Origin of the sequence: Fulverythrobacter fulvus, assembly GCF_037154085.1 — a bacterium.
GTDB lineage: Bacteria > Pseudomonadota > Alphaproteobacteria > Sphingomonadales > Sphingomonadaceae > Andeanibacterium > Andeanibacterium fulvum.
The window spans coordinates 280,158-510,843 of sequence record NZ_JBANRM010000003.1; the positions used below are offsets into that span (position 1 = coordinate 280,158).

General features: G+C 63.6%; 180 protein-coding genes (2 of these 180 only partly in view). 77 read left to right on the forward strand and 103 right to left on the reverse strand.

Annotation, left to right across the window (positions count from 1 at the left end; genetic code table 11):
* Window positions 1-1,457 carry the end of a TonB-dependent receptor domain-containing protein gene (locus WFP36_RS11050; protein WP_336980499.1) on the forward strand. It extends 1,615 nt beyond the left edge of the window, so 1,457 of the gene's 3,072 nt are visible here — the last part of the coding sequence; its start codon lies beyond the left edge, outside the window; its stop codon occupies window positions 1,455-1,457.
* A gap of 153 nt (window positions 1,458-1,610) precedes the next feature.
* Here WFP36_RS11050 and WFP36_RS11055 read toward each other — a convergent pair whose 3' ends face one another.
* Window positions 1,611-2,123, reverse strand: a complete 513-nt coding sequence (locus WFP36_RS11055) for a hypothetical protein (protein ID WP_336980501.1) — start codon at window positions 2,121-2,123, stop codon at window positions 1,611-1,613.
* 127 nt (window positions 2,124-2,250) lie between these two features.
* Complete coding sequence (locus WFP36_RS11060) at window positions 2,251-2,769, reverse strand: MarR family winged helix-turn-helix transcriptional regulator (RefSeq protein WP_336980503.1); 519 nt, start codon at window positions 2,767-2,769, stop codon at window positions 2,251-2,253.
* Window positions 2,770-3,068: 299 nt separating this feature from the next.
* Here WFP36_RS11060 and WFP36_RS11065 point away from each other — a divergent pair, with 299 nt between their 5' ends.
* Both WFP36_RS11065 and WFP36_RS11070 read left to right on the forward strand, forming a co-directional pair.
* Window positions 3,069-3,683 (forward strand): glutathione S-transferase family protein, encoded by a 615-nt coding sequence (locus tag WFP36_RS11065; protein ID WP_336980505.1) that lies wholly within the window; start codon window positions 3,069-3,071, stop codon window positions 3,681-3,683.
* A gap of 101 nt (window positions 3,684-3,784) precedes the next feature.
* A complete protein-coding gene (locus WFP36_RS11070; protein WP_336980506.1) occupies window positions 3,785-5,395 on the forward strand; it encodes a tannase/feruloyl esterase family alpha/beta hydrolase in 1,611 nt (536 codons plus the stop codon).
* A gap of 42 nt (window positions 5,396-5,437) precedes the next feature.
* Here WFP36_RS11070 and WFP36_RS11075 read toward each other — a convergent pair whose 3' ends face one another.
* The 7 genes from WFP36_RS11075 to WFP36_RS11105 all read right to left on the reverse strand — a co-directional run bounded on the left by WFP36_RS11075 (window position 5,438) and on the right by WFP36_RS11105 (window position 16,871).
* A complete protein-coding gene (locus tag WFP36_RS11075; RefSeq protein WP_336980507.1) occupies window positions 5,438-6,685 on the reverse strand; it encodes an MFS transporter in 1,248 nt (415 codons plus the stop codon).
* Window positions 6,686-6,723: 38 nt separating this feature from the next.
* Window positions 6,724-8,304: a tannase/feruloyl esterase family alpha/beta hydrolase gene (locus WFP36_RS11080; RefSeq protein WP_336980509.1), complete on the reverse strand. Its 1,581-nt coding sequence runs from the start codon at window positions 8,302-8,304 to the stop codon at window positions 6,724-6,726.
* A gap of 184 nt (window positions 8,305-8,488) precedes the next feature.
* Window positions 8,489-11,710, reverse strand: coding sequence for an autotransporter outer membrane beta-barrel domain-containing protein (locus WFP36_RS11085; protein ID WP_336980511.1), 3,222 nt, complete (start codon window positions 11,708-11,710; stop codon window positions 8,489-8,491).
* Between the two features lie 100 nt (window positions 11,711-11,810).
* Window positions 11,811-14,243, reverse strand: coding sequence for a TonB-dependent receptor (locus WFP36_RS11090; RefSeq protein ID WP_336980513.1), 2,433 nt, complete (start codon window positions 14,241-14,243; stop codon window positions 11,811-11,813).
* A gap of 1 nt (window position 14,244) precedes the next feature.
* Window positions 14,245-15,189 (reverse strand): FecR family protein, encoded by a 945-nt coding sequence (locus WFP36_RS11095; protein ID WP_336980515.1) that lies wholly within the window; start codon window positions 15,187-15,189, stop codon window positions 14,245-14,247.
* A gap of 38 nt (window positions 15,190-15,227) precedes the next feature.
* Window positions 15,228-15,755 carry an RNA polymerase sigma factor gene (locus WFP36_RS11100; protein WP_336980517.1) on the reverse strand — a complete coding sequence of 176 codons (528 nt, stop codon included), beginning with the start codon at window positions 15,753-15,755 and terminating at the stop codon, window positions 15,228-15,230.
* 102 nt (window positions 15,756-15,857) lie between these two features.
* Window positions 15,858-16,871: a L,D-transpeptidase family protein gene (locus tag WFP36_RS11105; protein ID WP_336980791.1), complete on the reverse strand. Its 1,014-nt coding sequence runs from the start codon at window positions 16,869-16,871 to the stop codon at window positions 15,858-15,860.
* Between the two features lie 197 nt (window positions 16,872-17,068).
* On the opposite strand from WFP36_RS11105, the gene WFP36_RS11110 reads away from it, so the two are divergent.
* The gene (locus WFP36_RS11110; protein WP_336980520.1) at window positions 17,069-17,668 is read left to right on the forward strand and encodes a murein L,D-transpeptidase catalytic domain family protein; all 600 of its coding nucleotides are present in this window, start codon (window positions 17,069-17,071) and stop codon (window positions 17,666-17,668) included.
* On the opposite strand, the gene WFP36_RS11115 is transcribed toward WFP36_RS11110, so the two are convergent.
* The 3 genes from WFP36_RS11115 to WFP36_RS11125 are packed head-to-tail and all read right to left on the reverse strand — an operon-like array spanning window position 17,665 to window position 22,211.
* Window positions 17,665-18,249 carry a hypothetical protein gene (locus WFP36_RS11115; RefSeq protein ID WP_336980522.1) on the reverse strand — a complete coding sequence of 195 codons (585 nt, stop codon included), beginning with the start codon at window positions 18,247-18,249 and terminating at the stop codon, window positions 17,665-17,667. The genes WFP36_RS11110 and WFP36_RS11115 overlap by 4 nt on opposite strands.
* A gap of 14 nt (window positions 18,250-18,263) precedes the next feature.
* Window positions 18,264-20,054, reverse strand: a complete 1,791-nt coding sequence (locus tag WFP36_RS11120) for a hypothetical protein (RefSeq protein WP_336980524.1) — start codon at window positions 20,052-20,054, stop codon at window positions 18,264-18,266.
* 18 nt (window positions 20,055-20,072) lie between these two features.
* On the reverse strand, window positions 20,073-22,211 hold the full coding sequence (locus WFP36_RS11125) for a PQQ-dependent dehydrogenase, methanol/ethanol family (RefSeq protein ID WP_336980525.1): 2,139 nt from the start codon (window positions 22,209-22,211) through the stop codon (window positions 20,073-20,075).
* Window positions 22,212-22,388: 177 nt separating this feature from the next.
* Between WFP36_RS11125 and WFP36_RS11130 the strand changes: the two genes are divergently transcribed.
* The 5 genes from WFP36_RS11130 to WFP36_RS11150 are packed head-to-tail and all read left to right on the forward strand — an operon-like array spanning window position 22,389 to window position 27,712.
* Entirely contained in the window at window positions 22,389-23,351 is a 963-nt protein-coding gene (locus tag WFP36_RS11130) for an SMP-30/gluconolactonase/LRE family protein (protein WP_336980527.1), read from the forward strand.
* Complete coding sequence (locus tag WFP36_RS11135; RefSeq protein WP_336980528.1) at window positions 23,348-24,085, forward strand: nuclear transport factor 2 family protein; 738 nt, start codon at window positions 23,348-23,350, stop codon at window positions 24,083-24,085. Before WFP36_RS11130 ends, WFP36_RS11135 begins: the two co-directional genes overlap by 4 nt.
* Window positions 24,085-24,816, forward strand: a complete 732-nt coding sequence (locus WFP36_RS11140) for a nuclear transport factor 2 family protein (RefSeq protein ID WP_336980530.1) — start codon at window positions 24,085-24,087, stop codon at window positions 24,814-24,816. The genes WFP36_RS11135 and WFP36_RS11140 overlap by 1 nt, the downstream gene beginning before the upstream one ends.
* A complete protein-coding gene (locus WFP36_RS11145; protein ID WP_336980532.1) occupies window positions 24,816-25,607 on the forward strand; it encodes a nuclear transport factor 2 family protein in 792 nt (263 codons plus the stop codon). Before WFP36_RS11140 ends, WFP36_RS11145 begins: the two co-directional genes overlap by 1 nt.
* Window positions 25,608-25,612: 5 nt before the next feature.
* The gene (locus WFP36_RS11150) at window positions 25,613-27,712 is read left to right on the forward strand and encodes a PQQ-dependent dehydrogenase, methanol/ethanol family (RefSeq protein ID WP_336980534.1); all 2,100 of its coding nucleotides are present in this window, start codon (window positions 25,613-25,615) and stop codon (window positions 27,710-27,712) included.
* A 1,256-nt stretch (window positions 27,713-28,968) separates the two neighbouring features.
* Here the strand turns inward: WFP36_RS11150 and WFP36_RS11155 are convergent.
* The 7 genes from WFP36_RS11155 to WFP36_RS11185 form a co-directional block, all read right to left on the reverse strand.
* Complete coding sequence (locus tag WFP36_RS11155; protein WP_336980536.1) at window positions 28,969-29,145, reverse strand: hypothetical protein; 177 nt, start codon at window positions 29,143-29,145, stop codon at window positions 28,969-28,971.
* Between the two features lie 425 nt (window positions 29,146-29,570).
* Window positions 29,571-30,407, reverse strand: a complete 837-nt coding sequence (locus WFP36_RS11160; protein WP_336980538.1) for an SGNH/GDSL hydrolase family protein — start codon at window positions 30,405-30,407, stop codon at window positions 29,571-29,573.
* Window positions 30,408-30,727: 320 nt separating this feature from the next.
* Entirely contained in the window at window positions 30,728-35,602 is a 4,875-nt protein-coding gene (locus tag WFP36_RS11165) for a beta strand repeat-containing protein (protein WP_336980540.1), read from the reverse strand.
* Window positions 35,603-35,752: 150 nt separating this feature from the next.
* Window positions 35,753-37,105, reverse strand: a complete 1,353-nt coding sequence (locus WFP36_RS11170; protein WP_336980542.1) for a CsgG/HfaB family protein — start codon at window positions 37,103-37,105, stop codon at window positions 35,753-35,755.
* A 19-nt stretch (window positions 37,106-37,124) separates the two neighbouring features.
* Window positions 37,125-37,655: a hypothetical protein gene (locus WFP36_RS11175; protein WP_336980544.1), complete on the reverse strand. Its 531-nt coding sequence runs from the start codon at window positions 37,653-37,655 to the stop codon at window positions 37,125-37,127.
* 339 nt (window positions 37,656-37,994) lie between these two features.
* The gene (locus tag WFP36_RS11180) at window positions 37,995-39,101 is read right to left on the reverse strand and encodes a hypothetical protein (RefSeq protein ID WP_336980546.1); all 1,107 of its coding nucleotides are present in this window, start codon (window positions 39,099-39,101) and stop codon (window positions 37,995-37,997) included.
* Between the two features lies 1 nt (window position 39,102).
* Window positions 39,103-39,657: a zinc ribbon domain-containing protein gene (locus WFP36_RS11185; RefSeq protein WP_336980548.1), complete on the reverse strand. Its 555-nt coding sequence runs from the start codon at window positions 39,655-39,657 to the stop codon at window positions 39,103-39,105.
* A gap of 148 nt (window positions 39,658-39,805) precedes the next feature.
* Here WFP36_RS11185 and WFP36_RS11190 point away from each other — a divergent pair, with 148 nt between their 5' ends.
* The 3 genes from WFP36_RS11190 (at window position 39,806) to WFP36_RS11200 (ending at window position 43,325) form a co-directional block, all read left to right on the forward strand.
* Window positions 39,806-40,648, forward strand: a complete 843-nt coding sequence (locus WFP36_RS11190; RefSeq protein ID WP_336980550.1) for a DUF3617 domain-containing protein — start codon at window positions 39,806-39,808, stop codon at window positions 40,646-40,648.
* A gap of 81 nt (window positions 40,649-40,729) precedes the next feature.
* The gene (locus WFP36_RS11195; RefSeq protein WP_336980552.1) at window positions 40,730-42,856 is read left to right on the forward strand and encodes an outer membrane protein assembly factor BamB family protein; all 2,127 of its coding nucleotides are present in this window, start codon (window positions 40,730-40,732) and stop codon (window positions 42,854-42,856) included.
* 4 nt (window positions 42,857-42,860) lie between these two features.
* Window positions 42,861-43,325 (forward strand): nuclear transport factor 2 family protein, encoded by a 465-nt coding sequence (locus WFP36_RS11200; RefSeq protein ID WP_336980554.1) that lies wholly within the window; start codon window positions 42,861-42,863, stop codon window positions 43,323-43,325.
* A 118-nt stretch (window positions 43,326-43,443) separates the two neighbouring features.
* On the opposite strand, the gene WFP36_RS11205 is transcribed toward WFP36_RS11200, so the two are convergent.
* The 5 genes from WFP36_RS11205 to WFP36_RS11225 form a co-directional block, all read right to left on the reverse strand.
* Window positions 43,444-45,204: a flavin-containing monooxygenase gene (locus WFP36_RS11205; protein ID WP_336980556.1), complete on the reverse strand. Its 1,761-nt coding sequence runs from the start codon at window positions 45,202-45,204 to the stop codon at window positions 43,444-43,446.
* Window positions 45,205-45,209: 5 nt separating this feature from the next.
* Window positions 45,210-45,695: a nuclear transport factor 2 family protein gene (locus WFP36_RS11210; RefSeq protein ID WP_336980558.1), complete on the reverse strand. Its 486-nt coding sequence runs from the start codon at window positions 45,693-45,695 to the stop codon at window positions 45,210-45,212.
* 32 nt (window positions 45,696-45,727) lie between these two features.
* Window positions 45,728-47,074, reverse strand: a complete 1,347-nt coding sequence (locus WFP36_RS11215) for an MFS transporter (RefSeq protein WP_336980560.1) — start codon at window positions 47,072-47,074, stop codon at window positions 45,728-45,730.
* A gap of 119 nt (window positions 47,075-47,193) precedes the next feature.
* On the reverse strand, window positions 47,194-47,979 hold the full coding sequence (locus tag WFP36_RS11220; RefSeq protein WP_336980562.1) for an IclR family transcriptional regulator: 786 nt from the start codon (window positions 47,977-47,979) through the stop codon (window positions 47,194-47,196).
* Window positions 47,980-48,011: 32 nt separating this feature from the next.
* Complete coding sequence (locus tag WFP36_RS11225) at window positions 48,012-48,926, reverse strand: amidohydrolase family protein (protein WP_336980564.1); 915 nt, start codon at window positions 48,924-48,926, stop codon at window positions 48,012-48,014.
* A gap of 94 nt (window positions 48,927-49,020) precedes the next feature.
* Here WFP36_RS11225 and WFP36_RS11230 point away from each other — a divergent pair, with 94 nt between their 5' ends.
* The gene (locus WFP36_RS11230; protein WP_336980566.1) at window positions 49,021-49,572 is read left to right on the forward strand and encodes a carboxymuconolactone decarboxylase family protein; all 552 of its coding nucleotides are present in this window, start codon (window positions 49,021-49,023) and stop codon (window positions 49,570-49,572) included.
* Here WFP36_RS11230 and WFP36_RS11235 read toward each other — a convergent pair.
* The gene (locus tag WFP36_RS11235) at window positions 49,569-51,194 is read right to left on the reverse strand and encodes an alpha-amylase family glycosyl hydrolase (RefSeq protein WP_336980792.1); all 1,626 of its coding nucleotides are present in this window, start codon (window positions 51,192-51,194) and stop codon (window positions 49,569-49,571) included. The two genes, WFP36_RS11230 and WFP36_RS11235, sit on opposite strands and share 4 nt — an antisense overlap.
* Before the next feature lie 232 nt (window positions 51,195-51,426).
* On the opposite strand from WFP36_RS11235, the gene WFP36_RS11240 reads away from it, so the two are divergent.
* From WFP36_RS11240 to glgX, 6 genes are read left to right on the forward strand one after another with little or no spacing between them, the layout of a single operon-like run.
* Complete coding sequence (locus tag WFP36_RS11240; protein ID WP_336980568.1) at window positions 51,427-53,841, forward strand: glycogen/starch/alpha-glucan phosphorylase; 2,415 nt, start codon at window positions 51,427-51,429, stop codon at window positions 53,839-53,841.
* Window positions 53,838-56,009 (forward strand): 1,4-alpha-glucan branching protein GlgB, encoded by a 2,172-nt coding sequence (gene glgB, locus WFP36_RS11245; protein ID WP_336980570.1) that lies wholly within the window; start codon window positions 53,838-53,840, stop codon window positions 56,007-56,009. Before WFP36_RS11240 ends, glgB begins: the two co-directional genes overlap by 4 nt.
* Before the next feature lie 12 nt (window positions 56,010-56,021).
* Window positions 56,022-57,284, forward strand: a complete 1,263-nt coding sequence (glgC, locus tag WFP36_RS11250; protein ID WP_336980572.1) for a glucose-1-phosphate adenylyltransferase — start codon at window positions 56,022-56,024, stop codon at window positions 57,282-57,284.
* The gene (gene glgA, locus WFP36_RS11255; RefSeq protein WP_336980574.1) at window positions 57,284-58,732 is read left to right on the forward strand and encodes a glycogen synthase GlgA; all 1,449 of its coding nucleotides are present in this window, start codon (window positions 57,284-57,286) and stop codon (window positions 58,730-58,732) included. The genes glgC and glgA overlap by 1 nt, the downstream gene beginning before the upstream one ends.
* A gap of 2 nt (window positions 58,733-58,734) precedes the next feature.
* Complete coding sequence (locus WFP36_RS11260; RefSeq protein WP_336980576.1) at window positions 58,735-60,366, forward strand: alpha-D-glucose phosphate-specific phosphoglucomutase; 1,632 nt, start codon at window positions 58,735-58,737, stop codon at window positions 60,364-60,366.
* Window positions 60,363-62,198 (forward strand): glycogen debranching protein GlgX, encoded by a 1,836-nt coding sequence (glgX, locus tag WFP36_RS11265; protein ID WP_336980577.1) that lies wholly within the window; start codon window positions 60,363-60,365, stop codon window positions 62,196-62,198. The genes WFP36_RS11260 and glgX overlap by 4 nt, the downstream gene beginning before the upstream one ends.
* Here glgX and WFP36_RS11270 read toward each other — a convergent pair.
* Together WFP36_RS11270 and WFP36_RS11275 are read right to left on the reverse strand one after the other, a co-directional pair.
* A complete protein-coding gene (locus WFP36_RS11270) occupies window positions 62,183-62,902 on the reverse strand; it encodes a glutathione S-transferase family protein (RefSeq protein WP_336980579.1) in 720 nt (239 codons plus the stop codon). The genes glgX and WFP36_RS11270 overlap by 16 nt on opposite strands.
* A 235-nt stretch (window positions 62,903-63,137) precedes the next feature.
* The gene (locus tag WFP36_RS11275) at window positions 63,138-63,677 is read right to left on the reverse strand and encodes a MarR family winged helix-turn-helix transcriptional regulator (RefSeq protein ID WP_336980581.1); all 540 of its coding nucleotides are present in this window, start codon (window positions 63,675-63,677) and stop codon (window positions 63,138-63,140) included.
* Window positions 63,678-63,862: 185 nt separating this feature from the next.
* Here WFP36_RS11275 and WFP36_RS11280 point away from each other — a divergent pair, with 185 nt between their 5' ends.
* Genes WFP36_RS11280 through WFP36_RS11290 form a run of 3 tightly spaced genes read left to right on the forward strand, consistent with a single transcriptional unit; the run spans window position 63,863 to window position 66,759 of the window.
* Entirely contained in the window at window positions 63,863-64,753 is an 891-nt protein-coding gene (locus WFP36_RS11280; RefSeq protein WP_336980582.1) for an SDR family oxidoreductase, read from the forward strand.
* Window positions 64,754-64,758: 5 nt separating this feature from the next.
* Entirely contained in the window at window positions 64,759-65,670 is a 912-nt protein-coding gene (locus tag WFP36_RS11285; RefSeq protein ID WP_336980583.1) for an SDR family NAD(P)-dependent oxidoreductase, read from the forward strand.
* Window positions 65,671-65,700: 30 nt separating this feature from the next.
* On the forward strand, window positions 65,701-66,759 hold the full coding sequence (locus WFP36_RS11290; protein WP_336980585.1) for a hypothetical protein: 1,059 nt from the start codon (window positions 65,701-65,703) through the stop codon (window positions 66,757-66,759).
* 72 nt (window positions 66,760-66,831) lie between these two features.
* Here WFP36_RS11290 and WFP36_RS11295 read toward each other — a convergent pair whose 3' ends face one another.
* From WFP36_RS11295 to pobA, 12 genes are all read right to left on the reverse strand, one after another.
* Entirely contained in the window at window positions 66,832-68,463 is a 1,632-nt protein-coding gene (locus WFP36_RS11295; RefSeq protein WP_336980587.1) for an MFS transporter, read from the reverse strand.
* Window positions 68,464-68,524: 61 nt separating this feature from the next.
* Window positions 68,525-69,514: a hypothetical protein gene (locus WFP36_RS11300; protein WP_336980590.1), complete on the reverse strand. Its 990-nt coding sequence runs from the start codon at window positions 69,512-69,514 to the stop codon at window positions 68,525-68,527.
* Between the two features lie 11 nt (window positions 69,515-69,525).
* A complete protein-coding gene (locus WFP36_RS11305; RefSeq protein ID WP_336980592.1) occupies window positions 69,526-70,938 on the reverse strand; it encodes an MFS transporter in 1,413 nt (470 codons plus the stop codon).
* Window positions 70,939-71,007: 69 nt separating this feature from the next.
* Entirely contained in the window at window positions 71,008-73,452 is a 2,445-nt protein-coding gene (locus WFP36_RS11310; RefSeq protein ID WP_336980594.1) for a TonB-dependent receptor, read from the reverse strand.
* A 104-nt stretch (window positions 73,453-73,556) separates the two neighbouring features.
* Window positions 73,557-74,273, reverse strand: coding sequence for a glutathione S-transferase family protein (locus WFP36_RS11315; RefSeq protein ID WP_336980596.1), 717 nt, complete (start codon window positions 74,271-74,273; stop codon window positions 73,557-73,559).
* The gene (locus WFP36_RS11320; RefSeq protein WP_336980597.1) at window positions 74,270-75,046 is read right to left on the reverse strand and encodes a glutathione S-transferase family protein; all 777 of its coding nucleotides are present in this window, start codon (window positions 75,044-75,046) and stop codon (window positions 74,270-74,272) included. Before WFP36_RS11320 ends, WFP36_RS11315 begins: the two co-directional genes overlap by 4 nt.
* Before the next feature lie 213 nt (window positions 75,047-75,259).
* Complete coding sequence (locus WFP36_RS11325) at window positions 75,260-75,640, reverse strand: DUF6152 family protein (RefSeq protein ID WP_336980598.1); 381 nt, start codon at window positions 75,638-75,640, stop codon at window positions 75,260-75,262.
* Between the two features lie 17 nt (window positions 75,641-75,657).
* Window positions 75,658-76,077: a DUF6152 family protein gene (locus WFP36_RS11330; protein ID WP_336980599.1), complete on the reverse strand. Its 420-nt coding sequence runs from the start codon at window positions 76,075-76,077 to the stop codon at window positions 75,658-75,660.
* A gap of 873 nt (window positions 76,078-76,950) precedes the next feature.
* Window positions 76,951-77,139, reverse strand: coding sequence for a hypothetical protein (locus tag WFP36_RS11335; protein ID WP_336980600.1), 189 nt, complete (start codon window positions 77,137-77,139; stop codon window positions 76,951-76,953).
* A gap of 1 nt (window position 77,140) precedes the next feature.
* A complete protein-coding gene (locus tag WFP36_RS11340) occupies window positions 77,141-81,388 on the reverse strand; it encodes a translocation/assembly module TamB domain-containing protein (RefSeq protein WP_336980601.1) in 4,248 nt (1,415 codons plus the stop codon).
* Window positions 81,388-83,604, reverse strand: coding sequence for an autotransporter assembly complex protein TamA (locus tag WFP36_RS11345; RefSeq protein ID WP_336980603.1), 2,217 nt, complete (start codon window positions 83,602-83,604; stop codon window positions 81,388-81,390). The genes WFP36_RS11340 and WFP36_RS11345 overlap by 1 nt, the downstream gene beginning before the upstream one ends.
* A 175-nt stretch (window positions 83,605-83,779) precedes the next feature.
* On the reverse strand, window positions 83,780-84,949 hold the full coding sequence (gene pobA, locus WFP36_RS11350) for a 4-hydroxybenzoate 3-monooxygenase (RefSeq protein WP_336980605.1): 1,170 nt from the start codon (window positions 84,947-84,949) through the stop codon (window positions 83,780-83,782).
* A 92-nt stretch (window positions 84,950-85,041) separates the two neighbouring features.
* Between pobA and WFP36_RS11355 the strand changes: the two genes are divergently transcribed.
* On the forward strand, window positions 85,042-85,893 hold the full coding sequence (locus tag WFP36_RS11355; protein WP_336980607.1) for a helix-turn-helix domain-containing protein: 852 nt from the start codon (window positions 85,042-85,044) through the stop codon (window positions 85,891-85,893).
* A 102-nt stretch (window positions 85,894-85,995) separates the two neighbouring features.
* On the opposite strand, the gene WFP36_RS11360 is transcribed toward WFP36_RS11355, so the two are convergent.
* From WFP36_RS11360 to WFP36_RS11395, 8 genes are read right to left on the reverse strand one after another with little or no spacing between them, the layout of a single operon-like run.
* A complete protein-coding gene (locus WFP36_RS11360) occupies window positions 85,996-86,418 on the reverse strand; it encodes a hypothetical protein (protein WP_336980609.1) in 423 nt (140 codons plus the stop codon).
* Window positions 86,415-86,771: a c-type cytochrome gene (locus WFP36_RS11365; RefSeq protein WP_336980611.1), complete on the reverse strand. Its 357-nt coding sequence runs from the start codon at window positions 86,769-86,771 to the stop codon at window positions 86,415-86,417. The genes WFP36_RS11360 and WFP36_RS11365 overlap by 4 nt, the downstream gene beginning before the upstream one ends.
* Window positions 86,768-88,321: an FAD-binding oxidoreductase gene (locus tag WFP36_RS11370; RefSeq protein WP_336980613.1), complete on the reverse strand. Its 1,554-nt coding sequence runs from the start codon at window positions 88,319-88,321 to the stop codon at window positions 86,768-86,770. The genes WFP36_RS11365 and WFP36_RS11370 overlap by 4 nt, the downstream gene beginning before the upstream one ends.
* A 38-nt stretch (window positions 88,322-88,359) precedes the next feature.
* Window positions 88,360-88,779 carry a c-type cytochrome gene (locus WFP36_RS11375; RefSeq protein WP_336980615.1) on the reverse strand — a complete coding sequence of 140 codons (420 nt, stop codon included), beginning with the start codon at window positions 88,777-88,779 and terminating at the stop codon, window positions 88,360-88,362.
* 14 nt (window positions 88,780-88,793) lie between these two features.
* Window positions 88,794-90,407, reverse strand: coding sequence for an FAD-binding oxidoreductase (locus WFP36_RS11380; protein ID WP_336980616.1), 1,614 nt, complete (start codon window positions 90,405-90,407; stop codon window positions 88,794-88,796).
* 4 nt (window positions 90,408-90,411) lie between these two features.
* Complete coding sequence (locus WFP36_RS11385; protein ID WP_336980617.1) at window positions 90,412-90,816, reverse strand: hypothetical protein; 405 nt, start codon at window positions 90,814-90,816, stop codon at window positions 90,412-90,414.
* Complete coding sequence (locus WFP36_RS11390; RefSeq protein ID WP_336980618.1) at window positions 90,813-91,265, reverse strand: c-type cytochrome; 453 nt, start codon at window positions 91,263-91,265, stop codon at window positions 90,813-90,815. The genes WFP36_RS11385 and WFP36_RS11390 overlap by 4 nt, the downstream gene beginning before the upstream one ends.
* Window positions 91,262-92,851 (reverse strand): FAD-binding oxidoreductase, encoded by a 1,590-nt coding sequence (locus WFP36_RS11395; RefSeq protein WP_336980619.1) that lies wholly within the window; start codon window positions 92,849-92,851, stop codon window positions 91,262-91,264. Before WFP36_RS11395 ends, WFP36_RS11390 begins: the two co-directional genes overlap by 4 nt.
* Window positions 92,852-93,160: 309 nt before the next feature.
* Here WFP36_RS11395 and WFP36_RS11400 point away from each other — a divergent pair, with 309 nt between their 5' ends.
* From WFP36_RS11400 to WFP36_RS11415, 4 genes are read left to right on the forward strand one after another with little or no spacing between them, the layout of a single operon-like run.
* A complete protein-coding gene (locus WFP36_RS11400) occupies window positions 93,161-93,748 on the forward strand; it encodes a hypothetical protein (RefSeq protein ID WP_336980620.1) in 588 nt (195 codons plus the stop codon).
* Window positions 93,745-94,365, forward strand: coding sequence for a MotA/TolQ/ExbB proton channel family protein (locus WFP36_RS11405; RefSeq protein WP_336980621.1), 621 nt, complete (start codon window positions 93,745-93,747; stop codon window positions 94,363-94,365). The genes WFP36_RS11400 and WFP36_RS11405 overlap by 4 nt, the downstream gene beginning before the upstream one ends.
* Entirely contained in the window at window positions 94,365-94,754 is a 390-nt protein-coding gene (locus WFP36_RS11410) for a DUF2149 domain-containing protein (protein ID WP_336980622.1), read from the forward strand. Before WFP36_RS11405 ends, WFP36_RS11410 begins: the two co-directional genes overlap by 1 nt.
* Window positions 94,738-98,832 carry a cobaltochelatase subunit CobN gene (locus tag WFP36_RS11415; protein ID WP_336980623.1) on the forward strand — a complete coding sequence of 1,365 codons (4,095 nt, stop codon included), beginning with the start codon at window positions 94,738-94,740 and terminating at the stop codon, window positions 98,830-98,832. Before WFP36_RS11410 ends, WFP36_RS11415 begins: the two co-directional genes overlap by 17 nt.
* Here the strand turns inward: WFP36_RS11415 and WFP36_RS11420 are convergent.
* The 3 genes from WFP36_RS11420 to WFP36_RS11430 form a co-directional block, all read right to left on the reverse strand.
* Entirely contained in the window at window positions 98,829-99,944 is a 1,116-nt protein-coding gene (locus tag WFP36_RS11420; RefSeq protein WP_336980624.1) for a hypothetical protein, read from the reverse strand. The two genes, WFP36_RS11415 and WFP36_RS11420, sit on opposite strands and share 4 nt — an antisense overlap.
* An 86-nt stretch (window positions 99,945-100,030) precedes the next feature.
* Window positions 100,031-102,004 carry a TonB-dependent receptor plug domain-containing protein gene (locus tag WFP36_RS11425; protein ID WP_336980625.1) on the reverse strand — a complete coding sequence of 658 codons (1,974 nt, stop codon included), beginning with the start codon at window positions 102,002-102,004 and terminating at the stop codon, window positions 100,031-100,033.
* Between the two features lie 227 nt (window positions 102,005-102,231).
* Window positions 102,232-104,559 carry an arylsulfatase gene (locus WFP36_RS11430; protein WP_336980626.1) on the reverse strand — a complete coding sequence of 776 codons (2,328 nt, stop codon included), beginning with the start codon at window positions 104,557-104,559 and terminating at the stop codon, window positions 102,232-102,234.
* Window positions 104,560-104,866: 307 nt separating this feature from the next.
* Between WFP36_RS11430 and WFP36_RS11435 the strand changes: the two genes are divergently transcribed.
* Window positions 104,867-105,784, forward strand: coding sequence for a LysR family transcriptional regulator (locus WFP36_RS11435; RefSeq protein ID WP_336980627.1), 918 nt, complete (start codon window positions 104,867-104,869; stop codon window positions 105,782-105,784).
* Between the two features lie 97 nt (window positions 105,785-105,881).
* Here WFP36_RS11435 and WFP36_RS11440 read toward each other — a convergent pair whose 3' ends face one another.
* The 4 genes from WFP36_RS11440 to WFP36_RS11455 form a co-directional block, all read right to left on the reverse strand.
* On the reverse strand, window positions 105,882-108,230 hold the full coding sequence (locus WFP36_RS11440) for a TonB-dependent receptor (protein ID WP_336980628.1): 2,349 nt from the start codon (window positions 108,228-108,230) through the stop codon (window positions 105,882-105,884).
* 248 nt (window positions 108,231-108,478) lie between these two features.
* Window positions 108,479-109,939 carry an efflux transporter outer membrane subunit gene (locus WFP36_RS11445; RefSeq protein WP_336980629.1) on the reverse strand — a complete coding sequence of 487 codons (1,461 nt, stop codon included), beginning with the start codon at window positions 109,937-109,939 and terminating at the stop codon, window positions 108,479-108,481.
* 8 nt (window positions 109,940-109,947) lie between these two features.
* Window positions 109,948-111,519, reverse strand: a complete 1,572-nt coding sequence (locus tag WFP36_RS11450; RefSeq protein ID WP_336980630.1) for a DHA2 family efflux MFS transporter permease subunit — start codon at window positions 111,517-111,519, stop codon at window positions 109,948-109,950.
* Window positions 111,519-112,685, reverse strand: coding sequence for an HlyD family secretion protein (locus tag WFP36_RS11455; RefSeq protein ID WP_336980631.1), 1,167 nt, complete (start codon window positions 112,683-112,685; stop codon window positions 111,519-111,521). Before WFP36_RS11455 ends, WFP36_RS11450 begins: the two co-directional genes overlap by 1 nt.
* 103 nt (window positions 112,686-112,788) lie before the next feature.
* Between WFP36_RS11455 and WFP36_RS11460 the strand changes: the two genes are divergently transcribed.
* From WFP36_RS11460 to WFP36_RS11475, 4 genes are all read left to right on the forward strand, one after another.
* Window positions 112,789-113,226 carry a MarR family winged helix-turn-helix transcriptional regulator gene (locus tag WFP36_RS11460; RefSeq protein WP_336980632.1) on the forward strand — a complete coding sequence of 146 codons (438 nt, stop codon included), beginning with the start codon at window positions 112,789-112,791 and terminating at the stop codon, window positions 113,224-113,226.
* Between the two features lie 106 nt (window positions 113,227-113,332).
* Complete coding sequence (locus WFP36_RS11465; RefSeq protein ID WP_336980633.1) at window positions 113,333-114,682, forward strand: erythromycin esterase family protein; 1,350 nt, start codon at window positions 113,333-113,335, stop codon at window positions 114,680-114,682.
* Window positions 114,679-115,338, forward strand: a complete 660-nt coding sequence (locus tag WFP36_RS11470; protein ID WP_336980634.1) for a dienelactone hydrolase family protein — start codon at window positions 114,679-114,681, stop codon at window positions 115,336-115,338. The genes WFP36_RS11465 and WFP36_RS11470 overlap by 4 nt, the downstream gene beginning before the upstream one ends.
* Window positions 115,335-116,024: a phosphoribosyltransferase gene (locus tag WFP36_RS11475; protein ID WP_336980635.1), complete on the forward strand. Its 690-nt coding sequence runs from the start codon at window positions 115,335-115,337 to the stop codon at window positions 116,022-116,024. Before WFP36_RS11470 ends, WFP36_RS11475 begins: the two co-directional genes overlap by 4 nt.
* 65 nt (window positions 116,025-116,089) lie before the next feature.
* On the opposite strand, the gene WFP36_RS11480 is transcribed toward WFP36_RS11475, so the two are convergent.
* From WFP36_RS11480 to WFP36_RS11495, 4 genes are all read right to left on the reverse strand, one after another.
* Window positions 116,090-117,697 carry an MBL fold metallo-hydrolase gene (locus WFP36_RS11480; protein WP_336980636.1) on the reverse strand — a complete coding sequence of 536 codons (1,608 nt, stop codon included), beginning with the start codon at window positions 117,695-117,697 and terminating at the stop codon, window positions 116,090-116,092.
* A gap of 10 nt (window positions 117,698-117,707) precedes the next feature.
* Complete coding sequence (locus WFP36_RS11485; protein WP_336980637.1) at window positions 117,708-118,598, reverse strand: ribose-phosphate diphosphokinase; 891 nt, start codon at window positions 118,596-118,598, stop codon at window positions 117,708-117,710.
* On the reverse strand, window positions 118,595-120,079 hold the full coding sequence (locus WFP36_RS11490; RefSeq protein WP_336980638.1) for a thymidine phosphorylase family protein: 1,485 nt from the start codon (window positions 120,077-120,079) through the stop codon (window positions 118,595-118,597). Before WFP36_RS11490 ends, WFP36_RS11485 begins: the two co-directional genes overlap by 4 nt.
* 76 nt (window positions 120,080-120,155) lie before the next feature.
* Window positions 120,156-120,821 (reverse strand): PilZ domain-containing protein, encoded by a 666-nt coding sequence (locus WFP36_RS11495; protein ID WP_336980639.1) that lies wholly within the window; start codon window positions 120,819-120,821, stop codon window positions 120,156-120,158.
* 276 nt (window positions 120,822-121,097) lie between these two features.
* Here WFP36_RS11495 and WFP36_RS11500 point away from each other — a divergent pair, with 276 nt between their 5' ends.
* Window positions 121,098-121,868, forward strand: a complete 771-nt coding sequence (locus tag WFP36_RS11500; protein ID WP_336980793.1) for an HAD-IIA family hydrolase — start codon at window positions 121,098-121,100, stop codon at window positions 121,866-121,868.
* Here the strand turns inward: WFP36_RS11500 and WFP36_RS11505 are convergent, their stop codons facing one another.
* A complete protein-coding gene (locus WFP36_RS11505) occupies window positions 121,869-122,792 on the reverse strand; it encodes a MurR/RpiR family transcriptional regulator (RefSeq protein ID WP_336980640.1) in 924 nt (307 codons plus the stop codon).
* Window positions 122,793-123,102: 310 nt separating this feature from the next.
* Here WFP36_RS11505 and WFP36_RS11510 point away from each other — a divergent pair, with 310 nt between their 5' ends.
* From WFP36_RS11510 to WFP36_RS11530, 5 genes are all read left to right on the forward strand, one after another.
* A complete protein-coding gene (locus WFP36_RS11510) occupies window positions 123,103-125,274 on the forward strand; it encodes a TonB-dependent receptor plug domain-containing protein (RefSeq protein ID WP_336980641.1) in 2,172 nt (723 codons plus the stop codon).
* A gap of 159 nt (window positions 125,275-125,433) precedes the next feature.
* The gene (locus tag WFP36_RS11515; RefSeq protein ID WP_336980642.1) at window positions 125,434-126,366 is read left to right on the forward strand and encodes a phosphate/phosphite/phosphonate ABC transporter substrate-binding protein; all 933 of its coding nucleotides are present in this window, start codon (window positions 125,434-125,436) and stop codon (window positions 126,364-126,366) included.
* Complete coding sequence (locus tag WFP36_RS11520; protein ID WP_336980643.1) at window positions 126,363-127,193, forward strand: phosphonate ABC transporter ATP-binding protein; 831 nt, start codon at window positions 126,363-126,365, stop codon at window positions 127,191-127,193. Before WFP36_RS11515 ends, WFP36_RS11520 begins: the two co-directional genes overlap by 4 nt.
* Window positions 127,190-128,194: a phosphonate ABC transporter, permease protein PhnE gene (gene phnE / locus WFP36_RS11525; protein WP_336980644.1), complete on the forward strand. Its 1,005-nt coding sequence runs from the start codon at window positions 127,190-127,192 to the stop codon at window positions 128,192-128,194. Before WFP36_RS11520 ends, phnE begins: the two co-directional genes overlap by 4 nt.
* A 26-nt stretch (window positions 128,195-128,220) precedes the next feature.
* Entirely contained in the window at window positions 128,221-130,320 is a 2,100-nt protein-coding gene (locus WFP36_RS11530; protein WP_336980645.1) for a phosphocholine-specific phospholipase C, read from the forward strand.
* A 678-nt stretch (window positions 130,321-130,998) separates the two neighbouring features.
* On the opposite strand, the gene atzF is transcribed toward WFP36_RS11530, so the two are convergent.
* From atzF to WFP36_RS11550, 4 genes are all read right to left on the reverse strand, one after another.
* The gene (gene atzF, locus WFP36_RS11535) at window positions 130,999-132,783 is read right to left on the reverse strand and encodes an allophanate hydrolase (protein ID WP_336980646.1); all 1,785 of its coding nucleotides are present in this window, start codon (window positions 132,781-132,783) and stop codon (window positions 130,999-131,001) included.
* Window positions 132,784-132,841: 58 nt separating this feature from the next.
* Entirely contained in the window at window positions 132,842-133,333 is a 492-nt protein-coding gene (locus tag WFP36_RS11540) for a VOC family protein (protein ID WP_336980647.1), read from the reverse strand.
* Between the two features lie 130 nt (window positions 133,334-133,463).
* The gene (locus WFP36_RS11545) at window positions 133,464-134,861 is read right to left on the reverse strand and encodes an amidohydrolase family protein (protein WP_336980648.1); all 1,398 of its coding nucleotides are present in this window, start codon (window positions 134,859-134,861) and stop codon (window positions 133,464-133,466) included.
* A 122-nt stretch (window positions 134,862-134,983) separates the two neighbouring features.
* Window positions 134,984-137,368, reverse strand: a complete 2,385-nt coding sequence (locus tag WFP36_RS11550) for a TonB-dependent receptor (RefSeq protein ID WP_336980649.1) — start codon at window positions 137,366-137,368, stop codon at window positions 134,984-134,986.
* 371 nt (window positions 137,369-137,739) lie between these two features.
* Here WFP36_RS11550 and WFP36_RS11555 point away from each other — a divergent pair, with 371 nt between their 5' ends.
* The gene (locus WFP36_RS11555) at window positions 137,740-138,819 is read left to right on the forward strand and encodes a TauD/TfdA family dioxygenase (protein WP_336980650.1); all 1,080 of its coding nucleotides are present in this window, start codon (window positions 137,740-137,742) and stop codon (window positions 138,817-138,819) included.
* A gap of 77 nt (window positions 138,820-138,896) precedes the next feature.
* On the opposite strand, the gene WFP36_RS11560 is transcribed toward WFP36_RS11555, so the two are convergent.
* The 3 genes from WFP36_RS11560 to WFP36_RS11570 are packed head-to-tail and all read right to left on the reverse strand — an operon-like array spanning window position 138,897 to window position 141,014.
* Window positions 138,897-139,496: a nitroreductase family protein gene (locus WFP36_RS11560; RefSeq protein WP_336980651.1), complete on the reverse strand. Its 600-nt coding sequence runs from the start codon at window positions 139,494-139,496 to the stop codon at window positions 138,897-138,899.
* On the reverse strand, window positions 139,493-140,179 hold the full coding sequence (locus WFP36_RS11565) for a cysteine hydrolase family protein (RefSeq protein WP_336980652.1): 687 nt from the start codon (window positions 140,177-140,179) through the stop codon (window positions 139,493-139,495). The genes WFP36_RS11560 and WFP36_RS11565 overlap by 4 nt, the downstream gene beginning before the upstream one ends.
* Complete coding sequence (locus tag WFP36_RS11570) at window positions 140,172-141,014, reverse strand: oxidoreductase (RefSeq protein WP_336980653.1); 843 nt, start codon at window positions 141,012-141,014, stop codon at window positions 140,172-140,174. The genes WFP36_RS11565 and WFP36_RS11570 overlap by 8 nt, the downstream gene beginning before the upstream one ends.
* Before the next feature lie 178 nt (window positions 141,015-141,192).
* Here WFP36_RS11570 and WFP36_RS11575 point away from each other — a divergent pair, with 178 nt between their 5' ends.
* The 6 genes from WFP36_RS11575 to WFP36_RS11600 all read left to right on the forward strand — a co-directional run bounded on the left by WFP36_RS11575 (window position 141,193) and on the right by WFP36_RS11600 (window position 149,106).
* Complete coding sequence (locus WFP36_RS11575) at window positions 141,193-142,122, forward strand: ribokinase (protein ID WP_336980654.1); 930 nt, start codon at window positions 141,193-141,195, stop codon at window positions 142,120-142,122.
* 77 nt (window positions 142,123-142,199) lie between these two features.
* A complete protein-coding gene (locus tag WFP36_RS11580; RefSeq protein WP_336980655.1) occupies window positions 142,200-143,324 on the forward strand; it encodes an LLM class flavin-dependent oxidoreductase in 1,125 nt (374 codons plus the stop codon).
* Complete coding sequence (locus WFP36_RS11585) at window positions 143,317-143,997, forward strand: cysteine hydrolase family protein (RefSeq protein ID WP_336980656.1); 681 nt, start codon at window positions 143,317-143,319, stop codon at window positions 143,995-143,997. The genes WFP36_RS11580 and WFP36_RS11585 overlap by 8 nt, the downstream gene beginning before the upstream one ends.
* Window positions 143,994-145,247: an MFS transporter gene (locus tag WFP36_RS11590; protein WP_336980657.1), complete on the forward strand. Its 1,254-nt coding sequence runs from the start codon at window positions 143,994-143,996 to the stop codon at window positions 145,245-145,247. The genes WFP36_RS11585 and WFP36_RS11590 overlap by 4 nt, the downstream gene beginning before the upstream one ends.
* A 106-nt stretch (window positions 145,248-145,353) precedes the next feature.
* On the forward strand, window positions 145,354-146,589 hold the full coding sequence (locus tag WFP36_RS11595) for an MFS transporter (protein ID WP_336980658.1): 1,236 nt from the start codon (window positions 145,354-145,356) through the stop codon (window positions 146,587-146,589).
* A 186-nt stretch (window positions 146,590-146,775) separates the two neighbouring features.
* Entirely contained in the window at window positions 146,776-149,106 is a 2,331-nt protein-coding gene (locus WFP36_RS11600) for an acetamidase/formamidase family protein (protein WP_336980659.1), read from the forward strand.
* A gap of 101 nt (window positions 149,107-149,207) precedes the next feature.
* Here WFP36_RS11600 and WFP36_RS11605 read toward each other — a convergent pair whose 3' ends face one another.
* The 9 genes from WFP36_RS11605 to WFP36_RS11645 form a co-directional block, all read right to left on the reverse strand.
* Window positions 149,208-150,524, reverse strand: a complete 1,317-nt coding sequence (locus WFP36_RS11605) for a serine hydrolase domain-containing protein (RefSeq protein ID WP_336980660.1) — start codon at window positions 150,522-150,524, stop codon at window positions 149,208-149,210.
* The gene (locus WFP36_RS11610; protein WP_336980661.1) at window positions 150,524-151,306 is read right to left on the reverse strand and encodes a TauD/TfdA dioxygenase family protein; all 783 of its coding nucleotides are present in this window, start codon (window positions 151,304-151,306) and stop codon (window positions 150,524-150,526) included. Before WFP36_RS11610 ends, WFP36_RS11605 begins: the two co-directional genes overlap by 1 nt.
* A 19-nt stretch (window positions 151,307-151,325) precedes the next feature.
* Window positions 151,326-152,327 carry a bile acid:sodium symporter family protein gene (locus tag WFP36_RS11615; RefSeq protein WP_336980662.1) on the reverse strand — a complete coding sequence of 334 codons (1,002 nt, stop codon included), beginning with the start codon at window positions 152,325-152,327 and terminating at the stop codon, window positions 151,326-151,328.
* 62 nt (window positions 152,328-152,389) lie between these two features.
* Window positions 152,390-153,361, reverse strand: coding sequence for an AraC family transcriptional regulator (locus tag WFP36_RS11620; RefSeq protein WP_336980663.1), 972 nt, complete (start codon window positions 153,359-153,361; stop codon window positions 152,390-152,392).
* Window positions 153,362-153,392: 31 nt separating this feature from the next.
* On the reverse strand, window positions 153,393-154,484 hold the full coding sequence (locus WFP36_RS11625) for an acetamidase/formamidase family protein (RefSeq protein ID WP_336980664.1): 1,092 nt from the start codon (window positions 154,482-154,484) through the stop codon (window positions 153,393-153,395).
* Window positions 154,485-154,533: 49 nt separating this feature from the next.
* Entirely contained in the window at window positions 154,534-155,316 is a 783-nt protein-coding gene (gene ygiD, locus WFP36_RS11630; RefSeq protein WP_336980665.1) for a 4,5-DOPA-extradiol-dioxygenase, read from the reverse strand.
* Window positions 155,317-155,517: 201 nt separating this feature from the next.
* Complete coding sequence (locus WFP36_RS11635; protein WP_054529176.1) at window positions 155,518-156,003, reverse strand: VOC family protein; 486 nt, start codon at window positions 156,001-156,003, stop codon at window positions 155,518-155,520.
* A gap of 316 nt (window positions 156,004-156,319) precedes the next feature.
* The gene (locus tag WFP36_RS11640) at window positions 156,320-157,522 is read right to left on the reverse strand and encodes an aromatic ring-hydroxylating oxygenase subunit alpha (RefSeq protein WP_336980666.1); all 1,203 of its coding nucleotides are present in this window, start codon (window positions 157,520-157,522) and stop codon (window positions 156,320-156,322) included.
* Between the two features lie 216 nt (window positions 157,523-157,738).
* Entirely contained in the window at window positions 157,739-159,415 is a 1,677-nt protein-coding gene (locus WFP36_RS11645) for an ArnT family glycosyltransferase (RefSeq protein WP_336980667.1), read from the reverse strand.
* A 29-nt stretch (window positions 159,416-159,444) separates the two neighbouring features.
* On the opposite strand from WFP36_RS11645, the gene rfbF reads away from it, so the two are divergent.
* Together rfbF and rfbG are read left to right on the forward strand one after the other, a co-directional pair.
* Window positions 159,445-160,218 carry a glucose-1-phosphate cytidylyltransferase gene (rfbF, locus tag WFP36_RS11650; RefSeq protein ID WP_336980668.1) on the forward strand — a complete coding sequence of 258 codons (774 nt, stop codon included), beginning with the start codon at window positions 159,445-159,447 and terminating at the stop codon, window positions 160,216-160,218.
* Window positions 160,182-161,297, forward strand: coding sequence for a CDP-glucose 4,6-dehydratase (gene rfbG / locus WFP36_RS11655; RefSeq protein WP_336980669.1), 1,116 nt, complete (start codon window positions 160,182-160,184; stop codon window positions 161,295-161,297). Before rfbF ends, rfbG begins: the two co-directional genes overlap by 37 nt.
* Before the next feature lie 150 nt (window positions 161,298-161,447).
* On the opposite strand, the gene WFP36_RS11660 is transcribed toward rfbG, so the two are convergent.
* The 10 genes from WFP36_RS11660 to WFP36_RS11705 are packed head-to-tail and all read right to left on the reverse strand — an operon-like array spanning window position 161,448 to window position 172,492.
* A complete protein-coding gene (locus tag WFP36_RS11660; RefSeq protein ID WP_336980670.1) occupies window positions 161,448-162,299 on the reverse strand; it encodes a class I SAM-dependent methyltransferase in 852 nt (283 codons plus the stop codon).
* Window positions 162,300-162,357: 58 nt separating this feature from the next.
* Window positions 162,358-162,774 carry a GtrA family protein gene (locus WFP36_RS11665; RefSeq protein WP_336980671.1) on the reverse strand — a complete coding sequence of 139 codons (417 nt, stop codon included), beginning with the start codon at window positions 162,772-162,774 and terminating at the stop codon, window positions 162,358-162,360.
* The gene (locus tag WFP36_RS11670) at window positions 162,771-164,594 is read right to left on the reverse strand and encodes a thiamine pyrophosphate-binding protein (RefSeq protein WP_419716630.1); all 1,824 of its coding nucleotides are present in this window, start codon (window positions 164,592-164,594) and stop codon (window positions 162,771-162,773) included. The genes WFP36_RS11665 and WFP36_RS11670 overlap by 4 nt, the downstream gene beginning before the upstream one ends.
* Window positions 164,591-165,604 (reverse strand): NAD-dependent epimerase/dehydratase family protein, encoded by a 1,014-nt coding sequence (locus WFP36_RS11675; protein ID WP_336980673.1) that lies wholly within the window; start codon window positions 165,602-165,604, stop codon window positions 164,591-164,593. The genes WFP36_RS11670 and WFP36_RS11675 overlap by 4 nt, the downstream gene beginning before the upstream one ends.
* Window positions 165,601-166,917 carry a glycosyltransferase 87 family protein gene (locus tag WFP36_RS11680; RefSeq protein ID WP_336980674.1) on the reverse strand — a complete coding sequence of 439 codons (1,317 nt, stop codon included), beginning with the start codon at window positions 166,915-166,917 and terminating at the stop codon, window positions 165,601-165,603. Before WFP36_RS11680 ends, WFP36_RS11675 begins: the two co-directional genes overlap by 4 nt.
* Window positions 166,914-167,852 (reverse strand): glycosyltransferase family 2 protein, encoded by a 939-nt coding sequence (locus tag WFP36_RS11685; RefSeq protein ID WP_336980675.1) that lies wholly within the window; start codon window positions 167,850-167,852, stop codon window positions 166,914-166,916. The genes WFP36_RS11680 and WFP36_RS11685 overlap by 4 nt, the downstream gene beginning before the upstream one ends.
* The gene (locus WFP36_RS11690) at window positions 167,849-168,970 is read right to left on the reverse strand and encodes a capsule biosynthesis protein (protein ID WP_336980676.1); all 1,122 of its coding nucleotides are present in this window, start codon (window positions 168,968-168,970) and stop codon (window positions 167,849-167,851) included. The genes WFP36_RS11685 and WFP36_RS11690 overlap by 4 nt, the downstream gene beginning before the upstream one ends.
* A complete protein-coding gene (locus tag WFP36_RS11695; RefSeq protein ID WP_336980677.1) occupies window positions 168,967-170,841 on the reverse strand; it encodes an SLBB domain-containing protein in 1,875 nt (624 codons plus the stop codon). Before WFP36_RS11695 ends, WFP36_RS11690 begins: the two co-directional genes overlap by 4 nt.
* A gap of 5 nt (window positions 170,842-170,846) precedes the next feature.
* On the reverse strand, window positions 170,847-171,686 hold the full coding sequence (locus WFP36_RS11700; RefSeq protein ID WP_336980678.1) for an inositol monophosphatase family protein: 840 nt from the start codon (window positions 171,684-171,686) through the stop codon (window positions 170,847-170,849).
* Window positions 171,683-172,492 carry an aldolase/citrate lyase family protein gene (locus WFP36_RS11705; protein WP_336980679.1) on the reverse strand — a complete coding sequence of 270 codons (810 nt, stop codon included), beginning with the start codon at window positions 172,490-172,492 and terminating at the stop codon, window positions 171,683-171,685. Before WFP36_RS11705 ends, WFP36_RS11700 begins: the two co-directional genes overlap by 4 nt.
* A 140-nt stretch (window positions 172,493-172,632) precedes the next feature.
* Between WFP36_RS11705 and WFP36_RS11710 the strand changes: the two genes are divergently transcribed.
* The 6 genes from WFP36_RS11710 to WFP36_RS11735 all read left to right on the forward strand — a co-directional run bounded on the left by WFP36_RS11710 (window position 172,633) and on the right by WFP36_RS11735 (window position 179,096).
* Window positions 172,633-173,295: a M23 family metallopeptidase gene (locus WFP36_RS11710; RefSeq protein ID WP_336980680.1), complete on the forward strand. Its 663-nt coding sequence runs from the start codon at window positions 172,633-172,635 to the stop codon at window positions 173,293-173,295.
* The gene (locus WFP36_RS11715; protein ID WP_336980681.1) at window positions 173,292-173,795 is read left to right on the forward strand and encodes a sigma-70 family RNA polymerase sigma factor; all 504 of its coding nucleotides are present in this window, start codon (window positions 173,292-173,294) and stop codon (window positions 173,793-173,795) included. The genes WFP36_RS11710 and WFP36_RS11715 overlap by 4 nt, the downstream gene beginning before the upstream one ends.
* A gap of 123 nt (window positions 173,796-173,918) precedes the next feature.
* Complete coding sequence (locus tag WFP36_RS11720; RefSeq protein ID WP_336980682.1) at window positions 173,919-174,632, forward strand: energy transducer TonB; 714 nt, start codon at window positions 173,919-173,921, stop codon at window positions 174,630-174,632.
* Window positions 174,633-174,832: 200 nt separating this feature from the next.
* Complete coding sequence (locus WFP36_RS11725; RefSeq protein WP_336980683.1) at window positions 174,833-177,169, forward strand: TonB-dependent receptor; 2,337 nt, start codon at window positions 174,833-174,835, stop codon at window positions 177,167-177,169.
* Window positions 177,170-177,297: 128 nt separating this feature from the next.
* Entirely contained in the window at window positions 177,298-177,978 is a 681-nt protein-coding gene (locus WFP36_RS11730) for a Fe2+-dependent dioxygenase (RefSeq protein ID WP_336980684.1), read from the forward strand.
* Window positions 177,975-179,096 carry an alpha-hydroxy acid oxidase gene (locus WFP36_RS11735; RefSeq protein ID WP_336980685.1) on the forward strand — a complete coding sequence of 374 codons (1,122 nt, stop codon included), beginning with the start codon at window positions 177,975-177,977 and terminating at the stop codon, window positions 179,094-179,096. The genes WFP36_RS11730 and WFP36_RS11735 overlap by 4 nt, the downstream gene beginning before the upstream one ends.
* A 2-nt stretch (window positions 179,097-179,098) precedes the next feature.
* Here the strand turns inward: WFP36_RS11735 and WFP36_RS11740 are convergent, their stop codons facing one another.
* From WFP36_RS11740 to WFP36_RS11760, 5 genes are read right to left on the reverse strand one after another with little or no spacing between them, the layout of a single operon-like run.
* The gene (locus WFP36_RS11740) at window positions 179,099-180,427 is read right to left on the reverse strand and encodes a sulfite reductase subunit alpha (RefSeq protein WP_336980686.1); all 1,329 of its coding nucleotides are present in this window, start codon (window positions 180,425-180,427) and stop codon (window positions 179,099-179,101) included.
* Window positions 180,428-180,435: 8 nt separating this feature from the next.
* Window positions 180,436-181,437 (reverse strand): FAD:protein FMN transferase, encoded by a 1,002-nt coding sequence (locus WFP36_RS11745; RefSeq protein ID WP_336980687.1) that lies wholly within the window; start codon window positions 181,435-181,437, stop codon window positions 180,436-180,438.
* 28 nt (window positions 181,438-181,465) lie between these two features.
* Window positions 181,466-182,389 carry a DUF4198 domain-containing protein gene (locus tag WFP36_RS11750; RefSeq protein ID WP_336980688.1) on the reverse strand — a complete coding sequence of 308 codons (924 nt, stop codon included), beginning with the start codon at window positions 182,387-182,389 and terminating at the stop codon, window positions 181,466-181,468.
* A 14-nt stretch (window positions 182,390-182,403) separates the two neighbouring features.
* The gene (locus tag WFP36_RS11755) at window positions 182,404-182,913 is read right to left on the reverse strand and encodes a DUF2271 domain-containing protein (protein WP_336980689.1); all 510 of its coding nucleotides are present in this window, start codon (window positions 182,911-182,913) and stop codon (window positions 182,404-182,406) included.
* 5 nt (window positions 182,914-182,918) lie between these two features.
* A complete protein-coding gene (locus tag WFP36_RS11760) occupies window positions 182,919-183,578 on the reverse strand; it encodes a PepSY-associated TM helix domain-containing protein (RefSeq protein WP_336980690.1) in 660 nt (219 codons plus the stop codon).
* A gap of 191 nt (window positions 183,579-183,769) precedes the next feature.
* Between WFP36_RS11760 and WFP36_RS11765 the strand changes: the two genes are divergently transcribed.
* The 3 genes from WFP36_RS11765 to WFP36_RS11775 are packed head-to-tail and all read left to right on the forward strand — an operon-like array spanning window position 183,770 to window position 188,035.
* Window positions 183,770-184,507, forward strand: a complete 738-nt coding sequence (locus WFP36_RS11765; protein ID WP_336980691.1) for an ABC transporter ATP-binding protein — start codon at window positions 183,770-183,772, stop codon at window positions 184,505-184,507.
* A gap of 7 nt (window positions 184,508-184,514) precedes the next feature.
* A complete protein-coding gene (locus WFP36_RS11770) occupies window positions 184,515-186,881 on the forward strand; it encodes an ABC transporter permease (RefSeq protein WP_336980692.1) in 2,367 nt (788 codons plus the stop codon).
* On the forward strand, window positions 186,881-188,035 hold the full coding sequence (locus tag WFP36_RS11775; protein ID WP_336980693.1) for an efflux RND transporter periplasmic adaptor subunit: 1,155 nt from the start codon (window positions 186,881-186,883) through the stop codon (window positions 188,033-188,035). Before WFP36_RS11770 ends, WFP36_RS11775 begins: the two co-directional genes overlap by 1 nt.
* Window positions 188,036-188,213: 178 nt before the next feature.
* On the opposite strand, the gene WFP36_RS11780 is transcribed toward WFP36_RS11775, so the two are convergent.
* The 5 genes from WFP36_RS11780 to WFP36_RS11800 form a co-directional block, all read right to left on the reverse strand.
* Complete coding sequence (locus tag WFP36_RS11780; protein ID WP_336980694.1) at window positions 188,214-189,290, reverse strand: HupA family protein; 1,077 nt, start codon at window positions 189,288-189,290, stop codon at window positions 188,214-188,216.
* Between the two features lie 188 nt (window positions 189,291-189,478).
* Complete coding sequence (locus WFP36_RS11785) at window positions 189,479-192,298, reverse strand: CHAT domain-containing tetratricopeptide repeat protein (protein ID WP_336980695.1); 2,820 nt, start codon at window positions 192,296-192,298, stop codon at window positions 189,479-189,481.
* Between the two features lie 187 nt (window positions 192,299-192,485).
* Window positions 192,486-193,085 carry a hypothetical protein gene (locus WFP36_RS11790; RefSeq protein WP_336980696.1) on the reverse strand — a complete coding sequence of 200 codons (600 nt, stop codon included), beginning with the start codon at window positions 193,083-193,085 and terminating at the stop codon, window positions 192,486-192,488.
* Entirely contained in the window at window positions 193,085-194,437 is a 1,353-nt protein-coding gene (locus WFP36_RS11795; protein ID WP_336980697.1) for a sensor histidine kinase, read from the reverse strand. The genes WFP36_RS11790 and WFP36_RS11795 overlap by 1 nt, the downstream gene beginning before the upstream one ends.
* Complete coding sequence (locus tag WFP36_RS11800; RefSeq protein WP_336980698.1) at window positions 194,434-195,171, reverse strand: response regulator transcription factor; 738 nt, start codon at window positions 195,169-195,171, stop codon at window positions 194,434-194,436. Before WFP36_RS11800 ends, WFP36_RS11795 begins: the two co-directional genes overlap by 4 nt.
* A 276-nt stretch (window positions 195,172-195,447) precedes the next feature.
* On the opposite strand from WFP36_RS11800, the gene WFP36_RS11805 reads away from it, so the two are divergent.
* From WFP36_RS11805 to WFP36_RS11815, 3 genes are all read left to right on the forward strand, one after another.
* Window positions 195,448-198,387: a TonB-dependent receptor domain-containing protein gene (locus WFP36_RS11805; RefSeq protein ID WP_336980699.1), complete on the forward strand. Its 2,940-nt coding sequence runs from the start codon at window positions 195,448-195,450 to the stop codon at window positions 198,385-198,387.
* A gap of 18 nt (window positions 198,388-198,405) precedes the next feature.
* On the forward strand, window positions 198,406-200,373 hold the full coding sequence (locus WFP36_RS11810) for a S9 family peptidase (RefSeq protein ID WP_336980700.1): 1,968 nt from the start codon (window positions 198,406-198,408) through the stop codon (window positions 200,371-200,373).
* A 241-nt stretch (window positions 200,374-200,614) separates the two neighbouring features.
* A complete protein-coding gene (locus WFP36_RS11815; protein WP_336980701.1) occupies window positions 200,615-201,517 on the forward strand; it encodes a CDP-alcohol phosphatidyltransferase family protein in 903 nt (300 codons plus the stop codon).
* On the opposite strand, the gene WFP36_RS11820 is transcribed toward WFP36_RS11815, so the two are convergent.
* Window positions 201,466-202,617, reverse strand: coding sequence for a glycosyltransferase family 4 protein (locus WFP36_RS11820; protein WP_336980702.1), 1,152 nt, complete (start codon window positions 202,615-202,617; stop codon window positions 201,466-201,468). The two genes, WFP36_RS11815 and WFP36_RS11820, sit on opposite strands and share 52 nt — an antisense overlap.
* Window positions 202,618-203,078: 461 nt before the next feature.
* Here WFP36_RS11820 and WFP36_RS11825 point away from each other — a divergent pair, with 461 nt between their 5' ends.
* The 13 genes from WFP36_RS11825 to WFP36_RS11885 all read left to right on the forward strand — a co-directional run bounded on the left by WFP36_RS11825 (window position 203,079) and on the right by WFP36_RS11885 (window position 217,301).
* Window positions 203,079-204,182, forward strand: a complete 1,104-nt coding sequence (locus tag WFP36_RS11825) for an inositol-3-phosphate synthase (protein ID WP_336980703.1) — start codon at window positions 203,079-203,081, stop codon at window positions 204,180-204,182.
* 37 nt (window positions 204,183-204,219) lie between these two features.
* A complete protein-coding gene (locus WFP36_RS11830) occupies window positions 204,220-204,990 on the forward strand; it encodes a phosphocholine cytidylyltransferase family protein (RefSeq protein ID WP_336980704.1) in 771 nt (256 codons plus the stop codon).
* A complete protein-coding gene (locus WFP36_RS11835) occupies window positions 204,987-206,228 on the forward strand; it encodes a glycosyltransferase family 4 protein (RefSeq protein WP_336980705.1) in 1,242 nt (413 codons plus the stop codon). The genes WFP36_RS11830 and WFP36_RS11835 overlap by 4 nt, the downstream gene beginning before the upstream one ends.
* Window positions 206,221-207,315, forward strand: coding sequence for a KpsE/RkpR family capsule polysaccharide export protein (locus WFP36_RS11840; protein WP_336980706.1), 1,095 nt, complete (start codon window positions 206,221-206,223; stop codon window positions 207,313-207,315). The genes WFP36_RS11835 and WFP36_RS11840 overlap by 8 nt, the downstream gene beginning before the upstream one ends.
* Window positions 207,315-208,118 (forward strand): ABC transporter permease, encoded by an 804-nt coding sequence (locus tag WFP36_RS11845; RefSeq protein ID WP_336980707.1) that lies wholly within the window; start codon window positions 207,315-207,317, stop codon window positions 208,116-208,118. The genes WFP36_RS11840 and WFP36_RS11845 overlap by 1 nt, the downstream gene beginning before the upstream one ends.
* A complete protein-coding gene (locus tag WFP36_RS11850) occupies window positions 208,115-208,813 on the forward strand; it encodes an ABC transporter ATP-binding protein (protein WP_336980708.1) in 699 nt (232 codons plus the stop codon). The genes WFP36_RS11845 and WFP36_RS11850 overlap by 4 nt, the downstream gene beginning before the upstream one ends.
* Entirely contained in the window at window positions 208,810-209,691 is an 882-nt protein-coding gene (locus WFP36_RS11855; RefSeq protein WP_336980709.1) for an SAM-dependent methyltransferase, read from the forward strand. The genes WFP36_RS11850 and WFP36_RS11855 overlap by 4 nt, the downstream gene beginning before the upstream one ends.
* Window positions 209,688-211,001 carry a glycosyltransferase family 4 protein gene (locus WFP36_RS11860; protein WP_336980710.1) on the forward strand — a complete coding sequence of 438 codons (1,314 nt, stop codon included), beginning with the start codon at window positions 209,688-209,690 and terminating at the stop codon, window positions 210,999-211,001. Before WFP36_RS11855 ends, WFP36_RS11860 begins: the two co-directional genes overlap by 4 nt.
* 110 nt (window positions 211,002-211,111) lie before the next feature.
* Window positions 211,112-212,185 (forward strand): polysaccharide biosynthesis/export family protein, encoded by a 1,074-nt coding sequence (locus WFP36_RS11865; RefSeq protein WP_336980711.1) that lies wholly within the window; start codon window positions 211,112-211,114, stop codon window positions 212,183-212,185.
* Between the two features lie 16 nt (window positions 212,186-212,201).
* On the forward strand, window positions 212,202-213,029 hold the full coding sequence (locus WFP36_RS11870; protein WP_336980712.1) for a class I SAM-dependent methyltransferase: 828 nt from the start codon (window positions 212,202-212,204) through the stop codon (window positions 213,027-213,029).
* 17 nt (window positions 213,030-213,046) lie between these two features.
* A complete protein-coding gene (locus tag WFP36_RS11875; RefSeq protein ID WP_336980713.1) occupies window positions 213,047-215,260 on the forward strand; it encodes a glycosyltransferase in 2,214 nt (737 codons plus the stop codon).
* A gap of 96 nt (window positions 215,261-215,356) precedes the next feature.
* Window positions 215,357-216,364 (forward strand): CDP-alcohol phosphatidyltransferase family protein, encoded by a 1,008-nt coding sequence (locus WFP36_RS11880; protein WP_336980714.1) that lies wholly within the window; start codon window positions 215,357-215,359, stop codon window positions 216,362-216,364.
* A gap of 133 nt (window positions 216,365-216,497) precedes the next feature.
* Complete coding sequence (locus WFP36_RS11885) at window positions 216,498-217,301, forward strand: IclR family transcriptional regulator (RefSeq protein ID WP_336980715.1); 804 nt, start codon at window positions 216,498-216,500, stop codon at window positions 217,299-217,301.
* Here WFP36_RS11885 and WFP36_RS11890 read toward each other — a convergent pair.
* Genes WFP36_RS11890 through WFP36_RS11900 form a run of 3 tightly spaced genes read right to left on the reverse strand, consistent with a single transcriptional unit; the run spans window position 217,294 to window position 219,654 of the window.
* A complete protein-coding gene (locus WFP36_RS11890; RefSeq protein WP_336980716.1) occupies window positions 217,294-218,844 on the reverse strand; it encodes an FAD-binding oxidoreductase in 1,551 nt (516 codons plus the stop codon). The two genes, WFP36_RS11885 and WFP36_RS11890, sit on opposite strands and share 8 nt — an antisense overlap.
* Before the next feature lie 19 nt (window positions 218,845-218,863).
* Complete coding sequence (locus tag WFP36_RS11895) at window positions 218,864-219,259, reverse strand: c-type cytochrome (RefSeq protein ID WP_336980717.1); 396 nt, start codon at window positions 219,257-219,259, stop codon at window positions 218,864-218,866.
* Window positions 219,256-219,654: a hypothetical protein gene (locus WFP36_RS11900; protein ID WP_336980718.1), complete on the reverse strand. Its 399-nt coding sequence runs from the start codon at window positions 219,652-219,654 to the stop codon at window positions 219,256-219,258. The genes WFP36_RS11895 and WFP36_RS11900 overlap by 4 nt, the downstream gene beginning before the upstream one ends.
* A 265-nt stretch (window positions 219,655-219,919) precedes the next feature.
* Here WFP36_RS11900 and WFP36_RS11905 point away from each other — a divergent pair, with 265 nt between their 5' ends.
* Complete coding sequence (locus tag WFP36_RS11905; RefSeq protein WP_336980719.1) at window positions 219,920-221,581, forward strand: sigma 54-interacting transcriptional regulator; 1,662 nt, start codon at window positions 219,920-219,922, stop codon at window positions 221,579-221,581.
* Here WFP36_RS11905 and WFP36_RS11910 read toward each other — a convergent pair.
* Window positions 221,578-222,489, reverse strand: a complete 912-nt coding sequence (locus WFP36_RS11910) for a helix-turn-helix domain-containing protein (protein ID WP_336980720.1) — start codon at window positions 222,487-222,489, stop codon at window positions 221,578-221,580. The genes WFP36_RS11905 and WFP36_RS11910 overlap by 4 nt on opposite strands.
* Window positions 222,490-222,607: 118 nt before the next feature.
* On the opposite strand from WFP36_RS11910, the gene WFP36_RS11915 reads away from it, so the two are divergent.
* On the forward strand, window positions 222,608-223,771 hold the full coding sequence (locus WFP36_RS11915) for a cytochrome P450 (protein WP_336980721.1): 1,164 nt from the start codon (window positions 222,608-222,610) through the stop codon (window positions 223,769-223,771).
* Window positions 223,772-223,841: 70 nt separating this feature from the next.
* On the opposite strand, the gene WFP36_RS11920 is transcribed toward WFP36_RS11915, so the two are convergent.
* Complete coding sequence (locus WFP36_RS11920; protein ID WP_336980722.1) at window positions 223,842-224,540, reverse strand: pirin family protein; 699 nt, start codon at window positions 224,538-224,540, stop codon at window positions 223,842-223,844.
* Between the two features lie 112 nt (window positions 224,541-224,652).
* Between WFP36_RS11920 and WFP36_RS11925 the strand changes: the two genes are divergently transcribed.
* A complete protein-coding gene (locus tag WFP36_RS11925; RefSeq protein ID WP_336980723.1) occupies window positions 224,653-225,582 on the forward strand; it encodes a LysR family transcriptional regulator in 930 nt (309 codons plus the stop codon).
* A 508-nt stretch (window positions 225,583-226,090) separates the two neighbouring features.
* A complete protein-coding gene (locus WFP36_RS11930; RefSeq protein WP_336980724.1) occupies window positions 226,091-226,522 on the forward strand; it encodes a hypothetical protein in 432 nt (143 codons plus the stop codon).
* Window positions 226,523-226,693: 171 nt separating this feature from the next.
* On the opposite strand, the gene WFP36_RS11935 is transcribed toward WFP36_RS11930, so the two are convergent.
* Entirely contained in the window at window positions 226,694-227,530 is an 837-nt protein-coding gene (locus tag WFP36_RS11935) for an alpha/beta fold hydrolase (protein WP_336980725.1), read from the reverse strand.
* A 271-nt stretch (window positions 227,531-227,801) separates the two neighbouring features.
* Complete coding sequence (locus WFP36_RS11940; protein ID WP_336980726.1) at window positions 227,802-228,764, reverse strand: formylglycine-generating enzyme family protein; 963 nt, start codon at window positions 228,762-228,764, stop codon at window positions 227,802-227,804.
* Between the two features lie 155 nt (window positions 228,765-228,919).
* Between WFP36_RS11940 and WFP36_RS11945 the strand changes: the two genes are divergently transcribed.
* Window positions 228,920-230,686, forward strand: the 5' portion of a protein-coding gene (locus WFP36_RS11945; protein WP_336980727.1) for an arylsulfatase. Its footprint extends 576 nt past the window's final position; 1,767 of the gene's 2,343 nt are visible here — the first part of the coding sequence; the start codon lies at window positions 228,920-228,922; the stop codon falls past the right edge of the window.

The following is a 230,686-nucleotide window of genomic DNA, read 5'->3' on the forward strand; positions in this document are numbered from 1 at the left end:
TCATTTCACCCGACCTGCACACACTGACCTGGCTGACGCAGGATCAGGTGGAAGCGAACTTCCAAGGCTCGCTCTTCGCCCTTCCGGCGGGCGACGTCCGCGCAGCAATTGGCGCCGCCTATCGCGAGAACGATTACGACTACTCGCCCGACGCAGCCTTCCGCAGCGACAATCTGACCTCGCTCACCACCGGCGTGTTCAGCGTGCTGCCGGCGAGCGGCTCGATCGACGTGAAGGAGATTTACGGCGAAGTCCTGGTTCCGGTGTTGTCCGACGTACCGGGCATTCAGGAACTGACGCTCAATGCCGGTATCCGCTATTCGGATTACAACACGGCCGGCGGCGTCACGACCTGGAAGACCACGGCCGATTGGCAGGTCGTGGACTGGTTGAAGCTGCGTGGCGGCTATCAATATGCCAACCGCGCGCCGAACATCGCCGAACTGTTCCAGCCCGGCACTTACCAGACCGTCGGCTGGGCGGATCACGATCCATGCTCCAACCTTACCCTGGCGGATTACGGCAATGTCGCGCGCAATCCGGACCGGGCGAAGGTGCAGGCGTTGTGCAACGCGATTGCGGGCACGACGAACGTGATCAACGATTCCTATGTCGGTAACCAGCCGCGCCTGTTCGTACTCGGACGCGACTATGTGGTGGGCAACCCCGATGTGAAGTCGGAAACCGCCAAGACATGGACGCTGGGCGGCGTTGTTCGCGCGCCTACGACGTCGGAATGGCTGCGCAATCTCAGCCTCTCGGTCGACTATTACAATATCCGCGTTGATGGGGCGATCCAGTCTGCCTCGACCCAGTTCGTGTATGAACAATGCTTCAACAAGGACGGGGCCAGCAACCCGACCTACGATGCGAACAACCAGTATTGCCAGCTCATCAATCGTGACTCCACGACCGGTTTCTGGCTGTCGACCACGGCGGAATACCAGAACCTCGGCATGCTCGCGACATCCGGCATCGACGCTTCGCTCGACTGGCGGGTCCCCGCTCCGGGCATCGGCGAGGAGGGTTCGGTGTTTCTCAACCTGTCCTTCAACTGGCTCGAGAAGTTCGACGTGCAGGCTGTGCCGGGCGGTTCGGTCACCCATTACAAGGGCACCAATGGCTTCGGCGCGCAGTTCGACTGGCGACTGAATACCACCCTGGGTTACGATTTCGGTCTGGGGAGCCTGTCGCTCAGCTGGCGCCACCGGCCCGAGATCCAGCCGACCGCAACGGGCTCGATCCCGGTCAAGAGCTACGACATCTTCGATCTGGCGGGCCGCGTGAAGGTGAACGACGCGCTCTCGCTGCGCTTCGGGGTGGAAAACCTGTTCGACCAGGAGCCGCCTGCCGTGGGCGCCGTTCCGGGCGGAAATTCCGCTTCCGGCACGACCGATGCGAGCGTGTACGACATTCTCGGCCGCCGCTTCTACCTCGGCATCAAGGCCTCGCTCTGATCTTGATCCCACCCGCCCTGCCCCTGCGGCAGGGCGGCCGTGGAGAGGCTGGGCAAGCCACTCACTGCTTGCTCAGGCATTGACCTCCCACGCACTGAGGCCCCGCAATGCACATTGCGGGGCCTCTTCTTTGCATAGTTCACGCAAGTCGCGTCAATCGAGCCGTTCGCAACGATAGGTGGTGCGTCCGACCTTGCAGCGATAACCGCCCATCGAAGCCTTCATGGCCGCAAATTCCGTTCCCGCATCCGGCACGCTGCGGATCGTCTCGGAAGAGGTCTGCCGCCAGACCGCGCCTTCGGCAGTGACGACGAGCAGGCTGCCCTTGCCCACCAGCTTTGCGAAGGCGACCTGGCCCTTCACTTCTTCCAGCTTGCCGGGTGAGACGGTGCGGGGTGCTTCGGCTACCGCTTGCGGCTTTTCCTTAGCGGGGCGCTGGCCGAAGGTTTCGCGCTGTTCGGTCACTTCCCGCTGCGGATCGAGCAGCCCTGCGCGGCGGAGTACCTCGTCCATGCAGGCGTGGCGCCCGGCGCTGCGATCTTCCCCGGCGCAGCGGGCAATCTCCTGCCAGTTCGCGGCCGGATCCACCCCTGCTCCCTGCGCCAGTGCCGTCCCGGCCGCCAGCAGGGCGCAGCCGCCCAGCGCCACGACATGCAATTTGCCCATATGTTCTCTCCTCCCCGGAACCCGGCGACATTTCGGCATGCACGCACCATGAGGCGCCGGCGCCGAAATTAAATCGCTTGCTAATTATTAGCAGGAGAGGAACCCGGTGCAAGGCCCGGCAGGCAACCTAGTCCTCGGTCTCGGGCAAGCCGGCGTCGAGCCGGGCCAGCAGCACTTCCAGAACCGCATTGACCTGCAGGATCTGCTCATCGGTGAACCCATCGAGCAGCCGCGCGCGCATCGCATCGGATATGGCGAAAATCTTCGCCAGTTCGGCCTCGCCATTGCCGGTCAGCCGCAACTGGTTGGTACGCCGGTCATTGGGATCGGGCAGGCGCTCCACCAAGCTGTCCTTCTCGAGCGAATCCAGCATGCGAGTGAGCGTGGGCCCTTCGATCCGCAGACGCCGCGCAATATCCACCTGCGGGCTGAGCGGCGGGGAATTGAGGATGGCGGACATCGCCTCCATTCTGGCCGAGCTTTGATCGATCGGACGCAGTTTCTCGTCGAGCAGGGAACGCCAGCGCCGCGCGGTCAGCACCATATGCACGGTCAGCCGGATTTCCGGCGTGGATCGCCCTTCGCGATAGAGAGTGAAGCTGCTCTTCACCCCTCGCCTGCGCTTTGCCCCGCCATCTGAGGTCATAGCCTGCCCAATCCAGCCTTTCGCCTGCCGACGCCGCGCGCCATCCGCGCATCGCAAGCCCATACGCCTGTCCGGAATGGATGGAAGTGCCTATCGCCCGGTACTTAGCAAACGAACCAGATTGCTACACCTGTCTGGAAATCCGCAGCCCGGCAATCTGCCGTTCCTGCGGCACTTAATTTGTTCGCTAATCCATGCATTTCTAATGATTGAAGCGAAATACCGCTGCCCGACCTGCCGCATTGCGTTCCCCCGTCTCTCCGCAGTAGAGCGCCTTCGATTTGAGGAGAGGCAATACGATGATTACCGTTTATCACGTCCCCCACACCCGTTCGCTGCGCGTGCTCTGGCTGATGGAAGAGCTGGGCGAGGAATACCGGATCGAGAAGCTGGGTTTCCCGCTGCCGCCCGAATATCTTGAGATCAATCCGGCAGGCACCGTGCCCGCAATCGACGATGACGGCATTCGCATGGGCGAGTCCCTGGCGATCCTGCAATATATCACCGGACGCCGCCTGCCGCAGGCGATCGGGATCACTGTCGGCCCGAACCCGGAGCCGGCCGATTATGCGACCCACCTCCAGTTCCTCCATTATGGCGAAGCGAGCCTTACCTCGGCCGTGTCCGTCATTTTCCGCACGGTGAAGCTGGCGCCGGAAGGCGAGAAGGACAATTTCAGCGTCCGCGATCTCAAGGCCGCCTTCGGCCGCCGCCTGGCCCTGCTGAACGCCCATATGGACGACGATCGCGAGTGGATCATGGGCGACAAGTTCACCATCGCCGACATCTCGGTCGGCTACCCGCTGATGGTCGCCCAGATGCTGGACATGGGCGACATGCTGTCCGACAAGGTTGCCGCCTATGTCGAACGGCTGAAAGCCCGCCCGGCCTATCAGCGCGCGATTGCCAAGTAAGCTTCGCAATGCACCGGCAGGCCTTGCATCGCGCGGCCTGCCGGGGTTCAAGGGCGCATCGACTCGAGCCGGATTCGAAGTCTCAAGGGGGAGTTAGGCAAATGGGGCACAAGCAGGCGAAGTATCGCAGGGAAACGCGCATGGCGCTGGGCATCGCGGCCAGCATCACCGCGCTGGCAGCCGCCAGTCCGGCCGCCGCCAAGGATTGCGGCGAACTGGTGGGGCTCAAGCTCGACAAGGGCACCGTCACTTCCGCTCAGCTCGTCGCGCCCGGCGCCTTCGAACAGCCGGCCGCCCCCTTCGGCCCGCCTCCGGGCGTTGCCAATGCCGCCTACAAGAACCTGCCTGCCTTCTGCCGGGTACAGGCAACGCTTACCCCGACTGCGGATTCCGACATCAAGGTGGAAGTGTGGCTGCCGGCCAGCGGCTGGAACGGCAAGTTCGTGGGCATCGGCAATGGCATCTGGGCAGGCCAGCTCAGCTATTCCCAGCTCGGCGATCCGCTCTCGCGCGGTTATGCCGTGGCCACGACCGATACCGGCCATACGGGCAGCGGCCTGACTGCCGAATGGGCCATCGGCCATACGCAGAAGCTGATCGATTTCGGTCACCGCGCCGTGCACGGCATGACCGTGACGGCCAAGGCCGCAATCAAGGATTTCTACGGCAAGGGGCCTAGCTTCTCCTATTGGAACAGCTGCTCCACGGGCGGCCGTCAGGGCCTGATGGCAGCCTTCCGCTACCCTGAGGATTACGACGCGATCTCGGCCATGGCGCCTGCCAATCCGATGACGCAGTTGATGACCCAGTCGATGTGGGCCGGCTTCCAGTCGCAACGCACGCCCAAGTCGAAGCTGACGCCGCAGGCGCTGTCTCTCACGCACAAGGCAGCGGTTGCGCAGTGCGACAAGCTGGACGGGCTGGAAGACGGGCTGATCTCGCGCCCCGACGCCTGCACATTCGATCCCGCCGAACTGCTGTGCACGTCCGGCGCGGGCGACAGCTGCCTCAATGCCGATCAGGTTACTGCCATGCGCGCCATCTATGAAGGCGTGAAGGAACCGCGTTCCGGCCAGATCCTGTTCCCCGGCTGGCCGCGCGGATCGGAACTGCAGCTTGCCGCGCTGACGGGCGGCGATGCGCCCTTCCCCGTGGCACTCACCTATATGAGCATGCTGGTCTTTGCGGACCGGCCGAACTGGGACTGGCGCAGCTTCGATTATGGCGCGGATTCCAGCCGCGCACATTTCTACGGCAAGGATATCCTCGACGTCACGCCGGCGGATTTGCGTCCCTTCTTCGCGCGCGGCGGCAAGCTGCTGCTCAGCCATGGCTGGTCCGACGGACTGATCCCCGCCAACAACACGGTGGAATTCTTCAGCTCTCTCTATCGCGTCCTGCCGGCCGATCAGGCGAAGGATCAGGTCCGCCTGTTCATGGCCCCCGGCATGGATCACTGCTCCGGCGGCGAAGGGCCTTCCTCCTTCGATACGCTGGGCGTGATCGACGATTGGGCAACCAGTGGGAAGGCTCCGCGCCGCATTATCGCCTCGCGCGTCGCCGCCCCGGCAATGGGCCCCGGTCCGGCCGCTCCGGCCCTGCCGCCGATGACCCGTCCGCTCTGCCCCTATCCGCTGGTGCCGACCTACAAGGGCTCCGGCGACAAGGCGGATGCAAAGAACTTCGACTGCAAGGCAGCCCCGCAGGCCTGAGAATGAATGAAAGGCGCGGCCGGGCCAGCCCCGCCGCGCCTTTCAGGCAAATTCGTCGGCCAGTTCCGGCTCGATCCGTTCACCTACGATGCGGGGGGCCGTTTCCCGCAGGAACAGCGCCGTGATACCGCCGAGGATCACCAGCACGATCAGGAACCAGAGCGGCGCCTGAAGGTCGTACAGGTCCGACAGCCAGCCCGCGATAAACGGTGCGAAGACTCCGCCCAGGATTTCGCCCACCCCCATCACCAGCCCCATGGCCGTGGCCACCTGTCGCGGCCCAACGGATTCGGTCGGCACTGTGGCCATGAACATCGGGAAGATGCCGTTGAACATCCAGCCGACGAAGAAGATGAGCCCCAGGATCGCCACCGGCCCATCGAAATAGAGTGCGCCGAGCGGCAGGATCACCCCGACAAAGCTGCTGACCACCATCACTGGTTTGCGGCCGACAAAGTCCGAGATGGCGGTGACGATGAAGCTGGCGAGGAAGGATGAGACGCCCAGCACCGCCATCAGCCCGGCAGCCGTTTTGTCGTCGATGCCGCGATATTGCACCAGCACCAGCGGCATGAAGGCCCAGGTTACGACAAGGTAGGAAACCAGCAGCACCGCCATCACCGTGCAGGCCAGAACGTTGCGATTGGTCAGCACTTCGGCCACCGGCGCCCGCTCGCCCGCCTTTCGGGGTGCTGCCTTGGGCACCGGTCGTTCCACCACGAACAGCACGATCAGCAGCGCCGAGATCAGCCCCGGCACGGCGGCGAGGAAAAACGCATCGCGCCAGCCCCAGGCGAGCGCCACAGGCACCAGAACCAGCGGTGCGACAGTGGAGCCAAGCAGGCTCGATCCGACGTTCTGCGTCACTCCCATGGCCAGTGCGCGCCATTTGGGCGTGACCTCTGCGGCAACCATCGCATGGCTGATCGGCATGACACCGCCCTCGGACAGGCCCATCACCAGCCGCGCGCCCAGCAACATGAGGAAGGAGGAGGCAAAGCCCGAGACGACCGAGCAGGCCGAAAACAGCAATGTGGAAAGGACGATCAGGATCTTGCGCTTGCCCGCCTTGTCGGAAAGCCAGCCGACGAAGATCGCCGCGACCGCCCAGGTGAGCGACAGGGCCGAGCCCAACATGCCGACCTGCGTGTAGCTCAGCCCCAGTTCGGGCTGCACGAAAGGCATCAGGAAATTGAGCGCATTCCGGTCAAAGAACAGGATACCGAAATTGAGGCACAGGAGAGTGACGAGGAGGACCTGATAAGTGCCCGAAGAACGCCGCGCTTCCATCGATCCCCCTCTCCCCCGTTTCAGGCCCCGCCTCTGCCTCAGTCGGGCATTTTGCAGGCGAAGCTTGACGCCTTGTCCGGATCTCCGCCGGTATAGTGCGCATAGGCAGGATAAGGGCAAAGCGGCCTGCTGGCCACTGCCGGGTTCTTGCGGTGGGCAATCACTTCCTGCGGTGCCTTGCCCTGTTCCACCCAGTCCACCAGCTTGCCCAGCATATCGAACTGGTCATAGGCATTGCCGCCCTGGCAGTGGAGCATGCCGGGGACCATGTAGAACCGGCTGGCATCGGTGAAAGCCTGCCCGTTGGTGGCCTGTGCGCGCTGGTACCAGTCCCAGGTGGCAAAGGGCGAGAACCAGAAATCCGATACGCCGTGGAAGAACATGATCTTGCCGCCGCGATCGAGATAGGTGTTCAGGTTCGTCCAGTAATTCGTGTCGGTCAGGCGCTGGGCTGCATCCTGGCGGATGGCATGTATACGCGCGTCCAGGTCGATACTGGTGGCCGTGCTCGGCGGGCCGAACGGGCCCGGCCCGCCCGTGGGGAGATAGCCCATCGGGGTCGACATGATGCCCGTATCGGCGGCCATGCGCGTGTAGATCGGGAAGCCTGCCTTGTCGCTCGGACCGGCAAGGCCAAGCTCCAGCGCGCGCACTTGCCCGGCGCTGAGGCAGCCATCCTTCTTCGCGCCCGTGCATTGCAGCTTGGCGGGCTTGAAGTCGCACTTGGCGACATTTTCGATCATGCCGTCCTTCAACCCATCCAGCGCATCGCACTGGTCGAGAATGCCGTTGAGCAAGGTGGTCCGGTCTGCCGCGGTGAGTATCTGCGTGAAGTCCGGCTTGCCGTCGGTGCCTAGCGGCGCGGCCTGGTTGAACAGCACCTGCGTATATTCCACGCCGAGATTGGAATCCCCCGTGCGCATGGCAGGCGCGCCCACGATGATGCCATCGAACAGTTCGGGATAGCGCTGCGAGGCAAGCATGCCCTCGCGCCCACCAGTGGAGCAGCCGGTCATATAGCTGTGGTCGGCAGGCTTGCCGTAATAGCTCTGCGTCACCTGCTTGCCGAGCAGGGCCACGGTACGGACCGAGCTTTCGGCGAAATCCAGCGCCGCGCGCTGATCGGCCATGAAGCTGTCATCGAACACCACGCCCTGATGGCCGCTATCGCTGGAAATCACGGCAAAGCCGCGCGCCAGTGCCGGGCGACCGTCCGACGCCACCGGGCCGGTGGGGGGCAGTACCGAACCGTTGAGCCCGCCCCCGCCCTGCAGCAGGAAGCGGCCGCTCCAATCGTCAGGCAGGGCCATGGCGAAGCGGATGCCGTAAGTCTTGCCGCCCGCGCCCTTGCGTTCATTCACCACGCCTTCCACCCGGCAATGGGCGGGCAGGCCGGCAACGGTCCAGCCATTGGGATCGACGAAATCCTTGCCCGATGCATCGACATGGGTCGCAGAAGTGATCCGCACGTCCGGCCCCAGAACCGTGGCAGCGAATGCCGCACAGGCGGGCGCCTTGCCCGATGCCGTAGAAGTGTTGGCGGCGGGAGCCGTATTGCCCATGGTGAAGGCAGTGCCCGCCAGCAAAAGGGCACAACCGCCCAGCTTCCAGGACTTCATCGTCACTTCCTCCCCCATCGTGCCCTTTTCGGGCCGGTCTCTGTCTGACCCGGTTCATTCCACGATGAAGGATGGCATGCAAGCGCGAGGCAACGTTGTCCCGCATTTTGCGGGAACTGAGCCGCGCGCGATCGCGGGGTTGGGAACGGAAGGGGCGGGGCAGCACCCTTCCGTTCCCACAAGCTCAGAAGCCGATGCGCAGATTGCCGCGCACGGCTAGGGCCGTATTGCCGAAGCGGTCCTCGGCGCTCACTTCGCCGCCCATCGTGTAGCCGGAATCCCCGCCCACGGCCCGCAGCCGGGCATACCAGCCGCTGGTGGTCTGCTCAGGGTCCAGCGTGAAACTCTGGCCGCCTTCGAAACGGGCCGTGGTGGAACCGAGCGATCCGGCAACGATCTGGCGCCAGCCGCCTTCGGCTTCGACGCGGAACCAGTTCCAGTCGTATCGGCTGTTGCCCGAGAAATCGAGGCCCAGCGTCATCCCGCCATTGACCGCAAGTTCATCGGAGGTGCGCTCGTCGACGATCAGGTTGAAGCCCTTGCCGCCACCCGTGTCGGAATAGCCGTCTTCCTTCAGGCGGATATAGTCGAAGGTCACGGTCGGCCGGTAGAAGAACGATCCGCCGCCTTCCCACGAGGCGCCGCCGCTGAAAGTGACGAGATCGCCGTCCCACTCGCGCGAGGCAGTGCGCTGGATAGTCTTGTCGCCCGCCTTGCCTGCGAAAAGGCGGCTGCCATTGAAGCTGGCAAGGCCATAGGACCCGCGTGCCCAGGCATTGAAGCTATCCCATTGCCCGCGCCAATAGGCCGCGAGTTCATAGGTATTGGATTTGACCGTATTGTCGGAACCGCCGCTGTCATAATCGTTGGACAGCCAGCCCAGCGAGAGGCCGATGCTGCCCAGGCCGGTCTGGATTTCGCCTGCGGCGGAGAAGCCGTACCCGCCCAGATCGTAGGCTGCCGTATCGCGCTCGTCCTTCTTGGCGTTCCAGGCCGCCGCGCTCAGGATGATGTCGATCCCTCCGGCGGAATAGACCGGGCCATAGGGATCGGCGATCTGCTGGCCGAAGGTCCGGCTGCCCAGGCTGATCGAAGAGAACGCCCCGCCTGCATGATCGGGCAGCATCTGGCGAACCTGATTGCGGACCTGGTCGGCATTGGTGAGGCCCAGGAATACGCTCTCAACCTCGTCATCCTGCGCAAGCGCGGCGTAGATCGCATTATAGGCCGTGCTCTGGGAGCGATTGAGGCCGAGTTCCGTCGTAGTGCGGCGGACAACATCGACGGCCAGCTTGTTCGGCCCTGCATCCGCCGCGAGCGTGCCCTTGAAAATGTAAGGCATGAGGTCGGACTTGGTCGTGATGTTGGAGGCGCCCGTCAGCGTTCCTGCCTGCAGGATCGTGTAGCGCCCTTCGGCATTCGTCGTATCGGACAGGCGCAGATAGAGCTGCGATCCGCTGGCGAAGCTGGCAGTGCCCGCGACATTATAGGCCGTCCCCTCGCCCGCTGTCTTGTCGAGCGTGGCAACCAGAATACCGGTACCCCCCACATTGAGCGAACCGATCGAGGCAGGCGTCGAGACATCCAGCACCCCGCCGTTCAGCGTCACCGCGAGATTGCCGGAATTGACCAGCGATCCCTTGAACAGGGACGTCGCGCCAAGCGTCAGCGTATCGGCGCCGCCGCCGAAATCGGCCACGCCATCGAACACCGCCGTATTGCCGAGCGTGATGCTGTCCGCCCCGCCGCCGAACAAGGCCTTACCCTGGAACACGGCATCGCCGGACAGGGCAAAGCTGTTATTGCCCTCGCCGAAATAGACATTCCCCTTCACGAGGCCGTCGGCCACGCTGAACACGTCGCTATTGCTGCCAAAGCGCACGTCGCCCAGGATTTGCGGGGCAGCGACGCCCGAGCCGACTGCGAGTTGCTTGACGACCACCCCGGTCGTGTTCGCGGAAAGGTCGATCGCGATGTTGCGGGTGGAACTTGCCGCGGCACCGCTTGCGGAAATGATGCCGGAATTCTCGATCAGGACAAGGCTGCCCGATTTGTCGAGGATCGCGGTCGCATGACCGCCTTCGCCTCCGGCAATCGCCTTGATTGTCCCGCTATTGCTGATCGCGGGCAGATTGGCGCCGACGTCGATCTGGATCGCGACGCTCTTGGAGGCATCGTCCGTACCGCCAGTGGCAGAGACCGTCCCGGAGACCTGCAGGATCGGAACGGACGCCCCGGCACCGAAACGCAAGCCGGTTGCGCTGGCACCCTTGGAGATGGCGGAAATGGTTCCGGAGACCGACATGCCGTTCGCAACGCTGACCGCGCCGCCCTGGCCGCCGATCACCATGCCGCTGGCGCTGACACCGCTATAGACGCCATTGCCGGCGACCGTGCCCTGGATCTGCACGCCATAGGCACTGCCAGCGCCCACCACCGGGCCGATAGCAATATCATCGCCATTCGCGCCGATGACGAAAGCCGGAGCAGCGCCATAGGAGATGACGGAGGCAGAGCCTTCCTTGGCGTCCTCGATCCCGTCGTCGTCTTCGTCATTATCGGTCGAGCTTGCATCCTTGGGCGGCACAGCCAGCACGATCCCGCCGGACACATTGCCCGCCACGACCAGCGCCGGGCCGCCCTGCAGCAGATCGTCCGCATCGAGTTTGGAAGTATCGCTCGGCGCGCTGGTCTTGCGATAGCCGGTGGATGTGATCGTGCCCTGCACCACCAGTGCGCCGGCGATGTCACCGGTGAATTCGGCGCCGACGGCATCCTTGCCAGTTGCGGAGACGGTGCCCGCCAGCCGGACATTGCCGGTAACGTCGCCTGCATGAACACCCACGCTGCGGTCGCCCGTGACAAGCGTCTTGCCGTCATGCGTGAACGCCCCGTTCTGCGGACCGCCCAGCCAGATGCCGGCTGAATCGTTGCCTTCCACCGTGATCACGCCAGTGGCCGAATTGGTGATCGCGCCGGTATGCACACCATCGGTGCGGATGCCGAAGCGGTTCGAACCCTGGGCGAAGGGACCGTCGAGATCCCCGTCATTGTCGCTGTCGGTGGGAGTGTAGCTCTCGTCCACCGTGATCGCGCCGCTGTTCACGATTGCGCCATTGGTCCCGTCCGTGGCGCGAATGCCCACTGCGTCGCCGGCATTGGCGATCGCCACCGTGCCCTGATTGGTCACGGCATGGCTGGAATCCATCGTCACGGCGGTGCCGCCCGCCGGCTTGACCGAGCCGGTCGACGCGATGGTCACGGCATCGGCGGAGCCATTATTCGCGGTGGAGGTGCGAACCGGCGTCGTTACCGCGGTCGAAATGGTGGTCGCCGCTGCAGGCGCGGCAAGGAATGCGGCGACCACTGCCGAAGCGGCAGTGGAAACCAGAAGGTTACGGGACATGGGTTGCTCCAGCTCTGTCTTCGAACTGCAGACGGAGGCCTTGTGCAGCAACCTTGGCGGAGCAGAGAAAAATTTGCGGGAGGCGCCGAACGCATCCAGCCTAGAAGGCTGCGTCGAGCCCCAGACGAACGGTACGCGGGCGCAGCGGCGTGATCTGGTCCCGCCCGATGGCAAAGGGTGTGCCTAGCGCGAAGCGGTTACCTTCCTCGTCGGTGAGGTTAGTGACGCCCAGTGTCACACCCATATGGTCATTGCCGACGCGCACGGTCAGGCCGCTATCGAGATAGTCGCCCTGCTCCTCGCCCAGTTCCGGGCCCACCCCAAGGCGGGACTTGCCGACATAGCTCGCCCAGCCCTGTGCGGTGAGATAAAGATCGTCGCTGATCTCGCGGTCGTAATTGAACCCGATCCGCCCGGCGAAGCGCGCGATGTTAGGCACCTGGCTGATCCGCCCGGTATTGGCATCCTGCAACGGCGGCCCGAACACCGGAGAGCCGATCGCGGTGCCGAATGTCAGGTCCAGCATGCGCGAAGGATCGTCCACACGGCTGTCATTATAGGTCAGGCCCGCATCGACGCGCAGTTCCGGCGTGAGCGCCACACTGCCCTTCACGCTGGCCGACCAGATATGCCCGTCGCCAATGTTGGCAGTGGTAGGGAAGCCCGAACTGTCGATGTAGTCGGCCTGGATATCGGTCCAGCGCGTATAGGAGATGTTGGCGGAAAGATCGAACGGACCTCGCCCCGGATGGCCGTGACGAACCCCGAATTCGAAAGTGGAGATGTGGTCGTTCTTGAAGCGAGTAACGATATCCCCTGCAATCGCCAGCCCGCCCGGTCGAAAGCCTTCCTGATAACGCAGATAAAGCGATGTCTCCGGCAACACGGTTGCCACCAGCGAGGCTGAGGGCAGGAAGGCGCTCTCCTTGCGGTCGGCCGTCACTGCAGCGAGCAGGTCGGCCTTTTCCGCGGTCAGGCTGGCAAGGGCGATGTCCTCGCCATCGCCGCTCAGCCAGGAATGGGTGAATCGCCCGCCTGCGGTGGCGACGAGGCTTGGTGACAGCCGATAGCTGGCCTCGCCATAGAGCGTGAACTCGTCCACCGCGTTGCGTACGCCGGTGGTGGAAGCAAACACCTCCGGATTGCCGAGCGTGCGCGTCAGTTTGGTGTCGTTGCTGGTGAAGCTGGCGCCGAACAGCCAGCCGAAACGCTCGCCCAAGGGCTGCCAGATGCGGGTCTCGTTGGCGATCATGTCCGTCTCGTTCTTCTGGACGAACAGGCGCGGATCGCCATCGGGCGGGGTAGCGTCATAGCGCTCCTCCAGTTCCTGCCCGGTAATGCCGGTGGAACTCTTGAAGCGGATATCCCCGAACTCGCGCGAGATTACGATCTGGCCCTGAGCATAATCGGCGTCGAAACCTTCGCCCACCCGCGCGGCGCGAGTCAGCGGCGGGCCATCGCGGTCGGCATATTGGCTGTCATGCCCGGAGGTCGTCTGGCCAATGCCGATCAGATCGACCGTCCAGTCCTCTCCCACTTCGAAGCGCAGGGCGGCACGCCCGCCCAGGACATCCGTGCGATTAACGTCCTTGCGGCCAAGCAACGGCTTGTCGATGTAGCCGCCGCGCGTTTCCGCATCGGCGGAGATGCGCAGAGCCACCGCCTCGCCGATGGGCAGGTTGAGCATCGCGCTCGCATCGCCGCCCAGCGCGCCGTGCTGGGTCGCGCTGCCCCCGACCATGCCCGAGCCGCTGGTCACGCCGGTTTCCGGCGCCTTTGGCACCATGCGCAGAATGCCGCCCAACGCCCCCGCGCCGTACAGTGTGCCCTGCGGCCCTTCGAGGATTTCCACCCGCTCGAGGTCCGACAGGCGAAGGTCCGGGTCCGGGGCATTGTAGCTGAGGCGCAGGTCACCGAAATACTGCCCGACCGTAGCCTGCGTCGGCCCGGTGAAGCTGGAATCGGCAATGCCGCGAATAAACAGCTTGTTGCGTCCGCTACCCAGATGAGTGGAGGACACCGTGGGCGCACGCTCGATGATCTTTTCCGTGCCGCCTGTGCCGCCAAAGGTCAGATCCTTGCCGTCGATCATTTCCACCGCGCCGGGATAGAGCGCCAGCTCGATATCCCGTTTGGAACCGATCACGACGATATCCTGCGACGGAGCCTGCCGGGGCGGCGGCGCAGCCTTGCGCGGGTTTCCGCTGCGTCCGGCAGAGGGACGCGCAGCACTACGCCGGGGCTTGGCATCAGCCACCAGCCGCCAGCCGGAAGTGCCCGCCGGGATCGCCTTGGCACCCAGTGCCTTCGCCAGCTTTTTCACGGCCTCGGCGGGAGAATATTTGCCCTTGATCGCCGGGACCTGCCGATTGGCCAGCGCAGGATCGGCCAGCACGATGCTGGTGCCAGTCTGGCGCGCGATCGCCACGGCCGCATCGCCGCCACGGCCCGCAGGCGCGCTGACGGCCACGTCCCGCGCATGGGCGGGCGTGGAGATCAGTGCCGCAAGGGCCAGGAGGGCGTAACGCCGCATTCTATCGCGCCCCGATCACCCACCCTTCGTCCGCCTTGCTGACGCCCACGCCCAGTAGCGGGCCGAGGCTGGCGGGATCGTTGCGCACCGGTTCGATCAGCAGGCTGCCCGAAACGCGCCGCTGGGCGGCACCGGGCGCGGCGGTGATAGCAAGCCCCGTCGCTCGGCCGAGATCCTGCGCAACCGCGCCCAAAGTCTCGTTCTGGAACGTAAGCCGTCCATCCCGCCATTCGCCCACCTGCGCAGTGGCAATCGTGCCAAGCGTATATCGCGCGGAAGCGGCATCGGCGGTCAGCACATGGCCGGGATCGATGCGCACATTCTGCTTGCGCGGATTGAACGCAACCGCGCCTTCGGACACAGCGACCGTCGTCACCGAGCCGTTCAGCTTCACGTCGAACACGGTACCCAGATCGACGAATTCATCCTCTCCTACATCGACGCGGAAGGGGTTCGCCTCGTCGTGGCGGACGGTGAACAAGGCCTGCCCTGCTTCAAGTTCGGCAAAGCGCGCATCGCCATGGTCCAGTTCGATCCGGCTGCCGCCGGCCAGCATCACCGAGGTGCCGTCTTCCAGCGCGATCATGCGGGTCTCTCCTGGCGCCGTCTCAACTACATAGGTGCCGTTCTGTGCCTGCCAGAGGCCGACTGCACCCAGCGCGGCGAGCGAAGCGGCGAGCGCGCCGCCGATCCAGCGGCGACGAAGAACCCTTGGGCCGTCATCATCATTGGCAGGGGTCTGCGCAACATCGGCGGCCAGGGTCGGCGCGGTTTGCAGGGCATCGGCCGCATCGGCGACGGCCGCAGTCACCAGATCATAAGCTTCGGAATGGGCAGGATCGGCTTCCAGCCACGCGGTAAAGCCTTCCCAATCCTCAAAGGAAGGATCGGCCGCCCGCGCGGCCCAGGCAGCGGCCTGGTCCAGAATTCGATCGTCAAACGCCATGGTCGAAGCCTCCTGCAGCAAAGACGGAGACGACCCTTTCAAGCCTCATCGATTTTTTCCTTAAGTCTCGCCAGCGCCCGATAGGCCCCCCTCAGGTCGCTTTCGATTGTGCTCAGGCTCACACCGAACTCTTCCGCCACCTGGCGTTGCGGAATGCCATCCACCCGGTGGCGGCGAAACACTGCGGACTGCCGCTCGCCCAGCGCATCCAGCGTTTCCTGCACCAGCTGCGCCTGCTGGCGGGCAATGATCGCACGATCGGGCGAAGGTGCATCCGAAACGCCGGCAACGGCGCCGCCGTTCACTTCCGTCCAGTCTTTCTCTCGCTTTTCCGCCTGCCGGGTGGACCGATAGCGATCGATCATCAACAGGTCCGCCGCACGGAAGAGATAGGACAGAGGCGAGGAAATCGGCCCGGTCTGCGCCGCGCTGATCTTCAGCCATACCTCGTGCAGGATGTCCTCAGCCGCATCGCCCGCACCGCGCGCGGCAAGGAAGCGCAGCAGGCGCTCTCGGTTTTCGAGGAATGCCGCCTCGAGGCCGGAAGAAGTTCGGTTTGCCGACAAATGCCACCGCAGCGATTGTTGCGAGCGGCTGCATATAGTTTCAACCGGCGCGAGAAGGAAGCCGGCGCGCGCCCCGCAACAATCCGTAATACGAAAACCTTATCAGCCGCACCCGCCCACAGTGCCGCCCATGCGCTTGTCGCGGCCATAGACGTCGGGAAGCACCTTCACCCCGCCCTGCCCGTCACTCACGGCAGTGAAATAGGCGATGTAGACCGGAATCGGCCGGGCAAGGTCCACCACGGTCGACGTACCGGATGCGACAATCGCGTCCACTTCCTCGCGCGTCTTCACTCCTTCCAGCAGGGTCGCCGCATAGCCGATAGCATCCTGCGTGCGGATACAGCCATGGCTGAAGGCCCGCACCTCGCGATCGAACAGGCTCTTGCTGGGCGTGTCGTGCATGTAGACGCTGTAGCGGTTGGGCATGACGAGCTTCATCTGGCCCAGCGAGTTATTCGGCCCCGGTTTCTGGCGATAGCGCCCGCCGCCCCAGACATAGCCGCGCGCCCGTGCGGTAGACGGGCTGCGGCGCACCAGCGAGCCGACGCTCTCGCGCACGATGCTTGCCGGGATTTCCCACCAGGGATTGAGATTCACGCCGGTTATGGTTGCGTTGAAGATCGGAGTGGGCGTGCTCGTTTTGCCGACGATCACTTTCCACGTGCCGACCTTGCGCCCGTCGCGCCAGAGCCCGGCTTCGAAAGCGGCGGCGTTGACCAGCACGTGATCCTCGCCCAGCGAAAGCGGCATCCAGCGCCAGCGTTCCATGTTGCGGGCAATCGCCTTACGCGTCGCTTCATCCGGCGCCGAGCCATAGGCCGCTTGGAGCGCCGCATATTCCGGATCGCGCGGCCGGAGGCTGACGAAGAAGGCGTCAAGCGTTCCGGCCTGAAGCGATCCCTTGAGCAGACCGGGAAGATCGAGCGACTTATCCGTATCGACGATGTTCCAACCCTTGCGTTCGGCCTGGGTCGCGCAGCCCAGCAAATGCATCCGGGCGAGCTTGAGTGCCAGATCATCTGCCGCCCCGGCCAGCGCGACCTGATCGCCGGACGCCTCCGCCTTCTTCAGCGCGGCATCGGAGGGAGCGGGCAAGGCGTCCATCGGCGCCATCGCCACCCAGCGTTTGAGTACGGAGAGATTCGCGGGAGTCCAATCAGCGGCCTGCGCCAGTGCGGGCGTAGCAATACCGCACAGACCAAACGCAACCATCGCAAGTAAGGCTCGCTTCATCGACACTCCAATTCGCATGCGTTGCAAGGTCTCACCCACGGATTACATCAGAGAAAACGCATATTCGGGATCGCACCATGAATTTCAACCGGCGCCATTTTCTTGGTGCCGCTTTTGCCGGAGCTGCAGGACTGGCTTCGCCGCGCGCTTTCGCTGCGGTGAAGAATGACACCATGCCCGACCTGCTTCCCCGTGCATTGGCTGCACTGAACCAGCACCATAACTCAATTCTCCGCCGCGACATTATCGGTGTCGTGGATTTCTCGCACCATTCGCGCGAACAGCGCTTCCAGATCGTCGATATCGGCAATGGCCGGGTAGTCGCCTCTTATCTGGTCGCCCATGGCCGGGGCTCCGACCCGGCGAATAGCGGCTGGGCGACGCGCTTTTCCAATCGCCCCGGCTCCAACGCCTCTTCCGAGGGCAGCTTCCGCACGGGAGACACCTATTACGGCAAGCACGGCAAGTCCCGCCGTCTGATCGGGCTGGACCCGCAGAACAATCTCGCCTTGCAGCGGGCAATCGTTATCCACGGGGCCGATTATGTCGACCCCGCGCTGGTTGCCGTGCAGGGCCGCATTGGCCGCAGTCAGGGCTGCTTCGCCCTTGAGCGCCGCCTGGTGAACGAAGTGATGGACCGGCTGGGCAACGGGGCACTCCTCTTCGCGGCGAGCTAACCCTCGCCCTTCCGGCGGGCGATCAGCTTCGCCCAGTCGATCCGGGCGAAGGCGATCAGAGCGCCGATCATGGCCAGTTGCAGGCCGATGCCGAGCGGGCTGGAAATACTGCCCGCCAGCACGTCGCCGAAGGACGATTGCCTCACTTCCTTCGCGCTGTAGGCATAGATCGAATAGGACACGATCCGCCCGGCAAAGAACGCGGCGGTGAAGCCCAGCAGGCGCACGCCTGCGAGCCCCGCCGCCTCGAACAATTGCGCCGAAGGAACGGGCGAAAGCGCAAACAGCCCCAGCGCCACTATACCGCCCTTGCGGTTGCGCTCGAACGCCTCACGCGCGGCGGTGAGATTGGCGCGCGTCTTTTCCGACACACGCGTTCCCAGCAATCGGAAGGCATGGGCCAACACCAGCCGACCCGATGCCGCGGCCAAGGCCCCGACGAGAATGATCGCGGGCGTCGGCAGGTCCGAATTGAGGCCGTACAGGACAATGATCGACCATGTGGGCGGCCCGAAGGCCGGCATGAGGTTCACCCCGAATACGATCCCGAACAGGATCAGATAGGGGACGAAACTCTCCATACCTGCCTCGGCCTTCAACCTGTCTTAGCGGTGGGGCTCATCCCATAGGGCAGTTCGGAATTGAATGCCTCTACCCGCTCGATCTTGCCTCTCTTGAAGCGGAACAGTTCGACCACCTGATAGGTATGCGGATAGGTGCCCTCGGCTCCGCCCACGGCAGGAAAATCCTCGAAGGTGCGATAGACGATCAGCCCGCGCTTTTCGTCCACGGCCAGCACCTCACGATCGCGCACCTGTTCAAGGCTGCCCAGAACCGGCCCGCCGAAGGGCGAGACGCAATCACCCACGTCCTGCCCGTTGACCGCCCAGCGGCATTCGGCGGAGACACTGACGGGGGCCTTGCCGCCCTTGGTGTTCATTGCCTTGTAGAAGCTTTCCGTGGCGGCTCGCATCACCTTGGCGCTGGTGCGCTCGGCGGGCGCCAGTTCCGTGAATGAAGGACCTCCGTTCGGCTCGACATAAGGCGCACCATATTCCTTGCGGCGAACCAGCACGTCGATAGAGCCGACATTCTTGCCGTCATAGGACACCGTGAACGCACCCCATGCGGGCTGGCCGTGCTCCTCGATCCGGCCGATCCAGACGCCCTTGCCCGCCTTGGCATCGGCGATCACCAGTGGGTTCTGATCGACGGTCGAAACGCCGGCCCAGATCCCCTCGCCCACGCGAATGCCCACGCTGTTTTCGGCATAGCCCACCTTGGGCGCCCAGCTGACATCATGCCACTTGTTGCCCGCGAAGCTGGTCACGACCTGGCGCGTCGTCTGGTCCACGCAGGCATCGTCGCATTCCGCAGGCTTCGGCGCGTAAGTCGGCACCTTGGAATCCGGGCCCCAGAACGGGTTGTGCTTGAAATAGGGGACATAGGTGAACACCGCCTCGATCCGCTGGATTTCGGCATTCTTGATGCGGAAGGCTTCCAGCAGGGTGATCGAGTTCGGCCATTTCAGCGCGGTCTTCATCTCGCGCCCATTGGTCAGCAGGTAACGATCCCACTCATTGGCGTGATCGAAGAAACCGCGTCCTACGGCCACGCCGCGTTCCTCGTCCACGATGAAGAAATCGCGGCGGACGCGCTTGTTGATCTTGTAGAGGCCCAGCTCGAACTGCGCGCGGCAACCGGTTGCCAGCGCCGCCGCGTTTCCGCCCGTGCTGCCGGGTGTAGGTGCAGTAGTGGATATGCCGTTCTCCAGCCGCCCGCAATCGTCGGAAAAGGGCGCGAAGACCTGCCCGTCATTCACTTCCACCGTATCGAAATAGGCGTCCGCGATTGCCAGCATGCGTTCGCGCGAGCGGCGCTGTTCGGTCGGCAGGATTTCATTGAACTCGGGATCGTGAACCATCCTGGTCACGTCGCCAAAGGGTGCAGGAAGGCCGCTCTTGCGGTGGACGACGCTTTCCACCTCGTCGATCTTGCCGTCCTTCACATGGATACGCACGGCATAGATGGCAGGCGCGCCGTTTTCCTTCACGGAGCCGAACCATGCGGCATTACCGGTCACCTTGTCGGCAACTTCCAGCCCCACCTGATCGACGCCCGTCACGGTCTTCCACAGCCCCTGCCCGATGCTGATCGGAACATTGTTTTCCGTGAACACGACATTCGCCGCGAAAGGCGCCTTGGACGGGTCCTTGGCCGCCAGTGCAGCCATGTGATCGCGCAGCAGGCCAATCAGACAGTCCCGCTCACAGGAACGGTCCGGCACCGCGCTTTCCTCGCCCGCCGCCTGCGCCAATGCAGGCGTTGCGGGCAAAAGGGCAGCCGATGCGGCTAATGTCGCCAGCATGATCCGATGAAAACGCATCCTCAATTCCCCTGATTATTATTTCTTGCCTGCGCTGGCGTCCTGATAATCCTCATTCGCCCGGGCGATGAGGTAGCTGTGAATAGCCTGCACATCTTCCTCGTTCAGGACATCGGCGAAGCTCGCCATGCCCTTCTCGCGATAGATGCCCTTCAGCACGATATCGTTGAACAAATCATGCGCTTCCTTGTCCATCCAGCGCAGGTCCTTCACCCCGCCGATCGCGTCCTCGCCATGGCAACGCACGCAGGTCTGGGAATATAGCTCTCGCCCACGCGTCACCTGCGCTTCCGTAGCTGTAAGCCGGGGCGGCGCGGGAATCTGCGATGGCGGCGGCATCGGCGGCAGGGTCACGCCCTTGGCATCCAGCTTGAACACCAGCAGTTTGGCCGTGGAGGTGCGGAACGGCCCGTTCTTGTTGAGATTATAGACCGGCGATCCGCCCCAGCCGGCATTGATCGCGATATATTGCTCGCCATCGATCATATAGGTGATCGGCCCGGCGACCGGCGCCTGGTCGATATTCATCTCCCACAGTTTCTTGCCATTATCCGCGCGATAGATCGCCAGTGTCTTGTTGATCGTGCCCTGCACCAGCAGATTGCCCGCGGTGGAAAGCACCCCCCCTGAGCCAGGAATGCCGTAATCTACGCGCCACTTTTCGGTCTGGGTCTTCGGGTCCCAGGCGAGGAGATAGCCTTTCTCGCTGGCCACCGCTTCGGCCTGCAACTTCGCCCGCAATTCCTGCTCATTGCCATAGGCCTGGCCGGAATTGCTGCGCCCCTTGATGTAGCGATAGACGCCATCTTCCGCCCGCGCATAGACGGAACCCTGTTCCTGCGCGGAGAAATACATCAGGCCGGTCAGCGGGCTGTAGCTCATCGGATGCCACGTATGGCCAGCCATCCAGCTGGGGCTCATCAGGTGGGGCTTGGTGGTATTATGCGCGCCGGGCTGCAGCACCGGGCGGCCGGTCTTCATGTCGATATGGCTGGCCCATGTATTGACCGAAACATAGGACTTGCCGGAGATCAGCTCGCCCGTCTTGCGGTCGATCACATAGAAGAAACCGTTCTTCGGCGCCTGCATCGCCACCTTGCGCTGCTTGCCTTTGATCTTCATGTCGGCCAGCACGATGGGCTGGGTGCAGGTGTAATCCCAGTCCTCTTCCGGCACCATCTGATAGTGCCACTTGTACTCGCCAGTGGTCGCGCTCACCGCCACCATGGAGCAGAGGAACAGATTGTCGCCCTTCCCCTCGCTGCGGAAGTGCCACATATGCGGCGCCCCGTTGCCGGTGCCGATATAGACCGTGTCCAGTTCCGGGTCATAGGCGAAGGCATCCCAGGCGTTGCCGCCCGCGCCCGCTTCCCAGAACTTGCCGAACCAGGTCGGCTGGGCAATCTTCATCGCGCTGTCCGAAGCCTCGCCATCCGGGCCTTTCGCCGGATCGGTGGGGACGATGTAGAACTTCCAGAGCTTCTTGCCCGTTTCCGCATCCCATGCGGTGACGAAGCCGCGCGATCCATAATCCGCGCCGCCATTGCCGATCACCACCTTGCCGTCATAGACGCGCGGCGCGCCGGTGATCGAATATTCCTGCCCTTCGGGGAAGGTCTGGCTGGACCAGATTTCGCGCCCGTCCTTCGCGTCGATAGCGATCAGGCGGCCGTCCAGCGCACCGATGTAAATCTTGCCGTTCCACGCCGCGATCCCGCGCGCCGAAGGGCCGCAGCAGGCCAGCCGCGCCCATTCCGGGCCAACCTTGGGATCATAGGTCCACAGCTTGCGCCCGGTCTTGCCGTCATAGGCAGTGACCACGTTGTAGATGCTTTCATTATAAAGCACCCCGTCCACCACCAGCGGACTGGCCTGCACGCCGCGATAGGTTTCCAGATCGTCATACCAGGCAAGACCGAGGCGCTGCACATTGCCGTCATTGATCTGCTTGAGCGGAGAGAAGCGCTGCTCGTCCCAGGTGCGACTGTAGCTCATCCAGTCGCCGACATTGGCTGGGGCATCCGCCTTGCGCAGCCGCTCGCCATTGACCGGCCCGGCGCTGGCCGAAACGCAACTTGCGAACAAGCCGATGGTTGCCAATGCGCCAATTGCGCGGGAAGCGAAGCGCGAAGCGCCGCGTTGAAAATCCAGTATCATCCTCAATCCCGTTCAAGCAGGTTTGGCATAGGCTTTGCCGGTCGCGCGCACCAAAGTGAAGCCTTCTTAGCAAGCAAAACAAATTATGTTTCGCCACACCCCTTTTCACACCGTCCTCGCAGTATATTGTGGCCGCGATTAGGAACCTATCGTTCCCATTCGGGGGAGAGATTTGAAATGATACGACGCAGCGCCATGCTTGCGGCCCTGCTGCTTGCCGGCACGATTGCCCTCCCGGCCGCGCTTCAGGCGGCCGAGGGCGCCCCGGCGGATATTCCGATCAACGGCAGCCGCATCTTCCCCGAAAGCATCAGTGCCGACATCGACGGCAACATCTATGTCGGCAGCGCCAATGGCACGATCTATCGCGTCGAGAGCGAAGGTACGACCGCCGAGCCCTGGATTCTCCCCAGCGCGGAAAACGGCCTGACCTCGCTGTTCGGCGTGCTGGCAGACGAAAATCGCGGGCTGCTGTGGGTATGCAACAATCCCCCCTTCGGCGGCCCGCCCCAGCCCGGCGCAAAGTCCGGCCTCAAGAGCTTCGACCTGTTCAGCGGCGAGCTGAGGGGCACTTACGATTTCCCGGGTGACGGCCCCGCCGCCTGCAATGACATGACGATCCAGAACCTGGCCGACATCTACGTCACCGATACGGCGGGCGGGCGGATTTTCCACCTTGCCCCGGATGCGGAGGAGTTGGAACTCTTCGCGCAGAGCCCGGAACTGGTGGGTGTGGACGGCATCGCGGTTTCCGGCGACGGCACGCTCTACATCAACAATGTCCGCCAGAACCTCGTCCAGCGGATCAAGCAGAACCCGGACGCGACCTATGCGGGGCTCACCACCCTCACCTTGTCAGAGCCGGTCAGCGGCCCGGACGCCCTGCGTCTGGTAGGCGACAATCGCTTCCTGCAGGCAGAAGGATCGGGCAACCGGGTCACCTATGTGGAAGTGAACGGCAATAGCGCAAAAATCACTCCAATCCGCACCGGCCTCGATTCCTCCCCCGGCGTCACCCATGTGAACGGCATCGCCTATGCCACCGAAGGCAAGATCGCCTACATGTTCGATCCCGCGCTGAAGGATAAGAGCCCCGATCCCTTCATCATCCGCGCCTTCAAACTGCCGGACTGGCCATGAGAACCGCACTGACCCCCGCGCTGGCCGCCCTTGCGCTGGCAGGTGCCGCGCTCGCCCTGCCCCAGCCAGCCGCTGCGCAGAAGCTCTCACCGGCGCAGATCGATGCGGAAGTGAACGCCCTTACTGCCCGGATCGAGAAGCTGGAAGGCACCCGCGCCGTCAAGAAATTGCAGCGCGCCTTCGGCTATTACGTCGACCGGGGCCTGTGGGGCGATGCGGCGGACCTGTTCACCGATGATGGCACGGTCGAGATCGGCGTGGACGGCGTCTATGTCGGCAAGGTGCGCATCCGCGAATATCTCAAGCTTCTGCATGGCGGGCAGGAAGGGCTGATCTACGGACAGCTCAACGAATGGGTCACGCTCCAGCCTTCCATCGAGGTAGCAAAGGACGGCCGCAGCGCCACCGCGCGCTGGCGCGATCTGGGCATGCTGGGCCAGTACAAGAAGCACGCCGAATGGCGCGACGGCATTTACGAGAACAGCTATGAGAAGGGCTCGGACGGGATCTGGCGGATCAAGTCGCTCCACCTCTATGTCAACTTCCTCGCCCCTTACGAGAAGGGCTGGGCACGGCTGAAGCCGGGCGAAGGCCTAGTGCAGTCCGAAGCGTCAAAGGCCTATCCCGCGGACCGTCCGCCGACGACGAGCTACAAGCCCTTCCCGGAAGTGCAGGTACCGCCTTTCCAGACCCCCAATCCCGCGACCGGCAAGCCGGTGAAGGGAGGCAAGTGATGCGCGGATTGAAACCCTTGCAGATGTTGGTGCTGGCCACGGCGGCCCTCGCCACAAGCACCCCTGCCCTCGCCCAGACCCAGAGCCCGGAAGCCCGCCTCGCGTCCTATCGCGAGCGCGTTGAACGGCTGGAGGACCAGGACGCAATCGAGAACCTCCAGGCCGATTACGGATATTATTTCGACAAGGGCCTGTGGGACGATGTAGCCGACCTGTTCAGCAAGGATGGCAGCTTCGAATATGGCCAGCGCGGCGTTTATATCGGGCGCGAACGTATCCGCCGTGCGCTGCTGCTGTTCGGCCCGAACGGTCTCGCCCCGGCCCATCTCAACAACCACATGCAACTGCAAAGCGTGATCGTGGTGGCGAAGGACGGCAAGACCGCCACCGGCCGCTGGCAAGGCATGGTGATGCTGGGCGAACCGGGCCACAACGGTGTGTGGGGCGTCGGCATCTATGAAAACCGCTATGTGAAGGAAGCGGGCGTCTGGAAGATTTCCAGCCTGCATTTCTACCCTACGGCGCTGACCGATTACGATCTGGGCTTCATGAAATCGGCCCTGCCGATGGAAGGGACCAGCGCGCTGTTCCCGCCCGACAGGCCGCCGACCGAGGTCTATCGCACGCTGCCGGGCAATTACATCCCGCCGTTCAGCTTCGACCATCCGGTTACGGGCAAGTCCCTGAAGGACCTGCCACAACCGCCTGACGACGTGGTGGGGAGGAAGTGATGAAGATGCGCATTCTTCTCGCGGCTAGCCTGCTGGCTGCGACTGCCACGCCCGCCTTGGCGCAGGACAAGCCGGCCGAGCAGAAGCTCGACCAGCTCGAGGCCCGCATCACCCGGCTGGAAGATCTCAACCAGATCGAAGTGCTTCAACGCACCTATGGCTATTTCGTGGACAAGGGCCAGTGGACCCAGCTCTCTGAGTTGTTCACGGACGATGCCACGCTGGAAATCGGCGGCAAGGGCCTGTTCCTGGGCAAGAAGCGCGTGCTGGAATATATGCAGACCGCCTTCGGCGCCGATGGTGCCAAGCCGGGCATGCTAGCCAACCACATGCAATTCCAGCCCGTGCCCGACATCTCGGCCGACGGGAAGACCGGCTGGGTTCGCAGCCGCGCCTATGTGATGAGCATGGGCGGCTGGGGCCTGCCGCTTTACGAAAACGAATATCGCAAGGGCGATGACGGCATCTGGCGTATCAGCCGCCTGTCCGGCCCCTTCACCATGTACACCAACTGGGATGGCTGGGGTAAGAACGCGCTGAACAATACCTGGCCGGACAAGTTCGATCCGCCGCCGGACCTTCCGCCGTCGACGGTCTATCTGACCTATCCCGCCTATTACATCGTGCCGTTCCATTACCCGAACCCGGTGACCGGCAAGGCCTTCAAGCCCGATGCGGGCGAAGTGGGCGCCTATCACCGCCCGCCGGGTACGCCGGAGCAGGCCGCCTCATTGAAGGCGGGCCGCCTCGTCGATGGAACCCAGCCGATTGCCGAACCGCCCAAGGACTGATTTCGATGCCTTTCCGCAAACGCCTTGCCGCGCAGGTCGCGGGCCTTCTCACGCTTTTCCTGGCGGTCTTCACGCTGCAGGCCGGTTCGCCTGCCATTGCGCAGGGTCCGGCGAACCTGCTGGCCAATCCGCCGGCAGGGGCATGGCCGAGCGACGGGCGCGATTACACCGCCCAACGTTACAGCCCGCTCACTCAGATCAACGCCCAGAACGTGGGGCAACTGGGCCTTGCGTGGTATGCCGATCTCGACACCTATCGCGGGGTGGAAGGCACACCGATCTATGCGGACGGTGTACTCTACAACATCCTAGCCTGGAACATCACCTCGGCTTACGACGCGAAGACCGGCAAGCTGCTGTGGACCTTCGATCCGCAAGTGCCGCGCGAATATGGCCGCTATGCCTGTTGTGAGCCTGTCTCGCGCGGGCTGGCCATGTGGAACGGCAAGATCATCATCGCCACGCTGGACGGGCGCGTAATCGGGCTGGACGCCAAGACGGGCAAGCAGATCTGGTCCACCCAGACCTTCAGTCACGACATGCCCTATTCCATCACCGGCGCGCCGCGCGTGTTCGATGGCAAGGTGGTGGTCGGCCAGTCGGGCGGTGATCTGGGCGTGCGCGGCTTCGTGATCGCGCTGGATGCCGATACAGGCCAGAAGCTGTGGAAGTTCTTCCTCGCCCCCGGCAATCCGGCAGATGGCCCGGATGGAGAGGCTTCGGATTCCATCATGGATATGGCCCGCAAGACCTGGCACGGCGAATATTGGAAGCTGGGTGGCGGCGCCAATGCGTGGGATTCCATCGCTTACGATCCGGCCAACAAGCTCGTCTTCGTCGGCACCGGCAATGGCTCGCCCCTCTCGCGCTATCACCGCAGCGAGAACAAGGGCGACAATCTGTTCGTCTGCTCCATCGTCGCCCTGCACGCCGATACGGGCACCTATGCCTGGCATTACCAGATGGTGCCGGGGGAAGACTGGGATTACACCTGCACCTCCTCGATCATCAGCGCCGACCTCAAGATCGGCGGCAAGATGCGCCAGGTGATCATGCAGGCGCCGAAGAACGGCTTCTTCTATGTGATCGACCGCAAGACCGGGAAGCTGATCAGCGCGGAAACGCATGTGAAGGTGAACTGGGCCTTCGGGATCGACAAGAAGACCGGCCGCCCGATCGAGAACCCGGAAACCCGCTATGGCGTCGATCCGGTGCTGGTCTATCCCGGCCCCGGCGGCGCGCATAACTGGTTTCCCATGGCCTTCAGCCCGCGCACCAAGCTGGCCTATTTCCCGGCCTACCAGTCGGGCATGGTCTATGCGCTGGACCCGAACTTCAAGCCGCAGCCCTTCCGTTCCAACGCCGGTTGGGGCGGCTATACGGGCGAAGCCATGCAGAAGCGCATGAAGCTGATGGAACAGGCCAATGCGGACGAGAAGGCATGGCTGACTGCCTATGATCCGGTGAAGCAGAAGATCGCCTGGCAGGTGCCCCTGCCCCGCCACGGCAATGGCGGCGTGTTCGTCACCGCTTCCGATCTGGTCTTCGAAGGCACCACCAAGCAGACCTTCGCCGCCTTCGATGCGAAGAGCGGCAAGGTTCTGTGGGAATATCCGACCCAGAGCGCGCCGGTTTCCGGCGGCATCACCTATGAGCTGGATGGCGTCCAATATGTCGCCATCAATGCCGGCTGGGGCGGCGGTGCCGCGCAGATAGAGCGCGGCGCCGGCATCGAACTACCCCGCGCACCTGCCCGCCTGCTGGTGTTCAAGCTGGGCGGCACCCAGCAGCTTCCTCCGCTGGCCAAGGCAGAGGCAATCCCCAACCCGCCCCCGCTGCGTGCCAGCGAGGCGTCGGTGGCCAAAGGCGCGGAGCTGTTCGCCAACACCTGCGCCCTGTGCCACGGCGCCAACGCCAAGGGCGGCGTGAAGGATCTGCGGCACATGACCATGGAAACTCACGGCAAGTTCAACGACATCGTGCTGAAGGGCCTCTATCAGGACAAGGGCATGGCGAGCTTTGCCGACATATTGAAGCCGGACGATGTGGAGGCGATCCACAATTACCTGATCGCCCGCGCCAATGAGGATTGGGGCGCGGACTAAGCCTCGCCAGCACCCTGTTCACCCCCTGCGCGCCTCCGGGCGGCGGGGGGTGTTACACCTGTTACACTGTTCGGCAGGAAGAGTTGTCCCTCCCCCGGGTCGGGGAGCGGGTTGGTACAACTTCACGAATTTCACGCATGTGCTGCATGGAAAGTCCGTGTGAAAATATCGGATTTTCAGCGAGGGCCCACCTCCGCCGCCAAACGCGCAGACGGCCCGCCGCCCAACGAAGCCAGACGGGCGGAGCCAGATCGACACTGTCAAAGAGCCCCGCCGCCATGGCAGATTACAGGCGTGTAGGAAAATGGTTCGAGCGGATGGGCGGGAGGCAGATAAGCTGGTACTCTTCCGGAAGGCCGGGCACTACGGTGCGAGCTTTCTTCTAGGGCGGACCAATTAGGTAGACTATCCCCGGAATTCGCCGGAATTTCGGAGTTCTCCGTAATTCTCCCCGAATCCCATAGGGTGAGCGGAAACAGTGACTGAGTGCACTGACACCGTTATTCCGCGTGGACAAATTCCGGTCTGACGAGGCGTCCGCTAAGGAGCGGTACGGATCGCTGGCTCTATGGCTGAAATGGGGTGGAAAGCGGGCATTCAGAAACGATCCGTCCAATTCTCCAAGCGAAGCCCGCTGGTCACCGCTCTTGGCCGTCAAGGCCACTAACATCAAAGATTGCGTGAAGGCTAACATAGCTTCGGGCCTCTAGGGTTTCAGAGGCTCGGACCTTGTGGCATTCCAAAAGCATGGACAACGGTTTCGAATACCTTCGCCGCAAATCACTCTTGTATTTTGGTGGAGGTAGCGTGATCGCCTTACTACTCATCGTGACGCTTTTTGGACGCGAGCCTCCTCCCGCTTCAACCGTCGTAGGCACCTACGCTAGCGACTGTTGCGGTTAATTGAGGCTGGATGAGAACACCGTTTTCGTGGACGGACAGGCTATCTCTTATACGCTGGGTCGTGACAACCAAGGGGTTCACGTGCTGCCAACAGAACCGATTGTCATTCGAGATGGCAAGCTCACAGTATCCCCCGATGACCACCTATACAAACTTCCGCTCAAGGACCGAGAAGAGTCCAGTTCGCTCCAAGTGATAGACATTAAGACCTACGAACTGATCGAATTGGTAAGGCGCAAACGACCGCAATGTCGTCGTTTGCTGACAGTCCGCTTTTCGCCAGAATGATTGCATAGCTGCCGGTCCGCTATCGTAACGATCGCAATCCGGTCGAGATGACCGGAACGGGTTGGTTAGCTGACCTTCCCACGATTGGATCGAGCGCGCTTAATTCGCTCCAGATTGCGTTTCAAATCTTGGGCCATGAGCCAGCGCGAAATGCATCCTGCACCCAGAATAAAGCCGACCAGTAGAATGACCAGATGCGCCGGGTGAACGGCGTCTTCTAGAAGGTCGTAGATATATCCCACGTAAGCGCAGGCGGCTAAGAATATCGCGTTCGCAAGCATTAGCGTCAATTGCGTTCTTGATATCATCCCTTGCCGGATGCCCGAAATAATGAACGTCCGCAATGTTGTCGTGTCCGGACAGTCCGCTTTTCGTCAGAATGATTGCATAGCTGCCGGTCCGCTATCGGAACGATCGCAATCCGGTCGAGATGACCGGAACGTTGTGGAGAGCGGGCCATCCTAACCCGTCATGCTGAACTTGTTTCAGCATCCATCCATCCTCACCAACTGCCGTGCGATCTGGAGAAATGGAACCTGAAACAAGTTCAGGATGACGATTGCGCAAATGCCCGCAATGTTGTCGTGTCCGGAATGGCTTCTTTCGAGCGCAAGCGCTGGATAACGGTCATTCAGCGAAGCAATAGAATTCGTCCACGCAACCTAACCTAACGCGAAAGCAGCCTCACCAATTCGCGGGCGATTGCCGCATGGCCCGCCGCATTGGGATGCCACGGCGCGCCCTGTTTCATGTCATAGCCCATGAAGAGCCCGTGGCTCCACGGTTCAGCGGAGCAGGGTGTGTGATCGCGGGAGAGGGTGTCGGCCGGGAGCAGCCTCGCCCCTTCTTCCGCCGCCACTCGCGCGGTTATCTCTGCCAGACGCCGCGCGGTTTGCGCTGCGATCTGCGCATCCTCGGGCGTCACCACCCCATCCTTGCACTTCATCGGGGGCACCACTGTCAGATATTGCACGAAGACCAGCACCGCCCCCGGCGCCCTCGCGTGAACAGCCCGCGCCACCGCCCGCAGCCCTGCCTCCACCTTCGCCAGCTGCGCTTCGTCCGGTGAGCTGGCGGGTGCGCAGGGGCCGGGCCGAAGCGAAACCCCCGCACGACAGCTGCCGCCGAACAGGGTCATGACAAAGCCGAGATCGTTGCCGCCCACGGTCACGGTCACCAGCTTCGTATCCGCCGTCACCGCGTCGATCTGCGGCGGCAGTTCCTCCCATGGTTCCAGCAGATGCGTCGTCGTCGCCCCGCCGCAGCTGGCGTCCACCAGCACGAGGTACATCTGCTTCGCCGCGAGGCTGGCATAATTGTTGGTGGTGCGCTGGCACCGCGCGGGCGCCCCTTGCTGCAACGGGCCGATCCCCGCCCCGGCGGCATAGGAACTGCCCATGGCCACATATCGCGCGCCCGGCGCAATCGGCGGCAATCGACCCGCCGCTTGCCCGCCACAGCCGCCTAGCGAAAGCGCGGCAAAGGCAAGCATCAGTCTCTTCATGGTCACGCACGACCTCCACCGTTTCGCGGGGGGCAATCTCCCCTGCTGTCGCGGTGATTAACCGATCACAGAGCAAAGCCCCAGCATCAAGCTCGGAAGACAAATGAGTGGCCATGCTTCCTGGATCTGCCGCATCGGCAACTGACGATGGGCCCCTTGGCGGCGGCTCTCATCCATCATTCTGCCCATGGCCTCTTACCTCAGGAACACGGTCGTACAGGCTCCACCTCGCCTGAGTGAAGACTATCCGGCGGCCAAAGAAAAAGGGCGGGGAAAGGTTGCCCTTCCCCCGCCCCTTTCAAGGCGTTCTGCCGATTGGCTTAGTTGCCGATGATGGCGTTCACCGCATTGTTGCCCACCGCGGTGGCGGTGACAGCATTGTTGGTGACCGAGATCGCGCTGCCGGCGATGGCGCCGTAGCCGCCGTTCACGCCGTAGGTCACGGTGGTGACGGTGGCCGAGACCGGGCCGCTGTTGTTCTGAACATTGCCGATCGCAACGGTCGGCGCATTGGTGTTCAGAGCAGCAACCGTGACCGAGTTGGTCGCGGTGTTGCCATAGGCAGCCGCCGAGACGGCATTGCCGATGACGCCAACCGTGGCGTTGGTCACAGCAGGTTCGCCCAGCTGGCTGTTCAGAGCCACCACATAGGTGGTCTGAGTGCTGTTGGCCGACACGGCGCCCGAGTTACCCTGAACGTTCAGCACTGCGGCGCGAGCCGAGGTGGCGACGTTGCCCGAAGTGGTCACGGTGTAAGCACCGGTGCCGGCGAGCAGGTCGACATCGCCGTAATTGGCGCCAGCCGAGTAGTTCAGAGCATTGGTGGCCGAGTTACCGCGAGCCAGCGAGGCCGTGGTGTTGGTGCCCAGGGTCACGCTGCTGCCGTTGAGAGCGGCGGCGTCAAGGACATCGTCACCCGCGATCACAACACCGGCATTGGTCGTGGCGTTAGCCGTGACGTCTGCGATGCTGTTCTGTGCGTTGACGATACCCACGCTGGCACCAAGGCTGGAACCGGCGCTGGCATCGGCGACGTTCACCGCACGGTTGGCCGAAGCTTCCGCAGTGGTGGAGTTGCCGGTGATCTTCACCGAACCGTCCACAACGCCGTCGGTCGTCAGATAGGTACCGTCTTCGTTGTAGATGTTGGTCACAGCCGTTGCAGTAGCCGAGGTCTGGGCAATCTGCTGGTTGAGCAGGATGCCGTCACCACCGCCGTACACATCGGAGTCCACGTCGAGCAGGACGTCACGCGCAATGACGTTCGGATAGACGTTGGTGCCTTCGATGGTCAGGCTGTTGCTGACGTTGTTGACCACGGCCAGGGCCAGGTTCGAATTGTCCGACAGGCTGACGCTCGTGTTGTCCGAAGACACCGGAGCGTAGATTTCGACATTCGACAGAGCCGAGACTTCTGCTTCGCTGAACTGGTTCGAAGCGAGAACCGCACCGGCATCGGTGTTGGTGGCGCTCAGTTCCACGCTGTTGGCAGCCGTGTTGGCAACTGCACGCGAGCTCTGGCTGTTGCCATCAACCGTGAGGGTGGAGTCGTCGATGTTCGCCCCGTCGGTCATGTCGATGGCGAAGGTGCTGTAGACTTCACTGGTAAGCTGCGTGTCACCGACCACCTGAACGTTGGTGAGCATGTGGTCGCCAGCAGCCGAAGTATCGGTGCCGTCAGCAATCGCAGTGACCTGGAAGTGGTCGCTGCCATCCGGAACCGAGGTTCCATCCACCTTCACGCTGTTGGAAGCGCTGTTGCCCGTCACCGAACCGGCGACCGAGTTGTCGTCCACCGAGATGGTCGAAGCATCCACCGAACTGTCGAGAGCAACGGTTACACCACCGGTGTTCGGAGTACGCGGAACTGCGGGAGTATCCGGAGTACCCGGGATCAGCGGCACTGCGAAGCCGGCAACAGTGAAGGTTTCGTCACCGGTACCGTTGCCGCCGCCTCCGCTGGCAACGATCAGGCTGCTGAACAGGGTGGCATCGACTGCGCCCGTCATCGTTACAGTGGTACCACCGGCAGTCGCGCCGCTGACACCCGAAATGGCGTTGAGCGCATCTGCTTCACGCTGCGTAAGCGGCGTCGTGAAGGTGACCGTGATCGAGCCAGTGATGTTCAGCGTGTTACCGCCATTCGAGGTGGTCAGCGTACCCTGGGAGCTGCTGCCCGAGTTGGAAGCATTGTAGCCAGGCGTATCGGGCGTACCCGGAATGAACGGGGTACCCGGCGAACCGGCAATCCCGATCAGGGCCTGGATGTCGGCTTCGGACTGCTGGTAGTTGGTCAGCGCGCTGGTGGTGGCCAGCGTGTTGCCGCTCAGGTCGACCAGATTGTCCGCACGGTTGCCCGTGGCGCCGGCGGTCAGAACGTTGCCGTTGCTGACGACCGAGGAGTCGGTGACTTCTTCCCAGACATAGGTGAAGGCTTCAGCCGAGTAATCGGGGGCCACCACATCGTCGAGCAGCGTAGCGACGATCTGGCCACCAGCGAACTGGGCGCTGTTGACGCTGAACGAGGCATCGGTGCTGATCTGGTTACCGTCAACTTCCGCGATACCGCGAATGCCGCCCGGGAAGGAGTCAGCTTCGGTATCGATGTTGGTTGCCGTCACCGTCACGCCGCTGCTGGCGCGGTTGCCGTAAGCAAGCGCCTGGGCAGTGTTGCCCGAGGTCGAGACGCTCGAGTCATCGACGTAACCATCGATGTAGGTTTCGAAGGTCTCGTCGCCGGTCGCGCCGGCCACAATCGCCGAGTCTTCGGTGACCGTCTGCGCATTGGTGACGTTCATCACCGTAGCGAAGTCCGGCTGGCCGAGTACATCGTCTTCGGTGGCGTTGAGCGTACCGACATCGAGAGCGGCCTGGTTGTTGGCATCCGTACCATAGGCAGCAGCCACGAGGCTGTTGCTGTCGGTCTTGATGGTCGAACCATCTGCATCGTTGCCGACATAGGTGTCGAACGCGCTGTCTTCGTCATAGCCAACGGCCACTGCCGAAACGAGTGCCGAAACCGACTGCACATTGAGCACGCCATAGGCGGCATCGACGTCCGGTGCATTGGTGAAGTCGAGAGCGAAACCATCGGTCGCCGCAGCGTCGACAGTGATCAGCGAAGCGAGTTCATCGACATCCGACGAAACCGTGATCGTCTGGGCATCGACCGACAGGCTGTTGCCCGCCGAACCGCCGTAAGCGATCGAACGCTGCAGGTTGCCGCTGGTTTCGGCAGTGCTGCCGCTGATGTCGCTCGACACATCGACGTAGGTTTCAGCTTCGCTGACAGCCTGCACCGAGGAAGCATCCGCGACGATCTGAACGTTGGCAATGCCTGCACCGGTTTCAACGGTCGTACCCGAGAGCGCGAGGCCGTTCGAAGCCGAATTGCCGAGAGCAATCGCTTCCTGCGTGTTGCCGGTTACCGAGATGGAGCTGTCGATCGTTTCATCCGCGCCCGAATAGGCGTAGATTTCGCCGTCAATCACTTCGGACAGCACATTGGCGCTGTACTGGCTCTGCAGGCTGGTGACGATCACATTGCCTTCAGCCGAGACATTGCCGTCCAGGCCAGTGCCGCCGGTGAGGTTCACGCGGTCGTCGGGCATTGCGGTGGTCACGGCTTCCAGCGCGACGTTCTGGCTCACCAGATTGCCATAGGCGGCAGAAGCGATGCGGTTGCCATCGACCAGCACGGTGCTGTCTTCAAGCAGACCATCGTCATAGCCGACGTCCGACGAAGCATCGGCAGAGTCGTTATAGGCTTCCACATTGGTGTAGAGATTGGTCTGCTGGTTCGAAACCGCCACGGTGCCGTTGAAATAGGCCGAACCGTCGCCGGTTGCGAACGAACTGCTGGCGGCGTTGCCGCGAGCGGTCGCGCTCACTTCGTTGTCCGTCACGGACACGGAACCGGTTTCGAGCGACTCCACGTCGCCATAGATGTTGCCGTCGTCGACTTCCGCCTGGACGAGCGTGCGGTTGCCGTTCGAGGCGCCGACATTGCCCTGGCTGCTGTGGATCACGACGTCAGCCGCGACATTGCCCGAAACCGTGCCCGAGGTGTAAGCCGTGCTGGAAGTGGCGACGCCGCCCAGCCCCTGGAAGGACAGGCCGTCAGCCAGCAGGATGCGGTTGCCGGCGGCGCCATTGCTGCCCAGAGCATCGTTGCCCGAAGCGCTGGCGGTAATCGCGTTGCCGTCGATCGAGAGGCTGCCGTCCAGCGTGTTCACGTAGTTGTAGTCGTAGCCTTCGATCACGCCGAAGATGTCGGAGTCGAGATTGTCGGCTTCGATCAGGCCGTTGCCCGACGTGTCAACATTGGTCTGGCCGTTGGTGAGGACCAGGCTGCCGGTGAATTCCGGCGAACCGCCCGACAGGAGGCTGATGGTCGAGTTCGAGCTGTTGCCCTTGGCGTTGGAAGCAATCATGTTGTCTTCCACCGACGGAGCGGCAGTCACGACGTTGCCGTCGATGGTGCTTTCCAGTTCGAGGGAGATATTGTTGTTGTCAACGTCCGACTGGATGTCGGGATTGCCGTTGATCTGGATCGTGCTGGCGACAACGCTGCCGTCGGCATCGAGCCAATCGCCAAGCACCGCGCCGGACTGCACGAGCGAGTTGCCGCTCTGGCCCGAGCTGTAGGTGTTGGGCACGATACCTTCGAGGGTCGTGCTGCCGGCATTGCCGGTGGCGCGGCCTTCAATGTCGTTGCCCGACACAGTCGCGCTGCCGGTCTGGAAGTTGGGGATCGAGAGAATGATGTCGTTGTCTTGGATCGTGGCCGTAATCGAACCGGTGTTGGTTTCGAAGCCAAGCGCCGCGGCACCGTCGGAAACAATGTCATTCTCGAGGACCGAGAGATCGATCTCGTTGTCGAAGCTGTTGCCGATGGCGGTACCGAGGATGTCGTTGCCGTCCACAGTCACCGAAGTGGTGGTGGTGGAGGTTTCTTCGAGGCCAACCCCGCCGGTGGTGCCGGTGATGGTGGCATTGATGGCGGCGACGTTGTTGAGAACAGCGTCGATGATGTCATGGCCGTTCACGTCGGTGTCGACGGTGAGGGGACCAGGCAGAACCGGCGTAACGACGGTTTCGGCAGCGTGAGCGCCAGTCACCATCATCGTCGCGGCCATCGCCGTCCCTACCGTCGCCAGTAATTGGTTACGGCCCTTATCGCTAATCTTAGTCATCATATGCCCCTTTCAACAAAAACCACGAATCTGACCAAAGGCAGACCCACAATCATTCAAACGAAATTCGAAATCCGAAAGATTCCTTGTTAAAATTTCACGAACCCGAATGATTATCCCTGTTTGTTTTCAATTTCACTTCACGGCAGATCAGCCGCCGATACGCAACCTCACAAGCTCCTGCATCCCCGGACCATCGCGATGGATGGACGTATCCGAAGGCGCCGGACGCCAGATGATCGTCACGGCAGCGGGTGCGATGCCCCGGCTTGCCAGTGCGCTGGTGATGGCAGCGACACGCTGATCGGACAGCGCATCGCGCTTGCCCGGGTCGAAGTTTTCAGTGTCACGCGAGACCAGCAGCACGTTCACGCCACCCTGCTTCGCAGCCGCAGCGATCTGATCGAGGCGCGAAAGCGCTTCGCCGCCGAGCTGGGCGGAGCCGAATTCGAAGCCGATGCTGACATCAGAACCGCTTGCCGAAGCGACCGCATTGCTCGTGCTGTTCACGGGCTGGCCAGCGGACTTCACCACCGGCGCCGGGCCGGCAAAGCCGCTTGCCGGATTGGCGACGACGCGCAGCTTCTCGGCCGGCGTGACGGACAGACGCCCGCCCACCTGCACGGCCTTGCACGGCTCGTAATCGACATTGGTGACTGCCGAGACGAGGCGAACCACGCCTTCTTCAAGCGCGGCGCGAACGCCCAGCTGCATCGGCTCCTGACCGCGCGCACCGATATTGATGTCGAACAGGTCGTTATCGAAGAAACGGAAGACGTTGAAGCCCACCTCGTAACCGGTGAACTGCTTGGCGAGACTGACCGTCTTCACCACTTCCAGCGTCCGCGTATCCACGATGCGCAGGTCGATGGCGACCTGCTGGCTGTAGGTACGACCCTTGCCGCCGATCTGGTTCACGCCGGCTTCGAAACCGCCGGAGCGGATATCGTAGTTCACTTCGGTGATACCACCGACGATGAAGTAATCCGACTGCTGGATGGTGCCGCCGAAATAGGGCAGCCACGGAACCCGCTGCTTGCCGTTCGGGCCGTCAAGCTCGTGAATCTCGCCATCGCCGAGCTGGCGGCGGTCGGTATAGCCGAGTTCACGTTCCGCGATCGAGGGATCGAAGCGTTCCGCGATGCGCACAGCACCGGACAGCTTGCCCAGCGCCGAATAGACCATCAGGGCACCGCCCTGGGTCAGCGCGTTACCTTCATTGAGCGAATATTTGCCCGTGAAGTCCTTCACGTCGCCCACGCCCACCACGATCGGCGCCATGCCGGTGGATGCAACATGGTCCGCGAAGCAAGCCAGTACGCCTTCCATCGGCGTCACATTGTCACGCACGGGGGGGCCGATAACCAGCGGAAGCTCTCCCGGCGCAACGGATTGCGCCTCGGGAGTGGTACAACCGGCAAGCGTCACAGACACCGCCAGGACCGAGACGAGAGACAAAGTCCGAAGACGCTTACCCTGCCCCACGGGAAGCCTGAAGCTCATGCTTGATCCTCTCTAAGTCTCAGTTCAGCACGTTGGCGAAATTGCAAGCAGTGCTGCCATTGACGGTCGCGGTCTGGTCGCCGCTGTTGGTCTGCGTAGAATTGAGCGCCTGGTTCGGCGAACCGCTCACATGGGCAGAAGTCGAACCGTCGACCGAAGAACCCACGCTGCCGCTGTTGTTCTGGTCGCTGTTCGTATCAGTATTGCCGCGCCAACCGTCGATATCGGTGGAATTGTTGTTGCCGGTCGAACTGGCCGAAGAACCCGACGTGGTCGGCGAGTTGGCAAGATTGGTATTCGTGCCTTCATTGCCCGTCGCGGTGGCCGCAACGTTGCAATTATACTGCCGGTCGATGTTGGTGATGTACGTAGGAGGAGCGTAATAGCCGCTGCGCTTCTTTTCCATCAGGTCGAGAATGGCCGCCTGGTTCACCTTGTCGGCAGTCGTCTGGAACTGCCAGGCGTAATTCTCACCCACATTGTTTGCGCCTGCCGTAGAGCCAAGGCCCGCAAGCACGAACACACTCGAAAAAGCGAGTATACGCTTCATGAAAACCCCCAAAACTACGCTCCAGCACTATTGGCTTTGCCCCACTTGCTAAGCCAAGTGAGGCGACGTGTGAACTGACAATTGGTGCGAACCGAAGGCTCGCATTAACCATGAAAGTTCACCAGCGGTCAAGCGCCGTGTTGACGCTTTTCCGCCGATGACACCGGAAAAAAACCAATTATCTCTTGCTCTTGGAGACCCGTTGGCCCTCCCTTAGGCGTGAAATTGGACAGTTCCAAGTCGTTTTGTTGAGATTTTTTTCGAGCGACTCGTGGAGGTTTTCACCAAGGATGGGGAGGGCCGACTCCGTAAAAACCCTGAATCAGCGTTACTTTCGCGTTACTTTGCATCCGCCAAGACAACGCCGCATTCCCTGCAGAAGCGCGCAGAGGCGTCATGCAGCGTTCCACAGGAGCCGCAGATGTCCGCCTCGCTTGCGGTAAGGGCCTCGCGCTCCGGCGCGGAAGAATCGTCGCGCGGGCCAGCCTGACCAAGCAGGCGATCGAGCAGGGTCAAGACATCGGCAGGTCGAATCGAACGAAGCGAGAGAAGCGGGGCGCCGCCCGATTCATCCCGGCGCCATGCCCCCATCAGCACGCTGCCCGGCCCGTGAAGCAGGACGATCTTTTCCACGACCGCGGCGTCGCCCGCCCGGTGCGCGGCCTGGATCACCGTCAGCGCGGTGCGCGATGCGAGCAGGGCTGCAAGCGCAGCGCCTTCAGCGGTGCATCCGCCATCGGATCGCGCAAGACCGAGATCGATCAGCCTGTCGAGCCCCTGTCGCAAGCCAGCCGCCCCGCCCACCTCGAGTAGCCCTGTCCCGCCAGCCGCCATGGCAAAACGGGACAAGGGCGAGCCGGGATCGGGTGCATCCCGCTCGCGGGCGATTATCGCTTCGAGCGCCGCAATATCGGCGGGTCCGTGCAAGCTGTCGCCAGCATCCTCCCGGCCTTCCAGCCGGGCCCGCAGGCTTTCCCGCCGTGCTTTCTGGGCATAGGCGAGCAGATAGACGAGTTCGATCTTCTGCAGGTCGGCCACCAGGTCCATCGCAGGATCGGGCAGGAAGGAAACGCCCAGCACCTCGTCGGCCAAGGCAAGCGCCTGTGTCCGCCCACCGACCGGCATCAGGTCCCAGCAATCCGGGCCTGGCCGGGCAAAGGCGATCCACTGAAGGCCATCCTGGCTCGCCAGCCTCGTTTCGAGCCCGGCAAAGCTGCCCTCCGCATAGCCGAGGAAGCGCAATGAATAGGCGGGCCGCGCCAGCGTTTCGAACACAAGCTGCGCGGCAGGATCGAGGCCGCCTTCGGGCGCGGCAAGATCGTCAGGCAGGACGCCGCTTGCCACCGGAAGTCCGGAAAGGAAGTTCGACATTGCGGGTATCGCGCGTGCGGCCGCGAAGCCTTCGGACATCTGAGCAGCGGAAAGCCGGTAGCGACGGGACTGCATCTCAGTGTGCTCCGCCTTTCGGAACGACAACGGTTTCACGCTGCTTCAGCGCACTCGGCGCCTCGATCCGACCCAGGGGAATGCGTCCTGCGGTAACATGACGCTCCAGTCCGCCAGCGAGCCCGTCATGCAGGCGCAACCTTTCCCACACCGCGACCAGTGAGGCCCGCTGCTCGCCCCTGTCCCGCGTTTCGTCGTGTAGCCCGGCGCCGCCCCCTGCATCGAACATGTCCGTCAGCATGGTTCCCTCGATCGTGCGGCCGGGAATGAATGCCGCCGCATCGCTGCCGCAGCGCCCGGTGAAGCCTGCCCAGCCCTGCCCCTGCGCGAATGGTTCCACCGTTCCCACGGGGAGAAGCGGCTGCAGGGCCTGCATCGCAGCAGCGCGGTGGCTGCTGCGCCACCAACCCGAAGCCTCGGGCGTGGGGCTGCGCAGTTCGAGTTCGGGCAAGGCGGTAAGCTCATTCAGCAATTCGAGCACCAGCTGGCTGCCGCAGGACGTGCAGAAACGCACCCCTTCGCGGTTATCCGCCCCGCATGTGCCGCAGCGCTGCATGTATCCCCCAGTGCCCCCTGTATGAATGCGGTTGCCTGCACCGATCCCGCCGGCCGTGTAAATCGCAAATCGCACGGGCGACAAGTTGCATCATCGCTGGAAATGGCCCGAGCGACCGGTTAGGCAGCGCGCCGGGGAAGGAGAAGCAATGGATAATTGCGGATCTTGCGGTAATGCGATCTTGGCGAATGACCGCTTCTGCGGCGAATGCGGTGCACCGATCGCCACGGCGGCCGACCCGGTGCGCTTGCCCGCGGTGGTGCCCGAAAACGGGCGACGCAAACGCCTGCTGATCGCGCTCGGTCTGCTAACCGGGCTACTGGTGTTGGCCGGCGGTTCTTATTTCTGGCTCTCGGCACAATCCCGGCAGAGCAAGGTAATCCGCTTTGCCTTGGGCGATTTCGTGCCGGGCATGTCTGCCCAGCCGGAAGCGAGCGAAACGCCCAGCCCTGATGCGAGCGAGACCCCGGGCGAAACGGAAACACCCAGCGACGCCGCCACGGAAGGCGCCAGCGAAGCCCCCGCAGCCACAGCCGCAGCCAATGGCCCCGCTTTGCAGACCGCGATCATGCCCGGCAACTGGACCTTCACCACGGTGTTGACCAACGTCACCAAGGTCGACCCGTCGGACACCAGCTTCCAGCTCAATCGGCAGGGTCTCGGCCGCAGCGAAAGCTGGTCGCAATGCGTGAGCCCGGACGTCGCCGCGCAGCCGCGTTCCACCGCCTTCCCGTTCCGCCCTTCCATGGGTTGCCGGCCCGGCAGCTATGCCATCGCCGGCGGATCGTACCGGGCGAGCATGACCTGCAATTTCCCGCAGAATGGCGGCGCACGGCCAGTCGAGGCCAATGGCAGTTACACGCCCGACACGGCGGCGATCAGCGCGCGAGTGCGCGTGCCGGCCCAGGTTGTGAGCGGGGATTTCGAGAAGGTGCCGGAGATTTACCTCGACTATCGCCTCACTGCGGCACGCACTGGCCCGTGCAATTGATGGGGTCGGACAAAGTCGGCTTGCCCTCAATTCCCCTGATCGCCTAGCAAGCGCCCAAACGACAATTCGGGAGGGTTCTTCATGCAACGCATCTTCACCGGCCGCGGCGCAATGGCGCTGGGCGCTTCGGCTTTCGCCCTGGCCGCAGGAACATTCGCGCTTGCCCCGAGCACGCCGGCAGCGGAGACCACTTTCGCGAGCCAGGCCGAACAGGGCCATGCCGCCTATGCCAGCGATTGCGCGGCATGCCACGGCACCGGCATGGACAATGGCGCCTTCGCCCCAGCGCTGAAGGGCCCGTCCTTCCAAGCCAAGTGGGGCGGCGCGGGCGCGGACAAGCTCTACGACTATATCCGCAGTTCCATGCCGCCGGGCAATACGGGCGGCCTGCCGGATGAAACCTATGCCGCCATCGTCGCGGCGATCCTGGCGGAAAACGGTGTGACGCCCGATGCGCCTTTGCGCCCGGATGCGGCCCAACTCGCTACGGTGATGCTCCCCAAGCCGGCCAATGCGGCAGCGGTGGATACGGGCTTCGGCGGCGTCACCACACGGCGCGCGATCCCCGAGTGGCCCGCGAAGCCTGATCGCTTTGCGAATTTTACGCCTGTGACCGATGCGATGCTGAGCGCCCCGGCGGGCGAGAACTGGCTCGCCTGGCGCGGCAGCCATACGGGCCAGGGCTTCTCGCCGCTCAGGCAGATCGACGCGGGCAATGTGCAGAACCTCACTGTCGCCTGGGCGCAATCGCTCCCGGCCGGGCCCAACATGGCCGAGCCGCTGGTGCGCGACGGGGTGATGTATGCCTATGGCTTCGGCGACGAGGTATTCGCGCTCGACGCCACGAATGGCGATCTGCTGTGGCGCTATCAGCGCAAGCACCAGACCCCGCCCGCGACTTCGAAGAAGACCATCTCGCTCTATGGCGACAAGGTGCTGCTGGCGACGGGCGACCTCCACATGGTGGCGCTGGATGCCCGCACCGGCCGCCCGGTATGGGACGTGCCGATCACCGACAAGCCCGGCTTCCGCATTCCCGGCGGGCCTCTCGCCGCCGATGGCGTGGTGATGATCGGCATGGCGACGCAGGAAGCGGGCGGCGGCCAGATCGACGGGTTCGACATCGAAACGGGCCAGCATCTGTGGACCTTCCACACTGTCGCCCGCCCCGGCACTCCCGCCGGGGACACGTGGAACGGCCTCCCGCTCGACAAGCGCCATGGCGGCTCGGTCTGGACTTCCGGTTCCTACGACGCGGAAAACAAGCTGGCCCTGTGGGGCGTCGCCCAGACGTACGACACTGCCCCGCTGCGCGACCGCAAGCCGGGCATGAACAATGACGGGCTGTATAACGATGCCACGCTGGCGCTGAACCCGCGCACCGGCGAGCTTGTCTGGTATTTCCAGCACATGAAGAACGACCAGTGGGACCTCGACTGGGTGTTCGACCGGGTGATCGGCACGCTGGAGCGCGGCGGCAAGCAGCAGCGCGTGGTGATGACGGCGGGCAAGATCGGCCTGTTCGACACGGTGGACGCCAAGACCGGCAAGTACCTCTCCACGCTCGACATGGGCATTCAGGATATCGTGACCAAGGTCGATCCCAAGACGGGCGACAAGATCTACGATCCCGCGAAAATCCCCGATGGCGGCGCGCCGTTCTTCGCCTGCCCCAATGGCGGCGGCGGCCGTAACTGGAGCCCCACGGCCTTCAATCAGGGCACCGGGCAGCTGTTCGTCAATGCGCGCGATGTCTGCATGGATATCGTGCCCGCCAAGCCCGGCTTCCTGACCACGGGCATCAACATGCGCTATGCCCCGCCGGCAAACAGCGACGGGCGCTATGGTATGTTGCAGGCGCTCGACATGCAGAACCAGAAAATCGCCTGGACCGTCCACCAGCGCGCACCCTATTCGATGGGCGTGCTGGCAACGGCCGGCGGGTTGCTGTTCACCGGATCGGTCGACCGCCAGTTCATCGCCTACGATCAGGGCAGCGGCAAGGTTCTGTGGCGCACCGGCGTGACGGATGTGCCCAATGCCTCGCCCATTTCCTATTCGGTGGACGGCAAGCAATATATCGCCATCGTCACCGGGCGCGGCAATCCGCTGTCCTTCGGCCTCGGCGCACTGACGCCGGAAATCCAGATGCCGCCGGTCAACAGCTCGGCCATCTATGTTTACGCCCTGCCCGACGAGGAGAAGTAAGCACATGTCCCGCCCCCCGCTTCCGCCCTTTACCGAGGAAAGTGCCCGCCAGAAGGTGCGGCTGGCCGAAGATGGCTGGAACAGCCGCGATGCCGCCAAGGTGGCGCTGGCCTATACCGAGGATACCGTCTGGCGGAACCGCGTGGAATTCCCGCGCGGGCGGGACGAGGCGGAGGCTTTTCTTGCCCGCAAATGGGCGAAGGAACTGGATTACCGCCTGATCAAGGAATTGTGGGCCTTCACCGGCAATCGCATCGCGGTGCGTTATGCCTATGAATATCACGACGACAGCGGCAACTGGTTCCGCGCCTATGGCAACGAGAATTGGGAATTCGACGAAGACGGCCTGATGAGCAATCGCCACGCCAGCATCAACGAAATGCCGATCCGCGAGGAAGATCGCCTGTTCCACTGGCCGCTGGGCCGCCGGCCGGACGATCATCCGGGGCTGTCGGAACTGGGGCTCTAGGTCGCTCCATACCCGAGACATCGTTCGTCATTGCGAGGACCGTGGTCCGAAGCAATCCGGGGCCTTATGCGTTCCGTCCTGGATTGCTTCGGGCCGATTGCCCTCGCAATGACGACAACTACGTGGCGACCGGATAGGCAGGTGTCTCCAGCCCCGCATGGCGGGCCTTGATCTGCAAGGCGAGGTGCAGCGAATGAAAGCGCGCCTGCATCAGGTTGCCGCCCTGGAACCACAGCCCTTCCTGCGCGGTCGGCTTCCACATGTTGCGCAATTCGCCCTGCCAGGGGCCGGGATCGCCCGCTGTGCCCGAACCCAGTCCCCAGCAGGGGCCGACTTTCGCCTCCACCTCCGGCGAGATCAGCGTGCGCATCCATTCGCCCATCGGGCGATAGCCGGTGGCGTAAACGATGAGATCGGCGGGCAGGAAGGTGCCATCGGCCATGCGCAGGCCGCGTTCCGTGATCTCCGCAATCTCGCCATGGGCCAGCGCGATGTCGCCATTGGCGATCAGTTCCGAACCGCCGACATCGACGTAATAGCCCCCGGCGCAGCGGTAATAGGCCATGAAGAAGCCGGTCTCGTCCTCGCCATGCCACAGCTGGAACCCGCTTGCCTCAAGCCGGCGATAGAACTCGCCATCCACCTGCTTCAGATAATCCGCGAATGCCTTTTCGGCCGCGATGCGCGGGCGGAACGGCATTGTCGCGCCCATCAGGTCGCAGAAATCCGTATCCGCATGCGGCTGGGCATAGGGCAGGGTCTTTGCCAGCTCGCCCATCGTATCGGCCCGCACCACGATGGTGGGCGAACGCTGGATCATGGTGACCTCGGCGCCCGCCTCCCACAGGTCCACCGCAATATCGTGGGCAGAATTATTCGCGCCCACCACCACGCATGACTTGCCCGCCATCGCATGGCTGTTCCGGTGATCGGCCGAATGATAGTGCCGCCCGGCAAAGCGTTCCGCCCCCGGGATCGCGGGAATGTTCTTGGCGCCCGACAGTCCGGTGGCGAGCACCAGCTGGGCCGGATGCAGCACCAGTTCCTCGCCGCCCTGCTCCAGCAGTACCGTCCATTCGCCCCGCGCCTCGTCATAGGCGGCCGAAACGCAGCGGGTCGAACCCCAGAAATCGATCTCCATCGCGCCGCAGTAAAGCTCCAGCCACTCGGCCATCTTGTCCTTGTGAGTGTAGAGCGGGAAATGATCCGGAAACGGCAGATAGGGGAAATGGTCGAGGAAGACCGGATCGTGGAGATAGAGCGAATTGTAGCGCGCGCGCCAGCAATCGCCGGGCCGCTGCAGCGCATCGACCACCAGTGTCGGCACGCCCAGCCGCATTAGCCGCGCCGCCAGTTGCAGCCCGTTCTGCCCACCGCCGACGATCAGGCAATATGGCTGTTCGGTGCGGCCGAAACCGGCGCGATGGGCCGCGCGCAATTCCGCCCAGTTCTTCCGCCCGCGCCATCCCCGGTGCTCTACCCCGGCGGGGCGGCGGTCTCCGGCAGGCTCCTCATGGCCGATCAGCTCGATCATGGCGGTGAGCAGGATCTTCGCCCTGCCCCCTTCGAGCTGGACATGGCCGCGGCAGCGGGCGGTCTTCGTCTCGAAGCGGAACCAGCCCTGCGCCTCGTCCGTCATCGCCAGCGAAGGATCGTCCGGCGCAAAGCCATGCGCGCCGATGGCAGCGGCCTGCGTGCGCGCCATGGCGGCAATCGCCTCCACTCCCTCGGCCGTGTGGATGTTCCAGCTGAAGGCCACCAGATCGCGCCAATAGCTGTCCTCCACGAAGAGCGAGCCCCAATCCGCCACGTCCGGAGATTCCAGGGCGGCGGCGAAGCGGGCAAGCCAGGCGGTTACGGCGGCAGAAGGCTGGGCCATGGCAGTCATTCCCCCTTCCCCGCATGGCGTTCGGCAATTTCCTCGGGCGGAACGGTGGGCGCGACCCCGCCCATGAACAGCGGCGTGAAATCGCGCTGGCGATAAAGCCAGATGCCGTCATCCCCCTTCACGCACAGGTCCACCTGATCGCCAATGAAGATCGGCGGGGCGGAAGGATGGACCGGCTCGCCATCGGCGGCGAGGAGCATCATCACGCAAGTGGTGGTGGCGTTCCGGTCATCCGCGAATTCGGCATGGAAGTTGACGATCAGATGGCGCGAGGTGCGGGCGCCGCGATCCTGCCGCCAGCCATAGAACTCTTCTATCGCCGCGCGGCCCACCAGCGGCTTGCCCGGCCCGGCATGAAACACCCCGTCCTGGGTGAACATTGCGGAGACGCCCGCGCCGCCGCGATGATCGACCCAGTGCCAGTAATCGACGGCATTCTGCTGCAGCACCAGCGTTTCAAGCGCGCGTTGTTCCGGCGTCATGGCATGTTTCCTGATTGAACGGACATGTGCGGTCAGGCCCCCATCTCGCGGCCGGCCGTCTCCTGCGCCGCGCGCCACCACAGCAGGGCGACGGCGAGCGAGGCGATGCCGAAGGCGAGGAACACCAGCCGCGCCGATCCCGTGGCCTGCATTACCCCGCCGACCAGCACCGGGGTGAGCATGGAGGCGGCGCGGGCAAGGCTGCTGAGCGCGCCCAGCGCGACCGAGCGGACACGAGTGTCGTAGATTTCCGCGCTCCACGGCCAGAGGACCATCGAACTCACCGAAACGCCGATCTGCCCCAGCATCACCAGCGCCACGATCAGCACCCATTGCGAGGATGGCACCGCCAACAGGCCGAGCAGCGCGATCCCGCCCAGCAGCGTGCCGATTATCGGGGGCGGACGGCGCCCGATCCGGTCCACTGTCTGCCGCAGCACGATCGGCAGGATGAAAACGGCAATCGAAACGATCGCGTTGTAGGACAGCGCCTTTTCGATCGGGATATCGAACGTGGAGACGTAGATCGACGGCACCCAGGTCAGCAGCCCGAAAGAGACGAGCGAAGTGAGGAACCACATCGCCGCAGCCGTCATGGTTCTGCCCCGCCAGCGAGGCGCCAGAAGCTCGGCAAAGGGCACGCGCGGCGCGGCGGCGGGCGTGGCCGTGTCCGCGGGGATTTCGCCGATCTCGCTGCCGAGGCGGCGCAGGGCGGCGAGAGCCTCGACATGCCGCCCCTTTGCCGCCAGCCAGCGCGGGCTTTCCGGCAAGAGCCAGAGCAGCGGCGCGAAGAGCAGCGGGATGCCTGCAAGCCCGTACATCCAGCGCCAGCCGAGCAGCGGCACGATCCAGACGCTTGTCAGGGAAGCCAGGCCGAAGCCCGCCAGCATCAGGAACTGGAACGTGCCGAAGAAACGCCCCCGCGTGGCCGTGGGCGAGATTTCGTTCACATAGCTGATCGTCACCGGCATGGCCCCGCCAATGGCGAGGCCCTGAACCAGCCGGATCGCCACAAGGCTCGCAAAACCCGGCGCCTGCGAACAGGCAAGGGCGAGCACTGCCATGGCGATCACCAGCCAGCGCATCACCGGCAGGCGGCCAAACCGCTCCGCCAGCGTGCCGAACAGCACCGCACCGACAAAGGCCCCGGCATAGCCGGCAGAGGCGAGCCAGCCCGCCTCGAGCCCCGAAAGGCCCCATTCCGCGCTGATCGAGGGCAGAGTGTAGGCAATGACCGTGGCGTCCCAGCTGTCGAACAGCATCAGGAAGCCCAGCAGCCAGGGAATCCGGCCGCGCAACCGCCAGCCGCCCGGGCCGTTCAGCGCCGCGCCTGTCCAGCCCGGCCCCTCGGCAATCGCCGTGCCTTCACCTGCCGCCATGGGCCCCTCTCCTGCCCCGGCGGCTTCGTGGCCGAAGGGCTAATCTGTTTCGGGATACAAAACACGATTCCGTTCAGCAACACAAGCATGCCCTGCCCCACACAGGGCGGAGCAAGAATTCACACCGCCAGTGCGCGGGAAATTTCAGCCGCGGCGGCCTGCACTGCCTCGATCAGTTCCGGGGCGGGCTGGCGGGCAATGTACTGGATCGAACCGACGATGGAGATCATCGCGGCAAGTTCGCCCCGGTGATCGCGGATCGGGGCGCTGATGGCATTGACGCCCAGCACCGTCTCTTCCGGAGCGGCAGCCCAGCCCTGCCCCGCCACTCGCGCCAGTTCCCCGCGCAAAGATGCCGGATCGGTGATTGAATGCTCGGTAAACCGCTCGAAAACTACGGGCAGATCGTGGCCCTTTTCCAGCATCTCGGCCAGCAGCAGCTTGCCCGCCGCCGTGGTGTGCAGCGGCATGGGCATATGGGTGCGCATGGTCACGCCGACGAAGCTGTTGCCCTGCAGCGTCTCGACGATCGTGGCACTGTCCCCGAAGACGAGCGAGAGGTTCACCGCATGGCCGAACCGGTCGCGCAGGCGCGCCATCACCGGGCGGGCGATGCGGATCAGGCTCTCGTCAGGCGTGAGCGCGGCGGCGCGCAGCAGGGCCGCCATGCGCGGGCCCGCGCAATAGCGCTCCGTCCCCGGGTCCTGCGCGGCATAGCCCAGGTCCACCAGTGTGCGCAGGTGACGGAAGACGCGCGGCTTGGTGGTGCCCAGCGCGCGGGCAAGTTCGGTCACGCCCGCCGATTCCTGCTTCGCCAAGGCTTCCACGATCGACAGAGCCAGGCGGATGGCCATCACCCCGCCTGTCGATGCCGCCTTGCCCTCACCGGTTTCGCTATCCGTCATCTGGCCTCCGTCACCTTCGCTGCCCGGCCCTGTCAATGGCCGGCCAGCGCATGACCATAGATTTCCTGCGCATTTCCGCCGAACAGGCCAGCCCGCTCGCTCTCGGAGAGATGCGCCGCGCAAGCGGCCAGCCGGGCGAGTTTTTCGGCATAGGGCGCCGGGCTCTGGCCGACATCGGAACCCCAGACCAGCCGCTCCGCCCCGAACCGATCCGCCAGGGCGCGCAGGAACAGGGCCGCATCCAGCCCGGCGTCATGCAGCCTGTCGAAATTGATGTCCGTCACTTTCAACCGGACATGAGCAAGATCGTCAAATCTACTGATATGCTGCGCAATTCCGAAGTCATCGCCGGACGGGATCGAGCAATCATGGCCATTGGCCTGGCACCATGTCTTTTCCGGCGTGGAGGGATGCGGCAGGCCGACATGATCGACCAGGATCGGGATGCCGGTGATGTGTCGGGCAACATTCAGCAGCGCCTGCCGGCCGGCCGCTTTGTTCAGCCAGTAGAGGATCACCGTCACCGGCAGGCCGAGATCCGCCGCAGTCTTCCAGAACTCCAGCGCCTGCGTGCTGTCGAGCCACGCAGTATCGTCGCGCGTCAAAGTCGGGGCGACCAACCGCACCCCGCCCAGCCGATGCTCCCGCGTCAGTGCGCGCAGCTTCGCCGGTGACGAAGGCTCCTGCGCGTCGAGCACCACCACTGGCACGAAACGTTCGGGTAACTGGGCCGCCGCATCGAGTGCATAGGAATTGTCATAGCCATAAAGCGTCGCCCGCTGGACCAGGCAGGCGCGTGCCACGCCGCATTCATCCATCTCGCGCACAAGGTCTTCCACCCTGTGCACAACGGCACTGACCGGGGGCACAGCGCCGCCACGTAGCGGGCCGAAGGGGTATTTCTCCCGGTCCGCGGAGAGCACATGGGCATGGGTATCGAAGATCATCCTTCACCCCGGATCGATTGTTTTTTGACTTGGGCTGGGTTCTGGCATTTGTTACGCATAAAGCAACAATGTTTCGAATTCTGCGGAGGGCCTCTTGCCGCGCATTCCCTATCCCGACGTCGCGACCCTGCCCGAAACAGTGCGCCGCATGGTCGAAGGCTCGCCGCTCAACGTCGTGAGGATCGGAGCTCATGCCTCCCCCGCCCTGTTCGAGGCGCAGGGGCGGCTGAGCTATGCCATTGCCGACCCGGAAGTGATCGATCCGCGCATTCGCGAGGCCACGATCCTGCGCGTCGCCCAGCTTTCAGGCAGCGACTATGAATTGCACCATCACAGGCCGCTCGCCCGGGCGGCCGGGCTGACCGAGGCAGAGATCGCCGCGATCCTGGCCCATGACTATCCCGCGCTCGACACCACGCTGGCTGCCGTCTGCCGCTTCACCGACGAAGTGGTGACACGAATTTCACCTGCGGACGAGACGCTGGCCGATGTGCGGGCACTGCTGCCCGACCGCGAGGTAGTGAACATCGTCCTCACCATCGGCTGCTACATGGCCATTGCCCGCCTGATCGGCGTGACCGGGATCGAACTCGACGAAGTCGCGATCCAGCATCTTGCAAGCGGGATCGACGACCGGGCAGGCTAGTTCAACCACAGCACCGCATAGCCGCCCAACTGGCCTTCCTCGCCCGGATTGAGCGACAGCAATGGAGTGCCCGCCAAGTCGAGTTCTGCCAGTTCGGCAAGAGCAAGCGGCTCGGGCGAGAAATTGTAGATACAGCGCAGGGTTTCGCCCTCCACCTCACGCTCGAAGGCCAGCACGTCGCCCGCGACAATGCAGCGGCCAAAACTGCCGTGATGCAGCGCCGGATGGGCCTTGCGCAAAGCCAGCAGGCGGCGCGTCAGGGTGAGGATGGAATCCCCGTCCCGCTCCTGCACATCCACCGCCCGGTCGAGATTGGCCTCGGATAGAGGCAGCCACGGCACACCGGTGGTGAAGCCGCCCTGCCCTTCCCCGGCGTTCCACGGCATCGGCGTGCGCGCACCATCGCGGGAGAGGGTCAGCGGCCAATTGGCGATGGCTTCCGGGTCTTGCAGCAGGTGGAAGGGTATCTCGTCCTGTTCCAGCCCCAGTTCTTCCCCCTGATAGAGGATGATATCCCCCCGCAAGGAGGCGAGCAGGGCCAGCTTCATCCGGGTGAAGCGATCCATGTCCACCATGGCGCACCAGCGGGATACGGCACGCGGGGCATCGTGGTTTTCGAAGGCCCAACTCGGCCAGCCTTCCGCCAGCCCGTCCTCGCCCGGCAGGCCCTGCCATTCCGCCATGGCCTGCGCCACCAGAGTGGGCGTCAGCGCGGGGGCATATAGGAAGTTGAAGCCATAGGCGCTGTTCAGGCGGTGATTACCGGCCGTGAACGCCTTCATCTCGATCTCGGACTTCTCCCCGCCGACCTCGGCCATGGTGAAGATCGCGCCATAGTGATCGCACAGGGCGCGGATGCGTTCGATGAAACCGACGATCCCGGGCTGGGACTGGCTGTGGAGCTTCAACTGATAATCGAAAGGTCGGTTGAACTGCCTGCCATCGCGCGGTGCGGGCGGATTGTCGCGCAATTGCGGATCGTGCATCGAATGGTTCAGCGCATCCAGCCGGAAGCCGTCCACGCCCCGTTCCAGCCAGAAGCGCGCCACGCCCAGCAGCGCATCCTGCACCTGCTGGTTGTGCACGTTGAGCTGCGGCTGCTCCTTCAGGAAAGTGTGCATGTAATATTGGCGGCGGCGGCCATCCCAGGTCCAGGCCGGGCCGCCGAACACCGATTGCCAGTTGCAGGGCGGCGTCCCGTCTTCCTTGGGATCGGCCCAGACATACCAGTCCGCCTTCGGATTATCGGGGCTGGACCGGCTCTCCGCAAACCACGGATGCAAATCCGACGTATGGGCATAGACCTGATCGATCAGCACGCGCAGCCCGTGTGCATGGGCCGCTTCCACCACCCGGTCGAAGTCCTCAAGCGTGCCGAACACCGGATCGACATCGCAGAAATCCGCCACATCATAACCAAAATCCCGCATGGGCGAGGTAAAGAAGGGCGAAATCCAGATCGCGTCCACCCCCAGCGAAGCGATATGGTCCATCCGCCGCGCGATCCCGGCAAGATCGCCCACCCCGTCTCCATCCGTGTCGAGAAAGCTGCGGGGATAGATCTGGTAGATCGCGGCACCGCGCCACCAAGGCAGGTCAGGATTCCGGTCGGCTTCGATCATCAAGGGCCCCGCTGGATTACTGTGCAGTGCAGCATAGGCAAAATTTCGTGTCAGGGCAGTGGCCTTGCAACAGGGGATGAATTTTATTCCTTGCACTGCGGCAAGTGCTTGCGGGCGAGGGCCGGAATGGCTTAGGCGATGAAGTGAGGAGCTACGGAGGAAGAGTCGTCGGCAGTCTCGCGGCAACGCGGTGGCAGCCGGCCGGTGCAACCGCATTCGGAGCTTGCCATCCGTGCCATCCACCCCCAGCGAAAAGACCCGCGAAATCGACGCCAACCTGATCGACGTGCTGCGCCACCGCGTGGGCAAGGACGAGCGTGCGGCCAAGCAGCACGACTGGTTCACGGCCACGGTACTCGCCCTGCGCGACGAGATCATCGACAGGTGGATGGAATCCACTCGCCAGACCTACGATAGCAAGGGCAAGCGGGTCTATTATCTCAGCCTCGAATTCCTGATCGGCCGCCTGCTGCGCGATGCCCTGTCGAACATGGGGCTGACGCGGGAGATGGAACAGGCGCTGCGCAACCACGGGCTGGACCTTGCCGCCATCGAAAGCCTGGAGCCCGACGCGGCACTGGGCAATGGCGGCCTTGGCCGGCTGGCGGCATGCTTCATGGAAAGCCTCGCCAGCCTGGACATCCCGGCTTACGGTTACGGAATTCGCTATGTTAACGGTATGTTCCGACAGGCTCTTAAGGACGGCTGGCAAGTCGAACTGCCGGAAACCTGGCTGAGCCACGGCAATCCCTGGGAATTCGACCGGCGGGAAAGCGCCTATCTGATCGGCTTCGGCGGCGAAGTGGTGGCCAAGGGCGATCTGGCCGTGTGGAAGCCTGCCGAGCATGTCGAAGCCTCCGCGGTCGACACCCCGGTGGTGGGCTGGCGCGGCAAGCGGGTAAACACCCTGCGCCTGTGGACCGCCAATTCGCTCGACCCGATCGATCTCGATGCGTTCAATTCCGGCGACCATTTCGGCGCGCTGGAATCGAATTTGCGCGCCGACAGCCTGGTGCGGGTGCTCTATCCGGCGGATTCCAGCCCCGCCGGGCAGGAACTGCGCCTGCGGCAGGAATATTTCTTCACCTCCGCTTCCATTCAGGACATCGTGCGGCGCCACGTCCAGTATCAGGGCGATGTGCGGACCCTGCCCGATCACGCGGCGATCCAGCTGAACGATACCCATCCGGCAGTGGCGGTGCCCGAACTGATGCGCCTGCTGGTGGACCAGCACGGGCTGGAATTCGACGAGGCGTGGGACGTTACCTGCCGCACTGTCGCCTATACGAACCACACCCTGCTGCCCGAGGCGCTGGAGGCATGGCCCCTGCCCCTGTTCGAGCGGTTGCTGCCGCGCCACATGCAGATCGTCTATGCGATCAACAGCCGCGTGCTGCGCGAAGCCCGCAAGAAGGGGCTGGACGATGCGGCGATTGCCGCCATCTCGCTGATCGACGAAACCAACGGCCGCCGCGTGCGCATGGCCAATCTGGCCTTTGCCGGGGCGCATAGCGTGAACGGCGTGGCGGCGCTGCATACGGAACTGATGAAGACCACGGTCTTTGCCGATCTGCACAAGCTCTATCCCGGCAAGATCAATAACAAGACCAATGGCGTCACCCCGCGCCGCTGGCTGCAGCAGTGCAATACCGGGCTGGTTTCCGTGCTGAAGGACGCCATCGGCGATGGCTTCCTCGACGATACGGAAAAGCTGGCGGACCTGAACAAGCTGGCGGCCGACGCGCAACTGGGCGAGCGGATCGCTGAAGTGAAGCGCGCCAACAAGGTGGCGCTGGCGGCCAAGGTGCAGGAACTCACCGGCATCCGCCTCAATCCCGACGCCCTGTTCGACGTGCAGGTGAAGCGCATCCACGAATACAAGCGCCAGTTGCTCAATCTGGTAGAGACCGTGGCGCTCTACGATCAGATCCGCAGCCATCCCGAACAGGATTGGGTACCGCGCGTGAAGATCTTCGGCGGCAAGGCGGCGGCGAGCTATCACAATGCCAAGCTGGTCATCAAACTGGCCAATGACATCGCCCGACGTGTGAATGCCGACCCCTCGGTGGGCGGGCTGCTCAAGGTCGTGTTCGTGCCGAACTACAATGTCAGCCTGGCCGAACAGATCATTCCGGCCGCCGACCTTTCGGAACAGATTTCCACCGCCGGCATGGAAGCATCCGGCACCGGCAACATGAAATTCGCCCTCAATGGCGCGCTGACCATCGGCACGCTGGACGGCGCGAATATCGAGATCAAGGACCGGGTGGGCGACGAGAATATCGTGATCTTCGGCCTGACGGCGGAAGAAGTCGCGGAAAAGCGGGCCAATGGCTATGTTCCGCGCGACGTGATCGAAGGCTCGCGCGAATTGCACCAGGCAGTCCACTGCATCGCCTCTGGCGTATTCTCGCCCGACGATCCCAATCGCTATGCCGATCTGATGCGCGGGCTTTACGACCATGACTGGTTCATGGTCGCCGCCGATTTCGATGCCTATCACGCTGCCCAGCGCGGGATCGACCGCATGTGGGAAGATCAAGCGGGCTGGCGCGAGAAGGCAATCCGGAATATCGCCAATGTCGGCTGGTTCTCTTCGGACCGGACCATCGGCGAATACGCCCGGGAGATCTGGGGAGTCCTGTGAAGCCATCCAAATCCGCACTCAACGCGCTTCTCGATGGCACGCATTCGGACCCGTTTTCGCTATTAGGCCCCCATGCAGGGCCGGAAGGCACCTTTGCCCGGGCATTTCTGCCCGGCGCGGAAGAAGCGAGCGCGTTCAGCCTGAAAGGCGGCGCGCTGGGGAAGATGACCCGCACCGATCCGCGCGGATTGTTCGAAGGCAAGCTGCGCGGCCAGCCGAAGCCGGTGAAATATCGCTGCCGTGGCGGCGGGCAGGAGTGGTGGGTGACGGACGCCTACAGCTTCGGCCCGGTGCTCGGCCCGGTGGACGATTTCCTGATCGCGCAGGGCACGCATTACCGCCTGTTCGACAAGATGGGCGCCCATTGCATCACCCATGAAGGCGCCGAAGGCGTACACTTTGCCGTCTGGGCGCCCAATGCCCGGCAGGTGAGCGTGGTGGGCGATTTCAACGACTGGAACCCTGCCCGCCATCCCATGCGCAACCGCAAGGATATCGGCGTGTGGGAAATCTTCGTGCCGGACATCGGCGCGGGCCGCGCCTACAAATACCGCATCGTCGGGCCGGACGGCACGGTGCAGCCGCTCAAGGCCGATCCCTATGCCTTCGCATCGGAACTGCGCCCCAAGACCGCCTCGCTCACCGCCGATCCGGTGAAGCACGATTGGGGCGACGATACCCACCGGCGGCACTGGTCATCCGTCGATCCCCGGCGCGAGGCGATCTCGATCTACGAGGTTCACCCCGGATCGTGGCAGAGGAACGAGCATGGCTGGTTCCTGACATGGGACGAGATGGCCGAGCGGCTGATCCCCTATGTGGTCGACATGGGCTTCACCCATATCGAATTCCTGCCGGTGTCGGAGCATCCCTACGATCCGAGCTGGGGTTACCAGACCACCGGGCTTTACGCCCCCTCCGCCCGTTTCGGCGGGCCTGACGGCTTTGCCCGCTTCGTGGACGGCGCACACCGCGCCGGAATCGGTGTGCTGATCGACTGGGTGCCCGCCCATTTCCCCACGGACGAGCACGGCCTCGCCCGCTTCGACGGGACGGCGCTTTACGAACATGAAGACCCGCGCCTTGGCTTCCATCCTGACTGGAACACGGCGATCTACAATTTCGGGCGGCGGGAAGTTTCCAGCTTCCTCGTCAACAATGCGTTGTTCTGGGCCGAACGCTATCACGTCGATGGGCTGCGCGTGGATGCCGTCGCCTCCATGCTCTACCGCGACTATTCGCGCGAGGCAGGCGAATGGATCCCCAACAAGGAAGGCGGGCGCGAGAACTGGGAAGCAGTGGACTTCCTGCGCCAGATGAACCGCGCCGTCTATGGCAGCCAGCCCGGCACGATCACCATTGCCGAGGAAAGCACGGCCTGGCCCGGCGTGAGCCTGCCTGCCTATGACGATGGCCCGCGCGAGAACCTTGGCTTCGGCTTCAAGTGGAACATGGGCTTCATGCACGACACGTTGCGCTACATGGGGCGCGAACCGGTGCACCGGAAGTTCCATCACGAGGACATCACTTTCGGCCTGATGTATGCCTTTGCCGAGAATTTCGTCCTGCCGCTGAGCCATGACGAAGTGGTCCACGGCAAGGGATCGCTGCTGAACAAGATGAGCGGTGACGATTGGCAGCAATTCGCCAATCTGCGCGCCTATTACACCTTCATGTGGGGCTATCCGGGCAAGAAGCTGCTGTTCATGGGGCAGGAATTCGCCCAGCGCCGCGAATGGAGCGAGGAACGCGCGCTCGACTGGGACCTGCTGGATGCACCGTCCCACGAAGGGGTGCGCCGCCTGCTGCGCGATCTCAACCGGCTCTATCGCACACGCCCCGCGCTCCATGCGCGCGATTGCGAGGGCGAAGGCTTCGAATGGCTGGTGGCGGACGATGCCGGGGCATCGGTGTTCGCCTGGTTGCGCAAGGCACCGGGCGCCGCGCCGGTGGCGGTTATCAGCAACATGACGCCGACGCTGCACGATCATTACCGCCTGCCCCTGCCCATCGACGGGGTGTGGCGCGAAGTGCTGAACAGCGATGCCGAATTTTACGGCGGCGGCGGCAAAGGAAACAAGGGACAGGTTGTAGCAGAAAACGGGGCGGCGCATGTCATATTGCCGCCGCTTGCCACGATCATGCTCGAATATGCGGGAAAGGACTGAGCAGGTAAGACGATGAGGGATCTTTCGGGACAACCGCTGGCGCGTGACGCCATGGCCTATGTATTGGCAGGCGGCCGAGGCAGCCGCCTGAAGGAACTGACCGATAACCGCGCCAAGCCCGCGGTCTATTTCGGCGGCATGAGCCGTATCGTGGATTTTGCCCTGTCCAACGCGATCAATTCAGGCATCCGCCGCATCGGCGTGGCCACGCAATACAAGGCCCATTCGCTGATCCGCCACATGCAGCGCGCATGGAACTTCATGCGGCCGGAACGAAACGAAAGCTTCGACATTCTGCCCGCATCCCAGCGCATCGACGAGTTGCACTGGTATGAAGGCACGGCCGACGCGGTCTATCAGAACATCGACATCATCGAAGCTCACGCGCCCAAATATATGGTCATCCTGGCCGGCGACCACATCTACAAGATGGATTACGAACTGATGCTGCGCCAGCACGTCAATTCGGGCGCGGACGTGACCATCGGCTGCCTGGTCGTGCCGCGCATGGACGCCACCGGCTTCGGCGTGATGAAGGTGGACGAGAACAGCACGATCACCGAATTCGTCGAGAAGCCCGCCGATCCCCCCGCCATTCCAGGCGATCCGGACCATGCGCTGGCATCCATGGGCATTTATGTGTTCGACACGGAATTCCTGTTCGAACAGCTCCGCCGCGATGCCGCCGATCCCAATTCCTCGCGCGATTTCGGCGGGGACGTGATCCCCTACATCGTGAAGCACGGCAAGGCAGTGGCCCATCGCTTCACTGACAGCTGCATTCGCGCTGCCGAGGAAATCGGGGAATATTGGCGCGATGTCGGCACGCTGGACGCCTATTTCGAGGCCAATCTGGACCTCACCGACACCGTGCCCAAACTCAACATGTATGACCGGGACTGGCCGATCTGGACCGACCAGATCGTGGCCGCCCCGGCCAAGTTCGTGCATGATCAGGATGGGCGGCGCGGCCATGCCATTTCCTCGCTCATCAGCCAGGATTGCATCGTCTCGGGCGCGCTGGCCAAGCGCAGCCTGCTGTTCACCGGCGTGAAGATGGGCAGCTTCTCCAGCGTGGATGAGGCCGTGATCCTGCCCTATTGCAACATCGGCCGGGGCGCGCGCCTTTCGCGCGTGATCATCGATTCCGGTGTGCGCATTCCTGAAAAGCTGGTGGTGGGCGAAGATCCCGAACTGGATGCACGCCGTTTCCGCCGGACCGAAAACGGCGTATGCCTTATCACCAAGCAGATGATTGCCGTGCTGAAGGACTGATGCCGCTACCTGTCCTTTCCCTCTCGTCCGAGGCCGTCCCGCTGATCAAGACCGGCGGGCTGGCCGATGTGGCGGGCGCCCTGCCCGCCGCAGTGGAGCCGCATGGCGTGGCGATGACCACCATGCTGCCGGGCTATCCCAAGGTGCTGGCGGGCCTGAAACGCGCGCGCGAGGTGCACCGCTGGGACAGCCTGCTGGGCGAACCGGCGCGGCTTCTGGCGGCAAAGCTGGGCACCCATCCCCTGCTGGTGCTGGATGCGCCAGGCTATTTCAGCCGCGACGGCAGCCCCTATTCCGATCCGAACGGCAAGGATTGGGGCGACAATTGGCGGCGTTTCGCGGCTTTCGGGCGGGCGGCTGCCGATGTCGCCGGTGGCGCGGTGAAGGGCAAGCGTTTCAGCGTGCTTCACGCGCATGACTGGCAGGCCGCCATGGCCACCGCCTATCTGCGCTTCGCCCCCTTCGAAGGGCATCATGTGCCCAGCGTGATGACGATCCACAACATGGCGTTCCAGGGCTATTTCCCGCCGTCCATCTTCGGCGGGCTGGGTCTGCCGCAGGCCGCATGGTCCATCGACGGGGTGGAAAGCTATGCCGGGGTGGGCTTCCTCAAGGCGGGGCTGCAACTGGCCGACCGGGTGACGACCGTCAGCCCCAGCTATGCCGCCGAAATCCGCATGAGCGAATTCGGCATGGGGCTGGAAGGCCTCGTCACAAGCCGGGGAGACCGGGTGAGCGGCATCCTCAACGGCATCGATACCGAGGAATGGAACCCGGAAACGGACCCTTCCCTGTCCTCAAACTTCACAGCAAAAACCCTCTCCAAGCGCCTGAAAAACAAGCGTGCGCTTGAGGCAGAATTCGGGCTGGAGGTGGATGACGGCCCGCTGTTCATCGCCATCAGCCGCCTCACCTGGCAGAAGGGCATGGATGTCCTGCCCGAGATTGCCGACCATCTGGTGGGCAATGGCGCGAGGCTTGCTCTGCTCGGCTCGGGCGACAAGGCCATCGAACAGGCCCTGCACAAGGCCGCCGCGCGCCATCCCGGCCGCATTGCCATCCGCATCGGCTATGACGAGGCGCTTTCCCACCGGATGCAGGGCGGTGGCGACGCGATCCTGATCCCCAGCCGTTTTGAGCCTTGCGGTCTCACTCAGCTTTACGGCCTCGCCTATGGCTGCGTACCGGTGGTGGCGCGCACGGGCGGGCTGGCCGATACGGTGATCGACGCCAATGTCGCCGCGCTGGCGCAAGGCGTGGCCACCGGCGTGCAGTTCGGCGGGGTGCATTACCACCCGATGGCCACCGCGATCAGCCGCACGATCGAACTCTATCGCAACCCCACCGAATGGCGGCGGTTGCAGAAGAACGGCATGGGCTGCGACTTTTCATGGAAGCGCAGCGGCGCGGCCTATGCGGCGCTGTATCGGCAATTGGCAGAAGGCTAGGCATGAGCGTGGTTTCCATCCCCACTTCACCGTTCGAAGGGCAAAAACCTGGCACGTCCGGCCTGCGCAAGAAGGTGCGGGTGTTCCAGCAGCCCAATTATGCCGAGAACTTCATCCAGTCCGTATTCGACGCTGTGCAGCCGGAAGCTGGCTCGACGCTGGTGATCGGGGGCGACGGGCGCTTCCACAACCGCGCGGTGATCCAGCAGGCGATCCGCATTGCCGCCGCGAACGGCTATGGCCGTGTGCTGGTAGGCAAAGGCGGCATCCTGTCCACGCCGGCTGCCAGCCATGTGATCCGCAAATATGGCGCCAGCGGCGGGTTGATCCTGTCCGCCAGCCACAATCCCGGCGGGCCGGACGAAGATTTCGGGATCAAATACAATATCGCCAATGGCGGCCCCGCGCCCGAGGGCGTGACCGAAGCGATCTTCGCCCGCACTGCCACGATCGACCGCTGGCTGAGTGTGGACGCGCCCGATGTCGATCTCGACACTCTGGGCACGGCACAGGTCGCGGGCATGACTGTGCAAGTGATCGACCCGGTCAGCGATTATGCAGACCTGATGGAAAGCCTGTTCGACTTCACCGCGATCCGCGAGGCAGTTGCGGAAGGCTTCACCATGGCATTCGATGCCATGCATGCGGTGACCGGGCCCTATGCGCATGAAATCCTGGAAAACCGGCTCGGCTTCCCGGCAGGCACGGTCCATAACGGCACTCCGCTGGAGGATTTCGGCGGGCATCATCCCGATCCCAACCTCGTCCATGCGAAAGTCCTTTACGATCTGATGATGAGCGCGGACGCCCCGCCCTTCGGTGCGGCGTCGGATGGCGACGGGGATCGTAACCTGATCATTGGCAAGCACTGCTTCGTCACCCCCTCGGACTCGATGGCAATGCTGGCGGCCAATGCCCATCTCGCGCCTGCCTATGCGGGCGGGCTGAAAGGCATTGCCCGTTCCATGCCCACCAGCGCGGCAGCGGACCGGGTGGCGGCCGCGCTCGGCATTCCCTGCTTCGAGACGCCCACCGGCTGGAAGTTCTTCGGCAATCTGCTCGATGCGGGCATGGCGACGATCTGCGGCGAGGAAAGCGCGGGCACTGGCAGCGACCATGTGCGCGAGAAAGACGGGCTGTGGGCCGTGCTGCTATGGCTCAACATCCTTGCCGTGCGCCGGATCAGCGTGGCGGAACTGGCGCGGGAGCATTGGGCGAAGTTCGGGCGCAATTACTACGCCCGCCACGATTACGAAGCCCTGCCGACCGAGAGCGCCAATGCGCTGATGGCAGAACTGACCGCCGCCCTCCGCGCCTTGCCCGGCACCACCTATGGCCCGCTGACCGTCGCGGAGGCAGACAGCTTTGCCTATAGCGACCCGGTGGACCACTCCGTCAGCGCCAATCAGGGCATCCGGGTGCTATTCGAAGGCGGATCGCGCATCGTCTTCCGCCTGTCGGGCACCGGGACGGAAGGGGCCACCCTGCGCGTCTATCTGGAACGCTATGAACCGGTGGGCGGGACGCTGGACGAGGAAACCCCCGCCATGCTGGCCGATCTGATCGCCGCTGCTGACGCAATTGCCGGGATTGCCCGCCACACCGGCCGCACCGCGCCTGACGTCGTGACGTGAGCGTCCCGCTCGGCGCCAGTGTCAGCGAGGGGCGAACCCGCTTTGCCGTCCGCTCTCCCAAGGCAGAAGGCATGTGCCTGTGCCTGTTCGAACATGGACGAGAGCGGCACGTGCCGATGCACCGCGAGGGCGACATCTGGCTGGCCGACCTGCCGCAAGACCTGACCGGCGCCCATTACGGCTATCGCGCATCCGGCGACTGGGCGCCTGAAAAGGGCCTGTGGTTCGATCATGCCAAGCTGCTGGTCGATCCCTATGCGGTGGAGCTTGACCGGCGCTTCACCCAACACCCATCGCTGGCAGAACATCGCGCAGATACGGGCGGGCTGGTTCCGCGCGCCGTGGTGCCGGGCACGCTGCCTGCGGTACGCAAGCGCAAGCCCTGCTTCACGCCCGGCGGTCTGATCTATGAGCTGAGCGTACGTGGCTTCACCATGCGCCATCCGGACGTGCCGCCCCATCTGCGCGGCACTGTCGCGGCGCTGGCCGAGCCCGCCGTGATCGCCCATCTCAAGGCGCTGCATGTCGGCGCGGTGGAACTCATGCCCATCGTCGCCTGGATCGACGAGCGGCATCTGCCCCCGCTCGGCCTCACCAATGCCTGGGGCTATAATCCGGTCGCGCCCATGGCGCTCGATCCCGGCCTGTGCCCCGGCGGCGTGACCGAACTGCGCGAGACGGTGGCGGCTCTCCACAAGGCCGGGATCGGCGTGATCCTGGACATCGTGCTCAACCATACGGGCGAAAGCGACCTTCTGGGCGGCGTGATCTGCCTGCGCGGGCTGGACGATGCCGCCTATGCCCATGAACCGAACGGCGCGCTGATCAACGATACGGGCTGCGGCAATACGCTGGATTTTGCCAATCCGGCCGTGCGGCAACTGGCACTCGACACGATGCGCCATTTCGTGCGCCATTGCGGGGTCGACGGCTTCCGCTTCGATCTGGCCCCGGTGCTGGCGCGCGGGCCGGGTTTCGATCCCAAGGCACCGATCTTTGCCGAGATCGACACCGATCCGTTGTTGTCGGACCGGGTGCTGATCGCCGAGCCGTGGGATATCGGCCCAGGCGGCTATCAGTTGGGCCATTTTCCCGCCAACTGGCTAGAATGGAACGACCGCTATCGCGACGATATCCGCCGCTTCTGGCGCGGCGATGTCGGCATCGGGCTGCTGGCCACGCGGATTGCCGGTTCCTCCGACATTTTCGGAGAGGGACACAACCGCACGGTCAATTTCCTCGCTGCCCATGACGGGTTCACCCTGGCCGATACGGTCGCTTATCAAAACCGCCATAATCAGGCCAATGGCGAGAATAATCGCGACGGCCACCATGAGAACTTCTCATGGAATCACGGCGTCGAAGGGCCCAGCAGCGATCCGGCCGTGATGGCCGAACGCATGGCCGATCTGCGCGCCATGCTGGACACGCTGATGGCCTCCGCGGGCACGATCATGCTGACGGCGGGCGACGAATTCGGCCGTACCCAGCACGGGAACAACAACGCCTATTGCCAGGATAACGAGATCAGCTGGCTCGATTGGGATGGCCGCAACCGCGAGCTTGAGGCCCATGCCTTTGCTCTCGCTGCCTGGCGCGCCGCGCGAGTGGACTGGTTCCAGCGCTTCCCCGCAATCGGCGAATGGTGCCACCCGGACGGGCGGGCCATGTCGATCGCCGATTGGGAAGATCCGGCGACCGAAGGCTTCACGTTCACCTCCGCCGATCCGGCTCGCCCCTACACAGTCACGCTGGATCGCCACGCCCATCAGGTGCGGCTGGGTGAAATCGGGGGAGAGCCGGTGAACGGCGGCGATCACTTGCGGCGATAATCGTCCAGCGCCTTCACGGCCGGGCGTTCGGCCATGCGCGCCAGCCATGCCATGAACAGCGGTGCGGTTTCCTCGTTACAAGCCTCGGGCATCACGCGCGGCAGGGCCGGCGCCATCGAGTACCACTTGATGTCCGCCAGCGAGTAGAAATCGCCCAGCAGCCAGTCGCCGCCATGGGCCAGATGCTGTTCCCCGCGCGCGATGCAATTGACCAGACGGCGCTTGGCATCGGCCAGTTCCTCGTCCGAATAGCCCTTGTGCGAGACGGTCTGCCACTTCTTGCGCACTTCGTCGTTCGGCATGCGGGCAAGGATCTGCGCCATCTCCTCCTTGTCGATCTTCGACGCGAAAGGCGTGGCGCCATGCGCGCCGACCGTGGTCAGCGCGGGGCAGAAATATTCGTCCACATATTTGGTGAGCACCCGCATTTCGGCGCAGAGCCACGGATTTTCCGGCCGCAGCGGCGGGGTCGGGAATACAGTGTCGATATATTCGTTGATCACCGTCGATTCGCGCAGAACCCTGCCGTCATGCACCAGAATCGGCACCATCCCGTCCGGGCTCAGCGCCTGGAATTCGGGCTTGTGGTGTTCCCATTTCCGGCTGTCGAGAAAGCGGTTTTCAAACGGCAACCCCTTCTCAAGCAGGCAGAGCAGCGGGGTGAGCGAATTGGCGACCGGACCGAAATGATAGAGTGCGAGCATGGACATCCTTCCCCGTTTGGCTTTTGGGGCACTCTTATTTGACAATGTCAAAATGTCGAGAGGGATGCGTGCAAAAAGGATGATTTCGTGAGTGGGGAAGGCCGGCCTGCTTATCCTCCCTCGTCATTGCGAGCAAAGCGAAGCAATCCAGAGAACGCGTATTCCGCCTTGGATTGCTTCGGACCTATGGTCCTCGCAATGACGAACCTGAACTCATACAGACGCTGGCCCCGACCTACTCGCCGCCCAGGCTGCGTTCCTCCTCCATCATGTCCTCCGCGCGGCCGACCATCGTGTTGATGACGCGCCACAGCACAGCAATATCCTCGGGCGGAATGCCTTCGGTCAGCTTGCGGTCGCGTTCCACCACGCGTTCGATCATCCGACCATAAACCTCGCGCCCCTGCTTGGTCAGGTCGATCTCGATCTCGGGGCCGCCCGGCTTGCGCTCGCGCGAGAGCAGGCCGCGTTCCACCATGGCCTTCACCGCGCGGCTCAACTGGCCACGATCCTGCAGCAGCAGATCGGCCAGGCCATTGAGAGAAAGCGGCGCGAATTCACCCACCTGCACCATGATCCGCCATTCGGTTTCCGAAAGGTCGAACTGCCGGCGCTGGGCGAGTACCCCGCTGCGCCGGAGCAGGCCGAACAGGATGATCATACGCATGGTGACGAGTTCGCCCAACGGGCCCGAACGCTGCGTCGGACTGCGCCCGCTGCGCGCCAATTCTTCGTTCATATCTGCCTGCTGCACGTTGATCTTAAACTCGGTCAATCTAACCCCCACGGGACACGGAGTGATCTGACACCATCTTTTTGATGGTGTCAAAAAGGCTTTTGTGATCTAACTCTCCCCAGATAGCGCCTTCTACCGATCCTTTCGAGATTGGCTAGGGCGCGCACTGCAAAGGCTCCGGACAAATATGGTCACGACACGGGGCGGCAAAAGGGGAGAAGGACATGCGTGAGTTTCTCGGCAGGACGGCATTCATCACCGGAGGGGGCAGCGGTATCGGCCTGGGCATGGCCCGCGCCTTCCTCGATCGCGGCATGAATGTGGTGGTTGCCGACCTGCTGGACAGCCACCTTACCGAAGCTCGCGACCTGCTCGGTTCGACCAATCGCCTGCACTGCATCAAGCTGGACGTGTCCGACCGCGCGGCGATGAAGGAAGCGGCGGCGGAAACCGCGCAGGTATTCGGCAATGTCCATGTGCTGTGCAACAATGTCGGCGTCAGCCAGCGCAACCCGATCGACGAGGCGAGCTATGAGGATTGGGACTATGTCCTGAACGTCAACCTCGGCGGAACCATTGCGGGTATCGTGGAATTCGTGCCCGGCATGAAGGCCCATGGCGAAGGCGGCCATGTGATCAACACCTCGTCCATGGCAGGCATGATCCCCGTGCCGCCTTTCGCGGGCGTCTATGCCGCGTCCAAATTTGCCGTGCGGGGCCTGAGCGATTCCCTGCGGCTGGCGCTGGCGCCCTATAATATCGGCGTATCAGTGCTGTGCCCCGGCATGGTGAAGACCCGCGCGATGACGGCGGGCGATGTCTATCGCCAGGCGCATGAAGGCGCGGCGGCCGACGAAAGGCGCGACACGATCGAAGGCGGGATGGACCCCTACGATCTAGGCAAGGAAGTGGTGGACGCCATCGAGCATAACCGCCCCTACATCTTCCCGCATGGCGAATTCCGTGACGAAGTGGCCGGATATTTCAACGATATGCTGGCAGCTTTTCCCGTGGAGTTCGAACTGGACGAACGCCGCCGCGCCAGCGAGGAACGCCGTGCGAAGATGACTGCCGAGGCCAAGGCCGTGGCAGACGCGCTGGGTCAGGCAGGCTGAGCGCCGTGCAGGACGTAGCCGGAAAGGGCGCCTTCATCACCGGCGGCGCCAGCGGGATCGGTCTGGGCATGGCAATCGTGTTCGCCCGCGCGGGAATGAACGTGGTGATTGCCGATGTGCGGCAGGATCACCTCGACACCGCGCAGACCGAACTGGCCGCAGCGGGCCTTGCGGGCAAGGTCCACGGGCTGCTGCTCGACGTCACCGACCGCGAGGCCTATTCCGCCGCCGCCGATGAGGTGGAGCGGCTGATCGGCAAGCTGCACGTGCTGTGCAACAACGCCGGGATCGGCATCCTCAAGAGCCTTGGTTCCGCCACCTATGCCGATTGGGACTGGGCGGTGGACGTCAATCTCAACGGCGTGTTCAACGGCGTGCATACCATGCTGCCCCGCATCCTGGCCCATGGCGAGGGCGGGCACATCGTCAACACCGCATCCATGGCCGGGGTGCTGCAATACAGCCAGGCCGGGATGTATGTGGCGACCAAATTCGCCGTGGTGGGCCTGTCGGAAGCATTGCGGGCGGAACTGGCCCCGCAGGGGATCGGCGTTTCCGCCTTCTGTCCCGGCGGCGTGCGCAGCAATATCCGCGAATATGAGAAGACCCGCCCTGCCCGCTTCGCCGCGCAGGAAGATGCGCCCAAGGGACCGCCCCCGCGCTTCAACCTGAGCGATGAGGATCGCGAGCGCCTGTCGAAGCTCACCGCCAGCCCCGAAGAGGCGGGCGAGATCGTGCTGCAGGGCATCCGCGACAATGCGCTCTACATCTTCACCGCGCCCGAGTTCCGCCCCGGCATCACTGACCGTTTCGAGGCGATGCTGCGGGCCATCGGCCATGACGAGGAGCGGGAGAAGACCGCGCTCGATCTCATTCCGGGGCTGGTCGGCAGCCCCATCTATCGCGAGGCACCCTAAGGCGCCCGCCACTTCTGGGGAGTAGCAAGAATGGCAATCAAGAAGTTTGCCGGCGCCGGACTGGTGCTGGCTGTTGCGCTGGCAACAACGGCGATGGCCAGCCCGGCCGCCGCCGCGGATCAGGCGGCAAAGCCGTGGTACAAGAAGACCTGGAACCCGGCCAATGTGAAGCCCTGCGACCGGGACTGTCTGGTGAAGATCGGCGAGGCCTATCTCACTGCGCTGCAGACCAAGGACATGAGCGCCCTGCCCTTTGCCGAACAGGTGATCGCCACCGAGAATACCGGCAAGATCAAAATGGGCACCGGCCTGTTCTGGCGCGCGAAGATGGAACCGACCACTTTCAAGATCACCGTGGCCGATCCCGTGCAGGGCCAGATGGCGTTCCAGACGGTGATGAAGATCGACGGCCAGATCGCGATGATCGCCATCCGCATCCGGGTGGAACGCAACATGATCACCGAGGTGGAGCACTGGTACGATCGCAATGTCGCGCCCGAGGCAATGGAACTGCTGACCCATCCGCGCCCCACCCTGCTGGCCGATGTGCCGAAGGACAAGCAGATGAGCCGCGAATATCTGGCCTATGCCGCCGAAAGCTATTTCGACGCGCTGACGGGGGAAGATGGCTCCATCGCGCCCTTTGCCGACGAATGCGTGCGCTATGAACAGGGCTATCAGACCGTGGCGAACAAGCAGCCCGGCCGAGCCTCGCCCACGCCGAAGATGCCCGATCTCAACACCGAAATGGGCCGTTACTTCAGCAAGCTGTCGACCATGACCTGCAAGGAACAGGTCGACACCGGTGTGTTCAACGGCATCAAGCGTATCTGGCCGCACCGCGCACTGGTGGTCGATCAGCAGAAGGGCCTGGTCGCGACCTTCCCCTTCTTCGTGCATGACGGCGTGCGCGATCAGGTGCCAGGCGGATTGCAGCGCCCGCAAAGCGGCGCAGGCATGGTCCTGAACCTCACCACCATGGAGACCTTCGGCATCCGCGACGGCAAGATCTACGAAGTGGAAGCCTTCCCCTTCGTCACCATTCCCTATGGCACCAATGACGGATGGACCCACGCGGATCCGAACTAATGGAAAGGTGAGCGCGGGCGGGACACAGGAGGGCCGCCCGCCCGCGCTTCACCCAGCGGAAAGGAGGCATCCTTACCCCAATGGGTAGGATACCATCGTCTCCCCGCTGTCGGGCCGGGCCCGATGCTCGAAATAGAAGCGCGTAACCGGGGGCTGCTTGCCGCCGTGGCACTCACTCAGGAAATCGTCATATTCCTTGGCCTCCAGCGTGCGGCGCTGGCGCTGGCGCAGATATTCCGCCCAGCTGCGCACCTGGAAACGCTCCGCCCACAGCTCCCCGTTCGTCGCGTCCTGCAGCAGCGTGACCTTCTGCGCGCCGTCGCGCATGCGGATGTGCTGGCGCGCCGTAACGGCGGCGAGGAAATCCTCCAGCCTTGCGGGCGGCACGATATATTCGATCACCACCACCACGCCGACGCCTTCGGGCGCTTCGGGCAGGACGTGCTCGTCCTCATGCGGGGCGGAGGTCAGCGCGCTGGAATGCACTTCCTCCACCGGCAGGCGCCATGCCAGCAGCAGGGTAGAAAACAGGACGCTGGCACAGATCAGATAGGTCGGGCCGATGCCGACCCTTTCGCCCACATGGCCCCAGAACCAGGCCCCCACGGTCATCCCGCCGAAGGTGAACATCTGGTAGAGCGCCAGCGCCCGGCCAGAGACCCAGCGCGGCACGTTCATCTGCACTGCGACATTGAAAGTAGACAGGCCGAGCACCATGCCCGCGCCCACCACGAACAGCGCCGCGCAGGTGAGCGGCAGATAGCGTGAGAAGCCGATCCCCAGCAGTGCGGCGGAGGTCACCACGATGGCAATGCGGATCAGCCCTTCGGCGGCGAAGCGGTGCCGCATCCGCCCCAGCTGGGCCGCCCCGGCAACCGCGCCCATGCCCATGAAGCCCATCAGCACGCCGAACACAGTGGCCCCTTGATGCAGGAGGTCACGCGCGACCAGCGCCATCAGCGCGACAACGATGGACGAACAGAAGCCGAAACACATCGCCCGCAGGATCACTCGGCGTACCGGCGTGGAATGGAGCGTGTAGGTCACCCCGTCGCGCATGGCGGCAAGGACCGAATCCGCGGCCATGCCTTCTCGCCGTTCGGGCCGCCAGGCGAGCAGCACCCCGATCAGGGCGAGATAGCTGACGGCATTGAGAGCGAAGTTGACCTTGCTGCCCACCATCGCAACCAGCACGCCGCCCAGCGCGGGGCCCACCGTGCGAGCGATGTTGAAGGCCATGGTGTTGAGCCCCACCGCATGGGGCACCTTCTCGCGCGGGACGAGATCGCCCACGGTGGACTGCCAGGCAGGCGCCATGATCGCCTGTCCGGAGCCGACAATGAAGGTAAGCAGCAACAGCAAGCCCGGTGTCACCAGCCCGGCAAAGGCCAGTGCTGCCAGCACACCCGAAGCCACCAGCATCAGGATCTGGGCGCCGAACAGCACCAGCCGCCGGTCCAGAATATCGGCCAGCGCCCCCGCCGGAAGCGAGAAAAGCAGGATCGGCAGAGTAGACAGCGCCGTCACCAGCGCCACCATTTCCGGCGACGGGTTGAGCGACGTCATCAGCCACGCCGCCCCTACCTGCTGGAGCTGGCTGCCGATCGAACTGATGATGCTCGCCAGCCAGATCGCCAGGAACACCCTGTGCCGCAGCGGCGACCAGGTGCCCGGCCCACGCGGCTGGGTTTCTCTATTCGCCATGTCGCCCCGCTACAGTCCAAGGGTCAGGGGTCGGAAGGACGGTGCCCGGAAGGGCTGGAGATCAGTGGCTCCAGCCCGGATCGGAGTGGTAGGGCACGCTCGTGCCGACCGCCTCGACCTGCTGGATCATCCCTTCCTTCAACTTGAAGGCCTCGGCCAGAAGGATGCTGGACGGCTTGTTGAACATGCCGATATCGACCTTGCGCCCGTCGGGCATAACCAGTTCCTTCTTGCAACCGCAGTGATCGAACACGGCGAAGGCGAACACGGCCTGGCGTTCCTCGTCCACGATGGGGAAGCGGCGGTCATGCACTTCGGTGACCACGCCATAGAGGCCGGTCGAGAACTGCTCCTTGCAGCCCATCCCGCCGATATCGATACCGCCCATGCGGACGATGCCGGGATTGTTGCTGGTCAGCGTGCCGTTTTCCAGACGATCGCAATCATCGGTGAAGGGGTAATAGCCCTTGCCGTCATTGTTCTCGATCGCATTGAAATAGTTGTTGGCCGCCGCGATCAGTTCCTGGCGGCTGAGGCGCTTTCCGGTAGGCGGCACTTCGGACCACAGCGCCTTGGGCTTCTGCATCTTTTCCAGATTGCCATAGCCGGCATCGTTCCAGGCCGGGCCCGCGCCGGTGCGATAGGTGACCAGTTCGACCTCGCTGATCTGGCCCAGGTGCAGGCGCACGCGGGCACCCAGCGTCAGGCCATGGCCGTTTTCGTCCATGGTGGCGAACAGGCCGAACTGGCCGGTGGCCGGATCGGCCAAGACGTGGCGATAGGCGCCGACTTTGCTGGCCGTCTGCCACATGCCGTTATTGAAGCCCATCGCCTGCCCGTTTTCGGTGTAGCGGGCGTTCTTCGCCAGCGGCAGCTTCGAGGCATCACGCGAGGCGAGCGCGTCGAGGAAGCGGCCGGCGAGGTCTTCCATGCAGGCCCGTTCGCACGGGATCGGGGCGTCTTTCGCCTGAGCGGCGGCGGGCGCTGCGGCTATGCCCAGCAACGGGGCCCCAAGTATCAGGGCGGCAGCGGCAATCAGTTTCTTCAACATTTCTCTCTCCCTCAGGCGACCCGCGCATCTTCTGCGTTCAGTCGCTCCACTTCTTTGCGGAAAGGCTTCAGGCCCAGCCAGGTGATTGCCAGCGCGGCAGGCAGGAACACAACATGCAGCAGCATGATGGACCAGCGCAGGTCATCGGGCGAAGTGAAGATATGGTCGGTAGTCAGGCCGGTCACGAAGGGCGCCATGCCCACGCCGACCACGGTGTAGATGAACAGGTACAGCGTCATCACCTGCCCGCGGATCTCATTGGGCGAGATGGCGAGCATCACGGCATTGAGCATCGGGCCGTTCATCCCGAGCGACAGATAGGCAACCGAACTGAATGCCATCGCCAGTTCCGGCGTGGGCATCAGCGGCTGCATGATCGCAAAGGGGATGGCGACAAGCCTTGTGTAGAGGATCACGCGATAGGCCCCCGCCGGATCGCCCCGATTCTGGAACCATTCCGCCCATTTCGCACCCAGATAGAGGCCCGCGAGCATGGCAATGATCGATACCACGCCGGAAACGATGCCATATTGCGTGGGCGACCAGCCATAGGTCCGTTCGAAGAAGGCTGCGCCCCAGGCGCGCCCACCTGCATCCAGCGAGCCGATGGTCAGCCCTAGGAACATCGGCCCGAATACGGCGACGTGCAGCCACAGATAGCTGATTGTCTTCTTGAAACCGGCATTGCGGGTCTTCAGGCGCAGATTATGGCGCGGCGGTTCCTTCACCTTGATCAGCAGCAGCGAGATCAGCAGGCCCGGCAGGCCCAGAGCGAGCAGAACGACCTGCCAGGGACGCAAGGTGCCGACGATCGGCAGATCCGGCGAGCCGAGCCTGGCGACCAGCCAGATCATCAGACCGCCCAGCAGCAGGGACAGGCCGCTGCCCGCCACCGATCCGATCTGCAGGGTTGAGACGGCGCGCGGCAATTTGTCGCGCGGGAAACAGTCCGCCACCATCGAATAGGCCGTGGGGCCGTTGACGGATTCCCCCGCCCCCACCACGACGCGCGCGATGAATAGCTGAGTGAAGTTGGCGGCAAGGCCGGATGCGGCCGTGGCAAGGCTCCAGACGATCAGCCCGCCCGCGATGATCCACTTGCGCGTCCAGCGGTCGATATAACGCGAGAACGGCACGGCCACGAGGGCGTAGAAAATCGCCTGCGTCGGGCCCAGCAGCAGGCCCGCTTCGGCATCGGTCAGGTTGAAATCGGTTTTGATCTGCTGGATCAGCAGCCCGAGGATATTCTGGTCGAGCATGGCGACGGTCGTGACCGTGGCGAGGACCCCGACCGTGAACCAGGCCTGCGCCGGTGGCGGATAGTTGGAGCTGGCGGCAGGGGTGGCCTCAGGACCGGCCCCTTCTGCCCCGCTCGCCGCCGGTTGAAACGAACTGCTTAAATCATCCCCGGCCACACTGCCCATCGGATCATCCTCTCAAGACTGGTGAAGGGAGGCAGGACCAGGCTCCCGCCTCCCTTCTGGGTGGGTCGCTCAGAATTCCTTGCGCAGGGTGAGCGACCATTCGCGAGGCCGCCCGACCGAGGCGCTGAGGAAGCCATAGCTTTCCCGCTGATCGGTGATCGTGGTGAGGTAATATTCGTCGAACAGATTGGTGACGGCCGCCGCAATCGAGAAGCCGAGATCCTTGTTCGCATAGGTCAGACGCAGGTTCACCAGCGCGTAGGCCGGCTGCACCGAGGAAACCGCCAGGACATTGTTGGAATAGGCGATGTCCGAACGGTAGCTGACGTCCACGCGCGGGGTCAGGGTCTGGCTCTCGCTCAGATCCGCATCATACTGGATCGCGCCCGAGAGGTTCCACTTGGGCACGCGGGTCTGCGGGCTGTCCAGCGTCAGCCCCTGAGTGGAGGCCAGCAGTTCCTTGTAGCGGAAATCGGTATAGCCGACATTGCCCGAGATCATCAGGCCCGGCGCCGGACGAGCCACGGCTTCCACTTCGAAGCCCTTGATCTCCGCATTGCCGACGTTTTCGTTGCAGAAGATCGCGCAGGCGCCGCCGCGATAGGCCGGATCGCGCACAGTGCCCACGATCTTGTCGAACTCGGTCAGATAGGCGGCCGCATTGAGGCGCAGCATCCGGCCGAACAGGTTCGACTTGAAGCCGACTTCATAGGACTTCACGTCTTCCGCCTCCAGCGAGAAGATCCCGCTCGCGCCAAACGGACGGGCATTGAAGGCCGATGCCGTGAAGCCCGTGGAATAGGACGCGTAGAGGTTCACATTGTCCGAAGCCTCATAGGCGATCGAGAAGCGCGGATTGATGCGGTCGTCCTTGTTCTTGCCGGTCGCAACGAAGTTCAGCACGCTGAGGTTCGAGGGCGAATAGTCGCGGTCGAACGTGTAAGTCTTCTTCTCGTTCGAATAGCGCACGCCGGCAGACAGCGTCAGCCGCTCGACCGGATGGAGATCCACCGCACCGAACAGGGCCCAGCTCTTCAGCGTCGCCGTATCGTCGCTGAAGAAGTCCAGCGCCTGAGTGAAGCCTTCGGTCTGCACACGGGCCGGGTTGAGCGTTTCGGTATCGAGGTAATAGGCGCCCAGAGTGTAATCGAGCACATCGTTGAAGGTCGAACCCAGCAGGCGCAGTTCCTGGCTGAATTGGCGGTGCGTCAGGCCATTGCGCACTTCTTCCACCGGCACGGCGAGCAGGCTCTGGCCGAAATCGCCGGTATATTTGCGATAGGCGGTGATCGAGGTCAGGTGGATGTCGTCGGACAGATTGGCCTCGACCGTCAGCGAGCCGCCATAGGCTTCCATCGTGCCTTCGGCCGGGTTGATCAGGCCGGTCCGCTGATTGCCGTAGCGGGCATAAGTGGTGTAGCCATCGGGCGATTCAAACGAGGCGATCACTGCCTGCAGCTTTTCCGGCGTCGAGACGTCGAAGCCGTAATAGCTGGTGCCCCGGCCCTTCAGCCACTTGGCAAGGCCGTTATTGTCCACACCGCCCACCGGGATCGCGCCGCCGGCAAGGCCGGTTTCCGGATTGATCAGCGAAGACTGCGTATCGATGATGACTTCGGCCGAGCTTTCCGCCGTTTCATTGGTGTAATCGCCCGAGAGATAGACCTGCACGTCGCTGGTCGGTTCCCAGCCCAGCGTGCCGCGGAAGCTGTAGCTGCTGCCGCCGCCCAGCGTGCCCACTTGGCAGCTGTCATTATTGATCGGGCCGAGGCCCACGCCGCCGACCTGATCATTGCCATATTGCGGATTGACGCATTTGTAGTCGAGCCGCTTGACGTGGCCTTCCTGGCCCTTGGCATTGGCGACCACGCGCAGGGCGAGCTGATCGGTCAGGCCCAGATCATAGGCGCCGCGCAGCTGGTAACGCTCGCGGCTGCCGCCGGTGATCTCGACATAGCCGCTATTGTCGCCCTTGGGCTTCTTGGAGATCAGGCGCAGCGCGCCGCCCACCGAGTTACGGCCGAACAGGGTGCCCTGCGGACCGCGCAGCACTTCCACACGCTCCAGATCGAGCACGTCGAACACCGAGCCATAGGTGGTCGCGTAATAGACGTCGTCCACATAGAAGCCCACGCGCGGTTCGAAGGCGGTCAGGAAGTCCGCCTGGCCGAGGCCGCGGATGAAGGCCTGGTTGGTCTGCGCGCCATAGCCGGAGCCGCCGCTGGTCATTTCCACGTTCGGCACCGAATTGGCGATGTCGAGCACGTTCTTAACGCTGCGCTGTTCCAGTTCGTCGCTGGTCACGGCCGAAATGGCGATCGGCACGTCCTGCAGCGCCTGCTCGCGGAACTGGGCGGTCACGATGATTTCGCGGTTGGCCGGATCTTCGGATGCTTCCCCGTCCTGCGCAAAGGCAGCGGCGGGAGCCAGCAAGGCCGCCGCCAGGGCGACACAGCTTGCGCGAGTGGCGAATTGAAGGGCAGCGGGCCGCCCTATGCGCTTGTCGGTGTTCATCTTCTCTCTCCCCTAGATTCTGCTTCTTGTTTTCCCCAACCGGGCGCCCGTCTTTCTGCGGATGCTCCGGCATGCCTTTCAGGCGCCCTCACCTAGGCGCCGAATTACCCCCAACGGCCCAGCTCGGGGCCCATTGTCGCGACAATGCGCATGTCGCCCGCCGCGTGGTTCACTGCCGGACGGGCAGCGACACGCGCGAGCCAGTCGGCCGCCGCCGCGGGCAGCTCGATACCGAGCGCCTCGAACTGGGCGAGGTGCGGGTAGACCGCGATATCGGCGATCGAATAGGCGTCGCCGGCCAGCCAGCCACCATCGGCCGCGTCCTGCGCCACGCGCACAGCGGCCTTTTCCAGCGCCCGCTGGGCAGCCTCCACCTGTTCGTCGGAAAATCCGGCCAGTGCCTGGCGCCACAGGGCCGCACGCTCCGGCGGCAGAAGGCCGAGCGCGGGGCCGCCGCCCTCGCCCGCCCCGCCAAGCCGGGCCCAACGTGCGATTGCAAGGTTTGGCGCGATATGCGTTTCCACATATTTGCCCCATTTGTGGACCGCATATCGCGCCGGAGGGTTCGGACCGCCGAGGGCGGGCTCGGCAAAAGCCTCGTCGAGATAAAGCAGGATATGGAAAGTGCCCGTCAGCACCTGCCCATCGGCCACCAGCACCGGCACCTGTCCTTCAGGATTGAGCGCCAGCAGCGCATCGGAATGATTTTCGAACCGGCCAAGGTCCACTTCGCGCGAGGCATAATCCAGCCCCTTTTCCTCAAGCGCGATCAGGACAGAGGCGGAATGGCCGGTCGGGCCGCCGTGATACAGTTCGATCATGCCGCGTCCTCCACGCCCAGCAGGCGGCGGACATCGGCCGCCCTTTGCGTGATGAAGCCGCGCCCGGTGCCGAAGCCGCGTTGCAGCCCTTCACGCGCGTGGCAGCGGCGCAGCCATGCCATGATATGCGGGCGGCGCTGGTCGTTCACATCGTCGGGATAGGATTGCGGCAGGTGATAGAAGGTGGCCATCACATTGATGTCCGCCAGCGAGAACTCCGCCCCCGCGAGATAAGGCGAGCGGGACAGCAAATCCTCGAAGACGTCGAAGCTCTCGGCAATGCGACGTGCGGATTCATCCAGATCGGCCTGCGGGGTCTTGCCGAACATGAGCTTTTCCCAGGCGGCACGGCGCTCGGGCAGCGGAATCTTGTCGAGTTCGCGGCGCTTTTCGTCCTCGTCCACTTCCGCATAGCGCGGGGCGGCCAGCCGGTTGGAAGCAAGCATGGCGAGCGAAGGCGCCACGATATTGTCCATGTACCGCATCACCTGGCGCATCTGCCAGCGCCACAGGGGATCGGCCGGGCGCAGGGCCGGGCCGTCAAAGGCATCGTCGATATATTCCATGGCCGGAGTCGATTCGGTCATGACGAAGCCGTCGTGCACGACAGCGGGAATCGTCCCGTCCGGATTGATCGCCAGAAAGTCGGGCGAAAACTGCTCCAACTTGCCCATGTCGATATAGTGATGCGTGAAGGGAACGCGCTTTTCATGCAGGCAAAGCAGCGGCTTTCCTGAATTGGCGTTGGGTTCCCAGGTGTAAACCTCAAGCATCGCTTCTCCCTGTCCGCCCGTCTTTGCGGGCGATTTGGACGGAGCCTATTGGCACATATTGATTCCGTCAATAAGCTAATTTTGCAAAGTCAAAAAGGTACGCCCGGCTCGAGAGCCGGGCGTTTTGTCAGCAGGAAAACGAGGGATCGGTGAGACGCTTTCCGCTGATCAAACAGATAATTGGTTGCGATAGTTCCCGAAGGTAACCGGGTCTCATTTCACAGTGCCGAGCGCGGACCCATCGGGCAGACGCACACCGGCATAGCTGCCGCCCTTGCTGCCATCGCGCAGCGGATGGACATAGAGCTTCACCTTGTCGCCGGGCTTCAGCGTGGTGCGCTTCCAGCCTTCATTGATAAGGTTGTTGGGGCTGTTCATCTCGATCGCCCACAGCTCCCCCTTGCCCTTCACTGCCGCATTCGCCTCGATGAAGGAATGCGGGTTCTGCCAGCGAAAGCGCACGATAGTGGCATCGAGCACGACCGTCTTCGTCATGTCGAACATGGCGTAGCTGTGATGGGCCCCGGCGGGGGGCGCGACGAATGCGGTAGCCAGCAGCAGGGCGGCCAGTGCGGGCCTTGCGGCGCGATGCATGGAAAGCCTCCTCATCCTCAGAACACGTTCACGGGCTTGCCGTCCTTCGGCAGGCCGGAATCGAGCAGCTTGCCATCGGCCTTCTTCAGGTCGAGGAACAGGCCGCCGGGCTTGCCGTCGCGCAGCGGGTTCATCCGCAGGGTGATCTTGTCCCCGGTCTTGAGCGACACGCGGCTCCAGCCCTGGCGCTTGAGATTGTTCGGACTGTTCAGCTCGATGCTCCAATGAAGCACCTTGCCGCCGCCGGGCACGTCGATCTCGATGAAGGCATGGGGATTGGTCCACTGGAATTCGGCCACGGTGCCCACCAGCGTGACGATCTTCTTCTGATCGAACATCGCGAAGCTGTGATGCGCCTGCGCAGGTCCTGCGAGAGCCAGCGGCAATGCCATGCCCAGCCCCACGCCCACTCGCGCCAGTTTCTTGCCTAGAGTCACCGAACACTCTCCCAATCGGCGGTTGGCCCGCTCGTGCTTATATCTAACGTCATCTTTTTGATATCGTCAATAAGCTAATCGCATATCTGCGGCGAAACGTTTTCGCCGGCTGGGGAAGCCTGCTCGTCCTTGCGAGGAGCGAAGCGACGAAGCAATCCAGAGCGGTTGCGCGCAGCCGCCGTGGATTGCCGCGCGGCTTCGCCGCTCGCAATGACGAGGCCAAGTGCGTGTCGGCACATTCACCTTGACATTTTGAACCCATTTGGTTATATGCGCACCCATCCTGCATCTCAAAACAGGATGTGGAACCGGGAGGCGGCTCGGCCGGCTTGCCTTCCCCTCCAGTCGCGGGTGCTCCTGCTTACAACAGGAGATGTCACTCCCGCATCGCGGCCGGCGCTCATGCGCCTTGGGCAGGCTCTCGCCGGCCCAGCCGCCGGAACGGATCAGGCGCGGCACCAGCCGCGATGGAAGTGCGCCTCGTGCGAGCCCGCCCGCGCTTCCTTGCCGCTCCGGACAGGGCCGAGCCCATGCGCGCTGCGGAACAGGCGCCCGGGCCACTCGCAAGATAAACCTTCCGCACTGCCCCCGGCGCATTGCCGGCCGCGCGGTTCCTTTGGATTTTCACACTGGCGTTATGTCCGGGCTCACCGCCGGATGGTGAGGTGTGTTTGGGCTCACCCGCCCCACTCACCCACACCTGCTCATCCTGAGCTTGTCGAAGGACACGCGCCGAGCGCCATTCTGGGCGCATTCAAGTCGGCCTCATGGGGCTACCGGCTCCCGTGTCCTTCGACAGGCTCAGGACGAACGGAGGTTGGAGGTGCTTTCGCGGAAACGACGAGGGCGGAATTCAAACCGAAGGGAGCACGCCTATCGCCCCTCCCCCGCCTCCGCAGTCTCCATCCCCGGTTTCTCGGTCATCCGCTGGTCCAGCTCGGCCTCCATCGCCGCCGCCTCGCTGGAGAGCTTCTGTTCCTGCTCGGAATAGCGGTCATCGAAGGATTGTTCGCTACACCCCGCCAAAGCGAGGCAGAGCAGGCAAAGGGCCGCGCCGCGCATCTCAGTAATCCTTGCGGTATCTGATGTTGACGTTCGATCCGCCGAAGCTGCCCATCTGGCTCAGCACGGAAAGGGCGGGCGTCAGGCTGATCTCGATCTGGGTCGCGGTATAGCCCCGCGCATCGGTCACGATCTCAACATAGATGTCGTTGGTGATGTACTGGCCCAGCGCCACAGCCGTGCCGCGCCCATTCGCCTCGTCGGCATCCAGAATGCGGATACGGTCGATCCCCGAGGCCGATTGCAGCACGCCCAGCGGGCTGAACCCGCCCGAGCCGCGCAGCGCGTTGAGCGAGGAGGCAAGCTGCACGGCCTGAATGGTCGAAAGCTCGCCGATCGAACTGCCGAACAGGATGCGCGCCAGGATTTCGTCCTGCGGCAACGACGGGGTGGAACTGAAGGTGATGCGCGGATTGCCGGCCGAGCCGGTGAGCGAGATCGCCACGTCCACATCGTCGGCCTCGCCCTCCGCCGTTACCGACAGGGTTGGGTTGTAGGGATTGCCGTCACTGAAGCGGATGCGCCCGCTCTGCAGCTCGAAGCTGCGCCCGGCAAAGCCCAGCGTGCCGCGCACAAGGTCGATCCCGCCGGTGATGCGCGGATTGCCGGTGGTGCCGCGCAGCTTGATGTCGGCGGACCATTCGGATTCCATTCCCATGCCGCTGACGAACACCCGTTCGGGCGCGACCACGTCCACTTCCAGCCGCCAGTTGGACGGCACACCGGAAATCGCATCGGGCTTGGCCTTTGCCGCCACTGCCTGGGCAAGCGCGGCCTGAGCCTCGTCCGATTTGCGCCTGACGCCTGACAGGGTGCGCACTTCGGCCGCCCCTTCGCGCACGATGCGATAGCGGGTTTCGGGCAGGCGGATCGTGCCGCGGATCACGGCCGGATCGCCCGGATTGTTGACGATGGCCAGCGTGCCGGTCGCCCGTGCTTCCATGCCCGGCGCATCGGCCACGCGCGCATTGTCGAGCGTGAGGTCCAGCTGCAGGGGATAGCCCTTCTCGCTCGACAGGCTGACAAAGCCGCTGCCGCTTACCGTGCCGTCCCCGGCATTGGCGGACAGTTCCGTCACTTCCAGCCGGTCATCCGTGAAGGTCCCGCGCACCCGCATCTTGGTGAGCCGCGTGCCATAGGCATCGTTCACGTAAGTCAGGTCGTTCGCGCGAACCACGCCGGTCAGCGACGGCGCCTGTGCCCGGCCGGAGAAATCCGCCGCCACGCCGATGGCGCCGGTCAGGTGCTGGTCCGGCAGGGCGGCGAGCGAGAACAGCACGCTGGCCGGGCCATTATACCGGATGCCGCCGCCGAGAGGCGCGGCCATCAGCCGCGTGGTCCAGCTGCCGCTCTCCGGGCCGAGCGGCTTCAGATCGACATGCACCCGGCCGACATTGGTATCGTTGCGCTCCACGATGGCGCGCAGGGTGCCGCCATCGGGCTGGAGGCGCCCGACGATACGCAGATCGACCGGCTGGCTGATCGCGGCAAGGCTGGTGCGAGTGAACCGCTCCACCGTCAGCCGCGCATCGGCGCTGGGAAAGCCCTCGCCCACCTGAGTGAAGTCAACGCTGCCCGAGGCAACACCGCCCAGCCCCAGTTCGGGCATGAGCGGGCGCAGCACGGCAAGGTCCACATCGTTGAGGCGCGCCTGCAGCTTCGTCTCCGCCCCGTAAGTGCCGGCCAGTTGGACGCTGCCCTGCCGCAAGGCGAGCCGGGTGGGCAGCAGTTCGTAGGCGCCCTTGGCCAGCTTGATCCGCGCCGGATTCTCCGTGTGGAAGGCCACGCCGCCCGCACTGCCCCGCAAGGCTACGCGCCATTGCTCGGGCGCCATCTGGGCATTGGCAGCTATGTCGAACGGCGTGCCGCGATTGCCCTTGGCCAGCAGTTTCGCCGTGCCGCTGCCGCCGCGATAATCCACCTGCGCCCGCGCCCGCTCCAGCGCGAAGCCCTGCATGGCAAGGCCCGCCACCTGCACATCGGCCACGACATGCGGCTGGTCGAGCAGGGTAATATCGGCGGTCGCAATCGCCCGCGCGATGGACAGGCGCGCCGGGCTGCCGAGCACGGCATTGCTCGCCGTGGCATTCACCAGCGCGCGCTGGGCCTCCCCTTCGGCCAGCAATTGCACCTGCCCGTCGATCCCCGATCCGTTGGCCGCCAGCATGCCGGTGAACGGCCCGGCGGCGCTCTGCACCACCCGGCCCGAGAGGTTCACGCCCGCGAAATTGCCGCGATTGATGTCGATGGTCAGCGGCCCGGCGCCGGACAGGATCGCCAGATCCGCATCGAACGGCCCGTAATCGCTCTCGCCCTTGGCCAGCAGGGCATAGCCACTATCGGTGCCCCTGATCTCCGCGCGCAGATTGGCAAGGCCCACGCCCAGCCCCGGCTTTTCCGCCATCACGATGGCGACCGGGCGGGCGAGCGTGCCGCTGACCGCCAGCGAAAGCGGGCCATAGCGGTCGGAGATGCCTACCCCGGTAAAGGCAATCGCGCCATCGGGCCTATAGGAACCCGCGCCATTCGCCATGCGGAATTGCGGCGCGGCGATGCGCAGGGCGGAAACCCGCGCCACGCCATCCGTGCCATAGGAAATATTGGCCGAGATCAGCCCGTTGCCGCCGAGGAAATCACGGGCGGATTCGTTGAAAATCTCGCGGCTGCGCGCCGTGACCGTGCCGGCGATGCGGAAGCCGTTACGCTCGGTCTTGAGGTCCAGCTTGCTGGAAATGTCGAAGCGGCCAATGCCAGCCACGGCGTAATTGCCGATCCTGCCATTGAGCGCGCCCGTATAGAGCCCGGTCGAAACATCGGCCACCAGCACGGCGGTTGCGTCGATCCGATCCGAGCGGATCTTGAGGTTGTCGGACAGGATGCGCGGCCATTTCACTGCCAGATCGCCATCGGCCCGCACATTGGTGAGCAAGTCGCCCGCCGCCGCATCCAGCCCGTCGATCATCCGGGCACGGGCATGGACCGGCACCAGTGCCTTGTCCGCATCCACGCGCCCCTCGCCCTGCGCGGAGAGGCCGACGATTGCCGTATCGCCAAAGCCGAGCCGCGCGGCGTTGAGCGTGTAGGCAATGCGCGGCGTGGCGAAGGCGCCGTCCAGCTTCAGGCTGGCGGCAACGCCCTGCCCCCGGAAATCGGGCGCGATGGCCGCCGGGCGCAGCAGGCGGAAATCCACTGCCAGTTCCTCGAATCTGTTCTCGCCCAGATCGACGAGGCCATCGGCGGCAAGGTGGAAATTGGCATTGTCGAGCCTGCCCTTGAGATCGACCCGCCGCTGGTCGAGCGCGGCAGTCAGATCGATCCGCGTGGCGGGCTGGAACATGGTCGCGCCAGCGGCTGGCAGCAGCAGGCCGGGGCTTGCCTCGCCCTTCACACCGAAGGTGCCATCACGGGCCGTCAGCGTCAGATCGGCGAGCCGCGCCTTGCCGTGGGCTGCGCTCAGCGCGCCGTCCCACTTCGCCCAGTCGCCCTTGCCATCGAGCGAGGCGGTCAGCGCCTCAGCCTTGCCGGTCAGTCCGGCGACCAGTCCGTCGGCAGGTGCATCCAGCTTCGCCGCGATGTTCAGCAGGTTCTTTTCCGGCACAGCGTCGAGCGACAGCAGCAGAAGGTCACCGCCTGCCAGACCGTCGCCCGCCAGCGCCAGCGCGCGGGCATCGACGATCGCCCGCCGGTCCGCGATCTGGACCTTGCCGCTGAGCGAAGCGATATGGCGCTCGCCGGTGATGGCCGGGTCGATCTCGATCCGCGCAATCTCCAGTTTTGCCACATCGATATCGAGATCGGGCAGCAGGGGTTGGTCGGTCTTCACTTCCCGGAACGCGGGCAGGCGCCTCACCTGCACCAGAGGCGCAGTCAGCGAGCGTATGTCGATATGGTTCGAGAGATAGGCAAACGGCCGCCAGTCGAGCGCAGCGCGCGGCGCGGAAACGAAGGTTCCCTGCGGGTCTCCCAGCGCCAGATCACGAACCTCAAGTTTACTGTAGATCGATCCGTCGAGCTGCCCGACATGGATCGTCATGCCGTTCTGGAACTCCAGCGCGTTGATCTGCCGCACGATGAAGCGGTGCCCGCCCGCACTATCGAGCCAGAGCAATCCGCCCCCCGCAGCCAGCACGACCAGCGCCAGCAGACCGGCCAGAATCCCCCACAGGCGCCAGCGCCGCCGCACCGGTGCCTCCTGCACCTCGTCGGCGGGTGGCACCTCTTCTGGCGACATGTCGGCTTCGTCCGCCATCAGAAAGCCTGCCCGATCGAGACATAGACGGCGATGCGGGATTCGCCCTCCTTGCGGCCCAGCGGGGTAGCCACGTCGAGGCGGACCGGGCCGAAATTGGTGTAGAACCTCCCGCCGATACCAGCGCCGAAGCGGATATCGTTGAAGCCCGGCATGGAGCTTTCATAGACCTGCCCGGCATCGACGAAGGCGACGACACCGTAATCGCCGAAGCGATAGCGCGCCTCTATCGCGCCTTCCACCAGGCTGCGCCCGCCCACCGGGTTTGCGTCCGGGTCCTTGGGTCCAAGCTCCTGATAGCCGAAGCCCCGCACCGATCCGCCGCCGCCCGCGTAGTAACGCCGCGACGGGGCCAGATCCTCGCGCCCGGTGCCCACGATGGAGCCCACCCGCACACGGCCCGCCAGCACGAAATCGCCGAAGGAGCGGTATGCAGATCCTTCCACCATGCCGCGTGCGTAGAACTGGTTCTGGTCGCCGCCGGAATATTCGGGCGAAAGCTTCAGGTTAAGGCGGAAACCGCGCACCGGATCGAGCAAGTCGTTGGTGGTGTCGAAGCCCAGCTGACCCGGCAGGGCGGCGATGTAATAGGTGCGCCTCTCACGGTCCTGCCGGACAAAGACGTAGCTCTTTTCGCTACTGGCTAGCAATTCGAAGCCATAGGAATAGGTCAGCTTCTTCTGCCAGATCGGCGTGCTGTCATAGCTGATCCGCCCGGCCAGTCGCCCGGTATAGGCATTATAGGCATCGTAATTGCTGTGCAGCGCGGAAAGGGCCAGTTCCACCGTGCGGTCGCGCCGCCCGGCATTGGAGCGGCGGAAAGTGGCGCTCAGCCCCTGTTCCTGCGTGCCAGCGAGCCCGCTGAGGATCAGCGCGCCTTCGGGCGGAAACAGGTTGCGATGGGTCCAGCTGCCCTCGGCCCGCAGCCCCTGCCCGGTGCTGTAGCCCGCGCTGAGCGAAATGGAGCGTTGCGGCCCGCGCGTCTGGCGCACGGCGAGATCGGCGAACTGCGTGCCCTCGCCCGCATCGCGCCCGGTTTCGCGCGGCTCGACCGCGACCACGGCGAACAGGCCAGTGGCGACCAGTGCATCGCGCAGATCGTCGAGCTTGTCGGAATCGTAGAGGTCGCCCCTTTTGAAGCGGGCGAGCACATAGATATGCTCGGGATCGAAGACCTCCTCGCCCTCGACGATCACGTCCCCGAAACGCGAGCGCGGGCCGGGCGTTACGGGCAGGGTGTAGTCCCCGGTGCGGGTCTCGTCGTCGAGCAATATGTCCCGCTGGCCCAGCTGCGCGAAGGGATAGCCATTGCGAGGCAGGCCAACGGCCATCCCCGCTTCGGCAGCCAGCACATCCTCCGCCAGGATCGGATCGCCCGATTTGAGCGGGAAGTAGCGGCGAATGAGATCGTCCGGCTCGACCGGCGGCGCATCGAAGGCAATCTTCCCGAAGACATATTGCGGCCCCGGCTGCACCTCCAGGATCGCCGCCGCACGGCCATCGCCATCCGGCGGGGGCAATTCGATGGCCGGAGCCACCACTGCATCGAAATGGCCGGCGGCAGAGAGAATATCGGCCAGAAGCTGGCGGTCCGCCGTGAGGCGGGAACTGAGTTGAGTGCCGCTGGCCGTGTCGCCATCGCCGTCGTCCAGCGCCGAAATGCTGCGAAAGCGCGAGCGGATATCGCTTTCGGAAACCGTGCCCTGCAGGCCTTCAAGTCCGTCGATCCGCCAGTCATAGCGCAATTGCCGGTCAAGGTCGGTATCCTCGCCCAGCGCCTTGGCGTCGACGGGTTCGAGATCGAATTCGGACAGGGGCGGCAACGGTTCATCGAGTCCGGAATCGAGCGGGACAGGCTCGCCCATATCGTCGATCATCGGCATGCGGGAAATCGCCGCGGCTTCATCGGCCGCTGCCTTTTCCGCATCCTCGCGCACGCGCATGGGCATTGCGCCGGCCTTGAGCACGGCCTGTTCCTCCAGCCGCCGCTGCTCGGCCTCCCACTCCTCGATGCTCTCCAGATCGCCGTCGAGCGGAGGCAGCGCCTTCTCGAATTCCTCATCAGAAACGATCGGCTTGGGCGCGGAGGCATCGTCCTGCGCATGGGCAGGCGGGCACAGGCCTGCCGCCAGCACGAGCCAGACCGCCGCCCGCAGACCGCGCGCCGCCTGTTCGGAAAAGGTCAGACCGGGCAAATTCCGGCCGCGAATAGGCACATAGGTCTCCAGGCAGACAGTCTGCGGAGACTAGTTCGCAGTCGCGACAAGAGAAAGACCTCTTCGAAGAGGCCCACGGCGACACGTGCGACGAGGCGGCTAAACGCCCTGCAAGTGGCTGGCCGGGTGGGACAATTCGCCGCGCGAATACCCCACCCGACCGCGAGACGTGCGATCAGACCGGCAGGCCGACGTAATTTTCGGCAATCGCCGTCCGCGCCGCACGGCTCGAAGCGATGTAGTCCAGTTCGGCCACCTGCATTGCCCGCTCGAACGGCCCATCCTGCGGGAAGCGATGCATCAGCATGGTCAGCGACCAGCTGAACCGTTCGGACTTCCACACGCGGGCGAGCGCCTTGCCCGAATATCCGGCAATCGCATCGGGATCGTTGCGGCGGAAGAAGCCGGTCAGCGCATCTGCGGCATAGAGCACGTCGCTTGCCGCAAGGTTCAGGCCCTTGGCTCCGGTCGGCGGCACGATGTGGGCGGCATCGCCGCACAGGAGCAGGCTGCCATAACGCATCGGCGCGAACACGAAGGAACGCAGCGGGGCGATGCTCTTTTCCAGCGAGGGCCCGCGGGTGATGCGCGATCCGGCATCGGGGCCGAGGCGGATCGCCAGCTCGTCCCACAGCCGGTCGTCGCTCCATTCCTCGACCTTGTCGGTCAGTGGGACGTCCACGTAATAGCGGCTGCGGGTCTCGCTGCGCATGGAAGCGAGGGCGAAGCCGCGTTCGTGATTGGCGTAGATCAGCTCGTGGTTGCAGGGCGGCACGTCTGCCAGAATGCCCAGCCAGCCGAAGGGATAGACCTTCTCGAACGCCTGCCCGGCATTGGCCGGGATCGCCTGACGGCTCGGCCCATGGAACCCGTCGCAGCCGGCGATGAAGCGGCAGTCGATCCGCTGCGTGGCGCCGTCCTTGGTATAGGTGACGTAGGGGGCATCGCTGTCAACATCGTGCAGGGCCACGTCGCCCACCTCGTAGATGACGTCCAGCCCGCGTTCGGCGCTGGCTTCCATCAGGTCGCGCGTCACTTCGGTCTGGCCGTAGACGGTCACATGCTTGCCGGTAAGCTCGGCCAGATCGATGCGGATCAAGCGCTCGCCATCGGCAAGGTTGAAGCCGTCATGCACCAGCCCTTCGGCCTTGAGCCGGGCGTCGAGCCCCAGCCGCGCCATGAGGTCCACCGTGACCGTTTCCAGTACGCCAGCGCGGATACGGCCGAGCACATAATCGCCGCTCTGGCGTTCCAGCACCACGCATTCGATACCTTCCGCGCGCAGCAGATGGCCGAGCATCAGCCCGGCAGGGCCTGCGCCGATAATGCAAACCTGGGTCTTCATCGTCCTCACCCGAATAGTCGAAAGTGGCGATTTGAGCTTGTGCGCGAAAAATTGGAAGGGACGCGGGCGACCATCTCTGGTATTTTCCGGACATGGTCCGCAGCCCCACACCCGTCCCGCATTATGCCCTGTATGGCGAGGACACATCGCCGGAATTCGGCGATTATGTGCATTGCGAGACGATCGCGGCGCGCAGCCGCCTGTATGAATGGGAAATCTCCGCCCATCGCCATCTGTCTTTGTCGCAGGTGCTTTTCCTCGCCTCGGGCGGGGCGGATATCGTGCTGGAAGGCAAGCATTCGCGCGCCACAGGGCCGCTGCTGGTCTTTGCACCGCAAGGCTCTGTCCATGGCTTCCGCTTTACCGAGAATGCCGTGGGCTTCGTGCTGACGCTCTCCCGCGAGTTCCGCGTGGCGCTGGGCGAAGACGATCCGCTGGCCGCCTATCTGTCCGCCGCCGCTCTGGTGCCGCTGGACCTGCGGGCAAAACGGCGGTTGATGGTGCTGGGACGGCAATTGCTGGAAGCCCAACGCGACAGTGCCGGGCAAGGCCGTGCGCTGCTGGAGCGGGCGCTGGCGGAAAGCTGGCTGCGCGTGGCCACGGCCCCGCTGGCACAGCCCGAGACGCCCGGCCTCCCACCCCAGCTCGCCCGCTTCCAGTCACTGGTGGAGCGCCATTATCGCGAACACCTGCCGCTATCCTTCTATGCCGAGGAACTGGGATGCACGGAGCGGACATTGTCCCGCCTCACCCGCGCCGCCTGGGGCATCGCGCCCAGCGAAGTCCTCCACCGCCGTATCGCACTGGAAGCCCGCCGCGTGCTGCGCTTCACTAATGCAAGCTGCAGCGAAGTGGCCGAAGAACTGGGCTTCGATGACCCATCCTACTTCTCGCGCTTCTACCAGCGCATGACCGGACGCAGGCCGAGCGAGGAGAAGAGGTAGCAGGGAATGAAGGGGGAGTGAGGACAGAAGCAATTACTCGCCACTCGCCATTCCCACGAAGGCGGGAACGACGAAAGTGGGGGCACTATGCTCGAAATCAGCTCACCCCATCACCCAAACAAAGGCCGTCCCTCGCCCTTCGCCGATTGCCGCGAGCAAATCCGCCACTGGCTGCGGCGCATCCTTGCCGTCCGCGATCAACCTAAACGCTCGGCCCTGTTCGCGGGCGATCCCCTGCGCGAGGACCATGCCGGACCAGCCGGTAACACCCGCCAGCATGCGCCCGTCGGAGAGCCAGCCCGCACTTCGACCATAGAACAGCCCGGCAAGGTCATTGCCCTTTTCGGACAAGGGCAGCGCGCCCTTGCGCGCATGGCCTGCGGCGAGACGCCCTGCGGGCAGCATGGGGTCTGCAATGATGCCTGCTGCCGGGTCGGGCATCGCCAGGGCAACGCCCGGCACCAGCGCGGCGCCTGCGGCGAGGACTGCCCCGCCAAGGACCTGCCTGCGACTGGCGCGCATCATTTCGCCTCCGGATTGTTGCGCGTGAGATAGGCGGCGATCTGGCCGAGTTGCTCGTCGCTCACTTCCACCCGGGTGATCGCGGGCATGGAGCCGATGCCGTGGCGCACAACCGCCTCCACATAGGATGGATCGAGATCCTTGCGATTGGCGAGCATCGCATCCGCCTCGCCCAGACGGCGGGCCAGCATCATCGTGCCGGTGCCGACCTTGGCGTGGCACAGCGCACATTTCGCCTCGAATACCTTCTGGCCCGCTGCGACCCTGTCGGCCCCGGCAGGCGCGGCAGGCGTCACGGCATAGGCGGTTCCGGCGGCAAGCGAGGCGAGCCCCGCGAATGCGATCAGGCCCTTCATGCCGCGCCTCCCTTCAAGGCTGTGCCGATCCCGTTCTTGCCCGGCGCAATGATGCCGTTGGGATCGAGCATGACCTTCAGCCGCTCGTTCAGGCGGAACAGGGCGTGATTGTTGAAATCGAAGCCACGCGCAATCCGGTCCATGAAATCCGGATGGGTGCGATATTCGGCATAGCCCATCTTCGCGGAATCCTCGATCAGCGTCTCGAACAGCTTCCTGGTCCGCGCGATCATGTCCGCATTGTCACGATCATAGATCAGCAGGTTCACATTGCTGATGTGGCGGCGGCCCATGGTGAAGCTCGTGTAGTAGTCCAGCCCCGCCTCCTCGAAGCGGGCCTTCATCCGCTTTGCCTGCGCGAGCGCCAGCGCGCCATCCGGAGGCATGACCGGCGAGAAGCCGACATGCCCGCCCCGGCCTCCGTGCCAGTTGACGATCTGCAGGGCCAGCACGCTGGGAATGCCGCGCGCGGATTTCTCGATCGGATCGCCCTTGCGCCATTCGGTGAATTCCAGCGCCTTGCCCAGCTTCGGCTCGATCATGTCGCGCAGCACCTGCATGTGGCTCTTCACCGTGCCTTCATAGCCGAACAGGCGCAGGGTGAAGCTCCACCAGCCAGAGCCGTAATGATCGATGATCTTCTGGCTGACATCGTCAGGGATCGCGCCCGGCCCGTCATACCATTCGGACCGCTGGGAGAAGACCGAGGCATCGTGCAGATAATTACCGAAGACGATATTGTGCTGGATCACGTCGCGGCGGCGCAATTCGGCCAGTACATCCACGGCCCAGGAAATATCCTCGAACTTCGGCAGGTTGATCGTCACCTTGGCGGACATTTCCGGCTCGGGCTGCAGCCAGACCCCGGCCTTGGTGACGATTCCGAAATTGGACTGGACGAACATCTGCGCCCAGTCCGGGCCGAAGCCGTGCTGGTAATGCTGCCAGGCCTTGCCGCCTTCCATGGCGCCCATGCCGGTGCGGACGATCTCGCCATCGGGCAGGACGACCTCCAGCCCGCAGAGCATATCGGTATGATCGCCGAAGGGCGTGTAGCCGATACCGCGTTCCAGCGCATTTCCGATCACGCTGCCCCAGGCATTGCCGGGGACGGACATCCACAGCGGAATGTCATTATCCTTGAGGTGATTGTAGAGATCGAAGAAGCCCACCCCCGGCTCGATCAGGGCATGGGCGAAATGCCCATCCGCCTCGATCCGGTTCATGCGGCTCATATCCAGCACCACCGTACCGGGGATCGCCGGAGCGGCGGAGCCGTAACCCAGGTTCTTGCCCCGCCCGACCGGCCACAGCGGAACCTTGTGGCGATTGGCCACGCGCAGCAGGGCCTGCACTTCCTCTACACTGGCAGGCGCCAGCGCGGCGGAGGGCGCGTGATTATGCCCGTCGCCCAGCGCATAGGCGTCCAGATAGGTCTCGCGGTCGCCATCGGTCGCCAGCACCCACTGATCGCCCACGACGGAGCGGAAATCGGTCAGGGCCGCATCGAAGGCGGCGGCGCTTATGCCCTTGGGCAGCACCAGTTCCATATGTTCTCCCAACTCCCCTTCTTGCGGGGCCGATTATGTTATTTCGCCTTGCTCGCTTCGGCGGTGGCCTTGAGATAGGCCGCCACTGCGTCAATATCGGCGTCGCTCAACTCGCTCTTGCGGAACATCGGCATGGCGCCGATCCCGTTGCGGACGAACAGGCGGATCGTGTCACCGTCAAGATCGTCGCGCAGTTCCAGTTCGCCCGGCAATTCACCCTGATAGCGCATGGCAAGCGCCATGGTGCCCGGCAGCATCGGCGCCCCGTCGTCACCCGGCCCCGCCGCATGGCAGGGGGCACATTGATGCTCGAAGATCGCGCGGCCCGGCAAGTCCGCCTTCACCAGATGCGGCGCGGCGGCCGGAACACGCGCAGCAGTTTGCGCGGTCTGCCCGCTTGCTCCGTCAGCTCCGAAGGCCGCCCATGCCAGCGGCGCCAGCGCAAGGGAGAGCGCCATAATAGCTAGCCGCCTCATTTGCGGAACCTCCGGGGCCAGATGCCGCCGCGCCCGGGCGCGACGATCCCGTCGGGATCGATCGCGTCCTTCAACTGTTCGTGGAAGCGGCGCAGTGCGTGGTTGTTGAAGCTGTAGGTGTCGGCCACGTCATCCTGATAGATCGGCGCGGCGCGGTAATCGCCCCAGCCATGTTCGGCGGCGACCGCCACGGCCTTCTTCATCGCAGCATGGACCTGCGCATTCAGCGCCGGATCGTCATGCTTCACCGAAGGCGCGAACACCATCTGGAAGGCATAGCTGTGCCAATAGAGCGGCGCGGTGGTGGCGTTGAAGAAACGCCCGGCCAGCGGGAATTCGCGCAAGCCGTCGCACATCACGCGCTGCATCTCGAACACCGCCTCCCCGCTACGAGGCAGGACGGGGAAGAAGCCCACATGGCCATTACCGCTGACGATCCGCCAGATACCAAGGCTGGGCACGCCCAGCGCGCCATAGCGGCGGATGCCGGTCTTGTAGGGCTGGGTCGTGTTAAGCAGCTGCTCTTCGGTGGCGGGCAGCGGGAAGTGGTCCCCGTCGATCGCCTTGGCTCCGGGAATGTCAGCCAGGATACGCTGCTTGGCATATTCCCAATTCTCGCGCGTGGCGGCTTCCGGGCCGAAGAATTGCAGGTCCACCTGCCAGCTGGGCAACCCGGCCTTGTCCGCCGCCGCATCCATTTCAGCATCGGAAGGGCCGCCCTGCTTGGTTGCCAGAGCATAGAACGCCTTGTCCCCCATCAGCGCGGCCAGCGGGCTGCCATAGACCGCTTCCCCGATCAGCGAACTGTCGGAGAGATAGTTCACATGCTCCACCAGCTTCACGAAATCGCGGCGGCGCGGCACGGTGATCAGGCCGGTGCGATAATATTCGGGCAGCGGCATCAGGCGGAAGCCCATCTTGGTCACGATGCCGAAATTGCCCTGCGCGAACAGGCCTGAAGGATCGGGCCCGAAGCCGTATTTATATTCCTGCCAGCTTTGCGATCCCGGCAGCGCGCCCATGCCGGTGCGCATCACCTCGCCATTGGGCAGGACCACCTCCATGCCGCAGCTGGCGCCGAAATGGTCGCGGAACTGGGGCATGGTATAGCCGATGCCGCGTTCCAGCGAGTTGCCGATGGGGCTGCCCCAACCCGGATCGGGGCAATCGATCATCACCTTCAGGCCCTTGTCCTTGATGTGACGATAGAGGTCGAAATAGGAAACGCCCGGCTCCACCAGTGCGAAGTGGCGCTTGTCGTCCACTTCCAGCACGCGGTTCATGCGCTTCAGGTCCAGCACCACGCTGCCGGTGACATTAGGCGAAGGCCCGCCATAGCCGAAGTTCTTGCCGGTCGAGATCGGGAACAGCGGCACCTTGTAGCGCCCGGCGATCCGCACGATGGCCTGTACCTGCTCCACATCGGCGGGCGCGACAGCGGCGGAGGCATGGCGCTCTTCCGGCTGGTTCCACACGGGCGAGAAGCTGTCGCGATAGGGGCCAAGGTCCTCCTCGCTGGACCAGACCCAGTCCGCGCCCACTGCGCCGCGCAGCTCCTCAAGGAAGCGCGCGAAATTCGCGGCATCGAGATCGGGGGGAAGCACTGCCACGGGATCAGCCCTTCTTCACACTGGGATGAACGGGCGCGATCACCCAACTGATCGGCCCATCCATCCTGCCCGAACGGCCGGGCATGTCCCTGCGGCTCACCACACGGCGGCCGCGATCCCACGAAAGGGTTTCCAGCACGAACAGCGCATCGCGCCCGGTAATGCCGCCCAGCACGAAGCCAGGCTTGCGCCACAGCGGATCGAGCGTCTCGAACCACAGCTGCGTCACATCGCCATCGAAGCGAAGCACCTGCACACCGCCCGGATTGGCGATGATGCCGGGCGCGTGACGGGCATCGACCACCAATGCGTCCAGCCCGTCAGGCACATGGGCCATGGCGCGGGCAGAACCTCCCACCAGAGCGGGCACAACCGCGCCCCATTTCATCAGGTCACGCCGGCTGATCATTTGCCTGCCCCCTTGGTCTTCACATCGTCCGGATTGACCCCGCGCTGCTCCAACGGAGCGGTGAGGAAATCGGTCAGTTGGTCGAGTTGTGTGTCAGTGATCTCCGTCTTGCGGAAAGGCGCCATCCAGGCGACGCCGTTGCGCACGAAATAGGCGATCGTGTCCTTGTCCATATCGTCGCGATGGACCAGCGCGGCGGGCAGTTCGCCCTCATACTTCACCCGCAGGGCCGATGTTCCGGCCAGCTTGGGATCGGGCGCATGGCAGGGGGCACACCAATGTTCATAGACCGCGCGGCCTTCCACCAGTTGCGGCGAAGTCTTGCCCAGTGTGGGATCGCCCTGCGTCATCATGCCCGGCGTCTTGGCCGGAGCAGTCTGGGTCTGCGCCTGCAGGGCATAGGCGCCCACCAGCGCCAGCGCGCCCAGCGCGATATAGGCCGCCTTCATGCGTGCCTCCCGTCACGAAGATGCTTGGGCCAGACACCATAGCGCCCGGCGGAAAGGATGCCGTTGGGGTCCAGCGCATCCTTGATCTTCTCGTTCACCCGGCGAAGCATGTTGTTGTTGAAGCTGTAGGCATTCATCACCGCATCCTGGAACGCGGGCGGGCAGCGATATTCGCCCCAGCCATGTTCGGCGCAGATCTGGATCACTTTCAACACGGATTCGCGCAGGCGGCGGTTCTTTTCCTTGTCCTTGTAGACCGGCACGGCGGCAAACAGCACGAAGGAACGGGTCCAGCAAGTGACCGCCGGGCTGAACATGAATAGCGGAACATCATGTTCCGCACAGGCCTGCCGCATCACGCGATTGGCCTTCACGAAGCCCTTGCCGCTGCGCGGGATGATGGCGGAAAACCAGATATGCCCGTCACTGGGGTTAAAGTCCCCGAAGCCGCGCGAGCCGACCGCGAAGATCTCCATCGAAGGAATCCCGAAGCGGTTCTTCTGGATCTTGTCCATGTCTTCCGGCCGCAGCGGCAGTTTGACGAACTGGTTTTCCTTGAACTTCACCCCTTCGAAATGGGCGAAGCGTTCCTGCACATAGTCCCACTGCGCACGGATGACCTTTTCGGGGCCATAGAACACCATCGATCCGCGCCATGCGGCCAGGCCGGTTTCGCGCACCCGGCGGTTCATTTCCTCTTCCTCGGGGATTTCCGCGAAGATCAGCGGATTGCCCTGCGACAGCACGGGCGAACCGATGGAAGGCATGCCGTTGAAGATGTTGCCATATTCCAGCTCGTTGAACAGATCGACCATCGGGTCGATATCCGCGAAGCGCTGCAATTCGACCGAGCAGCTCATGTAAGCTTCCGGCTGCGGAAACAGCCAGAAGCCCATCTTTGTCACCACACCCAGCGTGGACTGGCGGAACAGCCCGTCAAGGCAGGGACCGATGCCCATCTTGTATTGCTGCCAGGTCTCGCTGCCGGGCAAAGCGCCCATGCCGGTGCGGAAGAGCTCGCCATCGGCCATCACCGCCTCGATCCCGCATTGCGCCTCGAAATGGCCGCGATAGGGGGCCGCCGTATAGCCGCCGCCGGAATCCAGCGCATTGCCGACCATGCTGCCCCAGCCCGGATCGGGCACGTCGATCCACAGCTTCGACCCGGTTTCCTGCAGATGGCGGTACATGTCGAAATAGGACACGCCCGGCTCGACGAGGCAGGAGGCATTGCCTTCGCTCACCTCGATGATGCGGTCCATCCGCTTCAGGTCCAGCACCACGCTGCCGGAATAGACCGGGGCCGAGCCGCCATAACCAAGGTTACGCCCGGTGGAGACAGGATAGAGCGGAATGCCGCGCGCGTTGGCGGAACGGACCACGGCCTGCACTTCTTCCACCGTCTTGGGCGCAACGGCGGCGGAGGCAATCCTCTCGTCCTCCTCCCCCCACAGGACCGAATAGAAATCGCGATAGGTGTCCACATCGGGATCGGAAGTGAATACCCACTCCTCCCCCACGGCGGATTTCATCTCGGCGATGCCGTCAGCAAAAGTGGCGGCCGAAATACCCGGCGGTGTGCGCATATTGTCCCTCCCGGACCGGCGCTCAATCCAGGAGCGCGGTCGATTTATGCAAGTGCATAAATTCTGCCTCCTCCCCCGTCAAGCCGCACGCCCATGAGGGCCAGGGCTGCCGCATCCCAGGGCCGTTTCCTGCCCGATGTTACGTAATGGATGCGTTACATTACCGTAATTTACTTGTTGCCCGCCCCTGCTTCCCTAGCGCTGGCTACTCACAAACCGCGAGCGAAGCTCGCCCCTTTCGAGAGGAATGCAAGTGCTGGGCCTCGATGCCGCGTTGCGCCCGCGCAGCGGCGCCACGGCAGCCGGGGAATGACCGTGCTGCTGCCTTTCACAGTGTCGCTGATCTGGCTGCTCGCCATGCTGGTGGCAGCAGTGGCCTTGCAGGATTCGGGCCGCAGCCTGCGCAGCGCGCTTATGGCCATGCTCGCGTTTGCGGCAGTGCTGGCGGGAGCTTTGCAATTGAGCCCGCAGCCCAACTGGATTGGCGTGCTGGTGAGCCTGGCAGCCAGCTGGCGCCTGATCGCCGGCCCGCTTCCGCGCGTCGGGGCCCTGATCGCCGGGGCCTGCGCTGGACTTGCGGCGGCGCTGCAGATCGGCGGCGGCATCGCAATATGGCCGGCGGCCGCGGTGACGGGCGGAGCACTCGCTATCGCCTTTCTTCTCGCCAGGCCGGGCCAGGGCAATGGCCAGTTGCGCGGTCATGCACTGATCCTCGCCGCACTGGGCGCTCCGCTGGCGGGGCTTCTGGGGGACCTTCTTTACGGCTGGCAATCGGCCACCGTGCTCAGCCAGGACGCGGCGCAATCCGCCGCCCCGGCTCCGCCCGCATGGGCAATCGCAATCGTGGGGCTGGCGCTTACCGCCGGCCTCGTCAGAGGAATGTGGATCAGGCGATGAATTTCTCGGAAGTCCTCGAAAACGGGCTGTTTGCCTTGGGGCAGGTGCTGCGCCTGCCGGTGATACTGTTGCTGTGGGTCTGCGTGGCCGCCACACTCTTCTACGCCGGGACCTATCTGGTGGAAGCTATCCGGCGTCGCAGCGAACGGGCGGGTTTCGACCTCAAGCGATGGCTGCAGGAAGGCCGCGTGCTCGACACGCCGCAAGAACGCCAGGTCTCCCTCCCCGCCAATCTGCGCGCCATGCTCGCATCGATCCAGCAACTCGACGCCGCCAAGGCGCTGCATCATGGCGGGCTGGAAAATGTCGTCGCCGAATATGAGGAGCAGTTGCGCCACGGGCTGGATGGACCGCGCGCCCTGATCAAGGTCGGGCCGAGCCTTGGCCTGATAGGCACGCTGATCCCCATGGGCACATCGCTTGCCGCGATGGCGGGCGGCAACCTCAATGCGATGGCGGGGCAGATGGTGGTGGCGTTCACCAGCACGATCATCGGCCTTGCGACCGGCACGGTCGCCTATGGGCTGGTGGTGCTGCGCCAGAGCTGGGTCAGCGCCTCGATCCGCGAGCAGCGCTATCTCGCCGAAGTGATCGCGGCCGAAATGGAGGGCCAGTAATGGGCCGCTTCATCAAGCTCGCCGCGCCGGAGGAACCGGCAGAGGAAGACCCGTTGGCGGGCGTCGCCAATTTGTTCGACGCATCCATCGTGTTCATCGTCGGCCTGATGATCACGCTGTTCTCGGTCTACAATATGGGCGACCTGATGAGCGGTGAGAGCGAAGTCACCATGGTGAAGACCGATGCCAATGGCATGCAGGAAATCATCGTGAAGAAGGGCGAGACCATCAAGGCCTACAAGATGTCCAGCGCCACCGGACAGGGTGACGGCGAGCGGCTGGGTGCCGCTTACCGCCTGGCCAATGGGCAGATTATCTATGTGCCCGACGCGGAAACTCCCGAAACCGAAGGCAAGCCCGCCGACAATGCCGTTGCTCCGACCCCTTAAGGCCCTGCTTGTCGCCCTGCTGTTGCTGCCTGCTGCCGTCCATGCGCAGCAGGTGGCGCCCGTGCGGCTGGGCTATGTGTTTTCGGACGGCAACATCCCCGGCACGCTGGCCGCCTTCCGCAAGCTGATGGAGGAACGGCCGGACCTGAAAGACAAAGTGGAGCTGCAATTTCTGGCGGAATCCACATTCGAAGAAGTCGATCCGGCCAAGCTCTCCGCCAGCGACGTTCTGGTCTACGACATCATGAACGAGCAGATGCTGCGCCGTTTCGACGATGAAAAGAAGCTCGATCTCGTCGGCACCATCAGCCGCAACGGCACGGTGCTGGGCGTCGGACAGGGCTTGCAGAGCGAGGAATTCTTCGCGGAACTGGGCGTGACATGGGTGCCGCGCGCCCGCGCCTATTGGGAACATGGCGGCCCGAAGAACCAGCTTGCCCTGATGAAGCTGGCGCTGGCCAAGGCGGGGATTGCCGGATTCGATGCCCTGCCCGATCCCGAGCCTTCGCTCGATTTCGGCTATTACTACCCCGATGGCGAAACCGGCCGCGTCTTCGCCACCTGGGACGAATTCCAGAGCTGGCGTGCGGCGAACGGCAAGCTGCACCCCGGCGCCCCTCGCGTGGCAGTGGGCTTCTTCAAGGCGAATTATTACACGGGTGATACCGGCCTGCTGGACGCGATCATCGCCGAGGTGGAACGGCGGGGCGCGGAAGCCATCTCAGTTTTCGGCTATCCCGGTGCGATCGCCTTCCAGAAGCTGCTGGGCGAAGGCAAGGACGCGCGCGCCGATGTGGGGCTCGGCCTGTTCTTCCAGTTCAACGATGCGGATTCGGCCAATGTGCTGCAAGGGGTCGGAATCCCGGTGCTCAACCTCATCAGCCTCTATGGCCGCAGCGAGGAGGACTGGCGCAATTCGCCGCAGGGCCTTTCCGCCTTCGAAGGCACCTTCAACCTCGCCTCTCCCGAACTGGCGGGGACCATTGCCCCCACGGTGGTAGGCACCAAGGAGAAGGTGCTCGATCCGCTGACCGGGCTCAATTCCGTCATCACCAGCCCCATCGCCTCACGTGTGGAAATGGCCGTCAGCCGCGGGCTGAAATATGCGGAACTGTCCCGCAAGCCGAACGCGGAAAAGAAGGTCGCGCTGATCTATTACAACTACCCGCCTGGCAAGGCGGGCATTTCCGCAAGCTATCTCAACGTAGCGGAAACGCTGGCCAATATCCTCCAGCGCATGGCGGCAGAAGGCTATGACATTGGCGGCCCCGCCCCCTCGGCGGACGAGGTGCTGGCGCAGATCACCACCAAGGCCCGCAATGTCGGCAGCGATGCGCCGGGCGAGCTTGAGCAAATGATCGCGCAGGGCGGCGCCAATCGCGTGGATGTGGAAGATTATCGCAAGTGGCTGGATGCCCTTGCCCCCAGCCTGCGCGCCAAGATCCTGAAGGATTGGGGCGATCCGGCGGATGGTAAGCTGATGACCGAGCGCCGGGATGGCCGAGTAAACCTGATCGTACCGGGCGTGCAATTCGGCAATGTCCTGCTGATGCCGCAGCCCAACCGGGCCTGGGGCGAGGATCTGGAGAAGCTCTATCACGCAACGGACCTTGCCCCGCCGCACCAATATGTCGCCACCTATGCCTGGCTGCGCAATGGCTACAGAGCGGATGCGGTGGTGCATATCGGCACTCACGGCACGCTGGAGTGGCTCGACGGGCGCGACGCCGGCCTGGGCGAGGAAGACGCGCCCGACGCCCTGATTTCGGACCTGCCGGACCTCTACATCTACAATGTGGACGTAGTGGGTGAAGGGCTCGTCGCCCGCAGGCGCGGCATGGCCACTCTGGTGGATCACATGGTGCCGCCCTTCACCGAAGGCGGGTTGACCGAAGACCTCGCCAAGCTGAGCGAGCTGCTCAACGACCATACGAAGAACGAGAGCAAGAATCCTGAACTCGCCCGCATTTATGGCAAGCAAGCCCGCGAACAGGCAGTGGAGCTGGGCGTGGCCAAGGATGTCGGTCTCGATCCGGATGTAGAATGGACCGACGCGCAGCTTCATCAGGTGGAGGATTACCTGCTCGAACTGCGCGGCCAGATCATCCCCTATGGCATGCACGCCTTTGGCCGAACGCCGGTTCCCGATGCCGTGGACAGCACGGTGAAGGCGATCATGAGCGTGGACCGCTCCGCCCTGCCCGATGTGCAGGAAGCCTTCGCGGACGATATGCGCCAGCGCATCCTCGCTTCCGGCCCGCGCGAGCTTGACGGCCTGATGCTGGGCCTCGCCGGGCGCTTCGTGCCCGCAGGCAAGGGCGGGGAGCCGATCCGCAACCCGGATTCCTATCCGACGGGCGCCAATTTCTACGGCATCGATCCAGACAAGGTGCCCAAGCCTGCCTCATGGGAAATGGGGTCGAAGCTCGCCGAGGAACTGCTGCAGAAATCCTTCCGCAAGAACGGCAGATACCCTTCCAAGGTCTCCTTCGTGATCTGGGGGGACGAGACCATGCGCCATGAAGGCGTGCTAGAATCGCAGATCTTCTACCTGCTGGGCACGAGGCCCGTGTGGGACCCGCGCGGCAAGGTGGTGGGCGTGGATGTGATCCCGCGCGAACAGCTGGGCCGCCCCCGCGTGGACATCGTGATCGCCTCCGCCGCCGAAGGACTGTTCGGCAATGTCACTCGCCTGATGGACGAGGCGGTGCAGAAGGTGAAGGCGCTGGACGAAGCCGACAATCAGGTGCGCCAGCATTATCTCGAAATCAAACGCGTGCTGATCGAGAAAGGCGTCGCTCCCGAAGAGGCTGACAAGATGGCCGGCGTGCGCATCTTCGACGAGCCGCCGGGCAGCTACAACCTCAACACATCCAGCATCGTGGCCGCCAGCGGATCGTGGGATGACGAGGCGGGCTTCGCCAATGACTACATCCGCAAGATGGGCCACGGCTATGGCAATGGCTATTGGGGCCAGCCCATGCCCGACGTATTCCGGCTGGCGATTTCCGGCACGGAAACCATCGTCCATTCCAACTCGACCATGCTCTATGGCACGCTCGATAACGATGACATGTTCATGTATATGGGCGGCCTTGCCTCCGCCGTGCGCAGTCTTGATGGCACGACGCCGGACCTCCAGATCACCGACACGCGCGATCCCGGCAAGCCCGCCATGACCGGGCTGGACACTTTCATCGGCCGCGAATTCCGTTCCCGCTACGTCAACCCGACCTGGATCGAGGGGATGCAGAAGGAAGGCTATGCCGGCGCAGGCGCGATGCGCGAATTCGTCGAATATCTCTGGGGCTGGGATGCCACCGCCAGCGATGTGGTGGACGATGCCATGTGGCAGGAAACCTACGAAACCTATGTGCTCGACAAGCGCAACATGGGCATGAAGGCCTATTTCGAGAAGAATTCCCCCTTCGCCTATCAGGACATAACCGCCCGCATGATCGAGACGATCCGCAAGGATTACTGGAAGGCCGATGAGGCCACGCGCAGCAAGCTGGTCAGCGAATATCTGGAAAACGTCACTACCCACGGCGTGAACTGTACGGCGGTATCCTGCGGCAATGGGCGGCTGCTGGAATATGTGATGCAGGAAGCCGAGCGCAGCGGCGTGCCGGCCCCCATGATCGCCAAAGCGCATGCCTCTTTCGAGAAGGCAATGGGCCGGACGATCGAAAGCGCGGCGGAGGAACTGCGGGACTTTGCCCGCCGCAACGATGCGCGCGAGGCGACAGAGCGCCAGCAGGCCCGCGACCTGGTCGCGCATGGGCGCCCTGCCCCGGCGCAACAGGGTCGCGCGCCCACCGAGGCCGCCGGGAAGTCCGCCAAAACCGAGCCTCGGGCACAGGCCCCGGCAGGCTCCGCCCCCGCTCGCAACCCGCAGCTCAAGGGGCAGGTAATGACGGAGGAAGACCGCACGCCCACCATCCGCACGCCGGAACGGGCGGAGCTTCCGCAATTGTCCACCAGCGGCCTGATCTGGCCTGCAATATTGTTCGTGCTGTTACTGCTGGGCTGGAACTGGCGGGAACGCCGTCTGGGTGGCGCCCTCAGCCCCGCCTAGGGATCGAAACGGGCAAACTGCGCGCGGGACCATGTGACCTGCGCGTGGCCGCCCGTTCCCTCCATCTCGTAATCGTTCCAGGCGACCAGGAAACCGTCCCCGCTCGCACGGATAGCCGGGATGGAGGACTTGCCCGGCCCGCCGGACAACTGCCGCATCTCACCCAGCGGCTTGCCTGTACTATCGAACCCTTGAGCGAAGATACGCCTTTCACCGGCGGCCTCGTCGCTCCACACCAGACCGATCCGGTCCCCGTTCCATGCAAGATAGGCGCCGATGGACTCGCCCTCGCCGTGAGTGGTCCGGATCGGCTCGGGCATCCGGCCGTCGAGGAATTGGGCAAGCGGGCCGACGGCGAGATAGACCTCGCGATTGCCGTCGCGTTCGTCGAACCAGGTGAGCGCAGCCATTCCCGCGTCATTCACCTGCAGATCGGGATAGAGCGAGGCATGGCCATCATCCGGGGTGAGTTGCACCTGTCGCAGGTCTCGGCCCGCGATCTCGATCAGATGCAGTTCGTTGGTCGCCCCCGCGCCCGCCGCATCATAGGCGAGGAGCATCGCTGCACCCGTGACGGTGGCATTGAGGTTCCACGTATCGCGGTCCGCCCTGCCCACTTCGCGCGGTGGCATCAGCGGCTTGCCCGCCAGCGAAAACTCCCGATACCAGATCGCCGGATCTAGCGCCGAAGTGGCGGCAGACGGCTGACCGATCCACGCGACGCGCAACCGCCCTTCGGCCAAGCGTACAACCGGGTTACGCGACCAATCCTCGCCCTCTTCCAGCTGGACGAGCCATTTGCGGTTGGCCGCCGCGTCCAGCCCGGCAAGCCAGCCGGAAAGCTCGTTCGAGAAGGGGTTCTTCTGATACCAAGCGGCAACCGGCCCGCCCTCGGTCAGGACAAGATCGGGTTCATAGGCAAAGGCCCGGCCTTCGCTGCTCGCCTTGATTGCTGTCCCAGCCGGTTCTCCCGCGCTGGTCAGCCGCTGGAGATAGATAGCGGCTTCCTCGCCCGCTCCGCCATGCCACGCAGCCCAGGCTGCGTGCGGGGAAACGGCAAGGCTCAATTCGTGAGCCCGCATCTCTCCCGTCGCCACTGTCGGGGCAGACACATGCGCGCAGCCCGCCAGAGGCAGGAGAAGCGGCAAAAGGCACCGCGTCCACTTGCGCGGCATGGCCATGGCGGAAACGCGCCCGGTCAGAACCGGGCACTGATCCCGGCATAGGCCGAAGTGCCCGGCGTGGCGAAGCTGAAGACCTCCTCATAGTCCTCATTCAGCAGGTTCTCGACCCGACCGAACACGGAAAGGCCCTTTATCACCTCATACTGGGCATTGAGGTTCACCAGTGTGAACGGGTCCATGGAGACGCGCACCGGAACCCAGCTTGGATCGGTATAGGCGACATCGTCGGTCCGGCCGTTATACCGCACGGTCAGCGTGGCCGAGAATTTCTCGTCCTTGCTGAACCAGGTGGCGTTGAAGCTGGCGATGTCGCCCGGGCGGCGCACCTCTACCACGCCGTCTTCCTTGGCATTGAGATAGGTGTAGGAGGCATCGAGCCGCAATTGCGGCACTGGCCGCGCCGCAAGGAACAGTTCCACGCCATTCTGCTTGGATTTGGTCACCCGGTTGCTGGGTGTCGCGACGTAATCGGGCGCGGGATAGGTGGTGTAGATTTCGTCCGTCAGCACGGAATCGAAATAGGTCGCCCCCAGCGTGACCTTGCCATCCATGAAGCTCTGCTCAAGCCCGGCTTCCCAGCCCTCGGACTTCTCCGGCTTGAGGTTCGGATTGCCGATATATCGACCATCCATATAGCCATAGAGTTCGAAATAGCCGGGGTTCTTCACGCCCGTGCCATAGGCCGCGCGGATGCGGGTATCGGTCGGCAGGCGATAGCTACCCTGCACGCGCCAGGTGGTGGCATTGTCGAAGCGATTATTGTCATCGTGCCGGACGGACACGCCGGCGGAGAAATTCCCGGCATAAAGCTCATACTGCCCCACCAACCCGACATTGTCCGTGTGGCGCCGGCCATTGAAGGCATAGGGGCTGGTGTTCTGAAATTCCTCGCGCTCCACATCCACAGCTGCAGTCAGACGGTGCGAGATCGCATCATTGCCCAGGCGGAGGCTGGACACGAAGCTGCCCTTGTAGCGCTGGCCCTTGTCACCATAATTCAGGCCATCGAGATTGAAGCCCTTGCGCTGCGTGTCGGAAAACTGGCCCGTCAGCGTGTTGGTCCAGCGTCCGTCCAGCGCGGTCAGTTCAGCCGCCAGCAGGCCATAGAACGCCTCATTGACATAATGGACGCCGGGACTGTCCACGATGTGGCCGAAATCCGGCTTGGTGCTGTCATTCTCGGTGTCGTTCGTATCGGCGTCGGTCCAGCTGTAACGCAGCACGCCCGTCAGCTTGAAATTGTCGGAGGGCGTCCAGTTCAGCTTCGCGCTGGCGCCAAGGCTGGTGGAAGCCAGATCGCGCACGCCATCACGCGCGGTGGGATAGCCCGACGTATGGTGCAGGCTGCTGGAAACGGCGTAGTCGAAATCGCTCGACGCACCGGCCACGCGCACCGCGCCGCCAACCGTTCCGAACGAGCCGCCCTCGCCCCTGATGCTGATGCCGGGCGCCTCACGCCCGGACAGGGTGATGTAGTGGATCACCCCGCCAATCGCATCCGAACCGTAGAGGGAACCCTGCTGCCCGCGCAGGACTTCGATCTTCGCGGCCGGATCGGAGATCAGAGTGCCGAAATCATATTCGCCCATATAGGGGTCAGCTGCCTCGATCCCGTCGATCAGCACCAGCACGTGATTGCCTTCCGAGCCACGCAAGCGCGCTGCCGTCTGGCCGCCAATGGCGCCCGTACGGCTGATCGCCACGCCGGGCACGTCGCGCAAGATATCAGAGACCACGCGGGTCTGGCGCTGCTCCAGCGCCTCGCTGTCGAGCACGGTGACCGAGGCACCCAGCTGATCCGCACGCACGCCGTCACCAGAGCGGGAGGCGGTTACGACGATGGCCGCCGCCTCGTCCTGCGCTCCGGAAGCTTCGTCATCGCTCTCCGCCGCATGACCCGCCTGCGGAAACGCAGCCAAAGCCAGGGCAGCCAATGCCGCAGAGCCCGAAATATACGGCCGGTACTTGCGTGACGTGAACTTCCTCATCTTCCCCCAACTCCGAATATATCTGCGCAGACCGCGTCAAGGGCCTGCTCGTGCCGGGCGGGGATCGCGGCAATCGGTCGGGCAGATAAGTTAATTACGGTAATATGGCCGGTTACAGCGCGTTACACGGCAGTTTTCCGCGTGTTTCGCACCATGCAGGACAAAAGACCCCCGAACGCCATCCGGCGAACGGGGGTCCAGCATTCCTGCGAATTATTGCCGGCGGTTCAGCGCTGCCTGAAGCGAACCGTATCGACCACCAGCCCCTTCGCGGGCGGATTGGCCAAGCCCTGCAGCAGAGTACGGGTGGAATAGCGGCCGACCACACCTGCCCCGCGGGGCGGATAGAAGATCGGAAAGGACGCCGAAGCCGCTTCCTTGCCATCCACCAGCATCACCAGCCGGGCCGCACGGGGGCCTGCCGCAGGATCGGCCGTGGCAGACAGGGTCACCTCATGCTCGCCCGGGGCCAGCACGTCGCCCCTGAGCCACTTGCGCTCCTTCTCGCGCGCTGTCGCATTGTAGAGGAATACGGGGCGCCCGCCCTCCAGGAACAGGCCTGCCCCGCCAGCTTCGTCGCCGGAAAAGACGATCGGCCCGTCTGCCTCGGCACTGGTGGTGGAAAAGCGGGCGACCATGTCCCAGCCTGCCGCCAACGCCGGGAAAGAGCCTGCAGGGTAACGCGTATTGCTCGCGTGGAAAGTGAAGTCCTTACGCCCATCGAGTATCGAAGGACGATTGCCTGCCCCCACCCGGCCGATGAGGTCTGCAGCGATCGGATTGACATCGTACTTCACCGCGGCCGCTTCGAAATCAGCCTTCAGCTCGGCCAGCTTGGCGGGATATTGCGCGGCCACGTTCTTCGACTGCGAATAGTCGCTGTCGAGATTGTAGAGTTCCCAGCCGAACTTCTGCGGATCGAGCGGGTCGGGCGAGCGGTCATAAGGCGCGCGACCCGGAGTGGTCGAGGCAAGCCAGCCATCCTTGTAGTAGGACCGGTTGCCCAGCATCTCGAAATATTGCTCCCGCCGGGTGGAAGGCGCTTTGGGGGCATCGAAGCTGTAGAGCATGCTGACGCCGTCGATCGGCTGCTGCTTCACCCCGTCGACTGTTTCCGGCGGCGTTACACCCGCCGCTTCGTAGATCGTCGGCGCGATGTCGATCACGTGGTGGAACTGGCTGCGCAATTCCCCCTTCGCCTTGATGCGCTTGGGCCAGCTGATCACCAGTCCGTCGCGCAGCCCGCCCAGATGCGAGGCAATCTGCTTGCCCCAGGGGAACGGCGCGTTCTGGGCCCAGGCCCAGGCGGCATTGTAGTTGGAATAGGAATGGGGCGTGCCGTCCGCAGCGGAATTGGCGACCAGTTCCGCCTCGCTCGGCTCGATGCCCAGCAGGCTCTGCAACTCCATGCTCGAACCATGCTGGCTGTCCATGCTCGCACCGTTGTCGCCCTGGAGATAGATCACCATGGTGTTCTCAAGTTGGCCCGTCCGCCGCAGTTCCTCGATCACCCGGCCCAGCTGGAAATCGAAGAAGGCAAGCTGCGCCGCCGCGACTTCCATCTGGTGCGCATACATCTTTTGCGCTTCGGGGCCGATACTGTCCCAGGCAGGGAGGACATCGGGGCGCGGCGTGAGGACGGCATCCTTGGGGATCACCCCCAGTGCCTTCTGCCGCGCGAAATTCTGTTCGCGCAACTTGTCCCAGCCCATGTCGAACTGGCCCTTGAACTTCGCGATCCAGTCTGCCGGCGCCTGATGCGGAGAATGCATGGAACCGGGCGAGTAATAGGCAAAGAAAGGATGATCCGGCCGCTGGACGCGCTGGATGCGCAGCCAGTCGATCATGTGATCGGTCATGTCCTTGTCGAGAATGTAATCCGGATCTGTGGGCGGCTCCACCTGATTGCGGTTCTCGATCAGTTGCGGCCGGAACTGGTCGTCGGCCGCACCATTGAAGCCGTAGAAATAGTCGAAGCCCCAGGCGTTGGGCCAATGGTTGAACGGCCCCATCGGACCCGTTTCCCACAGCGGCGTATTATGGTTCTTCCCGAAGAACGCGGTGTCATAGCCATTATCGCGCAGCACGCGGCCCATCGTGGCGGCGCTATCGGGGATCACCGAGGTGTAACCCTTCTCGTCCACCGAGACGTTGGTGATCGAGCCGCTGGCCACTGCATGGGAATTGCGGCCCGTCAGCAGCGCCGCGCGCGTGGGCGAGCACATGGCGGTGGTGTGGAACTCGTTATACCGCAGCCCCTCCTTCGCCAGTGCGTCGAAGGTTGGCGTGGGGATCGGGCCGCCGAACGTGCTGGCCGAACTGAAGCCGGCGTCGTCGGTCATGATAAGCAATACATTGGGCGCCCCGGCCGGAGCGCGCGGCGGCTGCGGGTAATATTTCCACTCGCGAACCGGAGCAGAGGCAGCGGCCTGTTCCTGCGCTGAAACCCCTGCAGCATGGACGGTAAAGACTATGGCAAGCGCGGTACCAATTACGGTTCTGCCCCGCCGGAGGCGACGATTTCTGGAAGTCATTGCAAGCTCTCTCCGTTTCATGCGGCTCGTCCCGCCACGTCGCGGACGCAGCGGAAGCCGATATGGAATGTCGATGTGTGAGTGATCTGCGGGTGCGTGGGCGCAGGGCCAGGACGGCGACAATTGCTTTGGGTGCAAGGCTTGCCCGCCATTCTCGTCACTTCGCCATCTCCCGCAACAGCCCACTCAAAACGGCGCTTTTTGCGCCTTTTTCCATGCGGAAGAGACATTCTCAGCCTTGCCATTGCAAGGCATCCGGTGCTTATAGGATACATAAGTTATAACTTATGGCCTCCTCGACAGAGGGCGCCGGACAGGGGGAAATCGGATGTTCCAGGACAAGCGCGATTTCACGCTTCAGCAGCTGCGAACCTTCGTCTGCGCCGCAAAAGCGGGCAGCTTCAGCCGCGCGGCCGATCAGCTCGGCATTTCCCAGCCTGCGGTGAGCGACCAGATCTCGATGCTGGAAGATCGACTTGGCTGTCAGCTGTTCATCCGCCGTCGGGGGACCACTCCGCTGCTTACCAATGACGGCACGAAATTGCTGGAGAGCGCGGAACTGATGCTGAGCGCCAGCAAGGAGATGCGCGGCGACAATCCCGGCTCGCGCCGCCAGCGCGTGCGACTGTGCATCGGTCCGCGCCTGCGCGACGTCTATCTCAAGCCCGTGCTGCCCCGCCTCTATCGGGAACATCCTGAAATCGAGCTGGTGCTGATGCCGCTGATCCGTCCGGACGAAGTTCAAAGCGGGTTCGATCGCGGCAGGATCGACATCGTAGTCTATTCCGTCGGGGATATGATCGGCAGTTGGCCCAATGTCCGGCATATCGCCGAAGTGCCCACCGTGCTGGTCGCAGCGCCGGGCACGCGCGCACGGCTCGATGCAGGTGAAGTGACGCTCGACGAACTCAATTACATCATCCACTCTTCCGAAGCGCAGCCCGAGCATTGGGTGGAGCGGCAGTTCCGGCACAAGGGCATCAAGCCGGCCCGGCCGTTCCTCTATGTGGAATTTCCGGACATCATCCAGCAGATGGTGGAAGACGGCCAGGGCGTGGCCGTGCTGATGTACGAACAGGTGGCCGAGAGCGTTGCTGATGGCCGCCTGGAAGTGATCGTTGCCGATCTCCCGCCGCTGCAACGGGTTGTGGCACGCGCGCCATCGGCCACTCCCGCGGCCCGGATCGTGGAGGATTTCGTGCTGGCTGCGCTTAACGAGACCCCGCCTTCCGCGCGCCTTGGCTGAGGCAGGCGCCTGCTTGCCCGAACGCGCCTCCCCGCAATGGGTGAAGCGGGCCGTTATCGGGTGCTCAACCCGATAACGGCCCGCCTCGGGAGGTACCTCAGAAATTGCGACGAACGCTGAGCGACCATTCGCGCGGCGCGCCCGGCTGGCCGGAGACAATGCCGATCGGCAGACGGTTCTTGTTCCGGTAATAGAACTCGTCCGCCAGATTGGTGACGGCCAGCGCGACCTGCCAGTCCTCATCCGGCGAGGTCCAGGCAAGGCGAGCGTTCATCACCGTATAGGCCGGCACCAGCGTGGCCGGATTATTGTCGGACGCAGTGAAGAAGGACGACTGGTAAGCCAGATCGAAACGCGGCGTCAGCGTGCCCGCGCTGCCCAGATCTGCCGCGTACTGAACGCCAAGGCTGCCCTTCCACTTGGTGATGTAGGGCGCCTGTGAATCCAGCGTGATGCCGCTGATCGTCGCCCCGGAGGCGCCGATGCTCTTGAGCTGGAAGTCGAGATAGCTGCCGGTCGCGTCGATAGTGAAGCCCTTGAACGGGCGCAGGGTCAGTTCGGCCTCCACACCGGTGAAGCGTGCATCGCCGGCATTGGTCGGCGTGGCGTTCTGGGCGCTGATCGTCACTCCGTCCACCACAGTAGGTGCGGTATTGGAGAAGATGATATCCTTGTAGTCGTTGACGAAGGCCGACATGTTCAGGCGCACGGCCCGATTCAGGAAATCGCTCTTGAAGCCGATTTCATAGGCGTTGAGCGATTCAGGCTCGAACGACTGCACCTGCTGGATCACAAAGGGGCGCGGGTTCACGCCGCCGCCGCGATAGCCGGTGGAGAACTGGGCATAGACCATCAGGTCAGGCGTCAGCTCGTAATCGGCATTGATGCGGTAATCCCAGCGGTCGCCGGAATATTTGCCCACTGCCCCGTCGATCTTGTTCTGCGCGGTATAGCTGGGCTCGCTCGTGTCGAACACATTCAGACGGCGGAAGTGATAGTCCTTCTTGTCATGCGTGTAGCGGATGCCGCCTGTCAGGTTCAGGCGATCGGTCACGTGGATCACGGCATGGGCGAAACCCGAAATGCTCTCGGCCGGGATCGTGTCGTCCGAATAGAAGACCGATGAGGTCGCAAGGCCGGGTGCGATAATGTCGCCGCCTTCGATATAGCTGGTCGCATCATAGTAATAGGCGCCCAGGGTCCAATCGAGCTTGTCGGCAAAGCTGGTGCCGTTGAGGCGCAGTTCCTGCGTGAACTGGTGATGCGAATTGGTGATGTTGGACGTGTTGATGCCGAAGGGCGTCACGTCGTAATCGGAACCGTAGGAACCGGACAGGTCCTGATAGGCAGTGATCGATTTCAGGGCCAAGGTGTCGCTGATCGTCCAGTCGACGGTACCGGCGACCTCCCAGGCGCGCAGGCGCGTATTGGGGTCCCACACCGTGGCCGGATGGGAACCGTCCGCATCCGTGAAGGCTGGCGTGACATAAGTGGAGTAGTTGTAATACTCGCCCTTGGCCGGGATCAGGAGCGCACGGTCAGTGAAGCCGGGCGTAAGCGTAGGGGCCACCGTCAGTGCCAGCAGCGTGGTGGCGGCGGGCTCGGAATCGTCCACCAGCTTGCTGGCGGAGATATTCACTTCGACATTGTCGCTCGCCACCCAGCGCAAGGCAAGACGGCCAGCGGTGTAGTCCTTGCCGCCCTCATGCCCGATAACGCAATCTTCCTTGGGCGATCCGGTCGCCGGAACGCCGGCGACGCCGGGATTCCTGCAGCCGAAGTCGTAACGCGTGACATAGCCCTGTTGATGGCGCGTGACGCCGGAAAGCCGCATGAACAGTCTGTCGGGCACAAGAGTGAAGTCCCCGCTGCCGCGCAGGTCGATCTGATCGCGCGAGCCGATCGTGCCTTCCAGGAAACCGCCTTCGCCCGTGGGCTTCTTCGTATAGAGCTTCACCGCGCCGCCGATGGAGTTCTTGCCCGCCAGCGTGCCCTGCGGGCCGCGCAGGATTTCCACCCGGTCAAGGTCCAGCAGGTCCAGTTGCGAGCCGAAGACCGTGCCGTGATAGACATCGTCCACATAAAGGCCGACGCCTGGCTCATAAGCGAAATTGGTGTCCGCCTGGCCAACGCCGCGAATGAACACTGCGGCGCCCGGGCCGAATGCCGAACTGGTGGGCTTCAGCACCACGTTGGGCGCGCTATTGGTAAGATCGGTCACGGTGGTGTAGCTGCGCGCAGCAAGGCCGTCGCCATCGATTGCGGTAATGGCGATGGGCGTGTCCTGCAGCCTTTGTTCGCGAAACTGGGCAGTGACGATGATTTCGCCAATATCGTCATTTGCAGCGTCGGCAGCCGACGCGTCCTGCGCCCATGCGGGGCTCGCCCCTGCCAGGGCAGCGCCAGTCGCCGCGCACAGCAACAGGCTGGTCTTCGTGATACGCATATTTCCTCCCAAATTCTTATCGCTTTCGGGCAGCGCGCTGGCCGTGGCGCGCGCCGCCCGCTCTCTGGCGTCGGAGAGGCGGAAGATGAGATGGAAGTCCCCCGCTCCGGACGGGGCAGGAAATATTGGCAGACTCAGTCGCTTAGCAACGGAGCAACCTTCTATGACGGCCATAAGCTATAACTTATGGCCCGTGGGGTGTGGCCGGAAGGCAGGGGCATAGCCCTCCGGCCACATAAGCAGATCGTTTACTGGACGGTGGTGGGATTGCTCCAGCCAAGGCCAAGGGCCTTCTGCAGCGCAACGAAATCGCCGGTCAGCTTTGCCTTCGCGCGGTCCAGCGCCTCGCTGGCGGAATTGTGCGCCAGTTCCGCTTCGAGCAGGGCGGGCTTCCCTGCCGCGCCGAGTTCGAAACGCTGGCGCTGGAAATCCTCGATCTTCGCCGCACTTTCTTCCGCGCGGGCGAGGCTTGCGACGGACTCGCGCGAGGCGCGGAAGGCCGCCAGCGCATCTTCCACGTCGCGCAGGGCACCGAGCACAGTGCCGCGATACAGCGCCTCGGCCTCATCGCGCCGGGCTTCGGCCTGGCCGACCTGCGCCTTGGCCTTCCCGAAATCGAGGAAGTTCCATTGCAGCATGGGCGCTGCAACGGCAGTGAAATCGTCGAGATGAGTGAGATCGGCAATATTGCTGCCGCCGACACCCAGAATGCCCATGAAATTGAGGCGCGGGAAGCGTGCGGCTTCCGCCACGCCGATCCGCGCGTTCTGGGCCGCCAGCCTGCGTTCGGCCACACGAATGTCGGGGCGGCGCTTGAGAAGTTCCTCCGGATTGCCCACTGCGACGCTGGTGGGCGGCAACGGCACCGGGGCGACCTGCGCCAGGAGCGGATCGACCGCGCCGGGAGCCTCGCCGGTCAGGATCGCCAGCGCATTGGCATAGCTCTGCGCCTCTGCCCGCAGCGGGGCGACCTGCTGGCGTGCCTGCTCGAGCGCGGCATTGGCCTGCTCCACCGCCACGGAAGTCCCTGCCCCCACCTCAAAACGTTGACGGGCAAAAACAGCCAGTTCTTCGCGCAGTTTCACTGCGGTCTCGGCCATGGCGAGCTGCTGCTGCCGCTCGCGATAGTCGATATAGGCTTCTGCCACGGCGGCAGTGAGGCTGACCTGCGCGTCCTCGGCGCTGGCCTCTGCTCCGGCAAGCTCGGCGCGGGCGGCCTCGTCCTTGCGGCGTTGGCCACCGAACAGATCGACTTCCCATGCGGCATTAAGGCCCAGATTGAAGATATTGGTCGACGTCGTGCCGCCCGATTCCTCTTCCGTCGTGGGATCCGTGCTGGAACTGCCTCCACCGAGATCGGGAATGCGGACATGGGCTGCAACTCCCATGGCGCTGAGCGAGGGCTTGCTGCCGGCCTTCTCCACCGCGAGGGCGGAACGTGCGCCGCCGATGCGTGCCTTCGCAGCAGCGAGATCGGGACTCCCCGCCAGGGCGCGAGCCTCCAGTTCATTGAGCACGGGATCGCCCAGAGCGGTCCACCATTCGGCCAGCGCCGGCTGGCCCTGCGCGAAATCGCCTTCGGCCCGCACGAAGCCGTCCCCGCCCGAAGCGGAACCGAGTGCGGGCGGTCCGGCATAGTTCGGGCCCACGGTGCAGGCGCCGAGCGTCAGCAAGGCGGGAAGGATCAGGTGGCGCGTGGAATATCGCATCGGGTGTCTCAATGGGCCGGAGCGGCGGAAATGTCCTTGGGCAGCGGCCGCAGCAGCAGGACGAGCGGAGTGACTATCAGGATGCCCACCGCGAGCAGCCAGAACATGTCGTTATAGGTCATCACCAGCGCCTCGCGCGTGATGGTACCGGAAATGGCGCGCAGGGCCGTATCGGTCCCACCCAGCGTCTGCGCCATGCCGGAGACGTGGTCCTGCACGGCGACGCTGTTGGCCTGAAGCGTCTCTTCGATCCGGCGCGAGTGGAACCACAGGCGCTGTTCCTGCACCGTGGCAATTGCAGCCAGCGCCAGCGAACCGCCAATGTTACGGGCCGCGTTGAACAGTCCGGACGCATCGCCTGCATATTGGGGCGGCACGGAGGAAATCGCCGCCTGGTTGAGGAACAGGAAGGCAAACACCGTGCCCACACCGCGCAGCAGCTGGGATTCGACGAAGTCGCCTCCCACCGAATTTGCGGTCAACGCCGTATCCACCCAGCAGCTCAGCGCCAGGATCATCAGCCCCAGGATCACCGCCACGCGGATATCGAAAACGCGCATCAGCAGCGGGGCAACGAACATCACCATCATGGACGGAATGCCAGATATCATCACGACCTGGCCCGCCTGCAGCGCATTGTAATCGGCGACGGCGGCCAGGAATTGCGGGATGACGTAGGACGTGCCGTAGATCACCATGCCCAGCATTACGGCCATCACGGCCACGGCCCCGAACTGCCGGTCGAACAGCAGGGCCAGCCGAATGATCGGATCTTTCGCGCGGAACTGGCCGACGATCATCATCGCATAGCCGATCGCCGACACGATAGTCAGCTGGACGATGTGAGCGGAGGCGAACCACTGCTCGCGATTGCCCTCTTCCAGCACCACCGTCATGCAGCCCAGCCCCACCGAGAGGCCGACCAGGCCCAGCCAGTCCGCGTCCTTGAGCAGTTCCGGCTTCATCTTCTGGTTGGGCAGGCCAATCAGCAGCAGTGCGACAAGCAGGGCACCGATCGGAACGTTGATGAGAAAAGCGTAGTGCCAGCTGAATTCCTCGGTCAGCCAGCCGCCCAGCACAGGGCCGATCACCGGGCCGAGAATGGCGGTGACCCCGAACAGGGCAGTGCCGACGGGCTGCTGATGCCGCGGCAGGCGTGTAGCGATGATGGTCATGGCGGTGGGGATCATGCCGCCCCCGGCCAGCCCTTGCCCGGCACGCCCGATGATCATGGTGGTCAGATTGTCCGCCACCCCGCACAGCACGGAAAAGGCCGTGAACAGAATTGCGGAGATCAACAGGAAACGCCGCAGGCCCAGCAGTTTCTCGAACCAGCCGCACAGCGGCACGACGATGATCTCGGCCACAAGGAAGGAAGTGGCGATCCACGTCCCTTCCGTGCCGCTCGCCCCGATTTCGCCCTGGATCGTGGGCAGGGCGGAGTTGACGATGGAGATGTCCAAAGTCGCCATCATCGCGCCGAGCGTGCCCGCCATCACCGCCAGCCAGGCGCCCAGATCGGCGTTAGGCGGGCGCGTGCCGGCGGCAGGCGCTTCCATTGGGGCGGCAGCGGCGGCCATTACTTCTTAGCCTGCTCCAGAGCCTTCTGCTCTTTGGCGATCTTCTCGATCGAACCCTTGGCCGACCGCGTATCGACCGAGACATGTACCGACATGCCGGGCACCAGCAAGGCGCGGGTTTCAGGCCCCGCATCCACGGCGATCCGCACGGGAATGCGCTGCACGATCTTGGTAAAGTTGCCCGTGGCGTTTTCCGGCGGAAGCAGGGAGAACTGCGCGCCCGTGCCCGGTGCGAAACTTTCCACCTTGCCCTTCAGCTCGACGCCTTCCAGCGCATCGACTTCAATCGTCACCGGCTGGCCGACACGCATCAGGCCCACCTGCGTTTCCTTGAAATTGGCCGTGATGTAGAGTTGCTGGACCGGCACGATCGACATGGCGCGCGTGCCCGGCTGCACGAATTGGCCGGGTTGCACGGTCTTGTTGCCGATACGGCCCGCAATGCTGGCACGCACCACGGTGGAGCCGAGATCGACATCGGCGGCGGCCCGCTGCGCCACGCCGCCTTCGGCCTGCGCCTTGGCTTGGCCGACCTGTGCCTCCAGCGTCGCTACGCGGCGCTGGGCACTGGCGAGGTTCGCCTTGCGGGCGGCAACGGCGGCTTCGGCGCGCTCGAACTGGCTGCGCTTCTCGGCAAAGGTCTCGCGCGATTCAGCGCCGCTGGCCGCCAGAGCCTCGTAGCGGTCACGAATGGTCTTGGCGAAACGCAGGTCGCTCTCCGCCGAAGCGAGCTGGGCGATCGCGCCATCCACGGCGGCATGCTGCTCGGCGATCTGGGCCTGCAGGCCCTTGGCGCTGGCATTGGCCATGTCGATCTGCGCCTGCGCCTGCGCGACCTGCGAGCGGTAATCGCGCGGATCGATGCTGAACAGGGGATCGCCCGCTGCCACGGCCTGATTGTCCGCCACGAAGACCTGCTCGACATAGCCCGCCACCTTGGGCGCCACGATAACGGCATCGGCCTGCACATAGGCGTCGTCCGTGCCCTGCACATAACGACCGACCATCCAGTAATTGGCGAACCAGCTGGCCCCCAGCACCAGCGCGACAACAGCCACGCCCAGCATGACCAGCCGCACTCCCCTGCGCTTCAGGGGCGATGGCTTCGCCTCGGCTGCAGACGCGTTTTCGTCCGCACCGAGTTCTTCGGCGGTTGGGCTCGTCACTGTCTCATGATCCTTTCGAACGACTCACAATGGAGCCGGAACTGCTTGCCAGATGCTCGCAATTGCAGCATATGGCAATACCATATATTGTGGGACCTCAATAATGTCGGACCTGGAGCCTCTCGTTTCCGCCTATGCGGAACTTTATCTGCAGCTGATGCGGACGATGGATCGCCGCATGGCGGAGCAAGGTGCCTCGCTCTCGCGCACCAAGCTGCTGCTTTGCCTGCAGAAAAGGGGGCCGCTGCGGGCCACCGATATTGCCGACTTCTTCAGTCAGTCCCCACGTACCGTGACCGAGGCAATCGACGGACTCGAGCGTGACGGGCTGGTGGAACGCAAGCCCGATCCGGACGATCGCCGCGCCAAATTCATCAGCGTGACCGAAAAGGGACTCGAAGCCGCAGCCAAGACGGAGCCGCTACGTCGCCAACTGATCGAGCAGACTTTCGGCACGCTGGACGCCGAGGAGCGGGAAACCTTGCTCAGGCTGCTGACCAAGGCGGCAACCAGCCTGAAAACGGCCGACGGAACCGACTGACCACTTTCGCTGCCCTGTGCCCACTTGATGCAAGTCAATGTGGCGTCCGGCGCGATCCTGCATTACCATGACGCGATAGCTTTCCCTCTGATGGGAGTGCACGGGCATGACAGTCCATTCTCCGCTCGAAGTGCCTGCGGACGATCTTTCCGCCATCCTTCGCGCGCATGCCGAACCCCTCCCCTCGCCCGACGCGCCCGATTTCGGCGAGGCGTTTGACCGGTTCGGCGATGCCCGGATCGTGCTGCTGGGCGAAGCGACGCATGGCACGCATGAATTCTACGCTGCCCGCGCGCAGATCACCCGGCGCCTGATCGAGCGGCACGGATTCAACATCGTGGCGGTGGAGGGCGACTGGCCCGATGTCGCGCGGATCGACGATTACGTGCACCACGGCGCGCCGCGCCCGATGAGCGGCGAACCCTTCGCGCGCTTTCCCACCTGGATGTGGCGCAATGAGGAAGTGCTCGCCTTTGCCGACTGGCTGCGCAGCCACAATGCCGCCCTGCCGGAAGCACAGCGCGCCGCCATGCGCGGGCTGGACGTCTACAGCATGCGGGAATCGATCCATGCCGTGATCGCCTATCTGGAAATCCACTGCCCCGAGGAAGCGGAAGAGGCGCGCCGCCGTTATGGTTGCCTGACCCCATGGCAAGACGAACCCCAGCACTATGGTCGCGCCGTGCGCTATCAGGGACTCGAAAAATGCGAGGGCACGATGGTCGAGCAACTCGGCCGCCTGCTCGCCCGGCGGATGGAACTGATCGCGGACCATGGCGCGGGCGATCGGCCAAGGGATGGCGAAGCCTATTTCGATGCCGAGCAGAACGCCCGCATCGTCCGCGCGGCGGAACGCTATTACCGCGCCATGTATCGCGGTGCCGCGGAAAGCTGGAACCTGCGCGACCGGCACATGTTCGACACGCTGCAATCGCTGATGGCGCATCACAAAGATGCGCGCGCCGTGATCTGGGCGCATAATTCCCATGTCGGCAATGCCTCGGCCACCTCGATGGGCTGGCAGGGCGAATTCAACATCGGGGAACTGGTGCGCAATTCCTATGGCGACCAGGCGGTACTGATCGGCTTTGGCACCGATCGCGGCACGGTGGCTGCCGCTTCCGATTGGGGCGCGGACATGCAGGTGATGAAAGTCCGCCCCGCACGCGAGGATAGTTGGGAAGGTGCCTTTCGCGGCACCGGCCTTGCCCGCAGCCTTACCGACTGGCGCGGCCGGACCAGCAAGGAACTGGCATCCGCCCTCTCGCAATCGCTGCTCGAACGCGCAATCGGCGTTGTCTATCGCCCGCAAAGCGAGCTTTCGAGCCATTATTTCGAGGCAGTGCTGACCGACCAGTTCGACGCCTATGTCTGGTTCGAGGAAAGCCGCGCCGTGACGCCGCTAGGTCACGAAAGGCCGCATGGCGCGCCCGAAACATGGCCGTTCGGGCTATGAGCGCGCTCGCCCTTCCCCCCGATTGCCGCGAAGTGGCAGTGGGCGATCGCGGCCTCGCCGCGATCCTGGGCATTCCCGACAATGCGCGCGGCATCATTATCTTTGCCCATGGCAGCGGAAGCGGAAGGCTGAGTCCGCGCAATAATTATGTCGCCGCGAAGCTGCGCGAGGGTGGCTTTGCCACCTTGCTGCTCGACCTGCTCTCGCCTGTCGAAGAACAGGACCGGCGCAACGTGTTCGACATCAACCTGCTTGCCTCGCGCCTCGTGCTCGCGGTGGATTGGTGCGCGACCGAGCCTGCCACCGCATCGCTGCGTCCGGCCTATTTCGGCGCCAGCACCGGCGGCGGGGCGGCGATCCGCGCGGCGGCGGGCGATCCGCGCATTGCCGCCATCGTCTCGCGCGGAGGGCGGCCTGACCTTGCCGGGGAACGCGCGCTGGCCAGCGTGAAGGCGCCCACCCTGCTGATCGTCGGCAGCCTCGACGGTATCGTGATCGACCTCAACCAGGCCGCATCGGACGCGATGCATTGCGAGCGGGAACTGGTGCTTGTGCCCGGCGCCGGGCATCTATTCGAGGAGCCCGGCACGCTCGATCAGGTAGTGGAACTCGCGCTAGGCTGGTTCACGCGCCATTTGCCGGGAGGCAATTCGTGAAGCAGGGACAAACGAAGCAAAGCGCGGATTATTTCGAGAACCGCCGGGAGGCGGGCCGGCTGCTCGCAGACGCTCTCGAGCCGCTGGGTCTGGTCGAACCGGTCGTGCTCGCGCTGCCGCGCGGCGGGGTCCCCCTGGGCTTCGAGATCGCACGGCGGCTGAATGCCCCGCTCGACATTCTGCTCGTGCGCAAGATCGGCGCGCCGGGGCATGAGGAATATGGCATCGGCGCGCTGGTGGACGGCGCCTCGCCCCAGATCGTGATCGACGAGCGGGCGGCCAACCTGACCGGGGCAGATGCGGCCTATATCGAACGCGAGACCGCCCGCCAGCTGGCCGAGATCGAGCGGCGCCGCGCGGCCTATCGCACGGGGGAGCCCATTCCGCTTGGCGGGCGCAATATCGTGGTGGTGGATGACGGCATCGCCACCGGCGGCACAGTGAAGGCCGCGCTGAAAGCATTGGCGAAAGTGGGGGCGGCCTCGGTCACACTCGCCATCCCGGTCGCCCCGCGTTCAGCGCTATGGCAGTTGGAGCCGCTCTGCGCGCGGATCGTCTGCCTAGCCACGCCTGAACCGTTCTACGCAGTCGGCGCCCATTATGGAGACTTCGCGCAGACGGAAGACGCCGAAGTGATCGACTTGCTGGCCAAGGCCCGCCAACGGGGTCTCGACAGCCCGCCCTGAGAGAGTGCTGCCTAGGGTACCCGACCGCCCCCTGCGTGCTCTTCTTTCCCCCTTTTGGGCGCCTTTCAGCCCCCTTGCGCCTCCTTTTTGCCGTTCTTGAACTCCTTATAGGACTCAAGCACTTCACGCAGCTTAGCCAGTGCTTCTTCGCGCCGGCGCTCATCGTGGATATGGGCAAGTTCGCCCTTCAGCCCGGTGACGAAGGCCGCATATTCATTCTGCCAGTCACGCCCAACCGCCTGTTGTGCCGCGATATTTCCGGTCGCGATCCGCTTGGCGGGCTTGCCCGGCGCAAGGCCGAAGGTCTCGCCCAGCTCGGGCAATCTCACCGTCAGGTCGGGCATTACCCGCTGCAGTTCCCGCCGCATGCCCTCCATCCCTTCCGGCTCGCCATGGTCGAGCAGCAGGCTGCCGAAAATCGGCGCTCGGGCAGCTATCCAGGCAAGCAATTCGCCCTGATCGGCATGGGCCGAATAATGGTCGATCCTGCGGATTTGCGCCCGAACCCGCACTTCCGCCCCGGAAATGCGCACGCGCGGCGCCCCTTCCAGAATGACGCGTCCCAGCGAGCCCTGCGCCTGGAAGCCGACGAACAGAACCGTTGAATCCCGCCGGTGGAGATTATGCACCAGATGATGCCGGATGCGCCCGCCCTCGCACATGCCCGACGCGGCCAGAATGATGGCGCCGGACACGGAATTGAGCCTGATGGATTCCGAAACGTCCCCCACGAAGTGGAAGGAGGGATGATCGAACACATTGACCCCGCCAGTATCCTCCAGTTCCGCTGCATAGCGCGCGAAAACTCCGGTCGTGCGACTGGCGAGCGGGGAATCGATGAAAACCGGGACATTCGGGATCGCCCGCTCCCGCGATAGATAGGCCAGATCGAGCAGCAGTTCCTGCGTCCGTTCCAGTGCGAAGGCGGGGATCACCAGATTGCCGCCCCGCGTCATCGCCGCGCGCACTTCCGCCTCCAGCAGCTTGCGCCGCTCTTCGATCGTGACCTTCTCCCGCTCACGGTCGCCATAGGTGGATTCGCAGATCACATGGTCGAAACCGGCCGGACCCTGGGGATCGAGCAGGAACGCCTTGTTTTCCGGCCCGACATCGCCCGAACACATCACCCTGACGCCGCCCGCCTCGAGTTCGACCGAGGCGGAGCCAAGGATATGACCCGCATTCCAAAGACGCGCACGGAAACCGGGCGCAGGCTCGAACCATTCTTCCAGCGCAACTGCACGGCATAGTTTCCACGCGGCGATGGCATCGCGCTCGGTATAGGCCGGCTCGAAGGCGTCCTCGCCGGCCCGATCGCGCCGGCGGTTGCGACGCTCGGTATCCGCCTCCTGAATGCGTCCGGCATCGGCCAGCATGTGTTCGAGCAGGTCTTTCGTCGGCCCGGTACACCAGATCGTGCCGTCGAAGCCCTGCGCCACCAGCTTGGGCAACAGCCCGCTATGATCGATATGGGCGTGAGTCAGCACCACGGCGGGAATACTCGCCGAATCGAAGGCGAAGTTCCCCATATTGAGGTTTTCCAGCGTGCGGGAACCCTGGAACATGCCGCAATCGACCAGCAGCGAATGGCCGTCGTGCCGGAACTCCATGCAGGACCCGGTGACAGTGCGGGCTGCGCCATGGAAAGTGAGCGAAAGGGGATGTTCGGACATGATGCTCCTGTCAGCCAAGCCAGCCATTGCGGCGAATTTCTGTGGCAATCAGCGGGGCGAGCGGGATCGTTCCCTCTGCCCTGGCGATACTGTCGGTAAAGCGTAGCGAGGCGATGCCCGCCTCGGTCATGCGAACCTGATCGGCCTCGCGGGCAAGGCAATGGGTCGCCAGCGCCTCGATCCGCGTGGCCCCCGCCTCGCGCAGCAAGCGCGCAGCTTCGATCAAGGTCTCCCCGCTGGAAACGACATCGTCCACTAATACGGCCAAGCGCCCCTTTGCCCGCTCGATCCCCGGAATGCGGATCGCGACGTGGCGATCCCCGCTGCGCAGCTTCTCGCCCACCAGCACGTCCAGCCCCAGAGGCGCGGCGATAGCCTCCACCCATTGGCGGGATTCGCTATCCGGCCCCACCAGCAGCGGATTGTCCGCCCCGGCCAGCACAGCGGACAAGACCGGGGCGGCGGAGAGCGCGACCGCTTCGGCATCCGGCATGACCTCGTCCAGCGAGTGGATACGGTGGAGATGCGGATCGACCGTCAATACAGCATCGAACCGTTCCGCCAGCATCCCCGCTATCACTCGCTGGCTGACCGCCTCCCCCCTTTGGAAGGCCATGTCCTGCCGCATATAGGCAAGATAGGGCGCGATCAGGATCAGCTTGCGCGCGCCGTTCTCGCGCAGGGCCGAGACGGCCAGAAGCAATTCCACCAACTTGGCATTGGGATCGTCGAGCGGGCGATAGAGCAGCGCAATGCCAGTAGTGGGTTCCACTCGCACCAGACTCTCGCCATCGGGAAAACGGCGCAGGGCCACTTCACTGAAGCCGGCACCCAGTTCCTCTGCGAGCCGCATGGCGGCCTCGACGCATTCGGGAAAGGCGAAGATCGTGCATTCCATCATGCGATTCCATAGCCCGAATTTTCCGCCGCCAAATCGCGCGCGAAGCCAAGCCCCGTCTCGGAATTGGCGTGGATGCGATAAAGCCGCTCGCCGCCCACAACCGCGCTGCCCACCTTGTGCAGCAGGTCTATCCCGGCCCCCTTGTCCATTGGCGCACCGGCAAGGCGCGCGATACGGGCGATGCGCTCGCAATCTATGGCGACGACCTTACCGCTTCTAGGCGCCAAGACCTCGTGGCAGTTCGCGCCTGGCTCAAAATGCTCCTGCCTGCGCCCTTGTGCCTCGATCAGTCGCTCCATCGCCTCCAGTGCGGCGCCGCTCGCCAGCAATTCGCGGGCCCGGCTGTGCCCTTCCCCGCCCTTCAGCGCGGGATCGAACTCCAGCACATGCCCCGCCAGCAGCAGCCCGCGCTCTCGCAAATCCTCAGGCGCATCGGGATCGCGGCGGAGCACCTGCATTACGTCGCGCGCTTCCAGCACGGGGCCGATACCCCGGCCGATGGGCTGGGAACCGTCAGTGAAAATGACGTCAGTGACCAGACCAAGATGCCCGGCAATATATTCGAACAGCTTGCGCAGACGCACCGCATCACGCTGGCTGCGCACCTTGGCGGTAGGCCCGATGGGAATGTCGATCACCAGATGGGTCGATCCGGCAGCAACCTTCTTGGACAGGATCGAGGCGACCATCTGCTCGAACGTATCGAGCCGCAGCGGCCGCTCGACCGAAATCAGCACATCGTCTGCCGGGGAGAGGTTCACTCGCCCGCCCCATGCCAGCACGGCTTTTTCGCGCGCGACGATCTCCTGCATCCGGGCCTCGGTCAGGTCCACATCGGCCAGCACTTCCATCGTGTCGGCAGTGCCGGAAGGCGACGTGATCGCGCGCGAGGAGGTCTTGGGGCAGATCAGGCCATGCGCCGCCACGATCGGCACCACGATCATCGAGGTCCGGTTACCCGGAATGCCGCCAATGCAGTGCTTGTCCACCACCAGAGGGGAATCCCAGTGCAGGCGGTTACCGACGGAGATCATCGCGCGAGTGAGTGCCAGCGTCTCATCCGTGCTCATGAAACCCGCGCAGGCGACCAGAAAGGCACCGATTTCCATCGGAGAATAAAGGTGGGTCGCCACGTCCCGAACAATGGCCGTGATCTCTCCCTCACCCAGCGTATAGCCGCCAATCTTGCGACGGACATATTCAAGGCTGGCCGGGGCGAGCGCCTGTTCGAAGGTAACTTCCGTGCCTTCAGGCAGACCGAGGCGGCGATAGGCCTGTTCGCCAAGACCGATCTCGCCCGGCGCGACAATGGCAGGATCATCGACCAGCGCCAGCGTGGCGAGAATTTCGCCGCAGTCGGCCTTTACGCGCAGCTTGCGCAAGGCCTGGAACTGCTCGGGCGAATAATGATTGCCGTGGCGCAGCAGGAAGGCCGTGTTTTCCGGATGTGTATCGATCGGTATGCGCCGGATCTTCGGCATCGCTCTGCCCTTGGAATTATTCCTCGGGCTTTAGGCAGTTGGGACCGCCGTGTCACTCTTTCCCGGGACGAAGCGGTCAGGCGCGGCGCATGGCTTCACTCTCATCGGCCATCTCATGGATTATGCCTTCGCCTTCAGCATAAGGCTGAAGCGCATAGGCAAGGCGGGCGAAGTCCGGGAGGGTCAGCGATTCCTGAAATGCGAGCCCGTGGCGATATTCGCGCCGCCAGCAGATATGTGCATATCGGCTTTCCATGCCGGGCATTTCGACCTTGAGCAGTTGGCCGACCGGAATCTGGCGCCCAGCCTCGATGCATGCACCCTGCGCCGAGAAATTCAGCATCAGTGCCTGCCCCGTTTCACCCTCCACGGTGAACACGACTTCATGCTGAAGGGAAAGGCGAAGCGGCCGCCTGCCCAAAGGGTTCTGCTCGCGCGTGAACTCCGCCACCTCAACCTTGGCAGAAAAGCGGAAACCCGCGAAATCGCCGTCAATCCATCGACGTTCGATCACGTAAAGCTCGCCATTGGAGAGTTCCAGGAACATGTGCATTTCAGGCGGATGGCCGTGGAACAGGCGCAGTCTGGTGCCGGTTTCGGACACATCATGCACGATGCACGCATATTCGCCGCTCAGGCAGCGCAGCTTTGCGACCCGCATCAGCAGGCTGTGCCGCTTGCCATTGCGCCGGTCGGGCAAACTCCCCGACTGGCAGGCGTTCGTTTCGATCGGTGCCAACATCGGACTTTCCTTCCCATCCCGCACTCGCCGCGGGAATTCATAGTAAACAGCTCCTAAGCGATCAGGCTTAACAACTCCCTAAACAACGTCTCCGGTCCCGATGTCGACCGGCAGCCAATCGCAAGGCGATCGAGAGGGGTAACAAGCGAGTTGCAGGAGAAGCTCCGAGAAGGCCCACCCTCTTAAAAAATGAAATATACTCATATTTACATGTTATCGAATTGAAACTAGGCAGACGCCCCGGATTCGCGATCGAGGGGGAATGACTTGTCTCTGGTGGGGCTGGCCCAGTCTGGCTGGGCGGAACGCGAGGCACTTGAGGCCGCGAAGGGCCTGTTGTTCGACTGGGACGGTTGCGTCGCGGTGAACAATCGCATTCTGCCGGCTGCGGCCCGGCTGATCGCACGCCATCTCGGGCGCGTGGCGGTTATCACCAATAACTCGACCCACCTGCCCCAGGATTTCGTCCGGATTCTGGAACGGAACGGGCTGGAAATTCCGGAAGAGCGCATTTTCACTGCCGGGATCGAGGCGCTTCGCCACGTAAAGGCGAGCGGCTGCGGCAGAGTGCTGATGCTTTCCTCCACCGCCATGCGGCGTCACGCGCTCGACCTCGGCATTCCGCTGGCGCGCGAAGACCCCGACCTTGTGCTGTTGATGCGCGATCCGCGCTTCACCTATGCCAAGCTGGAGCGCGCGGCCAACGCATTACGCGATGGCGCAAGGCTGGTGGTGGCCAATGCCGACCGCGCCCATCCCGGCATTGGCGGGCGGCTCGTCCCGGAAACGGGAGCGCTCCTCGCCGCCCTGCTTTCCTGCGCGGGCAAGGATGCCCCGATGCCTGAGATGATCGGCAAACCCGGCCCGCTTCTGTTCGAACGCGCCTGCAGCCATCTCGGCATCGCGCCGGACGAAGCCGTGATGATCGGCGACAATCCGGAGACCGACGGAGAGGGCGCCCTGCAATTCGGCATCCGCCCCATTCTGGTCGGCGGCACCTCCCCCTTGCGGATGGACGACCTGCTGGAGCCGCTCGCGGCCGAGTAATCAGAAGCGCTTGATCGAGAGCACGTCGAAAGTCTTCTTCAACACATCCGTGGCGTGATCGTAATCCGTCAACGCAAGCCCGGCGATCAGCGCGTCGACCACGCAAATCTGGGCGATACGGCTGGTCATCGCTTCTGTCCGGAACCGCGTTTCCCGCGCCATCGTGAACAGCACGATATCGGCAAAGGCCTGGATCGGCGAGCGGGCGAAATTGGTGATGACGATCGTTTTGGCCCCCGCCTCTTTTGCAAGGCGGGTGGCGGCGACTGTCTCATGCGTGGCACCGCTATGCGAGATCGTGATCGTAGCAACGTCCGGATCGCAGCGCGAGGCGCTGATCGCCTGGATGTGACTGTCCGTCACCGCCCGGGCGTCGAGCCCGATGCGCAGCATGCGATAGTGAGCATCCTCGGCAATCGGCGCGGATGAGCCGATACCGTAGATCTCCACTCGCTTGGCACCGCGCACGGCGGCAACGGCCCGTTCAAGCGCATCCGACTCCAGCACGGAGAGCGTATCGCGCAGCGCCTGGATGCCGGAATGGAAGACCTTGCGGCAGATCGTGTCCATATCGTCATCGCGTTCCAGATCCTCGTGAATGAACTGGACTGGCTGGACGATCTCCTGCGCCAGGCTGAGCTTCATCTGCTGGAAGCCGGACAGGCCGATGCTGCGGCAGAAATTGATTACGCTGCCTTCGCTCACCCCGGTCGCTTCGGACAGTTCGGTGACCGACATGCCGACGATCTCTTCCGGGCGCTCCAGGATGAACTGGGCAATGCGCTGGGCGCTCTTGGCCATGTTGGGCTGGGCAACGCGGATGCGCCCCAGTGCGTTTTCGACCGGGCGGTTGTCAGACTGAGACGCCCTGCCCTTCGGTGCCTTCGCACCTTTACCGTTAGTTGCCACCTCTGTCCCCTTCACAATTTTTGCGCGTGTGCACCATGCATGCTCAACACCGATATCGCCAGCATTGAGTGAAGCTCAATTCCGGAAGACCCGCGATTTCCGGGCTCTGCCTGTGGCCGAAGAAGCACAATCTCAATTTGAAATGCGCAAATCTTACTTTGTATCCACCATTGAAATGAGTGTTTTTCATTCAAGTGTCACATGGGACCCATAGTGGCCTGCCCCAAGGCGATGATCCGAATCGCAGCCGGCGGGCACCCGAAGGGCGACACCGCGGCCGATCCGGCTCCCCGCCTCGGGACAAATCCATTTCAGGGGACTTGCGGTGAACAAACGCTCTTATCATTCGGTCGCGCATATTCTGGCGATGCTTGCGGCGGGTTCCGCCTTTGCGGCCGCCCCGGCTCATGCGGAAGCCAATGCCGCTGCCGAGACGGGTGCGGGTGCGCCCGGCGAAGGCGCCATCGTCGTCACCGGCGAGGCCGTGAAGGCTTCCCAGGTGGCCGAGGAAGCGGCTCAGTTCGGCAATTACGTCCAGATCGTTTCCTCGCAGGAAATCGAAGCCAGCGGCGCCAGCAATTTCGCCGAACTCGCCCAGTTCCTCATCAAGGGCGCGAACGTCGGCTACTCGCCCGACGAAGGCGAATATACCATCCGCCTCGATGGCGGCGGCGACCGCGACACGCTGGTCGTGCTCGACGGCGTGCCCCTTTATGACCGCGGCCCCGCGCTGGAGGAAATCTGGGGCACCACCACCATCGATCCGCACATGATCGACCATGTGGAAGTGTTCCGTGGCGGCAACAGCCTGTTCTTCGGTTCGAACGGCGGCATCGGCGTGGTCAGCATCAAGACCAAGCGCCCCACCGGCGAAAACAAGGTGGAACTGGGCGCCAGCTACGGTTCGTTCAATTCGCGCGAATTGTGGGGCAATGCCCAGGCCAAGCTGGACAGCGACGGCAAGCTGGGCGTGATGGTCTATGGCAGCGCCCAGAACACCGATGGCCCGCGCATCTTCAATCCCGACGACTTCGTGGACAATGTGGCGGCGGCCGGCGGTATCCAGAAATATCCGCTCAACCGCAACAATGTGGGCATCAAGTTCCGTTACGCCCCGAGCGACGCGACCGAGATCACGCTCAACGGCCAGTATACCCAGATCGAATTCCAGGATGCCTTCCCGGATGCCGAAACCTACTCGCCCAACCGCGTGCGCTATCCGATCATCGACGGCGGAATCTCGCACCGCTGGTCGGACGCGGTGCTGACCGAATTCACGGCCTATTGGAGCAATCCCAAGCTCAACAATACCGAAACTTATGCCGAAATCTGCCGCCAGCCGGCAGGGTGCATCAACCCGGATAACGGCAAGCCGGTCGCTTACGGCAAGGCCACCGGCCATTCGATCCCCTTCCCCAACAAGGGCTTCGGCGCGGATTCGAAGGTCAGCGGCTTCATGGAATATGGCCTGAACCTGCGTAACACGCTGTCGTTCGACAATGTCGGCGAGGCCGTGCTGGGCATCCAGCGCACGTCCTACCGCAACGATTCCGATCCGGTCTTCCCGATCAGCAATGACTGGAACACCACCACCGGCCTCTATGCCGATTTGCGCCCGGTGCTGCCCTTCAGCCCGGATACGGCCATCAGCCTTGCCGGCCGTCTGGACTTCTCCAAGGCCTTCGACAGCAAGTTCATCTGGAAGTTCGGCCTGCGCCAGCCCATCGGTGCGTTCTATGTCCGCGCCAATGGCGGCACGTCCTACAGCCTGCCCAAGACCAACGAACTCTATGCGGAAAGCGCCACGCTGGTGGGCAATCCCGACCTGATGCCGGAAACGACCGAGACCTATAATGGTGCGATCGGCTTCCAGAAGGACCTGGGCGGCGCCAATCTGCGGATCGAAGCCGGCGTGTTCCATACGGACATCACCAACCGCATTCAGTCCACTTCGGGCCTGACGCCGAACACCTATTACAACAACACCGCCATCACCCAGATCCGCGGCATCACCGCCGATCTCGATCTGGCGATCGGCAAGCAGTGGGTGCTCAACCTCGGCTTCACCAAGCAGGATGCGCATCTGAAGGGTTCGGACCTGCAGATCAACGAAACGCCGGAATTCATGATCCAGGGCACGCTGAACTGGAATTCGCCCAACCAGCGTTTCCATGTCAGCCTGTTCCCGCGTTACCAGGGGCCGGAATGGTCGACTGGCGGCGTCGGCGGCAAGCTGCGGCACAATTTCGGCAATTACTTCGTGATGAACGGCTCGCTTGCCTATTGGGCGGGCGACGATCTGCAGCACCGCTTCCAGCTGCGTGTCGTGAACGTCCTCAACGAGAAATATGCGGAGCGCTACGGCTACGGCAACATGCGCTACAGCGAGGCCTTCGTCCGCGGCGAAATCACGACCAGCAGCCCGGAATATTACTTCGGCTATCCGTTCGAAGGCAAACCGCGCAGCGTGTTCGTTTCCTACAGCACTTCCTTCTGATGCCCCATCGCCGGACGGGGGAGCCCTCACTCCCCGTCCGGCGACCCTTTTCGCGAAGGAAGCCCCATTGGCCGCCGCGTACCGCGCAGTTTCATCCACTCGTCATGCCGCAAGCCTAGCGGCCCGGCAGGGTGTGCATCTGCCCAGGAGGATGGGATCATGAAACTGAAGTTGAAGACAGCTCTGCAAGCGGTCGCGGCCATGGCGCTGTTCGGCCTCGCGGCCTGTTCCGGCCAGAATAGCGAGGCAGACGGCAAGCCGCTCCAGGTGCTCCTCATCCCTGCCGACGGCGGCACGGAAAGCGGCACTCTGGCCGATTACCGCCCGATCTTCGACGCAGTGGGCAAGAGCGCCGGGATCGAGTTCGATCTCAAGGTAGCTCAATCCTATGGCGCCGTGGTGGAGGCCCTGTGCGGCGGCAATGCCGACATCGCCTTTGTCGGCCCCGTCACTTATCTCCAGGCCAAGGAGCGCGATTGCGCCCAGCTTCTCGCCGTAGGCGTGAAGGATGGGCAGTCGATCTATTATTCGGGCATTTTCGCCCGCAAGGATTCCCCGCTGCGGACAATCGCCGATTTGAAAGGCAGGAGCGCGGCCTTCGGCGACGTGAATTCCACCTCGTCCTTCGCCTATCCGCTGGCCATGATGATCGAGGCCGGCGTCGATCCGGTGAAGGACCTTTCCGCCCTGCGCCTCACCGGCAGCCACGCCAACAGCCTGGCCGCCCTGATCGAAGGGCGCGTCGATGCCGCCGCCCTTTCCTTCGATTCCTATGACAAGGCCGTTCGCGAAGGCGTGCCGGGCGCAACCGATGTGAAGGTGATCGCCCGCAGCGAGCCGATCCCCTATCCTCCGCTGGTGGTGAACAGCCGCCTGCCGGAAGCAACCAAGGCAAAGCTGCGCGATGCCTTCGAAGGGGTCGCCAAGGCACCCGGCATCAAGCCGGAGATGATCCGCGGCTATGCCGGTGCCGAACTCGACGGTTACGACGCCCATTTCCCGCCCGAGAAGTTCGACGGAGCCGCGCGCAAGCTGGCGCTGGTAAGCGACGAGATGAAGGGCGAGATCCTGAAGAAGGCTTCCGAACGGTGAGCCCTGCGGGCCTCGACATCCGTTTCGAAGGGCTGGCCAAGAGCTGGCCCGACGGGACGAGAGCGCTCGACGCGATCGACCTCGCCATTCCTGCCGGGCAATTCTGCGTGCTGCTGGGCCATTCGGGCGCGGGCAAGTCCACTCTGCTGCGCTGCGTGAACGGGCTGGAGACGCCCAGCGAGGGCCGCGTGCTGATCGGCGGGCAGCCGGTCGAGCGCCGCGCCCTGCCCGGCCTGCGCCGCCGGATCGCCATGGTTCACCAGCATTTTGGCCTCGTCTCGCGCTCCAGCGGGGCGGCCAATGTCATGGCCGGGGCCGTTGCCCTGCTGCCGCTCTGGCGCGTGCTGACGGGGCTTTATCCCGAGGCGCTGAAACGCAAGGCCTGCGCGCTGCTCGAAGCGGTCGGCCTCGAGGAAGCGCATCTGCACCGCCGGGCCGAGCAGCTTTCCGGCGGGCAGCAGCAGCGCCTCGGCCTCGCCCGCGCCTTCATGGCCGATCCGGCGATCATCCTGGCCGACGAGCCGGTCGCCAGCCTCGATCCCGCTCTGGGCCGCGAAGTGCTCGAACTGCTCAAGGCGCAGGCGCGCGAACATGGCACCACGGTGCTGTGCAGCCTGCACCAGCTCGATCTCGCCCGTGCCTTTGCCGACCGGATCGTGGCCCTGCATCGCGGCCGGGTGATCTTCGACCGCCCGCCCGAGGCGCTGTGCGAACGCGATCTGGCCGTGATCTATGCCAAGGCCGAACCCGCCGCGCATGCCGCGCCGGTTCCCCAGCCCCAGACCCAGACCCAGCCACAGACTCTGGCGCTGAAGGAGGCCGTATGACGGCCGCCTCGCATTCGCCGGGCTGGGCCTATCCGCAGCCCTTCGGCACGAAAAGCCTCCTCATCGTCGTGGCGGCGCTCGCCCTGCTGTTCTTCACCGGGCAGCGGGTGGAGGTGGGCCGCATGCTCTCCCTCACCGGCACGGCCCTGCTCGAAAAGGCGGGCGTCGCGGAGGGCACAGATGCGGGCAAGGGCCTGGGCAATGTGATGGGCCGGCTCTTCCCGATCCAGATTTCGGACCGGCAGGACGTGGCCCGGATGGAAGATTTCGATCCCGGCCATCTGCCGCCCTTCGCCTATATCGAGGAAATCCGCTCCACCGAACAGGCGCTCAATCCCGCCACGCTCCGGCTGGAGGCGCGACCGGTTACGAAGACCTATCTCGTCCGCCCGCTCGGCTATCTCGGCCATGTCGCGATCAAGATCCTGGAGACGCTGGAAATCGCCCTGTGGGGCACTCTGGTGGGCGTGGTGCTGGGCCTGCCGCTCGCCATGCTCGGCGCGCGCAACGTCACCCATCAGGGCGGCATCCGCTTTGTCGCACGCTCGGTCGTCAGCTTCCTGCGCGCGGTGCCCGAACTCATCAGCGCCCTGTTTCTGGTGATTGCCTATGGCTTCGGCCCGATCGCCGGCTTCATGGCTCTGGGCCTCCACGCGGTGGGCGTGCTGGGCAAGTTCTATGCCGACGATATGGAGAACGCCGATCCGCGCCCGCAAGAGGCACTGGCGGCCATCGGCGCCGGGCAGCTGGCCATCTGGCGCCTCGCCATCGTTCCGCAGGTGATGCCGCAATTCGTCGGCGCGACGCTCTACGTGCTCGATCGCAACGTCCGCATGGCCACGGTGATCGGCCTCGTGGGTGCGGGCGGCATCGGGCAGGAACTCAAGGGCCGCTACGACATGTTCGAATATGGCCATGTCGGCACGATCCTGATCGCCATCTTCCTTGTCGTCCTCGTGCTGGACCAGATTTCGGCCCGGCTGCGGCGACGCTTCCTCTGATCCCATCCCCTGCAGGAGACTGTCCCGTGGTGAAGAACAACAGGCGCGATTTTCTGAAAGGCCTCGGCACGCTGGGTGCCGCCAGCGCCTTTCCGCTGAGCATCGAGCGTGCGCTCGCCCTGCCGGCAAAGCGCATCACGGGCTCCATCAAGGATGTGAAGCACATCGTGATCCTGATGCAGGAGAACCGCAGCTTCGACCATTATTTCGGCACCATGAAGGGCGTGCGCGGCTTTGGCGACCGCCACACCGTGCCGCTGCCGGGCGGGCGCAGCGTGTGGGAACAGTCCAACGGCGCGCGCGTGCTGCCGCCCTTCTGGCTGGACACGGAAAAGACCAACGGCATGAAGGTGCCGGGCACGCCGCACAGCTTCTCCGATGCGCAGGCGGCATGGAACCAGGGCAGCTTCGGCCTGTGGCCCAAGTTCAAGACCGACTATTCCATGGGCTATTACAAGCGCGAGGACATCCCCTTCCAGTTCGCGCTGGCCGAAGCCTTCACCATTTGCGACGCCTATCATTGCTCGATCACCACGGGCACCGATCCCAATCGCATCGTCTTCTGGTCCGGCTCGAACTTCGACCCCGCCGAACAGGCCGCCGGCCGCAATTGCCGTGAGGACAAGTCGGAGCCGAACAATCTGCGCTGCTGGATCAAGGGCGCCCTGCCGGAACCGGGCTATACCTATGCCGGCAACGATCTCGAATGGCAGACCATCCCCGAAGTGCTGGAACAGCACGGGGTGGACTGGCGCATCTATCAGGACCCGAACGATAACTGGACCGGCGCGATGCATGGCGGGCTGGCCTTCAAGGGCTTCCGCAACTGCAAGCCGGGCGAGCCGCTTTACGAGCGCGGGATGAAGCACTGGTCGCTCGAACAGCTGGAGCAGGACGTGCTGAACGGCACTCTGCCTGCCGTTTCCTGGGTGCTGCCGCCCAAGGAATGGTCGGAACACCCCTCCGCCTCCACGCCCATCGAAGGCGCGGAATATACCGCGCGCATTCTGGACGCGCTGACCGCCAATCCGGACGTCTGGGCCAGCACCGTCTTCTTCCAGACCTTCGACGAGAATGATGGGCTGTTCGACCACCTGCCTCCCCCGGCCCCGCCCTCCTTCAATCTCGACGGCACACTGGCCGGCAAGGCCACCTTCCCGCTGGACGGCCACTATTTCGACGATCACGAGGACAAATACACCTCGCGCGACGATAACGTCACCGGCACCACCCGCCCCTTCGGCCTGGGCCCGCGCGTGCCGCTCTACGTCGTCTCGCCCTGGAGCAAGGGTGGCTGGGTCAGCTCGGAAACCTTCGACCACACCTCGGTCGGCCGGTTCCTCGAACAGCGGTTCGGCGTGACCATCCCGGCGATCAGCCCCTGGCACCGCAAGATGTGCGGCGACCTGACATCGTGCTTCGATTTCAGCATGGAAGGCGATGCCGCCTTCCCGCCGCTGCCCGATGCCAGCGGTTCGGTGGCCGTGCTGGCGGAACATCTCAAGCGCCCCAAGATCCTGCCCCCGCGCGCGGCCGAAGGGCTGTTCCAGGAAGAAGGCCTGCGCCGTGCGCGCCCGCTGCCTTACGTGCTGCATGTCGATGCGAAGGCCACGGGCGGCACGATCACGCTCGGCTTCGTCAACGATGGCAAGGCGGGCGCCACCTTCCATGTCTATGACAAGCTCCACCTCGACCGCATCCCGCGCCGCTATTGCGTGGAAGCGGGCAAGGCGCTGAGCGACGAATGGGCCATCGACCCCAGGCAGGGCGCGGACCTGCTGGTGCTGGGGCCCAACGGCTTCATGCGCTCCTTCACTGCCCGCGCCGGCGCCGCCCTGCCCGCCTTCACGGCACGCTACGATACAGCAGGCCAGTCGGTCGGCCTGACGCTGGAAAGCGCCGCGCAGGGCGATCTCGCGCTGACGCTGGGCAACGATTTGTATGGCGCCAATCCGCGCAAGCAAATCTCGCTGGCACAGGGCAGGAAGGCCAATGCCAGCTGGCCCGCCTCGCAAAGCCATGGCTGGTACGATTTCACCATCGACGCGGAAGGCTGGACCATCCGCCTTGCGGGCCGGATCGAGGACGGCAAGCCGGGCGTGAGCGATCCACTGCTGCGGGCTTGAGATCTGGGAGAGCACGGCGTTTGACGCGTCGTGCATATCCGGGCGGGGTGATGGGTGTCACCTCGCCCGGTTTTATTTGTCGTTCCAGCCTCCGTTCGTCCTGAGCCTGTCGAAGGGCGCGCGCCAAGGCAGAACGGATACCTGTATCCAAGGACATTTCCGGCAGGCAGCCATTGAGGGCCAGTCTGAAAACAGACATTTCGGACAGGACGACATTGCGGACGTTCTCGCGCCTGCGTAGCATGCCGTCATGCCAACCGTAGAAGCCTTCGACCACGAAGACGCCCTGAAACCGCTATTCACAGCGGAGTTTGAATTCCTACCCCGCATTGGTGAGTATCTCTCGATCGATACTCCACCGGGCTACTTCAAATACTACAATGTAGTCGAAGTCTGGCATCGGCAGGACGCAGAGGGTGGCGTTTTCCGAGCTTGCATACGCATTGAAGAGACAGACTGACCACGGTCCGCTTCCCTCCCCCTTTCAGCCGTAGGGCTAGCGAGCCGCGCCACTCCTTGGCCGACACTCCTTCAGACCGGAAATCGGCCACGCGGCGTGGCTCGATCACTCGCCCCATTCCCTGTCTGAACATCGGCAGGTGGGCTCACAACTCTGCCGATGTTCCGCGCGTCCTTCGACAGGCTCGGGAAGAGCGGGTGTGGGGAAGAGAGCTCAGCTCACCCCTTCAGCGAAGCAATATAGGCCCGCCAGCCGCCAAACGACGTAACGTCCTTCGATCCCTCCATCGCGCGCGGTTCGGCCACGAAGCCTTTCACTTCGCTGCCATCCTCCAGCGCCACCGTGCCGATGGCGAGCGGTGCGGGGACTTCCTCCACGAAGCTGCCGAAGCCGGCGTAATCCATTTCGTAGATTTCCAGTTCCAGCGCGCTGCCATCGGCCTCGCCCACATGGATCAGGGCAGGCTTGGGCGGCGTGGTTTCCATGGCATAGAGGCGATAGGCAGGAGCGGTCTTGGCCTTGCGCACCAGCCGGGCATTGCGCTCTTCCAGCTGGAAGTGGAGCGGCATGCCGTGGAGATGCGCGCCGACCACGGCGAGCTGGATATCCGCTTTGTGCGGCGTTTCGTCGAGCGGCGGCGTAGCGGCCATGGTCTGGTTCTCCTGAAAGGCGGAAGCGAGATCGAGCAGGAAGCTGTCGGCCCAGGCCGGGCCCATCAGCGTGACGCCAAAGCCGGTGCCATTGGCGCGGAAGCCCGCCGGGATCGCCAGCGCGCTCATGTCCAGCAGGTTCACGAAATTGGTATAGAGGCCCAGATTGCTGTTCAGCGCCACCGGATCGGCCAGCAATTGCTCCTTCGTGTAGATCGTGGGCGTGGTCGGCAGCACCAACACGTCCACCGCGCGCCAGATGGCCTGCGCAGCGCGTTCATAGTGCTTGAGCGCATATTGCCCCTCGAACGCATCGACCGCGCTCTTGCCCACGCCAGACTGGACGATCCCGCGCACGACCGGATGGATCGCCTTGGGGTTCGCTTCCAGCAGGCCCTTCAGCGCGGCAGTGCGTTCCGCCACCCAGGGGCCGGAATAGAGCAGCTGCGCGCAATCGAGCAGTTGGGAAATCTCCACTTCCACCACTTCGCCAAGCGTCGCGGCATGGCGCGCGGCCTCGGCATACAGGGCGGCGGATTCCCCATCGCCCAGGAAGTGCAAATCTTCCTTGCGGGGAATGCCGATGCGCGGCTTTTCCGGCGCGATGAAGGCCGCGGCCTCGCGCGAATAGATGTCTTCCTCGTCGAACGCGGTCAACACGGCATCCACTGCGCGGGCATCGTCCAGCGAATGGGCGAACACGCTGACGCAATCGAGCGAGCGGCAGGCAGGCAGCAACCCGCGCGTGCTCCAGCGGCCCTTGGTCGGCTTCAGCCCCACCAGCCCGTTGAACGCGGCCGGAACGCGGCCTGACCCGGCCGTATCGGTGCCGAGCGCAAAGGCCACTACCCCTGCCGCCACAGAGACGGCCGAGCCGGAACTCGACCCGCCCGAGATATAGGCCGTATCGAACACGCAGCCGCATGCCCCGTAGGGAGAGCGGGTGCCGACGAGGCCGGTGGCGAACTGATCGAGATTGGTCTTGCCGATCAGCACTGCGCCTGCCGCCTGCAGCAGTTCCACCACGCGGGCGGAGCTTTCGGGGACATAGCCCGCCGAGGGGCAAGCCGCCGTCGTCACCATACCGGCAACGTCGAGATTATCCTTGGCCGCAAAGGGCACGCCCGCCAGCGGCAAATCTTCCCCGGTAGCAAGGCGGCGATCCACTTCGGCGGCGGCGGCGAGCACATCGGCGGCAGGAACCCGCGAAATCCAGACCTGCGGCTGCACTGCCTCATAGGCGTCGGCACGCGCCAATGCATCGCACGCAAAGCTTTCGGCAGAGCTTCCACCGGAGCGCACAGCCCGCACGATTTCTCCGATCGAGCCAATCGGCCCGACACGTTCGTTCATTCCGCTACTCCGTCAGACAAGGGGCATTCGGGCGCCCCGGCGGGCGCCCGTTGCAAGGTCAGGCTTCGACGCCAACCTGCCAAAGTTCGCGAGCGGTCTCGAACACGCCCTGATCGTAGGAGAATTCGATCGTGTTCCCGTCCGGGTCCTTCAGGAAGCAGATGTAGCCGACGTCTTCCTTGGGGAACTGCATCGGGCCCAAGGCAAGGCAGCCGCCTTCGCGGGCCAGTTCGGCCACCGCATCGACCGCTTCCTTGGTGGGAAGTTCGATACCGATATGGGCGAAGGGGCCCAGCGGCAGATGCTGCTTGGGCGCAAAGGGATCGTGACCTTCGAAGAACTGCCCGGCGACGAGCACGAAGGCGCGTTCCTTCTCGTTCGGATCGGCAAGCCAGACGTTCTTCCCATCCTCGTCCTCGCGCTGGCGCAGCACACGCAGATGCGTGTATTTTTCATACCAGGCGATGGTGTCATCGACGCTTTTGACGGCGAGTGCGAGGTGGGTCCAGGTGGCCTTCTTGGGGCCAACCGAATGAACGATCTGATTCACCTTGGTGCTTCCTTCCACTACGGATTGGCCTGCAACCTATCACCGCAGACGCATGCGCACTTTGCCACTGATGCCCAGATTTTGAACTGTACGCGCACGAGATGACGTGTCGCGACGCATTTCCGTCATCTCAGAGGATGGGCCACGGCGTCCGGATCGGCAGCCCGGTGCGTTCAACCAGCGCCTTCCCGGCAGGCACGGCCTCGGCGATGAGTTTCTCCTCATCCAGCAGCAAGTTGCGCCCGCCATCGAGCACCTGACGCCCGTCGATCCACACGCTGTGAACACCGTTCGGCGGCGCATGCTGGGCAAGCTGGCCGACCGAATCGAAAATCGGCCCCCATTCGAGCAGGCGCGTATCGTGCAGTACGAAATCGGCCTTGTAGCCGGGGGCGAGCGTGCCAATCCGGTCTTCCCAGCCCATGCCCTTCGCACCATTTACGGTCATCAGTTCCATCAAGGTGGTGGAAGGCAGCAGATCCTGATCGCCGCGCGCATCGCGATAGCCGGCAGCCATCAGGCGCGCGGAAGAGAGGATATCGGTCGCATTGCCGTCCGTCCCCAGCATCACCGTGGCGCCGCCTTGCATCATTTCAAGATGCAGGCCCTGTTTGGCGAGCCCCATGCCGCCCTTGAAGGCCGCATCGGGGCAGTGAATGCAGGTGGTGCCCGTCTCCACCACCAGTTCCATCTCGCTGCGGTCGATTGCGGCGAGGTGCGTGATGCAGACATTGGGGCCCAGCGCGCCGATATCGGCCAGGTGCTCTACCGGGCGGCGATTATAGCGGGCCATGAACCAGTCCGGATCGGACTGGCGCGGGCTCATATGGGCGGAAACCTTCAGCCCCTTGTCGTCGGCCAGCGCCTTGGCCGCCAGCCAGACCTCGTCGGGATTGGTCGAATGGCCGACCAGCACAGGCCAGCAGGCCAGCATGCAATCGCCATCGTCGGGATAGGCCTCCACTTCGCCTTCCAGCAGGCCGATCGCCTCGGCGATCTTGGCCGCCTGATCGGCGGAAGGATCGTAAGCGCGCCCTTCCACCCACTGGCCGACACGGCCGCGAATGCCTGCTTCGGCAAGGCCTTCCATCACTTCGTCGAGATGGATCACTGTGCCCGCTTCGAGGAAAGTGGTGGTGCCGTAACGGATCATCGCCAGTGCCGAGAGCTGGGCGGAGAGCTTCTCATCCGCCGGAGTCTGCGACTTGAACAGGGGGATGACCCACTTGGTGAGATTGTCGTTCCAGCTGTCGGTCGGAACGCGGCGCACGAACCCGCGGGTCAGCGGATCGGCGGTGATATGGATATGGCCGTCGACGAAGCCGGGCGAGATCACGAAACTGCTGCCGTCGCGCGTTTCCTTTGCGCGGACGATGCGTTCCGCTTCTTCCCGCCTGCCCACCATCACGATGCGGTTGCCCTTGATGGCCAGCGCCCCGTCGCGGATCACATGACGCTGGGCGTTCATGGTGATGATTTCCGCGCCGGCGATGAGGAGATCGGCTTCGATAATCGGCTGTTCGCTCATGCAATCCGTTTCCAATATGGCATTTCAAATGTGGTTACGGCCCCTTCCCGTATGCGGACGGGAAGGAGCCGCAATTCTGTCTCTTCACTTCACTCTGCCCGCAAGGGCCGAGTGCCGGTGGCTCAGAACTTGAAGCCGACCGAGAAGATCGCCTGACGAGGCGCAATGTAGGTCTCGAAGCCCTGCGAGCTGCCGTAGGGATCCGAGAAGCGCGAGTTCACGCCGGCTTCGTCGAACAGATTGCTCACCGAAGCCGTGACATAGACCGGGCTGCCTTCGGGTTCGTAGCGAACGAACAGGTTCACCACGCTGTAGGACGGGGTCGTGTCATAGAACTCGTTGTTGAACACGCGGTAGAAGAACTCGCCGCGATACTGGTACTGGACGCGGGCCGTCAGATCGCCCGGACCGACCTTGCCATTATAGACCAGGGCGGCCGAACCCTGCCACTTGGGCAGCTTGGGCACCTTGTTGCCATTGATGTTCGAACGCGCGCTTTCACGAGCGACCGACGCGGCATAGTAGTTCGACCAGAACAGCCAGTCGGGATAGCCGGCGGCATTCTGAGCGGCCAGAGCATCGACCGGATCGAGCGCATAATAGTCCGCGTCGAATTCGCCGTTCAGCTGCGACAGGCTGGTTTCCAGACGCAGGCTATCGGTGATCCGGTAATTCGCTTCCAGCTCGATGCCGTAGATCTTGGCGCTGGGAGCATTGGCCGTGCCTTCGCCGTACAGGATCGCATCCTCATCGAGGAACTGCATGTTCTTGTACTTGTAGTAGAAGCCCGAAACGTTGAGCTGCAGCGCATCGTCGAAGAAGCGGTTCTTGGAGCCGATTTCGAACGAGTCGACCACTTCCGGCTGATAGGTCGGCTTGATGCCGGTTTCCCAACCGAAGTTCACATAGGAGGTCGAATTGCCGTTCAGACCGCCCGGCTTGAAGCCGCGGGTGTAGCTGGCATAAACCATGTTTTCCGGGGTGAACTTGTATTCCAGCGCGAACTTGCCGGTCCATTCGTTGGTCGACAGACCCGGGCTCACGGTGGGCTGCAGATAGGCGCCCGAACCGTAATCGGGGAACTCGCCGTTATTGCTGTCCGACGTGCCGCTATATTCGTCGTGATTGTAGCGGATGCCGGCCGTGACCGCGAACTTGTCGGTCACATCGTAGGTGCCCTGGAAATAGGCGGCCCACGCCTTGCGAGTAGCCGACTGCAGGCTGGCATAGGTCAGGTCCAGAACCTGCGGGTCGTTCCAGGCAGTGTCGACGGGAAGCGGCGGACGGACGAGCTGGTCGTCAGCAGCGCGGTATTCCACGATGTACTGGTCGTTCTTCGACCAGAGATAGACGCCGCCGATGATCCAGTTGAACGGACCTTCGCCGTTGGAGGCCAGGTTGACTTCCTGCGTCCAGCTTTCGTTGTTGCTTTCCCACAGGGCGACGTGGTCGTAGTTGAAGTAACCCGTTTCCCAGGGATTGGCGCCAACCCAATAGGTGACATCGCTGAACAGGTCGGCATTGAGGCCGTCGCCGTCCCAGCTCTGTTCGCTGTGCAGCTTCTGGTAGCTGGTGATGGACTTCAGCGTGGCGAAATCCAGATCCAGCGCCACCGTGCCGTAATAGAGGTCGGTGTTCACGACCGAGCGGCCGGGATAGTCCTGCGTGACGACGCGCGGATCTTCGGACGGATCCAGCACGTTCTTCTGCGCAGGGCCATGCGTGTCGCTGTCATACTGGATGGTGGCGAGCGTGACCTTCAGATTGTCGGTCGGCTCCCAACGCATCATGGCCTTCCACGAGGTCGAGTTCTCGTCGTCGAGCTCGTACTTGTCGTAGCCTTCGACGTCGGTGGCATAGGCATAGCCATCATGCTTGCGGCGGTTGCCGTAGACGCGGAAAGCGAGGTTATCGCCCACCGGCACGTCCATGCCCAGTTCGGCATTGAGCAGGTTGTAATTACCCAGGCCGACTTCGCCGTTCATCCCGAACTTGCCGAGCAGCGGCTCGCGCGACACGACGTTGATCGTACCGCCGGTGGAACCCTGGCCGAAAGTAGTGCCCTGCGGACCGCGCAGGACTTCGACCTGACCCACATCCACGAAGGCCGCGTTGGCGGCAATCGAGTTGAAGATGTAAACGCCGTCGATGTGGTAGGAAACGCCCGGCTGGGAGTTCAGGTTTTCCGGCGTTTCCGAACCGATGCCGCGGATGGTAACCATACGCTCGCCGCCGCCGCTCTTGGCAACCACGAGGCTGGGCACGCTGCCGTTCAGGCCGGTAACGTCAGTGATGTTGTTCTGCTTCAGCGCATCGGCGGTAACCGCCGTGGCCGAGAGCGAAGCTTCCTGAAGGCTCGTGTTGAGCTTTGTCGCCGTAATGACGATTTCATTCACATATTCGGTCGACTCGGCAGTCGTTTCTTCCGCCCAGGCGCCGGTGGGCGCCAGAACAGCCAGAGCTACGCCGGCCAGCAGATACTTCCGATTATTATTTGTCTTGGTCATCGCGCTTCCCCGATTGGAATCGAAACCCGCTCGAGGCACCCCCATCTCAACCCTGTTGTGAGGCCCCCGTTTTGCCGGGGTGCCGCTTGAGTTGCATTGAGCCATCAAGCGGCGTTCCAATCTTGAGGAGTCGCGCAGAACTTGTTGACGCGATCGCGCCTGCACCCCTCGCGCCGGGGCAGTTTCCCATATCGGGATGGTTAATGGCCGGGAGGCGCTTTGCCTCAGAACGCATATGATTCGCGCCCGGAACAGAATTTTTGCACGACCGGCCAAGATGCTTTTCGCACATCGGGATAGACACAAGATTGCGGCAGGCACGTTACAGCTGTGTCGATTCCGCGAGACTGGCCGAACAAGGAGACTATCCGATGTCCGTGATTACCGAGCTGGAACCCGTACGCACCGAGGCCGCGTGGCGCGGTGACGAACTTTCGGCCCGGCAGGACTGGGTTTACCTGCTGTCCGACGAACAGGTCGCGGAGCTTGAGGAACTGGGCAAGCGCTTCGTCGAAGAGGACCCGGACCTGCGCTTCGTAAAGAAGGAAGATTTCCCGCTGGTCGCCTGCGCCGAAGCGGTGGCCGAATGGGGCAGGGACGTCGATTACGGCCGCGGCTTCGTGCTCGTCCGCGGCCTGCGCACCTATCTCTATTCCGACGCGCTTTCCTCGGCCATCTACTACATCCTCGGCCTCTACATGGGCGATCCGATCCGCCAGAACGAAATGGGCGATTTGATCGACCACGTCTATGCCACCTCCGACAAGACGATGGACGATCCCACCGCCAAGTCCTCCAAGGTCCGCGACCAGCTCGTCTATCACTCCGACAGTTCGGACGTGGTGGCGCTGATGTGCCTGCGTCCGGCCATGGCTGGCGGCGCGTCCTGCCTCGTCTCGGGCGCGCAGATCTATAACGAGATCCTCAAGCGCCGGCCGGACCTTGCCCCGCTGCTGCTCGAACCCTTCCACTGGGACTGGCGCCGCCAGGATCAGGAAGCTCCTGCCGACACCTACACTTCGCCGGTGATCAGCATGGAAGAGGGCGTGTTCAGCATGTATGCCGGCTCGCTCTATATCATCACTGCGCAGAACTATCCGGGCGTGCCCAAGCTGACCCCGGAACAGGTCGAAGTGCTCGAGTTGTTCGACAAGATCACCTATGAAGAAGGCATGGCCATCGAGATGGATTTCCGCCCCGGCGATATCCAGTGGTTGTCCAATTATGCCGCGCTCCATGCGCGCACGACTTTCTACGATTTCCCCGAACCGCAGCGCCGCCGCCACCTGCTGCGCCTGTGGCTGCACCGCGATGCGGGGCGCCCGGTTGTGGAAGGTTTCGGCAAGAACGGCGTGGTCCAGATCCGCTCCGCTCCGCGTGACGGCAAAACCGAACATCCCGACGCCCACTTCAGCATCCGCGAAGTGTGCGTGCCGCGCCTGATCGCCTGATCGGGCGGGGCCTCGGCCTCACAGAAAAGGCCCGGAAAGCAGGATCGCTTTCCGGGCCTTTTCTTTGTCTGCGGCTTTCAGGCAGGGAAGTTGCCGGGGAACGCCAATTGTGAAATTGCCATGCGGCCCGAAGGAACCTCACGGTCGCGCAGATAGTCGGGCAGCAGTTCGGCCGGATCGCCGGTGCGGCCGATGGCGACCGCCATCTCGATGCGGAAATCCTCGGGAATGCCGAGTTCCTTGTAGCCCTTTTCGAAATCCAGCCCGGTAATCCCGTGAGTATGGAGCCCATCGTGGATCGCCTGCAGTGCCAGTTGGCCCCAAGCGGCGCCGGCATCGAAGGCGTGGCTGTAGAGTTCTTCCTTGGGCTCTCCGGCCTCATCGCGCATGAAGCGGTCCGACAGGATGAACACGATGGCCCCCGCATTGGCCGCCCAACTGCGATTGAAGGGGACGAGAATGTCCAGGAACCGCTCCCAGTCCTCCCCGCCGCGCAGGGCGTAGAGGAAGCGCCAGGGCTGGACGTTGAAGGCGGAAGGCGCCCAGCGCGCGGCCTCGATCAGGCGGAAAAGCTCGCTTTCCTCCAGCGGCGTGCGGTCGAAGGCGCGGGGGGACCAGCGGCGGGTGAAGACTTCGTGGATCGGGTGTTCGGTCGCTCTGGCATCGTGAAAAGTCATGAAGTTACCTGAGTAGTGGGTTGTTCCAGCATGGAAATGACGGCGGCGGTGTTCCGCACGTCGGCGAAATGCAGCCGCAGGCTCAAGAGCGCCGCATTCTGTTCTTCATCGCAGACGGTAGCCGTCGCGTCGGAGAGGAAAATCACCTTGAAACCGCGCATATAGCCGTCGCGCGCGGTGCTTTCGCAGCAGACATTGGTGAGCGTTCCGGCAATCACCAGCATCTCGATTCCGCGCTGCCTCAAAGCAGCCTCAAGCGCGCCTGCAGGGCACCCAAAGGCGCTATAGCGATACTTGTCGAGCACCAGATCGGTATCGGCGGCAGCCATATCGGGGTGCAGGTCGTGCGACGCGGCGCCCGGAGTGAGCGCGTCGATAGCCTCTCGCACGCGCGCGTCGGTCGGATCGTATTGCCAGGGCGCCATGGCGAGCGGTGCTTCCTCGCTCACCGTCTGGCGCGTCCAGATCACCGTGCCGCCCGCCGCGCGCATGGCGGCGGCGAGGCGGTTGACGGCGGGGATGATCGCCTCCGCATGGGGATTTCCGAAGATCTCCCCCTGCGCGACGAACGCCCCCTGCATATCGACGATCACCAGTGCGGTGCGCGCCGGGTCGATCTCCCCGAAGGAGTTGAGCCACTTGCCGCGTTCAACCGCCCATTCGGGGAGAGAGACCTCATGCATCAGCATATTCCGGATAGGCGATGGAAAGCGAATAGCTCTTCCACTTTTCCATTTCCGCGCGGAGCAGGTCGGTCTGCCCTTCCGCGTAATGGAGCGCATCCTTGCCCAGCAGCAGGTGCAGCGGCGGCTCTGCCTCGTCCAGGGCAGAGAGGATCGCGGCGGCGGCAAGGGCCGGATCGCCCTTTTCCTTGCCCTGCCCTTCGGAGAGCGAACGCTTGGCGAAATGGGCGGTATCCTCGTAAGCCGGGATATCCTTTGCCGCGATGCGCAGCGACCCGCCCGCAAATTCCGTGCGCATGCCGCCCGGCGCCACATTGGTCACGCGGATGCCCATCGGACCCACTTCCTGCGCCAAGGTCTGGCCGATACATTCCAGCGCATATTTGCTGGCGCCGTAGAGCGCCGTGCCCGCCCAGGGGGCCAGCCCGCTGACCGAAGTGATGTTCACCACATGCCCCGCCTTGCGTTCACGCATGTAAGGCAGCACCGCCTGGATCATCGAAATCGCGCCGAACACGTTCACATCGAACAGCGCGCGCATTTCCTCGGCGGAGACTTCCTCGATCGCGCCGACCATGCCGAAGCCGGCATTGTTCACCAGCCGGTCGATGCCGCCCAGCTTCTCTTCCGCCAGCGCGACCACGCGGGCAGGTGCCTCGCGATCCGCGAAATCGAGCACGGCGGCAAAGGCCTGCCCCGGAGCGAGAGCTTCAAACGCGTCGCAGCTTCCCTGGTTGCGCGAGGTGCCGAACACCTTGTCGCCCCGTGCAAGCGCCGCCTTGGCCAGTTCGCGGCCCAGACCGCCGCCAATTCCCGTAATCAACCAGTTCGCCATTTCGATAGGACCTTCTCGTTTCGCCTTACCTGCGTTGTCTACGCCAGGCTGCGCAGAGCGCTTTGCAGGGCAAACCGCATTTGTTGTCCGCTGGCGCACAGGATGGCGTTCCGGTTGCGATCTGCCCGGCTACCGTGCTGAGGAAGTCTGCCGGAAATCGTCCTAGAGGGAGGCAATTATGGCAGTGCAGGTTGCAGGTTCGATCAATGTCGACCTGATCCAGTCGGTAGAGGCTCTGCCCAGGCCGGGCGAGACGGTGCTGTCCTTCCGCTCGGCCCGCCTGCCCGGCGGCAAAGGCGCGAACCAGGCAGTGGCCGCCGCACGCATGGGCGCGCCGACGCGAATGATCGGCGCAGTCGGCAGCGACGATGGCGGCAGCTGGATGCGCGGGATGCTGGAAGAACATGGCGTGGATACGCAGGCCATCGCGGCGCTGAAGGACATGGCCACCGGGCTCGCCTCGATCGCGGTCGATTGCAGCGGCGAGAATCAGATCATCGTCAATCCGGGCGCGAATGAAGCGGTGACACCGGATCAGGCCGCGCAAATCAGGCCGGAAGCACAAGTGCTGCTCGCCCAGCTCGAAATTCCCGTCGACACTGTGCGCGCCTTCTTCACCGCCCCTGCCGCGCAAGGCCGCATCCGCATCCTCAATGCCGCGCCCGCCCTGCGCGAGGCAGCGCCGCTGTTCGACCACGCCGACATCCTGATCGTGAACCAGCACGAGCTGGCCCATTATCTGGGGCTGAGCGATGCCCCGCAGAGCGCGGAAGACGCCCTGGTCGCACGGCAATTGATCGCGCGCGGCGATCAGGCCGTGATCGTCACGCTGGGCGCGCTGGGCGCGGTGGCAGTGTGGAACGACCGGCATTTCCACGCCCCGGCCCTGTCAGTAACGCCGATCGACACCATCGGAGCGGGCGACTGTTTCTGCGGCGCGCTGGCCGCCCTGCTCGATTCGGGAGAATCGGTGGAGGCCGCACTCCCGCTCGCCAATGCGGCGGCAGCCCTGTGCACTCAGAAACAAGGCGCGATCCCGGCGATGCCGTCGCGCAGCGAGGCCGAGAACGCTCTCGAACTGGGCACTGCCCCTGCCGCACCAAATTAATATTCGCCCCCGGTCAAGATCGCACGGGCACAAGGAATAAGCTCGGCTCCGCAAACAGGAACGCGGAAACGAAAAATATGAGCGAGCTTGAGCTTACGCCCTTCGGGTTGCCTTCCGACACTGGCGGTAAGGATTTGGGTGTGTTCCTGCCAATTGCGAACGGCGGCTGGATCATGTCCAGTAACAAGCCGGAAATAGACGGTTCCTACGACTATTGCCGCGCCTCGGCGGTTCTGGCCGAACAGCACGGGCTAGACTTCGCCATGGCGATGGCGAAGTTCCGCGGTTACGGCGGCGAAACCCGGCATTGGGACGAGCAGTTGGACTCTTTCCTCACTGTCGCCGGCATTGCCGAGGCGACCAGCAAGGTGAAGGTCTGGGGCACGATCCATACCCTTCTCCAGAACCCCGCCGTCGCCGCCAAGATGGTCGCCACTCTGGACCAGATCAGCCACGGCCGCTCTGGCCTCAATGTGGTGACGGGCTCCTATCGCGGCGAGTTCGACCAGATGGGCGCATGGCCCGAAAATGTCGGGCACGATCAGCGCTACGACCTCGCACAGGAATGGATCAGGGCGATCAAGGGGCTGTGGAACGAGGACAGCGTCACTCAGCATGGCGACTATTTCCGTCTCGACGACTGCCAAAGCTGGCCCAAGCCCTCCACGCGCCCCTTCCTGGTCTGCGCGGGCACGTCCAAGCAGGGCATGGCCTTCACTTCCGCAGAGATGGACGCGATCTTCCTTTACGGCGGTCAGCACGAGAAGCTGAAGCGCGAGAGCGAAGCCGCCAAGGCCGATGCTGCCGCGGTGGGCCGCTCGATCCGCACCTATTCGATGATGACGGTAGTATTCGGCGAAAGCGACGCCGAGGCGGACGAGAAGGTTCAGGCGATCCGCGAGGGGTTCGACGAAGGCGCATTGGCGGGCATGATGCGCGCCTATGGCTTCCTCGACAGCGAGATCGGCAAGGAAAACGACTTCACCCGCAAGGCACGCTCCGGCTTCATGGCTCCTCATGTCGCCGGGTCGCCCGAGACGGTGCTGGCCTATCTGACCGACCTGTTCGAGATTTCCGGCTCCGATGGCCTCATGCTGATTTTCGACGATTACATGAAGGGCATCCCCACTTTCGGGCAGAAGGTGCTGCCGGTTCTGCGCGAGCGCTTCCCCGCAGGGGAAAAGGTGCCGGTTCATGGCTGAGGCCGATCCCGCCGGCCTGCCGCATTTGGACGCGGCCTCCCTTGCGCCGCTGATCGATGCTGCCCGGACCGCGCTGATCGTGGTCGATATCCAGAACGACTTTGCCGGACCATCGGGTCTGCTCAAGCGTGTCGGCGTGGACATGACACTGGCCGAGGCGGCAATCGACCGGATCGAGGCGATCATTCCCACCGCCCGCAAGGCTGGGGCCACTGTGGCCTTCATGCGCGTGGTGACCGAGCCGGAAACGGATTCCGATGCGCTCAAGGCGCTCTATGCCCGCAAGGGCCGTCCGGGCGGGCAGGCGATCTGTCGCACCGCCGATGGCGGGGCTGACTATTACCGCGTCTCTCCGGAGCCCGGCGATATCGAGATTGCCAAGCTGCTTTACGACAGCTTCCACGGCACCGATCTTGAAGAGCAACTCCGCGCGCGCGGTATCGACACGCTGGTTATGACCGGGGTCGCGACCGATTGCTGCGTCGATGCCACCACACGGACCGGCTTCCACCGGGGCTTCCACGTCTTCGTCGTTTCCGATGCCTGCGCCTCTTACGAAGAGGAACTGCATCTCGGAACGCTCAAGGTCCTCCACAAGAACTGCGCCCTGCTGACCACCACCGATGCGGTGATCGCAGCATGGGCGAGCACCGCGCAAGGAGCGCCGCAATGACCGCGTTTTTCGACAGCCGCCGCCAGATGGGCGTGCTCGCCGCCGCGACAACCGGCAGCGTGCTTTCCACCACCGCCACGGTCCATTCCGTGTTCGGGACGTTCCTGGTGCCGCTGTCGGATGAATTCGGCTGGACCCGCGCGAGCATTTCGGCGGTCATGGCAATCATCGCGATATCCTGCGCGATCACCTACCCCCTTGCGGGCCGCTATTCGGACCAGCACGGATCGCGCAAGATGATCCTGTTCGGCAATGTCGCGCTGGGCCTGTCCATCGCGGCGCTGGCGCTGACCAGCGGCAGCCTTGCCCAGTTCTACCTCACCTTCCTCGCCATCGGCATCTTCGGCGCCCTGCCCAGCACGGCGATGTTCGCCAAGCTGGTTGCCGAGTGGTTCGACCGCAACCGGGGCACGGCCATGGGCTTCAGCGCGGGCTTCGGCAACGGCCTGGGCGCGGTGATCATGCCCATCGTCGCGGCGATCCTGGTTTCCACACAGGGCTGGCGCGCAGGCTATCTGGGCATTTCGGCAATCATCCTGCTCGTCGGTTTCCCGATATTCTATTTCCTGCTGCATGACGTACCCAGCCGCAGCGATCCCGCCCAGCGGGCCGCGGCAGGCGCGAAGCTGGAAGGGTTGACGCTCAAGGAAGCGATGCGCCTGCCCGCCTTCTGGCTGCTGATGGTCGCCATTGCGGCGGGCGGCGGCATTTCCACCGCCATCCTCAGCCATGTCGTGCCGATCGTAGGCGACCGGGGCTACAGCCTCGGCGTGGGCACTGCGGTGGTCAGCGTCTTTGCCCTGTCCGCTTCCGCCTGGCAGGTCGCCAGCGGCCGGATGCTGGACAAGGCCAATACGCCCCGGATCGTGGTGCCGATGTATGCGCTGGCGATCCCCGGCCTGTTCCTGCTCGAATATGGCACTTCCACGCCGATGCTGGTCGGTTCGGGCATTTGCCTCGGCATTGCGCTGGGCGCACAGTTCGGCGCCCTGCCCTTCTTCATCGCGCGCTATTTCGGCCTGCGCCATTTCGGCGCGATCCTGGGCGTGATGTATTCCGCCGTGATCGCAGGCCAGGGCATTACCCCGGTGCTGCTCGACGCCGCGTTCGACACGCTGGGCAGCTATCGCGACGCGATTCTCGTCTCCATGGCGGTAATGGGCGCGGGCAGCACGCTGCTGTTCCTCCTGCCCGCCTATCGCGGCGAACGAACCGTGCCTTCCGGCTCGGCAGTGGCCGTAGCCCACTAAGACGAGTGCCAAGGCTGCAAAGCGTGAGGGCGCGGGGGATCAAGACTCAAAACAGGGTCCACTCCATCTTACGCTAATAGATTCTGCGTGAAGGAGTGTTCCCGCCATGACGTTCGACGGCCGGTTGAAGTATCTGGTTCTGGGCGCGCTGGCGCTCCTCTTCTTCATTCTGAACGCCTGTACTTTCAACGGCCTCGGTGTCGTCTTGCCCTATATGGTGGAAGAACTGGGCTGGAGCTGGGCCACTGCCGGCGTCGGCTTTACCTTGCTGGGTATCGCCTGTGGCCTTTCGGGCCTGATCCCCGCCCTTCTCATCCGCAAGTTCGGCGTTTCGCGCACCATGCTGACGGGCGGTACCGTGCTGTTCAGCGGCTTTGCCTGCCTTGCGCTGACCTATAATCCGTTCGTCTACTTCCTCGGCACGATCCTCCTGGGCATCGGCTTTGCGATCTGCGGGCAGGTTCCGGCAGTCAACGTCATTTCCCACTCGTTCAAGAAGCACTCCACCGCGATGGGCTTCTACTTCACCGTGGGCGGCCTCGGCTCGGTCGCCGGCCCGCTGATCGCCTATGCGACGCAGGAAATCACCAATGAGTGGCGCCTGTTCTGGGGCGGTGCGGCCATCGCGGCGCTGCTGCTGTCCATGTTCACGTCCGCCGTCACCGCGACGCGCTGGAACAACAAGGATGCGGGCACCAAGGCCAAGGCCAGCGACGCGACTGTGGGCTGGAGCGTTCGCGCGGCAATGCGCACGCCCCAATATTACGTGATCGTGGGCGCCTATACCTCTTTGCTGCTCATCAGCACGACCGTGCACGGCTTTGCGGTGCAGCACCTGTCCGACAGCGGCCTGGGCATGGGCGGCGCGGCCACGGTGATGAGCGCGCTGGCCCTGATCAGCGCGGGTGCTTCTGCCGTGGCAGGTGTCGCGGGCGAAAAGATGAAGCCCCGCGCGCTTTCGATGCTTTCGCTGGCGACTGCCATCATCGGCGTCGTCGCCCTGATGGGCGGCAGCAGCCCGGTGGCGATCGGGATCGCTACGCTCGGCCTCGGGGTCGGCATCGGGTTCAGCTATGTCAGCGTGGCGATGCTGTTGCTCGACGTGTTCGGCAAGCGCCCCAACCTCGAGCTCTATTCGACCATGAGCCTGATCTCCACCTCGGCGGCGATCGGCCCGGCGCTGGGCGGCTTCGCCCGCGACCAGCTGGGCAGCTTTTCGCTGGTCTTCCTGGTCTGCGGCCTGATCGGCACCGCGTTCTTCATGGCCCTGCTGCTGTTCAAGCGGCCTTCCGCGCCGGGTGACGCAGAAGAAACGGAAGCAGTGCTTGCACCTGCTTGCTGAAGACGGATCGTAATCAGCGAACCGCACCCTGCGGACGGGGTAGGTGCGGTTCGCCAACAACATGACGTGGCCATTCTGATACAGCATCGGAATGGCCAGTTGACGTGCGGCCTCCGAAATATCACTTAGGTGGGTATAAAAGACACGCCGGGAGAGGGGCCGGTCCTTGTTTGATAGAGAGCCCCGTTGCGTTTCACCACTAATGCCTATCCCAAGGAACAGCGTTACGACGCATGGCGCTTTGCGCTAAAACGTGCGTCGTTAGCCCTTGAGGCCGCCGATGAGGCCAGCCTTTACGGCGAAATCATCCAGTTCAGCAGCGATGTCGGCATACAGTTCGTCCGCCTGGTGGGGACGGCACAGGAATATACGATCGACTTCCGCGAAGAGCCCGGCAGCCTGTGGCTTGCGGTCCTGGTGGATGGTGTCTGCGTTGCCCGCAGCGGCACCGAGACGATCACTTTCAACGATGGCGACATGATCTGCGGGCGCGGCGAAACCCCGGTCTCGCTGCAATTCACCAGCGATCATCGCATGCTGCTGCTGAAAATTCCGGCCAAGTCGCTGGACCAGCGGCTGAAGGCTCCCCTGCCGGACAAGCCGCGCAGCCTCTCCTCCGATGCCGGCCCAGGCCGCGTATTGTCCAGCATGCTCCGTTCGGTCGCCGACATGACCACCAGCGACACGCCGGATGAAGGACTGCGCCCGGTCGAACTGGCATTGCCCGAATTCCTGCTGGCTGCCCTGCTCAGCGATGCGCCGCCGCGCGCCCTTGGCGGCGCCGCCGGTATGCGCGCTGCGCTGCTCGAGCGGATCTTCCAGACCATCGAAATGCGTCTGTCCGATCCGAATCTCAACTATCAGCAGGTGGCGAGCGAACACGGCATTTCTCCGCGTTACCTGCAGAAGTTGTTCGAATCGATCGATGACAGCTTCGGCCATTACGTGAAGGTCAGGCGCCTGGAGCGCTGCAGGCTCGACTTGCGAAGCCCCCTGCACACGCAGAAGTCCATCTCGGACATCCTGTTCCAGTGGGGCTTCAACGATTCCGCCTCGTTCAGCCGCGCCTTCCGCGAACAATACGGCATTTCCCCGCGTGAATATCGCAAGTCCGGCATGCCGGACGAGGGCGATGCGAACGACACGCTGCGCCGTGGCCGCCCGGCCCGCCGCACCGCTCAGGAGGAAGCCGCGCTGGCGGAAGCCTTCCCCGAAATCAGCGAAACGGTCGGCATTCCCACCAGCCTGCTGCCCATTGGCGACGATGGCACAGTGCGCCACCATCACCTGCCGGTCAGCCCGAACACGGTCCATTGGGGCTATTTCAGCTCCTTGCTGAAGCCTGTCCTTACCGTCCGCTCCGGCGATTTCGTGACGGTGGAGACGCTCACCCATCATGCCAATGACGATCCCGAACGCATGGTGGAAGGCGATGAAGGCGCCGAAAGCGTGTTCCATTGGGACGAGCACGGCAAGGCCGTCGAGCGGCGCGGTGCCGGGCCGATGGATGCGAGCGAAGTGGGCCGCGGCGCGGGCGAAGGCTTCGGCGTGCATATCTGCACCGGTCCCATCGCCATTCAGGGCGCCGAGCCGGGCGACATCATCGAAGTGCGCATCCTCAGCCTCGAACCCCGGCGAAGCGGCAATCCGCGCTTCCAGGGCAAGGCCTTCGGCAGCAATGCGGCGACCTTCTGGGGCTTCCAGTATAACGATCTGCTGACCCAGCCCAATCCGCGCGAAGTGGTCACGATCTACGAGGTGGAGAGTGGCAAGGAACGCGTGCCGACCGCCCATGCGGTCTATTCCTTCCGCTGGACCCCGCAGACCGACCCTTCCGGCATCGTGCATGAGCGCTACAATTATCCGGGCGTGCCGGTCGATCCGGACACGATCGAGCGGAATTACGACATCCTGCGCGATGTCGAGATCCCCATCCGCCCGCATTTCGGCGTGATCGCAGTGGCGCCCGCCCATACCGGCCCGGTCGATTCCATTCCGCCCAGTTCCTTCGGCGGCAATATGGACAATTGGCGCACCGGCCCCGGATCAAGCGTGTTCCTGCCAGTGCAGGTTTCCGGCGGATTGCTATCCTTGGGCGATCCCCACGCTTCTCAGGGCGATTCCGAACTGTGCGGCACGGCCATCGAATGTTCGATGACGGCGCTGATCCAGGTGATCCGCCACCCGAAGGGCGATCTTTCGGGCATGATGCGCGATCTCGATTATCCGATGATCGAGACCGAGAGCGAATGGGTCATCATGGGCTTCAGCCACCCGGATTACCTCAAGGAACTGGGCGAAGACGCGCAAAGCGAAGTCTACAAGCGCGCCTCGATCGACAGCGCGATGCGCGATGCCTTCCGCAAGACCCGCCGTTTCCTGATGACCACCAAGAACCTGTCGGAGGACGAGGCGATCTCGCTCATTTCGGTGGCGGTCGATTTCGGGATTTCGCAGGTCGCCAACGGCAATTGGGGGGTCCACGCGATCATCCGCAAGGGGCTGTTCACGGCCTGAAGTTTCACTTGTCACCCCGGCCCTGTGCCGGGGTCCAGCTTGGCAGGCTCAGGAAAGCGAGATCCCGGAACAAGTCCGGGATGACGACTGAGGACAGCCCTTCACTGCCCCGAACCGACCTCAACCGCCGCGCGGTCCAGCAGGGTACGCACCCGCACCGTCCGCTCGGTAAACTCCCCGCCGATCAGTTCGTTGGTCATCAGGATCGCCACGAGATTGCGGCGCGGGTCGGCGAAGAAATAGGTGTTGCCCGAACCGGACCAGCCGCCTGCACCCGAAGGCATGCCGCCGATGGCCTCGCTCGCAGCGTCTCCGATCCCCAGCCCCAGGCCGAACATCACATTCTCATGCGCCTGCCCGCCGGTCTGCAGCAAGGGCGTGAACATCGCATCGACACTTTCGGCCTTGAGCAACCGCTGACCATGCCATTCGCCGCGATTGGCCAGCATCTGGGCAAAGTGGAGGTAATCTTCCATCGTCCCTGCGAGCGCCCCGCCCCCGTCGAACATCCGCCTGGGATCGCGATATTCCGATGCCTCTGCCGTCTCGACCGGCGTCATCCCATCCTTGCTGGCGGTGTAATTCGTCACAAACCGGGCCAGCTGCGCATCGCTCACCACAAAGGTGGTGTCGCGCATCTCCAGCGGAGTGAAAATCCGTTCCCTGAAGAAACGGTCTAGCGGCATGCCGGATGCCCGCTCCACCACCACGCCCAGCACACCCGTGGAATTGCTGTAGGAGAAGCGCTCGCCCGGTTGGTGAAGCAGAGGCGCAGCAGCGAGGCGCGCGATCAACTCGTCCATGGAAACCGCAGGCGGTGCATCGCCGGGCTGACGCCCGACACCGCCGCCGCGCATCACTCCATGCTTGCGGTAATATTGCTGGACCGGCGTGTTGCCGGTGAAATTGTAGGTCAGCCCGCTGCTGTGAGTCATCAGATCGCGCACAGTGATCTGGCGAGCCGCCGGAACGGTGACCATGTTTTCCAGATCGCCGCTTTCATAAACGCGCATATCGGCGAATTCGGGAATGTAGCGGGCAATCGGCGCGTCGAGGGAAATCCGCCCCTCTTCCACCAGCATCATCGCCGCCACGGTCGTGATCGGCTTGGTCATGGAATAGAGGCGAAAGATAGCGTCTTCGGGCAGCGGCGTGCCACTTTCCCGGTCAAGATCGCCCAGACGGAAGCCGAGGACATCCTTGCCACCCTGCGAGATCACGACCTGCGCATTGGGCAAGGTGCCCTCTGCAATCATCGCCGCCAGCCCGTCGCGCAACTCGACCACGGCGCTGCCGCGCTGAGCTGTGGTCGTTTCGGCAAAGGCGGGGCCAGCTACCGCAAAACTCAAGGCCGACGCCCCCAGAGCGAGCCCTAAGGCCGCGACCGCCACCTTACCCACCTTGCTGCGCCTTGCCATCAATAGGGCTTATCGCCTGCGACCGACACGCGGAAGCCGGAACGAGTTTCCGGGAAATAGTCCCAGGTGGCGAAATGCTGAGTGCAGCGATTGTCCCAGAAGGCGATCGAATGCGGTTCCCACCGGAAGCGAACCTGGAAGTTCGGGTTCTCGCAATGATGCGCCAGGAAATCGCGCAGCGCCTCGCCCTCAGGCTTGGTCAGGCCATTGATGCGAATGATCTTGGACTTGCTGAAGAACAGGCACTTGCGCTTCGTCACCGGATGGGTGCGCACCAGCGGGTGGGTGTTGGTGGGATATTTCTTGTCCACATCCGGGAAAAGCTCCCGATAGATGTGGTTGGAATCATGCACGGCCGTCAGCGGATCGATGAAGGCCTTCATCGCGGGCGACAGCGCATCATAGGCCGCATACATGCTGGCAAACAGCGTATCGCCCCCTACGGGCGGCACTGTGTGCAGATAGAGGATACTGCCCATGGGCGGTTCCGGATCTTCCGACAGGTCCATGTGCCAGTCTTCCCCGGCCACGAACTTGCTATCCGCATCGGCGTGGATTTTCACGACATTGGGATGGCCCTCGATACCGCCCACGCCGCTATGCCCGGCCAGTTCGCCGAAATAGCGACCCAGCCGCTCGTGGCTGTCATGGTCCATCGGCTGGTTGCGGAAGAACAGCACCTGATGTTCCATCAAGGCGCTGTGGAGTTCATCCACCACCTTGTTGCTGAGCGGCTCGTTCAGAGCGACCCCGGACACCATGGCCCCGATCGGTTTGGTCATGGGGCGGACTTCGAGCACGTCATACGGCATGGACAAGTTCCTCGCTCTTGGATTGGGCTTCGCTCCGGCGGGCATAGGCCTGCGCCAGGGCGGCGCAGACGATCAGCTGGAGCTGGTGGAAAAGCATGAGTGGCAGCACGACCAGGCCGACCTGCGCCGGCGGAAACAACGCGCCTGCCATGGGCACGCCGCTGGCGAGGCTCTTCTTGGAGCCGCAGAATACCATGACGGCCTCATCCTCATGGGAGAAGCCCGCAAGACGGGACGCCTGCCGCGTGGCAAATAGCACCGCGCCCAGCAACACGGCGTCGAGCGCCAGGATCGTGGCAAGGTCCATCGCCGAAAACCGGGTCCACAGCCCTTCCACCACGGCGGCGCTGAAGGCGGCATAGACCACCAAGAGGATCACGCCCCGGTCGGTACGCATCACCAGCTTGCGGTGCCGGTCGACGAAACCTCCGATCAGCGGACGGGCCAGATGGCCGACGATAAAGGGCAGCAGCAAAGTGGTGCCGACTTTCATCAGCGCGGACAGGAAGAATTCCTGCCCGGCTTGCCCGCTGCTGACCAGGAGGGTGGCCAGCAGCGGGGTCAGCACGATACCGAGTACGTTGGAGAGGGACGCACTGCAGACCGCCGCCGGTACGTTCCCCCGCGCAATCGCCGTCATCGCTATCGACGACTGCACGGTTGAGGGAACGATGCACAAAAACAGGAACCCGCTCGCCACCGCCGGATCGATCCAGCTGCCGAGCGCCGAAACCATCGCCAGCCCCAGCAGGGGAAACAGGACGAAAGTGGTCGCCAGCACCATCAGATGCAGCTTCCACGCGCCGATCCCGGCCAGGATCGCCTGGCGGGAAAGCTTGGCACCGTGGAGGAAGAACAGCAGCGTGATCGCGACATCGGTCAGGTGATCGAGCCACACAGCAGCGTCGCCGCGAGCGGGCAGCAGGGTGGCGAAAGCCAGCACGGCCAGCAGCAGCAGGAGAAATCCGTCAGGACGAAAGCGGGAGAGCATGATGCAGAAATTCTGGGCGAAATCGTACCTGCGAGTCTTGTCGTCCGGCGCAGGCTCGTTTGTCAGGCGATGCCGCTGCGGCGTGCCCGGTTGCGCGTATCGCGCGGCGCCTCGCCAAAACGTTCGCGATAGGCGCGGCTGAAATGGGCCGACTGGTTGAAGCCCCAGCGGAAACAGATTTCCGAGATACTGAGCTGGGCATGGAGCGGGCTGGCCAGTTCCGCCCGTGCGCGCTCCAGTCGGCGGGATTTGAGATAACCGGTCACGGTCTGGCCGAAACGGGCGAAGAGCTGCTGAAGATAGCGGACCGACACGCCTTCTGCTGCGGCAATCGCCTGTACGGTCAGTTCCGGATCGCCCAGCTGGCTTTCCAGCGCGCGGCAGATGCGTTCATATTGGCGCGCGCGCTGCCCCATCGCCCCGCCCTTGCCCGCAAAGCCGCCGGAACGAGCGATGACGGGCACGAGCAGTTCGATCAACGCGCTCTCAATCGGCCCCAGTTCGCCTGGGCGCCCTTCGGCGAGCGAGGCGGCAAGGCTGTGTAGCAAGGCCAGCAGCGCATGGCCCGACATGCTCTGGGGCTCGACAATGGAAACACGGGCCGCCAGCGGCGCCAGCAGTCGCGCATCGATGGCAACGCTGGGAATGCGCACGAAAAGCTGACGGAAAGCGCCATCGAACTGCAGCGTGGCATCGATGCCGGTCGCCCCATAGATCAGCATGGCAGGAGATAGAGCCACCGGCGCATCGTCCGTGCGCAGGCTCGCCTCCCCATCGATCAGCAGGCCCATCCACAGGCCCGGCTCCGCACCCGGCGTGCGCCCGGCAATGGACTGGGCCCCACCGGAAACCAGTGCGAATTCAAAGCCCATGGGAGAGGTGGCGGCCAGAACCCGGCCGACCGCTTCCGCCTGGGGAGCAGGGCCGGCGAAAGGCAAGTGCAGCCGCCGCATGGCATCGGCCCATGCGGCGGCGCGCTCACCATGCGGCAGGCTTGCCGCATCGAAGGACCAGGCTGCTTGCCGGTCAGCCATGGCCTTCACGTCCCCTTTCATTCGGGCCCTTTCATTCCGGATCGCTGACGCTTCCCTTGTTCGGGAAGATCCCACGGTCGATCCGCACATGGATACCCTGCGTACCGTCGACGACCTGAGTGACGCCGAAATCGGCGGCCACGCTCATCAGCGAATAGGCATCGGTCTTGGACAGGCCCTGATGCTCGTTGAGCAGGTGGAGCATATCCATCGAGGCGTTCTTCATCGCCATGTCGAGATCTTCGCCGAAACCATGGACGATCCAGTGATCGGGGGTTTCGAGCAGCGGCGAAGGGAACTTGAAGTCCTTGCGCAGGATGATCTGGAACAGCACGTTGAGCGAGGCTTCGATCGCAGTGCCGCTGATCTCGCCGTCGCCCTGGCTGACATGCGGATCGCCGATGGAGAACAGGCCGCCCTTGACCTGAACCGGATAATACATCCGCGAATTGGCACCGATGCGCCAGTTATCGATGTTGCCGCCATGCAGGCCCGGCGGGATGGTGCTGACCGGCTCGTTCACGGCCGGGGCAACACCGGCAGTGCCGAGGTGCGGACGGGCCGGGATGGTGATGCCTTCCAGCGCCGGCTGGCGGTCGCAGGCGGCACAATGGGTAATGCGGCCGGGGACGAGGTAGGTCTCCTCCACGTCATAGGCGTAAAGCGCCTTGGCCGTATTGGCATTCGGGTTCAGCTCATAGATCGTGACCCGCTCGGTCTCGCCGAATTCCTTGTAAAGGTGGCCCCAGTTGGCCTGCAGGTTGGAGCCATAGTTGAAGCGCGGCGTCATCTGGAAATAGCGCACTTCCAGCATGTCGCCGGGTTCCGCGCCTTCCACATAGATCGGGCCGGTCATGATGTGGCAGCCGGGCGAGCGGGTGCTCGGATCGATCTCGGTGAAAATGCGCTGGATGTCCTCGTCGAACATCAGTTCCGGATCGTCGCCCGCGTGATGAGTCACTGCCTGGGCCATGATCAGATCGCCGCTCTGAACGGTCAGAGCCGGCTTCAACTCGGGCGAGAAGAAGCCCCAGTGCACCGTTTCGGGCGTAGCCCTCAGATAATGCAGCGCCTTGGGCTGCACTTCGCTCCGCCGCAAACCGTGATCGCAGATCAACGCCATGTCTTTCCCCTGTGGGTCATTGGAACAAACCGTCCTGTTGCCGGGGGCATCAGGCGGCACCGATCAGGATGCTGGTCATCCCGAGGGATTTGTGATGAATGAAATTCGGCTCGAGCGTGGCCGTCTCGCCCGGATGGCGCGCGCCCAGAACATAGAGCAGCGGCCAGAAATGGTCGGGCGTCGGCACCGAGAGACGGGCATCGTCGCCCAGCTTGGCAAAGTCGATCACCGTTTCGGGCCGGTCTTCCACCACTGCATCGAGCATCGCAGTGTTGAAGCGTTCGGCCCAGGGATAGGGCGGTGCATCGCGATTATCCCAATCCATCGCCGGAAGATTGTGCACGATATTGCCCGTACCCATGATCAGCACGCCCTCGTCACGCAGAGGGCGCAAAGCCTTGCCGATTTCCCAGTGCTGGGCGGGCGTGAGAGTGATGTTCATGCCCAGCTGGACGACGGGAATGTCGGCTTCGGGATAGGCATGGACCAGGACGCTCCAGGTGCCGTGGTCCAGCCCCCAATTGGCGTCCAGCGCCACCGGCACCGGGTCGAGCAATTCGCGCACGCGCATTGCCAGCTCCGGATCGCCGGGGGCGGGATATTGCATGTCGAACAGCGCCTGCGGGAAAGCCCCGAAATCATGGATCGTGCGCGGCTGCGCCATTGCCGTCACGGCCGTGGCGCGCGTCAGCCAGTGGGCCGAGATGCACAGGATCGCCTTGGGCTTGCCGATCCTGCCGGCAATGGCGTTCCAGGCGGCCGTGGTATCGCTCTTTTCGAGCGCGACCATCGGGCTGCCATGACCGAAAAAAACGACCGGGAGGCGGCTCATGGGAGTTGCCTCCCGGTCGCTTGAAGAGTGCCGCAGGTGGACGGCAAACTCGGAATTTCTGTCATGGCTTCGCGCATCTGGAAGAGCGGCCCTGTGTTTAGTCTTGTTGATCAAAGGCTATGGAAAGCGGGGCGAAACGGTCTTGCATATTCACGCACAAGATGTTGGCGAGCCGGCTTCCGGCGCCCCCGCGTCACATGATTATTCGCGGGTGTAATCCTCTGGAATAACGGGGTTTTCACCGGCCTTCACCCACAGCACCACTTCATTGCCCCACGGATCGGCGAAGGCGTGGTTGAAGCCGTTGAACTCGGCCCAATAGTGGTTACGCCACAGAATCTTGGCGCCCAGCTTCTCTGCGGTTTCGAGAATGCGCTCGTGAGAATCGTCGTCGCTGACCAGCACCCAGAAGCGCGGCTTGCGGCCTTCCGTGGCAATGAAGCGCGGCTCCACTCCATAGGGTTCCGGATGCGGGCGCATATTGGCGACATTGGCGATGCCCATGTGGAGATTGCCGATTTCGCTGTCCGTGCCGTCCTTCTTCTTGAAGAAGCCGCCGGGCACCATGCGATGATACTTGCCCATCGGGCGCGCATCGTTTTCCCAGCCGAAGACCTGGGCGTAGAACTCACCGGCGGCGTTCGGATCGTCGGCCGGAATGTCGAAGAAGATCAGCGTATTGGTCATCGAAACCCCTGATGTGCAGAATGGGAAACCTCGTGTGATTTCCGCTATCAGGAGTGGCGGTTGCCCGGCTGGCGCGCTGGCGAACAAATTCTTGATTTTCCCAGCCCGAGAAACGGAACGGCACTCGTTCCGTCGCATTGCTCATCGGTTTCGGGCGGGAGTTCCCCCGGAGTCCGGCGGGAGGAGGCAAGCACGGCTCGCCCGTGGCATCTATCAGGGAAATTGCGCCCCTATCTCGCCGGGGCCGGAATCGAAGCGCCGGCCGCAAAGGTCGCGGGGGGCAGCCCGCGGACCCTGCGACCGGCGCAAAGAGTAATCAGGACGTGGCGTGCAGCTTCGTGACCGGAGCAGCCGGGCCGCGGCGGCGATCCCATTCGGCCATGTAGCGATCGACCAGCCAGACGTTGAACTGGCGCTGGGCGTCTTCCTGCCAGCTATAGCGGCCACGCGGCGCAAACTTCGAGCCGAGGCCCTGCTGCACCAGCAGATCGGTGTGCAGATCCTGCGCAAAGATCGAATTGGTGTAGTCGCTCGTCACCTTCGCCTTGGTTTCGAACAGCGGGTCTTCCATTGCCTCGGGAAGATAGAGACTGCCGAAGGTCACCTTGTGCGTGGTAGCCGAAACTGCATCCATGATGATGTAGATCGCCACGTCATTGGTGATCACCAGCGAGAGGCTGGGCGGCAGGTTCACGAACAGCAGGCGATTCTGCTCTTCCTCGCTCAGCTTCGGGAAGACCGGGAACAGCGCCTTTTCCGTGGGATTGAAGGCCGCATTCTTATGCAGGGTGCCGTTGAGGCGGTAATAGCCTGCCGTGCCCTTGGGCACTTCCGGGAAGCTCGCCTTGGAGCTGGGAATGTAATCGTGCAGCCCCTGGTGGAGGCGGCTGGCGTGATAGCCGTCATTGTTGTTTTCGAACTGGACCTTCCAGTTCCAGGCGAAATTCTCGACGACCGGCTCGGGCCCGCGCAACTTTTCCAGCTCGTAATTGGCGACGACCGGCTCCAGCGGAGCGAGGCGCGAGACAAGCGCTTCCGCATCCGGATCGAAATTGACGAACACGAAGCCGTGCCACAGCTCGACCTTCAGTTTGGGAAGATTGTTCTTCGCCTTGTCGAAATTGCACGTCTTGTTCATCGCCGGAGCGCCGACCAGCTTGCCGTCCAGGTCGTAGGTCCAGTGGTGATAGGGGCAGATGAAGGCGCGGGCATTGCCCTTGCCTTCGGCCACCAGCATCGCGCGGTGCTGGCACACGGCCGACATGGCCTGGATATTGCCTTCGCGGTCGCGAGCGATGATGATCGGCTCATTCGCGTGGCTGGCGGTGAAATAGTCACCCGAGGCAGGAATCCATTCCTCGCGGCCGACGCAGAGCCATTCGCGATAGAACAGCGCCTCTTTCTCGAAGCGATAGAATTCTTCGCTGATGTAGATTTCCGGCGGCAGGGTTTCTGCCTCTTCCGTGGGTATCACGGAGGTAGCGAAACTGTCGAAGAACTGGTCGGTTAGTAGTGTCATTGTGACCTCGATCCTGTGCATGCCTATTGTGCAGCGCACAATGCGAGTCGCGCAAGAGCTCGCATGTGCGGCACTCGAAACCCGGAAATCCGGCACGAATCCGACTTTCCGCGTTGCAACATACGTTGGAGAGCCCCGCGCGGCTTTGCATTGCGCGAGCAAATTCTTGTCCGTCAGCAACACGCATGACGTGCGCGTGTGGACAAGTTTCCGGGGTCAGCCCGGGCAGGAAGGGCCGCTATTTTCCTCGGTCGGAAAGGCGATGACCACGATCTCGGGTCCGCCGGATTTCCCGCTCAATGGCTTGATTACACTACATATCCTGCCCTGCTCCGCCATTCGCTCATACAGGGCGTATTCCGCCGGAAAGCGTGAGCGCTCGGCCCGATAGACGCTGATGTGAGAGAAGATCGCAAAATTCACCTTGCAAGTGGAGAGGCGCGCCGGATCGACATGGGCGAAATCCACCACCGGGCTGCCCTGGCGGGAATCCTCCACCTGATCGGCGGAAATCTGCCCTGCCAGCATCGCGCGGGCATCGACGCAGCCTGCCTTGCCCAAGGGGAAGAGCACTTTCCAGGGACCTTGCAGCAGGTCGATGGCAGCATGTTCGACAAGCACCGTAGAACCGGGCGGGACATGGGTTCTGACCCAGTCACTGGCGATCTGGCGCGTATCGTGGCGGCGTTCTTCCGCTCGCGCGAGGCTGGCATGCAGCATGGGCAGGGACAGGGCCGCGAGCGCCGAGAAAGCCAGAAATTCTGCGAGTTTTTCTCGCTTTTGCACCAGCAGGCCGATAGCCGGGCCACCCATCCAGCCCAGCCCCAGCGCAAGGAAGGGAAGCACCGGCACCAGCCAGCGCTCCCAGATGAGGTGCTGGGTCGAAATCACCAGCAGGAATGCCGCAAATCCGGGAGCTACTGCCCATAGCCAGACCCTGTCGCGCAGCAGGGCCACAATTGCACCCAGCGCGGCCAGAACGAGGCCCACCGCGCCAAAGGAAGCGGCCAGCGGCGCGGAGATATACCAGCCGAAATTGTGCAACACCCCGCCCCCGGTCGCACCGGGATGGAACGGGCGTGCCTCGCCGGAAAGATCGCGCAGGACGATATCGTAGCTCAGCAGCAGATAAGGCGAGACTACGAACAAGGTGAGCACCGGCACCGCCATCACCACCAGCACAAGCCGCCGGTCATCCCCCTGCTTCACCACACGCCAGAGCGCGGCGCCCAGCGGGCTGAGGGCAATCACTGCCGCCGGCCATTTGGTGGCGCAGGCGAGCCCGGCAAAGATGCCCGCCAGCACGTAATGGCGCAGCTTGCCCTCCCGCATGATGGCGATGGATTGCAGCACGCACAGCAGCATAAATAGGCTGGCCTGCACATCGGTGCGGATCACCTGCGACCATGAGATGTGGACGGCATTCACCGCCAGAGCCAGTGCGGCCACCAGTCCCGCGCGCGGCCCCCACAGGCGCTTGCCGATGAGATAGACCAGCCACACACAGGCCACGCCATTGGCCACGATGAACAACCGGGCGGGCAGGAACACGAGGCCGGGATCGAGATGCACCGCCGCGCCGAAATCCGCGATACTGTCAAAGCGGCCGCTCAGCAGGCCGAAACCGGCCACGCCCACCATTACCAGCGCGAGGCTGTAGAGCGTGATCGTCCCCGGATGGCCGAACCATTGCGGATCGAAAGAACCTCGATCCAGCATGGAATAGGCCAGCATCATGAACAGCGGCTCGTCAGGGTCGTTGAGCGCGGGCAGGCCGAAGGCCACTCCATCCACTCTCAGCCATGTGGCGAGCACAAGAATGGCAGCGACCGGCCCATTGTGAACCAGCAGGTGCAAAAGGCGGTTACGGTTGGGCGCGGATGGCTTCGTCATAGTCTCGAACGACATGACGTGGAGGATCGATGCAAACCGTAATTCTGGCCGGCGGTCTTGGCACCCGCATTGGCGAGGAAACCGCAACGCGCCCCAAGCCGATGGTGGAAATCGGCGGGATGCCGATCCTGTGGCATATCATGAAGATTTATTCCGCCAGCGGCTTCAACGATTTCGTGATCTGCCTGGGCTATAAGGGTTATGTCATCAAGGAGTTCTTCGCGAACTACTTCCTGCAAACCTCCGATGTGACCATCGATCTGCGCAATGGCAACGGGATGGAAATCCACAATGCCCGCAGCGAGCCATGGCGCATCACGCTGGTGGAAACCGGCCCCGACACCATGACCGGCGGTCGCCTTGCCGCCGTGCGTCCCTATCTCGACCCCGACGAGCCCTTCTGTTTCACTTATGGCGACGGGGTGGCCGATATCGACATCGCCGCGCTGGTGGAATTCCACAAGAGCCATGGCGAGCGCGCCACCATCACTTCGGTCTCTCCGCCCGGGCGCTTTGGCGCGCTGGCCTTCGACCAGCAGCGCGTAACCGGCTTTCGCGAAAAGCCCAATGGCGATGGCGGGCGGATCAATGGCGGCTTCTTCGTAGCGCATCCTTCAGTGCTGGACCTTGTCGATGGACCGCATGTTCCGTGGGAATCCGAACCGCTGGAACGGCTGGCCAGCGGAGGAGAACTGATGGGTTATCGCCATGACGGCTTCTGGCAGCCCATGGATACGATGCGCGACAAGCTCTATCTCGAAGACCTGTGGAACAGCGGGGCCGCGCCGTGGAAACGCTGGTGAGCCCGGTCTGGGCGGGCCGCCGGGTCTTCCTGACCGGCCATACCGGCTTCAAGGGCAGCTGGCTGGCCCTGTGGCTGCACGCCATGGGTGCGCGGGTCACGGGCTATTCCCTGCCTGCCCCTACCGAACCGAGCCTGTTCGATGCCGCCCGCGTTGCGGAGACCCTGCACCATATCGAAGGCGATGTGCGCGATGCCGCGCATCTTGCCTCTGCCGTGGAGCAGGCCCGGCCGGAAGTGATCTTCCACTTCGCCGCCCAGCCGCTGGTGCGGCTTTCCTATGAAGACCCGGCAGGCACCTATGCCACCAATGTGATGGGCACAGTGCACCTGCTGGAAGCCGCCCGCGCGGTGCCGGGGGTGAAGGCAGTAGTCTCGATCACTTCCGACAAATGTTACGAGAATCGCGAGTGGCACTGGCCCTATCGCGAAAACGACCCGATGGGCGGATATGATCCCTATTCCAGCAGCAAGGGCTGCGCGGAACTGGTCGTCTCGGCCTGGCGGCGCTCGTTTTTCGCTGGCGAAGGCCCATTGCTCGCCTCAGGTCGGGCGGGCAATGTGATCGGCGGCGGAGACTGGGCGGCCGACCGCCTGATCCCCGATCTTGTCCGCGCATTCGAAGCAGGCGCCGCGCCCCTGATCCGCTCCCCCCATTCGGTGCGCCCGTGGCAGCATGTGCTGGAGGCCCTGCGCGGCTATATCATGCTGGCAGAGCGCCTGCTGGCGGGCGAGCGCGCCTTTGCCGATGGCTGGAACTTCGGCCCTTCGGACGAGGATGCCCAGCCTGTGCAATTGATCGTCAATCGCATGGAAGCGCGCTGGGGCGGCACGATCCCGGCAGAGCGGCAGGCGGGCGCCCATCCGCACGAGGCTGGGCTGCTACGGCTCGATTGCTCGAAGGCACGTGGAATGCTCGGCTGGAAGCCCGCGCTGCCGCTGGAAAGCGCGCTCGACTGGATCGTCGAATGGCACAAGGCTGTCGGTAACGGAGCCGGTGCGCGGGCAGTGACGCTGGAGCAGATCGCCGCCTATGCGGGATTGTGCGGGGATGGGAACGGGCTCTCAGCGGCGGCTTGATTCCCTTGCTCCTTGCGTCCTTCGACAGGCTCAGGACGAACGGAGCCTGGCCTCACCTTCGTCATTCCCGCGCAGGCGGGAATCCAGATCAACGGTTGCCTCTGGATTCCCGCCTGCGCGGGAATGACGAAGGTCGCAAAAGATTGGACCCTAACCCGGCGCCCGCGCCAGTGTCAGGATATTCCCCAAGGGCAGCCGCACAGGAAACGAAGGCAGCGACACCTTGCCCAGCGGCACGCCCACGGCCTGTGCGCCCTGTCGGACGAGAAAATCGCTGGGGAACAGATTGCTGCTGCCCGTCACTTCAACCCGTTCAAGCCCCGCGCGTTGGAGCACGGTCTTCATCGTCGCCGGGCTGAAAAGCTGCGGATGTTGCAGGCAGAAGGGTGGCCATTTACGGCCCAGAATCCGCCGCAGCAATGAAGCCTCATTATGAGTGACGATCGCCAGCATCCCGCCGGGCCGCAGCTTCGCGCGAATCTGGGTGAGAAGCGGTAGGGGATCGAGCAGATGGTCCAGCACATGGACCATCACGGCAAGACCCACCGCGCCTTCAGGCACGGCTGAAAGATCGTCCATACGGCTTTCCAGCGTCACCGCTCCGGTCCCTGCAGTGGCCCGCAGCAGGCTGTGGACCGCGCGGTTCGGTTCATAGAGCCAGAAATGCCCGAAACTGCCCCGTCGGGCCGCCTCTGCCGTCATGTGGCCCACATCCGGGCCAATCTCCAGATAATCGCCCGCAAGCTCCCCCGCACGGGCAATGGCATCGAAATAGCCGCGCTGGGTGGCCTCGATCATCGAACGGGGCACCATGTCCATATTGGGCGCCAGTTCGGAATAGAGATCGGCCAGCGCGTGCGCGGTGAAATAGACCGGGTTGTAAAGCAGCCCGCAAATGGCGCAGCGGCGATAGGAGAAGAACACCGGTTCCTTGTCCAGCCCGGCCCAGAGCGGGCGCAACTGGGCGAGCGGAAGATGTTCGGCCACCCGGTGACTCGCCATCTCCGTCTCCCCCGACCACGATCCGCAACAGGGGCACAGGCGCCGCAGGAATGCAGGCTCAGTCACGCCCATTCCCCCGTTCGGCAAAGGTCACACGGCTATGCCAGAACCAGCTTCCAGCGATTACCAGACAGGCAAAGCCGGTCTGCGCAATCGCGGGGGGAATGCGGGCGAGTTCCACCAGCAGCGGCAGTGCGGCCCAGTTCGCGGCATAGTTCATCAGGTAGAAGCCGGAAAACGCCCCAAATTCGCGCATCACATTGCCCCGAGTGCGGAACACCCCGAGCTTGTAGGTCATGAAGGCGAACAGCAGGCACACCACCTGAGACACGCCCAGCGCCACCAGATAGTGCCGGTGGAAGAAGGGCACGGACCAGACCAGCGCTGGATAGAAGGCCAGGCCGACCGCCGTGTTCAGCGCCCCTGCCGCCAGAAAGCGCAGCGGACGGCCGCCAAGGGAGAGTGCGCGGCTCATTCCTCGTCCATCAGTTCGATACGCATATTCTCGCGCAGCACCTCGCGCGGGAGGAAAGGCGAAAGGTCTTCCAGCGCGGGCGAAGTGATGCGGCCGTCCGGATGAGACTTGGCGCCCAGCTTCGGAGCGAAGGACACGTCCTCGTCCACGAACAGCTCGCACAGCACCGGGCCTTCCGTGGCGAGCGCGGCGGACACTGCGCCAGGCAATTCGTTATGCGAACGGGCACTGAAATAGGCGAAGCCAAAGGCATCGGCCAGGCGCGCGAATTCCGGGAAGGTCACATTGCTCTTAGGACCGCCGCCCACTTCGACGCCGTTGAAGAAATTACGGTGCGTCTGGAAGATCGAGACATAGCCGGAATTATTGATCACGAAGACCTTCACCGGCAGGCCGTATCCGGCGATGGTCTGCATCTCCTGCAAATTCATCATGATGCTGCCGTCACCGGCGAGGGCGACCACCCGGCGCGTGCCCCCCGTGGCAGCGCATACGCCGATGGCCGCGGGCAGATCATAGCCCATGGTGGCGCAGCCGGAATTGGTCCACAGGCGCTGGCCTTCGCGGATATGGGCTGTCTGGAACCCGATCACGCAGGCGCTGCCATTGCCGGTAACGACGATGTCGTCGTCACCCAACTGGCGGAACAGCTCGTCCAGCGCGACATAGGGGTGCATCAGCTGCGAGTGGCTGTGATATTCCGGCAGCACCACGGGGAAGCGCCGCACCCGCTCGCGAGACCATTCGAGCCATTCCTTATGGACCTCGCCGGGGCCATCATAGTCGGCCGCCAGCAATTCAGGCAGCAAGTCCGCCAGATCGGCCACCACGGGCATGTCGGGCACGACATTGGGCTTGCTCAGTTCCAGCGGATCTATGTCCACCCAGATCTTGAACGCCTCGCGCGCGAAGCTCTGCCAATTATAGCTGACCTGCCGGATGTTGAGCCTGCTGCCGAGCACCAGCAGCAGATCCGCGCTCTGCGTCACCATATTGCCGCCGCGATCACCCACTGTGCCGGGCTTACCGCAGTTGAGCGGGTGATCGGTCCACAGCGCGTCATGCGCGTTCCAGCCGGTGACGACCGGAATGCCGAGTTTCTCGATCAGGCGGAGGAACTGGTCATGCGCGCCACTCAACCGCACCCCGCCGCCTGCGAACACCACCGGCCGCTGCGCCGAAGCGACCATGGCGAGAATGGCGGACGCCGCGCTTTCCAGGTCGGTCTGCTTCCACGGCTCGTCCAGCTCGGCGGGATCAAAGCCGGGGAGCAGATCGCCCGGGTCGATCTTCGCAGCCTGCACGTCGAGCGGAATATCGAGCCACACCGGGCCGGGCCGCCCGCTCTTCGCCAGATAAATCGCTTTTTCGAGGTGATAACGGATCGAGCGCGGATCGGTGACCATCGCGGCATATTTGGTGACCGGGCGGACGATCGGCTCGATATCCAGTTCCTGATCGCCATATTGCCGCAGCGGCAGGCCCGTGTGGCGCACCGTGGTTTCCATCTTCACCTGGCCTGAAATGACCACCATGCCGATGGAATCGACATAGGCCCCATAGACGCCGGTGATAGCATTCGTGCCGCCCGGGCCGGAGGTAACGTTCACGACCGCCAGCTTGTTGGTCAGCCGGTAATAGGCCTCCGCCGCCATCGACAGTGCCTGTTCGTGATGAGTGAACGTGGTCTTGAGGCCCGGATGCGTACCCAGCGAGTGGTTGAGGTGCATCGCGCCGCCGCCCGTCAGCATGAAGACATCGGCAATGCCGTGCTCCACCAGCGTCTGTGCCACCCAGTCTGAAAGTTTGATCGTGCTCACTTGGTCCATCCATTGGCAAGGGCCGTGCGCCGGATCGCCTCTGCGAGAGGCACCGTGGGGCGCAGGCCAAGGTCGCGGCGGATCGCCGCTGTCGAAGGTACGTAACGGCCGGGGTTCCAGCCGGGATCGGGCTGGCCCAGCACGTCGACGCCGGGTCCGCCGAGGACATCCGCGGTCAGCCGGGCGAGATCGGCGATGGAGACCGCCTCTTCCGATCCGCAATTATAGGCCGAACCCGCCGGAGCATCGGCCAGCACGGTCCACAGCCATGCGGCAAGATCGGCGGCATAGAGGTAGGATCGCACTGCCTGGCCGGAGCTTTCCACCCGGATACGCCGCCCCTCCATCGCGTCGCGGATGAAATTGCCGGCGGCGAAATGGGTATCGAGCGGCAGCATCGGCCCGAGCAGAGCGAAGATGCGTGCGCTGACCGTGTCGAGCCCGAATTGGTGACGATAGATGGCGCAGAGGGTCTCTGCCGCCCGCTTGCCCTCGGCATAGCAGGACTTGGGATCGGCGAGGTCGGGCCCACCCATCCAATCCTCGGGAATATGCGTCATTTCAGGCGGCTGTGCGCCATAGATCGCACCCGAACTCATGAAAAGATAACGCCTCGCACCACTCTGCAAGGCAAAGTCCAAAGTGCGGCGCGTGCCATCGAGGATCGTATCGAACATACGCCGGGGATCCTTGGCGGTGAGCGCCGCGCTGGCGTCCGTAGCGCCATGAATTACATAGCTGAAGTTACCTTGAGGTTTGCGAAAATCGGCCGTATCTCCTTGAATAAGCGAGAAACGTTCCGCCAGATGCGGTGCCGACTGGGCAAAGCGCACCGGGTTGCGGCTGAGCAGCAAAACCTCCGTCTTCACCGGTGCAGCAGCCAGTGCTTCCAGCATCCAGCGGCCGATAAAGCCGGTTCCCCCGGTCATGAAGATGCGCGCGCCGTCAAACCTGGGCCAGACGGGCGCAAGGGCGTCCACGACCGCCGCAATATCCTGCCGCACGATCATGCCGCCGCCAGCCCCAGCGTCGGACGAGAGGTCGCATGGGCGCGCGCCACTTGCGCGATGGCATCCAGCGACAATGACCAGACGATAACGATGATCAGGCCCGGCCGCGCGAAATGGCCATAGGTCAGGCCGAATTGCGGATTGACCGTCCGTTCGCCCAGCCAACTCGTGCTGGTGATCTGCAAGACAGACGCCAGCACCACGTCGCCCACCAGGCACAACAGATAGGCGCACAGGATCGCGAGCGACGGACCGAGCCGCTTCATCGGCTCCATAAACACAAGGAACAGCAGGAACAGCTGCGTATATCCGCCGGGTGACTGCGTCACCAGATAGGCCCCCAGCAACAGCGCAGCGATGCGGCTGGCGGGCAAGGCACGCGGCTGGAGCCATGCCGCCACTAGCGCCGCCAGCGTCACCACCTGCGTCAGCCGGATCGCCAGCGGTACGGCAAACTCGATTGCCTCGATCGTGCGCGAAGGTACGAAGTCCAGCAGCGGGACCTGCGCCTGCCGCATGGTAAGCAGGGGGGCATAGCTCGTCGAATAATTGACCTCGTTCCACACCTGCCCGCTCTGGAAGACGATCCAATTGGCCGTGTTGGAGGCGATTTCCCCCGGCGTGCCCGAGCCGACCAGCGCCAGCGTCACGAGATACAGCGCCACTGTTGCGATCCCTGCCAGTTCCAGCATCCGCCACCGCCTGCGCACCGCGAGTTCCAGCACCGGCAGCACCAGATAGGGCTTGAAATTGATCGTCACCGCTGCGGCCAGCCCCCGCCACAGGCGCGATTGCAGCAGCGGGCCGTGCGCGAGCACGAAGCAGGCAAAACAGGCGAGGATCAGATTGCCCCGCTCCAGCGTGAAAAGCAGCGGCAGGCCCAGCCCCAGCGCGATAGTGCGCCAGGGGGCGGTCACACGGTCGATCCGGCGCAGGCTGAACCAGATGAGCGCCACGTTCAGCAGGTAAAACCCGATCAGGGTCGCCCTGCCCAGCCAGTCGCAATCGCGCGCGTAGAAGGGCGACTGGAGATAGCAGCTCTTCAGGCTGAAAAGGTCGAGGAAGACGAAGGACAGTGGCGGATAGATACTGCGCCACACATCGTAGATGCCTCGATTATTCGCCCAATAGGCAGTGTTGAACCAGTCCATGAAGGTGTCGTTCGTGTCGAGCACGAAAGGCTGCGGCAGATAGCCGTGATCCAGGAAGAACGCCGCCGTCATGCCAAGGCTGGCCAGCACCGCCAGTGCCAGCACGATCTCGAGCAATAGCGGCCAGAAGCGGCGCCCCCCGCCAGCCTCCGCGTGGGTCATCGCGCGCCTGCCGGGAAATTGATCCGCTCATCCTCGACCACCAGCGGCACATTGCGGCTACGCTCGCTCAGCAGGCGGACCTGTTCGGCCACCAGCCCGATGGACAGCATGATGAGCGTCATCGACGCCGTTGCCAGCCCGAACAGGGCAAGCTCGCCAGCAGGTCCGGCCAGGAACAGGGCAACGATCGTAGCGATCACCAGCCCGAGCGTCGCCAAGCCGAAGAAACCGGCTGCGAAGAGCGGCAGGCGCAGCAGCGAACGGGTCGATCCGGCGAGCGCCGACATGGCGAAGGAAAACAGGGTCCGGAAACCGTTCTTGCTCTCGCCCGCCGCGCGGGGCGGCCGGTCGAAGGGGATCACGGTCAGGCGGAAACCCACTTCCACCAGCATGCCGCGAAAGAACGGCTCCGGTTCGTTCCACGCCGCCAGCGCATCCACTACCTTGCGGTCGAACAGGCCGAAGCCGGTCGCGCCGGGAATGATCGGCTGGTCCCCGAAGCGGGTAAGGAAGGCATAGCCCGCCTTGCGAACCGCACGCAGCACCAGCGAGGAAGGTTCGCTGCGCCGCTGCCCCAGCACTACCTGCGCGCCCTTGCGCCATTCCTCGACGAAGCGGCCGATCATTTCGGGTGGGTCCTGGAAATCGGCGCACATGCCGATCACTGCCTCGCCGCTCGCCTGATAGATGCCATAGGTCGGGCTGCGCATCTGGCCGTAATTGCGGCTGTTGAAGATTGCGCGAATGCGTCCGTCCTCGCGGCACAGCTGCCGGATGATCTGTCGCGTATCGTCAGTGGAGCAATTGTCGATCAGCACGATCTCATGCGAACGGACGACTTTCTGGGCCTCCAGCGTCACCGCCGCGCAGATCGCCCGGACATTCTCCTCCTCGTTGAAGCAGGGAATGACGATCGAAAGCTCAGGCCGGGTCATGCGCCGTCCTCCCCGTCCTTGCGGGAAAGCCAGGGCAGGCGAATGCCGGTGGCCGGGGCATAGATTTCCGTGAAGGCGGCCAGCAAAAACAGGAAAGCCAATGCCGCGACGGCGGGGATGTTGAACTTGCGATCTGCATCCAGCCGGGCGGCCTCGATCACCTGCACATCGGTGGCAGTATCGCCAGCCAGCGTTTCCACCGCCACTTCCTCGGACGAACGCGAATAGACTTCATACAAAGCCTGAGCGAAGCGATAGTCGCGATAGAGGTCGATATATTCGCCAGAAACCGCCGAAAGCCCGGCCACGTTCGGCCCGGCCGCGTCGGTGCTGGGCTGCGCGGTGCGGCCGATTTGCGCCTGAAGCGAGGCGATTTCGGACTGGACTGCGGCAAGGCGCGGATTTTCAGGGCCAAGGAAGCCGCTGAGCGTCTGCAGTTCGACCTTCTTGGCCTGCAATTGCGCCTGAAGCCCAGCACGCAGCGAAATTTCGGTGCCGAGTTGCGCTTCGGGCGCGGCGAGGTTGTTCTTGCGGCGGAAGGCTTCCAGCGCGGCCTCGGCCTTCGCAACCTTGGTGGAGGCATCGGCAAAGCGCTGCTCGATCACGCGGCGCTTGCGCTCGGTCCGGTCGCGGCCCAGCGCCACGATCCGGTCGCTGATCGCACCGCTATAGGCCTTGGTCAGGGCCTCGGCCTCGGCGGCGTCATGGCTGCGGGTTTCGACCTCGATGATCCCGCCGGTCAGCGAATGGATATCGACCATCTTGTCCAGCCCGACGCGGGCGGAGCGTTCGCTGGCATAATCGCCCTTCTCCACCAGCTTCAGCCGCCGGATGACATCGCTGCTGACTTCGCTGCTGCGGGCGATGGCCAGATACATGTCCACCGGCTGCTTGGCCCCGCCCAGCAAGGCGGCAACGCCGGAGAAGCCTCCGGCATAGGAACTGGTCATGCTGCCGAGACCCAGGCTGTTCACATCCTGCGGCACCACCTTGGAGCGGGCGACATAGGGCTGCGGCACCACGCACAACACCGCCGCCAGCAAAGCAACGCCTGCATAGGCGCGGCGGCGCTTGCGCGGATCGGCCAGGATGGCCTTCATCTGATCGACCCGGTTCATTCGACGATGCTCTTCACGGAAGCGAGGCCGATCAGGCCGCCGAACAGGCTGCCGGTGATGTCGCGCAGCCGCGCCCAGAATTCGCCGCGATTTGCCTCGATCGGGATGAATACCAGATCGCCCGGCAGCGCCTTGGCGTTCAGCGTGCGCTTGCCGTCCGCCAGCACGGTGCCATTGGCGCGGACCACGAAGATCTCGCCCTTGTCGCCCAGCTTCTGAATGCCGCCCGCAAGGTTCACATAATCGCGGATCTGTCGTCCATCGGCATAGGAGAAAGAGGCCGGCGTCGGCACTGCACCGAACACGCCCACCGTGACCGGACGGGGGGGCACATAGATCGTATCGTTATTCTCGAGAATAAGCTCCCGCGGCAGGTCAGCGGCGCTGACGGGCAGGTCGAACACCAGCCGCCCGGTTGGCTCACGCTCGCGCATCTGGGCCACGACCGAGCGGATCAGCTCGATATTGGCGGGCTGCACGCGCTGGGCCCTATCCACCGAGGTAAGCGGCTGCGCGGTCAGCAGCATCTCCACATCCTGGATCGCCCGTTCGAAACTGGCCTGCTGCTGCTGGCGCACGCTCTCTCGCGTGATGACGCTGGCATAGGGAAACGCCTCGCTGGTAAGCCCGCCGGCGCGCTGAAGCACTTCGTCCAGCGTGGCGCCGGGGCGGAAGTAATAACGGCCGGGTTTCGCCACTTCGCCGCCGATGGTGACGAGGAGCGATTGCTGCTGCAGCGGGCGGGCGATCCCGGCATTGCTGACCACGCGGATGATCTCGCCGCGCTTCGCAGGGCGTGCCTGCGCATCGGCGGCGGAGATTTCCTCCCACCCCGTGCCGCTCTGACCCAGTGGATCGAACACCATCAGGCGGCTGCGATCGGCGATCGTGTTGACCCCGCCCGCATAGAGCAGAGCATCGGACAGGGTTTCGTTCGGGGCGAGTTCGAAGATCGCCTCGCGATTGACGCTGCCGGTGACGGCCACCTGCTCGCCAGCCGGGGCGATATAGATCACGTCCCCGTTCTGCAGCACGGCGTCGCCTCTGCGGTCGCCCTTCATCAACAGGTCGTAAAGATCGAAATCGGAAACCAGCTCACCATTGCGGCGCAACTGGATGGAACGGAAACTGCCGCCGGAAGAGGGCCCGCCGGCAGCGAGCACCGCATTCACCAGCGTCGAGAGACTGCCGACCGTGAAGGAACCGGGCGTCGCAGCAAAGCCTGTGACATAGACAGTCACACCCTTGAGCCGGGCCACGGTCACTTCCAGTTCGAAGCTGCGATATTGGCGCGAAACCTCGCGCGCGATCACCTGGCGCAGATCGCCGTAACGCACTCCCCCGACCATGATCGAGCCAACCTTGGGCACGAAGATGCGTCCCTCGCCGTCGATGGTGAGTTGCAGGTCGCTCGCCTGTACGGAACCCGCCAGCGACAGGCGAATGCGGTCGCCGGGGTTCAGGCGGTAATCCGGCGGGATCGCGGCCACGGGTGGCGGCGTGAAATCGCGCGCAGAGGGGATCAGCAGTTCCGAACCGAAGCGGCGCAGTGGCTTGCCCGCCATTTCGGAAACATAGCTCTCGAACTCGCTGGGCGGCGGAGCCTTGGTCAGCACCTTGGCGGGTTTCGCCGGGGATGCAGATGGATCGTCCTGCGGCGCAGAGGACCTGCCGCCATCGAGCACATCCGGCTCGAATGCAGGCATTTGCGCGGACGAGACTCCCGGCACCTGCGTCTCGCTGCCTGTATCGCTGCGCGCGGCCGCGCCCTGCTGCTGGCCAGGATCGACCGGCAGTGCGAGTTGCGCCGTCGCCTGCGTGGCGAGCAGGGCAATAGCCAGCGCGAAGGCGGATGCAATTCTCCCCGGCATGGCGATCATCGGACCAGTTCTGCCACAGGCACGAGGCCCGCTTCTTCACTCAGCAGCACGTCTGCGCCAACTTCCCAAAGATGAAGGTCGGATGCGGCAAGGATGCCCGTACCGCTGCCACCCACTCGATAGGGAGAGCGGTCCCAATGGGTCACGCGTCCGCCTGCCTCGTTTACGAAGAGAGCGCCCGCCGCATGGTCCCACGGCAGGGAGCGCTGGAACAGGGCAATGTCGTTTTCACCCAGCACGAGACGCGGATAGCTCTCCGCCGCACAGCGGGGCACTGCAACGCGCTGGAGGCGGCCATAGGCATGAGCGTGAACCCGCTCGCGCCGGTGCGGCTCGAGGAAATGGGTTCCCAGCGCCGCAATGGGGTGGTGAGCCCCCGTCTTGCGCGCGATGACACGCTGACCGTCGATCGTCGCGCCCTTGCCTGCTTCGGCAAAGCACATCCGCCCGGTGACGACATCGAGAATCCAGCCCATCTGCGGCACACCATTCTCGACCAACGCCACCATCATGCCGAACAGGGCCTTCCCCGCAGCGAAGTTGGCGGTGCCGTCAAGCGGATCGACCAGCCAGACCAACCCTTCCCCCACACCGGAGAGCAGGCCCGGATCGGCAGAGACCGCTTCCTCGCCCACGATACGCGCGCCCGGACACAGGCCAGCGAGGCCGTCCGAGAGAAGGCGTTCCGCCTCCAGATCGGCGCTGGTGACGACCTCGCCCGGGCTCTTTTCGGATACGTCCGCCCCCGACAGCCGCCGGAAACGGGGCAGGATGGCACATTCGGCGACCTGTTCCATCAAGGCGCCGACTTCCCGGTAAAGTGTCATGGCGATCATGCCGCGAGGCTCGCAACGGGGGCCGACGCCCCACCGCTGCGTTCACGGATCATGCGGATACGGGCAAGGTCCTCATCGGCAATGGCACCATAATAGGCACGCTTGTTTTCCAGCCAGGCGAGTTCGAACTGCACCGCATTGGCAATCGCATCGGCAAAGCGAGGCGATTCCGCTGTCGCCCCGTCGAACACGACCTTGCGGGTTTCAAAGCGGTCGAGCCGGATGCGGCGGAATTCGCGCAAGGCGTCTGCCGCCTCAGCCGACACGCCACCGCCCACTACCAGTTCCAGATCGTTGTCGCGGCAGGCCTGCGCGGCGATCAGCACGCATTCGCTGATCCGGCGCGAATTGATCTCGGCCCGCGAGAGCCCGCCCGAGAGAGTGAAATCCACCCGGCCGAATACAACACCGTCCAGATGGCGGCGGGCAATCGGCAGCATCTCGCCGAGATTACCCAGCGTGGTAGTGGTTTCCAGGTTGAAGAGGAACTTGGCGTTCTGCGCCTCTTCGCCCCAGCTCTTGGCGCGCGCCTCGACGAATTTGGTCAGCGCATAAGGCGTCTCCACCATCGGGGCGATGATGTAATCCGCGCCATAAAGCCGGGCGGCGAGCAGATCGGACACAGCCTCGCAGCCGCCGATCTTCAGCGCCACGTCCAGCCCGGCGCGGTGCGTCAGCTCAAGCAGGCGAAGCAATTCGTCGGGCCGCGTGCCCTCCGCCTCGAATTCGGCCTTCACGGCCACGACCCCGAATTCCTCGCGGCCTTTCTTGAGCATGTCGAGCATCGAACGTTCGGTGGTATTCATCGTGGACTCCCGTGGTGAAGCGCATGTTCTACGCATCGGGAGACGGAGCAGGCGGGCACTGCCCTCAATGAAAAATGCACCGGAAAAAAATTTTCCTTATCCGGCCAAGGTTCCGCTGGCTTGTCTCCGTTCCTTAAGCGATGCCCCTACGCCTGCCTGCCTTTGTCGCCCTTGCCTGCGCGCTGATCGCGGCGCCCCAGGCCGCCACTGCGGGGGACGTCGAACTGCCTTCGGGCGCGGACGCTGCCTTTCGCCAGCGCATGATGGACTGGCGCCCCCAACCCGCCGCTGCATCCCCACAGACGGAGCCGCCGGTACAGGTCCGCAATGCACGCCCGGTATTGCCGCGCCTCAGTTCGCATTACGGTTATCGCACGGACCCGCTGCAAGGCGACGTGCGGCTACATGCGGGCATCGACATACCCGGCCCGGCCGGATCGCCCGTCTATGCGGCGGCAAGCGGGCGAGTGAGCTTTTCCGGCTGGCGCGGCGGCTATGGCGAGATGGTGGAGATCGATCACGGAGGCGGCCTGCGCACCCGTTACGCACATCTCTCGCATAGTCTCGTAAGCCCGGGTATCGAAGTGACGCAGGGCCAGCAGATCGCCCTGATGGGCGCCACCGGACGGGCGACGGGCAGCCACCTGCATTTCGAAGTCCGCCGCGCGGGCCGGCCACTCGACCCGCTCGGCTTTCTGACCGGCGACACTCGCCAGATCCTGCCCGCCGCCTCCGCGCTGGAGCGAGCGGAACCGCACCTTTCGAGCTTCGCGCAGACCAGAGAGACGGAGGCTGGCCAATGAACGCTACCAGCCTTCAGGCCGTGGCTATCAATGAAAGGGCGCGGCTGCTGCGCTTCCTGGCCGCACGCGGCGCCGGCGATGAGGCGGAGGACCTGTTTCAGGAACTTTGGCAACGCGTTGCCCGTCCGCCTGCCCAGCCCATAACCGATCCACTGTCCTATCTTTTCCGCGCAGCCGACAATCTGATGTGCGACCTGCGTCGAAGCCGTCAGAGCAGCGCCCGGCGACAATTCGACTGGCATGAGGCCATATCGGCCGCATCCGAGGATGCCCTGTGCGAGCGGGCGCTGATCGCCCGGCAGCGGCTCGACGCAGTCGAAAAGGTGCTGGGCGATCTTGGTCCACGCGTCAGCATCGCCTTCCGGCGCTATCGGCTGGAGGAGCAGAGCCAAGCAGCAATCGCGCGCGAACTGGGCGTGAGTCTGAGCTCGGTGGAGAAGGACCTGCAGAAGGCATATCGTGCGCTTGCGGAGCTGAAGCGGCGCTTCGACGCCGAGTAAGCACCCTCCCTTGCAGGGCAAATGCAGATGAGTCTGCTTGACTCATGTCAATGACCTCTGGACCGGCGCGCGCGAAAAGCATATGCGAATGCCTCGCAATAGCCGATTCTTGGACCCCCGGAAATGAATGCGCCCTTCAGGCCGGAAATCGTGACCGAAAGCCGGACGACGCCCGCGGCCTATCAGCCGTCCGGGGGCAGCAAGACGATTGCGATGTTCGCCTCGGTCGGCGTCACTGGGCTGCTCGTCTCCTCGCTCTTCATGCTCAACGTGGTTGGCCAGAAAGAGGAGCGGACCAGTATCGCAGTCGTGGAACTGGACAATACACCCAAGGAAGAGCCCGAGAAGGAACTGGAACGGCCCGTCCCGGAGGAGGTCGAGATCGTCCAGGAGGACATCCTCACTCCCCTGCCACAGCCAGACGCGCCCACCCCGGTCGCCCCGCTTCCCGCGCTGTCGATTGCCCGGCCCGCACCGGTGATGGTCGCCCCGCCTGCTCCACCCGCCCCTCCCGCGCCGCCCGCCGCGCGGGCAGCAATCGCTTCCGGACCGGCCGATGGCGGCGATCTGACCGGCAATCTGATTTCCGCCAAGCCGCCATCCTATCCGGTCGAATCCCGCCGCAAGCGCGAACAGGGCACGGTGATCCTTGCCGTGCTGCTGTCGGCCGCAGGCGACGTCGCGGAAATATCGATCGCGAAGAGCAGCGGCTTCGAACGGCTCGACAAGGCTGCGCTACAAGCCGTGAGGAAGTGGCACTGGTCTCCCTTCAAGCGGGACGGGGTAGCCGTGATGGTCAAGGGCCAGGTGGCCATTCCCTTCGTGCTGAGCACGTAACGCCTGCATCCGGCTTTCCTGCCGGATTTGCCCTCAGAGTTTCTCGAGGCGGCTTTGCAGCGGCGCTTTGGCTCCCATCCGAGGCATGCGCCCTTGAGTAAGGAAATTCTCGCTATTGAGAATCATTCCCAATTGACGATGCGAACGATTCGCAATAACAGGCGCCCAACTTAACCTCACAGGGATAACAAGGGGACATCATGACCAAGCCCACTTCGCGCGCAACCAAGGCACATGCGTTTCTCGCGCTGTCCTGCGTCGGCTCGGTATTCGCACCGCAGGCTGCCTATGCGCAGGATTCCTCCACGCAGGAGGAACCGCGCGTGCTCGGCGGCGTGACCGTGACCGACACGGCGATCGATGAGGAACCCGGCCGCAAGCAGGAAAGCCCCAAGGCCACTCGCCCTGTGCGCGACACTCCGCAGACCGTTACCATCCTCACCAAGGAAGTGATCGACCAGCAGAACCTGCTGACCCTGCGCGATGTGCTGTCGACCGTGCCCGGCATCACCTTCGGCGCCGGTGAAGGCGGCGGCGGCTATGGCGACAGCATCAATCTGCGCGGCTATTCCGCCAATACGGACATCACCACCGACGGCGTACGCGACAGCGCGCAATATAGCCGCACCGACCCGTTCAACATGGAACAGGTGGAAGTCACCAATGGCGCCAACTCGGTGGTCGCCGGTTCGGGCTCGGTCGGCGGTTCGATCAATCTCGTCACCAAGCGCCCCAAGGCGGACACCGAATATGACGCCAGCATCGGCGTCGGTACCGAGGATTACCTGCGCGGCACGGCGGACATCAACGTCCGCGCCAACGATCTGATCGCTTTCCGCCTCAATGCCATGGCGCACCGCAACGACGTGCCGGGCCGCGACTACGAGAGTTACAGCCGCTGGGGTATCGCCCCCTCGGTCACCATCGGGATCGAGAACGACACCCGCCTGACCCTGCAATATTTCCACCAGGAAGACACCAACACCCCGCAATATGGCCTGCCCTATTTCAATAATGGCGTGACCAGCGGGATGCTGCCGGGCGTGGATCGGAGTTCCTATTACGGCAACCGCAATGTCGACACGCAGGATAGCACTGTCGACCAGGCGACAATGATCTTCGAGCATGATTTCAGCGACACGCTGAGCATCCGCAACCTCACCCGCTGGCAGGAAGTATCGCAGCTGACCATGGTCAGCCCGCCGCAGGGTACATGGTGCCTTGCCGACGGCAAGCTGCCGACCGGCGCGACATGCACTACCGCCCCGGCAGGCTATTACCTCGCAGGCGGCCCGCGCGGTAACACCCGCGACTCCGTCAACCAGCTCGCCTTCAACCAGACCGACCTTTCGGCCACCTTCAACACCGGCGGGATCGAGCACACGCTCGTCTTCGGCGGCGCGGTAAGCTGGGAGAAGTACGAGTTGCTGACCGGCAACTGGGCCCGCAATGCCGACGGCACCGCGGTTTCCACCGCATTGCTGATCAACATCGCCAACCCGGACGAAGTGGTTCAGGGGCCTGCAGGTTACGCCAATGCCTATGGCAGCAATTACTGGACCGGCCCGGTCAACTTCATCCCCACGGCCAAGCAGAATGGCGAGCTTGAAAACTACGCCGTCTACCTGTTCGACACGATGAAGCTGTCCGACCAGTTCGAGATCAACGGCGGCGTCCGCTACGAGCACAACAAGGGCTGGTACCGCGCCGACACCATTGCCGGGGCGACTGCATCCAGCGCGGGCACGACCACTCTGGGCACCAAGTTCGAGAACGAGGACGACCTGTTCTCCTACCGCGTGGGCCTGGTCTACAAGCCGGTCGAGACTGTCAGCATCTATGCCGCTTACGGCAACTCGAAGACCCCGTCGAAGACCTCGGTCAACGGTTCGTGCACGGCCGCGACCTGTAACGTGAAGCCGGAAAGCGCCATCAATTACGAAATTGGCGCAAAGGCGGAACTGTTCAACGGCGGCCTGCTGCTTTCGGCTGCGGCCTTCCGTAACGAGCGTGACCAATACAAGGTGACCTCGGGCGATCCGGTCATTCCCGACCAGCAGCTCGACGGCCGCTCGCGCGTGAACGGCATCGCACTCAGCGCTTCGGGCCACATCACCCCGGCCTGGGCAGTCACGGCGAACTACACCTATCTCGACAGCAAGGTGATCCGCAGCATTGCCGAAAACTCGCCAATCGGCACGGTTGACCCGCAGGCCGGCAATCCGCTGACCAACACGCCCACCCATTCGGGCAGCCTGTTCACTACCTACACGCTGCCTTTCGGCCTCACCATCGGCTATGGCCTGACCTATCAGGGCACCTTCCTGCTGAACAATGCGGCGGGCACTCACTTCGAAGTGGATGATTACCTGATCCACAATGCGTTCCTGTCCTACGACGTGACCAAGGATGTGAACCTGCAGCTCAACGTGAAGAACTTCACTGACGAGCTCTATTTCACCCGCGTGCGCAACAATGGCTGGGCAACGCCGGGCGACGGCCGCTCCGCCATCCTCACCGCAAACTTCAGCTTCTGATGGCTCTCCATCGGTCCGGGGCGGATGCCAGTCCTGCCCCGGACCGTTCTTTTGCCGCTCTCACGGTGGCACAGGCGCTACGCCTCGGCTAAGGCCGGGGCGTTCGCCGTTTCGGGAAGGACCCTGTCGTGCTCCTGCAGATCCCCGCTCTATTCTCTCCCGATGAAGTCCGGGAAATCCGTGCGCTGCTGGAAAGCGCGGAGTGGGTGGACGGACGCGTCACTGCCGGGCACCGCGCAGTCAGCGTGAAGGACAATCTGCAGATCCCGCTCGACCATCCGGTTTCCCGCCAGCTGGGAGAGCGCATCCTCGAACGGCTTGCCGTCACTCCGCTGTTCATCGCGGCCGCCCTGCCGCTGCGCATCCTGCCGCCGCGCTTCAACCGCTACGAAGGCGGCGGGACCTATGGCAACCATGTCGACAATGCCGTGTTTCCCGTGCCCGGAACGCCAGTGCGGGTGCGGACCGACGTGTCCACCACGATCTTCTTCAGCGATCCCGACGAATATGACGGCGGCGAGTTGGTGGTGGAGGATACGTTCGGCGAAAAGCACGTAAAACTGCCGGCGGGCGATGCCATCGTCTATCCGGGGAGCAGCCTCCACCGTGTAACACCTGTAACATCCGGCACTCGCTTCGCCTCGTTCTTCTGGACCCAGAGCCTGATCCGGGACGACCGCCAGCGCCGCATGCTGTTCGAACTGGACGGCGCGATCCAGCAGCTGACGGCCGACCATCCCGATCATCCCTCGATCGACAGCTTCACCAATACCTATCACAATCTGATGCGTGGCTGGTCCGAGACGTGAGCGAGCCCCTTCCGCCGCTGGCCGCCATTCCCGCCGGGATCGCGAGCCTCGCCGATTACGAGCTGCGCGCAGCCGCTCACATGGCTGCGGATGCCTGGGCCTATCTCCAGGAAGGGACGGGCGACGGGATCACTCTTGCGGAAAACCGCGAGGCTTTCGACCGGCTGCGCCTGCTCCCCCGCATTCTGGCCGATCTGCGCGGCGGCGATACGTCGCTGGAGCTGTTCGGCCGCAGGCATGAGGCTCCTTTGCTGCTCGGCCCGGTCGCCTATCAGCGGCTGGCCCATCCCGAAGGCGAACTGGCCAGCGTGCGCGCCGCGACGGCGCTCGGCACCGGCATGGTGGTGAGCACGCTTTCCAGCTTCACGCTGGAGGAAATCGCAGATGCCGCACGCGGCGCCGCGCAGGAACTGGGCGTGGCCGTGCCGCCTTTGTGGTTCCAGCTCTACCTGCAGGAAGACCGGGCCTTCTCCGCCGAACTGATCCGCCGTGCCGAGGCGGCCGGCTACGAGGCCGTGATGCTGACCGTGGACGCCTCGATCAAGCGCACCACTCTCACTCTCCCACCCGGTGTGGAGGCCGCAAACCTGCGCGGCATGCCTCGTTTGCGGCAGACAGCCGATGCGGGCGGACGGATCCTGTTCGGCACGCCTTTGACGGCCGCAGCGCCGCGTTGGGACGATCTCGGCTGGGTCAGGGAACAGACCAGCCTCCCCCTGCTCCTCAAGGGCGTGATGGCCGCTCCTGATGCCGCACAGGCCGTGGCACTGGGCGCGGACGGGCTGGTGGTCTCCAACCATGGCGGGCGCGTGCTGGACGGCATGCCGAGCGCGCTGGACGTACTGCCCGCCATTGCCGATGCGACCGGCGGCAAAGTGCCGCTGCTGATGGATGGCGGAGTGCGGCGGGGAACGGACGTTGCCAAGGCGCTGGCGCAAGGCGCTTCAGCCGTGCTGCTCGGCCGCCCGCAAGTTCATGCGCTGGCAGTGGCCGGGCTGGCAGGCGTGGCCCATATGCTTCACCTGCTGCGTGCGGAGCTGGAACTCGCCATGGCCCAACTGGGCTGTCCGACGCTGAAGGACATCTCGGCCGACCGGCTGTTTGCCCAGCCTCGATAGTCTCAATAGATGTCGCGGCTGTAACGTCCTTCGCCGAGCATCGCGTCCAGTTCGGCATCGCCCAGAACGTCCCGCAAGGCCGCATCGACACCTTCGCCCATCACCACGCTGCCGCAGACGAGGATCGCCGCGCCGCCGGCCACCCAGCCGCGCAGCATTTCCGCCGCGTGCCGCACTTCATCCTGCACGTAATGGCCAGTCTGCGCGCGCGAGAAGGCAAGGTCGACACGGGCCAGATGGCCCAGCCGCAGCCAATCGTCCAGCTCCCCGGCAAAGGGCCGGTCATGCAGCGGATCGCGCTCGCCATAGATCAGCCAGTTGCTCGTGCCCGGTCGCCGGGCCCTGAGGTGAGCGCGCAGCGAGGAAATGCCGGTACCATTGCCGATCAGCACCAGCGGCACTTCGGGGGCCGGCGTGTGGAAGCGCGGGTTGGAACGGATGCGCAGCGCCACATCTGCTCCGATCTCCGCTCGTTCGCACAGGAAGCCGGAGCCAAGGCCGCTGCGCCCCTCCTCGTCGCGGAACAGGCGCACCACCAGGCCCAACTCGCCTTCCTCCGGAATAGTGGCGAGGGAATAGTCGCGATGGGGCAATGCCGGCTTCGGCGCGAAGGCCTGTTCGACATCGCCGGGATAGACTTCCGCAATGTCGCCCGCCGCCCATTCGGGCGTCTCGCCAGCGCAGGTAAGACGAATGCGGTACATCGGCCCGCCGGCACTTTCGGGATTGAGCAATTCGCGGCCCGCCAGCTTCCAGTGCGAATAGCTCGGCGCCTCCCAGTCCGGCAGGGCAGCGGAAGCACCGAACAGCCGCAGATTCTGCTGCCAATGGCGCAATGCCCCGGCATCGCCCTGATCGACTTCCACCAGATCGGCCATTGGAACCGCGCCCGCATCGTGCAGCAGCCGGTCCAGCGCATGGCCGAAGGCGCAGAAATGCCGGTAATGCGTATCGCCCAGTGCCAGCACGGCATAATGCAGGCCAGAAAGATCGGGTTTCGCTGCAGCAAAGCGAGAGAGGAACCCGGCAGCATCGTCAGGCGGATCGCCCTCGCCGGTGGTCGCGGCAACGAACAAGGCTTGGCCCGCTTCGGCGAGCATCGCGGGGGTAACACTCGCCAGCGAACGCAGGGCGACCTTGCGGCCCGAAACCTCCAGCGCCTCGGCCGAAGCCTTGGCCAGAGCACTTGCCGTGCCCGTCTGGCTGGCATGGATCACCAGCACGGCACCGGGCTCCGCGGCAGGTTCCCGGCGCGCACGATGCCGCCAGACAGTCACGCCGACCAGCGCGAGCCATGTGAGGCAGGCAAGACCTGCGAGAAGGAAGCGCATATTATCGCTCACAGATCGGCCATGGCCCGCGCATGCGAGGATAGCGTCCGCCGCCAGCCCTGCCCGTCACGCTCGATCACGATAGCGGCCACCTGTGCCTTTTCAGCCAGCGCAAGACCCGCATCCATGCCAAGCACGGTGATCGCTGTCGCCAGCGCATCGGCGATCATGCATTCGGAATGGAGCACGGTGACGCAGGCCGGAGGATCGACCAGCGGCGCGCCGCTACGCGGGTCGATGGAATGAGCCATGCGGCGTCCATCGATCTCCACAAAGCGGCGGTAATCGCCCGAAGTGGCAATCGCCATGTCCAGCAGGCCCACGCGGACCGGAGCAAGATCGGCGCTAGGCGGCACTTCCAGTTCCACCCACCAGGGATAGGCATCGGGTTTCAGCCCGCGCGCGATCAGTTCCCCGCCAAGCTCGAACAGGAATGAGCGATGGCCGGCCTGCTCCAGCGCCCGCGCTACCCGGTCGAGCCCATGGCCCTTGGCAATGCCCGAGAAATCGAGCCGCAGCCCGCCGGGCTGGCGTGCACGGCGGCTCGTTTCATCCAGTTCCAGCTTCTGCCAGCCGGACAGGGCCAAGGCCTGCGCCAGTGCATCGGGCAGCGGCGGAATATGTTCGACCGCGACCGGACCGAAGCCCCACAGGTCCACTACCGCACCCAGCGTGGGATCGAAGGCCCCGTCCGTCACGCGGGCCATGGCAAGTGCCCCACGCAGAACGTGGAAGAAGCCGGGCGACAGCACATGCCAGCTTCCCGCCTCGGCGCGATTGAAGCGCGAGATTTCGGAATCCCACTCCCACTGGCTCATTTCGCGGACGACCGCATCCAGCTCGCTCTGCACCAGTGCCTCAAGCGCCTGCGAGTCCGCATCGCCGGACAGGTCCAGCGACCAGCGCGTGCCCATGGAGGCGCCGGACAGGGCATGACGCCCCTCGCCGGCAGAGCGCACCAGCCGACCCGGCTCCACCTCCGGCGGCAACAGGACCAGTGTTTCGCTCACATCCGGCTCCGGACGGCGCCCCTTCGGATCAGGGCGCCATCACCTCGACATTGGCAGTGTACTGGAAACGGCGGCCGGTAATGCCCGGGCGCGGCGAGGTCTCGTCGCTGAAGGATGCGTGGACCCAATAGAGCCCGGCAGCCGGCCAATCGAGCACCGCTTCGCCCTTGGCGTCGGTCGTGACCGTGATCGTGCCCTGATCGTCACGGAAGCGGCGGCCATCGGGAGTAGCCTCGACCTCGATGCCTGCTGCCGGCTTGCCATCCACCAGGAAGCGGAAAGTGGCAGGTTCGCCCGCGATCAGATCGGCCGGATGCGTAACCGGCTCCATCTCGAGGCCGGTGCCCGACAGGCGCAGATCGCTGGGCATGCCCAGTGTCACGAACACGAAATTGCGATTGCTGGTGGCGTTCAGCTTGATGTCGGTCGCGCCTTCCGGCGGAGTGAAATCCGCAGTGGCCGGCACCATCATGGCATTACCGGCACCGCCCGGTCCACCGGGCCCGCCGGGAGCGCCGGGTCCGCCAGGACCGCCCGGGGCCGCGCCGGGGGCACCCGGCCCACCCTGCGCGCCCGGAGGCGGGCCACCACGGCCGCCCACGCGATATTCCTGATCGCCCAGCTTGTAGCTGCCGCTCACGCTCACGCTTTCCGTGCCAATCTGCCACGTACCCTGCTGGGTCAGGTGCAGGTCGAAGGTGCTGCGCAGCTGGCCGGTCGAGCCGTTCTCGATCTTGGCTTCGCTGCCATCGGGCGCGACTGCCTTGATCATGTTGAGGCCCATCGGGCGGTGATCGGCATTGTAGACATCGGTGGATGCGGCAACGTCGAACGTCACCCAGCCATCCTCACCCGCCACCGTGGTGGTGGAAGGCTTGATCCAGGCATTATGTGCCTGAAGCGGCGCGGCGACGAGAATGGCGGCGGCTGCCAGAAGGATCTTGCGGTTCATGGCTCTTCTCCGGTTCAGGGCTTGATGGTGGCCTTGACGGCCCCAAGTTCGGTCCGGCCACTGGCCGAAGCGGTTGCGCTCTTGCCGTTCCAGGTGAACGGCAAGGTTACCTGTTCGCGGCCGCCTTCCTCGCGGGAGGCTTCAACGACCAGCGCGTAATTGCCGGGCTTGAGATTACCCACGTCGAGGCGAACCTTCTGCGCCCCCGGAGCGCGGGTCGCGCCGGTCACGGCATCGGCGGGCTTGGCCGCATTGCGTCCGCCCTTGCGCCACCAGGTGCGCAGATCGCGCAGCCACTTGGTGCCGCCATTTTCGCGATTGTCGTAGTCATACCACACGGCCAGCGTGCGGATATTGGGCTGACCAACCTGCTCCAGCCAGATGGCGACATAGGGGCGGTGATATTCGGCAACCTTCAGCTGCGGGATGGTAACCGTCAATTCGACCGTACCGGCTGCGGCGGGGGCCGAAAGGCCGGCTGCAGCGGCGCCAGTGAACAGTACGCGATAGGCAATGGGGGACATGTCTCTCACCTGTGTACGAAAAGGAGCATGAAGATCAGCGGCAGCAGCAGGCCGAAGCCCACCACTGGCCAGGTGGACGGCCGGGTACGCGCATGCAGCTGGAGCAGCACGAGGCCAGTGATGGAAAAGACCAGGCAGGCGACCGCGAAAATGTCGATGAACCACGACCAGGCGAGGCCGGTGTGGCGGCCCTTGTGCAGATCGTTGAAATAGGAAATCCAGCCGTGATCGACCGTTTCGTAACGGGCCTCGCCCGTCTCGCGGTCGATCGTCAGCGTGGCATCCCCGCCCGGACGGGGCATGGGCACGAACACCTCGTATTCCGACCATTCCGCAATCGCATCGGCGAGCGAAATTTCCAGCTTCTGTTCCAGCCAGTGGCGTGCACTGGGCGGCAGAGGCTGCTTTGCCCCCTCCTCGACCGGGCGCTGCAAGGCCTCCAGCGGGGCGGCATCCAGAGTAACGGTCTGTTCGCGCGTAACCGGCTCGCCGGCAATGTCGCCCGCGTGATTGAGCGTGATGCCGGTAATGGCGAACAGCAGCATGCCGGCAAGGCACAGGCCCGAACTGATCCAGTGCCAGCGATGCACCTGACGCAGCCAGAAACCACGGCTGCGGCTGGCGGCAATCAACTGGCCAGAAGAATCGGAATCGCTACGGGTCACAGGACGTCGCCTATCGCTATCGCAAATCACTCGCAAGAATAATCCTGCCTGCAGGCGGCTTTAGTTGCCGGGCGGATCGGCTGTCTTTGTATCGTGTTGATCTCGCCAAGGCTTCCGGTCTTCGGTCGCAAAAGGTATCACGCAGACGAACGCCGGCGACATGCCGGACTATCGGGGGGCGCCGACCGCAAATGAGCCGCAGCGAGGACAGCAGCGCCATCCCGGGCGACCTCGCCTTTCGCGGCGTCGCGCTCGAGAAGACCTATCAGACCGGCGAAACGACCGTGCGCGCCCTGCGCGAGGTGGACCTTGCGATCCCTCGCAGCGAAATTCTGGTGCTGCTGGGGCCTTCGGGCAGCGGCAAGTCCACCTTGCTCAACATCATCGGCGGACTCGACCGGCCGACCAGCGGCCAGCTCTTCTACGGCGACACCGAACTGACCGCGCTGGACGATCACGACCTCACCCGGTTCCGCCGGTCCGAAATCGGTTTCATCTTTCAGTTCTACAATCTCATCCCCAGCCTGACCGCTGAGGAGAACGTCCGCCTCGTCACCGATATTGCCGAAAACCCGATGCACCCGGCCGAGGCACTCGAAATGGTCGGACTGGCCGAACGGCGTAACCATTATCCTGCCCAGCTTTCCGGCGGCGAGCAGCAGCGCGTGGCCGTCGCCCGCGCCATCGCCAAGCGGCCGGGCGTGCTGCTGTGCGACGAGCCGACCGGCGCGCTGGACAGCAGCACCGGGGTACGCGTGCTCGAAACGCTGGAGCGCGCCCATCGGGAACTCGGCACGACAGTCGTGGTCATCACTCACAATGTCGGCATCGCCGCCATGGCCCACCGCGTGTTCCATTTCCTCGACGGCCGGATCGCGCGCGAAGTGGTGAACGAAAGCCCGATCGATCCGAAGGACATCGCCTGGTGAGTGGCGCATGATCCAGGCGCTGGACCTCAAGTTGCTGCGCGACCTGTGGCGCATGCGTGGACAGGCTCTGGCGATCGCCCTGGTGCTGGCCGCCGCAACCGCGACCTATGTCCTCTCGGTCGGCGTCCATGGCTCGCTCAGTGCCACGCGCGATGCCTATTACGCACGCAATCACTTTGCCGATATCTTTGCAGGCATGACCCGCGCCCCGCGCGGCATCGTCCAGCGGATCGCCGACATACCGGGCGTCCAGCGGGCGGAAGGCAACATCGTCCAATATGCCACGCTGGACATTCCCGGACGCAGCGAGCCGATGCGGGCGCTGATCAATTCGGTGGACGAAGCAGGGCGTAATCACCTCAACCTCGTCACCCTGCGCAAGGGCCGCATGCCCCAGCCCGGCCATACGGGCGAAGTCGTTGCCGATGAATCCTTCCTTCAGGCCAACGGCATGGATGTCGGTAGCCGCATCGTGGCGCAGATCTATGGCAGGCGCCAGGAACTGGTGGTGGTGGGGATCGGCCTTGCCCCCAATTACATCTATGCCCTACCCCCCGGTGACCTGATCCCCGACGAGAAGCGCTTCGGCATCTTCTGGATGGGCCGCAAGGGGCTGGAGGCCGTGACCGACCGGCGGGAGGCGATCAACAACATCTCCATCACACTGGAGCGCGGCGCTTCCGAGCCGGAAGTCATCCGCAAGCTCGACACGATCCTCCAGCCATATGGCGGCACCGGGGCCTATGGGCGGGAAGATCAGCTCTCGCACGCTTTCCTCGACAGCGAACTCAAACAGCTGGACGCGATGACCAAAGTGATCCCCCCGGTCTTCCTGATCGTGTCCACGTTCCTGGTCTATATCGTGCTCGGCCGCATGATCCGCACGGAGCGCGAGCAGATCGGCCTCATCAAGGCCTTCGGCTATTCCAACCGGGCAATCGGCTGGCACTACCTGAAATTCGCCCTGGCCATTGCCGCGCTTGCCTTCGTGCTCGGCTCGCTGGCAGGCATGTGGATGGGCGGCGCGATGACGCGGCTTTATGCCCAATATTACCGTTTCCCGATCCTGTTCTACCAGCTTTCGCCGCAGGTCTTTCTCGGGGCCGGAGCGCTGGCCTTCGGTGCCGCCGGCCTCGGGGCACTGGGCGGCGTACGCTCCGCCATGAGGCTCAATCCAGCCGTAGCCATGGCCCCGCCACCTCCGCCGATCTATCGCGCGGGGCTGGTCGAGCGACTGGGGCGAAAGGCAGGCTTCACCTCAATCGGCCACATGATCGCGCGCCACATCGCGCGCTGGCCGGGCCGCTCCGCCATCACGGCCTTCGGCGTAGCGCTCTCGATGGGGCTCTTGTTCTCGACCATCCAGTTCGTCGATGCGAGCGGGGCGATGCTCGACCAGTTCTTCTTCCGCGCCCAGCATCAGGACCTCACGGTCACTTTCACCGAGCCTCAGAACGAGGATGCGGTCTACGCCCTCGCCCAGCTTCCCGGCGTGCTGGATGTGGAAACGACCCGCGCTTTGCCCGTGCGGATGCGGCTGGGCAACCGGATGGAGCGCACCGCGATCGAGGGCTCCTCCCCCGATGCACGCCTTACGGCCCGGATCGACAGCGCAGGCGAGATCGTTTCCCTGCCCCCTGCGGGCCTGATGCTCAGCAGCCAACTCGCAGGCCAGATCGGCGCACGCGTGGGGGACCGAGTAGACGTAGAGATGCTCGGCGGGCGCCGAACCCGAACGGAACTGCCCGTGGTCCGCGTCATCGACGAGATCGTGGGCGCCCGCGCCTATGCCAGCGACGAGACTTTGGCGCGCCTTGCCCGCGATGCCACGCCCGTCGGGGCCGCGCTCGTCCGGATCGACCCGGCCGCGCGCGATGACATCCTGCGGCGCCTCAAGGGCATGCCAGTGGTGCTGGGGGTGACGGAGCGCGAAGCCGCCCTCGCCAAGTTCAAGGAAGTGATCGACAGCAATCTGCTGACGATGATCGGCTTCTACATCGCCTTTGCCTGCGCCATCACCGTGGGCGTGGTCTACAACAGCGCGCGCATCCTCTTTTCCGAACGTGCGCACGAACTCGCGACCCTGCGGGTGCTGGGCTATCACCGCAGCGAAGTGGCGATCGTGCTGCTGGGCGAACTGGCTTTGCTGGTAGTCGTCGCGATACCGTTTGGCGGACTGATCGGGTACTGGCTGGCTCATCTGATGATGGCCCTGTTCAGTTCCGACCTGTTCCGCCTGCCTTTCGCGGCGTCGAACGCCAGCTATGGCTATGCCGCGCTGGTGGTGCTGCTCGCGTCGATGGCGACGGCAATGGCAGTCGCCCGGCGAGTGATGAAGCTGGATATGGTCAGGGTCCTCAAGGCGAGGGAATGATGCTGCAGAAGATCAGGAACTGGCGCTGGGCTATTGCAATCGGGCTGCTGCTGGCGGCGGCCCTCGCCTACAGCCTGTGGCCTGAGGCGACGCCGGTGGACCTCGGGAAAGTGACGCGTGGCCCGATGGCGGTTGGCGTGACGGATGACGGCGTCACGCGCGAGAAGGAGCTTTACACAGTCTCCGCCCCTGTGACCGGCTATGCCGAGCGGCTGACACTGGAGGCGGGAGACCGAGTGGAACGCGGGCAGCTCCTCACCCGCATGCGCAGCCGCCTTTCCGCCCCGCTGGACCGGCGCACTCAGGAGGAACTGCGCGGCGCGCTGGGCGCCGCCCGCGCCTCCGAACGCGCGGCTTCGGCCACGCTCGAACAAAGCCAGCGCGATCTTGCCCGGGCCGAGGCACTGGCGAAGGACGGGTTCCTCTCCCGCGCACAACTGGAAAGCAATCGCACCCGGGTCTCGACCGGGCGCGCCCAGCTCGAACTGGCCCGCGCCGACATTCGCCGGATCGAAGCCTCACTCGGCGATGGCGGCCGCAGTGGCACGGGTGCGCCTGTCGACGTGCGCGCACCGGTAAGCGGCGCCGTGTTGGTGGTGCCCGACAAGAGCGAGGGCATCATTGCCGAAGGTACTCCCATCGCGACCATCGGCGATCCTTCCAAGATAGAGATCGTGATCGACCTCCTCTCCCGCGAGGCAGTACGTGTGAAGCCGGGCGACCGGGCCGAGATAACCCAATGGGGCGGCCCTCGCCCGCTGATCGGCCATGTGAAATATATCGAGCCCTACGGCCGGCTGAAAATCTCCGCCCTCGGCATCGAGGAGCAGCGAGTGAATGTCATCATCGGCTTCGACCCCGCCACTGCCAGCCAGGCCGCGCGGCTGGGCCACGGCTATCAGGTGGATGCCACGATCATCCTGTGGAGCAATGACGCCGCCCTGCGAGTACCCGTCGGCGCCCTGTTCCGCGGCCAGGACGGCGCCTGGCGCGTCTTCGTGAACGAAGACGGCCGCGCCCACGAACGCAAGGTGAAGCTGGGCCAGATCAACGACGAATTCGCCGAAGTGCTTGGCGGGTTGGAGGAAGGCGCCAGCGTGGTGCTGAACCCTGGGAATGCGTTGAGGAATCGGGACAGGATCAAGAGGCGGTGAGGTGGGTGGGCCGCTGGCATACGGCGATAAAGGGCCTACAGTTCGACAATTTCTTGTTCTTCGTCTTTAACACATTTGTCGCATATCTGATTTTTAGATGTCGCAACACAAAAGAAGGGTGCCCGGCTAGGTCGGACCGGACACCCTTCCCCCCGTTAAGGAGCTCTTTTCGTCGACGTCAGTCCTTCGTGCCGACCGCCACACCGGTCGCCATCAGGTTGTTGGTGTCGATGTAGAAGGTGAAGCCTGTCTCCTCGGCATTCGGACCGAAGAAGGCGCCATAGAACTCGCCGCCTTTATCGAAAGTACCGCCATAGGCCGCGCCGCTGGTGATCGCGCCATTGCCGAGGAAATTGCCGAAATCCTTGCTGGCCGAAGCGACATAGTCATAGCCGATCAGGTGCAGGAGCACGTCGATGTCGCCACTGCCGAAGTTGACGTTCAGCGATCCGGTCGAGTTTCCGTTGAGGAAGTCATAGGCTGCACCGATCAGACCTTCATTCGGCGCGAAGCCATTGGCACCGATCCCGCCATCGAGCGTGTAGCTGGCGGATCCCGTCGGCAGGGTATCGGTCTGCTTGCCCCAGAGCTGCCACTGCACTTCGTTGGTGGGCAGGGTGCCGCCGCTGTTCTGGATGTTCCAGATCGAAATGGCCATGTAGCTGAGCTTGATATCGTCATAGGTACCGGGCCCAACCATCGCCACCGTATGCGTAATGGCGCCGTCCTTCACCACATAGACCGTGCCTTCGCTGCTGCCGTAAAGCCCGCCTTCGCCGGTCAGAACCCCGTCGGTGTCGATATCGGCAGGGGTGACAGTCACGCTGACATTGTCGCTGCGGGTCAGCGTGTAGCTGTCCGCCCCGGCATTGAAGGCGATCTTCGTGCCCTGGCCAAAGGGCTCCGCATCCTGATCGCCATAGATGGTAGAAGGCGGACGGGTCGCGAAGAAGGCCGTCGACGCGTTGAATGTGGTGTTGGTCGTGAAGCCAAGCTTCGCGGCAGGAGACTGTCCCCCGGCGCCGGGCGTGGGCGTAGGAGTGGGCGTCGGCCCCGGAGTGGGTGTTGGCGTGCCGGAGGGCGTCGGAGTGGGCGTGCCCGAGGGGGTAGGCGTGGGGCTGCCGGAAGGTGTCGGAGTAGGCGACCCCGTGGGCGTCGGATTGGGCGTGGAATTCACGCCGCCATTGCCGCAGGCAACCAGCGCAAGCGACAGGGCCACGACGGAAGCGGCAGAAGCCAGATTTGTGTATTTCACTGTGTCGCTCCAGGCAGATCAAGGTCTTGAAAACCCGCTTGCCCGGCGCGCCGCCCACCTGTCCATAGCCCCACAGGCCGCGTTATCTAACTGACAGCAATTGTCATTTTTCGCGGCCGATCATGACTGCGCATATCTCCGGAAGCGGCTGCAACACGCTTCCGGAGCACCGGCCAGAGGGATGAATATCACCAGTTCTGGACGATGATGAAGGCCGCCCATGTTGCCGGATGCGCGGCGCCCTCCACTTTCCTGTCACCGATCAGGGCAAGCTGCGCCTGCCGCAAGGCCTCTGCCCTGTCCATGCCAGCGGCCGCCTGCCTGACCGTACCGACGCTCAGGCGGGCCGCAGCGTCATCGCGCAACCGCCAGTGCGACAGCATGAGCGAGCGAGCACCGGCCTGCGAGAAGGCGGTGGCCAGGCCTGAATAGAGTGGCGCGCCAACGCTGTCGCCGCTGGAGGTGTTGCAGGCGGAAAGGATCACCCAATCCGCGTTCAGCCTGAGCCGGGCTATCTCGCTGGCCCCAAGCAGACCGTCTTCGCCCCCGTCCGGCGAACCGGTGCCGAGCAGCAGGGCAGGCTCCCACAAATCCCGCATTTCACCCGCCACCAGTCCATGCGTGGCAAAGACGATCACGTCCGCCTTGCTGAGATCGCGCGCCTTGAAGTTCTCTTCCGCTGCATCGGGGCCGAGCAGCAGAACGTCGTCCGAACCCGGCAGCGCGTCCGCAATGGCCTGCAGTTCGCCCGCCGCATTGGGCAGTGGCGGCAGTTCGGCGATCGAGTTCAGAACCGGCCTGCCCGAACGGAACAGGCCGGCAAGAGCAACGCCTTCCTTCGCCGTAGCAGCCGGTTCGGCAGAGGGCATCTCTGCTCCGCCTATGCCCGCGAAGGCGAGTTCTCTAGATCCGGAAACCTGGCCAGGACGTCTGCCGAACAGGCTGAGATTGCCGACCACCTGGAACGACGCCTTTCGCAGCAGCCACGGCGCTTTTTGCAGACCCCCCTTATATTCGGATGTCAGCATCAACGAGAAGGGCACATAGGCCAGCGTGCTGCCACCATAGAACAGGATACGAGAGCCCGATCTGACGCCGTTGGGAAAGACGGTGCGATAAAGGGCGCTTGCCTCGTCATAGGCGTACCCCTCCGCATCCAGAGCCGCATTGTTCACTGACCGGCGGATCGCCACCACATTGTCGGAAATCGACTGTTCGGCTGCCGCATGCCATTCCAGCCCCTTGGCCGTAATAGAGACGATCCAGATTTCATCGTCTCCTTCCACCGGGGCGATCAGCAGATCCTTCTCCCCCAGGATGGATCGGAATTCGTCAAGGCCAATGGGTTGCGGGCGAAATCTCGCCGCGTATTCTGGGAAGTCACGCCGTAGCGCTGTTTCGGCCTGGCGTTTTTCTCTCTCCAGCCGGTTCAGTTCGTCACTCAAAGCAGCCGTCGCAGGGCCATCGCCCGTTTCGAGCGAAGCCGTATAGCGGCTACGCGTTTCTTCCGTGGCACGCGTCAGCACGAACAGGTTTTCACGGGCCTCCATCGCGGCACTGTCCACAGTATTGCGATTGTCGTCCGCGAATTGCTGGCCAAGCGAAAGATCGGAAATCTCGGCCAGTTGCAGCGCGCCGAAAATCCGCTCAGGATCCTGGGCCGCCAGCGCCATTTCAAAATAGAGCATCGCTGAATCGCGGTTGGTTTCCGCTTCGCGTGCCAGGCTGCGGTCGGTCATGCTGAGATCGGCCAACTTTTCCTTCAGCATCCCCATGGCGGCGTCGGCCTGGCCCCAGGCATCGCCCGTCCCTGCCTCCTGCCGCAGGCGGGCAAGCAACATTTCCGCCGCTATCCTGTCCTTGTGCTGGGGAATGAGCGCGGTCTGCATAACCGGTACCCACTGCTCGGCGATGGCCAACGCTTCAGCGGTCCTGCCCTGTTTGCGCAATTGCTTGGCATGGTAGAGATGAATCTGAGCACGTTCGTAATTATCGGGTTCGAGCATCTCGTCCGCAATCGCGATCGCTTTTTCGGCCTGAGGCATATAGGCTGCCCAATCGCCACGTACGGCCGAAAAACTCGCCAGCTCCGCGAACAGATAGGCAAGCGCATAATTGACATCCACGTCACCTGACGCCTGATAGATTTCAAGCGCATGGCGCGTCAGTTGCTCGGCTTCTTCCGGATTTCCGGTTTCCTTCAAAGCCGTGGCCAAGTTGCGCATGGTGATTGCCGTGCCGGCAGCATCTTCACCCACGCTCTCCTGCCGCACTCGCATGGCCTCGCGCAAGACAGGCACTGCCTCCTGGTATAGGCCGTTCTCGATCAGGGCATTGCCCAGATTGTTCAGCGCGATGGCATAGGTCTGGTGCTGGTCGCCCAAATATTGGCGCCCCAGCGCCTCGGCCTTCCGGGCCCAATCCAGCCCCTCTGCCTCTCGTCCCCCGCGCCCAAGCACCGATGCAAGCGAGGTCATCCGCGTCACCGTAAGCGCATTGCCCGGCTCTAGGAATTCCTCCTGCATTTCGACCGATTGCCTGAGGTAGGGAAGCGACTTTTCGACGTAACCCTGGCGGTAATAGACATAGCCAAGGCCGAAGAGCGAAGAGGCGACCATGGGCCCGCGCTCGCCTTCCAGTTGTTTGCGGATTGCCAGAGCCTTGAGGTGGCCCTGTTCGGCTTCTGTATAGCGCCCGATAGAGGCAAGGATGGTCGCCTGGTTGCTGTAAAGGCCCGCCATCTCTTCAGGCGGCGCGCCGCCTTCCTCGAACAGGACCGCAGCCTTACCATAGAAATCCGCCGCTTCGCCATAACGCTGGGAGTAGAAATATGCCGCCCCGAAAGCCGATGCGAGATTGCCGAGCGTCATCGCCGGCACCCCGCCATCGGCCTGGACCCGCTTTTCAAGCGCCGCGAGCTTGATCAAGTCGCCAGCGGGATCGCGGCTTGGATCTGCTTCTCCCCAGCGGTCGATTTCATCGACCAACGCCTGGGTACGTGGAGACAAGGCCTTTTCTGCCTTGCTTTCGGCAAAAGCAGCACAGGGCAATGTCGCCACACCCAGCATGAGAGCGGAAGCGAGCGCGAACCTGTAGCCCCGCCATCCCATCTTTCCATCAATCTGCATTTCGGAACGTTGCCCCCAACCTGTCCGGTGAAACCCGCTGCCCCAGTCGCGGCAAGGTGCCCCGGCGCTATTTCACCACGAGGTAATAGCGTGCCGGCCCCTGCCCCTTATTGGATATTACGATCGAATATCGCTGGGTAAAGATCGGCACCCACTGACACTGATTGGGCGTGCCTTCGCGCTCGCATACACCAGTTGCGCGGGCATCCCTGACCTTGAGCGCCAGCGACGCGGACCCCGGCGCCGAGAGCACGATGCGGGCCTGCTCACCGGAGAGGAACAGCTGTTCGATATTCACTGTCTCGCCCGCTTCAAGCTTGCCCCGGCGAAATCCCGGCCCCAGCGGGCTACCGCGCAAGGGCGGGCGCACTATCCCGGCCTGGCTGCGCCATGCGGGCAACGGGCTTCCAGGCTCGTCCGCCATGGGCCGCGCGCCGGAAGCCTCAATCGCGAGCACTGCCTTTGCGAGGCGCTTCTGGTCCCCTGCCTCTGCCGCATCGTCCGCTTCGGCAAGGGCGAGCGCGGCCTGCTCCACCGGATCGGCTGCGTTGAGGCCGCCCGCCTTCGCCAGTGGCTCCGCAGGCGACGAGGCACATCCCGTCAAGGCAAGCGCAGCCATGAAGGCAAGGCCCATGGCACGATAAGCATTGCGGCCGGAAACGGCCATCACGATTTCTCCCTGCGGATCACGAAGCAGGCGCCAACACCGGCATCGGCCAGCTTTATCGTCAGGCCGTGGCGCTCGGCAATCGCCTTGGCAAGCGCGAGACCCAATCCGCTACCCTGGCGCTCGGGTCGCTGGCCCGCCCCCCTGTGGAAACGCTGGAAGACCAGTTCGCGCTCCTCCTGCGGAATACCCGGCCCATCGTCGCTGACCGTCAGAACCGGGCCGGCGCGCAGGTTCAGGCGTACGGAACCACCGGCAGGAACATATTTGAAGGCGTTGTCGAGCAGGTTAGTGACCAGCCGGGTCAACTGGCTTTCCTCGCCCTTGATCGTCACGCCCGGCTCCACCTCGCATTCGAAGCGGTGGCCGGATTCCTCCGCACTGTCGGCATAAAGCTCGCCCAGCCGCTGGACCAGCTCGCTCAGATCCACGTCGCGCAGGCCGAGCATGTCGCCCCGGCGCGCCTCGCTCGTCGCGATGTCGAGCAGCGATTCCAGCATGTCCACGATGCGGCGTATATCGTTGCGCGCTTCGATCAGACCGGCGGCAATCGCTTCGTCAGGTTCGGCACGCAAGGCCTTCAGGATGCGGTGGTCGAGATGCATCAGCGGCGTGCGTATCTCATGGGCGATCTGGTCCGACATTTCCCGATGGGCTTCCACCAGCCGCCTCAACCGGGCGAGCGCGGCAGCACTGCGGCTCGCCAGTTCGCCGATCTCGTCCGCATCGCCCGGCCAGACGGCCAGCGTATCGAGCAATTGCACGTTCGGCTCACGGAAGGCCGCGTTGATCCGCCCGATCCGCCGCGCAAGGCGGCGGGCCGCATATCGCCCCAGCAAGCCCACTGCCGCGATCAGCGCGGCCCCGCCGCCGAGGAAGACCAGCGTTACCCCGTGCAGCAAAACCGCATCGTCCCCTCGTTCACGGGCCACCACCAGGCGCAGATCCTCGTCGAGCTGAGTTGCCCGAGCAAGGGCACGCCTGCCGCCAGGCAGCGCCACTTCGCCCCTCTCCGAAAGGCGTGCATTAAGCGGGGGCCAAGACGGCAGATCGCCAGCGAGAAGTGTCCCGTCAGCGCGCGCGAGCAGATAGTGCGGCCGGTTGCCGTCTCCCGGCACGAAGGCAAGGCGATCCCCGATACGGCGGGCGAGTTCGTCTTCCCCGCCGCTGGCATAAATGTCCGCAAGACCGGCCAAATCGACATCGACCGCCCGTTCCTGCGCGGCCGAGGTCGACCGCTCGATCGAGACATAGGTCATCAGCCACAGCAACAGAACCACCACGGCCGATACCGCGATGGCCCACAGCACAAGGCGCGAAAAGATCGACTTGCGGGCGGAAATGGCAGTCAATTCCCGTCCAGCAGGCGATAGCCCGAGCCGTAGATCGTCTCCAGCGCCGGGGTGCCGAAACCCTCTTCCAGCTTGCGTCGCAGGCGGCCGATATTGACGTCCACCACATTGGTCTGCGGATCGAACGACATCTTCCAGATATCCCGCAACAGCATCTGCCGGGTGAGCACGTCACCCGCATTCTCGATGAAATAGCGGAACAACTCGAATTCCTTGGGGCTCAGCGCGACATGGCGGTTCTGGCGGAACACGGTGCGAGCCTTCACGTGGCATTCGAAAGCCCCGTAGATGATCACCGCGCTATGTTCGCGGCCCGAGGCCCGTCGATGGAGCGCACGCAGCCGGGCGAGCAATTCTTCCGCTTCGAACGGCTTGGCGAGATAATCGTCAGCCCCGGCATCGAGCCCTTCGGCCCGGTCAGTCGTGCGGCCAAGAGCGGAAAGCATCAGCACCGGCGTGCCCACCCCGCTTTCGCGCAGCCGGCCAAGTATGGCGAGGCCATCGAGATCGGGCAGCATCCGGTCGAGCACGATCACGTCGAACGCATCCCGCCCGGCGCGCAGCAGGCCGCCATTGCCGCTGCTTTCCCAGATGACGACATCGCCATTCGCCCGCGCGAGTTCGATCACCTCTGTCGCAGCGCGAGGATCGTCCTCTACATACAGGATCGTCAGGCCCTTGCGCCCGCCTTCTCCTGCGCCTGGTCCTGATCTGGCAGTCCCGCTCTCGTTCATTGTTCCGGGGTCCGTACTCAACAATCTCGAACTTGCCGGTTTCGCGTCTCATCGCAACAGGCAAGATGCGCAAACTGGTTACAAATGCAGTTAAGTTCACGGACATTCGGGCTTTTCTGCCGTAGGTTATGGCCACCGACGCCCATTTCCTTGCATTCGCCGCATCGGAGGCTTTGGGCGGTTGACTAATATCCGATGCAACCACATGCTCCCCCAAGTCAGCTGCCAGGGGGAGGCCGGTCCGGCTCCACCGCGCAGCCGCAAGGGGGAAGTGTGATGAAGCCTGCCCTGTTCCGCGCGGCCTTGCTGGCCAGCGCCTGCCTAGCCTGTCCCGCCATGGCGCAAGACGCCGAACCCGCCTCGGATACATCCTCCGACGCCGCAGAAACGCCGCTGGACGAAGGCAACGCCATTATCGTCACCGGGACGCGCGTGGCGCGCAGCGAGCTCGATTTCGCGAACCCGGTGGTCACCGTATCGGCTGAGGCGATCCAGGAATCGGGCTACACCAACATCGCGGACTTCCTGGTCCAGAGCCCCGCGCTGGTGAATTCGGTCACGGGGGCGCAGACGGCCGGCTCCTTCCCCGATTTCGGGGAATCCGGGCTGGACCTGCTGAACCTGCGCAATCTCGGCTCGGATCGCACTCTGGTGCTGGTCGATGGGCGGCGCCACGTCGCGGCCGTTTCGGGTTCGGCTGCGGTCGACATCAATGCGATCCCTACCGACCTGATCGAGGCCGTGGACGTCCTCACCGGCGGCGCCTCGGCCATTTACGGCGCCGATGGCGTGTCCGGCGTGGTCAACTTCCGCCTGAAGCACGATTTCGACGGCATCACTGCCCGCTTTCAGGCTGGAACGTCGAAATATGGCGATGGCGACAGCCTGTTCGGCGCCGTCACTTTCGGCCAGAATTTCGCCGAGGGACGCGGCAATTTCGCCATCGCCTATGAATATGGGAACGACGAGCGGGTTTCGGATCAGGCGCGCCCGTGGCTGCGCAATCCGGGTGCGGCCGGGCTCTATCGCAATCAGGCGGACTTGCCGGACAATCCGAACATCCCCGACCTCGCCTATTACAACGACGTGCGGTACGCCGACAGTGCGACCGTGGGCGCAGTGGATGTCGATTTCGACTATGCGGCCGATTACGAAGGCAATGGCAAGCTCTACGATCGTGGCTTCGTGCTGGACGAGTCCGGCGGCTATACGCAAGGTGGCTCGAGCACCCCGGTAGACGGCTATCAGGGCGACCTCTTTCCCGGAATCGAGCGCCATCTCGTCAACGCCCTTGCGCATTACGAGTTCAGCGACGCCTTAACGCTCTTCGCGGAAGGCAAATATGTCCGCTCGCGCAGCGAAACTCTCGCTCAGCCGACCTACGACTTCTACCTGTTCCAGACGGCCGAAAACCCCTTCATGCCGCAATCGATCCGCGATGCGATCATCCCCGGTGCGGCGGCGGAATGGTGGTTCGGCGAACCCAGCCCCGACGGCGTGGTGGTGACACGCGACAATTACGATCTGGGCATCAATACCGAACAGGTCACGCGCGAGACCTGGCGTAGCGTGGTGGGGGCCAAGGGCGCCATCGGCGACCACCTCAATTACGAAATCTCCTATGTCTACGGCCAGACCAGTAGCCGCGTGCTCTCGCGCGGCAACCGGCTGGAGGCACAATGGCAGGCCGCGATCGACGTGGTGGAAGACCCGATCACCGGCAATCCCGTATGCCGGATCAGCCTCGATCCCGATGCCCCGCCGGAAATGGCGGGCTGCGTGCCCTTCAACATCTTCGGCGAATATGAGCAGGACCCGGCGGCAATCGATTTCATCACGGATGACAGCCTCAGCCGCTCCAAGGTGACCCAGCACGTCGTCTCGGGCTCGGTCTCGGGCGACACTACCGGGCTGTTCGAACTGCCGGGCGGGCCGGTGGGCTTCGCGCTGGGCGCCGAATATCGCAAGGAAAGCAGCCGCTTCGATCCCGACCCGCTGATCGCGGCCGGACTGACCTGGCAAGGCGCGGCCCAGCCCGAGAGCGGCAGCTTCGACGTCAAGGAACTGTTCGGCGAGGTCAATCTGCCGATCCTGAAGAACGTCCCGGGCGCCCATCTGCTCTCGCTGGGTGCGGCCTTGCGCTATTCGGATTACAGCACGATCGGCGGCACCACGACCTGGAAGGTCGACGGTGTCTACGCCCCGATCCCCGATGTCTCGTTCCGCGCCACCTATTCGCAGGCCGTGCGCGCGCCCAATATCGGCGAGTTGTTCGGCCCGGCCAGTTCGGCATTCAACTTCATCGTCGACCCTTGCGACACGCAGGAAACCAATAACGGCACCAGCTATCGCGAGGCCAATTGCGCTGCCCTGCTGACGACGCTGGGGGTCGATCCGACCACTTTCAGCCCGTCGAGCACCCCACAGGCCAGCCTCTATACCGAAGGGACTGCCAGCGGGAATCCCGACCTGCAGGAGGAAACCGCCAAGACCTGGACCGCAGGGCTGGTACTACGCCCCCGCTTCATGCCGGGCTTCAGCTTCTCGGCCGATTGGTACGACATCAAGATCGAGGACGCGATCAACACGCCCGAAGCGCAGGATCTCGCTCGGCTCTGTGTCGACCAGCCGACGCTGGAGAACCAGTTCTGCCCGGGGATCGAGCGCGATCCCGATACGGGCTACATTGTTGGCTTTTCGGTGATGCCCGCCAATGTCGCGCAGTTCCGCACCGCAGGGCTGGACGTAACCCTGGGCTATCGCCTGCCGACTGCCAAGCTGGGCACGTTCAACCTCACTCTGGTGGGCAATTATCTCGACCGGCTGGAATTCGTCTCCAGCCCCGGAGCGGACGTGAATTCGGACCGGGGCGAGATGTTCGCGCCCGAATATTCAGCCACTTTCGATCTCACCTGGGAGTTCGATCCCATCACCGTGAATTACGGTATCAACTGGTTCAGCTCGACCGACCGCTTCACGGCGGAAGAACTGGCCGGCGATCCCGATTATGCCGATCCGAGCTACTTCAAGATCAAGGCGAAGTGGGAGCATGATTTCCAGATCAGCTACAACATCGCCGATACAGTGGACCTCTATGCAGGCATGCAGAACATCTTCGATGCCCGGCCGGACTTCGCCTACAGCTACTACCCGGTCTCCGGCATGGGACGCTTCGTCTATGCCGGGGTAACGGTCTCGCTCGGCCCGGTGTTCTAGGCGATGGGAAAACTGTTGTTGGCTGGAGCAGGACTGCTCCTCGCGCTTCATGCTGCCGGCGCTGCTGCTCAGGCCGCTCCGGTAACGCTGGACGATTATTACAACCTCGCCAGCGTTTCCGGCCCTGCCTTCTCGCCCGACAGCAGCCGGATCGTCTATTCCGTTTCGCAAGCCAACCGGGAACAGGACGAGGAAACCAGCGATCTGTGGGTGGTGCCCTGGGAAGGCGGAGAGCCACGCCAGCTGACCAGGACGCCCGAAGCAAGCGAATGGCAGCCCGATTTCGGACCGGACGGCAAGACGGTCTACTACCTCAGCGATGCGGATGGCCCCGACGGGGAGGAAGACGTGCAGCTCTGGGCCATGCCGGCCAAGGGCGGCAAGGCGCGGCGGATTACTGCGATACCCGGTGGGATCAGCGACTACACACTCTCGCCTGACGGCAAGCGCGCAATGGCGGTGGCCGAACAGGGTCGCGCCGTGGGCCTCAAATCCGGCACCGAGCCACCGATCGAGGTGGACCGTTTCTTCTTCAAATATGACGGGCGCGGCTATCTGGATGACCGCACCCAACAGCTCTTCGCCATCGATCTGGCGAGCGGCAAGGCGGCGGCAATCACCTCTGGCGCGCGCGATCACTGGCATCCGGCATGGTCCCCCGACGGCAGCCTGATCGCCTATGTCGCCAAGGACCATGCCGACGACAGGACGCTGAATTACGAGATCTATGTCATTGCCCCCGATGGCGGGCAGCCGCGCAAGATCAGTACCTTCGCCGGTGCCGACAACGATCCCGATTGGGGATCGGGCCCCTCGTGGTCGCCGGATTCGAAGAGGCTCGTCTGGCTGCAGGGCGGCGAGGACAAGTGGATCTATTACAGCTCGGTCCAACTGGCAGTGGGGGACGTAACCACCGGTGAGGTCAAGCATCCGGCATGGATCGACCGATGGTTCTATTTCCCCCGCTGGGCGCCGGATGGCTCGCTCCTCTCCCTGATCGAACAGGATCGCGATACCTGGCTGGCACGGATCGATCCGCAGAGCGGCAAGGTCGATTACCTCACGAAGGGGCCCCGCTTCGGCTATGATTTCGCGGTCGCGCCCAATGGGAATATCGCCTTGCTCGACACTACCAGCGAACGCCCGGCGGAACTGGTTGCCCTCGGCGGTCAGGAACGCCCGCTCACTCGCCACAATCGCTGGCTGGAAGATCGCGCGCTGGGCGCGACGCGCGACGTTTCCTTCATGAGCGGCGATACGGAAATCCACGGCTTCCTGAACCTGCCCGCCGATTACGATCCGACCCGGAAATATCCGCTGATCGTCGATCTGCATGGCGGGCCGGTCTATCAGCACAGCCATGAATTCGACATCGACGCGCGGCTGCTGAACACGGCGGGTTATGCCGTACTCAAGATCAACCCGCGCGGCTCTTCGGGCCGGGGGTTCGATTTCTCCCGCGCGATCTATGCCGACTGGGGCAATCTGGACGTTCAGGACATCAGCGCCGGGATCACTTACGCCATCGACCAGGGCATTGCCGACCCGGAACGGATCGGCGTGGGCGGCTGGTCCTATGGCGGTATCCTGACCGATTACATGATCGCCAGCGACAAGCGCATCAAGGCGGGCATCTCGGGCGCAGGCGTGGCCAATGTGCTCGCGACCTTCGGGGTCGACATGTATGCGCGCGAATACATGCTGGAACTGGGCGCGCCGTGGGAGAACTTCGCAACCTGGAAGAAGCTCGCCTACCCCTTCCTCGAATCCGGGCGCATCACTGCACCTACCCTGTTCCAATGCGCCGAAGCCGATGACAACGTGCCCTGCGCGGGCGCCCAGCAGATGTATCTGGCCCTCAAGGCCCATGGAATTCCCACCCGGCTGATCGTCTATCCGGGTGAGAACCACGGCCTCACCGTGCCGAGCTATCTCGTCCACCGGATGCACAGCAATATCGACTGGTATGGCAGGTGGCTGAAATAGAACTCCCGGAACGAGCTGCTGCCCCCACATTCATGGGATGATCCGGATATGCGCGGCGCCGTCCGTGCACCACACCGGCCGTGCAGCGCCCCGTCCTCTGCCATGTTGCCACTGTGGAGGGAATTGGCGGTTGTCGCCCGGGGACCAACAGCTAAACCCCCGGCAGGGAAAAAGTTGAGCGAATGGGGAGCAGATGCCGACCGAGACAGGTTCCGCAAAACAGGTCACGAAGGGAGATCGTGTGGGGCCGACCGCCGTGAACCGGGAACGTCCGCGTCGGCCGCCCGAGCTACAGGACGCGCTGAACCGCTATCTCTACCACCCGCTGGCGTGGCAGATCGCCCGAGGGTTGGCACGCACCCCCGTTACGCCGAACATGGTCTCCATCGCAGGCGGCTTGCTGGTCGTTGCGGCCGCCTTCGCCTATTCACTGCCGGGCTGGCCTGGCCCCGCACTTCTCGGCCTGGCGCTTCACATGGGCTGGCATGTGCTCGACGGGGCGGATGGCGACCTGGCGCGGCTGACGGGACGCAGCGGCCCTGCAGGCGAATTGATCGACGGGATCGCGGATTATTCCAGCCACATCGTGCTTTACGCAGTGCTCGCCCTGATTCTGCAAACCGCGACGGGGCCAGCCATAGCCTGGCTTTCGGCCCTTGCGGCAGGCGTCAGCCACATCGTCCAGTCGAACCATTTCGAGGTCCAGCGGCGGCAATATCTCTGGTGGGTCTATGGCGTCCCCTGGCTGGGTAATTACGCTGCCAGCCCTTCGACCCGCCCACGCGGCATCATTGCTTTTGCGGATGCCTATCTGAAGCTGGCCAGCCGCCTGTCGAACCAGCCCGCGCGGATCGAGGCCGCGATCGCAGCTGTTTCCAACGATCCAGTGAAGCTTGCTCAGGCCCGCGAGACAGTCCGCCACCACGGTCCATCCTTTCTCCCACGCGCGCAGTTGCTCAGCAACAATCATCGCACCCTCGCGCTGGGGGTTGCGATGCTGCTGGGCTCGCCGCTGGCCTATTTCCTTTACGAGATCGTGGTGCTCAATCTCGTGCTTGCCGTTTCCACCCGACGCAGCAATGCGGCGATGGCTCAGATTGCCCTGGAACTGGAACGAACGCCGGCAGAGATCACGGCGCGATAGAGCGCCACATTCGCTTCGGCGAAGGCGCGCCAGCTAAGCGCCGCAGCCCGCGCAAGCCCCCGCCTGCGCATCGTTGCCGCAAGTGCCGGATGCTCCACCACCCTGCGCAACGCGTCCGCCAGTGCCGCGGGATCGTGCGGATCGGCCAGCAGCGCTGCGCCACCGGCCACTTCGGGCATGCTGGAAAGATCGCTCGTCACCACCGGACAGCCGCACGCCATGGCTTCGGCCGGCGGCATGCCGAAACCTTCGCAAAATGAAGGGTGAAGCAAGACATCCGCGGCCGAATAGAGTTGTACCAGATCATCCCGCGCAATCGCCGGCAGGAGCCGCACCCTGCCGCCCACACCCAGGTCGCGGGCCAGTTCCAGCAGCCTGCGCCCGTCCCGGCCCATTCGCTGAACCAGGATCAGATCGAACTCCGGCTTGCCCCCAAGGGCGAGGGCGAAGGCCCGCAAGGCGCCCTCATGGTTCTTGTAAGGCGCATATTGGCCCACAGTCAGAACAAACCGCCGGGCAGGATCGGCGCCAAGGGCAGCAAGGCGTAGCCGATCCGGCTCGACTGGATGGAATGCCTCAGCCACACCCGGAAATGTTACATGCGTCCGCTCGCCCGCGGCGGGTGCGTAGGCGGCAATTGCTGCGCGGCTGGCTTCGCTCACCGTCGCGATGGCAGCCGAGCCACGCAGGGCACGACGGATTCCATGGGCATAGAAAATGCGCTCAAGCGGCTCTAACGGCCCCGCGCCGCACCAAGCCGGATTGGTCAGCCGCATGACGTCATGCACAGTGGTGATGCAAGGCATGGAAAGCCCTGCCGGCATGATGTTGAAAGTGGCATGGAACAGGTCCACTCGAGCCAGGTTCACCGCATGCGGCAGCCACCACATCGTTGCCGGCCCGTTCGCCGCCTGTCGCACCACCACTTCGCGGACATTGGCGGCCGCGCTTAACGGCCCGGGCGCAAGCGGGTTGCGCAGCAGCAGAAAATCAAGCTCGGGTGCAAGTGTCGGCACATGGTCGACCAGCGCCTGAACGAGTTCCCCAATTCCGCTCGGACGGGCTCCCACATAGCGGCAATCGATACAGACCAAGGGCATTACGCGATACCGGTCCGTTCATGCTGCGGACACAAGAAAACTGCCCTTGCGCGAGCTTACAAGGGCCACAAACCCGCTGAGCGGATTTCAATCTGCTCCTAATCCGGCGGCGCTGCCAACGCTCCAAAAAATGACACCAAAATGGACCAAGCCTTTGCTATCGAAAGAAATAAGTCCGAAACGGACGGGTGTTGCGTTTCGTTCTTTTCTAGAACCCATTTGCGAGCTTAGGAGTGGCTTCTGCCGTCGGTCTGCGGTCGATGGTGGCAAATGGACTATAATCAAGGGGACGCAATATTGCGATTGTTCTCATTGGCGCTGTGTGCGCCATCGCTTCTGCACGAACATCGCTTGAGCCGCATATCCTTCGATCGATCTCCATTTTCAGGAAATAGTCATTTTGACATTTTGCGAAGTTCGGTTGGCTGATCGCCGACAGATCTTCGAAGGGGAAGTATTACATGTCGGCGGTGCGGGTCGCTATCATCGGTATCGGTAATTGCGCCAGTTCATTGGTGCAAGGCGTGGCATATTACCGCCGCACGGGCACAAGCTCGGGCCTTATTCACGATGAGGTCGGCGGAATTCGAGCGAGTGACGTCCATTTCGTGCTCGGCGTGGATGTCGATCGGCGCAAGATCGGCAAGGACATCGCCGAAGCCATCTTTGCCGCGCCCAACAATTCGCTGGTCTTCGAACAACACGTTCCGCCCACCGGCGCGAAGGTAATCCGGGGCCGCCTGCTGGACGGCGTCGCCGCGCATATGACGCAGGCCGGCGACAAGGGCTTCATGCCCGCCGAAGGCGCCGACGCCTCCCAGCAGGACATCGTGGATGCGCTGCGTGCCTCCGGCGCGCAGGTGATGCTCAACTTCCTGCCGGTCGGATCCCAGAAGGCGACCGAATTCTATATGGAATGTGCATTGGAAGCCGGTGTGGCGGTGGTCAATTGCATGCCTGTCTTCATTGCCAGTGACGCCACCTGGGAAGCCCGTTTCCGCGAGAAGAACCTGCCGATCGTAGGGGACGACATCAAGGCGCAGGTCGGCGCCACCATCGTCCATCGGGCTCTTTCCAGCCTGTTCACCGCTCGGGGAGTGACGGTTGAGCGGACCTATCAACTCAATACGGGCGGCAATACCGACTTCATGAACATGCTCGATCGGGAACGACTGACCAGCAAGAAGCTCTCCAAGACAGAGGCCGTGCAGGCCATGCTTGCGGAGCGGCTGGAGGATGAAAACATCCTGATCGGCCCTTCCGAGTATGTTCCTTGGCTGAAGGACAACAAACTTTGCTTCCTGCGGATCGAAGGAACGCAGTGGGGCAACGTGCCAGTGAATGTGGAACTGCGCCTCTCCGTGGAGGACAGCCCCAATGCGGCTGCCTGCGTGATGGATGCCTTGCGCTTCTGCAAGGTTGCGCTCGATCGCGGTGAAGGCGGCGTGCTTACTGTCCCATCCGCCTATTACTGCAAGCACCCTCCGATGCAGCTTTCGGACGAGGCCGCGCTTCGCATGCTCGACGATTATCTGACCGACATCATGCTGCGGGCTGCGGAATGAGCCTGACCGCTTCGATCTCAAGCACGGTGGAATTGCGGTGGACGCCCTGATCCTGGCAGCCGGCTTGGGAAGCCGGTTGCGCAACCTTTCGGACTGCAAGCCGCTGACGCCGGTTGCCGGTATCAGCCTGCTCGAACTGGGCGTTCGGCAGGCTGCGCGTGCTGGCGCGGGTCGGGTAGTCGTCGTGACGGGACATGAGGCCGCCAGGATCGAAGCTGCCCTGCCCGCGATTTCGCGACAAGCCGGGCTGCCGGTCGAAGCCGTACGTGTGGCGGACTGGTCGCTGCCGAACGGACACTCTGTGCTTGCCGGCGCCAGCGTGGTCGACGGCGAATATCTGCTGACGATGGCAGACCATATCTTTTCCCTGCCGATCCTGCGCGCACTGAAAAGGCAGGGCACCCCCGATCGCGGTGTGACTCTCGCCATCGACCGGAAAACCGATAATCCACTCGTGGATCCTGAGGATGCAACCTGGGTGAAGACCGGACCTGACGGGCGCATTCGCGCTATCGGCAAGACAATCCCGGATTTCGACGCGGTCGATTGCGGCGCCTTCCTCGCAACGCCTGAACTCGCCGAAGCCATCGCGGAAGCCATCGCGATGGGGCTGCCCGGCAGCCTTTCCGATGGAATGCAGCGCCTCGCGGACAGGGGGCGAGCCGCAACCATGGACATCGGCGACGCCTGGTGGATCGATGTGGACGATCCCGCCGCCCACGCCAGGGCGGAAATTGGCGTACGCCTTCACCTTGGCGATGTGTTCGAACAGGCAGGGACGCCTGGGTGTGCAGTTCCCGCATCATGAGCGAACGCCCCCTGCTCCTTGACGTTACGCGGCTGATCTCCCGCAGTTGGACCGGTCGGCGCTCGACCGGCATCGATCGCGTGTGCAACGCCTATCTCGATCACTTCGCCCCACGCGCGCAGGCCGTGGTGCAACACCGGGGCGTGTTCCGGATTCTTACAAAGCGCCATTCCGATGCTCTGTTCGACATGCTGCGCGAAGACGATGCACCGTTCCGTCGCCGCCTCGCCAGCCTTACTCCGGCGGCGATTGCAGCGGGCAAATCGCACGTCGATGGCCACGCCACGACCTATATCAACGTCAGCCACACCGATTTCGATCTCGACAGCCACGTGCGCTGGAGCCAGGCATGCGGCTTCCGCTCAGTCTATCTGATCCACGACCTCATCCCACTGACCCATGGGGAGCACTGTCGCCCTCACGCTATACGCCGCCATCGTGGGCGCGTGCAGAACGCTTTACGCCACGCATCGGGGATCATCGTCAATTCGGCGGCCACAGCAAACGATCTCGCGGGGTTCTCCACGCGGGAAAAGCTTCCTTCGCCACCGGTTCTGGTCGCTCGATTGGCAGGAGCCAGTCTTGCAGTCCGGCCATCCGCACTAGGCACGCAAGAGCCCTATTTTCTGTGCGTCGGTACGATCGAGCCGCGCAAGAACCATCTCATGCTGCTCGATCTGTGGCAAAATCTTGCCGCTCGGATGGGCAAGACGGCGGTTCCCCGGCTGATCATCGTCGGCCAATGGGGTGCCAATTCCGGGGCGGTCCGCCAAAAGCTGCAGGATTGTGCTGGCCTGGGGGACCGTGTGCTCCTGCTGGAGAACTGCGGCGATGCAGCACTGGGCGACTGGATCGCCGGCGCGCGCGCCTTGCTGATGCCCACTCTTGCCGAGGGTTTCGGTCTACCGATGGTAGAGGCGCTGCGACTGGGAACACCGGTCATCGCCAGTGACCTGCCCTGCTTCAAGGAAATCGGAGAGGGTATTCCCACTCTCATCGCCCCTCATGACATCGCAGCATGGGATCGCGCCATCCTCGATTTCATGGCCGACAGTCCCGAACGCCTGCGTCAGCTTGCACTTTTGCGCGCCTATCGCCCTACGAGCTGGAAGTCGCATTTCGCACAGGTGGATAACTGGTTGCCCACTCTGCCCCAGCGCCACCAGCCTCTTGCAGCCGCCGTATGTGATCCATCCGGCGATCCTTCCTTCTCCGAAGCGGGAAGACTCCGTGCTTAAGCGCTTCAAATTCCTCAGCCCGATCTTCGTAGTCACCGTCCTCGTACCGACGGCGCTGGCTGTGCTGTATTTCGGACTGCTCTCGGACGACGTCTATGTCTCTGAATCCCGCTTCGTCGTTCGGAGCCCCAGCCGCTCGGGCATCTCTCCACTCGGAATGGTGCTGAGCGGCGGTGGGCTCACTGGCTCGAGCGAGGAAAGCAACGCAGTCAGCGAATATCTGCAATCGCGCCGAGCGATGGAGGACACTGACCGGGACGGCCTGCTCCGCAGGGCTTACGGCAATCCCGCCATATTCTGGCTGGATCGCTTTGGCGGCTATTCCGGAACCAGTCGGGAAGAACTCTACGAATATTTCCAGGGCAAGCTTGCTGTCGATGACGAGGCGACGACGCAGGTCACCCGCCTGACCGTACGTGCCTATGACCCGAAGCAGGCGCAGACCATCAATGCCCGCCTGCTCAATCAGGCCGAGACTTTAGTGAACAGGCTGTCCGACCGCTCCCGCGCGGACGCTGTCGCGGCCGCCAGCGCCGAACTTGAAGAGGCAAAGAACAGCGCCCGCAAGGCTGCACTGGCACTGGGCCAGTATCGTAACCGCAAGGGGATCATCGATCCCGAGAAGGAAGCCACCGTCCGCCTGCAGATGATTTCCAAACTGCAGGATGAACTCATCGCCACGCGGACGCAGCTTCAGCAGATGCAGGCATTTACGCCGCAGGCGTCGCAAATCCCCTATCTGCGCAAGCGCATTACCTCGCTGGAGGGCGAGATCGGCCAGCAAATGTCGGGCATTGCAGGCGGCACCAACTCACTTTCCTCCAATGCGCCCGAATACCAGCGCCTGCTGGTCGATTCCGAACTAGCCGAAAAGCAGGTCGCGGCAGCACTCGCCTCGCTGGAGGATGCGCGCAGTGAAGCACGCCGCAAGCGGGCCTATGTCGAGCGCATTTCCGACCCGTCCCTGCCCGATTATCCGGCCGAACCGCGCCGCATCCGGGGAATCCTCGCCACGCTCATCCTGGGCCTTCTGGCCTGGGGCGTACTCTCCACCCTGATCGTGGGTATCCGGGAGCATCGAGACTGATGGCCAGCGCAGCAATCAGTCCGCCATCCTTCAGGGAAAGCTGGCGCGTCCAGATGCGTATCCTCGGCGCCCTGCTCGTGCGCGAGATGCTGACCCGTTACGGCCGCCACAATATCGGCTTTCTGTGGCTGTTCGTGGAGCCGATGATCTTCACGCTGGGCGTCACGGCCTTGTGGACTGCGACCAAGTCCGTGCACGGCAGCAATCTGCCGATCGTGGCCTTCGCACTCACCGGCTATTCTAGCGTCCTGCTCTGGCGCAACATGCCCGGTCGCTGCATTGGCGCGCTGTGGAACAATCTTGCTTTGATGTATCACAGCAATATCAAGGTGCTGGACATCTATGTTGCGCGCCTGATCCTTGAATTCGGCGGTGCGACGATCTCTTTTGCCACGCTGAGCGTGGTGTTCATCAGCATTGGCTGGCTCGACCCGCCTCAGGACATACTGAAAGTGGCAGGCGGATGGTTTACCATCGCCTGGTTCGGTTCGGCTCTGGCCATCGCGCTTGGCGCGCTTTCCCACGAAAGCGAACTGGTCGACAAGCTGTGGCATCCGGCTTCCTATCTGATCTTCCCGCTCTCCGGTTCGGCCTTCATGGTCGATGCCCTGCCCAAGCTGGCCCAGGAAATCGTGCTCTACATCCCTATGGTTCATGGGGTTGAAATGGTGCGCGAAGGCTATTTCGGCGCCCGTGCTCATGCCCATTACGATCTGGGCTACGTCCTGCCCTTCTCCTTGGTGCTGACGTTCGTCGCCCTGCTTCTGGTGCGCTGGGTGGCGCGAAGGGTGGTACCCGAATGATTACCCTGCGCGACGTCCGCAAGATCTACCAAACCCGCCATGGGGACAAGCTGGTGCTGAACGGCATCGGCTTTGATCTGGCCAAGGGGGAACGGCTTGGTGTGCTGGGCCGCAACGGTGCAGGCAAATCCACTATGGTGCGCCTTATCAGCGGAGCGGAAAGGCAGACTTCGGGTTCGATCGAGCGGCACATGTCCGTCTCATGGCCCCTCGCTTTCGGCGGTGCCTTCCAGCACATGCTGACCGGAGTGGACAATGTCCGGTTCATCAGCCGCATCTACAAACAGGACTTCGAGCGCAATCTGGCTTTCGTGGAAGATTTCGCCGAGCTCGGGCCCTATCTGCGCGAGCCGGTGCGCACCTATTCATCCGGCATGCGGGCGCGACTGGCCTTCGCCATCTCCATGATCATCGAGTTCGATTGCTTCCTGATCGACGAGATCGGCGCGGTGGGCGACGCACGCTTCCACGAGCGCTGCGATTACGAGCTGTTCGAGAAGCGAGCGGATCGGGCCATGGTGATCATCTCCCACGATGCAGCCTATGTCCGCGATCATTGCACCCGTTTCGCCGTGCTCCACGACGCGAAGCTGGAACTCTATGACGATTTCGAAGCCGCCTATGCCGACTTCAAGGAACTGATCGGCTGGAAGCCGCCGCCCGGCTGGCCTCAAGTGGAGGTTCCGACAGCATGATCGGCCTGCTCTTCAAGCGAAGCCTGCGAGAGGAAGGTGTGCAGATCGACAGTCGGCGCGAACCCGACCTGTTCAGCCCGGTATCGCAGGCCTGCACCCAGCGGCAAATGGCGGAGCCCGCCTATGCCTATTGGTGCGCCCAGATTGCCGAAGAACCACGCACACACCGCAAGCAATGGGAATTCTGCTACATCCTGCAGGTCCTGTGCCGACACGGGATGCTGGCACCGGGACTTAAGGGACTTGGCTTCGGCGTGGGTGGAGAACCGCTAGCCTCCGTCTTCGCCGCCCGCGGCGTCAGCGTGCTCGCCACCGATCTGGAACCCCAGCGCGCGCTCGAAAGCGGCTGGGTCGACACTGCGCAGCATGCCGCAAGCAAAGCGGAATTGAACGCCCGTGCGCTGTGCGCCCCCGAACCATTCGAACGGCTGGTCGATTTCCGCTTCATGGACATGAATGCGATCGATGGAGACCTGAAGGAAGCATTCGATTTCTGCTGGTCCGCCTGTGCGCTCGAGCATCTCGGTTCGATCGAACAGGGGCTCGATTTCATTGCGAACTCGGTCGACTGTCTGCGCCCCGGCGGGCTGGCAGTGCATACCACCGAATTCAACTGTAGCAGCAACCGCGACACGCTGGATCATGCATCCACCGTTCTGTTCCGCCGCAAGGATTTTCTGCACCTGGCAGACCGCCTGGCGAAGCAGGGTTGCGCGCTGGATTTCAATTTCAACCTCGGCAAGCAGCCACTGGACCACCATGTAGACCTGCCTCCCTACAGCGTGGACAATCATCTCAAGCTGCAGATCGGCCGCTGGACCACCACGTCCTTCGGCATAGTCGTGCGCAAAGCCGGTCAGGCAGAGGCCCCTCGATGAAGACGGTCCTCATCGATGGATATAATCTCGGACTGGAAAAGGGCACCGGTGTCGCCACTTATGCCCGCAATCTCAGCCGCGAGATCGGTCAGCTCGGGCACAAGGTGTCAGTGCTGTACGGCAACCGCTCATCCAGTTCGCGGGATCCGTTACTTCGGGAGATCACCTTCTTCGATAGTACGCCCGACCGGCGCAAGGGCGTGCTCAAATGGCTGAACGTGGCGCATCATGCCCTGCGCGGGCCGCTGGGGCGGAGCGCCGTGGACGTGCCGATGACCGGACGGGTCATTTCGCGCAGTTTTGCCGCCCGGATGCCGCATCACGATCGGATTCTCAATTCGCCCGACCTGTTCAGGCGTTCGCAGGATTCTTTTCGTCTCTGGGGCAAGCTGGGCGAGGTCCGTCTGCCGGACACGCCCGATCTGGTGCACTGGACCTATCCCATCCCGCTCCGGGTGCGGCGTTGTCCGAATATCTATACCCTACACGATATCGTGCCACTGCGCCTGCCCTACACGACGCTGGACGACAAGCGCAGCTATCTGAAGCTCATGCGTCGGCTGGACGCCAGCGCTGACCATATCGTTACAGTCTCGGAGAATTCGCGCCGCGACCTGATCGAGATTGCGGGAATTTCGTCCGAGCGGGTAACCAACACCTATCAGTCGGTCAGCATTCCCGCTTCACTGCGCGAAAAGGCGGAAGAGCAGGTCGCCCGGGAAATCGAAGGCTTCGCCGGAACGGCCTATAAAGGATATTTTCTGTTCTTCGGCTCGATCGAGCCCAAGAAGAATGTCGGCCGAATTATCGAGGCCTACCTTGCCAGCACGACCAATGCCCCACTCGTAATCCTCGGGGCTCAGGCATGGAAATCCACTGCCGAACTGCAATTGCTCGATGCCCTTTCCACTCGCGCGGTCAGCGTATCGCGTCACGATGGCACCGCCCGCAAGCAGATCATCCACCTGCCCTATGCTCCCTTCGGCCTCCTCGTCAGCATGATCCGGGGCGCAAGAGCCGTCCTGTTTCCGTCGCTCTACGAAGGTTTCGGCTTGCCGGTACTGGAAGCCATGCTGCTGGGAACACCGGTAATCTGTTCAGACACCTCTTCGCTTCCGGAAGTTGCGGGCGATGCCGCGCTGATGGTCGATCCCTACGATGCGGCCGCCATCAGCGCCGCCATTCGGCAAATCGACGAAGATGCCGACCTGCGCGAGGAGCTAGGTCGGCGCGGGCTGGCTCAGGCCGCGCGTTTCTCTCCCGAGGCTCATCGCGACCGTCTCCACGCCGTCTACCAGAGGTTACTGTGACCCGAACCGCCCGCCGTGCTCCTTCATTAGGCTTTGCAACGCTGCTGGCTGCAGGGGTGGTTCTATCCGGCTGCACATCCTTCGGTGCATCGGGGCCCTCGACTGCATCCGTGCGTTCGAGTGAAGAGAGCAGCTATGCCGAGGGCGATATCCAGATCGTCGAGCTAAACGATCTGGCAGTGAACCGCACGGCAAGCCTTAGTCGCGCGCGCAGCTTTGCCGAAGTTTTCGGAGATAGGGCGCCGACAGACACGGTGATCGGAACGGGCGATATCGTGGACATCGCGCTGTGGGAAGCACCTCCGGCCGTGCTGTTCGGCGCCACCTCGGTCGACGCCCGGCTCGCCGCCAACCCGATGATGGCGCAAAGCGCATCGATCCCCCAGCAAGTGGTGGGCGGAGACGGCACTATCTCCATCCCCTTTATCGGCTCAGTCCCGGCCGCAGGTAGAACACCAGCCCAACTGCAGCGCGAAATTGTCTCCCGCCTCTCAGGCAAGGCGCACGATCCGCAGGCAATCGTCAGGCTGGTACAGAACGAGGCCCGTAACGTGACGATCCTGGGTGAGGTCGCAGTCAGCAGACGTGTTCCCCTCAGCGCGAGAGGAGAGCGGCTGCTCGATGCGCTCGCGGCCGCGGGCGGACCGAAACAGCCAGTCGGCAAGACTACGGTGCAGCTATCGCGCGGAACTGCTGCCGCAAGCATGGCTCTCGACGCGATCATCAAAGATCCCGCACAGAATGTCCGCCTGTCGCCCGACGACGTGGTGACCGTCCTGTTCCAGCCCTACAGCTTCATCGCTCTGGGCGCGGTCAACCAGAACGCCGAAGTGCCTTTCGAAGGTGCGGGACTGACACTGGCCCAGGCTCTCGGGCGCATCGGCGGCCTGCGCGATGAGCGGGCGGATATTCGCGGCGTGTTCGTCTTCCGTCTTGAAGATCCTGCCGCGCTTGCCCCGGAACAAGCCGCTGCCGCGCGGCAAACGGCGGATGGGAAAATTCCCGTGATTTACCGCCTGAACCTGGCCGACGCTTCCAGCTTCTTCACCGCGCAGAACTTCGCGATCCGGGACGACGATGTGCTCTACGTCTCCAACGCCCCGGCGGTCGACCTGCAGAAATTCCTTACGACCGTATCGAACGCCGCCTTCTCGGTGATCGCCGTCGGTAATTCGCTGAACTGATTGGGGCAGAAAGAACATGACTGATACAGGCGACGATGCATTTGAGAATTTCAAGGCGGGCTATGCAAATTTAACCCGCGACGAGATTCAGCAGGACATGGATCGGCGCTACGAAACCGGCGACGCTTATCCGAACCCATCATATTGGATTCACGCCCATCACCGTTCGCTTGAAACCCAGTTTGTCGAACTCATCGGCAACCGGGCCGACGGGAAGGACGTACTCGAGATCGGCTGCGGATCAGGCGGAATTGCGGCCCACCATCTCAAAGCGGCGAGGCACATTCTTGCCACCGACCTCTCCAGCGCCGCAATCGGCATCGCTCGTGATTTCTTCAAAGAGCAGACCAACACGGAATTCATGCAGATCGGCGTGGAAGACATCGGTCAGCTGGGCAGGAAATTCGATGTCATAGTGAGCAAGGAAGTAATTGAGCATCTGATCGACCCGACGGTCATGCTCAATCTAGCCTTTGAAACGCTGAATCCCGGCGGCTGCTTTATCCTCAGCACTCCAAACAAGGATAGCTTGCACCTGAGGGTCAATCGCCTTTTCGGTCGTGAGGATTTTGTCTGCTCTGGAGACCATATTCGGGAATTTACATATAAGGAAATGCAGGATCTGCTCGCCTCCGCCGGTTTCGTTCAGGAGGCTGCCGTGGGCGTGACCCTGCTGCCCTACCACTATGTCGATGGCGTCTTTCCCGACACCATAAGAAACGCAGAGGACTACAACGAAGAGTTCAACGAAATGCTGCAGGAACTGGGGCGACTTGCCGGTCCTGAATATGCGTTCGGATACATCATACGGTGCCGAAAACCGTATGATGTTCTTTCGCGCTGACATTCTCGAGAAGAACCATGGACACCCGGCATATCGCGATCTTGGTCGAAGGCCTCTTCGAGAAAAGTGATTCAATCGGCTACGACGCCATCTTCGAGTACAAGTTGCTCAGCGAAATATACGGCGCAAACCGGGTTACGCTATTTGCCTCACGCTTCGATCCCCAGCGTTATCCCGACGTCGAAGCACATCCTTTCGAGAGTTTCCGCGACTATCTGGAAGCCAATCCCGCGGCGACGGTAATCTACCATTTCTGCGATGGATGGGCTGACCTCGATAATCTCATCCTGTCGTCGAACCGGCAATTCATCGTGCGCTGGCATAACAACACGCCGCCCTGGTTCTATGGCGCAAGCCACAGGCGCTCGGTCGAACGCACAATCAAGGGCTTTCGTACGATTGTGGAATTCGCTCGCCGGGACAACGTCCGTTTCTGGGTGAATTCCAATTTCACTCTCGATCAGCTCAAGGCATTGGGTGGGCGCGCCGAACAGGCTGCGGTCGTCTTTCCCGGCAGCGGCTTTCTCAAGAGTGGAAAGCGGCAGAAACCGGCGGCACGTGCACTCGCGCTCGATGTACCGGCAAGCGACCGGCCGCTTAGGTTGCTCTTCGTCAGCCGGGTGGTCGCACATAAGGGCCACAGACATGTCGTCGGTTTAGCCGGTTACCTTCAAAAGGCATTAGGCAAAGATGTCTCGGTGACATTCATCGGGCGAGACGATCCGGCTTCGGGGTACAGGTCGGAAATCGAACATTTCGGGAATGAGCTGAATGTCGAAGTGTTACTGACCGGCGAAGTCAGCTCCAGCGACTTGAAGGACGCCTATCTCGCCGCAGACGTGTTTGTCTGCTTCTCCGAGCACGAAGGCTTCGGAATGCCCGTGTTCGAGGCAATGCGGCTGGGCGTCCCAGTGTTGTGCTGGGGGCGGACAGCCTTGCGGGAATTGATGCGCGAGCATCCCTTTACACTGGACGATATCGATTTCGCGCGATCGGCCGCCGCTATCGAGCTCCTGGAAGACAAGGCTGTGGTGGAACAGCTGCAAGCGATACAGGCCGATATTCTGGAAACCTATACCAGCCAGGTCATCGCCAGCCAGTTGACCGCGGCACTGGGAGACCGAACTGGGCCGTGGCCGCTGCACGAAATCGAGCAGCCGGACGCGGCACGTTCCATTACCGATAAGCTGGACAAGGCCGTCCGCGTAATGGACCAGTCAGATGCAGCTTCGGATGCACGCAGAGATTTCGGCGACAATCTCGTAACCCTTTACGATATCGAATCCTACGAAGCTTTGCTTGAGGCAGATCGCGGCTTGCACCGTCTGCCGGACCGCAAGCCTGCCGCGGATTATGTCGTCTTCTCTCACCGGGAATTCGTTTCCCCAAATCAGAAGAGATTGGATGAAGGGATCGCTTTTTCGGGGCTGAAAAAACCAACGGACAAAGTCCATGCAATTTATGGCCCGTTCGCCCGCTTCGTGCGCGGATTTTTCTCGGTGGACTTTGAGCTGGAGGCGGAAATGAGCCGCGATCCAGAGACAGAACTGGAACTCGATGTGCTGGCGGAAAACCGGGGAGTCCTGGCCAGTCGCAAGGTCACGGCAGCTCAGTTGAAAAACGGGACTCCAAGGCTGCTCTTTCCCGTGGATTGCGAAGGAGCAGTGCTCGAATTCCGCATTAGGATCAGCCGGGCCGGGAACTGCAATTTCCTGTTCAAGGGTGTGACCATCCGCAACATGCGGGAAAGCATTGCCGATCTGCCTCCTGCCCGAAAGGGCGATTGGCGGACGCCGCAATGGCTCAAGCTGCGGCGCCCACCCCGTCCCGAAGCGAGGCACGTTTCCTCCCGAGCCAGTCAACATTTCGCACAAGGCGACGCAATGCGCGATCGGGCCTGGTGGAACGACGCAGCGGCAGCCTATGCTGAAGGACTGGCGATAGAACCGCGAGCCTTTTCCTATCTCGTCCAGATGGCAAACTGCCTGAAAGAAGCCGAGCGCTTCGACGAAAGCGAGGAGGCCTACCAACGCGCTCTTGCCTTGCGACCCGATGACCGGGACGCAAACCTGCAGATCGGCCGCCTCTATAGGATTAGCGGCAATCCTGAAGCGGCCCATTATCACCTGCTACTGGCAGCCAGCTTCGACCAAACCGTGGCGCAGGCAATGCACGAACTCGCGGCAACAGGCTTCGACATTTCTTCTCTGCCCGACTTGTTCGGGCCATAAGTGGCAGCCGCCCCCATCACACTCATCTTCGCTTCCCCCCTATCGGCGGAGCGGATGATTGCCGGAGTGCCTCTGGCCGCGCGCGCCCTGCGTGAAGTGGCTCTGGCTTTGTTCACCGCGGGGGAGGCCTCCCACTGCCAGATCATCGTGCCGGGCGGATGGAAGCCGAGCGAGCGGTGCCTGGCGGAGGCTGCTCGCCTGGCACCCTCGCTGAAATGGAGCATCACCCAGCAACCCCCTCCCTCGGACTATGCCGGACTATTCCTGTGTGGAGAGGCGCTTGTTCGAGCGGATATCATCTGCGGGGCGCTTGCCCCCGCACGACAGAGTGCAGCTGGCATCGGCCGGCATGGGGACGAGATTCTGGCTCTCTCGCGCAGCCTTTCGAACCATGCACACTTTACCTCCCTTGAGCGCTCGTTGATTGCCGCCACAGGCAAGGCGGCAGACGGGATCGTATCACGCCACCTCAACCGCCCGATATCCCAGGCGATCAGCCGCAGGTTGCTGCGAATTCCCGGCCTTATTCCCATGCACGCCACGGTGGGCACGGCCATGCTCGGCATCGCCATGGCGGCCTGCCTCCTCACCGGCACGCAGGCAGGGCTCATCACAGGGACACTACTGTTTCAGGCTGCTTCGATCTGGGATGGCGTCGATGGCGAAATCGCCCGTGTAACCTTTCGCAGTACAGCCCTTGGCGCAAAGCTTGACAGCCTGATCGACGCGGCGACCAATCTTGCCTTCATTGCCGGACTGGCAGCAAGCCTGTGGCTGCAAGGCGATCGTGTGGCCGCCTTTGCGGGCTTGGGCGGCCTTGCAATGCTGGCTTCGGGGCTCACTTTCATTGGCTTTCGTGCGAGGGCGAACGGGGGGCCTTTCACGTTCGATGCGGTAAAGAACCATTTCCGCAAGCGGTCTTCACGGATCATGCACATCCTCACCGTCATCGCGATGCGTGATTTCTTCGCTGCAGCCTATGCGGTGCTTATCCTGATCGGGCTGGCACGGGAGGCCTTGATGGTCTTTACTGTGGCAACCGCAATCTGGCTTTGCGTGACCATCACCGTGCTTATCCGGACGCGCCGGGAGCGGAGCACCTGAATTCTGCCGATACGTCGGCGGAGGGATGGCAAAGGACCCGTGTCGGCCGGGCAAGCAACATTTTCGACTGGGATTTCGACTTTGAGGATATAAATTCCGTATATTGGAATTCCAATCTTGAGGAGTCCGCGACATGTCATCGGCGCCCAGCGGTTCGGGAGAGCGGCTGCTGCACATGATCCGGCTGATCGCATCGGGCCCGGACGACTTCACCTTGGGCGAATTCGCCGAGCGCGCCGAACTGCCGCTCAGTTCGGTCCACCGGCTGCTCAAGACGCTCGAGAAGGCCGGCTTCGTCGAACGCGGATCGGGCCTGACCTACCGCCACGGCCGCGAGTTGCGGCGTATCGCCTCCCTCATCGTCTCGCGCTTCGATATCGTGCGCTTCGCCCGCCCGCTGCTCGAAGATCTGGTCGAGAGATTTCACGAGACTGCCGTGCTTTCGGTCTATAGCCCGCCCACTCACCGCACGATCATCGCCGACGTGGTGCTCACGCCTCACCCGCTAAGGTTTGCGATCGAGAAGGGCGATAATCTGGCGCTGCCCTGGGGCGCGCTAGGCCACGCGATCCTTGCCTACCTGCCACCCTCGGAGATCGAACTGGTGCTGCGCCGGGAGAATTTCGGCCCCATGACCGGCCGGCCCCGCCCGTCCCGCACGTCATTGGAAACCGAATTTTCCCTGGTCCGCGAAAATGGCTTTGCGGTCTATGAAGACGATCATCTGGACCTGGTGGGCATTGCCGCGCCGGTGTTCAACGGAGAGCAGGAGGTGCTGGGCAGCATCAGCGTGATCCTGCCCACTTCCCGCCACGCCCTGATTGCGCAAGACGACCTCACCCGTGCTGTGCGCGACGCAGCGCAGGAGCTGAGCAGACAGGCCGGACTGGGGGAGGCGCCGCAAAGCGACTTCTCCCCCGCTCATTCGATCAGATGAAGATGCCCGACTTGCCCGGCGCGATGATACCGTTGGGATCGAGCGCGCGCTTGAGCGTCTGATCCACGTCGCGCTTCACCTTGCCGTACAGGTCGGCAGTCTCCTCCATGAAGCCGGTATTCACGCGATAGACCGCATAGCCGCGCTTGCCGAATTCGCTCAGCAGCTTGCCGAAACATTCGTGAGCGCGCGCGGTTTCTGCCGGATCGCTCCGGTCGAACAGCACATCGACGATATGATGCATGTCGCGCATGCCGACGATGAATTCGGCCACGTAATCGAGCCCGTATTCATTGAGGATTTCCTGCGCGAGTTCCATTTGCGCCTTGGTTTCGGAACCCTTGGCCTGCGAGACCGGGGCGAACCACATTGAACCACCGCCGCCGCGCCAGCGATAGAGGCCGAATTCCTGCAGGGTCATGTCACCCTTCATCAGCTGGGCGCGATAGCGGAAGGGTTCGCGATTGCCGGTGTCTTCCTCGGTAATCAGCTTGCCCTTGCCACTCGCCTCCACCGCCTTCTTGACGATGTTCCAGTTGACCTCGACCTGCTCGGCCGTGCCATAGAGCGCGGCATAGACGTTCCAAGCGCCCATGCCTTCCTTCTGCTTGATCTCTTCCAGCACTTCCTTCGGCGTGCTGCCGGTGCCGTCGTAATATTTGGAACGCGGGATAACCGCCGCCGCTTCCCACATCACATTGGCGATAACCGCCGCATTGGGAACGATATTGTTGATCTTCAGCGGGCGCAGCATCTCCACGATCGTGTCGATATCGCCCTCGTCCTCATACTGGATGCAGAACGGCTTATAGGCTGGCGGCTGCGGCATCAGCCAGATGCCCAGCTTGGTCACCACGCCGAAGTTCGACTGCGTGAAGATCCCGTCCAGATAGGGTCCGTAGCCCCATTTGAAGGCCTGCCAGGTGTTCGATTTCTCGACCCCGCCCATGCCGGTGCGCAACACCTCGCCATTGGCGAGAACGACTTCCATGCCGCATTGCATCATGAAGTGCTCGCCATAAGGCGTGTAACCCACGCCCCGGTCGAGAGTGTTGCCCACCGGCCCCGCTATGGCAGAGGGTGCGGGGCATGAGAGCCACAGCGGGATATCGTTTTCCTTCAGGTAGTTCCACAGCTGCTGGTAGGTCACGCCCGGTTCCAGCAGCGCGGTGCACAGCACCGGGTCCACCTCGATGATCTTGTTCATGTGCTTGAGGTCCAGCACGATCTGCCCGCGTGTGCCGGGAGCGGCCGAGCCGTAGCCGAAGTTCCGCCCGGTCGAGATCGGCCAGACCGGCGTCTTGAACTGGTTGCAGATCTTGAGCACGCCCTGCACCTGCTCCACCGAAGTGGCGAGCACGGCGGCGCCGGGCATATGCTTCTCGTCCGCGTCGGACATCATCACCTTGGTATAGGGGGCGAGGTCTTCCTCGCTGGTCAGCACGTTTTCCGGGCCGAGCAGCGCACGCAACTGGCCGAGCGCGGCCTCGAACTGGGCCGGAGAGATGCCCTGCGGCAGGGCGGACTGGGTTGTGTCGGTCATTGTCCTATACTCCTCCGGATCACTGCGCGGGCTGAGTGGGGGCGGGCTGTGCGGGCGCAGCCTGAGTGGCGGGCGCCTTGGATTTCGAAACCATCTCGGCCACGCGGTCGAGCGTCTCGTCGTCGATCATCGCTTCGGTAAAGGCGGGCATGGCCCGGTTGCCGTGGCGCACGAACAGCTTGATCGCTTCTGGCGGAAGATCGCGCCCGAGGATCACCGGGCCCACGCCAGTGGCATGGCAGGCCATACAGGTCTGCTGAAACACCATTTCGGCCTTGTCCTTGGGGATCGATTCCTTGCCGAGATAGGTCAGCTTGCCCTTGTCGCCGGCACTGGCCGTTTCGGAGGACGAACCGCAGGCAGCCAGCGCGACGAGCGCAACCGCAAGCAGGGGATGAGTGACTTTGCGGTTCATGCGAATTTCCTCTCCTGGGGAATGATGCGGGCAGCGATGCCCTTGCCGCCCGGCAGGGCCGCATCGCGCTTCAAGGTGACGCGGGCCATCTGGGCGGCGATGTCGAGCAGGTGATCGTCCGTCGCGTCGAGCCGCAGGACGATAGTACCGGCAGCCTTGCGCAGGCCCTCGGTCATGGCCTGGAGCCGTTCGATCCGCGGCCCATCCAGCAGGATCGCGCGCGGGGGCAGGCCCGTCCTGGGCGCAAGCTCAGCCGAAACGAAATGGGCGGCCCCATCGCCTCCCGCCTGCCAGTGCCGCACGGCAGGAATGGCGCCAGCCGCCGCGACGACGGAAGTGGAGGCAATGAAATGCCTGCGCGAAATTGGTCGGGACAGCACTGTATCTTCTCCCATGCCTTGCCGCCGCGAAACTCCCGGCGGTTTGGAATGAGGGATTGCAAGCGCCGTGCCACTTGGCGCCGCAAAGAACTAAATATATTTATTTCAATATGTTATATATTTTCCATCGAGTGGCACTCGCTCTGCCATGAGAGGAAATCGTTGAATTTCATACAGCACAGGCGCAAGGAACCACCGCAACCGAACGAAATTCGACAGAAGGCTATCCATGCCCGAACGCCCGCTTCCTTCACCCGCCCCCTCTCAGGCGATGCCCGTCATGGCGGACCTTGCCGCAACGCTCCATTTCTCGCCCGAAACCGGCCATATCTGGCTCGCCGGGCGGCGCATGGTCCTGATGCACGAGGAATCCGCCGGGCTGCTGCGCCGCGAAGTGGTCGATGCGGTCGGGCTCGAACGGGCACGCGCCGCCTTCACGCGGCAAGGCTACAATGCCGGAACGATGGATGCGGAAATCGCCGCCCAGGTGCGTCCGCAGACCAGCCTGCACGCAATGTTCTCGGTCGGCCCGCAAATGCATGCGCTGGAAGGGATCGTGCTGTCCGAACAGATCGCCTTTGACGTGAATATCGAGGAAGGGCGTTTTTATTCCGAATATCGCTGGCACCATTCGAGCGAATGCGCCGCCCATCTCAAGCAGTTCGGGCGCGGCCAGATCGCGGCGGGGTGGAGCCAGTTGGGCTATGCCAGCGGCTATGCGAGCGAATTTCTGGGTCGGCCGATCGTCTATCGCGAGGTCGAATGCATCGCCATGGGCCATGAATGCTGCCGCATCGTAGGCCGTCCGCGCGAAGAATGGCCGGATGCGGAAAACGACCTGCGCTATCTGCGCGCAGCCCCGGTCCAGTTGCAGGCCAGCGAGGGCGAAGGGCTGGTGGTGGCCAGCAGGGATGGCAGCGGGCGGCCCGACAAGCTGCTGGTGGGCGCCTCCGCCGGGTTCAATATGGCCTTCGAGAAGACCCGCAAGGTCGCCGGCACGCAGGCGGCCGTGCTGCTGCTGGGCGAGAGCGGCGTGGGCAAGGAAATGTTCGCGCGCAGCCTCCATCTGCTCAGCCCGCGCAAGAACACGCCCTTCATCGCGGTGAACTGCGCCGCCATGCCCGAAACGCTGATCGAGGCGGAACTATTCGGTGTGGAAAAGGGCGCCTTTACCGGGGCCACTTCCAGCCGCCAGGGCAAGTTCGAACGCGCCCATGGCGGCACGATCTTCCTCGACGAGATCGGCACGCTTTCCATGGCGTCGCAGGCCAAGCTGCTGCGCGTGCTACAGGAAGGCGAGGTGGAGCCGATCGGGGGAAGCCATTCCCGCCCGGTCGACGCCAGGGTGGTTGCGGCGACCAATATCAACCTGCGCGAGGCAGTGGCCCGGGGCGAGTTCCGCGCCGACCTGTTCTTCCGCCTCAACGTCTTCCCCATTGCCATTCCCCCGCTGCGGGAAAGGCGCGCGGATATTCCGGTGCTGATGGCCCATTTGCTCAAGCAATTTTGCGCCCGGCACGGAAGGGACGTTTCCGGCTTCAGCGAGGAGGCTGTCTCTGCCATGCTCAGCTATGACTGGCCCGGCAATGTGCGCGAGCTGGAAAACGTGATCGAGCGCGGCGTCATCATGGCCCAGCCCGACATGCCGCTGGGCGTCCATGACCTGTTCACGGCTGGCGAGGAACTGGGCGACACCCGCTATCGGCTGACCAGCAAGGGCGCGGTCGAACGCGCACCGCTGAGCGCGGACGCAAACGCGCAGGACCGCAGCGATATCGGGGCAGAGGCTCTGGAAACCGGCCTCTCGCTCGACGAGATCGAGCATCGCATCCTGCAAAGGGCGCTGGAGACCCATGGCGGCAACCGCACCCGCGCCGCCGCCGCGCTCGGCCTGAGCCGGGCGCAGTTCAATTACCGGCTCAAGACCTATGGCTCCGCCTAGCCCCTTCCCTCGTTGGAGGCCCAGCGCCGCTGGCGGCGAAACTCACTGGCGGTCACGCCCGCCTTGCTCTTGAAGAAACGCGCGAAATAGGCGGGATCGCTGAAACCCAAGCGCCCGGCGATCTGGCTGATGCTGCCGTTGGAATAGGTGAGGTAACGCATCGCCTCCAGCAGCAGGCGAGCCTGGATCACTTCGCCCGGCGCCTTGCCGAAGACCGTGCGGCAAGCGCGAGTGAGCGTGGGTTCGGACGAGCCGAGTTCGCGTGCATAACGGGATACCGGCCAATCGCGGTCGAAGCCCTTGTCCACCAGGCGGCGAAAATCCCTCGCCAAGGCTTCCTGCCGTGTCAGCGCTGGGCGTGCATCGCCCTGCCGCCCCAGAAGGGCATCGCTCGCCGCCAGCAACAGGCCGAATTCGGCAACCAGCACATTGGAAAGCCCGCCCGAAATCGCTGTCGCCAGATCGGTCGCAATCGCCCCCATGATCCAGCGCAACCGCGTCAGATCGCTGCCGTCCGCAAGAAGGCGGGCGATGGTGGCGGCGGGGCGGGCAAGAGCACTTGCCTGAGCGGATTGTCCAAGCCGAGGATCGTGCAGCATCTCCACCGCGAAGGACAGTACCCAGCCCTCGCTCCCCGGTGCGAAATGCAGGGAATGGATGCACTGGCTGGGGATCGCGATCAGCGAATGCGGGGCAAGCGGCACTTCCTCCTCATCCGCGTGGAGCATCCCCGTTCCCTCATCCAGCAGGATGATCTGATGAAGCGTGGAATGGCTATGGGCGGAGATCTCCCATTCGTAGAGACTGGCGCGGGCGGAGATCAGCTCGATATGCAGGAATTCAGGGGCGGGCGGGCCCTCATGCTCGCCATAAAGGCCATATCTGGCGAGATCAGCACCCTTGCCCATCGCAGCCCATGGTCGGCGATTTGATCGAAAAGTGCAAGGCTTTGCCGAAAACCTGCGTCGCAAACAGGGCAGAACGACAGCATAAGAGCACCACAACCCCCATGGAGAGGAACCTGGGATGTTCAGATTCGACCCTTATTCCCCCCTGATCGACGCCAATCCCTTCCCGGCCTACAAGACCCTGCGCGACGACTACCCCTGCTTCTGGAGCGAGGAGGCCGGCATGTGGGTCCTCTCGCGCTATTCCGACATCCTTGCCGCGCTGACCAACTGGAAAGTCTACAGTTCGGCGCAGGGCAATCTGGTGGACGAGTTTCCCGGTCGCGCCGGTGCCACTCTGGGCAGCACCGATCCGCCACGGCATGACCGGCTGCGCGCCCTGATCCAGAGCGCCATGACCAAGCGCGCGCTCGACCACATCATCCATCCGGCCCGCGCCGCCTGCCGCGCCCATCTGGCCTCCGTCCGCGAAGGCGACAGCTTCGATTTCGTCAATGATTTCGGATCGAAGGTGACGGTGGACCTGCTGTTCTACCTCTTCGCCCTGCCCCGCGAGAATGCCGAGGAAGTGCGCGACAATGCGGTGCTGATGGTCCAGACCGATCCGGTCACTCGCCAGAAGACCGAGCAGCACCTCGCCGCCTTCCACTGGATGGCCGACTATGCCGAAAATCTGGTGCAGGAGCGTAAGAAGAACCCCGGCGACGATCTGCTGTCCAACTTCATCACCGCCGAGATCGACGGCGAGAAGCTGCTCGACAAGGAAGTGCAACTGACCATCACGACGCTGATCATGGCCGGGATCGAGAGCCTGTCAGGCTTCCTGGGTATGTTCGCGCTCAATCTGGCGGAATTTGCCGATGCGCGCCGGGCCTTGGTGGCGGACCCCTCCCTCATCCCCGATGCGATGGAGGAATCGCTGCGCTTCAACACCTCTGCCCAGCGGTTCAAGCGCACTCTGCAGCAGGACGTAGAACTGCACGGCCAGCAGATGAAGGCGGGCGATGCGGTGATGCTCTGCTATGGCTCGGCCAATCGCGACGAACGCATGTTCGCCGATCCCGACCTGTACGACATTACCCGCAGGCCCAAGCGCCATCTGGGCTTCGGCGGCGGCGTCCATGCCTGCCTCGGCTCCATGCTCGCCCGCGTGGCGACGCAGACCGTGTTCGAGGAATTCCTCTCCGTCGTGCCGGACTTCACGCGGGTGGACGAGGAACTGAGCTGGGTTCCGTCCTCCAACTTCCGCAGCCCGCAGGCCTTGCGGTTTACGCGGGGCTGACCGGCACGAAGAACATCGCCCTCCCGCCATGCGGAAGGGCGATGCTTCGCTTCAGTGTGCGCTGCCTACCTCAGGCAGCATCGACGAAGACGATTTCGCTATCCTCGATCGCGGTCACCCGCAGCACTTCCAGCTCGCTGATCGCAACGCCGTCACGGGCGTTCACGCGGACATCCTCGATCCGCACTGCGCCCGTCGCCGGGACGAGATAGGCCTTGCGATCCGCGCCCAGCGGATATTCCGCCGTCTCACCGGCCCGCAAGGTCGCGCCCAGCACGCGGGCATTCGTGCGGATCGGCAGTGCTTCATCATCGCCATCGAAGCCGGAGGCCAGCGTCACGAAGGCCCCGGCGCGGTCGCCCCTGGGGAAGGGCTTTGCGCCCCAGCTGGGCGGCTCGCCTTCACGAGTGGGGATGATCCAGATCTGGAAAATCCGGGTCGTCACATCCTCCAGATTATATTCCGAATGGCGGATACCCGTGCCCGCGCTCATCACCTGCACATCGCCGGCTTCCGTGCGGCCCTTGTTACCCAGGCTGTCCTGATGGGTGATCGCGCCTTCACGGACATAGGTGATGATTTCCATGTCGCGATGCGGATGCGGCGGAAAGCCGGTCTGCGGCGCGATCGTATCGTCGTTCCACACACGCAGATTGCCCCAATGGACGCGGGCCGGATCGTGATAGCCCGCGAAGGAGAAGTGGTGATGGGCATCCAGCCAGCCGTGATCGGCAGCACCGAGGGTGGCAAAGGGGCGAAGTTCAATCATTGTCTGTCTCCTTCGGCGGCGCGTCGGCGCCGCTGTTGGACCCCATTTAGGGCTTGCCCGCTTTCCCGATCAGAGGGATAAATTCCGTCCACATGTTCGAGAAAGTTGAAAAGTGAACAATCCCGGCACCCCCACGCTCGATCAGTTGCGCATCTTCCTGGCCATCGTGGATACGGGCAGCTTCGCAGGCGCCGGGCGCAAGCTTAACCGCGCCGTCTCCGTCATCAGCTACGGTATTGCCAATCTGGAGGCGCAACTGGGCCTGCCGCTGTTCGACCGGGAAGGGACACGCAAGCCGCAGCTGACCACGGCCGGACGGGCCTTGCTGGCACAAGTGCGAACCATATCGGACGGGATCGATGGCCTGCGCGCCAAGGTCAAAGGCCTGCTGGACGGGCTGGAAGCAGAAGTGGACCTTGCGGTCGACGTGATGCTGCCCACAGCCCGACTGGCGAAAGTGCTGCGGGACTTCGCCGGGGGATTTCCGACCGTCCAGTTGCGCCTCCATGCCGAAACGCTGGGCGCGATCACTGCCATGGTGCTGGACCGCAAGGCGATCATCGGCATTTCCGGCCCGCTGTCGCTGGGCGTGGAAGGGATCGAGAGCATCGCCGCCGGATCAGTCACCATGGTTCCCGTTGCCGCGCCCGATCATCCGCTAGGCCGCATGGACCTGATATTGCCCGGCGCGGCGCGCGATTTCACCCAGATCGTGCTGACCGACCGTTCGCGTTTTACCGAAGGGCGGGACTTTTCCGTGGTCAGCCCCAAGACCTGGCGGCTGGCGGATCTGGGCGCCAAGCACGCCCTGCTGCGGGAAGGGATCGGCTGGGGCAACATGCCGCTGCACATGATCGAGGACGATCTGATCGCCGGCACGCTGGTGCGCCTTGCCATGCCCGACAATCCGGGCGGGAATTATCGCCTCTCCGGCATCTGGCGCCGGGACGCGCCGCCCGGCCCCGCCGCATCCTGGTTGCTCGACCAGTTCGTTACGCTGGGGCAGAAAGACAGCCAGTTGCCCGGTTTGGGCGACGTCTAGGCAGCGCGGACAGCCTGCGGCCTAGGTCGTAAACCCATAAATGACAGGTACGTTGTGGGGAACTGCCAGTCCCCAGTTCGTCATTCCCGCGAAGGCGGGAACCCAGATCAACGGTTGCCGCTGGGTTCCCGCCTTCGCGGGAATGACGATGGTAATCGACTAAAAGCCTAATCCCACTCGCCACAACCGCTCATCCTGAGCTTGTCGGAAGCGAAGCTGGCCGAAGGCCAACGACACGCGCCAGCGCTTGCCCAACAAAGGGATATGGGGCTAACGGTTTCCCGTGTCCTTCGACAAGCTCAGGACGAGCGGAGATTGGGGATGTCCGCAATGTTGTCGGGTCCGGCAAGTCCGCTTTTGGTGCAGATCGAGGGATAGCCGCCCTTTGCAGTCAGCCTGAACCAAGGGCAGCTGACGAACCGCCTGGCTACTAACCTGATTGACTGGAAAATTGGGGGAAGCGGACATCGCTGTGGCCAGCGTCGTTACCACTTAGTAAGATAGGCTTATGAAACAGCTCGCCGGAATCTACGAGAGGAAGGGCACGCTTTTCGTGCAAGCAGAGCATAAGACCAAAGCCGGATTTTGGATCGCCGATGAGCAAGTGGTTAGCTTACGCGACCCCACCAACGAGGCGTTAGGGCAAACGATCGCGGAGGCGTTGAGGCGATCTCAATCTGATATTCCTACGCCACCTCCCACAGCCCGGCTCGACGAACCCCTATTGCATGCCGCGGAAGTCGCTTCATGGAGTACATTCATGAATGGTACCCGGCATGTTAGTGTATTGCGAGATGACACCTCGTTGAGCGTCACCTCATATCGCAACTTAGGTCGCAAAGAAGGCTTCGAGCCCGGCGCCGATTTACTGCTCGAATACGATTTGTCTGCAACCGCGCTGGGGCAGATTGTCTCGGATTTGATCGGTCGAAGAGCTTAACAACTAACGTCCGCAACGTTGTCGAAACCGGAACGTCAGCTTCTTGGTTGAAACTCTGAAAAGCGGTCATGGAAGCTTGCGCTGGAATCTGCCTACGCCGCCCAGGCTACGCATGCAGGAATGCCGGGCAGGTCTGCACCTGCCCGGCATCCTCAGCTTGAAAACAGGTGCTCAGCCTTTCACGAAAGCCAGCAGATCGGGATTGAGCGTGTCGGCATTCACCGTCAGCATCCCGTGGGAAAAGCCTTCGTAGATCTTCAGGGTCGCATTGGGCCGCAGTTCCGCCTGAAGCAGCGCCGCGTTCCGGTAAGGCACTACCTGATCGTCATCGCCGTGGAGGATCAGGGTCGGGACGGTGATGGCCTTCAGATCGTCGGTCTGGTCCGTTTCCGAGAAGGCCTTGATCCCGTCATAATGGGCCTTTGCGCTGCCCATCATGCCCTGCCGCCACCAATTGTCGATCACGGCGGGCAGTACCTGAGCGCCATCGCGGTTGAAGCCGTAGAAGGGGCCTGCGGCGACATCACGGAAGAACTGCGCTCTGTTTGCCGCCAGCGCGGCGCGGAAGCCGTCGAACACTTCGATCGGCAGGCCGCCGGGATAAAGATCGGTCTTCACCATGATGGGCGGCACGGCGGATACCAGCACGGCCTTGGCCACGCGCCCCTGCGGAATGCCATGACGTGCGACATAGGCCGCAACCTCGCCCCCACCGGTGGAATGGCCGATATGGACGGCGTTGCGCAGATCGAGGTGCTCTGCCACCGCAGCAGCATCGGCGGCGTAATGGGCCATGTCATGGCCTTCGCTCACCTGTGCAGAGCGGCCATGCCCCCGGCGATCATGGGCAATGACGCGATAGCCCTGCTGGAGGAAGAACAGCATCTGCGCATCCCAGTCATCCGACGAGAGCGGCCAGCCGTGGTGGAACATGATGGGCTGGGCATCCTTCGGGCCCCAGTCCTTGAAGAAGATTTCGACGCCATCCTTCGTAGTTACGTAGGCCATGGGACATTCCTTTCGCTTCTCTGGTGCCATCTCGATCGTGGCTTGCCGACAATCCGGAAGAGGTAAACTCCTATCCGTTCGGGCTGATGACAGGTCTAGGCCCGGGCAGTTTCGCGAAACAGTCGTATAAATTCACGCCAGATGTTCTAGAATTTCGAAAAGTTCAGCACTTCCGCAAACCGACGCAGCGGGAGACAGGGCCCTCGCCCTTCCCCCGTTTCAACCAACAGCCGATTGGCGGAACTTGTTCCGCCAGTTGAGAGCGGGGTGTCTATGCCGCGTCGCGGGCGCAGCGTAGGCCGATATGGGAAGTGGCGGTATCCACCGTCTGCGGATAGCGCGCCGCCGGGCGATAACGCCGGCAATAGCTCTCCGCACACAGATGCGATCCGCCCTTGAGCACCTTGCGCCCGAAATTGCGGCCGGGATCGGAAGGGTCGCGGCTCGCCTCTTCCGTCCCCCCACGCGGATTGCGCGGGATGCAGCAGCTTTTCTGCTCTTCCCCGGGCGCCGGGGCGGCAGGGGTCTCGTACCAGTCCGACGTCCATTCCCAGACATTGCCGATCATGTCGAACAGGCCGAAGGGATTGGCCGCATATGTCCCGACCGGCGAGGTCCGTTCATAGCCGTCGGCCAGTGAATTGTGATGCGGGAAGGCCCCCTGCCAGTAATTGGCCTGCGGAATGCCGCCGGGCTCGAACTCGTCGCCCCAGGCATAGGGCTTGCGGTCCATCCCGCCGCGCGCGGCAAATTCCCATTCCGCCTCGGTCGGCAGGCGCTTGCCCGCCCATGCGGCGTAGGCCTGCGCATCCTCATAGGCGATGTGGACCACGGGATGATCGGCGATCGCTTCCCATGAACTGTCCGGCCCCCAAGGGTGACGCCAGTCCGTGCCCAGCGAGAACTCCCACCAGGCAAGGGCATTGTTCAATGGTACAGGCACGGAAGGCGGCACGAACAGCGAGGAACCTGGCTGCAGCAGTGCTGGATCGGCTTCGGGGTATAGCGCCGCATCGGGCGCCTTTTCCGCTAGCGTGACATAACCCGTGGCGGCGATGAATGCGGCGAAATCCCGGTTGGTCACCGGATAGGGATCGATTGCAAAAGCATCGACCTGCACCTGTCTGGCAGGACCTTCCTCGGGATAATGATCCGATGAGCCCATCCAGAAAGTGCCGCCGGGAAGCAGGATCATCCCATCCGCCTGAATTTGCGCTTCCACTTGCACGTCCATTCCAGATTTCATCCTTCCAATATCGTCGCTGCGGCAATGTCGAACCGCGCGGCACCGCCTTGCCCGCCATGCAACTTATTTCTCGTGCGCGATCAAGCCCCCTGCGGGAAGCCATGATCTACCCGAATGGTCATTTCATGCACAGGAGCGCGCCCGTGAGAACCCTGATCGCCCTTGTCGCAGGCACCGCACTTGCCTCGGTCTCCGGTCTCGCCCTTGCGCAATCTAAGCCTGCATCAGGCCCGATCCTGCCTGCCCCCGGCAATCCCTATGAGGGCACGCTCGGCCGCACAGTGGAGGAATCTTCCGCTCCCGCACCCAATCCGCCGGTCAAGGCGCCTGTAGGCGCGCCCAATGTGATCCTGATCATGACGGACGATACCGGCTTCGGTTCGGCCGCAACTTTCGGCGGCCCGGTGCCGATGCCCAATCTGGAAGCGCTGGCCGAAAGCGGGCTGGTCTATAACCGGTTCCACACCACTGCCCTGTGTTCTCCCACCCGCGCCGCGCTGCTGACAGGCCGCAATCATCATTCGGTGGGCTTCGGCACATTGTCCGAACTCGCTACGGGCTATCCCGGCTATAGCGGCGTGCTGCCCAGAAGCGCAGCGACCATAGGCGAAGTGCTGAAGCAGAACGGCTATTCCACCGCATGGTTCGGCAAGAACCACAACACCCCGCAAAGCGAGATCACCCCCTCCGGCCCGTTCGACCGCTGGCCCACCGGGCTGGGCTTCGAAGAATTCTACGGCTTCATGGGCGGTGAGACCGATCCGACGGCCCCGATCCTCTATCACAACACCCAACCGGTCGATCCCTCGCTGGGCAAGGCGGACTATTTCCTCGACAAGGATCTGGCCGATCACGCCGTGCATTGGATGAAGCTGCAGCACAGCGTCTCGCCGGACAAGCCGTTCCTGCTCTATTACGCGCCAGGTACTTCCCATTCGCCCATCGCCGCACCGGAAGACTGGATCGCGAAATTCCACGGCCAGTTCGATCAGGGCTGGGACAAGGTCCGCGAGGAAACCTTTGCCCGGCAGAAAGCCGCCGGGATCATCCCCGCCGATACGAAGCTGACCCCGCGCCCCCCGGGAATCCCGGCATGGGATTCCCTCTCCGCCGACCAGAAGAAGGTCGCCGCGCGGATGATGGAAAGCTATGCCGCCGCCCTTGCCTATTGCGACGAGCAGATCGGCCGCCTCTTCGCCGAACTGCGCAAGAGCGGGGAGATGGACAATACCATCGTCATCTTCATCGAAGGGGATAATGGCAGCAGCGGCGATGGCAGTCTGAACGGTTCCACCAACGAAGTGATGACGCAGAACGGCGTCCATCAGGATACCGCCGCCATGCTGGCCGATTATGACGGCATCGGCACTGCCCGCACGCAAACGCAGATCCCCGCCCCGTGGTCATGGGCAATGGACGCCCCGTTCCAGTGGACCAAGCAGGTCGCGTCCCATTTCGGCGGCACGCGCAACGGGCTGGTCGTGTCATGGCCAGCCCGGATCAGGGCCGATGGCAAGGTTCGCAGCCAGTTTTCCAGCGTGATCGACATCGCGCCAACCCTCTACGATGCCATCGGGATCGCAGCACCCGCCGAAGTGAACGGCGCCGTGCAGATGCCGCTGCAAGGCTTCAGCCTCGTCCCCACATTCGCCGATGCTGCTGCACCGGAACTGCACACTACCCAGTATTTCGAAATGATGGGCAACCGCGCCATCTACAAGGATGGCTGGATGGCCTCCACCCACCCGCTGCGCCTGCCCTGGACGCAGGGCAAATCGGCCCGGCCTGACGATTTCCAATGGGAGCTTTACGATCTGCGCAGCGACTATTCGCAGGCGAACGACCTTGCCGCGAAGATGCCTGCCAAGCTGAAGGAAATGCAGGAGGCCTTCTACGAGGAGGCCGCCAAA

Coding starts and splice junctions, on each gene's coding strand:
- WFP36_RS11055 (WP_336980501.1), bottom strand. CDS start 2,123: ATGGGCAAATTGCATGTCGTGGCGCTGGGCGGCTGCGCCCTGCTGGCG.
- WFP36_RS11060 (WP_336980503.1), bottom strand. CDS start 2,769: ATGACCTCAGATGGCGGGGCAAAGCGCAGGCGAGGGGTGAAGAGCAGC.
- WFP36_RS11065 (WP_336980505.1), top strand. CDS start 3,069: ATGATTACCGTTTATCACGTCCCCCACACCCGTTCGCTGCGCGTGCTC.
- WFP36_RS11070 (WP_336980506.1), top strand. CDS start 3,785: ATGGGGCACAAGCAGGCGAAGTATCGCAGGGAAACGCGCATGGCGCTG.
- WFP36_RS11075 (WP_336980507.1), bottom strand. CDS start 6,685: ATGGAAGCGCGGCGTTCTTCGGGCACTTATCAGGTCCTCCTCGTCACT.
- WFP36_RS11080 (WP_336980509.1), bottom strand. CDS start 8,304: ATGAAGTCCTGGAAGCTGGGCGGTTGTGCCCTTTTGCTGGCGGGCACT.
- WFP36_RS11085 (WP_336980511.1), bottom strand. CDS start 11,710: ATGTCCCGTAACCTTCTGGTTTCCACTGCCGCTTCGGCAGTGGTCGCC.
- WFP36_RS11090 (WP_336980513.1), bottom strand. CDS start 14,243: ATGCGGCGTTACGCCCTCCTGGCCCTTGCGGCACTGATCTCCACGCCC.
- WFP36_RS11095 (WP_336980515.1), bottom strand. CDS start 15,189: ATGGCGTTTGACGATCGAATTCTGGACCAGGCCGCTGCCTGGGCCGCG.
- WFP36_RS11105 (WP_336980791.1), bottom strand. CDS start 16,871: ATGGCGCCGATGGACGCCTTGCCCGCTCCCTCCGATGCCGCGCTGAAG.
- WFP36_RS11110 (WP_336980520.1), top strand. CDS start 17,069: ATGAATTTCAACCGGCGCCATTTTCTTGGTGCCGCTTTTGCCGGAGCT.
- WFP36_RS11115 (WP_336980522.1), bottom strand. CDS start 18,249: ATGGAGAGTTTCGTCCCCTATCTGATCCTGTTCGGGATCGTATTCGGG.
- WFP36_RS11120 (WP_336980524.1), bottom strand. CDS start 20,054: ATGCGTTTTCATCGGATCATGCTGGCGACATTAGCCGCATCGGCTGCC.
- WFP36_RS11125 (WP_336980525.1), bottom strand. CDS start 22,211: ATGATACTGGATTTTCAACGCGGCGCTTCGCGCTTCGCTTCCCGCGCA.
- WFP36_RS11130 (WP_336980527.1), top strand. CDS start 22,389: ATGATACGACGCAGCGCCATGCTTGCGGCCCTGCTGCTTGCCGGCACG.
- WFP36_RS11135 (WP_336980528.1), top strand. CDS start 23,348: ATGAGAACCGCACTGACCCCCGCGCTGGCCGCCCTTGCGCTGGCAGGT.
- WFP36_RS11140 (WP_336980530.1), top strand. CDS start 24,085: ATGCGCGGATTGAAACCCTTGCAGATGTTGGTGCTGGCCACGGCGGCC.
- WFP36_RS11145 (WP_336980532.1), top strand. CDS start 24,816: ATGAAGATGCGCATTCTTCTCGCGGCTAGCCTGCTGGCTGCGACTGCC.
- WFP36_RS11150 (WP_336980534.1), top strand. CDS start 25,613: ATGCCTTTCCGCAAACGCCTTGCCGCGCAGGTCGCGGGCCTTCTCACG.
- WFP36_RS11160 (WP_336980538.1), bottom strand. CDS start 30,407: ATGAAGAGACTGATGCTTGCCTTTGCCGCGCTTTCGCTAGGCGGCTGT.
- WFP36_RS11165 (WP_336980540.1), bottom strand. CDS start 35,602: ATGACTAAGATTAGCGATAAGGGCCGTAACCAATTACTGGCGACGGTA.
- WFP36_RS11170 (WP_336980542.1), bottom strand. CDS start 37,105: ATGAGCTTCAGGCTTCCCGTGGGGCAGGGTAAGCGTCTTCGGACTTTG.
- WFP36_RS11175 (WP_336980544.1), bottom strand. CDS start 37,655: ATGAAGCGTATACTCGCTTTTTCGAGTGTGTTCGTGCTTGCGGGCCTT.
- WFP36_RS11180 (WP_336980546.1), bottom strand. CDS start 39,101: ATGCAGTCCCGTCGCTACCGGCTTTCCGCTGCTCAGATGTCCGAAGGC.
- WFP36_RS11185 (WP_336980548.1), bottom strand. CDS start 39,657: ATGCAGCGCTGCGGCACATGCGGGGCGGATAACCGCGAAGGGGTGCGT.
- WFP36_RS11190 (WP_336980550.1), top strand. CDS start 39,806: ATGGATAATTGCGGATCTTGCGGTAATGCGATCTTGGCGAATGACCGC.
- WFP36_RS11195 (WP_336980552.1), top strand. CDS start 40,730: ATGCAACGCATCTTCACCGGCCGCGGCGCAATGGCGCTGGGCGCTTCG.
- WFP36_RS11200 (WP_336980554.1), top strand. CDS start 42,861: ATGTCCCGCCCCCCGCTTCCGCCCTTTACCGAGGAAAGTGCCCGCCAG.
- WFP36_RS11205 (WP_336980556.1), bottom strand. CDS start 45,204: ATGGCCCAGCCTTCTGCCGCCGTAACCGCCTGGCTTGCCCGCTTCGCC.
- WFP36_RS11210 (WP_336980558.1), bottom strand. CDS start 45,695: ATGACGCCGGAACAACGCGCGCTTGAAACGCTGGTGCTGCAGCAGAAT.
- WFP36_RS11215 (WP_336980560.1), bottom strand. CDS start 47,074: ATGGCGGCAGGTGAAGGCACGGCGATTGCCGAGGGGCCGGGCTGGACA.
- WFP36_RS11220 (WP_336980562.1), bottom strand. CDS start 47,979: ATGACGGATAGCGAAACCGGTGAGGGCAAGGCGGCATCGACAGGCGGG.
- WFP36_RS11225 (WP_336980564.1), bottom strand. CDS start 48,926: ATGATCTTCGATACCCATGCCCATGTGCTCTCCGCGGACCGGGAGAAA.
- WFP36_RS11235 (WP_336980792.1), bottom strand. CDS start 51,194: ATGATCGAAGCCGACCGGAATCCTGACCTGCCTTGGTGGCGCGGTGCC.
- glgC (WP_336980572.1), top strand. CDS start 56,022: ATGAGGGATCTTTCGGGACAACCGCTGGCGCGTGACGCCATGGCCTAT.
- glgA (WP_336980574.1), top strand. CDS start 57,284: ATGCCGCTACCTGTCCTTTCCCTCTCGTCCGAGGCCGTCCCGCTGATC.
- WFP36_RS11260 (WP_336980576.1), top strand. CDS start 58,735: ATGAGCGTGGTTTCCATCCCCACTTCACCGTTCGAAGGGCAAAAACCT.
- WFP36_RS11270 (WP_336980579.1), bottom strand. CDS start 62,902: ATGCTCGCACTCTATCATTTCGGTCCGGTCGCCAATTCGCTCACCCCG.
- WFP36_RS11280 (WP_336980582.1), top strand. CDS start 63,863: ATGCGTGAGTTTCTCGGCAGGACGGCATTCATCACCGGAGGGGGCAGC.
- WFP36_RS11290 (WP_336980585.1), top strand. CDS start 65,701: ATGGCAATCAAGAAGTTTGCCGGCGCCGGACTGGTGCTGGCTGTTGCG.
- WFP36_RS11295 (WP_336980587.1), bottom strand. CDS start 68,463: ATGGCGAATAGAGAAACCCAGCCGCGTGGGCCGGGCACCTGGTCGCCG.
- WFP36_RS11300 (WP_336980590.1), bottom strand. CDS start 69,514: ATGTTGAAGAAACTGATTGCCGCTGCCGCCCTGATACTTGGGGCCCCG.
- WFP36_RS11305 (WP_336980592.1), bottom strand. CDS start 70,938: ATGGGCAGTGTGGCCGGGGATGATTTAAGCAGTTCGTTTCAACCGGCG.
- WFP36_RS11310 (WP_336980594.1), bottom strand. CDS start 73,452: ATGAACACCGACAAGCGCATAGGGCGGCCCGCTGCCCTTCAATTCGCC.
- WFP36_RS11315 (WP_336980596.1), bottom strand. CDS start 74,273: ATGATCGAACTGTATCACGGCGGCCCGACCGGCCATTCCGCCTCTGTC.
- WFP36_RS11320 (WP_336980597.1), bottom strand. CDS start 75,046: ATGCTTGAGGTTTACACCTGGGAACCCAACGCCAATTCAGGAAAGCCG.
- WFP36_RS11325 (WP_336980598.1), bottom strand. CDS start 75,640: ATGCATCGCGCCGCAAGGCCCGCACTGGCCGCCCTGCTGCTGGCTACC.
- WFP36_RS11335 (WP_336980600.1), bottom strand. CDS start 77,139: ATGCGCGGCGCGGCCCTTTGCCTGCTCTGCCTCGCTTTGGCGGGGTGT.
- WFP36_RS11340 (WP_336980601.1), bottom strand. CDS start 81,388: ATGGCGGACGAAGCCGACATGTCGCCAGAAGAGGTGCCACCCGCCGAC.
- pobA (WP_336980605.1), bottom strand. CDS start 84,949: ATGAAGACCCAGGTTTGCATTATCGGCGCAGGCCCTGCCGGGCTGATG.
- WFP36_RS11355 (WP_336980607.1), top strand. CDS start 85,042: ATGGTCCGCAGCCCCACACCCGTCCCGCATTATGCCCTGTATGGCGAG.
- WFP36_RS11360 (WP_336980609.1), bottom strand. CDS start 86,418: ATGATGCGCGCCAGTCGCAGGCAGGTCCTTGGCGGGGCAGTCCTCGCC.
- WFP36_RS11365 (WP_336980611.1), bottom strand. CDS start 86,771: ATGAAGGGCCTGATCGCATTCGCGGGGCTCGCCTCGCTTGCCGCCGGA.
- WFP36_RS11370 (WP_336980613.1), bottom strand. CDS start 88,321: ATGGAACTGGTGCTGCCCAAGGGCATAAGCGCCGCCGCCTTCGATGCG.
- WFP36_RS11375 (WP_336980615.1), bottom strand. CDS start 88,779: ATGGCGCTCTCCCTTGCGCTGGCGCCGCTGGCATGGGCGGCCTTCGGA.
- WFP36_RS11385 (WP_336980617.1), bottom strand. CDS start 90,816: ATGATCAGCCGGCGTGACCTGATGAAATGGGGCGCGGTTGTGCCCGCT.
- WFP36_RS11390 (WP_336980618.1), bottom strand. CDS start 91,265: ATGAAGGCGGCCTATATCGCGCTGGGCGCGCTGGCGCTGGTGGGCGCC.
- WFP36_RS11395 (WP_336980619.1), bottom strand. CDS start 92,851: ATGCGCACACCGCCGGGTATTTCGGCCGCCACTTTTGCTGACGGCATC.
- WFP36_RS11400 (WP_336980620.1), top strand. CDS start 93,161: ATGACCGTGCTGCTGCCTTTCACAGTGTCGCTGATCTGGCTGCTCGCC.
- WFP36_RS11405 (WP_336980621.1), top strand. CDS start 93,745: ATGAATTTCTCGGAAGTCCTCGAAAACGGGCTGTTTGCCTTGGGGCAG.
- WFP36_RS11410 (WP_336980622.1), top strand. CDS start 94,365: ATGGGCCGCTTCATCAAGCTCGCCGCGCCGGAGGAACCGGCAGAGGAA.
- WFP36_RS11425 (WP_336980625.1), bottom strand. CDS start 102,004: ATGAGGAAGTTCACGTCACGCAAGTACCGGCCGTATATTTCGGGCTCT.
- WFP36_RS11430 (WP_336980626.1), bottom strand. CDS start 104,559: ATGAAACGGAGAGAGCTTGCAATGACTTCCAGAAATCGTCGCCTCCGG.
- WFP36_RS11435 (WP_336980627.1), top strand. CDS start 104,867: ATGTTCCAGGACAAGCGCGATTTCACGCTTCAGCAGCTGCGAACCTTC.
- WFP36_RS11440 (WP_336980628.1), bottom strand. CDS start 108,230: ATGCGTATCACGAAGACCAGCCTGTTGCTGTGCGCGGCGACTGGCGCT.
- WFP36_RS11445 (WP_336980629.1), bottom strand. CDS start 109,939: ATGCGATATTCCACGCGCCACCTGATCCTTCCCGCCTTGCTGACGCTC.
- WFP36_RS11450 (WP_336980630.1), bottom strand. CDS start 111,519: ATGGCCGCCGCTGCCGCCCCAATGGAAGCGCCTGCCGCCGGCACGCGC.
- WFP36_RS11460 (WP_336980632.1), top strand. CDS start 112,789: ATGTCGGACCTGGAGCCTCTCGTTTCCGCCTATGCGGAACTTTATCTG.
- WFP36_RS11465 (WP_336980633.1), top strand. CDS start 113,333: ATGACAGTCCATTCTCCGCTCGAAGTGCCTGCGGACGATCTTTCCGCC.
- WFP36_RS11470 (WP_336980634.1), top strand. CDS start 114,679: ATGAGCGCGCTCGCCCTTCCCCCCGATTGCCGCGAAGTGGCAGTGGGC.
- WFP36_RS11480 (WP_336980636.1), bottom strand. CDS start 117,697: ATGTCCGAACATCCCCTTTCGCTCACTTTCCATGGCGCAGCCCGCACT.
- WFP36_RS11485 (WP_336980637.1), bottom strand. CDS start 118,598: ATGATGGAATGCACGATCTTCGCCTTTCCCGAATGCGTCGAGGCCGCC.
- WFP36_RS11490 (WP_336980638.1), bottom strand. CDS start 120,079: ATGCCGAAGATCCGGCGCATACCGATCGATACACATCCGGAAAACACG.
- WFP36_RS11495 (WP_336980639.1), bottom strand. CDS start 120,821: ATGTTGGCACCGATCGAAACGAACGCCTGCCAGTCGGGGAGTTTGCCC.
- WFP36_RS11515 (WP_336980642.1), top strand. CDS start 125,434: ATGAAACTGAAGTTGAAGACAGCTCTGCAAGCGGTCGCGGCCATGGCG.
- phnE (WP_336980644.1), top strand. CDS start 127,190: ATGACGGCCGCCTCGCATTCGCCGGGCTGGGCCTATCCGCAGCCCTTC.
- atzF (WP_336980646.1), bottom strand. CDS start 132,783: ATGAACGAACGTGTCGGGCCGATTGGCTCGATCGGAGAAATCGTGCGG.
- WFP36_RS11545 (WP_336980648.1), bottom strand. CDS start 134,861: ATGAGCGAACAGCCGATTATCGAAGCCGATCTCCTCATCGCCGGCGCG.
- WFP36_RS11550 (WP_336980649.1), bottom strand. CDS start 137,368: ATGACCAAGACAAATAATAATCGGAAGTATCTGCTGGCCGGCGTAGCT.
- WFP36_RS11555 (WP_336980650.1), top strand. CDS start 137,740: ATGTCCGTGATTACCGAGCTGGAACCCGTACGCACCGAGGCCGCGTGG.
- WFP36_RS11560 (WP_336980651.1), bottom strand. CDS start 139,496: ATGACTTTTCACGATGCCAGAGCGACCGAACACCCGATCCACGAAGTC.
- WFP36_RS11565 (WP_336980652.1), bottom strand. CDS start 140,179: ATGCATGAGGTCTCTCTCCCCGAATGGGCGGTTGAACGCGGCAAGTGG.
- WFP36_RS11570 (WP_336980653.1), bottom strand. CDS start 141,014: ATGGCGAACTGGTTGATTACGGGAATTGGCGGCGGTCTGGGCCGCGAA.
- WFP36_RS11575 (WP_336980654.1), top strand. CDS start 141,193: ATGGCAGTGCAGGTTGCAGGTTCGATCAATGTCGACCTGATCCAGTCG.
- WFP36_RS11580 (WP_336980655.1), top strand. CDS start 142,200: ATGAGCGAGCTTGAGCTTACGCCCTTCGGGTTGCCTTCCGACACTGGC.
- WFP36_RS11585 (WP_336980656.1), top strand. CDS start 143,317: ATGGCTGAGGCCGATCCCGCCGGCCTGCCGCATTTGGACGCGGCCTCC.
- WFP36_RS11590 (WP_336980657.1), top strand. CDS start 143,994: ATGACCGCGTTTTTCGACAGCCGCCGCCAGATGGGCGTGCTCGCCGCC.
- WFP36_RS11595 (WP_336980658.1), top strand. CDS start 145,354: ATGACGTTCGACGGCCGGTTGAAGTATCTGGTTCTGGGCGCGCTGGCG.
- WFP36_RS11605 (WP_336980660.1), bottom strand. CDS start 150,524: ATGGCAAGGCGCAGCAAGGTGGGTAAGGTGGCGGTCGCGGCCTTAGGG.
- WFP36_RS11610 (WP_336980661.1), bottom strand. CDS start 151,306: ATGACCAAACCGATCGGGGCCATGGTGTCCGGGGTCGCTCTGAACGAG.
- WFP36_RS11615 (WP_336980662.1), bottom strand. CDS start 152,327: ATGCTCTCCCGCTTTCGTCCTGACGGATTTCTCCTGCTGCTGCTGGCC.
- WFP36_RS11620 (WP_336980663.1), bottom strand. CDS start 153,361: ATGGCTGACCGGCAAGCAGCCTGGTCCTTCGATGCGGCAAGCCTGCCG.
- WFP36_RS11625 (WP_336980664.1), bottom strand. CDS start 154,484: ATGGCGTTGATCTGCGATCACGGTTTGCGGCGGAGCGAAGTGCAGCCC.
- ygiD (WP_336980665.1), bottom strand. CDS start 155,316: ATGAGCCGCCTCCCGGTCGTTTTTTTCGGTCATGGCAGCCCGATGGTC.
- WFP36_RS11635 (WP_054529176.1), bottom strand. CDS start 156,003: ATGACCAATACGCTGATCTTCTTCGACATTCCGGCCGACGATCCGAAC.
- WFP36_RS11640 (WP_336980666.1), bottom strand. CDS start 157,522: ATGACACTACTAACCGACCAGTTCTTCGACAGTTTCGCTACCTCCGTG.
- WFP36_RS11645 (WP_336980667.1), bottom strand. CDS start 159,415: ATGACGAAGCCATCCGCGCCCAACCGTAACCGCCTTTTGCACCTGCTG.
- rfbF (WP_336980668.1), top strand. CDS start 159,445: ATGCAAACCGTAATTCTGGCCGGCGGTCTTGGCACCCGCATTGGCGAG.
- WFP36_RS11660 (WP_336980670.1), bottom strand. CDS start 162,299: ATGGCGAGTCACCGGGTGGCCGAACATCTTCCGCTCGCCCAGTTGCGC.
- WFP36_RS11665 (WP_336980671.1), bottom strand. CDS start 162,774: ATGAGCCGCGCACTCTCCCTTGGCGGCCGTCCGCTGCGCTTTCTGGCG.
- WFP36_RS11675 (WP_336980673.1), bottom strand. CDS start 165,604: ATGATCGTGCGGCAGGATATTGCGGCGGTCGTGGACGCCCTTGCGCCC.
- WFP36_RS11680 (WP_336980674.1), bottom strand. CDS start 166,917: ATGACCCACGCGGAGGCTGGCGGGGGGCGCCGCTTCTGGCCGCTATTG.
- WFP36_RS11685 (WP_336980675.1), bottom strand. CDS start 167,852: ATGACCCGGCCTGAGCTTTCGATCGTCATTCCCTGCTTCAACGAGGAG.
- WFP36_RS11690 (WP_336980676.1), bottom strand. CDS start 168,970: ATGAACCGGGTCGATCAGATGAAGGCCATCCTGGCCGATCCGCGCAAG.
- WFP36_RS11695 (WP_336980677.1), bottom strand. CDS start 170,841: ATGCCGGGGAGAATTGCATCCGCCTTCGCGCTGGCTATTGCCCTGCTC.
- WFP36_RS11700 (WP_336980678.1), bottom strand. CDS start 171,686: ATGATCGCCATGACACTTTACCGGGAAGTCGGCGCCTTGATGGAACAG.
- WFP36_RS11705 (WP_336980679.1), bottom strand. CDS start 172,492: ATGAATACCACCGAACGTTCGATGCTCGACATGCTCAAGAAAGGCCGC.
- WFP36_RS11710 (WP_336980680.1), top strand. CDS start 172,633: ATGCCCCTACGCCTGCCTGCCTTTGTCGCCCTTGCCTGCGCGCTGATC.
- WFP36_RS11715 (WP_336980681.1), top strand. CDS start 173,292: ATGAACGCTACCAGCCTTCAGGCCGTGGCTATCAATGAAAGGGCGCGG.
- WFP36_RS11720 (WP_336980682.1), top strand. CDS start 173,919: ATGAATGCGCCCTTCAGGCCGGAAATCGTGACCGAAAGCCGGACGACG.
- WFP36_RS11725 (WP_336980683.1), top strand. CDS start 174,833: ATGACCAAGCCCACTTCGCGCGCAACCAAGGCACATGCGTTTCTCGCG.
- WFP36_RS11740 (WP_336980686.1), bottom strand. CDS start 180,427: ATGCGCTTCCTTCTCGCAGGTCTTGCCTGCCTCACATGGCTCGCGCTG.
- WFP36_RS11750 (WP_336980688.1), bottom strand. CDS start 182,389: ATGAACCGCAAGATCCTTCTGGCAGCCGCCGCCATTCTCGTCGCCGCG.
- WFP36_RS11755 (WP_336980689.1), bottom strand. CDS start 182,913: ATGTCCCCCATTGCCTATCGCGTACTGTTCACTGGCGCCGCTGCAGCC.
- WFP36_RS11765 (WP_336980691.1), top strand. CDS start 183,770: ATGAGCCGCAGCGAGGACAGCAGCGCCATCCCGGGCGACCTCGCCTTT.
- WFP36_RS11770 (WP_336980692.1), top strand. CDS start 184,515: ATGATCCAGGCGCTGGACCTCAAGTTGCTGCGCGACCTGTGGCGCATG.
- WFP36_RS11775 (WP_336980693.1), top strand. CDS start 186,881: ATGCTGCAGAAGATCAGGAACTGGCGCTGGGCTATTGCAATCGGGCTG.
- WFP36_RS11790 (WP_336980696.1), bottom strand. CDS start 193,085: ATGGCCGTTTCCGGCCGCAATGCTTATCGTGCCATGGGCCTTGCCTTC.
- WFP36_RS11800 (WP_336980698.1), bottom strand. CDS start 195,171: ATGAACGAGAGCGGGACTGCCAGATCAGGACCAGGCGCAGGAGAAGGC.
- WFP36_RS11805 (WP_336980699.1), top strand. CDS start 195,448: ATGAAGCCTGCCCTGTTCCGCGCGGCCTTGCTGGCCAGCGCCTGCCTA.
- WFP36_RS11820 (WP_336980702.1), bottom strand. CDS start 202,617: ATGCCCTTGGTCTGTATCGATTGCCGCTATGTGGGAGCCCGTCCGAGC.
- WFP36_RS11825 (WP_336980703.1), top strand. CDS start 203,079: ATGTCGGCGGTGCGGGTCGCTATCATCGGTATCGGTAATTGCGCCAGT.
- WFP36_RS11835 (WP_336980705.1), top strand. CDS start 204,987: ATGAGCGAACGCCCCCTGCTCCTTGACGTTACGCGGCTGATCTCCCGC.
- WFP36_RS11845 (WP_336980707.1), top strand. CDS start 207,315: ATGGCCAGCGCAGCAATCAGTCCGCCATCCTTCAGGGAAAGCTGGCGC.
- WFP36_RS11850 (WP_336980708.1), top strand. CDS start 208,115: ATGATTACCCTGCGCGACGTCCGCAAGATCTACCAAACCCGCCATGGG.
- WFP36_RS11855 (WP_336980709.1), top strand. CDS start 208,810: ATGATCGGCCTGCTCTTCAAGCGAAGCCTGCGAGAGGAAGGTGTGCAG.
- WFP36_RS11860 (WP_336980710.1), top strand. CDS start 209,688: ATGAAGACGGTCCTCATCGATGGATATAATCTCGGACTGGAAAAGGGC.
- WFP36_RS11870 (WP_336980712.1), top strand. CDS start 212,202: ATGACTGATACAGGCGACGATGCATTTGAGAATTTCAAGGCGGGCTAT.
- WFP36_RS11875 (WP_336980713.1), top strand. CDS start 213,047: ATGGACACCCGGCATATCGCGATCTTGGTCGAAGGCCTCTTCGAGAAA.
- WFP36_RS11885 (WP_336980715.1), top strand. CDS start 216,498: ATGTCATCGGCGCCCAGCGGTTCGGGAGAGCGGCTGCTGCACATGATC.
- WFP36_RS11890 (WP_336980716.1), bottom strand. CDS start 218,844: ATGACCGACACAACCCAGTCCGCCCTGCCGCAGGGCATCTCTCCGGCC.
- WFP36_RS11895 (WP_336980717.1), bottom strand. CDS start 219,259: ATGAACCGCAAAGTCACTCATCCCCTGCTTGCGGTTGCGCTCGTCGCG.
- WFP36_RS11900 (WP_336980718.1), bottom strand. CDS start 219,654: ATGGGAGAAGATACAGTGCTGTCCCGACCAATTTCGCGCAGGCATTTC.
- WFP36_RS11905 (WP_336980719.1), top strand. CDS start 219,920: ATGGCGGACCTTGCCGCAACGCTCCATTTCTCGCCCGAAACCGGCCAT.
- WFP36_RS11910 (WP_336980720.1), bottom strand. CDS start 222,489: ATGGGCAAGGGTGCTGATCTCGCCAGATATGGCCTTTATGGCGAGCAT.
- WFP36_RS11915 (WP_336980721.1), top strand. CDS start 222,608: ATGTTCAGATTCGACCCTTATTCCCCCCTGATCGACGCCAATCCCTTC.
- WFP36_RS11920 (WP_336980722.1), bottom strand. CDS start 224,540: ATGATTGAACTTCGCCCCTTTGCCACCCTCGGTGCTGCCGATCACGGC.
- WFP36_RS11930 (WP_336980724.1), top strand. CDS start 226,091: ATGAAACAGCTCGCCGGAATCTACGAGAGGAAGGGCACGCTTTTCGTG.
- WFP36_RS11935 (WP_336980725.1), bottom strand. CDS start 227,530: ATGGCCTACGTAACTACGAAGGATGGCGTCGAAATCTTCTTCAAGGAC.
- WFP36_RS11940 (WP_336980726.1), bottom strand. CDS start 228,764: ATGGACGTGCAAGTGGAAGCGCAAATTCAGGCGGATGGGATGATCCTG.